General features: G+C 45.1%; 212 protein-coding genes, 6 tRNA genes, 2 pseudogenes and 1 riboswitch (1 of these 221 running past the window's edge). Of the genes and pseudogenes, 128 read left to right on the forward strand and 92 right to left on the reverse strand.

Going from position 1 to position 230,279, the window contains the following annotated elements; genetic code table 11:
- The 7 genes from OO016_RS05910 to OO016_RS05940 all read left to right on the forward strand — a co-directional run.
- On the forward strand, positions 1-314 hold the 3' end of the coding sequence (locus OO016_RS05910; protein ID WP_266011595.1) for a sulfate adenylyltransferase subunit 1. It extends 931 nt beyond the left edge of the window; only the last 314 of its 1,245 coding nucleotides appear in the window; its start codon lies off the left edge, out of view; the stop codon is at positions 312-314.
- Positions 315-401: 87 nt separating this feature from the next.
- A riboswitch (SAM riboswitch) is annotated at positions 402-503 on the forward strand.
- A 63-nt stretch (positions 504-566) separates the two neighbouring features.
- Complete coding sequence (locus tag OO016_RS05915; protein WP_266011597.1) at positions 567-1,577, forward strand: homocysteine S-methyltransferase family protein; 1,011 nt, start codon at positions 567-569, stop codon at positions 1,575-1,577.
- Positions 1,578-1,590: 13 nt separating this feature from the next.
- A complete protein-coding gene (metH, locus tag OO016_RS05920) occupies positions 1,591-4,332 on the forward strand; it encodes a methionine synthase (RefSeq protein ID WP_266011598.1) in 2,742 nt (913 codons plus the stop codon).
- A 24-nt stretch (positions 4,333-4,356) separates the two neighbouring features.
- Positions 4,357-5,310: a methylenetetrahydrofolate reductase [NAD(P)H] gene (metF, locus tag OO016_RS05925; protein ID WP_266011599.1), complete on the forward strand. Its 954-nt coding sequence runs from the start codon at positions 4,357-4,359 to the stop codon at positions 5,308-5,310.
- Positions 5,311-5,370: 60 nt separating this feature from the next.
- On the forward strand, positions 5,371-6,471 hold the full coding sequence (locus OO016_RS05930) for an acyloxyacyl hydrolase (RefSeq protein WP_266011601.1): 1,101 nt from the start codon (positions 5,371-5,373) through the stop codon (positions 6,469-6,471).
- 11 nt (positions 6,472-6,482) lie between these two features.
- Positions 6,483-7,262 carry a head GIN domain-containing protein gene (locus OO016_RS05935; RefSeq protein WP_266011602.1) on the forward strand — a complete coding sequence of 260 codons (780 nt, stop codon included), beginning with the start codon at positions 6,483-6,485 and terminating at the stop codon, positions 7,260-7,262.
- Between the two features lie 43 nt (positions 7,263-7,305).
- On the forward strand, positions 7,306-8,343 hold the full coding sequence (locus tag OO016_RS05940) for a serine hydrolase domain-containing protein (RefSeq protein WP_266011603.1): 1,038 nt from the start codon (positions 7,306-7,308) through the stop codon (positions 8,341-8,343).
- Positions 8,344-8,619: 276 nt separating this feature from the next.
- Here the strand turns inward: OO016_RS05940 and gldA are convergent, their stop codons facing one another.
- A complete protein-coding gene (gene gldA, locus OO016_RS05945) occupies positions 8,620-9,516 on the reverse strand; it encodes a gliding motility-associated ABC transporter ATP-binding subunit GldA (protein ID WP_266011604.1) in 897 nt (298 codons plus the stop codon).
- Positions 9,517-9,900: 384 nt separating this feature from the next.
- On the opposite strand from gldA, the gene OO016_RS05950 reads away from it, so the two are divergent.
- From OO016_RS05950 to OO016_RS05970, 5 genes are all read left to right on the forward strand, one after another.
- The gene (locus OO016_RS05950; RefSeq protein ID WP_266011605.1) at positions 9,901-10,728 is read left to right on the forward strand and encodes a prephenate dehydratase; all 828 of its coding nucleotides are present in this window, start codon (positions 9,901-9,903) and stop codon (positions 10,726-10,728) included.
- Complete coding sequence (locus tag OO016_RS05955) at positions 10,725-11,876, forward strand: pyridoxal phosphate-dependent aminotransferase (RefSeq protein ID WP_266011606.1); 1,152 nt, start codon at positions 10,725-10,727, stop codon at positions 11,874-11,876. Before OO016_RS05950 ends, OO016_RS05955 begins: the two co-directional genes overlap by 4 nt.
- A 24-nt stretch (positions 11,877-11,900) precedes the next feature.
- A complete protein-coding gene (locus OO016_RS05960; RefSeq protein WP_266011607.1) occupies positions 11,901-12,761 on the forward strand; it encodes a prephenate dehydrogenase in 861 nt (286 codons plus the stop codon).
- 10 nt (positions 12,762-12,771) lie between these two features.
- Positions 12,772-13,854, forward strand: coding sequence for a bifunctional 3-deoxy-7-phosphoheptulonate synthase/chorismate mutase type II (locus OO016_RS05965; protein ID WP_266011608.1), 1,083 nt, complete (start codon positions 12,772-12,774; stop codon positions 13,852-13,854).
- A 118-nt stretch (positions 13,855-13,972) separates the two neighbouring features.
- Entirely contained in the window at positions 13,973-14,647 is a 675-nt protein-coding gene (locus tag OO016_RS05970) for a head GIN domain-containing protein (protein ID WP_266011609.1), read from the forward strand.
- A 65-nt stretch (positions 14,648-14,712) separates the two neighbouring features.
- On the opposite strand, the gene OO016_RS05975 is transcribed toward OO016_RS05970, so the two are convergent.
- A complete protein-coding gene (locus OO016_RS05975; RefSeq protein WP_266011610.1) occupies positions 14,713-15,153 on the reverse strand; it encodes a hypothetical protein in 441 nt (146 codons plus the stop codon).
- A gap of 110 nt (positions 15,154-15,263) precedes the next feature.
- Here OO016_RS05975 and rsgA point away from each other — a divergent pair, with 110 nt between their 5' ends.
- From rsgA to OO016_RS06025, 10 genes are all read left to right on the forward strand, one after another.
- Entirely contained in the window at positions 15,264-16,211 is a 948-nt protein-coding gene (rsgA, locus tag OO016_RS05980; protein ID WP_266011611.1) for a ribosome small subunit-dependent GTPase A, read from the forward strand.
- Entirely contained in the window at positions 16,211-16,666 is a 456-nt protein-coding gene (gene dtd, locus OO016_RS05985; RefSeq protein WP_266011613.1) for a D-aminoacyl-tRNA deacylase, read from the forward strand. Before rsgA ends, dtd begins: the two co-directional genes overlap by 1 nt.
- Complete coding sequence (locus OO016_RS05990; protein ID WP_266011614.1) at positions 16,663-16,989, forward strand: nucleotide pyrophosphohydrolase; 327 nt, start codon at positions 16,663-16,665, stop codon at positions 16,987-16,989. Before dtd ends, OO016_RS05990 begins: the two co-directional genes overlap by 4 nt.
- A 59-nt stretch (positions 16,990-17,048) precedes the next feature.
- On the forward strand, positions 17,049-18,281 hold the full coding sequence (locus tag OO016_RS05995) for a 3-phosphoshikimate 1-carboxyvinyltransferase (protein WP_266011615.1): 1,233 nt from the start codon (positions 17,049-17,051) through the stop codon (positions 18,279-18,281).
- 82 nt (positions 18,282-18,363) lie between these two features.
- Complete coding sequence (gene queA, locus OO016_RS06000) at positions 18,364-19,413, forward strand: tRNA preQ1(34) S-adenosylmethionine ribosyltransferase-isomerase QueA (RefSeq protein WP_266011616.1); 1,050 nt, start codon at positions 18,364-18,366, stop codon at positions 19,411-19,413.
- 71 nt (positions 19,414-19,484) lie between these two features.
- A complete protein-coding gene (gene rlmN, locus OO016_RS06005; protein WP_266011618.1) occupies positions 19,485-20,528 on the forward strand; it encodes a dual-specificity RNA methyltransferase RlmN in 1,044 nt (347 codons plus the stop codon).
- Between the two features lie 73 nt (positions 20,529-20,601).
- Positions 20,602-21,579 (forward strand): polyprenyl synthetase family protein, encoded by a 978-nt coding sequence (locus OO016_RS06010; protein WP_266011619.1) that lies wholly within the window; start codon positions 20,602-20,604, stop codon positions 21,577-21,579.
- 114 nt (positions 21,580-21,693) lie between these two features.
- On the forward strand, positions 21,694-22,257 hold the full coding sequence (locus OO016_RS06015) for an RNA polymerase sigma factor (RefSeq protein WP_266011972.1): 564 nt from the start codon (positions 21,694-21,696) through the stop codon (positions 22,255-22,257).
- Complete coding sequence (locus OO016_RS06020; protein ID WP_266011620.1) at positions 22,244-23,008, forward strand: hypothetical protein; 765 nt, start codon at positions 22,244-22,246, stop codon at positions 23,006-23,008. Before OO016_RS06015 ends, OO016_RS06020 begins: the two co-directional genes overlap by 14 nt.
- Before the next feature lie 92 nt (positions 23,009-23,100).
- Complete coding sequence (locus OO016_RS06025; RefSeq protein ID WP_266011622.1) at positions 23,101-24,165, forward strand: hypothetical protein; 1,065 nt, start codon at positions 23,101-23,103, stop codon at positions 24,163-24,165.
- 77 nt (positions 24,166-24,242) lie between these two features.
- On the opposite strand, the gene OO016_RS06030 is transcribed toward OO016_RS06025, so the two are convergent.
- Positions 24,243-24,494, reverse strand: coding sequence for a zinc-ribbon domain-containing protein (locus tag OO016_RS06030; protein ID WP_266011624.1), 252 nt, complete (start codon positions 24,492-24,494; stop codon positions 24,243-24,245).
- A gap of 111 nt (positions 24,495-24,605) precedes the next feature.
- On the opposite strand from OO016_RS06030, the gene dnaG reads away from it, so the two are divergent.
- Positions 24,606-26,582, forward strand: a complete 1,977-nt coding sequence (gene dnaG, locus OO016_RS06035) for a DNA primase (RefSeq protein WP_266011626.1) — start codon at positions 24,606-24,608, stop codon at positions 26,580-26,582.
- A gap of 57 nt (positions 26,583-26,639) precedes the next feature.
- Here the strand turns inward: dnaG and OO016_RS06040 are convergent, their stop codons facing one another.
- A complete protein-coding gene (locus OO016_RS06040) occupies positions 26,640-27,269 on the reverse strand; it encodes a response regulator (protein ID WP_266011628.1) in 630 nt (209 codons plus the stop codon).
- Positions 27,270-27,434: 165 nt separating this feature from the next.
- Positions 27,435-28,223 carry an NAD(+) synthase gene (gene nadE / locus OO016_RS06045; RefSeq protein WP_266011630.1) on the reverse strand — a complete coding sequence of 263 codons (789 nt, stop codon included), beginning with the start codon at positions 28,221-28,223 and terminating at the stop codon, positions 27,435-27,437.
- Positions 28,224-28,349: 126 nt separating this feature from the next.
- On the opposite strand from nadE, the gene gldB reads away from it, so the two are divergent.
- Together gldB and gldC are read left to right on the forward strand one after the other, a co-directional pair.
- On the forward strand, positions 28,350-29,279 hold the full coding sequence (gene gldB, locus OO016_RS06050) for a gliding motility lipoprotein GldB (protein ID WP_266011631.1): 930 nt from the start codon (positions 28,350-28,352) through the stop codon (positions 29,277-29,279).
- Positions 29,280-29,281: 2 nt separating this feature from the next.
- Complete coding sequence (gene gldC, locus OO016_RS06055; protein WP_266011632.1) at positions 29,282-29,617, forward strand: gliding motility protein GldC; 336 nt, start codon at positions 29,282-29,284, stop codon at positions 29,615-29,617.
- Between the two features lie 5 nt (positions 29,618-29,622).
- Here gldC and glgP read toward each other — a convergent pair whose 3' ends face one another.
- Positions 29,623-31,266 (reverse strand): alpha-glucan family phosphorylase, encoded by a 1,644-nt coding sequence (glgP, locus tag OO016_RS06060; RefSeq protein ID WP_266011633.1) that lies wholly within the window; start codon positions 31,264-31,266, stop codon positions 29,623-29,625.
- A 210-nt stretch (positions 31,267-31,476) separates the two neighbouring features.
- On the opposite strand from glgP, the gene OO016_RS06065 reads away from it, so the two are divergent.
- Positions 31,477-31,851 (forward strand): GTPase, encoded by a 375-nt coding sequence (locus tag OO016_RS06065; protein ID WP_266011634.1) that lies wholly within the window; start codon positions 31,477-31,479, stop codon positions 31,849-31,851.
- Between the two features lie 20 nt (positions 31,852-31,871).
- On the opposite strand, the gene yihA is transcribed toward OO016_RS06065, so the two are convergent.
- On the reverse strand, positions 31,872-32,477 hold the full coding sequence (yihA, locus tag OO016_RS06070; RefSeq protein ID WP_266011635.1) for a ribosome biogenesis GTP-binding protein YihA/YsxC: 606 nt from the start codon (positions 32,475-32,477) through the stop codon (positions 31,872-31,874).
- 45 nt (positions 32,478-32,522) lie between these two features.
- Complete coding sequence (locus OO016_RS06075; protein ID WP_266011636.1) at positions 32,523-33,287, reverse strand: alpha/beta fold hydrolase; 765 nt, start codon at positions 33,285-33,287, stop codon at positions 32,523-32,525.
- 270 nt (positions 33,288-33,557) lie between these two features.
- Between OO016_RS06075 and mraZ the strand changes: the two genes are divergently transcribed.
- The 18 genes from mraZ to OO016_RS06165 all read left to right on the forward strand — a co-directional run bounded on the left by mraZ (position 33,558) and on the right by OO016_RS06165 (position 52,365).
- Positions 33,558-34,022, forward strand: coding sequence for a division/cell wall cluster transcriptional repressor MraZ (gene mraZ, locus OO016_RS06080; RefSeq protein WP_266011637.1), 465 nt, complete (start codon positions 33,558-33,560; stop codon positions 34,020-34,022).
- The gene (rsmH, locus tag OO016_RS06085; protein WP_266011638.1) at positions 34,003-34,905 is read left to right on the forward strand and encodes a 16S rRNA (cytosine(1402)-N(4))-methyltransferase RsmH; all 903 of its coding nucleotides are present in this window, start codon (positions 34,003-34,005) and stop codon (positions 34,903-34,905) included. Before mraZ ends, rsmH begins: the two co-directional genes overlap by 20 nt.
- 25 nt (positions 34,906-34,930) lie before the next feature.
- The gene (locus OO016_RS06090) at positions 34,931-35,251 is read left to right on the forward strand and encodes an FtsL-like putative cell division protein (RefSeq protein WP_266011639.1); all 321 of its coding nucleotides are present in this window, start codon (positions 34,931-34,933) and stop codon (positions 35,249-35,251) included.
- A 1-nt stretch (position 35,252) separates the two neighbouring features.
- On the forward strand, positions 35,253-37,259 hold the full coding sequence (locus OO016_RS06095) for a PASTA domain-containing penicillin-binding protein (protein ID WP_266011641.1): 2,007 nt from the start codon (positions 35,253-35,255) through the stop codon (positions 37,257-37,259).
- Positions 37,256-38,719 (forward strand): UDP-N-acetylmuramoyl-L-alanyl-D-glutamate--2,6-diaminopimelate ligase, encoded by a 1,464-nt coding sequence (locus OO016_RS06100; RefSeq protein ID WP_266011643.1) that lies wholly within the window; start codon positions 37,256-37,258, stop codon positions 38,717-38,719. The genes OO016_RS06095 and OO016_RS06100 overlap by 4 nt, the downstream gene beginning before the upstream one ends.
- A gap of 16 nt (positions 38,720-38,735) precedes the next feature.
- Positions 38,736-39,956, forward strand: coding sequence for a phospho-N-acetylmuramoyl-pentapeptide-transferase (mraY, locus tag OO016_RS06105; RefSeq protein ID WP_266011645.1), 1,221 nt, complete (start codon positions 38,736-38,738; stop codon positions 39,954-39,956).
- 1 nt (position 39,957) lies between these two features.
- On the forward strand, positions 39,958-41,292 hold the full coding sequence (murD, locus tag OO016_RS06110; RefSeq protein WP_266011647.1) for a UDP-N-acetylmuramoyl-L-alanine--D-glutamate ligase: 1,335 nt from the start codon (positions 39,958-39,960) through the stop codon (positions 41,290-41,292).
- A 3-nt stretch (positions 41,293-41,295) separates the two neighbouring features.
- Positions 41,296-42,498 carry an FtsW/RodA/SpoVE family cell cycle protein gene (locus OO016_RS06115; RefSeq protein WP_266011649.1) on the forward strand — a complete coding sequence of 401 codons (1,203 nt, stop codon included), beginning with the start codon at positions 41,296-41,298 and terminating at the stop codon, positions 42,496-42,498.
- Positions 42,485-43,576: an undecaprenyldiphospho-muramoylpentapeptide beta-N-acetylglucosaminyltransferase gene (gene murG, locus OO016_RS06120; RefSeq protein WP_266011651.1), complete on the forward strand. Its 1,092-nt coding sequence runs from the start codon at positions 42,485-42,487 to the stop codon at positions 43,574-43,576. The genes OO016_RS06115 and murG overlap by 14 nt, the downstream gene beginning before the upstream one ends.
- Positions 43,576-44,928: a UDP-N-acetylmuramate--L-alanine ligase gene (gene murC / locus OO016_RS06125; protein ID WP_266011652.1), complete on the forward strand. Its 1,353-nt coding sequence runs from the start codon at positions 43,576-43,578 to the stop codon at positions 44,926-44,928. The genes murG and murC overlap by 1 nt, the downstream gene beginning before the upstream one ends.
- Positions 44,918-45,637, forward strand: coding sequence for a cell division protein FtsQ/DivIB (locus OO016_RS06130; RefSeq protein WP_266011653.1), 720 nt, complete (start codon positions 44,918-44,920; stop codon positions 45,635-45,637). Before murC ends, OO016_RS06130 begins: the two co-directional genes overlap by 11 nt.
- Before the next feature lie 5 nt (positions 45,638-45,642).
- The gene (ftsA, locus tag OO016_RS06135; protein WP_266011973.1) at positions 45,643-46,968 is read left to right on the forward strand and encodes a cell division protein FtsA; all 1,326 of its coding nucleotides are present in this window, start codon (positions 45,643-45,645) and stop codon (positions 46,966-46,968) included.
- A gap of 40 nt (positions 46,969-47,008) precedes the next feature.
- On the forward strand, positions 47,009-48,937 hold the full coding sequence (ftsZ, locus tag OO016_RS06140; RefSeq protein WP_266011655.1) for a cell division protein FtsZ: 1,929 nt from the start codon (positions 47,009-47,011) through the stop codon (positions 48,935-48,937).
- A gap of 90 nt (positions 48,938-49,027) precedes the next feature.
- On the forward strand, positions 49,028-49,477 hold the full coding sequence (locus OO016_RS06145; RefSeq protein WP_266011657.1) for a GatB/YqeY domain-containing protein: 450 nt from the start codon (positions 49,028-49,030) through the stop codon (positions 49,475-49,477).
- Between the two features lie 98 nt (positions 49,478-49,575).
- Positions 49,576-49,649, forward strand: a tRNA-Arg gene (locus OO016_RS06150).
- Between the two features lie 329 nt (positions 49,650-49,978).
- Entirely contained in the window at positions 49,979-50,464 is a 486-nt protein-coding gene (locus OO016_RS06155) for a nuclear transport factor 2 family protein (RefSeq protein WP_266011659.1), read from the forward strand.
- Positions 50,465-50,490: 26 nt separating this feature from the next.
- The gene (locus OO016_RS06160; RefSeq protein WP_266011661.1) at positions 50,491-51,420 is read left to right on the forward strand and encodes a hypothetical protein; all 930 of its coding nucleotides are present in this window, start codon (positions 50,491-50,493) and stop codon (positions 51,418-51,420) included.
- 201 nt (positions 51,421-51,621) lie between these two features.
- A complete protein-coding gene (locus OO016_RS06165) occupies positions 51,622-52,365 on the forward strand; it encodes a DUF6090 family protein (RefSeq protein ID WP_266011662.1) in 744 nt (247 codons plus the stop codon).
- A 254-nt stretch (positions 52,366-52,619) separates the two neighbouring features.
- Here the strand turns inward: OO016_RS06165 and OO016_RS06170 are convergent, their stop codons facing one another.
- Both OO016_RS06170 and OO016_RS06175 read right to left on the reverse strand, forming a co-directional pair.
- Positions 52,620-53,987 carry a hypothetical protein gene (locus tag OO016_RS06170; protein WP_266011664.1) on the reverse strand — a complete coding sequence of 456 codons (1,368 nt, stop codon included), beginning with the start codon at positions 53,985-53,987 and terminating at the stop codon, positions 52,620-52,622.
- A gap of 284 nt (positions 53,988-54,271) precedes the next feature.
- Positions 54,272-56,140, reverse strand: coding sequence for a hypothetical protein (locus tag OO016_RS06175; protein ID WP_266011665.1), 1,869 nt, complete (start codon positions 56,138-56,140; stop codon positions 54,272-54,274).
- Between the two features lie 298 nt (positions 56,141-56,438).
- Between OO016_RS06175 and OO016_RS06180 the strand changes: the two genes are divergently transcribed.
- The 3 genes from OO016_RS06180 to OO016_RS06190 all read left to right on the forward strand — a co-directional run bounded on the left by OO016_RS06180 (position 56,439) and on the right by OO016_RS06190 (position 59,122).
- Complete coding sequence (locus OO016_RS06180) at positions 56,439-57,194, forward strand: DUF6090 family protein (protein ID WP_266011667.1); 756 nt, start codon at positions 56,439-56,441, stop codon at positions 57,192-57,194.
- A 159-nt stretch (positions 57,195-57,353) separates the two neighbouring features.
- Complete coding sequence (locus tag OO016_RS06185; RefSeq protein WP_266011668.1) at positions 57,354-58,553, forward strand: PQQ-dependent sugar dehydrogenase; 1,200 nt, start codon at positions 57,354-57,356, stop codon at positions 58,551-58,553.
- Positions 58,554-58,723: 170 nt separating this feature from the next.
- Positions 58,724-59,122 carry a hypothetical protein gene (locus OO016_RS06190; protein ID WP_266011669.1) on the forward strand — a complete coding sequence of 133 codons (399 nt, stop codon included), beginning with the start codon at positions 58,724-58,726 and terminating at the stop codon, positions 59,120-59,122.
- 137 nt (positions 59,123-59,259) lie between these two features.
- Here OO016_RS06190 and OO016_RS06195 read toward each other — a convergent pair whose 3' ends face one another.
- A complete protein-coding gene (locus OO016_RS06195) occupies positions 59,260-60,252 on the reverse strand; it encodes a hypothetical protein (RefSeq protein ID WP_266011670.1) in 993 nt (330 codons plus the stop codon).
- Positions 60,253-60,832: 580 nt separating this feature from the next.
- Between OO016_RS06195 and OO016_RS06200 the strand changes: the two genes are divergently transcribed.
- From OO016_RS06200 to OO016_RS06240, 9 genes are all read left to right on the forward strand, one after another.
- Positions 60,833-61,813 carry a TolB family protein gene (locus OO016_RS06200; RefSeq protein ID WP_266011672.1) on the forward strand — a complete coding sequence of 327 codons (981 nt, stop codon included), beginning with the start codon at positions 60,833-60,835 and terminating at the stop codon, positions 61,811-61,813.
- A gap of 176 nt (positions 61,814-61,989) precedes the next feature.
- On the forward strand, positions 61,990-62,421 hold the full coding sequence (locus OO016_RS06205) for a hypothetical protein (protein WP_266011673.1): 432 nt from the start codon (positions 61,990-61,992) through the stop codon (positions 62,419-62,421).
- A gap of 8 nt (positions 62,422-62,429) precedes the next feature.
- A complete protein-coding gene (locus tag OO016_RS06210) occupies positions 62,430-63,611 on the forward strand; it encodes an amidohydrolase family protein (RefSeq protein ID WP_266011675.1) in 1,182 nt (393 codons plus the stop codon).
- A gap of 45 nt (positions 63,612-63,656) precedes the next feature.
- Positions 63,657-64,088 (forward strand): hypothetical protein, encoded by a 432-nt coding sequence (locus tag OO016_RS06215; RefSeq protein ID WP_266011676.1) that lies wholly within the window; start codon positions 63,657-63,659, stop codon positions 64,086-64,088.
- 50 nt (positions 64,089-64,138) lie between these two features.
- The gene (locus tag OO016_RS06220; protein ID WP_266011678.1) at positions 64,139-65,224 is read left to right on the forward strand and encodes an NADH:flavin oxidoreductase; all 1,086 of its coding nucleotides are present in this window, start codon (positions 64,139-64,141) and stop codon (positions 65,222-65,224) included.
- Positions 65,225-65,362: 138 nt separating this feature from the next.
- Positions 65,363-66,103: a DUF2268 domain-containing putative Zn-dependent protease gene (locus tag OO016_RS06225; protein WP_266011680.1), complete on the forward strand. Its 741-nt coding sequence runs from the start codon at positions 65,363-65,365 to the stop codon at positions 66,101-66,103.
- 151 nt (positions 66,104-66,254) lie between these two features.
- Positions 66,255-67,997 (forward strand): hypothetical protein, encoded by a 1,743-nt coding sequence (locus OO016_RS06230; protein ID WP_266011682.1) that lies wholly within the window; start codon positions 66,255-66,257, stop codon positions 67,995-67,997.
- Positions 67,998-68,181: 184 nt separating this feature from the next.
- A complete protein-coding gene (locus OO016_RS06235; RefSeq protein ID WP_266011683.1) occupies positions 68,182-69,648 on the forward strand; it encodes a sugar porter family MFS transporter in 1,467 nt (488 codons plus the stop codon).
- Positions 69,649-69,745: 97 nt separating this feature from the next.
- Positions 69,746-71,275, forward strand: a complete 1,530-nt coding sequence (locus tag OO016_RS06240; protein WP_266011684.1) for an amidase — start codon at positions 69,746-69,748, stop codon at positions 71,273-71,275.
- Between the two features lie 17 nt (positions 71,276-71,292).
- On the opposite strand, the gene OO016_RS06245 is transcribed toward OO016_RS06240, so the two are convergent.
- From OO016_RS06245 to OO016_RS06285, 9 genes are all read right to left on the reverse strand, one after another.
- Entirely contained in the window at positions 71,293-71,709 is a 417-nt protein-coding gene (locus OO016_RS06245; protein ID WP_266011685.1) for a VOC family protein, read from the reverse strand.
- A gap of 39 nt (positions 71,710-71,748) precedes the next feature.
- On the reverse strand, positions 71,749-72,045 hold the full coding sequence (locus OO016_RS06250; RefSeq protein WP_266011687.1) for a hypothetical protein: 297 nt from the start codon (positions 72,043-72,045) through the stop codon (positions 71,749-71,751).
- Positions 72,046-72,054: 9 nt separating this feature from the next.
- Complete coding sequence (locus OO016_RS06255; RefSeq protein WP_266011689.1) at positions 72,055-73,032, reverse strand: deoxyhypusine synthase family protein; 978 nt, start codon at positions 73,030-73,032, stop codon at positions 72,055-72,057.
- Positions 73,022-73,972, reverse strand: a complete 951-nt coding sequence (speB, locus tag OO016_RS06260; protein WP_266011691.1) for an agmatinase — start codon at positions 73,970-73,972, stop codon at positions 73,022-73,024. Before speB ends, OO016_RS06255 begins: the two co-directional genes overlap by 11 nt.
- 5 nt (positions 73,973-73,977) lie before the next feature.
- A complete protein-coding gene (locus OO016_RS06265) occupies positions 73,978-75,456 on the reverse strand; it encodes a type III PLP-dependent enzyme domain-containing protein (RefSeq protein WP_266011692.1) in 1,479 nt (492 codons plus the stop codon).
- A gap of 353 nt (positions 75,457-75,809) precedes the next feature.
- On the reverse strand, positions 75,810-76,715 hold the full coding sequence (locus tag OO016_RS06270; protein WP_266011694.1) for a mechanosensitive ion channel family protein: 906 nt from the start codon (positions 76,713-76,715) through the stop codon (positions 75,810-75,812).
- Positions 76,716-76,793: 78 nt separating this feature from the next.
- Positions 76,794-77,681 carry a dienelactone hydrolase family protein gene (locus OO016_RS06275; RefSeq protein ID WP_266011696.1) on the reverse strand — a complete coding sequence of 296 codons (888 nt, stop codon included), beginning with the start codon at positions 77,679-77,681 and terminating at the stop codon, positions 76,794-76,796.
- A gap of 53 nt (positions 77,682-77,734) precedes the next feature.
- Positions 77,735-79,144, reverse strand: coding sequence for an aldehyde dehydrogenase family protein (locus OO016_RS06280; RefSeq protein WP_266011698.1), 1,410 nt, complete (start codon positions 79,142-79,144; stop codon positions 77,735-77,737).
- 21 nt (positions 79,145-79,165) lie between these two features.
- Entirely contained in the window at positions 79,166-80,149 is a 984-nt protein-coding gene (locus OO016_RS06285) for a YpdA family putative bacillithiol disulfide reductase (protein WP_266011700.1), read from the reverse strand.
- Positions 80,150-80,325: 176 nt separating this feature from the next.
- Between OO016_RS06285 and OO016_RS06290 the strand changes: the two genes are divergently transcribed.
- Positions 80,326-80,751 carry a CBS domain-containing protein gene (locus tag OO016_RS06290; protein WP_266011701.1) on the forward strand — a complete coding sequence of 142 codons (426 nt, stop codon included), beginning with the start codon at positions 80,326-80,328 and terminating at the stop codon, positions 80,749-80,751.
- On the opposite strand, the gene rpe is transcribed toward OO016_RS06290, so the two are convergent.
- Positions 80,748-81,410 carry a ribulose-phosphate 3-epimerase gene (gene rpe, locus OO016_RS06295; protein WP_266011702.1) on the reverse strand — a complete coding sequence of 221 codons (663 nt, stop codon included), beginning with the start codon at positions 81,408-81,410 and terminating at the stop codon, positions 80,748-80,750. The genes OO016_RS06290 and rpe overlap by 4 nt on opposite strands.
- A gap of 82 nt (positions 81,411-81,492) precedes the next feature.
- Complete coding sequence (locus OO016_RS06300) at positions 81,493-82,470, reverse strand: tetratricopeptide repeat protein (RefSeq protein ID WP_266011703.1); 978 nt, start codon at positions 82,468-82,470, stop codon at positions 81,493-81,495.
- A gap of 117 nt (positions 82,471-82,587) precedes the next feature.
- On the opposite strand from OO016_RS06300, the gene OO016_RS06305 reads away from it, so the two are divergent.
- Positions 82,588-83,547, forward strand: a complete 960-nt coding sequence (locus tag OO016_RS06305) for a sugar phosphate isomerase/epimerase family protein (protein WP_266011704.1) — start codon at positions 82,588-82,590, stop codon at positions 83,545-83,547.
- 164 nt (positions 83,548-83,711) lie between these two features.
- Here the strand turns inward: OO016_RS06305 and OO016_RS06310 are convergent, their stop codons facing one another.
- From OO016_RS06310 to rpsO, 3 genes are all read right to left on the reverse strand, one after another.
- Positions 83,712-84,575: a sigma-70 family RNA polymerase sigma factor gene (locus tag OO016_RS06310; RefSeq protein ID WP_266011705.1), complete on the reverse strand. Its 864-nt coding sequence runs from the start codon at positions 84,573-84,575 to the stop codon at positions 83,712-83,714.
- Between the two features lie 153 nt (positions 84,576-84,728).
- Positions 84,729-86,942 carry a polyribonucleotide nucleotidyltransferase gene (locus tag OO016_RS06315; protein ID WP_266011706.1) on the reverse strand — a complete coding sequence of 738 codons (2,214 nt, stop codon included), beginning with the start codon at positions 86,940-86,942 and terminating at the stop codon, positions 84,729-84,731.
- 178 nt (positions 86,943-87,120) lie between these two features.
- Entirely contained in the window at positions 87,121-87,390 is a 270-nt protein-coding gene (rpsO, locus tag OO016_RS06320; protein ID WP_266011707.1) for a 30S ribosomal protein S15, read from the reverse strand.
- Positions 87,391-87,551: 161 nt separating this feature from the next.
- Here rpsO and OO016_RS06325 point away from each other — a divergent pair, with 161 nt between their 5' ends.
- Positions 87,552-88,409 carry a hypothetical protein gene (locus OO016_RS06325; RefSeq protein WP_266011708.1) on the forward strand — a complete coding sequence of 286 codons (858 nt, stop codon included), beginning with the start codon at positions 87,552-87,554 and terminating at the stop codon, positions 88,407-88,409.
- 55 nt (positions 88,410-88,464) lie between these two features.
- On the opposite strand, the gene accD is transcribed toward OO016_RS06325, so the two are convergent.
- The 3 genes from accD to tamL are packed head-to-tail and all read right to left on the reverse strand — an operon-like array spanning position 88,465 to position 93,028.
- Positions 88,465-89,325 (reverse strand): acetyl-CoA carboxylase, carboxyltransferase subunit beta, encoded by an 861-nt coding sequence (accD, locus tag OO016_RS06330; protein ID WP_266011974.1) that lies wholly within the window; start codon positions 89,323-89,325, stop codon positions 88,465-88,467.
- A gap of 27 nt (positions 89,326-89,352) precedes the next feature.
- The gene (gene fbaA / locus OO016_RS06335) at positions 89,353-90,420 is read right to left on the reverse strand and encodes a class II fructose-bisphosphate aldolase (protein WP_266011709.1); all 1,068 of its coding nucleotides are present in this window, start codon (positions 90,418-90,420) and stop codon (positions 89,353-89,355) included.
- Between the two features lie 55 nt (positions 90,421-90,475).
- On the reverse strand, positions 90,476-93,028 hold the full coding sequence (gene tamL, locus OO016_RS06340) for a translocation and assembly module lipoprotein TamL (protein WP_369413827.1): 2,553 nt from the start codon (positions 93,026-93,028) through the stop codon (positions 90,476-90,478).
- Positions 93,029-93,106: 78 nt separating this feature from the next.
- Between tamL and OO016_RS06345 the strand changes: the two genes are divergently transcribed.
- On the forward strand, positions 93,107-93,829 hold the full coding sequence (locus tag OO016_RS06345) for a TrmH family RNA methyltransferase (RefSeq protein ID WP_266011711.1): 723 nt from the start codon (positions 93,107-93,109) through the stop codon (positions 93,827-93,829).
- Positions 93,830-93,832: 3 nt separating this feature from the next.
- Here OO016_RS06345 and porT read toward each other — a convergent pair whose 3' ends face one another.
- Positions 93,833-94,567, reverse strand: a complete 735-nt coding sequence (porT, locus tag OO016_RS06350) for a type IX secretion/gliding motility protein PorT/SprT (protein ID WP_266011712.1) — start codon at positions 94,565-94,567, stop codon at positions 93,833-93,835.
- A gap of 37 nt (positions 94,568-94,604) precedes the next feature.
- Complete coding sequence (gene ubiE / locus OO016_RS06355) at positions 94,605-95,333, reverse strand: bifunctional demethylmenaquinone methyltransferase/2-methoxy-6-polyprenyl-1,4-benzoquinol methylase UbiE (RefSeq protein ID WP_266011713.1); 729 nt, start codon at positions 95,331-95,333, stop codon at positions 94,605-94,607.
- Positions 95,334-95,567: 234 nt separating this feature from the next.
- Between ubiE and trkA the strand changes: the two genes are divergently transcribed.
- Together trkA and OO016_RS06365 are read left to right on the forward strand one after the other, a co-directional pair.
- Positions 95,568-96,917, forward strand: a complete 1,350-nt coding sequence (gene trkA, locus OO016_RS06360) for a Trk system potassium transporter TrkA (protein WP_266011714.1) — start codon at positions 95,568-95,570, stop codon at positions 96,915-96,917.
- A complete protein-coding gene (locus OO016_RS06365; RefSeq protein WP_266011715.1) occupies positions 96,917-98,407 on the forward strand; it encodes a TrkH family potassium uptake protein in 1,491 nt (496 codons plus the stop codon). Before trkA ends, OO016_RS06365 begins: the two co-directional genes overlap by 1 nt.
- A gap of 27 nt (positions 98,408-98,434) precedes the next feature.
- On the opposite strand, the gene OO016_RS06370 is transcribed toward OO016_RS06365, so the two are convergent.
- Positions 98,435-99,625, reverse strand: a complete 1,191-nt coding sequence (locus OO016_RS06370) for a pyridoxal phosphate-dependent aminotransferase (RefSeq protein ID WP_266011716.1) — start codon at positions 99,623-99,625, stop codon at positions 98,435-98,437.
- Between the two features lie 13 nt (positions 99,626-99,638).
- Positions 99,639-100,742, reverse strand: a complete 1,104-nt coding sequence (locus OO016_RS06375) for a fatty acid desaturase family protein (RefSeq protein WP_266011717.1) — start codon at positions 100,740-100,742, stop codon at positions 99,639-99,641.
- Positions 100,743-100,861: 119 nt separating this feature from the next.
- Here OO016_RS06375 and rsmG point away from each other — a divergent pair, with 119 nt between their 5' ends.
- Positions 100,862-101,485, forward strand: a complete 624-nt coding sequence (rsmG, locus tag OO016_RS06380; protein WP_266011718.1) for a 16S rRNA (guanine(527)-N(7))-methyltransferase RsmG — start codon at positions 100,862-100,864, stop codon at positions 101,483-101,485.
- A 353-nt stretch (positions 101,486-101,838) separates the two neighbouring features.
- On the opposite strand, the gene pruA is transcribed toward rsmG, so the two are convergent.
- The 3 genes from pruA to OO016_RS06395 all read right to left on the reverse strand — a co-directional run bounded on the left by pruA (position 101,839) and on the right by OO016_RS06395 (position 105,549).
- Positions 101,839-103,467, reverse strand: a complete 1,629-nt coding sequence (pruA, locus tag OO016_RS06385; RefSeq protein ID WP_266011719.1) for an L-glutamate gamma-semialdehyde dehydrogenase — start codon at positions 103,465-103,467, stop codon at positions 101,839-101,841.
- Positions 103,468-103,550: 83 nt separating this feature from the next.
- Positions 103,551-103,937, reverse strand: coding sequence for a Co2+/Mg2+ efflux facilitator ApaG/CorD (apaG, locus tag OO016_RS06390; protein WP_266011720.1), 387 nt, complete (start codon positions 103,935-103,937; stop codon positions 103,551-103,553).
- Between the two features lie 367 nt (positions 103,938-104,304).
- Positions 104,305-105,549: a type IX secretion system plug protein gene (locus OO016_RS06395; protein WP_266011721.1), complete on the reverse strand. Its 1,245-nt coding sequence runs from the start codon at positions 105,547-105,549 to the stop codon at positions 104,305-104,307.
- 154 nt (positions 105,550-105,703) lie between these two features.
- On the opposite strand from OO016_RS06395, the gene OO016_RS06400 reads away from it, so the two are divergent.
- The 8 genes from OO016_RS06400 (at position 105,704) to OO016_RS06435 (ending at position 113,252) form a co-directional block, all read left to right on the forward strand.
- Positions 105,704-107,056, forward strand: a complete 1,353-nt coding sequence (locus OO016_RS06400) for a Na(+)-translocating NADH-quinone reductase subunit A (protein ID WP_266011722.1) — start codon at positions 105,704-105,706, stop codon at positions 107,054-107,056.
- Positions 107,057-107,058: 2 nt separating this feature from the next.
- Positions 107,059-108,336, forward strand: coding sequence for an NADH:ubiquinone reductase (Na(+)-transporting) subunit B (locus OO016_RS06405; protein WP_266011723.1), 1,278 nt, complete (start codon positions 107,059-107,061; stop codon positions 108,334-108,336).
- A gap of 3 nt (positions 108,337-108,339) precedes the next feature.
- Positions 108,340-109,086, forward strand: coding sequence for a Na(+)-translocating NADH-quinone reductase subunit C (locus tag OO016_RS06410; RefSeq protein WP_266011724.1), 747 nt, complete (start codon positions 108,340-108,342; stop codon positions 109,084-109,086).
- Between the two features lie 5 nt (positions 109,087-109,091).
- Entirely contained in the window at positions 109,092-109,739 is a 648-nt protein-coding gene (locus OO016_RS06415) for an NADH:ubiquinone reductase (Na(+)-transporting) subunit D (RefSeq protein WP_266011725.1), read from the forward strand.
- A 21-nt stretch (positions 109,740-109,760) separates the two neighbouring features.
- Positions 109,761-110,510 carry an NADH:ubiquinone reductase (Na(+)-transporting) subunit E gene (gene nqrE / locus OO016_RS06420; RefSeq protein WP_266011726.1) on the forward strand — a complete coding sequence of 250 codons (750 nt, stop codon included), beginning with the start codon at positions 109,761-109,763 and terminating at the stop codon, positions 110,508-110,510.
- Positions 110,507-111,814 carry an NADH:ubiquinone reductase (Na(+)-transporting) subunit F gene (nqrF, locus tag OO016_RS06425; protein WP_266011727.1) on the forward strand — a complete coding sequence of 436 codons (1,308 nt, stop codon included), beginning with the start codon at positions 110,507-110,509 and terminating at the stop codon, positions 111,812-111,814. The genes nqrE and nqrF overlap by 4 nt, the downstream gene beginning before the upstream one ends.
- Before the next feature lie 72 nt (positions 111,815-111,886).
- Positions 111,887-112,246 (forward strand): DUF8840 domain-containing protein, encoded by a 360-nt coding sequence (locus tag OO016_RS06430; protein WP_266011728.1) that lies wholly within the window; start codon positions 111,887-111,889, stop codon positions 112,244-112,246.
- A 22-nt stretch (positions 112,247-112,268) separates the two neighbouring features.
- Positions 112,269-113,252 carry an FAD:protein FMN transferase gene (locus tag OO016_RS06435; RefSeq protein ID WP_266011975.1) on the forward strand — a complete coding sequence of 328 codons (984 nt, stop codon included), beginning with the start codon at positions 112,269-112,271 and terminating at the stop codon, positions 113,250-113,252.
- On the opposite strand, the gene OO016_RS06440 is transcribed toward OO016_RS06435, so the two are convergent.
- The 13 genes and pseudogenes from OO016_RS06440 to OO016_RS06495 form a co-directional block, all read right to left on the reverse strand.
- Complete coding sequence (locus OO016_RS06440; protein WP_266011729.1) at positions 113,249-114,016, reverse strand: class I SAM-dependent methyltransferase; 768 nt, start codon at positions 114,014-114,016, stop codon at positions 113,249-113,251. The genes OO016_RS06435 and OO016_RS06440 overlap by 4 nt on opposite strands.
- Positions 114,013-114,828 carry a type I methionyl aminopeptidase gene (map, locus tag OO016_RS06445; protein WP_266011731.1) on the reverse strand — a complete coding sequence of 272 codons (816 nt, stop codon included), beginning with the start codon at positions 114,826-114,828 and terminating at the stop codon, positions 114,013-114,015. The genes OO016_RS06440 and map overlap by 4 nt, the downstream gene beginning before the upstream one ends.
- 10 nt (positions 114,829-114,838) lie before the next feature.
- On the reverse strand, positions 114,839-116,356 hold the full coding sequence (gpmI, locus tag OO016_RS06450) for a 2,3-bisphosphoglycerate-independent phosphoglycerate mutase (protein WP_266011733.1): 1,518 nt from the start codon (positions 116,354-116,356) through the stop codon (positions 114,839-114,841).
- Positions 116,357-116,660: 304 nt separating this feature from the next.
- Positions 116,661-116,828, reverse strand: a complete 168-nt coding sequence (locus tag OO016_RS06455; protein ID WP_266011735.1) for a DUF6747 family protein — start codon at positions 116,826-116,828, stop codon at positions 116,661-116,663.
- 115 nt (positions 116,829-116,943) lie between these two features.
- On the reverse strand, positions 116,944-117,708 hold the full coding sequence (locus tag OO016_RS06460) for a M48 family metalloprotease (RefSeq protein WP_266011737.1): 765 nt from the start codon (positions 117,706-117,708) through the stop codon (positions 116,944-116,946).
- A 38-nt stretch (positions 117,709-117,746) separates the two neighbouring features.
- On the reverse strand, positions 117,747-118,373 hold the full coding sequence (locus OO016_RS06465; protein WP_266011976.1) for a M15 family metallopeptidase: 627 nt from the start codon (positions 118,371-118,373) through the stop codon (positions 117,747-117,749).
- A 228-nt stretch (positions 118,374-118,601) separates the two neighbouring features.
- The gene (locus OO016_RS06470; protein WP_266011738.1) at positions 118,602-119,813 is read right to left on the reverse strand and encodes a T9SS type B sorting domain-containing protein; all 1,212 of its coding nucleotides are present in this window, start codon (positions 119,811-119,813) and stop codon (positions 118,602-118,604) included.
- Positions 119,814-119,821: 8 nt separating this feature from the next.
- Positions 119,822-120,397, reverse strand: coding sequence for a hypothetical protein (locus tag OO016_RS06475; RefSeq protein ID WP_266011739.1), 576 nt, complete (start codon positions 120,395-120,397; stop codon positions 119,822-119,824).
- Positions 120,325-123,015: a hypothetical protein gene (locus OO016_RS06480; RefSeq protein ID WP_266011741.1), complete on the reverse strand. Its 2,691-nt coding sequence runs from the start codon at positions 123,013-123,015 to the stop codon at positions 120,325-120,327. The genes OO016_RS06475 and OO016_RS06480 overlap by 73 nt, the downstream gene beginning before the upstream one ends.
- Before the next feature lie 15 nt (positions 123,016-123,030).
- Positions 123,031-123,318, reverse strand: a complete 288-nt coding sequence (locus OO016_RS06485) for a hypothetical protein (RefSeq protein WP_266011743.1) — start codon at positions 123,316-123,318, stop codon at positions 123,031-123,033.
- A 148-nt stretch (positions 123,319-123,466) separates the two neighbouring features.
- Positions 123,467-123,718, reverse strand: a pseudogene (locus tag OO016_RS14485) (phage tail-like protein); the annotation flags it as partial.
- 166 nt (positions 123,719-123,884) lie between these two features.
- Positions 123,885-125,030: a T9SS type B sorting domain-containing protein gene (locus OO016_RS06490; RefSeq protein WP_266011745.1), complete on the reverse strand. Its 1,146-nt coding sequence runs from the start codon at positions 125,028-125,030 to the stop codon at positions 123,885-123,887.
- Positions 125,031-125,032: 2 nt separating this feature from the next.
- Positions 125,033-128,359, reverse strand: coding sequence for a beta strand repeat-containing protein (locus OO016_RS06495; RefSeq protein ID WP_266011747.1), 3,327 nt, complete (start codon positions 128,357-128,359; stop codon positions 125,033-125,035).
- Between the two features lie 270 nt (positions 128,360-128,629).
- Between OO016_RS06495 and OO016_RS06500 the strand changes: the two genes are divergently transcribed.
- The 6 genes from OO016_RS06500 to OO016_RS06525 all read left to right on the forward strand — a co-directional run bounded on the left by OO016_RS06500 (position 128,630) and on the right by OO016_RS06525 (position 133,983).
- On the forward strand, positions 128,630-129,382 hold the full coding sequence (locus OO016_RS06500; RefSeq protein ID WP_266011749.1) for a BamP family beta-assembly machinery protein: 753 nt from the start codon (positions 128,630-128,632) through the stop codon (positions 129,380-129,382).
- On the forward strand, positions 129,369-130,154 hold the full coding sequence (locus OO016_RS06505) for a carboxypeptidase-like regulatory domain-containing protein (protein WP_266011751.1): 786 nt from the start codon (positions 129,369-129,371) through the stop codon (positions 130,152-130,154). The genes OO016_RS06500 and OO016_RS06505 overlap by 14 nt, the downstream gene beginning before the upstream one ends.
- A 34-nt stretch (positions 130,155-130,188) precedes the next feature.
- Positions 130,189-130,695 carry a DUF6702 family protein gene (locus tag OO016_RS06510; RefSeq protein WP_266011753.1) on the forward strand — a complete coding sequence of 169 codons (507 nt, stop codon included), beginning with the start codon at positions 130,189-130,191 and terminating at the stop codon, positions 130,693-130,695.
- A 48-nt stretch (positions 130,696-130,743) separates the two neighbouring features.
- Complete coding sequence (locus tag OO016_RS06515; protein WP_266011755.1) at positions 130,744-133,053, forward strand: M1 family metallopeptidase; 2,310 nt, start codon at positions 130,744-130,746, stop codon at positions 133,051-133,053.
- Between the two features lie 85 nt (positions 133,054-133,138).
- A complete protein-coding gene (locus OO016_RS06520; RefSeq protein WP_266011977.1) occupies positions 133,139-133,414 on the forward strand; it encodes a Sec-independent protein translocase subunit TatA/TatB in 276 nt (91 codons plus the stop codon).
- Positions 133,415-133,422: 8 nt separating this feature from the next.
- Positions 133,423-133,983 carry a phosphatase PAP2 family protein gene (locus OO016_RS06525; RefSeq protein WP_266011757.1) on the forward strand — a complete coding sequence of 187 codons (561 nt, stop codon included), beginning with the start codon at positions 133,423-133,425 and terminating at the stop codon, positions 133,981-133,983.
- Here OO016_RS06525 and OO016_RS06530 read toward each other — a convergent pair.
- Positions 133,961-134,602 (reverse strand): O-methyltransferase, encoded by a 642-nt coding sequence (locus OO016_RS06530; protein ID WP_266011758.1) that lies wholly within the window; start codon positions 134,600-134,602, stop codon positions 133,961-133,963. The two genes, OO016_RS06525 and OO016_RS06530, sit on opposite strands and share 23 nt — an antisense overlap.
- A gap of 58 nt (positions 134,603-134,660) precedes the next feature.
- On the opposite strand from OO016_RS06530, the gene OO016_RS06535 reads away from it, so the two are divergent.
- The 3 genes from OO016_RS06535 (at position 134,661) to OO016_RS06545 (ending at position 137,645) form a co-directional block, all read left to right on the forward strand.
- Positions 134,661-135,131: a GNAT family N-acetyltransferase gene (locus OO016_RS06535; protein ID WP_369413828.1), complete on the forward strand. Its 471-nt coding sequence runs from the start codon at positions 134,661-134,663 to the stop codon at positions 135,129-135,131.
- Positions 135,132-135,199: 68 nt separating this feature from the next.
- Positions 135,200-136,471 carry a kynureninase gene (gene kynU, locus OO016_RS06540; protein WP_266011979.1) on the forward strand — a complete coding sequence of 424 codons (1,272 nt, stop codon included), beginning with the start codon at positions 135,200-135,202 and terminating at the stop codon, positions 136,469-136,471.
- Between the two features lie 25 nt (positions 136,472-136,496).
- The gene (locus OO016_RS06545; RefSeq protein ID WP_266011759.1) at positions 136,497-137,645 is read left to right on the forward strand and encodes an MFS transporter; all 1,149 of its coding nucleotides are present in this window, start codon (positions 136,497-136,499) and stop codon (positions 137,643-137,645) included.
- 7 nt (positions 137,646-137,652) lie between these two features.
- On the opposite strand, the gene OO016_RS06550 is transcribed toward OO016_RS06545, so the two are convergent.
- Entirely contained in the window at positions 137,653-138,333 is a 681-nt protein-coding gene (locus OO016_RS06550) for a hypothetical protein (protein ID WP_266011761.1), read from the reverse strand.
- 117 nt (positions 138,334-138,450) lie between these two features.
- Between OO016_RS06550 and OO016_RS06555 the strand changes: the two genes are divergently transcribed.
- A complete protein-coding gene (locus OO016_RS06555; protein ID WP_266011763.1) occupies positions 138,451-138,999 on the forward strand; it encodes a ClpP family protease in 549 nt (182 codons plus the stop codon).
- Between the two features lie 143 nt (positions 139,000-139,142).
- Here the strand turns inward: OO016_RS06555 and OO016_RS06560 are convergent, their stop codons facing one another.
- From OO016_RS06560 to OO016_RS06575, 4 genes are read right to left on the reverse strand one after another with little or no spacing between them, the layout of a single operon-like run.
- Positions 139,143-140,681 carry a cryptochrome/photolyase family protein gene (locus OO016_RS06560; RefSeq protein WP_266011765.1) on the reverse strand — a complete coding sequence of 513 codons (1,539 nt, stop codon included), beginning with the start codon at positions 140,679-140,681 and terminating at the stop codon, positions 139,143-139,145.
- 10 nt (positions 140,682-140,691) lie between these two features.
- A complete protein-coding gene (locus tag OO016_RS06565; protein WP_266011766.1) occupies positions 140,692-142,005 on the reverse strand; it encodes a DASH family cryptochrome in 1,314 nt (437 codons plus the stop codon).
- The gene (locus OO016_RS06570; RefSeq protein ID WP_266011767.1) at positions 142,002-142,148 is read right to left on the reverse strand and encodes a DUF2256 domain-containing protein; all 147 of its coding nucleotides are present in this window, start codon (positions 142,146-142,148) and stop codon (positions 142,002-142,004) included. Before OO016_RS06570 ends, OO016_RS06565 begins: the two co-directional genes overlap by 4 nt.
- Positions 142,129-142,779, reverse strand: coding sequence for a flavin reductase family protein (locus tag OO016_RS06575; protein WP_266011768.1), 651 nt, complete (start codon positions 142,777-142,779; stop codon positions 142,129-142,131). Before OO016_RS06575 ends, OO016_RS06570 begins: the two co-directional genes overlap by 20 nt.
- Positions 142,780-142,929: 150 nt before the next feature.
- Between OO016_RS06575 and OO016_RS06580 the strand changes: the two genes are divergently transcribed.
- On the forward strand, positions 142,930-144,300 hold the full coding sequence (locus tag OO016_RS06580; RefSeq protein WP_266011769.1) for an FAD-dependent oxidoreductase: 1,371 nt from the start codon (positions 142,930-142,932) through the stop codon (positions 144,298-144,300).
- Positions 144,301-144,362: 62 nt separating this feature from the next.
- Here OO016_RS06580 and OO016_RS06585 read toward each other — a convergent pair whose 3' ends face one another.
- Together OO016_RS06585 and OO016_RS06590 are read right to left on the reverse strand one after the other, a co-directional pair.
- Positions 144,363-145,142: a zinc ribbon domain-containing protein gene (locus tag OO016_RS06585; protein WP_266011770.1), complete on the reverse strand. Its 780-nt coding sequence runs from the start codon at positions 145,140-145,142 to the stop codon at positions 144,363-144,365.
- Between the two features lie 3 nt (positions 145,143-145,145).
- Positions 145,146-146,240, reverse strand: coding sequence for a Nif3-like dinuclear metal center hexameric protein (locus OO016_RS06590; RefSeq protein WP_266011771.1), 1,095 nt, complete (start codon positions 146,238-146,240; stop codon positions 145,146-145,148).
- Positions 146,241-146,290: 50 nt separating this feature from the next.
- Between OO016_RS06590 and lpxK the strand changes: the two genes are divergently transcribed.
- Positions 146,291-147,283 carry a tetraacyldisaccharide 4'-kinase gene (lpxK, locus tag OO016_RS06595; protein WP_266011772.1) on the forward strand — a complete coding sequence of 331 codons (993 nt, stop codon included), beginning with the start codon at positions 146,291-146,293 and terminating at the stop codon, positions 147,281-147,283.
- Here the strand turns inward: lpxK and OO016_RS06600 are convergent.
- The 8 genes from OO016_RS06600 to OO016_RS06635 form a co-directional block, all read right to left on the reverse strand.
- A complete protein-coding gene (locus OO016_RS06600; protein WP_266011773.1) occupies positions 147,278-149,419 on the reverse strand; it encodes a tetratricopeptide repeat-containing hybrid sensor histidine kinase/response regulator in 2,142 nt (713 codons plus the stop codon). The two genes, lpxK and OO016_RS06600, sit on opposite strands and share 6 nt — an antisense overlap.
- Positions 149,420-149,800: 381 nt before the next feature.
- Entirely contained in the window at positions 149,801-150,676 is an 876-nt protein-coding gene (lipA, locus tag OO016_RS06605; protein WP_266011774.1) for a lipoyl synthase, read from the reverse strand.
- 78 nt (positions 150,677-150,754) lie between these two features.
- Positions 150,755-151,324, reverse strand: a complete 570-nt coding sequence (locus tag OO016_RS06610; RefSeq protein WP_266011775.1) for an RNA polymerase sigma factor — start codon at positions 151,322-151,324, stop codon at positions 150,755-150,757.
- A gap of 40 nt (positions 151,325-151,364) precedes the next feature.
- Positions 151,365-151,565, reverse strand: coding sequence for a membrane or secreted protein (locus tag OO016_RS06615; RefSeq protein WP_266011776.1), 201 nt, complete (start codon positions 151,563-151,565; stop codon positions 151,365-151,367).
- Between the two features lie 75 nt (positions 151,566-151,640).
- Positions 151,641-152,399, reverse strand: a complete 759-nt coding sequence (locus OO016_RS06620; protein ID WP_266011778.1) for an anti-sigma factor domain-containing protein — start codon at positions 152,397-152,399, stop codon at positions 151,641-151,643.
- Positions 152,396-152,962, reverse strand: coding sequence for an RNA polymerase sigma factor (locus OO016_RS06625; RefSeq protein WP_266011780.1), 567 nt, complete (start codon positions 152,960-152,962; stop codon positions 152,396-152,398). Before OO016_RS06625 ends, OO016_RS06620 begins: the two co-directional genes overlap by 4 nt.
- 265 nt (positions 152,963-153,227) lie before the next feature.
- Positions 153,228-154,244, reverse strand: coding sequence for a UDP-N-acetylmuramate dehydrogenase (murB, locus tag OO016_RS06630; protein ID WP_266011782.1), 1,017 nt, complete (start codon positions 154,242-154,244; stop codon positions 153,228-153,230).
- On the reverse strand, positions 154,241-155,434 hold the full coding sequence (locus OO016_RS06635) for a pyridoxal phosphate-dependent aminotransferase (protein ID WP_266011784.1): 1,194 nt from the start codon (positions 155,432-155,434) through the stop codon (positions 154,241-154,243). Before OO016_RS06635 ends, murB begins: the two co-directional genes overlap by 4 nt.
- A 240-nt stretch (positions 155,435-155,674) precedes the next feature.
- Here OO016_RS06635 and OO016_RS06640 point away from each other — a divergent pair, with 240 nt between their 5' ends.
- Positions 155,675-156,916 carry an aspartyl protease family protein gene (locus OO016_RS06640; protein WP_266011786.1) on the forward strand — a complete coding sequence of 414 codons (1,242 nt, stop codon included), beginning with the start codon at positions 155,675-155,677 and terminating at the stop codon, positions 156,914-156,916.
- Positions 156,917-156,963: 47 nt separating this feature from the next.
- Here OO016_RS06640 and OO016_RS06645 read toward each other — a convergent pair whose 3' ends face one another.
- The gene (locus tag OO016_RS06645) at positions 156,964-157,350 is read right to left on the reverse strand and encodes a DUF1573 domain-containing protein (RefSeq protein WP_266011788.1); all 387 of its coding nucleotides are present in this window, start codon (positions 157,348-157,350) and stop codon (positions 156,964-156,966) included.
- Positions 157,351-157,548: 198 nt separating this feature from the next.
- Between OO016_RS06645 and OO016_RS06650 the strand changes: the two genes are divergently transcribed.
- From OO016_RS06650 to OO016_RS06665, 4 genes are all read left to right on the forward strand, one after another.
- Positions 157,549-160,179 carry a valine--tRNA ligase gene (locus OO016_RS06650; RefSeq protein WP_266011790.1) on the forward strand — a complete coding sequence of 877 codons (2,631 nt, stop codon included), beginning with the start codon at positions 157,549-157,551 and terminating at the stop codon, positions 160,177-160,179.
- A 191-nt stretch (positions 160,180-160,370) separates the two neighbouring features.
- Entirely contained in the window at positions 160,371-160,958 is a 588-nt protein-coding gene (locus tag OO016_RS06655) for a hypothetical protein (RefSeq protein WP_266011791.1), read from the forward strand.
- Positions 160,959-161,022: 64 nt separating this feature from the next.
- A complete protein-coding gene (locus OO016_RS06660) occupies positions 161,023-162,291 on the forward strand; it encodes a sterol desaturase family protein (RefSeq protein ID WP_266011793.1) in 1,269 nt (422 codons plus the stop codon).
- Positions 162,288-163,058: a creatininase family protein gene (locus OO016_RS06665; RefSeq protein WP_266011794.1), complete on the forward strand. Its 771-nt coding sequence runs from the start codon at positions 162,288-162,290 to the stop codon at positions 163,056-163,058. Before OO016_RS06660 ends, OO016_RS06665 begins: the two co-directional genes overlap by 4 nt.
- Positions 163,059-163,062: 4 nt before the next feature.
- Here OO016_RS06665 and OO016_RS06670 read toward each other — a convergent pair whose 3' ends face one another.
- Genes OO016_RS06670 through rsfS form a run of 6 tightly spaced genes read right to left on the reverse strand, consistent with a single transcriptional unit; the run spans position 163,063 to position 167,820 of the window.
- Positions 163,063-163,323 (reverse strand): acyl-CoA-binding protein, encoded by a 261-nt coding sequence (locus OO016_RS06670; protein ID WP_266011795.1) that lies wholly within the window; start codon positions 163,321-163,323, stop codon positions 163,063-163,065.
- The gene (locus OO016_RS06675) at positions 163,313-163,981 is read right to left on the reverse strand and encodes a phosphatidylserine decarboxylase family protein (RefSeq protein WP_266011796.1); all 669 of its coding nucleotides are present in this window, start codon (positions 163,979-163,981) and stop codon (positions 163,313-163,315) included. The genes OO016_RS06670 and OO016_RS06675 overlap by 11 nt, the downstream gene beginning before the upstream one ends.
- Positions 163,971-164,774 (reverse strand): phosphatidate cytidylyltransferase, encoded by an 804-nt coding sequence (locus OO016_RS06680; RefSeq protein ID WP_266011798.1) that lies wholly within the window; start codon positions 164,772-164,774, stop codon positions 163,971-163,973. The genes OO016_RS06675 and OO016_RS06680 overlap by 11 nt, the downstream gene beginning before the upstream one ends.
- 1 nt (position 164,775) lies before the next feature.
- Positions 164,776-165,387, reverse strand: a complete 612-nt coding sequence (locus tag OO016_RS06685) for an LUD domain-containing protein (RefSeq protein WP_266011800.1) — start codon at positions 165,385-165,387, stop codon at positions 164,776-164,778.
- Between the two features lie 56 nt (positions 165,388-165,443).
- Positions 165,444-167,435 carry an ATP-dependent zinc metalloprotease FtsH gene (gene ftsH, locus OO016_RS06690; protein ID WP_266011801.1) on the reverse strand — a complete coding sequence of 664 codons (1,992 nt, stop codon included), beginning with the start codon at positions 167,433-167,435 and terminating at the stop codon, positions 165,444-165,446.
- Positions 167,436-167,442: 7 nt separating this feature from the next.
- Positions 167,443-167,820 (reverse strand): ribosome silencing factor, encoded by a 378-nt coding sequence (gene rsfS / locus OO016_RS06695; protein ID WP_266011803.1) that lies wholly within the window; start codon positions 167,818-167,820, stop codon positions 167,443-167,445.
- Positions 167,821-167,913: 93 nt separating this feature from the next.
- Between rsfS and OO016_RS06700 the strand changes: the two genes are divergently transcribed.
- On the forward strand, positions 167,914-168,645 hold the full coding sequence (locus OO016_RS06700; protein WP_266011804.1) for a biotin--[acetyl-CoA-carboxylase] ligase: 732 nt from the start codon (positions 167,914-167,916) through the stop codon (positions 168,643-168,645).
- A gap of 21 nt (positions 168,646-168,666) precedes the next feature.
- On the opposite strand, the gene OO016_RS06705 is transcribed toward OO016_RS06700, so the two are convergent.
- On the reverse strand, positions 168,667-169,062 hold the full coding sequence (locus OO016_RS06705; RefSeq protein ID WP_266011806.1) for an SRPBCC family protein: 396 nt from the start codon (positions 169,060-169,062) through the stop codon (positions 168,667-168,669).
- A gap of 1 nt (position 169,063) precedes the next feature.
- Positions 169,064-169,708: an orotate phosphoribosyltransferase gene (gene pyrE / locus OO016_RS06710; RefSeq protein ID WP_266011808.1), complete on the reverse strand. Its 645-nt coding sequence runs from the start codon at positions 169,706-169,708 to the stop codon at positions 169,064-169,066.
- A gap of 7 nt (positions 169,709-169,715) precedes the next feature.
- Between pyrE and OO016_RS06715 the strand changes: the two genes are divergently transcribed.
- Positions 169,716-170,303: an NUDIX hydrolase gene (locus OO016_RS06715; RefSeq protein ID WP_266011810.1), complete on the forward strand. Its 588-nt coding sequence runs from the start codon at positions 169,716-169,718 to the stop codon at positions 170,301-170,303.
- A 9-nt stretch (positions 170,304-170,312) separates the two neighbouring features.
- Here OO016_RS06715 and OO016_RS06720 read toward each other — a convergent pair whose 3' ends face one another.
- The 5 genes from OO016_RS06720 to OO016_RS06740 form a co-directional block, all read right to left on the reverse strand.
- Entirely contained in the window at positions 170,313-172,061 is a 1,749-nt protein-coding gene (locus OO016_RS06720; protein ID WP_266011812.1) for a M14 family metallopeptidase, read from the reverse strand.
- 61 nt (positions 172,062-172,122) lie between these two features.
- Positions 172,123-172,527, reverse strand: a complete 405-nt coding sequence (locus OO016_RS06725; RefSeq protein ID WP_266011814.1) for a response regulator — start codon at positions 172,525-172,527, stop codon at positions 172,123-172,125.
- Positions 172,514-175,129, reverse strand: coding sequence for a PAS domain-containing sensor histidine kinase (locus OO016_RS06730; protein WP_266011816.1), 2,616 nt, complete (start codon positions 175,127-175,129; stop codon positions 172,514-172,516). Before OO016_RS06730 ends, OO016_RS06725 begins: the two co-directional genes overlap by 14 nt.
- Positions 175,130-175,341: 212 nt before the next feature.
- Positions 175,342-175,797, reverse strand: coding sequence for a pantetheine-phosphate adenylyltransferase (gene coaD / locus OO016_RS06735; RefSeq protein WP_266011818.1), 456 nt, complete (start codon positions 175,795-175,797; stop codon positions 175,342-175,344).
- Between the two features lie 25 nt (positions 175,798-175,822).
- Positions 175,823-176,806, reverse strand: coding sequence for a D-alanine--D-alanine ligase (locus OO016_RS06740; RefSeq protein WP_266011820.1), 984 nt, complete (start codon positions 176,804-176,806; stop codon positions 175,823-175,825).
- Between the two features lie 167 nt (positions 176,807-176,973).
- Here OO016_RS06740 and OO016_RS06745 point away from each other — a divergent pair, with 167 nt between their 5' ends.
- The 4 genes from OO016_RS06745 to OO016_RS06760 all read left to right on the forward strand — a co-directional run bounded on the left by OO016_RS06745 (position 176,974) and on the right by OO016_RS06760 (position 179,856).
- Positions 176,974-177,561, forward strand: a complete 588-nt coding sequence (locus tag OO016_RS06745) for a PASTA domain-containing protein (protein WP_266011822.1) — start codon at positions 176,974-176,976, stop codon at positions 177,559-177,561.
- 2 nt (positions 177,562-177,563) lie between these two features.
- Positions 177,564-178,592: an RluA family pseudouridine synthase gene (locus tag OO016_RS06750; protein ID WP_266011824.1), complete on the forward strand. Its 1,029-nt coding sequence runs from the start codon at positions 177,564-177,566 to the stop codon at positions 178,590-178,592.
- A gap of 93 nt (positions 178,593-178,685) precedes the next feature.
- Complete coding sequence (gene yaaA / locus OO016_RS06755; protein ID WP_266011826.1) at positions 178,686-179,447, forward strand: peroxide stress protein YaaA; 762 nt, start codon at positions 178,686-178,688, stop codon at positions 179,445-179,447.
- A 43-nt stretch (positions 179,448-179,490) separates the two neighbouring features.
- A complete protein-coding gene (locus tag OO016_RS06760; RefSeq protein ID WP_266011828.1) occupies positions 179,491-179,856 on the forward strand; it encodes a hypothetical protein in 366 nt (121 codons plus the stop codon).
- On the opposite strand, the gene OO016_RS06765 is transcribed toward OO016_RS06760, so the two are convergent.
- Positions 179,853-179,981: a 30S ribosomal protein THX gene (locus OO016_RS06765; RefSeq protein ID WP_266011829.1), complete on the reverse strand. Its 129-nt coding sequence runs from the start codon at positions 179,979-179,981 to the stop codon at positions 179,853-179,855. The two genes, OO016_RS06760 and OO016_RS06765, sit on opposite strands and share 4 nt — an antisense overlap.
- A 109-nt stretch (positions 179,982-180,090) precedes the next feature.
- On the opposite strand from OO016_RS06765, the gene OO016_RS06770 reads away from it, so the two are divergent.
- From OO016_RS06770 to OO016_RS06780, 3 genes are all read left to right on the forward strand, one after another.
- A complete protein-coding gene (locus OO016_RS06770; RefSeq protein ID WP_266011830.1) occupies positions 180,091-180,759 on the forward strand; it encodes a uracil-DNA glycosylase family protein in 669 nt (222 codons plus the stop codon).
- Positions 180,760-180,797: 38 nt separating this feature from the next.
- Positions 180,798-181,838: a sugar kinase gene (locus OO016_RS06775; RefSeq protein ID WP_266011831.1), complete on the forward strand. Its 1,041-nt coding sequence runs from the start codon at positions 180,798-180,800 to the stop codon at positions 181,836-181,838.
- Positions 181,839-181,907: 69 nt separating this feature from the next.
- Entirely contained in the window at positions 181,908-182,576 is a 669-nt protein-coding gene (locus OO016_RS06780; RefSeq protein ID WP_266011832.1) for a bifunctional 4-hydroxy-2-oxoglutarate aldolase/2-dehydro-3-deoxy-phosphogluconate aldolase, read from the forward strand.
- A gap of 81 nt (positions 182,577-182,657) precedes the next feature.
- Here the strand turns inward: OO016_RS06780 and OO016_RS06785 are convergent, their stop codons facing one another.
- Positions 182,658-183,188 (reverse strand): YybH family protein, encoded by a 531-nt coding sequence (locus OO016_RS06785; protein ID WP_266011833.1) that lies wholly within the window; start codon positions 183,186-183,188, stop codon positions 182,658-182,660.
- A gap of 270 nt (positions 183,189-183,458) precedes the next feature.
- Between OO016_RS06785 and OO016_RS06790 the strand changes: the two genes are divergently transcribed.
- Both OO016_RS06790 and OO016_RS06795 read left to right on the forward strand, forming a co-directional pair.
- Complete coding sequence (locus tag OO016_RS06790; protein ID WP_266011834.1) at positions 183,459-186,005, forward strand: phosphoenolpyruvate carboxylase; 2,547 nt, start codon at positions 183,459-183,461, stop codon at positions 186,003-186,005.
- A gap of 43 nt (positions 186,006-186,048) precedes the next feature.
- Entirely contained in the window at positions 186,049-186,492 is a 444-nt protein-coding gene (locus tag OO016_RS06795) for a BLUF domain-containing protein (protein WP_266011836.1), read from the forward strand.
- A gap of 15 nt (positions 186,493-186,507) precedes the next feature.
- On the opposite strand, the gene OO016_RS06800 is transcribed toward OO016_RS06795, so the two are convergent.
- From OO016_RS06800 to OO016_RS06850, 11 genes are all read right to left on the reverse strand, one after another.
- On the reverse strand, positions 186,508-188,004 hold the full coding sequence (locus OO016_RS06800; protein WP_266011838.1) for a M20/M25/M40 family metallo-hydrolase: 1,497 nt from the start codon (positions 188,002-188,004) through the stop codon (positions 186,508-186,510).
- Between the two features lie 37 nt (positions 188,005-188,041).
- Positions 188,042-188,266, reverse strand: coding sequence for a hypothetical protein (locus tag OO016_RS06805; RefSeq protein WP_266011840.1), 225 nt, complete (start codon positions 188,264-188,266; stop codon positions 188,042-188,044).
- Positions 188,263-189,033: a tryptophan synthase subunit alpha gene (gene trpA / locus OO016_RS06810; protein WP_266011842.1), complete on the reverse strand. Its 771-nt coding sequence runs from the start codon at positions 189,031-189,033 to the stop codon at positions 188,263-188,265. The genes OO016_RS06805 and trpA overlap by 4 nt, the downstream gene beginning before the upstream one ends.
- Positions 189,034-189,044: 11 nt before the next feature.
- Complete coding sequence (gene trpB, locus OO016_RS06815) at positions 189,045-190,226, reverse strand: tryptophan synthase subunit beta (protein ID WP_266011844.1); 1,182 nt, start codon at positions 190,224-190,226, stop codon at positions 189,045-189,047.
- A 3-nt stretch (positions 190,227-190,229) separates the two neighbouring features.
- A complete protein-coding gene (locus tag OO016_RS06820) occupies positions 190,230-190,877 on the reverse strand; it encodes a phosphoribosylanthranilate isomerase (RefSeq protein WP_266011846.1) in 648 nt (215 codons plus the stop codon).
- Entirely contained in the window at positions 190,874-191,659 is a 786-nt protein-coding gene (trpC, locus tag OO016_RS06825; RefSeq protein ID WP_266011848.1) for an indole-3-glycerol phosphate synthase TrpC, read from the reverse strand. Before trpC ends, OO016_RS06820 begins: the two co-directional genes overlap by 4 nt.
- Positions 191,660-192,652 carry an anthranilate phosphoribosyltransferase gene (gene trpD / locus OO016_RS06830; protein WP_266011850.1) on the reverse strand — a complete coding sequence of 331 codons (993 nt, stop codon included), beginning with the start codon at positions 192,650-192,652 and terminating at the stop codon, positions 191,660-191,662. It lies immediately after the preceding gene.
- Positions 192,652-193,218, reverse strand: a complete 567-nt coding sequence (locus tag OO016_RS06835; RefSeq protein ID WP_266011852.1) for an anthranilate synthase component II — start codon at positions 193,216-193,218, stop codon at positions 192,652-192,654. Before OO016_RS06835 ends, trpD begins: the two co-directional genes overlap by 1 nt.
- A gap of 1 nt (position 193,219) precedes the next feature.
- On the reverse strand, positions 193,220-194,617 hold the full coding sequence (locus OO016_RS06840; protein ID WP_266011853.1) for an anthranilate synthase component I family protein: 1,398 nt from the start codon (positions 194,615-194,617) through the stop codon (positions 193,220-193,222).
- A gap of 225 nt (positions 194,618-194,842) precedes the next feature.
- Positions 194,843-195,421 (reverse strand): YceI family protein, encoded by a 579-nt coding sequence (locus OO016_RS06845; protein WP_266011855.1) that lies wholly within the window; start codon positions 195,419-195,421, stop codon positions 194,843-194,845.
- A 33-nt stretch (positions 195,422-195,454) separates the two neighbouring features.
- Positions 195,455-195,901, reverse strand: coding sequence for a MarR family winged helix-turn-helix transcriptional regulator (locus OO016_RS06850; RefSeq protein ID WP_266011857.1), 447 nt, complete (start codon positions 195,899-195,901; stop codon positions 195,455-195,457).
- A gap of 177 nt (positions 195,902-196,078) precedes the next feature.
- Here OO016_RS06850 and OO016_RS06855 point away from each other — a divergent pair, with 177 nt between their 5' ends.
- The 24 genes and pseudogenes from OO016_RS06855 to OO016_RS06970 all read left to right on the forward strand — a co-directional run bounded on the left by OO016_RS06855 (position 196,079) and on the right by OO016_RS06970 (position 217,795).
- Complete coding sequence (locus tag OO016_RS06855; protein WP_266011859.1) at positions 196,079-196,390, forward strand: rhodanese-like domain-containing protein; 312 nt, start codon at positions 196,079-196,081, stop codon at positions 196,388-196,390.
- 59 nt (positions 196,391-196,449) lie between these two features.
- Entirely contained in the window at positions 196,450-197,730 is a 1,281-nt protein-coding gene (locus OO016_RS06860) for a DUF2851 family protein (protein WP_266011861.1), read from the forward strand.
- Between the two features lie 12 nt (positions 197,731-197,742).
- Positions 197,743-197,970 carry a PspC domain-containing protein gene (locus OO016_RS06865; RefSeq protein WP_266011863.1) on the forward strand — a complete coding sequence of 76 codons (228 nt, stop codon included), beginning with the start codon at positions 197,743-197,745 and terminating at the stop codon, positions 197,968-197,970.
- Between the two features lie 2 nt (positions 197,971-197,972).
- Positions 197,973-198,980: a potassium channel family protein gene (locus OO016_RS06870; RefSeq protein WP_266011865.1), complete on the forward strand. Its 1,008-nt coding sequence runs from the start codon at positions 197,973-197,975 to the stop codon at positions 198,978-198,980.
- An 87-nt stretch (positions 198,981-199,067) separates the two neighbouring features.
- A complete protein-coding gene (locus OO016_RS06875; protein WP_266011867.1) occupies positions 199,068-200,681 on the forward strand; it encodes an alanine/glycine:cation symporter family protein in 1,614 nt (537 codons plus the stop codon).
- Between the two features lie 74 nt (positions 200,682-200,755).
- On the forward strand, positions 200,756-201,544 hold the full coding sequence (locus OO016_RS06880; RefSeq protein ID WP_266011869.1) for a ComEA family DNA-binding protein: 789 nt from the start codon (positions 200,756-200,758) through the stop codon (positions 201,542-201,544).
- A gap of 13 nt (positions 201,545-201,557) precedes the next feature.
- On the forward strand, positions 201,558-202,721 hold the full coding sequence (locus OO016_RS06885) for an acyl-CoA dehydrogenase family protein (RefSeq protein ID WP_266011871.1): 1,164 nt from the start codon (positions 201,558-201,560) through the stop codon (positions 202,719-202,721).
- A 71-nt stretch (positions 202,722-202,792) separates the two neighbouring features.
- Complete coding sequence (gene rpsU / locus OO016_RS06890; RefSeq protein ID WP_266011872.1) at positions 202,793-202,987, forward strand: 30S ribosomal protein S21; 195 nt, start codon at positions 202,793-202,795, stop codon at positions 202,985-202,987.
- A gap of 83 nt (positions 202,988-203,070) precedes the next feature.
- Complete coding sequence (locus OO016_RS06895) at positions 203,071-203,958, forward strand: tyrosine-type recombinase/integrase (RefSeq protein ID WP_266011874.1); 888 nt, start codon at positions 203,071-203,073, stop codon at positions 203,956-203,958.
- A gap of 289 nt (positions 203,959-204,247) precedes the next feature.
- Positions 204,248-204,321: transfer RNA gene (locus tag OO016_RS06900), tRNA-Thr, on the forward strand.
- Positions 204,322-204,347: 26 nt separating this feature from the next.
- Positions 204,348-204,430 (forward strand) — tRNA-Tyr (locus tag OO016_RS06905).
- Between the two features lie 94 nt (positions 204,431-204,524).
- Positions 204,525-204,597: transfer RNA gene (locus OO016_RS06910), tRNA-Gly, on the forward strand.
- 85 nt (positions 204,598-204,682) lie between these two features.
- Positions 204,683-204,754: transfer RNA gene (locus OO016_RS06915), tRNA-Thr, on the forward strand.
- 53 nt (positions 204,755-204,807) lie between these two features.
- Entirely contained in the window at positions 204,808-205,995 is a 1,188-nt protein-coding gene (gene tuf / locus OO016_RS06920; protein ID WP_266011876.1) for an elongation factor Tu, read from the forward strand.
- A gap of 67 nt (positions 205,996-206,062) precedes the next feature.
- A tRNA-Trp gene (locus OO016_RS06925) sits at positions 206,063-206,138 on the forward strand.
- A gap of 124 nt (positions 206,139-206,262) precedes the next feature.
- Complete coding sequence (gene secE / locus OO016_RS06930) at positions 206,263-206,451, forward strand: preprotein translocase subunit SecE (RefSeq protein ID WP_266011878.1); 189 nt, start codon at positions 206,263-206,265, stop codon at positions 206,449-206,451.
- Positions 206,452-206,461: 10 nt separating this feature from the next.
- On the forward strand, positions 206,462-207,013 hold the full coding sequence (nusG, locus tag OO016_RS06935) for a transcription termination/antitermination protein NusG (RefSeq protein WP_266011880.1): 552 nt from the start codon (positions 206,462-206,464) through the stop codon (positions 207,011-207,013).
- Between the two features lie 68 nt (positions 207,014-207,081).
- Entirely contained in the window at positions 207,082-207,519 is a 438-nt protein-coding gene (gene rplK, locus OO016_RS06940) for a 50S ribosomal protein L11 (RefSeq protein WP_266011882.1), read from the forward strand.
- 21 nt (positions 207,520-207,540) lie between these two features.
- A complete protein-coding gene (gene rplA, locus OO016_RS06945) occupies positions 207,541-208,230 on the forward strand; it encodes a 50S ribosomal protein L1 (RefSeq protein WP_266011884.1) in 690 nt (229 codons plus the stop codon).
- Positions 208,231-208,246: 16 nt separating this feature from the next.
- Positions 208,247-208,762: a 50S ribosomal protein L10 gene (rplJ, locus tag OO016_RS06950; protein WP_266011886.1), complete on the forward strand. Its 516-nt coding sequence runs from the start codon at positions 208,247-208,249 to the stop codon at positions 208,760-208,762.
- 49 nt (positions 208,763-208,811) lie between these two features.
- Positions 208,812-209,195 (forward strand): annotated as a pseudogene (gene rplL, locus OO016_RS06955) (50S ribosomal protein L7/L12); the annotation flags it as partial.
- 130 nt (positions 209,196-209,325) lie between these two features.
- Positions 209,326-213,135, forward strand: a complete 3,810-nt coding sequence (rpoB, locus tag OO016_RS06960) for a DNA-directed RNA polymerase subunit beta (protein WP_266011890.1) — start codon at positions 209,326-209,328, stop codon at positions 213,133-213,135.
- A 42-nt stretch (positions 213,136-213,177) separates the two neighbouring features.
- Positions 213,178-217,476: a DNA-directed RNA polymerase subunit beta' gene (gene rpoC / locus OO016_RS06965; protein ID WP_266011893.1), complete on the forward strand. Its 4,299-nt coding sequence runs from the start codon at positions 213,178-213,180 to the stop codon at positions 217,474-217,476.
- A 7-nt stretch (positions 217,477-217,483) separates the two neighbouring features.
- A complete protein-coding gene (locus OO016_RS06970; RefSeq protein WP_266011895.1) occupies positions 217,484-217,795 on the forward strand; it encodes a DUF3467 domain-containing protein in 312 nt (103 codons plus the stop codon).
- A gap of 85 nt (positions 217,796-217,880) precedes the next feature.
- Here the strand turns inward: OO016_RS06970 and OO016_RS06975 are convergent, their stop codons facing one another.
- The gene (locus OO016_RS06975) at positions 217,881-219,470 is read right to left on the reverse strand and encodes a peptide chain release factor 3 (RefSeq protein WP_266011897.1); all 1,590 of its coding nucleotides are present in this window, start codon (positions 219,468-219,470) and stop codon (positions 217,881-217,883) included.
- Between the two features lie 387 nt (positions 219,471-219,857).
- On the opposite strand from OO016_RS06975, the gene OO016_RS06980 reads away from it, so the two are divergent.
- The 5 genes from OO016_RS06980 to OO016_RS07000 form a co-directional block, all read left to right on the forward strand.
- A complete protein-coding gene (locus OO016_RS06980; RefSeq protein WP_266011899.1) occupies positions 219,858-224,030 on the forward strand; it encodes a CLIPPER-2 domain-containing protein in 4,173 nt (1,390 codons plus the stop codon).
- A gap of 13 nt (positions 224,031-224,043) precedes the next feature.
- A complete protein-coding gene (locus tag OO016_RS06985; RefSeq protein WP_266011901.1) occupies positions 224,044-224,997 on the forward strand; it encodes a PorP/SprF family type IX secretion system membrane protein in 954 nt (317 codons plus the stop codon).
- A 15-nt stretch (positions 224,998-225,012) separates the two neighbouring features.
- Positions 225,013-227,022 (forward strand): OmpA family protein, encoded by a 2,010-nt coding sequence (locus tag OO016_RS06990; protein ID WP_266011903.1) that lies wholly within the window; start codon positions 225,013-225,015, stop codon positions 227,020-227,022.
- Between the two features lie 309 nt (positions 227,023-227,331).
- Positions 227,332-229,050, forward strand: a complete 1,719-nt coding sequence (locus OO016_RS06995) for an Ig-like domain-containing protein (RefSeq protein ID WP_266011905.1) — start codon at positions 227,332-227,334, stop codon at positions 229,048-229,050.
- Positions 229,051-229,527: 477 nt separating this feature from the next.
- A partial coding sequence (locus OO016_RS07000) for a hypothetical protein (RefSeq protein ID WP_266011906.1) occupies positions 229,528-230,279 on the forward strand: 752 nt, incomplete at its 3' end.

Genomic DNA, 230,279 nt, shown 5'->3' on the forward strand with positions numbered 1-230,279 from the left:
AAGTTGAACGTGCTATTGAGGCCACTATTTGTTGGATGGATAATAAGCCCCTTACCGCGGGAAGCAAATATATTTTGCGGCATAATACGAATCAGGTTTTATCCAAAATAGAATTGATCAGGAATGTTATTGCCACTGATTATTCAGGGAGTGAACCAGCCAGTTCCCTCCATTTGAATCAAATTGGCGAAACTTCCCTTAAGCTCAGCAAACCGATCTACTTTGATCCATACTCCAGCAACAAAACAAACGGGGCTTTTATTCTGATCGATCCCCAAACCAATGCTACATCCGGAGTTGGCTTTATTCATTAGGAAGTCTGGCTGACCAAAAATCCGCCGAAATCCTTGTAATTCCACCCTGTGTACATTTTCTTTGCAGGAGTTCATAATTAAACTGGCTTGTTATCAAGAAAGGTGGAGGGAATAGACCCGAAGAAACCTTAGCAACCCTTTCCTAGTAAAGAAGGTGCTACATTCTATCCGTAATGGAATAGATAACCAAAAGAAACCCGTAAGGCTGCCTTTTTCCTTCTTGATTACAATCCCCTCAAAGGAAATATGCCCATGCAATCAATTTATGAAATATTGGAGAAACGCATCCTGGTTCTGGATGGTGCCATGGGCACCATGCTGCAGCGCTATGAATTTACCGAGGAAGATTTCAGGGGGGATCGATTTAAGGATTGGGCATGTCCGCTGAAAGGTAATAATGACCTGCTGAGCATTACCCAGCCTGAAGCTATTGAAAATGTGCATCGCCTGTATCTGGAAGCCGGTGCAGATATTATTGAGACCAATACTTTCTCCGGAACAAGGATTGCCATGGCCGACTACCAGATGGAGGACCTGGTTATGGAACTGAATTTTGAGTCGGCCAGGATCGCCAAGCAGGTGGCAGAGGAATTCACATTGAAGAACCCTGATAAACCCCGTTTTGTGGCAGGCAGCATGGGTCCTACCAACAAAACCGCCAGTATGTCGCCGGATGTCAATGACCCTGGGTTCAGGGCAATATCCTTTGAAGAACTGAAGGATGCATACAGGGAACAGGCGGAGGGCCTGATAAAGGGAGGAGCAGACCTGTTGCTGGTTGAGACTGTTTTTGACACACTGAACGCTAAAGCGGCCCTTTTTGCAATTGAAGAATTGAAGGAAGAACTGCAGGTAGACATACCGGTCATGGTGAGTGGTACCATTACCGATGCCTCCGGACGCACGCTGTCCGGACAGACCGCAGAAGCCTTTCTGATCTCTGTATCACATTTACCGCTGTTATCTGTCGGACTTAATTGTGCTCTCGGGGCAAGTCAGCTTACTCCCCACCTGCAGGTCCTGTCTGATAAATCGGATTTTGCTGTTTCAGCTCACCCTAATGCAGGACTGCCCAATGCTTTCGGGGCGTATGATCAAACCCCTGAGCAAATGGCAGAGCAGATAAAAGAGTATCTCGAAAAGGGACTCGTTAACATCGTAGGAGGCTGTTGCGGTACTACCCCGGATCATATTCGCGCTATCGCGGAGCTGGTAAAGGAGTATGAGACCCGGTCATTTTTCGCTCACCAAAGTGCCAATTAATTCCAGGTAAAGAATGACCGGCCAAAATCCAAATACCATCAACAAGCAACAGATAGCCAGCAACACAAAACGCTACCTGCACCTCAGTGGTCTTGAACCCCTGGTGGTAACTCCTGAGAGTAACTTTATCAATGTAGGAGAACGTACCAATGTTAGTGGTTCCCGCAAATTCCTCCGGCTTATAAAAGAAGGGAATTATGAGGAAGCCCTGGAAGTTGCACGGCATCAGGTGGAAGGAGGGGCTCAGATCATTGATGTTAATATGGACGATGGCCTTATCGATGGCAAAGAAGCAATGGTCAGGTACCTGAACCTGATCATGGCCGAGCCTGATATTGCCAGGGTCCCTATTATGATCGACAGTTCCAAATGGGAGATCATTGAAGCAGCCCTTCAGGTGGTCCAGGGAAAATGTGTGGTAAACTCCATCAGCCTGAAAGAAGGGGAGGAGGAGTTTATACGACAGGCCAGACTCATCAGGAGATACGGTGCTGCCGTGATCATAATGGCCTTTGATGAGGTTGGGCAGGCAGATAATTTTCAACGACGGATTGAAATTGCCAAACGCTCGTACGATTTACTGGTCAACAAGGTCAAATTCCCTCCGGAGGACATCATTTTTGATCTCAACATCTTTCCCGTAGCCACCGGCATGGAGGAACACAGGCGCAACGCGGTTGATTTCATAGAAGCCACCGCATGGGTACGGAAAAACCTGCCCTATTGCAGTGTGAGCGGGGGTGTAAGCAATGTATCTTTCAGTTTCCGGGGTAATACCGTTGTGCGTGAAGCCATGCATTCTGTATTCCTCTACCATGCGATTAAGGCAGGCATGAACATGGGGATTGTTAACCCTGCTCTTCTGGAAGTCTATGATGATATACCCAAAGATCTCCTGGAATATGTAGAGGATGTAATTTTGGATCGTAAGCCGGATGCAACCGAACGCCTCCTGGCTTTTGCTGAAACAGTTACAGGGAAATCAAAGGAAAGGAAGGCTGATCTGGGCTGGCGTGAAGAACCATTGCAGAATCGTATTACCCGTGCACTGGTAAAGGGGATTGACCAGTTCATTGAGGAAGATGTGGAAGAAGCGAGGCAGGCCGTACCCAAACCTATCCAGGTAATCGAAGGGCATTTGATGGAAGGTATGAATGTTGTGGGCGACCTGTTTGGCAGTGGCAAGATGTTCCTGCCCCAGGTGGTCAAATCGGCCCGGGTTATGAAAAAGGCGGTGGCCTATTTGCTTCCTTTTATCGAAGCTGACAAAGATGAAAATGCCAGATCTGCTGGCAAGATTCTCATGGCAACTGTAAAGGGTGATGTGCACGATATAGGCAAGAACATAGTAAGTGTTGTGCTCGGATGCAACAATTATGAAATTGTGGACCTCGGTGTCATGGTGCCCCCGGAGAAGATCCTGCAAACAGCCAGAGAGGAAAATGTAGATATGATCGGATTGAGCGGCCTGATAACCCCTTCTCTGGATGAAATGGTATTCCTCGCCAAAGAAATGGAGCGTCAGGAATTCTCAGTGCCGCTCCTTATTGGTGGTGCTACTACCAGCAAGGCCCATACGGCGGTGAAGATTGCGCCGCATTACAATGGATCCGTGGTCCATGTCAATGATGCTTCAAGGGCGGTTACCGTAGTTGGTGACCTGCTTCAGGAGGAAACCTCAGATGCCTATAAGTCCAGGATAAAAACAGAATACAATGACTTTCGGAAGAAATTCCTGGACAGGGCAAAGGCTAAATCCTATCTCAGCCTGGAGAAGGCGAGAACCAATAAACTGAAAATCGATTGGAAGCCAGAAATGATCTGCAAACCCAAACAACTTGGGGTAGAGGTCTGGGATGATTTTGATTTAAACCTGTTGGTGCCCTATATAGACTGGACACCCTTTTTCAGGAGCTGGGATCTGCATGGCAAATTTCCTGATATACTCGAGGATTCTCTGGTTGGGGAGCAGGCTTCGGATCTGTTCGACGATGCCCAGGAAATGTTGAAGAAAATACTGGAAGAGAAGTGGCTTAAAGGCAGGGCCGTTTTCGGTTTGTTTCCGGCCAATGCCATTGATCAGGACGATATTGAGGTTACACCACTCATGGGTTCGGGAAAACCGGACCTTTCCAATACCAAACGTTTCCTAAGTCTAAGGCAGCAGGGGGCTAAGAAGGCGGGAGTGCCCAATATTGCCCTTGCCGATTTTATCGCGCCCAGGGAAAGTGGCATACAGGATTATATGGGCTGTTTTTGTGTTTCGGCAGGGTTTGGAACGGAAGAAAAGGCAAAGCAATTTGAGCAGGATCATGACGATTATAGTTCCATTATGATCAAAGCTTTGGCCGACAGGCTGGCGGAAGCTTTTGCTGAATACCTGCACCAGCAGATTCGCCTGGATTATTGGGGTTATGCCGCAGGGGAGAAGCTAGGTAATGATCAGTTAATTAAGGAATCTTACCAGGGGATCCGACCTGCCCCGGGTTATCCGGCCTGCCCGGACCACCTTGAGAAATTAACCATATGGGAGCTCCTCGGTGTTGAGGAAAGGATAGGGGTGTCCCTTACCGAAAGCCTGGCCATGTGGCCTGCAGCCAGTGTGAGTGGTTATTATTTTGCCCATGAACAATCCAGATATTTTGGTTTGGGTAAGATAAAGGAAGACCAGCTCTCAGATTATGCCAGGCGCAGGGGAATTAGCGAAGAAGAAGCAAGGAAGTGGCTGGCTCCGAATCTTGCAGAAAATGAATAGTTTATAAAAGCAAAATCCATCTTTATGAAGGTTACAGATCATATCAGGGAGGCGAATGGTGAAACCTTATTTTCTTTTGAGATCATACCCCCAGTAAAAGGGAGGAATATAAAGGAGCTCTATGACAATATTGACCCCCTGATGGAATTTAACCCTCCTTTTATTGATGTAACCACATCCAGGGAGGAATATGTTTACATTGACCGAAATGGCCTGCTGGATAAAAAGCTGACTCGCATGCGGCCCGGTACGGTGGGTATCTGTGCCTCTATTAAACACAAATACGACGTAGATACCATTCCCCATGTGCTTTGTGGGGGATTCACCAGGGAAGAAACAGAATATCTGCTCGTTGATTGTCACTACCTTGGAATTGACAATATAATGGCGCTCAGGGGCGATGCCATGAAGGAGGAGAAATATTTTGAACCTTCGGAAGGCGGTCATAAGTATGCCTCAGACCTTGTAAAACAAATACACAACCTCAACCAGGGCAAGTATTTGCACGAGGTGATTGAAACCGATGATTGTTCCGATTTTTGTATTGGAGTGGCAGGATATCCTGAAAAGCACATGGAGGCACCCTCCCTGAAATCAGACCTGAAATGGTTGAAATACAAAGTTGATCTTGGAGCAGATTATGTGGTAACCCAGATGTTTTTCGACAATAAAAAATATTTTGATTTTGTGAAAGAGGCAAGGGATATGGGGATTGACGTACCCATCATTCCCGGGATTAAACCCATTGCTATTAAAAAGCACCTTCACCTTTTGCCACAGGTATTCCGGATAGATCTGCCTCAGGACCTTATCGATGCAGTGGAAAATTGCAAGGATAATAAAGAGGTAAGGCAGGTTGGGATAGAATGGGCCATTGAGCAGTCCCGGGAACTCAAAAATGCCGGAGTGCCAGTCCTGCATTATTATTCCATGGGTAAATCAACCAATATCAAAGCCATAGCGGAATCGATATTTTAGGAGTCTTATTGTTTGAGACAATTACTTCGATAACCTCCCTTTTTCCTACTTTTACGACCGATGTACAAATTAGTTTGCTACGGGATTCTCTTTTGTTCCGTCCTGGGATGGGCACAGCAGCAAAAAGCCAGTCCGGTTTACACTCTGGAAATCAATCCCTTTTACGGTTCCATCCTGAGGCATAACACGGATGTTTCACATCTTATCCGTGAGCACCCTACCGGCTTTATCCTTGGGTTTAGCCAGAAGACATTCGGCAACAGGGAATGGGAACAGGAATACGGTTTCCCCGATACCGGGTTCTCATTTATTTACCAGGATATGAAAACCACGACCCTGGGAGAGAACTTTGGCCTGTACGGCCATTACAATTTTTACTTCCTGAGGAGAACACTACAGTTTAGGATAGGGCAGGGTATTGCCTATAACACCAACCCTTACGATAAAAATCTCAATTTCAGGGGCAATGCCTATGGTTCCCACCTGATGAGCTCTACTTATCTTATGCTCAATTACTATCGTGAAGATATAATTCAAAACCTGGGCTTTCGGGCAGGGATATCGCTTGTGCATTATTCCAATGCCAATGTAAAAGCCCCCAATACCTCTACCAATACATTTGCCTTAAATGCAGGGCTGATCTACCGGATAGGTGAACCACAGTCGTTTATCATCAGGGAAAAAGCAGATAAGGAAAATTTTAAGGAGCCCTGGCATTACAACCTGGTCTTCCGGTCTGGGATCAACGAAAGCGATGTAATCAACTCAGGACAGTTTCCGTTTTATATCCTGTCTGTTTATGCAGATAAGCGCCTTAATCGGAAAAGTGGGCTGCAATTTGGTACGGAAGTATTTTTCTCTAATTTCCTGAAAGAGCTGATTCGTTTCCAGGCCCTGGCTTTTCCAGAATTTGATGTTCAGGAAGATGATGACTATAAGCGGGTGGGGCTATTTGTTGGTCACGAACTCTATGTTAATAAAATAAGCGTCGTTACACAGCTGGGTTATTATATTTATTATCCCTTTGATTTTGAAGGCCGGGTGTATAGTCGTATTGGAATCAAAAGGTATTTTGGTTCGAAATGGTTTGGGGCCATTACCCTGAAATCCCATGCGGCCAAGGCCGAAGCTATAGAGTTCGGAATAGGGATAAGGTTGTGAGAAGAGCATTTATGACGAGATTATTATTCATAAGATTAAAAGGTTGGATACTGTTGCTTATGGTGGCGACCATGGTGAATGGCTGTAACGGGGAAAATGTTTTGGATTGTTTCCAGAATGCGGGAGACCTGATACAGGAAGAGGTGACTGTAAGTCCCTTTACGAACATCACAGTACTGGATAATGTTACCCTTGTTTTGCGACAGGGTCCGGAACAGCGAGTTTTGATTGAAACCGGAGAATATTTGCGTCCTGAAGTCAGCGCGAGAGTGGAAGACGGTACCCTTATACTTGAAGATACCAACAACTGCAATTTATTCAGGGCATATGGATTGACTACGATCTATGTTACGGCTCCGGAAATTGAAAACATAAGAAGCAGTACTGGTTTTCCGATACGAAGCGAAGGTACATTGGCTTATGAGTCGCTTTCCCTGATCTCGGAAAGCTTTGTAAATCCGGATACCGATACCACAGACGGTACTTTTGAGGTGGATGTGGCTACTCAGGAACTACGCATAGTGGCAAATGGACTGGCATACTTCAAGATCAGTGGAACCACGGATTTCCTGGATGTAGACATATCATCCGGGGACAGTCGGGTTGAGGCCGAAACCTTGCTGGCAGGGGAGGTAATTTTTAATCAGAGGGGTAGCAATGATATTCGGATCAATCCTCAGGAGGCACTCAGGGGGATCATTCGCGGAACCGGCGATGTCGTAAGCTTTAATCGGCCTCCGATTGTTGAGGTAGAGCTTGTATATGGGGGTCGCCTGATTTTCAGGAATTGATTAGGACTTCATAGAGCACTTGATGGGGATTTCAGGAAAACATATGTTGATCACACGGATTTCCGGGCGTCTGGAAGAGCTTATAAATGAGGGAAAAGTTCCGGGTTTATCCATCGCCATTTATAAAAATAATAGCTGGGAATGGCAGGCTGGTTTTGGCTACGCCGATCTGCAGTACAAAACCCCTGTACAACCATCACAAACCCGGTTCCGGGCGGCAAGTATATCCAAGCCCATTGCAGCATGTGCCCTGGCTTCAATGGTTGCAGAAGGCTTAATCAATCTCGATGCATCTTTCTATGACTATGTGCCTGATTTTCCCGGGAAAAAGTACGACTTCAGCATTCGCCAGCTGGCTTCACACACCGCAGGGATCCGCGGATACAGCGGAAAGGAATACGCCCTTAACAAACCCTATACCATAAGGCAAAGCCTGGAAGTTTTCCAGGACGATCCTTTGCTTTTTGAGCCGGGCACCCAATTTTATTACAATAGTTATGGCTTTGTGCTTCTATCACTGGCCATGGAAGAAGCTTCAGGAATACCCTTTGATGTTTATACCCGTGAGAAGGTACTTACCCCTCTGGGTATGACCAACACCATCCCTGAACAACCTGCCACCACTAATCAACAACAATCAACCAGCAACAGTCAGCCAACAAAGAACAACCGCCAGGCTACATGCTACACCAGGCGGGCTTCTGGTTTTCGGGAGGCAATTAAGGTAGACAATCGTTTTAAACTGGCTGGAGGGGGATATCTCACCACAGTGCAGGACATTATTAGACTGGGGCAGGCTGTTCTGCGAAAAAACTTTTATCCGGAGGTGATGTCGACATTTCTGGAATCCCAAAAGGTGAATGGTGCCAAAACGTATTATGGCCTGGGTTGGGAAGTAAGCGAAAATGCCAGGGGCCGTCCCTTTTATGGTCATATTGGCAACCAGGTTGGGGGTTACAGCTATTTCAGGGTTTTTCCGGGCACAGGTTTGATCATCGCTGCTTTGGTCAATTGTTCAGATCCCAAAATAAAGGATATCCTGGATGGAATAGCTGAGGAATTTCAGGACTATGGCGTTTGATGGGAGGTACGGGTTTTATTTTTTTATAGGTACCCACTCCCGAAGAACCGTTCTTATTTTTTCTTCTTCCTGTGTCTTTGCTATGCTATTTCTTTACTGACGGCCCAATCTTCTTCACAGTTGGAAGAGAGGTCAGATATTGCTGTATTAGAATCCTTTAACACGCTTAAGGAATTACTGCGTATCCCGAATGTTACTTGCTGCCCGAGTCATATGGAAAGAACATGCATTAGAGTGAAGTAGCCTTTGCTAATACAGGGATCAACACCCAGGGGCTTATTCCCCCGTCAGGTCGCTGAACAGGGTTTCCAGATTTTTATTTTTGCGGTTTAGTTGCAGGGCTTTCAGTTGGTTGTCATGAGCAAAATCAAAAACTGCCGGCCGCATATCTTTAGAAGTGCTGAAAGTGATCTCGTAGACAAAACCACCCGTATTCCTGACTTCTGTGGCATGCGGGAGTTGCTGTAAAAAAGCTTCTTCTACCCGGTAATCAAACTCAACCACTATAACCTGCTCTTCCTCTGTCCTGAGATCAGACAGGGCCTTGTCGGCCACCAGTTTACCCTTGTCTATGATCAACACCCGATCGCACAGGGCTTCCACTTCTTTCATAATATGTGTGGAAAGCAGGATGGTTTTTGATTGCGCCATTTTTTTGATCAGCCTTCGGATCTCCTGAAGCTGGTTTGGGTCCAGCCCGGTTGTGGGTTCATCCAGAATAAGCACTTCCGGATCGTGCAGCAATGCTGCAGCCAGGCCTACCCTTTGCCTGTAACCTTTGGATAGCTGCCCGATTTTCTTATGTGCTTCCGGGCCCAGGCCGGTTTCGGCAATAACCGTGTCAATCCGTTCTATAGGGACACCGTAAACCTCGGCATTGAATGTGAGATATTCCCGAACATAGAGCTCCAGGTACAGCGGATTATGCTCTGGCAGGTATCCGATGGATTGCTGCACCCGTCCACTTTCCTTTTCCACATCAAAACCGTTTACCCATGCCTGCCCGGAGTGGGCCTTGCTGTAAGTAGTCAGGATTTTCATCATGGTGGACTTGCCTGCTCCGTTAGGTCCTAGGAATCCTACGATTTCCCCTTTTTTGATATCAAAGGAAATGTTATCCAGGGCCTTCTGTTTGCCATAGAATTTCGATATGCCTGCTACCTGAATGGACATGGGTACAATTTTCAGGTAAAAATACACAAAACAGGCATTGCAGCGCGCAGGCATCAGGGAATCCCTCAGAGGACCAGCTAATAACCTGAATCAGCATAATGCATATTTCGTAATCAGATGTACAAATCCATTTGATTTCTGCAATGAATTATCTCAAAATGAAGATTTTTTAAAAAAGCGAGGGCAGTCCTTTGAATTTTGCAGATAATAATTACCTTAGTCGCTTCAAACAATGAACATGACACGCAATTATTTCTGGAACGGGTTTTATTTTTACTTCTTTGGTCAAAGAGGTATGGGACTGTTTTAGAGCATTGCTAACGATAAAGTAAGATAGGGTCCCGTAACGTACGGGACTTTTTTTTGATATAAACCACAATCAAATTGGCCATGCAAATAGCCATACAGGGAATTAAGGGTTCTAACCACCACCAGGTGGTGCGTGAATATTTTGGGGATGATACCACGCTAGTGGAATGCCTTACTTTCCATGAACTGGTAGATCAGTTGCTTCTGGGTAAGGCAGATAAGGGGGTTATGGCCATAGAAAATTCCATTGCTGGCTCAATTATACCCAACTATGCGCTGGTTTATCAAAATAATTTGCACATCATTGGGGAGCACTACCTGAATATTCATCACCACCTGATGGCTCTACCGGGACAAACACTCAATGATATAAAGGAAGTAAGATCGCACCCTATGGCCCTGTTGCAATGCAGGGAATACCTGAAGACCCAGGGCCACATCAAGATGGTTGAGGATTTTGATACCGCGGAAACCGCCAGGCAAATTCAGCAAAATCAATGGAAAGGGATTGCAGCCATAGCACCTGGTGTAGCTGCAGATTTATATGACCTGGAAATACTGGCCTCGGATATACAGACCATCAAGAATAACGCTACCAGGTTTATTGTAATTAAAACCAAAAACAAGGTGCTGTCGGAAGAGGAGATCAACAAGGCTTCGGTTCGCTTTATAACTGACCATAAACGGGGGAGTCTGGCCACAGTGCTTAATGTAATGAGCGACTGTAACCTGAACCTGACCAAAATACAGTCATTACCCATAATTGAGACCCCCTGGAAGTATGCCTTTTTTGTGGATGTTACCTTTGATAAGTACGAATATTTTGCCAAGGCGAAATCCCTGCTTCATATTATGTCTGAGGATTTCAAGGTTTTAGGTGAATATAAAAACGCGCGATTGTGATACGAACGGCAGACCGACTGCATACCGTAGAGGAATATTACTTTTCCCGTAAGCTTCGGGAGGTAAGGCAGCTTATGGCTGAAGGAAAGCCCATTATAAACATGGGTATTGGCAGCCCGGACCTGGCACCTTCAGATGAGGTGATTGCCTCATTACAGGAATCGGTTAAAGAAGCCGGTGCGCATCAGTACCAGAGTTACCAGGGGCTCCCGGAATTCCGTGAAAGTATAGCCCGCTTCTACCAGGAAAAGTTTGGTGTTACGGCCGACCCAACCAGTGAAATCCTCCCCCTAATGGGTTCCAAGGAGGGGATTATGCATATCAGCATGGCATTTCTCAATGATGGTGATGAGGTCCTGATCCCCAATCCCGGCTACCCAACCTACAGCGCGGTGACCAAACTGGTTGGAGCAAAGCCCAGGCTATATTCCCTGAAAGAGGAAGATGGCTGGTTTCCTGATTTGGAAAGAATGGAGCAGGACGACCTGGAAAAGGTAAAGCTCATGTGGGTGGGTTATCCCCATATGCCTACCGGGGCAACGGCAACACAGGAACAACTGACTACCCTGGTTGCTTTCGCCCAAAGAAATGATATCCTTCTCGTAAATGACAATCCTTACAGTTTTGTATTGAGCCAGAATCCTATCAGTTTGCTTTCGATTCCCGAAGCGGGTTCGGTAGCTCTGGAACTGAATTCACTCAGCAAAACCTTTAACATGGCCGGTTGGCGTGTGGGGATGGTATTGGGAAATGCACAGCATATTCAGGCTATTTTGAAGGTAAAGAGCAATATGGACTCCGGGATGTTCTACGGGATCCAAAAAGGAGCTATAGTCGCTTTGAAAAGCGGGAAGGAATGGTTTGAGCGTCTGGATAAAATCTATGGGGCCAGGCGCACGCTTATGTTTGAGGTGGCTGATCTGCTGGGATGTGAGTACGATAAAAATGCCGTTGGGATGTTCGTTTGGTGTAAACTACCGGCAGGTTCCCCCGATGCGGAAAGCTTCATCGACGACTTGCTTTACAAAAAAGATATTTTTGTTGCACCCGGGACCATTTTTGGAAGTAACGGCGAGGGGTATATTCGCCTTTCCCTCTGCGTGAAAGAGGAAAAAATAAAAGAGGCTATTAACAGGCTAAAGCTTTAAGGATTAGTGGCAGAAGGAAAAACTATGAAGGTATATGTAATAGGTATTGGTTTAATTGGCGGTTCCCTGGCAAGGGATATTCGCAGGCACTACCCTGAAGTGAAGCTTTTCGGGATCGATCGGGATCCTGATCACCTCCAGGAAGCCATTGACCTGGGTCTTGTAGACCAGGCGGCTGATTACAGCGGACTTTGCGATGCAGACCTGGTGATCCTCAGCATCCCGGTAGATGCATTGGTCTGCGAACTACCCCGTGTGCTGGATCATGCAGGTGAAGAAGCCCTGGTCCTGGATGCTGGTTCTACCAAGGCAGAAATTTGCCAGGTTGTGGCCCATCACCCCAAAAGGCGTAATTTCCTGGCCTGCCATCCTATTGCCGGAACAGAATTCTCAGGGCCTTCAGCAGCCCTCGAGGGCCTTTTTGAAGGGAAGACTAATATTATTTGTGAAGTAGAGCAAACAGCATTCAAGCTACAGGAATTGGGGCTCGACCTGTTCCGTAAACTCGGGATGCGCATCCGCTACATGAACCCTGAGGCCCACGATAAGCACATAGCATATGTGTCGCACCTATCCCATATCAGTTCCTTCATGCTGGGGAAAACAGTTATTGAAAAGGAAAAAAATGAGCGGGATATCTTTGACATGGCAGGTAGTGGGTTTGAAAGTACGGTACGCCTGGCTAAGAGTTCCCCTGCTATGTGGACCCCTATTTTTGAGCAAAACAAAGAAAACGTAATCGAAACACTGGAAGAATACATCCAAAACCTTCAGCAATTCAGGCAGAAGCTGGTAGATGAAGACTTTCCGGGAATATTCAAGGAAATGGACGATACCAACAGGATCAAAGGCATCCTGGACGGAATCCCGCTGAACAAACAATAAAAACAAAACCATGGAAAATTCGAAACAACTCAGGTCCTGGCTGGACGATATGGAACTTCCCCATCCGCTGGTTATCGCAGGGCCCTGCAGTGCAGAGACGGAAGAACAAGTCCTTAAAATTGCACATGAGTTAAAAGATACAGACGTCAATTATTATCGGGCAGGAATCTGGAAACCCCGGACCCGCCCTGGAAATTTTGAGGGGGTAGGGGCCATTGGCCTTAAATGGCTTCAGGAAGTAAAGAAGGAAACTGGCCTGAAGACTGCTACGGAAGTAGCCAACAAGACCCATGTAGACCTTGCGCTGGAACATGACGTGGACCTGCTCTGGATTGGTGCTCGTTCTACCGTGAGCCCGTTTATCGTGCAGGAAATCGCAGATGCCCTTAAGGGAACGGATAAGGTTGTTCTGGTCAAGAACCCGGTGAATCCGGATCTATCTCTTTGGCTGGGAGCTGTTGAGCGTTTGCATAAGTCCGATATCAAAAAACTGGGTGTAATCCACCGTGGCTTTTCGTCTTACCGAAAAACCAAATACCGGAATATCCCTGAGTGGCAGCTGGCTATTGAGCTGCAAACCAAATTCCCGGATCTGCCCCTGATCAATGATCCTTCGCATATATGCGGCAGGCGGGATATGATCTTCGATGTTTCGCAGACAGCACTTGACCTGAATTATGATGGCCTAATGATCGAGACCCATATTGATCCGGACAATGCCTGGAGCGATGCTGCACAGCAAGTAACCCCCAAAACCCTTGTTCAGATTATGGAAGACCTAAGGATCAGAAAGGTAACCGATCAGGAAGCAGAATACAGAAGTAAACTGGGAAATTTAAGAGCGCAGATCGATGTGATCGATAACCAGTTGCTCGATATCCTTGGAAAAAGAATGGAGGTATCCGATCAGATCGGAGAATTGAAGAAGCAGCGCAACGTTGCCGTTTTGCAAACCAATCGCTGGAATGCCATCCTAGGTAAAATGATCCTTGAAGGGGAAACCAAGGGCTTAAGTGAGGAATTTGTCCTCAGAATGTTTAAGGCTATACACCAGGAATCCATCAACCACCAGGAGAAGATTATCAATGCCTAGGCATATAACTATACTTTAAGACCGAAAACCTCCTAAAAAAAAGGAGGTTTTTTTATTCCCTTACTGTAACAAATCGTATTGCTGCGAGTCTTTATTGGAAACTTTAATGAACTTTAGAATGAAACAAATACTGACTACATGCCTTTTATTGGTAGCAATCACAGGATTTAGCCAGCGCATGGTTGACAAAGAAGTGGGTGATTTTCGTGAAATTAAGGTCTTTGACCTGATTGAAGTTAACCTGATCAAATCTGATGAGAACCGTATCCTTATCAAAGGCGAAAATGTGGATGATATCAAATTTGTAAACAAAGACGGGGTACTTAAACTCAGGATGCAGCTCGACAGGAAATTTCGGGGCGAAGAAACCTTTATTGAAGTGTATTACACTGATTTGGAGATCATAGATGGCAATGAAGGGGCAAGGATCGTTGCCAATGAATTGATAGAGCGGGACCGTATTGAAGTCAGGGCCCAGGAGGGAGCCAGGATCCGTTTGGGCCTGGAGGTAGACAATATTGATGTTCGCGCTGTGACCGGCGGGATCGTTGAAGCCTCAGGGCGTGCAACCAATCAGTTCGTAGTGATCAATACAGGGGGTGTTGTTGAAGCCAAGGACCTGAAATCGGAAGAAGCTAGCGTTAAGATCTCGGCAGGTGGTGAAGCAGAATTATTTGTCTCCCAAAAAGTAGATATTAATGTAAAGGCGGGTGGAGATGTATATGTGTATGGCAACCCGGGTGAGGTTATCAAAAATACCTTCGCCGGAGGAAGAGTTTATATTCAGGATTAGTTAAGTTTAAGTGTAAAAAAAACCTGGCTGCAAAGCCAGGTTTTTTTAGTTTTATCAGGCTGATCTTACTTCCTGAAGATATAGCGCGTAATAAAAATACCCTGTCCATCTCCTTTTCCTCCTTCACTTTCAACGGCACTGGTAACAAAAGCCAGTTCCCATCCATTGGCGATCATGTCATTTATCATGGAAGAAATTAGCGCGTCATTGGCTGCAATGTTCTGAAACCGGATACCCCCGAGGTTAAAGAAGTTAAGGAGTTTGGTTTCTTCGAAGTTTTTTACGCGGATATCCGCTCTTTTCGATTTGTTTCGAGTATTGTCTTCCTCGGTCTGAACGCTGGTGTATTCCTTGTAGTCTTTGTCTTCCATGGCATTGATAATACGTGAACGTCCCATACCATTAGGGACAATAGATTCTACACTGGTAATTACCTTGTACTGCTGGGCAGTCATCTCGAACGTAGCCGTAAGGCATACAAATAGGATAATCAGGATTTTCTTCATAATTGTGGTTTTTGTTTTAGTGGATTGTTTGTGTGCTACCAAAGTTAGCCTAATGAGTAAACGTAAAGTTCGAGTATTATTGTTTCTTTGTAAAAGAGTTTTCAACAGACATGCAGGGAACAGTATACAAATCCACAGGAAGCTGGTACACGGTAAAGACGACCGGGGGAGAGGTGTACAATTGTCGGATTAAGGGAAAATTCCGTATCAAGGGACTGAAAAGTACTAATCCCGTTGCGGTGGGAGACGAGGTGGAGTTCCATGTGGAAGCCATAGGGGATGAAACCGTGGGGATCATTTCTGCTATCGGCGACCGGAAAAATTACATCGTTCGCAAGTCAGTAAAACTCTCCAAGCAAATCCACATCATTGCTTCCAATATTGATCAGGTGTTCCTCCTGGTCACCGTGAAGGAGCCAAAAACCTATACCATTTTTATAGACCGTTTTCTAGCTACGGCAGAGGCTTATGATATCCCGGCTGTATTGCTGTTTAACAAAGTTGATATCTATGACGAGGAGGCGCTGGAAGAGGTACTCTATCTGATTTCCATCTACCGGGAAATTGGTTATAACTGTATGGAGATATCGGCAAAGACCGGGAAAAACCTGGACAGGGTAAAAGACCTGATGAAAGGTAAAACAAGCATGTTTGCCGGGCATTCCGGTGTGGGCAAATCAACACTTATCAATGCCATTGCTCCGGAACTCAATTTGCGCACTTCTGCAATTTCAGAGCAGCACTTGCAGGGGCAGCATACCACCACCTTTGCAGAAATGTACGACCTGGAAATCGGTGCAAGGATTATTGATACCCCGGGTATCAGGGGATTTGGCATGGTGGATATGGAAAAGGATGAAATTGGCGACTATTTTCCCGAGATTCTGGCGCTCAAGGCCGATTGTAAATTCAACAACTGCCTGCACCTGGATGAGCCCAGGTGTGCCGTCAAGGAAGCCCTGGAAAAGGATGAAATCTCCTGGAGCCGTTATCGCTCCTACGTTCAGATGGTGACAGGTGAAGAAGATACCTACAGAATGGATAATTACGAAGGCTAATGCGAGTAGTTCTGCAACGAGTAAGCCATGCCAGCGTCGCTATATCAGGTGAGGTTACTGGTAAAATAGGGAATGGCCTTCTGGTTCTACTGGGGATAGAGGATGCCGATACTCATGAGGATATCAGCTGGCTGAGCCGAAAATTGGTAAACCTCCGTATCTTCAATGATGAGCAGGGGGTAATGAACTGCTCTGTCCTGGAAACAGATGGCGATATTCTGGTGGTCAGTCAGTTTACGCTCCATGCCTCCACCAAAAAAGGGAACCGCCCCTCCTATATCAGGGCCTCTAAGCCAGATGTGGCAATTCCACTTTATGAGGCTTTTTTAAAGCAGTTGGAACTTGAGCTGGGAAAACCGGTAGGGGCAGGAATTTTCGGAGCCGACATGAAGGTTGAGCTTTTAAATGATGGCCCCGTTACCATTATTATAGATTCTAAAAACAGAGATTTATGAATATTCAGAATTCACAAAAGGCAGTCGATGACTGGATTCGTAATCATGGTGTGCGATATTTCAATGAATTGACTAATATGGCGCAGCTTACCGAAGAAGTAGGTGAGGTGGCGCGTATTATTGCCCGCAGGTACGGGGAGCAGAGCGAAAAGGAATCCGACAAGGAAAAGGATCTGGGAGAAGAGTTGGCCGATGTACTCTTTGTGGTACTGTGCCTCGCCAATCAAACCGGTATAGACCTTCAGGAAGCTTTTGACAGGAAATTACAGTTAAAGGCCAAACGAGACCATGACAGGCATCAGAGCAATACAAAGCTGAAATAGCACTATATTTAAACCCCTCTGGGTAAAGCCAGGTAAAATAACCCATTAAATCTTTTCTCTTGAAGCTTTCCATTTCCGCACCCCGCGGTCATCAAATTAAAGCAGCGGTTACCATCACCGGTTCCAAAAGTGAATCGAATAGACTATTGCTGCTTCAGGCCCTGTACCCGGGAATTACTATAGAGAACCTGTCCAATGCAGATGATGTGAGGGTAATGCAAAAAGGACTTCAGGTAAAGCAGGGGGAGGTAGACATCCACCATGCGGGAACAGCTATGAGATTCCTTACAGCCTATTTTGCTACCCTGGAAGGTGCGGATATTGTGCTTACGGGCTCTTCCAGAATGAAGGAACGTCCAATCGCCATTCTTGTAGATGCTTTGCGTAGATTGGGAGCGGATATTGACTATTTGGGCAATGAGGGATACCCTCCCTTGGGTTTACGTGGCAGGGCACTGGAACTAAACCAAATATCACTGCCTGCCAATGTAAGCAGCCAGTATATTTCTGCACTGCTGCTGGTAGCTCCTTCCCTCAAAGAAGGCTTAATCCTGGACCTTGAAGGGCAGATCACGTCGGTTCCCTACATCCGTATGACCCTGCAACTCCTTGAAGAACTTGGAATCAGAAATGAATTTACAGGTCAGAGGATTCGCGTATACCCCAAGGCCAAAGTTGACCCCAAGCTGGTTGTGGTGGAGTCCGACTGGAGTTCAGCGTCTTATTTCTACAGTATTTTAGCCTTGAGTGAGGAAGGTTCTGAGCTATTGCTGTCATCTTATAAAGCTAACAGTCTTCAGGGCGATAGTGTCCTGCAGAATATATATGCCGATTTTGGTGTGGAAACCAGTTTTGAAGGGCATTCCATAAGGCTGACAAAAGTAGGTAAGGCCCAGATTAACCACCTGGATTGCGACCTTACTGAAGCTCCGGATCTGGCGCAGACCATAGCCGTAAGTTGTTTTGGCCTGGGGATTTCCTGTACCCTTACAGGTCTGCATACTCTGAAAATTAAGGAGACAGACAGGCTGCTTGCACTGGAAAAAGAGTTGACCAAACTCGGAGGTAAGATTACTACCACGAACAGCACATTGCAGCTAGAGCCATCTGATGAAATAGTATCCGGAGTTGCGATAGACACTTATAATGACCATCGTATGGCAATGGCCTTTGCCCCTCTGGGTTTGCATACCCCAATCACTATTAATGATGCCGGGGTGGTATCCAAATCGTATCCCTACTTCTGGAAAGATCTGAAGACCATTTCTTTTGATATCCGGGAGGTTTCCTAGTATTTCTGGTGTATTTACTTGACAACCCCCCTGGCAGGATTGTATATTTGCAACTTCAAAAAATCCGAACAAAAAAGACCCTATGAAATTATCTCACTTCAATTTTGAATTGCCTAAAGAATTACTGGCCGAATACCCTGCAGAGAACAGGGATGAATCCAAACTTATGGTCATCCATAGGGATACCGGCAAGATTGAGCATAAGATGTTCAAAGACCTTATCGATTATTTTGATGAAGGCGATGTAATGGTAATCAATAACACCAAGGTTTTTCCTGCAAGGCTCTTTGGAAACAAGGAAAAAACAGGTGCCAGGATTGAAGTGTTCCTGCTTCGCGAGCTCAATGAAGAGCAGCGGCTGTGGGATGTACTGGTTGATCCCGCCAGAAAGATAAGGATTGGTAACAAACTGTATTTTGGCGAGGACGAAAGCCTGGTAGCTGAGGTAATTGACAACACAACTTCAAGAGGAAGGACCCTTCGTTTCCTTTACGACGGTTCTTATACAGATTTCCGCAGAAAATTGAGGGAATTGGGTGAAACACCCCTGCCTAAATACATCAAGCGCGAGGTAGAACCTGAGGACGAAGACCGATACCAGACTATTTATGCCAAACATGAAGGTGCGGTGGCCGCGCCAACAGCAGGCCTGCACTTTTCCAAGCACTTACTTAAGAGGCTGGAAATAAAAGGAATAGACTTCGCTGAATTAACACTTCACGTGGGTCTGGGCACTTTTAACCCGGTTGAGGTGGAGGATCTTTCCAAGCACAAAATGGACAGTGAAGAACTGGTAATTGATGAGAAGGCAACAGAGATCGTAAACACGGCGAAAAGTAACAAAAAGAGGGTTTGCGCAGTGGGAACTACAGTTATGCGCGGACTGGAAAGCGCTGTTTCTTCGGAAAGAACGCTGAATACATTTGAAGGCTGGACTAACAAGTTTATTTTTCCTCCTTATGAATTCAGTATTGCCAATGCCATGATTACCAACTTCCATCTGCCTAAATCTACCCTGTTGATGATGGTTTCGGCATTTATAGGACATGACCTGATGAAAAGGGCCTACAAGGAGGCTATCCTGGAGCAGTATCGCTTCTATTCCTACGGGGATGCGATGCTGATTTTATAAGGTAACCCGAATATTGTCCGGTGAAAGACTTCATTGGAGCGCAGGGCAGGATTTTTTGACAAACTGCAGACATGAAAATGGAGAAAAGAGATATCCGGGCATTGAGCAAAGAAGAACTCCGTGATTTCTTTGTGGAACGAGGGGACCAGGCTTTTCGCGGCAATCAGGTCTATGAATGGTTATGGCAGAAATCGGTACACCGCTTCGAGGACATGACCAATATCTCCAAAGAAACCCGTAATCTCCTGGATGAATATTTTGTGATCAACCACGTGGCGGTAGACCAATTGCAGCGCAGTGTTGATGGCACCATAAAGAACGCCATTAGGTTGCACGATGGTTTGCTTGTAGAATCAGTGTTAATTCCCACGGAGACTCGTTCAACGGCCTGTGTGTCCAGTCAGGTAGGCTGCAGCCTGGATTGCAGGTTCTGCGCAACTGCACGATTAAAGCGCATGCGAAACCTGAACCCCGATGAGATCTATGACCAGGTAGTGGCCATTGACAGGCAAAGCAGGCTCTATTGCGGACGCCCTTTGAGCAATATCGTGTTTATGGGTATGGGGGAACCACTCATGAATTACCGTAACGTGCTCAAAGCCATCGATAAAATTACTTCAAAGGAAGGCCTTGGCATGTCTCCCAGGAGAATAACCGTATCTACATCAGGAGTGCCCAAGATGATCAGGAAGATGGCAGATGAAGGCGTGAAGTTTAACCTGGCTGTATCCCTGCACTCGGCCATTGATGAAACACGATCCTCTATAATGCCCTTCAATGAAAAAATGCCACTTCAGGAATTACGGGAAGCACTGGAGTACTGGTATTCCAAAACCCGAAACCGGATTACCTACGAATATGTGGTCTGGGAAGGGGTAAACGATAAGAGGGAAGATATCGATGCCCTTATCCGTTTTTGCAGGTTTGCCCCGGCCAAGGTTAACCTCATCCAGTACAACCCCATAGATGAGGGAGAATTTCAACAGGCTCCGGAACATGTGGTAAATCAATACCAGCAGGCCCTTGAAGAAGCCGGTATTACTGTTACCATAAGACGGTCAAGGGGTCAGGATATAGACGCGGCCTGTGGACAGCTGGCGAATAAATCCAAATGAGGAATTTCCAGAGTAACCAAGGTGTATTTTCCCTAATTTTACGGCACCTGAATAAAATGGTCAGTCTGCCGGTTTGAAAGTAGTAGCCCAAATAAAGGAACCTGTGCTGCAGGAGATGGAATTGTTTGAACAGAAGTTCTTCGTATCCATGTCTTCCAAAGTGGCACTCCTAAACCGAATTACCTATTACATTGTTAACAGGAAGGGCAAGCAGATGCGCCCAATGTTCGTGTTTCTCTGTGCTAAATTGCTCAACGAGGGCGAGGTAAATGAGCGTACTTACAGGGGTGCCTCCGTTATTGAACTCATACACACGGCCTCCTTGGTGCATGATGATGTGGTAGACGATAGCAACAAGCGTCGTGGGTTTTTCTCTATTAATGCACTTTGGAAGAACAAAATAGCAGTCCTTGTGGGAGACTACCTTCTTTCAAAAGGAATGCTCCTCTCTGTGGAAAGCGGGGATTTTGATTTGCTTAAAATCATTTCAATTGCCATAAGGGAAATCAGTGAGGGTGAACTGCTGCAGCTGGAGAAGGCGCGCCGGCTGGATATAACGGAAGAAGTCTATTACGAGATCATCCGGCAGAAGACAGCCACTTTGATTGCCGCCTGTTGTGCCCTTGGTGCAACCTCAGTTAAACCGGATTCCCCCGATGTGGATACTTTCTGGAAGTTTGGTGAACTTTGTGGGATGGCATTCCAGATCAAGGACGACCTGTTTGATTATGGAGAAGAGCGCATAGGCAAGCCAACTGGGATCGATATCAAGGAGCAGAAGATGACCCTCCCCCTCATATATGCGCTTAACCAATGCGGAAAGAAGGAGCGGAACTGGTTGATTAATTCCGTGAAAAATCACAACCGTGATAAAAAGAGAGTTAAGGAGGTCATTGCCCTGGTAAAGGAGAAAGGGGGTCTTGAATATGCAGAATCCAGGATGCATGAGTTTAAGGAGCAGGCGCTGGAAGTGCTTGAACCCTATCCGGATTCCCCCTATAAAGATGCCTTACACCTTATGCTGAATTACGTGGTGGAACGAAAAAAGTAACCCTATACATTTGCATATCAGCATATTAGAATCTTTTTTGAACTTTTTTGATTATCCGGGCAACTCTTTTTCCACACTACACGTCTATATAAATAGAGCGCAAATATGAATCCCTTGAAGATCATAACTCTTTATAAGAACGAAAAGCTGTTAATCAGCAAGGCTGCTTCCGGAAACAGCCAGTCTCAGCGCCTAATCTACGAGCATTATGCTCCTAAGATGCTGAGTGTTTGCAGACAGTATATCCGGGATCTGCAGTTTGCAGAAGACGTGATGGTACAGGGATTTGTAAAGGTATTCCGAAACCTTAAGAATTTCCGGAATGAAGGAAGTTTTGAAGGTTGGATCAGGCGAATCATGATCCGGGAGGCCATTGATCACCTCAGGAAAAGACAGTTTGTGGTCTTTGATGAGGAAGTGATGGAAAACCACCCACCCGAAAGGGCAGATGTATCCACTTCTCTGGAGGTGGAAGAAATCCAGGCGGTTATTGACTCCCTTCCCGAAGGCTACAGGATGGTTTTTGTCCTGTATGCGATAGAAGGATACAAACATCAGGAAATCGCTGAAATGCTGGAGATTACTGAAAGTACCTCCAAATCGCAATTGTATAAGGCGAGGAAAGTTTTACAGGAAAAATTGGCAGCACAAAACCGATTAGGCTATGGCACCAGATAAGTTTGAAAAGTACATTAAGGAAAAAATGCAGCAGCGGGAAATAACCCCTTCTGAAGAGGCCTGGAGTAAGATCGCAGGACAGCTGCCCCAGGAAGAAAAGCGCAGAAAACCTGTAATATGGTACAGTATCGCTGCAAGCTTCGTGGGCATCGTCATTTTAGGGTTATATCTAAGCCGGTCTCCGAAACCAGATTTGGATTCCCCTGTACAGATTGTAGCTACCGAAGTACAGGAAGCAGATAAGGATTCAGAAGCCGAAGAGGTACCGTCCGGCAACAAATGGCCTGAAACGGAACAAACAGAAACCCTTGCAGAAACAATGCCTGCTCAGGAGGCTGCTGAGAAAGAGGGGCAAAGCCAATTAAAGGCTATTCCAAATTCAATGGAGCAGGAATTGGCAGTTTTGGAATCATCAGAATTTGTAAAAGATGAAAGCATGCCTGTAGGGGAAATCAATAATACGGAAGAGCTGATCATTGAGGCTAAAATTACGGAGGTGATTGCCGAGGTACGACTGCTGGAATTGAACAGTGATGCCCTTACCGAGGCAGAAGTAGATTCCCTGTTGAGGAATGCTCAGGATGAATTATTGAGGGAAAAGATTTTTAAAACTGATCGAAACGTAGATGCAATGGCCTTGCTGAACGAAGTTGAGAATGAACTCGACCGGTCCTTCCGGGACCAGATATTTGATCGTCTGAAATCCGGATTTAATAAAGTTAGGACAGCAGTAGCAGACCGGAACAACTAAACCATATCCTATTTATATAGCTTAAAACAAGTCGCCCTGATATAGGGGTGCAGGAGGAGTATATTCATCAATCATCTAAAATCAATACCATTATGAGAACAATTGCAAAACAAATTTTAATTGCCATTCTTCTTTTGGCAGGATTGGCAACCTCTGCCCAGGAAACCTATCAGGAAAAGGTAGCCAAGCTCGAAAAGCAGAAGGAACAGATCACCCTGCAGGAAAAAGAAGCGTTGAAAGAGGAGGTCAAAACCATCACTACCCGGCTGGAACGAGGTGAGATCACCGAAGAGAAGGCTCGTGAACTGAAGGAAGAAGCCGCCAGGAAAAGAGCGCTGAATATTGAAGACCGGCTGGCCATTATTGATAACAGAATTGCCCTTTTAAACCGGAATAAAGGAGAGGTGCTCGAAGCGAGGAAGGAAATCTCCATAATTGAAGACGGGGTTGGCCTCACAATCAATGTTGGGGATGAGGAACTGAAGTTGTTCCAGAATAATAGCAAAGTTCCGGTTTACGACAGAAGGACCTATTCTGATTTTGTCCTGGCAGTAGGTTTTAACAATGCCCTGATCGACGGGCAGTCACTTAGTGATTCACCCTACAAGGTAGGAGGTAGCCGTTTCCTGGAATTTGGATGGAACTGGCGGACCAGAGTCTTCAGGAACTCTAACTTCCTGAGATTCAATTATGGTTTCTCTTTTCAATTCAATGGGTTAAAACCCAAGGATAACCAGTATTTTGTAGAGAATGGGAACCAGACAGAGCTTCAGGAGTTCGCCTTTGAGCTTAACAAATCGAAGCTGCGGGTGGATAACCTGGTTTTTCCAGTGCACTTTGAATTCGGTCCTTCCAAGGTGAAACGAACGGATCAGAAGATCCGCTATTCAATAGATAATCAATTCCGATTCGGTATTGGGGGGTATGGTGGATTTAACATTGGTGTGCGCCAAAAACTTAAATACAGGATTGATGGTTCCCGCGTAAAGGACAAACTCAAACGGGACTACAATGTAAATAACCTGGTGTATGGGTTAAGTGCCTATGCAGGTGTAGGAGGTACTTTATTGTACATCAAGTACGATCTGAATCCCATATTCGAAGATGCAGTGGTAGAGCAACGCAATATTTCACTTGGACTCCGATTCGATTTGTAAGTTTAGCTTTTTAATTTCAATTGCCTTTTCCATGGAACCATATCAACTTCGGTTTCAAAGGAAGGGGCAATTTTGGTTTAACGCAGTTGTTCTTCTACGGCTCGCTTCATTTCCGAACTAAAGTCTTCCTTATAAAAACCCCTTTTGCAGTGTGAACATTCTGCTACTAAGCTAGTGCCCAGGCGGTAAACCGGAATCCAGAAAATATGGATAAAGTTTGGGGTGCTGCTAGCAGTAAGCTGTCCTTTGTTTCCACAATGAGGGCAACTTACCCCGGTCAGAGCAGCTGTTCTTGTTTTTCCCGGTCTTGTGCCAAAAAACAGTATCATGGATTTTGCTTTGTTGCTACTCCTAATTTACACAATCGGGATAATATTGCAGCCAAAGCTTTTACAAAGTGTGGCTATTTTTTACCTTTAACCGTTACAGATTTATTTCAATTGATTTCAAGATCGACTATAGACCAGGTATATGAAACCGCCCGTGTAGAGGAGGTGATTGGCGATTTTGTGCAACTGAAAAAGTCTGGTTCAAACTTCAAAGGGCTTAGCCCGTTTACAGACGAGCGTACCCCAAGTTTCATGGTCTCCCCGGTTAAGCAGATCTGGAAAGATTTCAGCAGTGGCAAAGGAGGTAATGTAGTAGCATTCCTAATGGAACACGAGCATTTTACCTATCCCGAAGCTATCCGCTACCTGGCTAAAAAGTACCAGATAGAAATTGAAGAAACCCAGCAAACTGATGAGCAAAAGGAAAAGGCTAATGAGCGGGAGAGTATGTACCTGGTCTCTGAATATGCTCAGGAATTCTTTTCTAAAAAGCTCTGGGAATCAGAGACTGGTAAAGCCATTGCCCTGAGCTATTTCAAGGAAAGGGGATTTAACGAAGAGACTATCCGGCATTTTGGACTCGGATACAGCCCGGATCAGTGGGATGCATTTACTAAAGCAGCCCTTGCCAAAGGTTATCAATTGGATTACCTGGAAAAAACGGGTTTAACCATTGTCAAAGAAGACCCGTCCCAACCCGATAGCAAGAAAACCTTTGACCGGTTTAAAGGCCGGGTAATGTTCCCCATTCATTCCATGAGCGGCAGGGTACTTGGATTTGGAGGCCGCATCCTTGCCAATAATGTCAAAGCGGCTAAATACCTGAACTCCCCGGAGAGCGATATTTATCATAAAAGCAAGGTACTCTATGGGATCCATTTCGCTAAACAGGCCATTGCCAAAGAGGATAATTGCTACCTGGTTGAGGGGTATACCGATGTTATTCAGATGTACCAGAGGGGCATCCACAATGTGGTGGCATCCAGTGGTACTGCCCTTACCCCGGAACAGATTCGCCTGATCAACCGGCTGACCCAGAATATCACAGTTCTTTTTGATGGTGATCCCGCCGGGCTCCGGGCTTCCCTTAGAGGAATAGACCTTATCCTGGAGCAGGGGATGAATGTGAAGGTTTGCCTCTTTCCTGAAGGTGAAGATCCGGATAGTTTTGCCAAAGCCAATAGCTATGAAGAGGTAATCCTGTACCTCGAATCCAATGCCCGGGATTTTATACAGTTTAAGACCTCCCTGCTTGCTGAAGATGCGGCGCGAGATCCAGTAAAACGGGCAGAAACCATACGGGATATCGTTAACAGTATCGCCAAAATACCGGATCGGATCAAGAAAGAGGTGTATATACAGGAGTGTGCACGCATTATGAATATTTCAGAGGCGGTGCTTTTCAATACCCTGGCCCAGGTAGACAAAAAGAATTACGGGGAGGCCCTGAGACAACTCAAGCAGCAAAAATCTTTTGCGGTTGTCAAGAACAATGAGCTGCAGGAAAAGGTCAATGTGCAGTTTGAACTGGAAAAGAAAATCATTGAAATGCTGCTCCTCTATGGGAATCAGGAACAGGAATTTGAAGACCTTATTTTGAAGGAAAATGCCGCCGGGGATTTAGAGTTGCAACCGGAACAAGCGGTATCCAAGGTTTATGAGAAGGTATATCTGGATTTACAGGAGGACGAGATTGAGCTTACCCATGAGGAATTCAGGAAGATATACTACCGCCTTATGGAAGAGCTCAGCAAGGATGATCAGTTTTCCCTGAACACCTTTCTGTCATACCTTGATAAGGACCTTTTGGAGGCTGTGTCATCTATTTTGATGGACGAGGAGAAATACGAGCTGCATCATTGGGAGCGCAAGGATATCTATCCCAAGGAAAAAGAGAACACCATTGCCCAGCTGGTAAGCGAAACCATCCTTACCCTGCGCTGTTATCTCATTAAAAGGAGGATAGAGGTTTTGCAGCAAAACACAGAATCAGAGAACACTGATAACCGGGAGGTCCTGGAGGAAATCATGAATTATTTGCAGCTGAACAAATTGCTGAACACCAAATTGAACCGGGTTCTCTCCTGACTTTCTGCCAATAAAAAACCCGGCCTTTTAGCCGGGTTTTTAAAATTAAGAATTCCACTAATACAACTCAAGTGCCTTTGCCTGCTGTAGCAAATCTACCAGATTGTCTACATTCAGTTTTTTCATGAGGCGAGCCTTGTAGGTGCTTACTGTCTTTTCGTTGAGGTTGAGTCCCTGTGCCACCTCTTTGTTTCGTTTTCCGCTGGCCAGCATTTTGAGTACTTCAACCTCCCGGGTAGATAACTTCCTGAAGAACCTTCTTGGTTTTTGAGTGCCTTCATCAAAAGCCAGGCGCTGTGCAAGTTCATTGGTGATAAACATCTTTCCTTCATTCACCTTTTTTAGTGCGGCAACTATATAATCCAAATCGGCTGTTTTGGAAAGATAGCCAAAGGCGCCAGCCCTAATAGTGCTGAGTGCATAGACATCTTCAGATTGTCCGCTGTAGATGAGCACTTTTACTTCTGGAAATTCTTGTTTAATCTTTCGGATGGTTGCAATACCGTTAATTTCCGGGATATCCAGCTCTAACAAAACTACATCCGGAGTAGATTTTTTGAGTGATTGGAACAACTCTGAGGTTGTTCCCACATCATCAATGAGTTCAAAATCCGCTGCAGTGCTAAGTACGTTGCGGATTCCCAGACGAACTATGGGGTGGTTATCCGCAATAACAACTTTGATCATTTTTTAGGTTGATTTCTAGATTTCGTCTTATAAAGTGGGACTAGGGCTTCCGTGAAATATAAGATTAAATCTCAAATTAGTTAAACAAAATTGGCTAAATTTTGCTGATATATCCCAATTTTTCCTACAATATTCGAGGTAAAAGCCTGATTAATAGGTGAGAGGTCATTTTAGCCCCTCAGGAATCTCACAAACGGGTATAGGCAGCATTTTATGCTTGTTCATGTGGTTATAACTCACATAGATATCAAAAACTTCGCGCTCTCTGCCTTCGAAGTCGGCAGCTACCTTCCCCTGATCTTTCATTTTCATAGCCCATTCCAGCTCCGGATAGGAAGCCCCAATCTGGTCTTCATCTGTGCGGTTGTCGCCCCAAAGACCATCTGTGGGTGGAGCCGTCATAATAGATTCTATAATGCCAAGATAAGCCCCTACCTCATAGACTTCTGTCTTGAGCAGGTCTGCTATGGGGCTCAGGTCTACACCCCCGTCACCATACTTGGTGTAAAAGCCAATTCCGAAGTCTTCCACCTTGTTTCCGGTGCCAGCCACCAGGTATTTCTTTAAAGCTGCAAAATAATAGAGGGTTGTCATACGCAGACGAGCCCTGGTGTTAGCCAGGGACATGAAGCGCTCCTCTTCGTCTGCAACGGGAGGCATGGCTGAAACGAAACTGTCGAAAATGGGGGTCAGGTTCACTGGTTGCCTGCTTACATTTGGGAAGTGTTCCTGAAGCCAGTTGATATGATCATTGGCCCGGTCTACCTGATTTTTGCCCTGGTGAATAGGCATCTCCACACAAAGCAGGGTCAATCCTGTTTTTGCACATAGCGTTGAAGTCACGGCGGAATCAATACCTCCTGACACACCAATTACAAAACCCCCGATGCCGGCATTATCTGCATAATCCTTTAACCAGTTAACAATATGATCAACTACTTTTTCCGTTTGCATACTTCTCTCTATTAATAATGAATGCCTTAAATTTGCCCTCGTAAAAATAGGGCTGGTGGGCCGAAAATGGAAATGAAGCGTCAAATACTTGTTAACCTTGTGAGCGTCTTGTGTTTAATCACACTGATGACCACGATTTTGAGCTGTAAAGAAGGTGCTGAAATACCTGATGCCATTACTTCCTTAGAAGTTGACCTTGAAGTGAGCCGTTTTGATAGGGCATTTGCAAATGCTACACCAGAGACTCTGGATGGCCTCAAGGCAGACTACCCCTATCTTTTCCCACCGCAATATGCAGACAGTGTATGGTACCTCAAACTTCAGGATACTTTGCAGCAGTCGTTACTCGATGAAATAGATCAGGCATTTGGCGATTTCGGCGAAGAGAAAACGGACCTGGATTTACTTTTCAAACATATACGGTACTACTTCCCCGATCAACCCCTTCCAAAAATTGTTACTGTTTCATCAGATGTGGATTACAATAACAGGGTAATCCTTGCAGATACATTGCTGTTACTTGGATTGGACAACTACCTTGGAATGGAACATCGTTTCTACAGCGGTATAGATCGGTATATTGCAGCGGGATTTGACAAAAAGTATCTGGCAGCTGATGTAGCGGCGGCCTTTGCTAAAAAAGTTATCCCGCCTCCTTCAGACCGGACTTTTCTGGCTCAAATGATCTATTATGGCAAAGAGTTGTATCTCAAGGACCAGCTTTTGCCGCTTGTTCTGGATGAAGATCTAATCGGCTACACTGAGTTGCAATATGAATGGTCACAGGCAAATGAAGAACAAATCTGGCGCTACTTTGTAGAGCGGGAATTGTTGTTTAGTACCGACCGAAAACTGGGTCCCCGTTTTCTCGATCCCGCGCCCTTTTCCAAATTCAGGCTGATGCTGGATAATGAGTCTCCTGGTCGGATTGGGCGGTATATGGGCTGGCAGATAGTGAATGCCTTTGCCCGCAATAGAGATGTTTCATTAAAAGAATTGCTCAAAACCCCCGAGAAGACCATTTTTGAGCAGGCAAACTATAAACCTAAAAAATAGTCATGAGCAAGTTGCATACCTCAAAAATTATTTTGGAAGTTTCCCTGGATGAAAACCGGGTTCCGGAATCTTTGAATTGGACCGCCGATGATGGAGGAATACACAATGAGGAAGCCAAGGCTATGCTGCTGTCGGTATGGGATAGCAAAAACAAGGAATCTCTGAAAATTGACCTCTGGACCAAGGACATGCCTGTTGATGAAATGAAGATCTTTTTTCACCAGACCCTGGTAGCCATGTCCGATACCTTTATGAAAGCCACCCAGGATGAGAAAATGACGGCTACCATGAAGGATTTCTGCGAGTATTTTGCAGATAAACTTGAATTAAGAGGGTAAACCCCCTAGCGATACAGTTTTTCGTAATACTCCGTTGCCATTCGGGCACTGGTGAATTGAGGAACTACCCCTTCAATTCCATTAAATACGATCTCAGACCAGTTCCCTGGTTTGTCGTAATAGATGGGCATTACTTTATCTTCCAGTATCTTGTACAAATTCTGACTGTCTTTGTAATCCTGTTCACCATGAGGTAAATTGTGGTCCAGGGCCGGTAACACGAAGCCATTTTTTCCATTCCTTATAAATTCTGGAATCCACCCGTCTCGTGTAGACAGGTTCACGGACCCGTTCATAGCAGCAGTCATGCCGCTGGTCCCGGACGCTTCTCTGGTGATTCGCGGGGTATTCAACCATATATCGGAACCTTCCTTGAGCAACCTGGACAATGCAATTTCATATCCGGTAAGCACCGCGAGGTTCGCCTTGTGCCTCGTGTAATGGACCAGTCGATTGAAAATGCCAATTGCTCCGTGGTCCCCGGGATAAGGTTTTCCTGCCCAAATAATCTGAACGGGATAGCTGCTGTTGGAAATGATTTGTTCAAATCGCTGCAGATCATACAGCAGCAAATCTGCCCGCTTGTATTCCGCAAAGCGCCGCGCCCAGACTATGGTAAGAGCCCTGGGATCAAATATCTTTCCGGTTTGGTTGAGCACCTCACCGAACAATTCCTCTTTGAGTTCCAGTTTGCGTTTTCTGAACGCAACGGGGTTGTTCTTCTTCCAGGCCTGCCCGAGTTTGGAATCCTGCCAGAACCCCTGATGCTGACTATTGGTTATAGGAATTACCCCGGCAATACCGGATACTCCTTCATACATATGCCTGGCAACTTTTGAATGCAGTTTGGAAACGGCATTGGCCCTTTTTACCATGCGAAGGGCTGCAATGGTATAATTGAGCTGGTTACCGGAAACAGTTTCCCGTTCCAGCTCATCATCATTGAGCCTGCGCTCGAAAAACCCGAAGTCATTCAGCATAGGGCCAAAACGCTCTTCATGTCCGCCTTTCTCCGGGGTATGCGTGGTAAACACCATCTGTTCCTTGCTAACACCCCGGTTTCGCAGGTAGTAGAATGCAGGCAGTGCATGGCCTTCGTTAAGATGGTAAATATCCGCACCACCCAGAATTTCCACGAGCTTTGCCCCTCCCACACCGAGAATGATGCTCTGGGCAATCCGGGTTTCGTCATTGGGGTCGTATAACCTGTTTGTGATAGTACGGGACAAATGGTCATTGCCATCAACATCAGTAGTGAGCAGATAAATAGGGGCTGTGTTAAAAATTTCAGGTTTTAAAACCAGGACACCCACCTTGACAGCGTGATTGTTCCTGATCCTTACCTGTAGCTCTATACCTGTATCTTCCAGGTAGCAATAATTCTTTTCAATAAAGGCGGGAAGGAGGGTCTGGTCCGGATTCCGGTATTGATCGTAATATCCGTACTTCCACAACATGCCTATCCCAATAAGGTTTTGCTTGAGGTCATGGGCGGCTTTCATGTGAGAGCCCGCCAAAAAACCGAGTCCCCCGGAATAGATCTTTAATCCCTGGTCAATTCCAAATTCCATACTGAAGTAGGCTACTTTTTTCTGGAATTTCTGTGAAGGTTTATATGGATGGTGCCATTTGGCATATTTGCTGGTCATAGGAAATTTCTTGTTTTTGATTAGCGTTTGTAAAACCTGCCTTACAGTATTTTCAAGACAGGTCATAAAATACCTGGCGAATATAGTAAAATATGAAACTTGGAAAGGGGGTGCACTATATTGGTTGCCCTTTATTTTTAGGTTAAGAGGCTTTAGGTGTTGTGCAGACTATTGTACCGTATCTTTGGCGTAAATAAATCCAAAAAGGCAATGGGAAAAGAAGCGATCAGGGAACTGTTTTTTATTTACAATGCCGACTCCGGTTTGAAGAATGCAATCCTGGACGGGGCACATAAGGTATTGAGCCCGGCTACCTATGAATGCAATCTTTGCCAACTTACACACGGTGCCTTTTTTGAAAGGAAGGTTTGGAAGGATTTCAGGCAGCGGCATGAATTCCCGATGAGATTTTTGCACAAAGATGAATTTGTAAAGGGATACGCTTCCAAATTCGGACATAAATTTACATATCCAATCGTGCTGGGCGGAACGAATTCCGGACTTGAAGTGGTGATAGGCACCGGGGAACTCAATGAGCTTTCCGAAACCGAAGCACTGATTAAGCTGCTGGAAGAACGTATTTAATCAATTTTTGTTTAGAGGGATTATTTGTGAAAACTCCTGTTAATGGAATCGATATAATCCAGTAATTCTTCCCGTCCAATTCCTTTGCTGGATGAGGTAATAAAGTGGGGGGGCGCTTCCTCCCAGATGCTACTGGTTAAAGTGTCCAGGTACGATTGCACCTGTTTTTCTATGGCGTTGGGCTTCAATTTATCTGCCTTGGTAAAAACAATGGCAAACGGAATGGCGTTTTCACCCAGCCACTGCATGAATTCCAGATCAATTTTTTGTGGTTCATGACGGATGTCAATCAGGACAAAGGCACTTACCAGCTGCTTCCTTTTAAGGAAGTAATCCGTGATATATTTCTGGAAGATTTTCTTATCCTTTTTGGAAACCCGGGCATAGCCATATCCGGGAAGGTCAACCAGAAACCAGTTGTTGTTTATCTTGAAATGGTTGATCAGCTGCGTTTTGCCGGGCCGCCCGGAGGTTTTGGCCAGGCCTTTCCGTTGAGTCAGCGAATTGATCAGGGAGGATTTGCCTACATTGGACCTGCCAATAAATGCGTATTCCGGAAGAGGTTCATTGGGGCATTGCTCCACTCTGGAATTGCTGATTATAAAATCGGCAGATTTGATCTTCATGCTTAAGCCTTTTTACCCGTGTGGGCATTCCATTATAAGGTTGGGTTAGAATTGTCTCTTCTCCAACCAGGAATCGAGGATAATATTGAATTCCTCCGGATGCTCCATCATGGGGGCATGACCGCATTTCTCGATCCAGTATAAATCGGAGTCCGGAAGCAATTCATGGAACTCCTCAGCAACGTTGGGAGGGGTTACCGTATCGTTTTTACCCCATATAATGCAGGTAGGTGTCTGCATGTGGGGAAGGTCTTTGGACATGTTGTGCCTGATGGCGCTTTTGGCAATGGCAAGTGTTTTAACTAGCTTCATGCGGTCGTTTACCGTTGCGTACACCTCATCGACGATCTCTTTGGTAGCTACTGCGGGATCGTAGAATACATCCTGTGCTTTTTTCTTGATAAACTCGTAATCCCCGCGTTTGGGGTAACCATCGCCCATGGCACTCTCGTAAAGGCCAGAACTCCCGGTGATAACAAGGGCTTTGACCATTTCGGGATAAAGCTTGGTATGCAATAGTCCAATATGACCCCCAAGCGAATTACCCAGCAGAATAACGTCTTTCAAACCCTTGTATTCAATGAATTTTTCAAGGAATTTGGCAAAGTTCTTTACGTTGGTCTTTATGGTGGGCATTTCGTAAATGGGAAGCTCAGGGACAAGGACCTGATAACCCTTTTTAGGGAAAAAATCAGTCACCCCATGGAAATTACTCAAACCTCCCATAAGGCCGTGAAGGATAATCATGGGTTTGCCTTCTCCAACTTCAATATACCGGAATTTACCTTCGGTAATAATGTCCTCTTCCATGCAGAGTGCCTTGTTCTGTTAGTTGGCAAATATAGGCATTTCCCCATTATAGCACTATTTTTGGGACAACCAATAAAGCCGCGGTCCTGCTGTCCCTTTTGCCATTCTTTCCCTGGTGCGGGATGCGTGGCAAATGGACATTTCTTTCCATCTCAGTACCCCTTACGGGATATATGTCACCTAAATTTATCAACAAAGTGGTAATTTGTGGTAAATTGTGGTAATAATTTCTATATATTTGAGTTTAAATAATTAACCAAACCGGTTTCCGTGATCAGTTTCATAGGGACATACGATTGTAAAGCCGATGCCAAAGGGAGGGTAATGATACCTGTTACCCTGAAGAATCAAATGGCGCCGCTCCTCGCTCAGGGCTTTGTGCTCAAGCGTTCCGTATTCCATCCCTGCCTCGAATTGTACCCCATGGAAGAATGGAATCTGCTCATGCAGAAAATGAACAAAAAGAACCGGTTCAGGAAAAAAAACAACGATTTCATCAGGCGTTTTTCAGCCGGGGTAAAACCGGTGGAAATCGATTCCACAGGCAGACTGCTGATCCCCAAAAACCTGGTAGAGGTTGCAGGCATCAAAAAGGAGGTGGTTCTGAGTTCTGCCATTAACATCATAGAAATCTGGGACAAAGAGAGCTATGAACAGGTGCTTGATGAAACTGCTGAGAATTTTGCAGAACTGGCAGAAGAGGTGATGGGTGAAGATGGAGAGGACCTATCATAACCCCGTACTGCTTAAGGAGTCTGTTGACGGACTCAGCATTAAGGAAGACGGTATATACGTAGATGTGACGTTCGGGGGTGGGGGACATTCCCGTGAGATACTGAACCAACTGGGAGAAAAAGGGCAACTCATTGCATTTGATCAGGATGAGGATGCTCTTCAAAATACAATTGATGACAGCCGGTTTCGACTGATAAACGAAAATTTCCGGTACATCAGGCAGTTTTTAAAGTTCTATGGCATACTAAAGGTTGACGGGATTCTGGCCGATTTCGGAGTTTCCTCACATCAGTTCGATCAGGCTGAACGCGGTTTTTCAACCCGTTTTGAGGCCGATCTCGATATGCGGATGAGCAAAAAGAATGAGCTTTCCGCCTTTGAGGTGGTCAACACCTATTCACAGCAGGATCTGGCTACGGTATTATTTCGCTACGGAGAACTGAAACGCTCTCGGGAGATGGCCGCTGCCCTTGTTGAGGAACGGAATCGAAAACCCATAAAGACCACGGCAGAACTAAAGACAGTTCTGCAACGATTCCTGCCCAGGCATAGGGAACAGAAAATTCTGGCCCAGGTCTATCAGGCAATACGGATAGAGGTCAATGAGGAAATCAAGGTGATCGAGGAGTTTCTGATGCAGACTCCGGACTTGCTGGAAAAGGGCGGTCGATTGTCCATAATCAGCTACCATTCACTTGAAGACCGGTTGGTAAAGCGCTTTATCCGAGAGGGTAAGTTTGAAGGGGAGGCCGAAAAGGATTTTTATGGTCGTACTAAGGTCCCCTTTAAGAAAGTAGGAAAGCTGGTCGTACCGTCTGCCGAAGAAATAGCTAAGAACAGCAGGGCCAGAAGTGCCAGGCTGAGAATTGCAGAACGCATTTAAGAATACGAGTTAAGTAACACGAGATATGAAAAAGGGAATTGTGGATTTATTGAAGGGCAAGTTTTTGGTGAGTGGAGACGCTCCCAAGAACTGGCTTTTTATTATTTACGCTTCTTTCCTGGCTACCATTATGATTGCCTCTGCCCACAGTGCCGATCGTAAAGTGCACCGCCTGGCCGCCCTCAATGAAGAAGTGCGCGAGCTCAGGAGTGAATTTGTGGATATGCGATCGGACGTGCAACGACTGAAACTGGAATCTACAGTTAGAGAGGCTGTGGTTCAGGACAGTCTGTTCCCCTCTGAGACTCCTCCAAAGAAAATCAAAGTAAAAGCCTCCGCAGACTAAAATGGCGATCACCCCTAAAAATATCATGACCCGACTCTATATCGTGGCTGCCTGTCTCTTTTTCTTTGCGGTTGCAGTAGTGTTCAAGCTTGTCAGTATCCAAATGGTGCAGGGTGAAAAATACAAGGCTCTGGCAATGAAGCGCACGGAAAAAATGTTCACCATTGCGCCAAATCGGGGTAATCTTTATTCCGATGACGGTAGTCTTTTAGCCACCTCAGTAGCCAAGTACACTATCCGGTTCGATGCAGTTACCGTTAGCCAGCATGATTTTGAGTCCCTGGTGCAGCCCTTATCCGAGGCCTTAGGGAATCACTTTGGAAGGCAGCCCTCCTATTACGAAAACCGGTTTCGCGAAGCGAGGGCAAATAAAAACCGCTATATGCTGGTGGCGCGAAACATAGAATATTCTGATTACCTCAAGGTGAAGTCGTTCCCACTTTTTAATAAAGGTCCTTACAAAGGAGGGCTGATTGTTGAACAACGTACCGTGCGCGAACACCCCCTGGGAAAAATTGCAGAGCGCAGTGTTGGCTATGAACGTTTTGATGAAAATGGCTATGCTACTCGTGTAGGCCTGGAAGGGGCATTTGGCAATTACCTAAGAGGAATAGAAGGTAAAAGGCTAAAGCAGAAAATAGCAAAAGGACAGTGGAAACCTATTGGTCTGGACAATATCGTGGAGCCTAAGGATGGCTACGACGTTATTTCTACCATTAATATCAATATACAGGACATTGCTCACCATGCCCTGCTCACCCAGCTGGAAAAGTACAGAGCCGAACACGGTTGTGTAATCGTAATGGAAACGCAGACTGGTGAGATCAAGGCGATATCCAACCTGGGCAGGACTTCTGATGGCAAGTACTACGAACGCCTCAATTACGCCATAGGGGAATCCCATGAACCTGGTTCTACCTTTAAACTGATGTCTCTGGTTGCTGCTCTGGAAGACGGCAAGGTAGACACCAGCACTGTCATTGATACGGAAAGGGGAAGGTGGCGCATTTACGACAGGACGGTCCGCGATTCCAAGCACGGAGGATACGGGAAAATATCGGTGGGAAGGGCATTCGAGGTTTCTTCCAATACGGCATTTGCCAAAATAATCCATGAAAATTACAAGGACGAGCCAGGCCGGTTTGTAAATCACTTAATGAACATGGGACTGAATCAGGAGTTGAACATGCCCATAAAAGGAGAGGGCAAGCCTGTAATTCGTTTCCCTGGAGATAAAGGCTGGTCCGGAGTCTCCCTTGCATGGATGTCTCACGGTTACGAAGTATCCCTGACACCATTGCAGACCCTCGCATTTTACAACGCCATTGCCAACGGCGGAGAGTTGTTGCGTCCCAGGCTGATAAAGGAGGTAAGAGAATGGAACAAGACCATACAACGATTTGACAAAAAGGTGATCAACCCTTCCATATGCTCTGAGGAAACCATAAAACAGGTTCAACAGCTTATGAAAAACGTTGTGGAAAAAGAACACGGAACGGGTCACCGCCTGTACTCCCCTAATTTTTCTATGGCCGGCAAAACAGGTACTGCTCAGAAAAACTATGTGGAGAGGGATCCGGATAAACTAGCTTACATCTCCACATTTGCCGGTTACTTCCCGGCAGAAAATCCCAAATATTCCTGCATTGTTGTAATTCACGAACCGGATAAAAGTGTGGGCTATTACGGGGCCGATGTATCCGGGCCTGTTTTCAAATCCATTGCGCAGAAAATCTATGCGAATAACCCGGTGATTGATGAGGTGGAGGACCTGCGATTTGAAAACAGCGAACTTGAGACAGACTATCAGCGCTATTTCGCAGAAGCGCAAAAGGATCACGAGTTTGTGCCTGATGTAAAAGGGATGAGTGGCATGGATGCCATTTCGATCCTGGAGAACCTTGGCCTGGAAGTAGAAGTGAAAGGAAATGGAAAGGTGAAAAAACAATCCATATCAAAAGGAACCGCCTTGAAAAAGGTTAAAAAAATTGTTCTGGAACTCTCATGAAGCTATTGAAAGACATACTTTTTGGGGTGCGTATTGCTGCGGTGAGCGGTACTACCAATATCCGCTTCAATGCCCTTCATTTTGATTCCAGGGGGGTTGGTCTTGATGATGTCTTTGTGGCCATACGTGGAACTGTTACAGATGGACATAAGTATATCGCCAGGGCCATTGAGCAGGGATGCAAGACGGTAATATGCGAGGAATTCCCAGAACAACTGGTTAATGAGGTTACCTATGTTCAGGTAGACGACAGTCAGGCAGCACTTGCCATCATGGCGGCCAATTACTATGAAAACCCCTCCCGAAATCTAAAGTTGATAGGGGTCACCGGCACCAATGGAAAGACCACGGTAACCAGTTTGTTATATCAGCTGTTCAAGAAAGCAGGTTTTAAAGTTGGGTTGATATCTACCATAAAGATAATGGTAGACGAACAGGAATATCCAACCCGACATACCACGCCAGACCCATTAGTCATCAACAAGCATCTTCAAATGATGAATGAGACCGGGGTTGAATTTTGCTTTATGGAAGTCAGCTCTCACGGTATAGCCCAGAAACGATCACTGGGCTTGTATTTTGAAGGGGCCATATTTACCAATTTGTCCCATGACCACCTGGATTACCACAGGACTTTTGCAGAATACCGGGACACAAAGAAGAAGCTCTTCGACGGGCTTTCGGCAAAGGCTTTTGCGCTTACCAATCTGGACGACAAAAACGGGCTTTACATGTTGCAGAACTGTAAGGCGAGAAAATATACCTATGCCCTGAAGAGTTTTGGGGATTACCGGGCACAGATCCTGGAAAACCAATTTAACGGGCAATTACTTAAAATAGAAGACAATGAACTGTGGACGAAGCTTATCGGCCACTTCAATGCCTACAATATTCTGGCAATTTATGCTGCAGCCGACCTTTTGGGGTTAGAAAAACTGGAAATCCTAAGACTTTTAAGCGAGTTGGAAAATGTGGATGGAAGATTTCAGTATTTCATTTCGAAGCAACGAATAACCGCGATAGTTGATTATGCCCATACGCCGGACGCCTTAAAAAATGTATTGAATACCATCAATACATTGAGGACTGGAAATGAAAACGTCATCACCGTAGTGGGGTGTGGTGGTGATCGTGACAAGTCTAAGCGTCCGGTAATGGGTCATATCGCCTCTGAGCTGAGCAGCAAGGCCATTTTTACTTCAGACAATCCCCGTTCTGAATCTCCCATTGTAATTATTGAAGAGATGGAAGCTGGAGTGGAGCCACAGAATACCAAAAAAATATTGTCCATTGAAAATCGGCGACAAGCCATTAAAACTGCCTGTCAACTGGCTAATGAAAATGATATAATCCTGGTTGCAGGCAAAGGCCATGAGACCTACCAGGAAACCAATGGAAAGCGAGAAGATTTTGATGATTTCAAAATTGTCAGGGAAACCCTGGAAGCACTGAATAAATGAATGAATTGACTAGCGCATGCTGTACTATTTGTTTGAATACCTAGAGCAAGAATACCAGTTCCCCGGAGCTTCCCTGTTTCAGTTCCTGACATTCAGGGCTGCGATGGCGGTTCTGTTGTCCCTTGTTTTGGCTACTGTATATGGCAAGCGAATCATCCGTTTGCTGGAAAGGAAGCAAATAGGCGAGACCGTCCGGGATCTGGGATTGGAAGGACAGAAGCAGAAAGCCGGAACACCAACCATGGGCGGGTTAATAATCATATTCTCAACGCTCATTCCCGTATTGTTGTTTGCCGATCTCGAGAATATTTATGTAATCCTGCTTATTGTTACCACAATCTGGATGGGAATCATTGGCTTTATAGATGACTACATCAAGATCTTCAGGAAAAACAAAGAGGGCCTGAAAGGACGGTTTAAAATCCTGGGGCAGGTAGTACTGGGGCTTATGGTAGGGGCTACCCTTTACTTCCATCCCGAGGTAACCATGAAGGAGAAAAGCCAGACGGTCATTACCCGGGATTACCAGGTGGAAGCGGTTGAAGGACAGGAGATCAAGTCAACCAAGACTAATATCCCCTTCTTTAAGAACAACGAACTCGATTACAGTATGCTGGTCTCCTGGATTGGTGAAGGGGCCGAAAAATACGCCTGGTTGATCTTCATCCCCATTGTGATTTTTATAGTAACAGCAGTTTCCAACGGGGCAAATCTGACAGACGGTATAGATGGGCTCGCTGCGGGGACTTCGGCCATAATAGTACTAACCCTTGGCATTTTTGCATGGGTTTCAGGTAACATAATTTTTTCGGACTACCTGGATATTTTCTTTATCCCAAGGGCGGGTGAGCTTGTAATTTTCATTGCAGCCTTCGTAGGTGCCCTGGTAGGTTTCCTCTGGTATAATGCCTATCCGGCCCAGGTTTTTATGGGCGATACGGGCAGCCTAACCATTGGGGGTGTTATCGCAGTAATAGCCCTGATCGTAAGGAAGGAATTGTTGATTCCGCTCTTATGTGGAATCTTCTTTGCTGAGTCCCTTTCTGTTATGATACAGGTAAGCTATTTCAAGTATACGAAAAGAAAGTTCGGGGAGGGAAAAAGGATCTTCCTTATGTCTCCCCTGCACCATCATTACCAGAAGAAAGGATATCACGAAAGCAAGATTGTCACCCGTTTCTGGATTACCGGAATCCTGCTGGCGATAATTACCATCGTGACACTTAAAGTTCGGTAAGATGCAACGGTTGGTCATACTTGGTGGAGGAGAAAGTGGAGTGGGTACGGCCATACTGGGTAAGAAAAAAGGATATGAAATCTTCCTCTCTGATGCGGGGAAGTTAAAGGATAAATACAAAGACGTTCTTGTACATCTTGGGATTGATTGGGAAGAAGGTGGACACACTGAAGACCGGATTCTGGAGGCCGATATCGTAATGAAAAGCCCGGGGATTCCGGATACTGTGCCCATGGTTCGTAAACTGGTTCAACGGGGCATACCTGTGATCTCAGAAATTGAATTTGCCTCCCGTTATACCGACGCTTTTATTATTGGCATTACAGGGAGCAACGGGAAGACCACAACAACCATGCTTACCCACCATATTTTAAAGAATGGTGGCTTGCACGTGGGCATGGCCGGCAACATTGGCGATAGCTTTGCCCAGATGGTTGCTGAAAATGAGTACGATTATTATGTGCTTGAAATCAGCAGTTTTCAACTGGATGGCATCCAGAATTTTAAGCCGGATATCGCCGTGATTACCAATATCACACCAGACCATCTGGACCGGTATGATTATAAGTTTGAAAATTATATCGCCTCCAAATTCCGCATAGCCATGAATCAGTCAGCCGGGGATTTATTCCTGTATGACCTGGACGACCCCGTGGTAACCCAATGGCTGGGCGAACATCCCATCAAACCCAAAACCTATCCCTTTTCACTGGATCAACAGCCGGAAATGGGAGCTTGTATCAGGAACCAGAACATATTGATTAGGACGCCTAATAACACTATTGAAATGAGAACAAACGCCTTAGCACTTGCAGGTAAGCACAATTTGAAAAATACCATGGCTGCGGCCACGGTGGCCAGCCTTGTTGGTATCAGAAAAGAGACAATACGCAATAGCGTAGAGAATTTCCAGGGGGCTCCTCATCGATTGGAAAAAGTACTTAAAATACATCACGTCCAGTATATCAATGATTCCAAGGCTACCAATGTAAACGCCACCTATTACGCCCTGGAAAGTATGACCACCCCAACGGTGTGGCTGGTGGGAGGCGTGGATAAAGGCAATGATTACCAGTCCCTTTTGCCTCTGGTCAGGGAGAAGGTTAAGGCCATAATCTGCATTGGTATGGATAACAGCAAGATCAAGGAAACTTTTGGCAATGTAGTAGACCTGCTCGTTGAAACCTATGCCATGTCCGAAGCGGTAAAGGTTGCTTACAAAATAGCAGAGCGTGGGGACACTGTATTGCTTTCTCCGGCCTGTGCAAGTTTTGACCTCTTCAAGAATTACGAAGACCGCGGAAATCAGTTTAAAGAAGCGATTAAAAACCTGTAGCACTTGAAAAAGATTGTCCGACATATAGGAGGAGATAAGGCAATTTGGGGTATAGTGGCCCTGCTTGCCCTGTTTTCTTTTTTGCCGGTTTACAGTGCCAGTAGCAACCTGGTATACGTAGTGGGCAATGGGACCACTATTGGCCATCTGGTGAAGCACGGCATGTTGCTTGTGCTTGGCTTTGGGATAATCTATGGTATCCACAAGATACCTACTCATTTCTTTAAGGGGCTTTCTATAATTGCCCTTCCCCTGGTCCTGGTATTACTGGTTTTTACCCTGGCTCAGGGTACTACTATTGATGGAGCCAACGCCAGCCGGTGGATCCGCATCCCCTTTGTTGGGATTACCTTCCAGACCTCAAACCTGGCTGCCGTAGTCCTGATGATCTATATTGCCCGCTACCTGGCCAAGATCCGTGAAAAGAAGATCAGCTTTAAGGAAAGCATTTTGCCGCTTTGGCTGCCCGTTTGCCTGATTATTGTACTGATCCTGCCTGCCAATTTCTCAACAGCAGCCATACTGTTTTTCATGGTGCTGGTCCTATGCTTCCTGGGAGGATACCCGTTAAAGTACCTCGCGAGCATGACTGGTATTGGACTTTTGTTCCTAACCCTTTTTGTGCTAACTGCCAAGGCTCTGCCTGATCTGTTCCCTAACAGGGTGGACACCTGGATGAGCAGGATAGAGAGTTTCTGGGATCCCAATGACACAGAAGGGGATTATCAGATTGAAAAAGCAAAAATAGCCATTGCCAGTGGAGGCATAGTGGGGAATGGCGCTGGTAAGAGTGTGATGAAGAATTTTTTGCCCCAGAGTTCATCGGATTTCATCTATGCCATAATTATTGAAGAATACGGACTGGTTGGAGGGCTGTTCCTGATGTTTATCTATTTGTTGCTGCTGTTTCGAATTATAGTAGTGGCAAATTCGAATGAATCTGTGTTTGGCAAACTCCTCGTAGTGGGGGTGGGGTTACCCATTGTATTCCAGGCACTGATCAATATGGCCGTGGCCGTTGAGCTGTTCCCGGTAACAGGACAAACACTCCCCCTGATCAGTAGTGGGGGAACCTCAATATGGATGACTTGTTTGGCCATAGGTGTGGTACTAAGTGCCAGTAACAGGGCTAACCAGCGGTATGAGACTGAAAAGCTTGAAGCTGATGAAACCAACCCTTTAGAGATTCTGAGTGGACAGCTATAGGTTTATAATCTCGGGGGGAGGAACAGGAGGGCATATATATCCGGCAATTGCCATTGCCAATGCGCTTAAGGAACGGTATCCTAAAGCAGAATTTTTGTTCGTGGGGGCAAAGGACCGGATGGAAATGGAAAAAGTACCCCAGGCGGGTTACAAGATAAAAGGACTATGGATAAGTGGATTGCAGCGAAAGCTGACCCTGAAGAATCTGCTTTTTCCGATAAAACTGATTAGTAGTTTGATTGCAGCTGGGAAAATAGTACGCCAATTTAAACCCGATCTGGTTGTGGGTACTGGTGGCTTTGCCAGTGGACCCCTTTTACGGGTAGCCTCGAAGCGAGGTATTCCCTGCGTACTCCAGGAACAGAATTCCTTCGCCGGCCTTACCAACAAATTACTCGCCTCCCGGGCAGCGCGTATTTGCGTGGCCTACGACAATATGGAGCGATATTTCCCAAAGGACAAGCTGGTCAAGACTGGCAACCCGGTAAGGGATAACATTTTGGATGCCAGCACATCCCGTGAAGATGCGGTTACCTTTTTTGGACTGAATCCGAAGAAAAAAACGCTACTGGTTTTAGGGGGTAGCCTGGGATCCAAACGCATAAACGAACTGGTGCTTTCTCAGCTTCCCCTTTTTGAGGAAATGGATATACAGCTCCTCTGGCAATGCGGGAAGGGGTACTTTGATCAATATGAAAGACATTCCAACCCCGCCGTTAAGGTCCTGGATTTTGTAAATCGAATGGATCTGGCGTATGCCGCAGCCGATCTGATTATTTCACGTGCTGGGGCTAGTTCGGTATCGGAGCTTTGTGTCGTTGGTAAGCCAGTGATATTTATCCCATCGCCCAATGTGGCCGAAGATCATCAGACCAAGAATGCCATGGCACTGGTTACTGAATCGGCCGCGAAGATGATCAAAGAGGAAGAGCTCGAAGATAAATTTCCGCATATTTTCACAGCCCTGATCGGTTCTGTGGAAGAAAGGGAATTACTGGCAAAGAATATAAAAAGACTGGCTCTCCCGGGAGCTACCGAGGATATAGTAGAGGTAATTAGCACCTTATTGAAGAATTGATGGATATTAAGGCCGTACACAGGGTATATTTTCTGGGAATAGGAGGCATTGGCATGTCGGCCCTGGCAAGGTATTTCCACCATTTAGGGAAAGCAGTGGCCGGTTACGACAAGACCCGGACACCGCTTACACAGGAATTGGAAGGAATGGGGATAGCGGTTGCCTACGAAGACCATTTGGATGCCATACCCCCGGCTTATCACCATAAAGAGGGAACCCTGGTGGTGTATACCCCTGCCGTTCCTGAAGACCATTCCGGTATCCGTTTTTACCGGGAAGCAGGGTTTGAAATGTACAAACGTGCAAAGGTGCTGGGGATGATTACCCGGGACACCTTTTGTTTTGCGGTGGCAGGAACACATGGGAAGACCACTACTTCCTGTATCCTGGCGCACCTTTTGGATGCCAGTGGCACCCAGATTACCGCCTTTTTAGGGGGCATCTCCGAGGATTTCAACAGTAATTTCCTCATGAAAGGCCCGGATTATACTGTGGTAGAGGCGGATGAGTTTGACCGTTCCTTTTTACACCTGTCCCCGGATATTGCCTGTATAACCTCCATGGATGCCGACCATCTGGATATCTATGGTGATCATGAGCAGTTAAAGCAGTCGTTTCGGGAATTTGCAGCGAAACTGAAACCTAAAGGAACCTTATTTGTAAACAACGGACTGCCCATAAACGGGCTTACCTACGGTATTGATGACAACTCGGACTATTGCGCTTTGAACGTCAGGGTAGATAATGGCACCTATATATTTGACCTGAAAACCCCGGAATCCCATATGCAGGGTATACGTTTTAATAAGCCGGGTCGTCATAACCTGTTGAACGGTGTTGCGGCCATGTCTATGGCGCTGAAAGCTGGCTCGTCACCAGACAAATTGGTTGAGGCCATGGGTACCTTCAAAGGTGTGCAGCGAAGATTCTCCTATGCGATAAAGCAGGAAGGTTTGGTCTTTATAGACGATTATGCCCACCACCCAACAGAAATCAACGCGGTTTATGAAGCGGTACAGGAAATGCACCCCAACAAAAGGACCACAGTTTTATTCCAGCCGCACCTGTATTCAAGGACCCGCGATTTTGGAGATGCTTTTGCCCGAAGCCTGGAAAAATTTGATCGGATCTTGCTTTTGGATATCTATCCTGCAAGGGAAAAACCTATTCCCGGGATTACATCCGAATGGTTGCTGGAAAAGATCAATAACCCTAATAAAAAACGAATAAAAAAAGACGAAATAATCCCCGAAATCACAGCACATTCTCCCGAGGTATTTATAACCCTTGGAGCAGGAGATATCGGGCTGGAGATCAATGGTATAAAAAAACAATTGGCACATGCGATTTAATTGGAATTATCTGAAATTATTCTTGTTAATAGTCTGTATTACAGGACTTTATTCCTTCTCTGATTATCGATCCAATCAGAAAAAAATCAATGGGATAAGCCTGGAATTTGTTAGCGAAAACAATTTGTTCCTCAGCAAGGACGTCGTTAATAAATTGTTAATACAAAATTATGGGAGTCTAAAAAACGTCCCCAAAGAAGACATAGTTTTGAATACTATAGAAAAGGTCATCGAGACCAATGATATGGTGAAAAATGCCCAAGTATATCTTACTATTAATGGTGAACTTAAATCTAAAATTGCACAAAGGCAGCCAATTGGACGCATCGGGGGATTAACCCAATTTTATCTGGATGAGGATGGCAAAAAAATGCCACTCTCCAGGAATTACTCTGCGCGTGTTCCGATCATTACGGGTAAAATAACTGGCAAGAGCCTGGAAGATGTTTATGTCATCCTGCAATTTGTAAACGATGATGATTTCCTTAGGAAGAACATCATCGGGATTCATATTGATGACGAGGAGAAATACCAGCTCAGGTTCAGGGTAGAGAACTTTGTGGTAAACCTGGGGGATGTAAATGATCTGGAAGAGAAATTCAGCAATTTCAAGGCCTTTTACGCCAAGGCGATGAAAGACCAGACGCTGGACAATTATAAGATAGTGAGCTTAGAATTTGATAACCAAGTGGTATGCACCAAAATTTAGAAAACATGGAACAGGGAAATTTTTCTGTGGGGCTGGATATAGGAACCACCAAAATAGTGGCCATCATTGGGCAGGAGAACGAATATGGTAAAATTGAGGTACTTGGGATCGGGAGATCCAAAAGCCTGGGTGTACACCGGGGAGTAGTAAACAACATTACCCAGACGATCCGGTCCATACAGCAGGCTGTGGAAATGGCTGAAGCCGATGCCGGCCTGAAGATTGGTTCTGTTGTTGTTGGCATTGCCGGACAGCACATCCGGAGCCTTCAGCACAGTGATTACATCACCCGCCCGAATTCTGAAGAGGTTATAAGCGAGGAAGATCTCGAAAAGCTTTGCAACCAGGTATACAAGCTGGTCATGCTGCCCGGGGAAGAGATTATACATGTACTACCCCAGGAATACAAGGTAGATGGTCAAGCCGAAATCAAAGAACCTATTGGTATGTATGGCGGGCGCCTGGAAGCCAACTTCCATGTGGTGGTAGGGCAGGTTTCTTCTATCAAAAACATTGGTCGTTGCATCAAAAGCGCAGGACTGGACCTGGGCAATATTACCCTGGAACCCCTGGCTTCTTCAGATGCAGTGCTTAGTCAGGAAGAGAAGGAAGCAGGAGTTGCCCTTATTGATATAGGGGGCGGAACCACTGACCTGGCCATTTTTAAGGATGGAATTATCCGGCATACTGCTGTAATCCCTTTTGGTGGTAATGTGATTACAGAAGACATCAAAGAAGGCTGTTCTATAATCGAAAAACAGGCCGAATTGCTCAAGATCAAATTTGGCTCTGCATGGCCTGGGGAAAACAAGGACAACGAGATTGTCTCTATACCGGGATTGAGAGGCAGGGAACCCAAGGAAATTACCCTTAAGAACCTTTCCAAGATTATCCATGCAAGGGTAGTGGAGATCGTGGAGCAGGTATACCTGGAAATCAAGAACTACGGTCATGATGACCAGAAGAAAAAGCTTATCGCCGGCATCGTATTGACCGGTGGAGGAAGCCAGTTGAAACACCTTAAACAACTGGTAGAATACATCACAGGAATGGATACCCGTATTGGCTATCCGAATGAACATCTTGCAGGAGATTCCGACGAGGAAATAGCCAGTCCGCTTTACGCTACTGCAGTTGGCCTGTTGATGAATGCCATTGAGAATAAAGGTCGCATGGGTGCAACAAGCGAGGAAGAAATGAATATGGAAGAAGAAATGGTCCTGGAAGCTCACGATGACGGAGTCCTTGACCAGGCCAATGGAAAACCCAGGAAGTCCGTTTTCGAAAAATGGTCAGAAAAATTAAAGGATTTCCTTGACAACGCAGAATAAACCTACATAGAAGCAGATAATAACCAGTAATTAAAAAAATATGAGCAAGAGCACCGAATTTGATAGTATTTCCTTTGATCTTCCCAAAAATCAAAGCAACGTCATAAAAGTTATAGGCGTTGGAGGAGGTGGCAGCAATGCCATAAACCACATGTTCCAGGCCGGCATTAATGGAGTAGATTTTGTGATTTGCAATACGGATGCCCAGGCCCTGCAGAACAGTGCGGTCCCTACTAAGATCCAATTGGGCGTTTCACTTACAGAAGGTTTGGGAGCTGGTGCCAACCCTGAGGTTGGTGAACAGGCTGCCCTGGAGAGCATGGAGGAGATCAAGCAAATGCTCACTACAAACACAAAAATGGCTTTTATTACGGCTGGAATGGGAGGAGGTACCGGTACCGGTGCAGCCCCTATTATTGCCAAACAGGCCAAGGAAATGGATATCCTCACTGTGGGAATTGTAACCATGCCCTTCCAGTTTGAAGGCAGGAACCGTTGCAAGCAGGCACAGCAGGGTATAGAAAGGCTGCGCGCGAATGTGGATTCCCTGATTGTGATCAATAACAACAAATTGCGGGAAGTTTACGGAAACCTTGGTTTTAAAGCAGGTTTCTCCAAGGCAGATGAGGTTTTAGCTACTGCTGCCCGGGGTATAGCCGAGGTTATTACCCACCACTACACCCAGAATATTGACTTGCGCGATGCCAAGACGGTGCTGGCCAACAGTGGCACTGCTATAATGGGGTCTGCAACGGCAACAGGATCTGCGCGGGCTCAGGAAGCTATTATGAAGGCGCTGGATTCTCCCCTGCTCAATGACAATAAAATCAACGGGGCCAAGAATGTACTCTTGCTCATTGTTTCTGGCGCCCAGGAGATAACCATTGATGAGATTGGAGAGATCAACGACCACATTCAGATCGAGGCTGGCCATGGTGCGAATATCATCATGGGTGTTGGGGAAGATGAAAACCTTGGCGATGCCATTGCAGTAACGGTAATTGCCACTGGTTTCAATGTGGATCAGCAAAATGATATAGTCAACACCGAGACCAAAAAGATTATCCATACACTGGAGGACGACCAGAAAGCCGAGCAGAATTGGGAACAGGAGGAAAAGGTTGTGCATACACTGGAAACTGAACCGGAAGATGAGGTTTTTGAGCCCGTGATTAAGCACGAGCTGATGGAAGAGGATCAGTTTATGGAGCTTATCCCAACGACGAATTATATCAGAAATTTCAACGTTTTCTACGAAGAAGTAATTGCTGAGGGAGTTTCCGAAGACGAATTCCTGATCATTGATGCCAATCAGAAGCTTCGCAATATGGAGGTTATCGATGCAGAAGTGGTATCGGCTAAGCCGGTTGATGAAGACCAGATGGCCTTTAGTTTTGAATTGCCACTGAGCGAACAATCAGATGAGGAAGAACAGAACGAAAACGTGATAACCTTTAACCTGGATGATGAGGTAAGGGATATTGATATACAGGAGCATATAGAGGTAATCCCGGTTCTCGATTACAAAAAGGAAGGGGAAACCCGATACAGTTTGGAGGATTATATGGAGCTGGAAAGCAAGCTTACCGGGGCCAAATCCAAGGCGGAGGAGTTTGAGCCCAAAATTGTTGAGGACGAGCTGGTATTTGAGAAGAAAACATTGCCACCAACGGAAGAAGAAAAACCGAAACAACAGGAGGTGGATCCAATCAACAGTTCCATAGAAGATATGCTTCGCGAGCGTGCTGATGAACGAAGGAGGAAACTCAAGGACTTTAATTATAAGTTTCAGAACAATCTGAGCAATATTGACGAAATAGAAAAGGAACCTGCCTACAAGCGCCAGGGGGTGGATCTGGATGAAAACCCAAAGGACGGCAAGGTTTCCAGGACAACATTGGGGGAAGACAGCAACGATGAAATCCAGTTGCGATCCAACAACTCCTTCTTACACGATAATGTGGATTAGTCTTTTTTTGTTAAACCATGATAAGCCCGGAAGCCTCACAGTTTTCGGGTTTATTTTTTAACTTTGAAGTCACCTTAAAAACAGGATGATATGGGATTGCAGCAACAGGTTATGCAGGAGATGAAGGCCGCCATGAAGGCCAAGGACACGGTGACATTGGAATCACTCCGGGCCATTAAATCGGCCCTTTTACTGGCACAAACCGAAAAAGGTGCTGGAGGGGAGATGACTGAGGCCGATGAGGTTAAACTGGTTCAGAAACTGGTAAAACAGCGAAAGGACAGTGCAGCCATTTACCACGAACAGGGCAGGGAAGATCTAGCTGCTCCGGAACTGGCACAGGCCGAAGTGATCTCTAAGTTCTTGCCGGAACAACTGACTGAGGAAGAAATTGAAAAAGTAGTAGTACAAACCATAGATGCCATTGGTGCCAGTGGTATGCAGGACATGGGCAGGGTAATGGGTATGGTAACCAAAGAACTTGCCGGGCAGGCCGATGGGAAAACCATATCTGCCATAGTTCGCAGCAAGCTGAGCTGATACAGTCAGCAAAAGAAAAATTAAGATACCAGCCTTAAGATTCAACGCATTTTATTGGTACAAGCAAGTAGTTTTTGTGTAAATTGCGCCCGCATTTAGGCCGCGTAGTTCAACTGGATAGAATATCAGATTTCGGCTCTGAGGGTTGGGGGTTCGAATCCTCCCGCGGTCACATAAAGCAGAAAATCCATCACTGAATGTGATGGATTTTTCTTTTACGCAGAACGAAAAACTTGTTTTATCGTTCGAAGTAAAAGAGAAATAAACGGCGTAGCCGTTGGATTTTCTATTTTCAGCAGCGAGCGCATTGAGGATCATGTAGTTAACCCTCTGTCAGCTGGCTTCTTTTGTTGTTTTCAACGCGGAGCGTTATAGGGCACCGTCTGCATCAAGCCAAATGAAACCTCTTTAAATCAACTTATGTCCGCGAAACTCAGGGTATAAAATGCTATTTTAGAGAGCATATAACAAGATGGCCACCAACAAAACATGAAAATCATAATGAAATTTCACATTAAAGTGCTATTGCTATCAGTTCTTCTCGTAGCTTGTAAAGAGCAAAATCAATTTGACATAGAGAAGGGGACAAAAGAAATTTTAAAAGTGCACAACTTGCAAAGAGATTATCACTTTAATAAAGATTCAATTTCTTTTGCCAATCAATTTTCTGAAAATTTTGTTTCAATTAACAACGGTATTATTTCACGACCTAAAAAAAGTGAAACCATATCAAGGTACAATAGCTATTTTTTGTCAGTGGATTTTATCAGGTGGGATGATGTAACTGAACCAATCATCTTATTTTCAGATGATGGGACACTCGCTTACGCCATAGTGGATAAAATTGTAAAGGTTACTTACAAAGGTGAAACAGGAGAGAAAGTTGAAAGAGAGACTCGTTTTGCCTGGACTACAATTTACAGGAAATACGGAGATGAATGGAAAATCGACTGTGTAACATCGACCAGTAAACCTATCAATTCTTAGTGTTAACACGCATTAATAAATCAATTATGAACCCTCCAAAAAGAACCTTGTTCCTGTTTGCCTTTACAATATTTATCAATATTGTTTATGGCCAATGGCCTATGTCTAACGATACCGGATTTAATTCAGATGTAGCGGAACCAACTTATGCGAGAGGGGAAGGACCAAAAATACTTCTCGATGGTGCGCATCACAACTTTTTTATTCAATGGGATTTTTTTGTGCCTTTCTCTGATTTGGCAACAGCAGACGGATATCAAACAATAGTTGACAGCTTAAATTTTACACCGGATTATTTAGAGCGCTTTGATATTGTTATGATTATTACAGCGCTTCCGTTCGATTTCACAACTAAAAATGAAGTTACTGACGAAAGTACTTTCTCAGAAGAAGAGCTAAATAGTTTGTATGATTGGGTTAATAAGGGTGGTTCGCTTTTAGTTTTTAGTGAACATGCGCCATTTGACCAGGCCATAAATCCATTGCTGAATAAATTTGGTATAACTTCAAGTGTTGGTACTACAATAGACACTACCTTTTATGATAAGGACATCGGTAGGACAGGATGGATTGAATTTTCAAGGAAAAATGGATTGCTAAATGGTGAACACCCAATCACTCAGGGCAGAAACCCATCGGCCCGTATAAAGCGTCTGCTCACTTTTGGGGGTAGCGGACTTTCAGGTGAGGGTTATTCGAATATTTTGAAATTGTCAGAGTCATCTGAAAATGTAATGCATTCGACGGGGGTTGGCCCTGTCGGTAAGGGAAATTCACAAGGGCTTGCAGGGACAGTCGGGAAAGGGAAAGTTGTAGCGTTCGGAGACTCCAATGGATTTACAGCTATGGTTTTTGATTTGGGAGATGGAATTAAACAAGCTGCCGGAATGAACCTTAAAGGATATGACTGGAAACAATTTGTACTGAATACTTTATATTGGCTTTCAGAGAAATAGAGAATCCTCTGTTAACCAGCCTTACACGAACTATTTTGCTTCATTCCCAATAGCTCCCGATAATTATCGGGACGGGACAAATCGTTAACCAATGATAAAATTCTTTAGATTATCGAAACACCATTTTGCAAGGCAAAATCAAAGGTCTGGTAGACCTTTGGTTGAGATACCCACTTGCGGAAAAATTCAAACATGCGCCTTATGATAAAGTTTTTCAGAAGAATTAGGCAGCAACTACTTACTGAAAACAATTTCAGAAAGTATATGATTTATGCAATCGGAGAAATCATTCTTGTCGTTATCGGAATTTTAATTGCACTTCAAATAAATAATTGGAATGAAGGCAGAAAAGAATTCAGAAAGTCTAAAGCGCTATTAGAAGAGTTTAGAAGAGACCTTGCTAGAGATACAATAGAAAGTAATCTCGTTATGGGTAAATTAGCACGTCGGATAAAAATTGAATCGTGGGCGCTTAATTTAACTTCTTATAACCCCAGGCAATTAGATAGCTTGGAACTTGTCTTTTTTAGTCCGTATTATCAACTATCAATGACCGCCAGAACATTTAATAAACTACAGAATTCTGAAAACCCCAATCTCTCTGGTTTTGAAAATTTACAAAACAATCTCACGAAATATTACACCGACACTAAATATCTTTTAGATGCCTACAATGAAGAGGAGAAACATTACGCATTTTACAGTGAAATAAACCAGGTCATTCGTGAAAAATCAGAAATATATCTAAGCGGTTTTCCAATGTTACCTTTTGGAAAAGAACAGTCTGATAACCTGATTGCCTTTGCTCAGAGTATTGAAGGAAGAAACTATATAAAAGAAAATCATATTCACAGAAAGGGTATGATAAAATACGCCAAGAGAGTAAAAAAAGAAGCTCAGGAATTGATACAGCAAATAAATACTGGCTTGGAAGTGGAAAAATAGCGAAAGCACAACAAGGTATATAAGCCATTAAAACGGCTCATATACTAGAACGTTAGCAACAGTTTAAAATTAATAAAACTGAATTATTCCAGACAAGATTACTAGTGACTCCTTGATACTTTTCTTTGACAGGAACATTGCGCTGATAAAAGCACTGCATGGCAAACTGATCCCAAATTAGAAATGAATATTTTCAAATCATAATTCGTGTAAAATTTCCGTTCGTTTAATCCTGTCAGGGTAAGAATGATGAATTAATCAGTCCCAACAAAATTGGCCCTTCCAAAAAATCTTCTATTCACGAAGTTATTGAGATTGGAACCAAACCGATAATTAAATCCAAATCTGGTATCGATGATATAAGCTGAGGGCAGCGTGACCCTCCCGCTCAAAATATCCTGTTCAGTGAAGTCTCCGGATGCAAGGTAAATCTGATCCTTTACGTAGTTGCCTTCTGCCCTTACATAAAAAGATAAATTCCCGGTTACGCGGACGTCTGCCCTGATATTCAAACCTGTGGACCAGGAGCTAAAATCATCCAGATAATTCCTCAGACGATATCCCACCTCGAGGCTTCCCCAACGTTTATTTAGTCCCAGGCTGGCTCTCAAACTATGGAGGACCCTGGTTTCTTTAAGAAAACCGCTAATCGTTTCTTCGACATATTGATTATTCCTGAGTTCAACCCCGTAGTTCACTCTTAGAAATTTGGAATTCTGTACGGCTTCCGGGAAAAAATTGTACTCTACTGCCGGTCTGAAGCTGGTCTGAAACTGATAATTAAGTCGGGTGTTCTGACGACCTGCAATATCATATCCATAAGACCATTGGGGAGAAATAGATTTCACGAGCTGATGACTAAATCCAAATTCTGATACATCAAAATTATTCACAACGTCATCGATGATCTGGTTACCCTCTTCATCAAGAACCGGATCGCCATTGTCGTCAACTCTTGGCACTTTTTGAATGGTTCTTCTCAGCCTCTCATCAATTCTCCCGGATAGTGATATTTTCCACTTATCCGTTATACGGTTAATGTTGATGTCTCCACCTATATTGATTTCACTGCTCAATTCCTCTAATTCAATGTTGGCATCACTCCCCACATTAAAAACCCAGTAATTCCAGGGATCAACGCTTTCCTGTATTGAATCTTCCCGAATGCCAGAGTCAATCTTCATATTGATTGCGATCTCCTCGCCCGCTTTGGTTTTCGCAACGTACGGTGCTAAACCTAATTTGATAAACCGGGTTAGTTTTGCCCGTACTTCAAAGTCTGTGTCAATCTGTTTATTATCTACAAGGAGCGTGTCTGTTCTTCCCGCATGAATGCCTTGCTGACCAATAAAAATGAGTTGATATTGTCTTCCCCCTCCACCAGATCTGTTTCTGTTAATCAGCAGAAAGACATCGGCCTTTTGATTATCCCTGTAGAAGTCTACAGCCGTAATTTCCGTTCTGATATAATCTAAATCACAGCCGCCATCCCACCGTTCACAACCATCGATGAACACCCGGAGTTTATTGGGAGGGCTGTATTTATCACTTAATGTTTGACTGATCGCAGAAGGATGAAAAGAAAGAAATGCCAGAATCAATAAAAGTCGTATTATTCTCATTTGATCAGTGTTAATTCAAGTTGCCAGCACTCTTGAGCGCTATAGTAGATGAAAGTTGTGAACTTTAAAATCCCGCTTTACCGTAATCTTTTGAAAAGAAGTGAATTTTTTAAATGATAAAGCAGGAAAATGACAGTCTATTTTTTTACCACCAGCAAAAGTACACAAAAGCCTTTTGTGTATGGCATGTAAACACTAAAATCACGTACGAAGTAAAGCAAAGAATGCCGCTAACAAAGAGCTATAATTCATAGTTACATTAAAAGGTTGCCCTGCAATGTGAATTAGAAGTAATGCCTCCAATGGAATACCAGTTTCATTCCCAGATACCAGATTTCTTCAAGGGCGACAACTTCACCTGATTGCGGAACCAGGGTTCTTTCCCTCCACGGAACATCTACCCCGAATGAAAATTGAAACTTCAACATGGCACTCTGTGTGTTTGAAAATGCCCTTGTTGGTTGATACTCTAAAAAAGGAAAGTCCCATTTGGTAGACCTGTAACCCACCAGGAAGAATTCGCTGAAATTACTGTTTGGAATAACGATAGACTCCTGAATGCGGCGTACACCGTAAAATGAGACACCTACTTCCCTTCCCAGTACAAACTGGAAGCGTCCAATAGGGGTTGAAATGCCGGATTGCCATGGGATAAGTCCGCCGTTTCCAGAGGTGACAGCCATGCGCTGAAGTGTTTTTGGAGAGGCCCATGAAAGGATGGGGGCAACGAGGATGAGATCGCCGGGTATTAGCCAGAACGGCATGCGCACACGTAAATTATAGGCAGACCTCCCAGGTATGGTGGAGGTAATGGTACTACCCTGGGATATACTTCCTGGATCAGTAAACTGGCTGGTGGTAGGCGAATCCTGCCGCCAACCCAACTGAAGAAAGGCCAAACCATCTCCAGCCTTGTTCATTACCCCATCGAGGCCGAGTCCCAAAACCAGGTTACCTTCGATACTCGCAATCAATGCCGATTCATTTTGGTTTGGACCGAAGCCACCCCCTAGCCAACCACTCTCCGTTGAAGACGAAACCCCGATAAACGGACCCATTTCGGTACGAAAACGTGGTAATTGACCCAGACCCTCTGTAAGGCTCGGTATTGGTGTGCTCATTAATACTTCACCTAGCAGGTCCATATCAAACAATACCTCTGGCATATAGTTGTTTGAGCAAACGCTGAACATGTCAGGTGAATTCCCCATGTTTTTTAATGGCATCAACACCTCAGCTTCAGGTTGTCCCATGGCGTGGCATAATTGCTCTAAACTTATTTGTACCGCTTTAGCGACGACCAAAGCATCTTCAGGGCGCATATAGGCATCACCCATGAGCAACAAGGGTTGCCCATCCCAGGTTTCAACCTCCAGTCCAGCCTCATTGTAGTGATCATGAGTTCCTTTGCGCTGAGCCGCATTTCCCCAGGTGCCGACAACGTGACCGGCAGCATATGAATCCTGCAGGAAATGCAGGGCGAAGGCCTCATTGGCCAGCGCCGCCAGAAGGATGGCTGACCGGACTTCCTGAGTAAGGTCCGGCATTCTTGACTGCATTACTCGTTCCATTGCTTTGGTGTGGAAATATGCATAAGCACCCAGGCCATTTAGGGGAGCACCTTCCTCCAGGGATTTCCTGAAATAATCTTTGGAGGTTCCTTCTATGGTATTCCTTGCAAGAAGAAAGTGCACATTGTTAGTTCCTGCCCGGGTAGCATAATCCATATCCGCGCGTTGGAGTCTTATGTCGGAATTTCGGATTGCATTTATGGTTTGATCCGGACGTTTGGCTTTGTCGAGATCTTCCTGCAATCTTGTCGCAATATGATCTACGCGCAGTATCCAGTCGCTTAAAAGAATAATATCCACCATCTGTTCCGGCGAACAGCTGTGGTCCCCGGCAATAGCAGGCCAGGATGCCAGGTCCAGTACCTGAGAATTCAAACCGTGCTGAGGGTTAATAATTGATGCTGAAAGGCGACCCTCATGGCCAATCCGGACTTGTGCCCACATGTTCTCAAGGATCCTTCGGTATTCAGGTCTTAATTGCTGAATTGCTAATACCGAGATTCGCCTGTGCTCGGGATAGACCCAGGCCTTAACGGGGAGCGAGAAAATCAATACAAAGATACATAGAAGCCAGCGCGCCATAAGGATGGGATAAAATACTGTTCTCTTTAAAGGTAACAATTTATGATAAAGAGATTCCTACTGCAAGGTTTGGGCCTCCCTCCTGCAGGTCTTCGTTCCCGCCCATGTTTCTGGCAGGTTCGGGTAAGGTTTACTATCTTAGGTAAAACAAATCTGGTCCGCTGGGGCTAGCCCACTCAAGCACCACCCCATAGGCAGGGCCGTAATACTTCAATACTTCTTCGCCAGGGCTTCGAAGTAGGAACTATAACCAACCTAACCCATGATAAAATTCTTTCGTAAAATTCGATACGACCTTATGGAAAAAAATAAAACAGGTAAGTACCTCAAATATGCTATTGGTGAAATTGTACTTGTGGTTATTGGAATTCTAATTGCACTTTCCATCAATAACTGGAATGAATCAAGAATAGATAGAATATCAGAACAGGCAATTTTAAAGCAACTCAAATCAGAATTCAATAGTAATCTCACGCAATTGGATGAAAAAATTGGAATCAGAAACTATATGATGAATTCTGCTATTCAATTATTGAATTATATAGATAACCCGGGCATCAGAAATATTGATAGTGTAGAAATGCATTTGGCAAAAACTATACCTTATACCACCTTCGACCCGATCATAAATGATTTAGCCACCTCGGGAAATCTAAGATTAATTAGAAATGATAGTTTAAAGGCATTACTATCAATGTGGACCAGTGAAATTGTCCAGGTTACGGAAGGCGAACAAACTTGGGCTAAATACAGAAATGAAATTTACATTCCATTTTTAATAAAAAATTATCAGGTTAGATCACTTCGAAATAAAGCTATGAAAACTGATCTGTTATACACATTCTTGATTAACCAGGAAAACAGAGCTTCAGAAATAAATGATATAGGAAATTCAAAACACTTTTCTGATATTAATATTCTACTGGATAATCCGGATTATGAAGATCATCTCGTAAGGTGCATTACAACTAATAGAAATACACAACAACAAGCATTTATTTTAAGAGATAGAATTATAGAAATATTGGATATTTTGAATAAAGAAATAAAATAACGAAAGAACAACAAGGAAAATCCATAGCTATACCCCTTTAAATTGAGAATAATTCTCCTCATAAATTAAATTAATTCCCAGTCGGAAAAATAACTACCTTACAGTTGGCTTCGAAGCCATGCACAAATTCCTTCTTGGCAATTTTAAATAAATAAGAGTATGCAACGACCAACCATTCCTTCAATTATCCTTGTTACCCTGATGATAACCTTGCTTGGGCCTGATTTATACGGTCAGAATTTAGGTGATGACATCTCCGTTCCTCCTTCACCCTATCCGATCAGTGATGACGCTTTTACCGTATCCACTCTGGCGGAAGGCTTCTCCGTTCCTTACGGGATAGCTATCGTGGATGATGAGGAGTACTTCATTTCAGACAGGATCGGGAAATTATTCCACTTCCGGGACGGAACCCTTACCGAGATTGACGGGGTACCCCGGGTTGGCTTGGCAAAACTCGGGGAGGTCATTTTTTTAGGGGGAATGATGGACCTGAGCCTGCACCCCAATTATGCCACCAACAAATGGCTGTATATGGCCTACGTATCCGATGATGGGTTATCGAAAGTAGCCCGGTGTAAAATAGAAAATAATGCCATTGCCCAGTTTGAGATCCTGTTTACCACACAGCACCAAACCCTTGTCGGTAACGGCCTTCGGATGGTCTGGGAAGATGACCAGCATTTCTTCCTGAATATCGGGGGTACCAGTTTTTCAACCAGATCCCATCCCATCCTCGTTTCCCAGGATTTGCATTCCGAGGGGGGAAAGATCCACCGATTGATGGATGATGGCAGCGTCCCGGAGGACAACCCGGTCTTTGAAGGGTTTACATCTCCCTCCTCCATTTGGAGTTATGGCCACAGGGATGTACAGGGGTTGCAATACAATAAAGCACTGAAAGAACTCGTAGGTGTGGAGCACGGGCCCAAGGGGGGCGATGAATTCAATGTGATCGAAAAGGGAAAAAATTATGGATGGCCCCTTTATTCTTTTGGCACCGATTATACCGGTGAGCCTGTCTCCCTGATTTCCAAAGATTCCGCGGCCGTATTCACGGTCTTCCCTGAATACTACTGGACCGTTCCCACGGACGATGGAGGCCAGGCCATCGGGCCGGCCTGTTTGTTGAAAGTTGAGGGAAGCAATATTGCAGACTGGAATGATTATTACCTGATGGGATCCCTTTCTTTTAAGCGGCTTTTGAAATACGACAGGGCTACCCAACAGACCTATGGCCTGACCGTTGAAGGACGGGTAAGAACCATTAAACAGCTGCCAGGAGGTGATATTATCGCTTTGGTAGAACGCAGCAATACGGGGGTATCCAACGGAAAAATTATTAGAATCTCCAGGTAAATCACCGGCAACATCTGCAGCCTGTGGGGTTTAAGATACCACCCCGGTCCGTATCGCATTGGATTAAACCAACAACTATGAGATATCGAAAGGTTTCTAAACACTTTTATATTATCGTTCTAATTTTTATGTGTAATTGGGTTTTCGGTCAAAACCTAAAGAGGGAAAAGATGGAACAACTGAACTTCCTTGTAGGAGAATGGGTGGGTACAACCAAAGTCTATAAAAATGGACAGGTTGCCAAAGAAGGTGCTGCCTACGAAAAGATCTCCTACGATCTGGACAGGAATATTTTGGTAATCGAGTTGAATACCGAGTTTTTACAACTCCGTACCATAATCAATTACAATGAAAAAGACCAAAAATATTATTACCATCGTTTTTCAAAAGAAGGTGCAGCGGTATATCCTGCAGAATTTAAGGATGGACAACTCATTGTATGGAAGGATGAAAAAACGAGATTTTTTTTCACAAAAACTCCGAGTGGAGGCTTTCAGGAATATGGGGAACAACTAGTGAACGGGGAATGGATAAGAACTTTTGAAGATACTTTCATCAATACACAGTAACCACTAAACCTAACATTATAAATACTTCTCATCCTTCCCTTTGGTAGGGACACCGTATCCATTTCCCGTGATGGACCATAACAAGAAGCATTGATATAATCTGAAAAAGACTTCTTAATTCACTGGAAAAACAAAGCTCATTCCACTAAGGCATAACGCAAGTTGGGAGCATCCAGGACCAGGGTTTTTCCAAGGAATAATTTGTTTCCGGTCATTCCCCCTAAATCCCCACCAATATTGGAAGCTTTCATGGTCCAGACCATTAATTTATTGGGCCATTCAAAATAGGTTACGTAGGTAAGCGGTACTTTGGTTGTGCCAAAATTAAACATTCCGTTACTTTCAATATTATGACCAGGTATCTTGCTGCCCCATGAGTTAATCAGGAATGATTCTCTTTCGGCCCCGGGTTTGGCCAGTTCCAGGAAGGTATCTTCTTCTACAATCAATTCAAACGCACTGGAGCCAGAATCGAACCAAAGGCTTGCCGGTTCGTCATTTAGTTTGGCCGACAGAAAAACTTTGCGGCCATCAAAACTAAAAGGCAAAAAATCTGCCTCTTTTTCGATGGTTTCCGGAACAGACTCCATAAGTGTGATTTTTTCGTTTTTATAATCTATTATTAAAGCGTGCTTTTCCATAAAGTCGGATCCTACCGTCCCTATTTTAATTACTGAGGTACTGTCTGCCCAGTCGATTGTGTATCCCATACCTCTAATATCCACAGAACTTGCTTTAACATCCACAGTTCCAACTTTAAAGGACGCATCTACTACCCGAACCCTATTGTCAACGGTATCCATACGAAAGATGTCTCCATATTTTTCATTTATGGAGAGTACATTTTTGTAAGACAAAACCGTTGACGGGGCCCCGGTATCAAATTGCATGTACAAAGTGCGATCAACCCCGGGAATAGTTACAGGAACAAGCATGGCGGCATGAGGTTCAATTTTATTGTTCAATTTTTCACCACTCCAAACAAATTCAAACGGTTGCCCGAGATTTGATAAGGTTAGCGTACTTGGAGGTGCATTCATGAATTTATTCTTGTAATAAAAAAAGGCTGCTGTTCCTCCTACAAGTATCAGGGCTATCAGGATTAAAAGTATTCGTTTTACTAATTTCATTTAAAATGGTTATGGTTCATATAAATTATGGAAACGTGAAAAATTTCAAGATACAATATTAATTACATTAGCAATAGAACGCTATTTTTTGAATTCCTGTGAATTAACTTTTCTCATCTCGCCCAGCCGTTGGATTTTCTATTTTCAGGAGCGAGCGTTTTGCGGATCATGAAGATAATCCTCCCGGAAAATACTTTATAATTCTTAAAAGCAGGTTAACCGCTGTTAAACCAATCCCGATCCTGAAACCTCAAGGGATAAAATGCTATATTGTATGGTATATAACAAGTCGTGGTTAATGGTTCTTAGAGTTGCGAAGAATAATCAAGTTTCTTACAGTTATTGTGGTGGTTATTCTAATAAGTAATATCATCACTCTAAGGATCTTGATAAAACCTATTATTAATTCCTATGATTACGAAACTCAAAATTCAGAATTCGTACTTACTGTAATTTCTGAAAAAGGTCGTGATACAAAAGGCTGGCGTCCCCAGGCGCCAAACCATACTTGTCTGCCGAACCATCTGTGATGGGCAGGTAGAGCCGAAACCGTTGTGCAACATAGACACAGAATAATTATATGAAACATATAATACCCTATTTCTTGGTGCTGCTATGTTCTATTGTTAGCTGTCAATTAAATAGAAATACCAAGAACGCTGATTATGATGTTGATATTCAATCAACCGCAGAAAGCTTAACCCTTTTTGGCGAAAATTTGATTTCGACATCACTTTACGAAAGAGATTTAGCGATTAATCCACAGGGTAATGAAATAATCTTTACCCTTGGCGACTATAAGCAATCAAGAAGAGTTTTGGTAATACTGAGAGAAATCAATGGGATTTGGAGAAAGCCTGAAGTAATGAATATATCAGGTAGATACCATGACATTGAACCGTTTTTCGCAAATAATGGGAATAGATTGTTTTTTGCCTCGAACAGGCCCATTAATCAAGATAGTACGAGAAATGATTACAATATTTGGTATAGCGACAAAATTGAAAATATATGGACTGAGCCCTTAGCTTTAGATACAGTGGTCAATACTAGAGGAAATGAATTTTTTCCGTCTCTGAGCGAAAAAGGGAATCTATTCTTTACAGCAACGAGGCAAAACGGAATAGGTAGAGAGGACATATTCGTATCTGAATTTAAGGGAGGGAAATTTCAATCACCAATACCATTGCCAAAAGAAATCAACTCCACATTGTTTGAATTTAATGCCTATATAAGCCCCAAAGAGGATTTTATAGTTTTTAGTTCTTTTGGAAGAGAGGATGGTTTTGGTGGAGGAGACTTGTATTTCAGTAGCAAGGACGAAACGGGTAACTGGAGTCCTTCTAAAAATATGGGAAAACTAATTAATTCGAACAAATTGGATTACTCCCCGTTTATAGATTGGAAAAACCATAATTTCTACTTTTCGAGTGAACGTATAATTGAAAACAATACTGAATTGAAAAGTATAGATGGTATAAAACACATTGCAAATGATGTAATGAATGGTTTTGGGAATATCTATAAAATAGGATTGGATAAAATAGAAAATATGAACTAGAAGGTTGCACAACAATGCTTTTAATTCATTGTGGCAATGACTTAAAACAAAGTTTAATTAATAGAATAAGGCAAATTTCTAAGGCGTAATAATTCTGTCCATGATTCCACAACGAAATCATAGCCAGAACCGATGGCAGTAATTAAAAGCAATACGAAACTTTAAAAAACAATACGATGAGAAAAAATCTACATTTAATCCTACCCATTAAGTTATTGCTGGTTTTGGCTTTTATAAGTCTTCCAAATTTTTCCTATTCCCAGAGTAATGCAGATTCCGATACCAAAAAACTGTTGAATATTGGTTTTGTATTATACACCCAGAGCAATACTCCTGGAACGTTATTCGCAAGATGGAATTATGGCAATGCCTATAGTGGTCCTGGAATTGCAACAGGAGGGCCAAAGGAAAATGGATATGTTGGAAATTATCACGTTCGTTATTTCTATGAGAATGGGGATTTTTCAGATGAATATGACCTTGTGATTGAAAAGAAAGGAGACTTTTATGATGTTTCATGGCTTATTAAAGGTGAGGTTGCAGCCAAGGGTGTTGGAATGGAAGTAGATAATGGATTGGCGGTAGGATGGCGGAGAGTAACTGATTAAACAACAGGATGAAAAGAATACTAATTATTGGATTAACACTACTAAGCATAGGTTGTTCCCAAGCGGTTGAATATGATTTAGTGATAAGAAATGTCAGCTTATTTAATGGATATGAAGATCAAGGGATTGTAAATATCGCAATCAATAATGACACTATAGCAACCATATCTTCTGAAGAATTAATAAGCCAATCAGTGATTGATGGCTCAGGCAAATACATAATTCCAGGCCTTGTTAATGCACACGTACATGTATCTAGAAGGGAACAACTTAAGCAGGGGTACCCTTTGGGAATCATGTACCTGCTAAACATGCACACCGGATTAGAGGACAGAGAACTTGATTGGAAAAGAATTTCCCGGGATTCTTCCGGATACTCTGTTTTATATGGTTCTGGTCACGCAGCTACTGTGCCGGGTGGCCATCCAACCCAGTTTAGCCCTGAAATGGAAACCATAAATGATTCTTCTTCCGTGGAAGCATGGCTGCAAAATAGGATCAAAAACAATGTGGATTACATCAAGATCATCCGCGACAACCACGAATGGATGGGCTATCCGGCACAGCCAACTATGAGCTTTGATACTATTGGTAAACTTATAGGTGCTGCACGCCACAATGGGCTAAAGACAGTAGTCCATGCAAATACGGTTCACGAATTTATAGCGATTTCCAAATTCCAACCCAGTGGCTTTGTACATATGTTGGATTACAAAGAAGACCTCCCGATACCTGAATCGTATTACCAGGCCATTTCCAATAGCGGTGCATTCATTGTAACAACAGCAGGTATTTCATTGAAGCCAATGGAAGGTGCTCCACCTTTTATGGTAGAATGGGTAACCAAAAATTTATTAGATGCGGAGCAGAGGGCTGAAATTATCAGCAATTATTATCAAAATGACATTATGATCGTTGTTGGAACCGATGCTCAGGAAGGACAAATGGACTTTGCCGACGACTATTACCTTGAATTAGAGCTTTACCAAATGGCTGGACTATCTAATCTGGAAATACTTCGGGCGGCTACGGGAAATGCTGCAAAGGCTTTTGGTTTGCCAATAGGAGAAATTAAAGTGGGAGGTAAGGCTACTTTTGTATTGCTAAATGCCAGTCCTTTGGAAGAACTATCCAACCTTAAAAAAGTGGAACAGGTTTGGAAAAATGGTAAACCTTATGATGGTCTATAATCTTTTGGCAAGTGGTAACTATGTTAATGAATTCAGTTGATTCCAATGCAAGGCAATTTCTTTACCGATAAAACTGCTGTCAAAACCATTGATCGATACAGGATTATTTACCTGGGTATGGCTGTATTGTCTTTCGTTATAACAGAAATGGGCAGAAATATCTACAGACCATTTATTTACTCCAATAACATTGATGATTTTGGGATTGCGGACAGCATTGGCAATTCCGGAGGGATAATGGTTCAGGTATTTTTTACGTTGGCCATCTTAAACTCCCGGGGAAGGAAAGCTTTTAATGTGGTGGTGTTCCTGGTCATTGGCTATATCCTTTATGAAATATTGCAACCCTATCTGCCTCGTGGTACATTCGACTGGAAAGATATATACGGTACGCTGATCGGTGGTGTAATCGCCCTGTTGGTTTTATTCCTGTTAAAGAAGACGATCAAAAACAAGGTGATCTATACCTTTAATTAAGTTTTACGCAAAGGAAATAGATTAAGCTCATTTCACAGTTATTCCCGATTATGAAAACACTTCCTTCCTCCTCCTTTCAATTTAAATGCGGTATTGAGAGCAGTAACAGGTTTATGCTCGCTCCCATGACTAATACCCAAAGCCATGAGGATGGCACGTTGGCTGAGGACGAATATCGCTGGCTCACCATGAGAGCGAAGGGCGGGTTCGGTATCACCATGACCTGTGCTTCCCACGTGCAGGAAGTTGGGAAAGGCTTTCCGGGTCAATTGGGCATATTCTCTGATAATCATATCGAAGGTCATCGCAGATTGAGTACGGAGATCAAGGCCCTCGGCAGTGTGGCCATTATACAACTTCACCATGCCGGCATGCGCTCGCCGGAAGAACTGATTGGCGAAAACCCGGTTTGTCCGTCAGATCAGCCCAAGTACAGTGCGCGTGGGCTGTCATTGGCCGAGGTTCATCAACTACGGGATGATTTTATCACGGCCGCCATAAGAGCCAGGGCAAGCGGGTATGACGGGGTGGAAGTACACGGGGCCCATGGTTATATCCTTACCCAATTCCTCAGCAGTAAGATCAACAACAGAACCGACCAATACGGAGGGAACCTAGAAAACAGATCCCACCTGCTATTTGAGATTGTCAATGGTATAAGGGAAAGCTGTGGGCCGGATTTCCTCCTGGGGATCCGACTATCCCCGGAACGTTTTGGAATGAAGCTGGCTGAAGTGAAACAAGTGACTAACCGTCTGATTGATGAGGGGAATATCGATTTCCTGGATATCTCACTCTGGGATGTTTTCAAGCAGCCCGAAGAAGAGGAGCATAAGGACAAAAGTTTACTCGAGCATTTTACCGGACTCAATAGAGGAGAGGTAAAACTTACAGTTGCCGGAAATATCCGGACAGGAAAGGACGTGAATAACGTACTGCAGGCTGGTGTGGATTTTGTGAGTATTGGTCGCGCTGCCATACTCCACCACGACTTCCCCAATCGGGTTATGGACGATCCGGATTTTATGCCTGTCAAAACGCCTGTTACAAAGGAATACTTAAGCAAAGAAGGCCTGGGAGAGGATTTTATCAGCTATATGAAGCGTTGGGAGGGTTTTGTGGCAAATGATCACTGAGCTGTTTCAGTCCTTTAAAAATACTTACATGATCGGCCCAGATCTTATGGTCAGTGTAAAATGTTGGATTTGAGAAAAAAGGGCTTCTATTGTAGCAATATCAACTATGCCTCGTCATCATATAAAGCGTACAATAAGATGAACTTATTCAGAAGTCTATTTGCCATCCTTATATCACTAAACATTATTTCCTGCAATTCTAATCCCAGAAAGGATAAATCAGCGACTGTTGATGTTGTGTTTCAGGAAGATTCGACCGGATTTACAAAATCCCAGAAAGATTTTATTCGTGATCTTATTAATACTTCGGAAAAGGAGGTTCGAAGTCTTTTGCCGGATCTGCCGGACAGTATAAAGGTCATTGTTGAAAATGTAGACTGGGATCTGGATATTGTTGGTGGGGTAACCGGAAGAACAGAAACGAATTCTCCTCCACTCGTTATAGTTCAGATTTCCGGACAATATAGGGAAGGAATAATGGATTCTATACATTCCGGTTTGAAGGCCACTATTTTTCACGAATTTCATCATTTGTCACGGGGCTGGGCTATTCAGGATAACAAGTTTAGTTACGGAATTCCTAATGCCATGGTTAATGAAGGCCTGGCCGTGGTATTTACGGAATTATATACGGGGAACGTACAGCAAGTAAATTCCTATACGGATGAGGCTGACAATTGGGTGAAGGAGATTATTTCCCTTCCCAAGGATGCCAGTTACTCCGATTGGGTAATGGGGGAACACCCAGATGGGAGGACTTATATAGGCTACAGAAGCGGGAATTATATGGTGAGAAAAGCAATGAACAGGTCTGGTAAAAACATTCTGGAACTAAGTGCCCTTATGCCGGATGATATAATAAAACTGGCTGGCTATTAATACTGCTAATTGTAAACACAACATTTTATTAGCGCTATAATAGTAGTTTATATATGACCATTGTATTTCATTAAAGCTGAAACCAATTCTTGAGCCACCCTCTAGTATTTTACGCCTATATTCCATAAACCAAATATGTTAGCTTTTCAATATGAAAACCAATCCGCTCATTACCCTCACTATTCTCATTTTATTTGTTCTCAATACTTCTAACGTATTTTCCCAGGTAAATCATGATGGTATAGAAAACCCTATTGAGTACTATAAAAAAAGAAGCAAAGCCCTCAGTCTTGCCCAAAGTGAGAATTGGCGGGATTTAATTCCTATGGCAGAAAGCCTCACCAGGCAGTACCAGATGGATGGGGATCTGTTCTATATACTTGGGCTTGCCTATTATCAGACGGGGCAATATCAAATGGCTATTACGGCTTTAAGAAAGACCCTGGACCTGGGTGGGACTATCCTTTCAGTGCCAACAGGTTCAAGTCCTTCCAATGATATCATGGTAAAAATTGCCAGGGCTTATGCCCTGGATGGTGATAAAGCTAATGCCATGAGATGGTTGCAGAAAGGATTCGCCTCCCGCTTTGATGAAAAGCCATTTTTGAAGGGCGACCCAGCATTCAGGGCCTTTAACCAGGATGAAGATTTCCTGCAACTTTTTGGTATTGGTAATCAGGATAAACCAACAAGAGAAGATGCCTGGACGGCCGACCTTAATTATTTACAAAAGCGTATTGTAGAAATGCATTACGCCCTGGATGATGTTATCGCTGAAGATGATTTCAAAGTGCTTTTTGATGAATTAATATCCTCTATAAACACATTTTCAGATGAACAGATCGTAGTAGGAATTATGAAAATTATGGGACGTTTGGGCAATGGGCATAACTTTATTATACCTACTTCCCCGGAGATTGGTGCCCTGAAAAAACTTCCTGTTCAGTTTTATCAATTCAATGACGGGATGTTTATTGTTGATGCCAATGAAAGCTATGAAAAATGGATTGGCTACCAGGTAGTAACGATTGGAAATACACCCATTGAAAAAGCCCTTGATAAAACCAATGCAGTAAATGCCAGGGATAATGCTATGCAAACCCTTTGGCAAGGACCCTATTTCCTGTCCATGCCAAACGTTTTGAAAGGTCTGGGAATTATAGAAGACGAGAATCAAGTTATACTTACACTTAAGGAGAATACGGGTAAGACTGAAAAAGTTACCCTGGAACCAATAACCTGGAACTTTACCGGATTCCCCAGAATCCCGGCATTGAAAAAGGGGTCACAACCCTTGTACCTCTCAAAAATGGATAACATATTCTGGTATGAATCCTTATTGGAGGATCAGGCAATTTATATTCAGTTTAATAGTGTACAGAACAAAAATGATCTTTCTCTGAAAGATTTTACTTTGGAAATCAAAGATCAAATCGACCAAAGGAAACCCCAGTTTTTAATAGTAGACTTGCGCCACAATTCGGGTGGAAATGGAGCTATTCGCAATCATATGCTTAAATTACTGGTACAGTTTGAGGCTGCAAACCCCGAAGGGAAAATATTCGTTTTAATGGGTAGGAGGACCTATTCGGCAGCTCAAAACTTATTGACCGAAATATCGATGCATACCAATGCAATTTTGGTGGGAGAACCCAGCAGTTCAAAGCCCAATACTATTGGCGAAGCAGGATGGTTTCAACTGCCTTATTCAGGTTTGCTCGGCATTATATCCACACAGTACCATAAATCTTCTGAGGCAGAGGATTTCCGTAATTGGATTGCACCACATATCCCAGTTGGTCTGTCTTCCAGGGATTATTTTTCCGGGAATGACAAGGCATTGGATATCATTATGGATGTAATCAAGACTTCTGAAATTAGGATTAAGGACTAGCATCAATTACTATTATATACCATTGCGATCAGGGGAGCACTACTCGATATAGCTTATTTATGAGGTATTAATCCTTCATTTAATATTGGTATTCGGTAATAGAAAATAATCCACTATATTACATCCTCAAATGAGCCCTGACCTTTGCTCACGGAACAAAATAGCTAACTAAACAATTAAACAAATGACTGACCAAATTCAGGATTCCCAGCAAAATGAGAGTTATAATTTAGGCAGGGTAATCTTCCTTGCCTTCGTAGCCGCAATTGGTGGCTTTTTATTTGGATTTGATAGTGGAGTAATCAATGGTACGGTAGATGCCCTTCAGGCAGCTTTTGACTCAGATGCCACAGGTACAGGATTCAATGTGGCCTCGGTACTCCTGGGCTGTGTTGTAGGTGCCTTTTTTGCTGGTACCCTTGCTGACCGCTTCGGAAGGAAACCCATGATGCTGGTCGCCGGTATCGTTTTTGTTATCAGTGCCTGGGGATCGGGTATTTCCGAAGGTTCCCTGGAATTCGTGATTTATCGATTGATCGGTGGTTTGGCCGTTGGTGCCGCCAGTATTCTGGCGCCCCTTTATATAAGCGAAATAGCCCCTTCCAAAATCAGGGGCAGACTGGCTACATTGCAGCAACTCATGATTGTGATCGGGTTGTTTATGGCCTTTATGAGCAACTACGCTCTTGCCGGACTATCAGGGGGTGCAGAAGAAGAACTCTGGCTTGGGTTCCAGACCTGGTCCTGGATGTTCTGGGCAGAAATACTGCCCGCTTCATTATTTGTGATTGTGCTGCTATTCATCCCGGAATCACCGAGGTACCTGGTAGCTTCTAACCAGGCAGAAAAAGCACAAAAAGTTCTGGCTGCTATCAGCAATGCTGCCCAGGCAGCCGTTAAGGTAGCGGATATAAAAACTACGGTACGGACAGACAGTCGTCCCAAACTGGGGGATATCATTAGCAAGTATACGGGTAAAATACATCCATTGGTCTGGGTGGGAATCGGTATAGCAGTGTTGCAGCAGTTTACTGGTATCAATGTAATTTTCTATTACGGTGCTACGCTCTGGCAGGCCGCCGGATTTGCAGAGTCCGATGCCCTGCTTACCAACGTTATCAGCGGAAGTGTAAATATATTCTTCACCTTTGTGGCCATAGTACTGATTGATAAGGTGGGTAGAAAGCCCTTGTTGTTAGTAGGTTCCATTGGGCAAGCAGTAATGCTGGGAATACTGGCTTATCTGTTTGGAACGGCATCCCTGGACAGTGCCAATAACCTAATCCTGGAAGGGAACAATGGTACCTATGCCTTATTAGCCGCTAATGGATATATAGCCTTCTTCGCGGCCTCCTGGGGTCCGGTAATGTGGGTTATGCTGGGCGAAATGTTCCCCAACCAGTACCGGGGAGCGGCGCTGGCGGTTTGTGGTATTGCCCAGTGGGGATCCAACTTTGCCATAACCATGACCTTCCCGATCATGCTGAATTACCTGGGACTGGGCGTTTCCTACGGTGTTTATGCAGTATTTGGCGTAGTGGCCTACTTCTTTGTAAGGTCGCTTGTCAAAGAAACCAAAGGACGGACTTTGGAAGATATGTCGCGCGAACAGGAAGAAGAGGAACGAAAACACGCCAGTCAAACGGGTTAACAGGATAATCCGGATAGATAAAAGCTCAATAAACATGGTATGAAATGAATTAAAACGCATTCTGTACCATGTTTTTTATATGCTAAAAACCACTTTCATGAAAAAAATTGTTGGGATTGCTTTCCTGTTTACCTTTTTCAGCTGTGCTGATGCTCCAAAAGAACCGATAGTAATTGACATCGAAGAACTGACTATAGAAAAGATCCATCAGGCCTACCAGAATGGAGAATACAACAGTCAGCAATTGGTTCAGGCTTACCTGGAACGCATCGAACAGCTCGATTCTTCAGTAAATGCGATTACTTATATCAATCCGGATGCCTTGTCAGTGGCAAGGGAACTTGATAAAAGCATGGATGGGGATTTTGAATCGAAGCCCCTATATGGCATTCCAATTATTGTGAAAGACAATATCAACGTAATAGGGATGCCAACAACTGCAGGCTCCAGGGCGCTGTTGAATTATTATCCGGAAGAGGATGCTTTCATCATCCGGAAGTTAAAGGAGGCAGGCGCCATAATCCTTGCCAAGTCCAATATGGCGGAGTGGGCGTTTTCCCCAATGCACAGTGAGAGCACCACAAGTGGTACAACCCGGAATCCGTACAATTTAAATTATGTCCCGGCAGGCTCCAGTGGAGGTACCGCTGCATCGGTGGCGCTTAATATGGGTGCCGTAGGATTGGGGACAGATACGGGCAATTCCATCAGGGGCCCTTCTTCCCATTGTTCCCTGGTTGGCTTGAGGACTACTTTGGGTCTCATCAGCAGGAGTGGTATAGTACCACTCATGCTGAGAAATGATGTGGTAGGCCCCATGTGCCGTACGGTTGAGGACGCAACCCGCGTAATGGAAGTGATGGTAGGTTATGATCCAACGGACTCCATTACAGGATATTCAGAAGGCAAGACGGTGGGCAACTACAGGCAATTTTTGGTAGAAAACGGACTGGAGGGAGCAAGGATAGGGGTGCTTCGTCAAATAATGGACGATAAAACAGATCCTGAAATAGAGGATTTATTCAATAATGCCCTGGGAGACCTATCTGCCCTGGGCGCTGTGGTGGTAGATCCGATCCAAATACCCAATTTTACAGAGCTAAGTGAGGATCAGTGGTGCAGCGAATTTAAACAGGATGTTGAGACCTTCCTGCAGCAGTACGTTCGGTCAGATAGCCTCCAGACCATTGAGGATATCATACAGGTAGGAACTTCTTCTGAATTTGCCGAAAGGTGGCTCAAGAATTATGCGAATGATAAGGGCAGGTGGGGAGCTTCAGAGGCAGAATGCCTTGATGCCTACCGCGATTCCCGACGCATTGCATTCAGAACGGCGATAAGGAGCGTTATGGATTCCCTGGAGCTCGATGCCATCGTGTACCCTACATGGAACAACAGGCCTGCCAAATTAGACCGTTTTGAAGAGGAGTACAAAGGAGACAACAACCAGAAAATATCGCCCCACACCGGACAACCTGCATTTACCGTTCCTATGGGGTTTCTTACAGATAATCTACCCGCAGGAATCCAATTTCTTGGAAGGATGTATGATGAAGCCACCCTCATAAGGCTGGCTTACGGGTATGAGCAGGGTACTTTCCACAGGAAAATTCCCGAATTGGATTAAATGGATAATATACCTTGTTAATCAGTTTTAAAAATGTCGCCCTCTTCCCGGAAAGATTTAAATTCTACCATGTACCCGTTGGGGTCCTGAACAAAAAAAGACAGGTGTTCCCCGGGCTGATTTTCCAGAAAAGTGGCCTCCGTAGTAATTTCTATATCCATTGAGGATAAGCGTTGGTACAGCTCATTCCAGAAGTCCATGGGAACAATTATACCAAAATGAAAAGAGGGTAGCACATAATCCTGCAGACGGTAATTTTTGAACTGGAAATTGAAATTTCCAGCCAGGGCAAAAGTGATCTGATGTCCAAAGAGGTTTATATCCAGCCAGCTCTCAGATTTACGCCCTGTTCCTGCCTTAAGCAGATCCTGATAAAAGGCACGGGTTTCCTCCAGGTCAAGACAGGGCAGTGCGAGATGAAATTGTGTTTTCATTTTTGGTGAAATTAATTGCTGCTATTCGTTAAGCCCTATTCATTCTTCTTCTTCGTCCTGTTCAACCCCATCCAGGTCAATCAGATCATTTTCATCATCTTCCTCTTCTTCCTCTTCATCCGGGCCATAACTTTCCATGGCAGCCACAAGCCGTTTGCTAATCTTTACGAGATATGCCGTATCATCTGTCCGCACCTCTACGCATTCCACTACTTCGTTCTGGGCATTCTTGAAGGTAATGATATCATCATCGTCATATCCATCCGGGTATTTATCTACCAGCAGATCGAGAATGTCATTGTTCAGCTTTTTATAATCTACGATTACTCTTCTCATTTTTCTTATTTAAAGGTTGAGCAGGTATGCAAATATCAGTGGTGCCACTATGGTGGCATCTGATTCAATTATGAATTTTGGTGTGTCTATATCAAGTTTTCCCCAGGTTATCTTTTCATTGGGTACTGCACCCGAATAAGATCCATAACTGGTTGTGGAATCGCTGATCTGACAGAAATAACTCCAGAAAGGAGTATCTGTATATTCCATATCCTGGTACAGCATGGGTACTACGCAAATGGGAAAATCACCCGCAATGCCCCCTCCAATCTGGAAAAAGCCTATTCCCATATCAGAATTGTTCCGGTACCATTCTGCCAGGTAGGTCATGTATTCTATGCCAGATTTTACTGTGCTGGCTTTTAGTTCTCCTTTAAGCACATAACTGGCAAAAATGTTCCCCATAGTACTATCTTCCCATCCGGGAACCACCATGGGCAGGTTTTGTTGTGCCGCAGCATACATCCAGGAATTTTTTACATCTATTTCATAGTATTCCTCCAGGTCACCGGAAAGTAAAAGCTGGTACATGAATTCATGTGGAAAATATCGCTCACCGGCTTCCTCTGCCTTTTTCCACAATTTAAAGATATGCTGTTGCAGCCTCCTAAAAGCTTCCTCCTCGGGGATGCAGGTATCCGTAACCCGGTTAAGCCCTTTTTCCAGCAACTCCCATTCTTCCTGTGGAGTGAGGTCCCTGTAATTTGGAATGCGCTTGTAATGGCTATGGGCTACCAGGTTCATCACGTCCTCTTCCAGATTGGCGCCTGTACAGGAGATTATATGCACCTGGTTTTTACGTACGATCTCTGCAAATATTTTCCCCAGCTCAGCAGTGCTCATGGCCCCTGCAAGGGATACCAGCATTTTTGAGCCCTTATTGAGTTGCTCTTTATAAGCTTTTGCTGCATCAACCAGTGAAGCCGCATTAAAATGCAAAAAATGCTGGTCCAGGAAGGTTGTAATATGGCCTTTGCTATCGTTCATAGTCATCAAAATCTTCCGGGTCTAATCCAAGTGCGTTATGCTTTTCCCAGGTAGTTTCAATCTCTTCTTCAGTCTCTAATTGCTGATGCTCTTCGAACTTGTAGCTAAGCATCTTGTAGTAGAGCTTGGCTGCGAGGAAGTCACTGGCCTTGTGGTGCACATCCGGGCAGAGTTCCACAATATCAAAACCAACCACGTTCTTCTCCGAGAACACATTTCTAAGAAACTCCAGGGTCTCGTACCAGAGCAATCCGCCCGGTTCGGGGGTGCCGGTAGCCGGCATGATGGAAGGGTCAAACACATCCAAATCCAGGGTGATATAAACGTTCTCTTTCAACAAGTCAATCGCATTGTCCATCCAATAGTCGTCATCCGCCATCTTATGTGCAAAAAAAGTATTCTCCTCATTCATGATACCGGTTTCGGACTTATCCATGCTTCGAATACCCACCTGGATCAGGTGCCCGTTTTCGTTGGCTTCATAAAGGGCGCAGGCATGGTTAAAGGGACTTCCGTTGTAAGTCTTTCTCAGGTCCGTATGGGCATCCAACTGCAGTATGGAAAGATTGTCGAAACACTCGTTAAAGGCGCGGATAGCTCCTATGGAGATGGAATGTTCACCACCAATCAGGGTAACAAACTTTTTTTTCTTGATCTGGGTTTTGACAACATCATGTACCTGCAGGACCATTTTTTCCGGGTCCCGTGGTACTTCGAGTGGAGGTAAAAGATGTATCCCTTCCTGATAGACTTCGCTATCTGTTTCGATGTCGTATAATTCCATGTTTTCAGCTGCCTGCAGAAAAGCTTCCGGACCCTTATCGGCCCCTTTTCCCCAGGTGCTTGTGCCGTCGTAAGGAACAGGGATAAGGACTACTTTGGATTTTTCTGGTCCCGAAAATTCTTCGGGGATCCCTGCAAATGCTCGGGTATTACTCATTGCTTTCAAATTTGCCTCACCACTTTCTCAGGGTGAGCTTCTTTCAACATATTATTTGGTTCTATTAGTCTTAATTTAGATTTCTCCTTTTTCTGGTAACCCAGTAGAGACAGGAATTGCTCTGAAGTTTGCTGCTCTGCAAATACCTCTACGCTAAGGTTTCCCTCCTCGTCCCTGTCCAGTACCAAGTGTTTGGGCTGGGGGATAAGGCAGTGCTGCAGACCCCCGTATCCGCCTATATTTTCCTGGTAGGCACCTGTATGGAAAAAACCTATGTATAATGGCCGGTCCTTCCGGAATTTGGGGAGGTATATGGCCTGAAGGTGCTGCTCTGCGTTGTAATAGTCATCACTGTCGCAGGTGAGTCCACCTAAAAGAACCCTTTCATACTCGTCATTCCACCTGTTAATTGCTAGCATAATGAACCGCTTATTAATGGCCCAGCTGTCTGGCATGGTAGTGATAAATGAAGAGTTGATCATGTTCCATTTCTCCCTGTCGTTCTGTTGCTTCTGGTAAAGAACCTGATAGAGTGTGGCGCCACTTTCACCAACGGTATAACTCCCGAATTCCGTAAAGATATGGGGAGGAGTAACACCAGCTTCATCACATGTCTGTTTGATCTGGTTGATTATTTCATTGACCATATAGGCATAGTCGTACTCAAATGCCAGGGATGTTTTTATGGGGAAGCCTCCCCCTATATTGAGGCTATCCAGAGAAGGGCACACTTTTTTGAGGCTTACATACACCTTCATGCACTTTAAAAGTTCATTCCAGTAGTAAGCCGTGTCCTTAATGCCTGTATTGATGAAGAAATGGAGCATCTTTAATTTTGCCTTTGGATGCTCTTTCAGGTACTGGTTGTAAAAGGGCACGATATTCTTATATCCTATGCCCAGGCGGGAGGTGTAAAATTCGAACTTGGGCTCTTCCTCAGAGGCAATTCGTATTCCCACATTAAAATTCGAGTCTATGACCGCGTCGAGCAGGCTAAGCTCTTCATAATTGTCGATGATAGGAATGCACTTGTCATGACCTGAGTTGATCAGCCTGCCAATATTCTGGATGTAGGCGTCACGTTTAAATCCATTACAGAGTACAAAGGTGCTGTCAGTTATCTCTCCTCTTTCCTTAAGATTTTCCACAATGTTTATGTCAAAAGCAGAAGAGGTTTCTATGTGCACGCCCGTTTTAAGTGCAGTGCTGAGTACATGATTGAAATGTGAACTTTTGGTGCAATAGGAATAATGGTATTCTCCCGGATAATTGTGTTTCTGCATGGCCTCACGGAACCAGCCCTTCGCCCTGTTGATGTTTTCGCTGATTTTTGGAAGATAGCTGAATTTCAAAGGAGTTCCATGCTCTTTGATAAGCTGTGACAGATCTATTCCATGGAAAAAGAGGGAATTTTCCTTAATGGCAAATTCCTCCTGAGGAAAATCATAGGTCTGATCTATCAGATCAAAATATTTGTTTTTCATTTTTAAAATTACGTATGATAAAAAGGGTGACTTGTTCCTGTAAGATGTAAAAGGAAGAGAAGCTTAAATACGTAAAGTATAAAAAACGAAAGGGTCGGAAAGTTCCGTAACAGTCGAGAAAAAGAAAGAAGTCTGTCCTAAAATCCAGGTCCTTATCCCTAAGGCCGCTTTTGGAGGAGACTTCACAATCCTCCGGAGCCTGGATCTAACTATTGTCATCATTTCAACAGCCTATGCACGCCGGATTAATACATGCATATCCGGGACAAACATAAATAAAAAATGAATTGAAAAAAGATTTTATGAAAAAAATAAGAGATCGCTAAAAAGCTTACAGTGATGCCTTTACATCATTAACTTTTTGTTTTGTCTTCAGGTTTTGTTCCAGGGATCCTGATAATTTCCAGGGTAGTTGATGCCAATTCCACTTTCCCATTTGTTCCGGCAACAGCTTTTCCTATTCTTTCGTTAAGCAGGTGTTTGGTACCCCTTCTTCTTTTGTAATCGACAATATACCTCAGGTTAAAGTTTATCCAGTTGTCCGTAAGGGTGATGGCCAGGGTGGGCGCAACTTCAGCGTTTTCGATATAGTATTTATCCACTACATGTTTCCACTTTGCCTTGGACTGCTCCACATAATCAGATAAGGTATCCTGTGCTATATCGATAACGAGCTTTTTGGCCAGCTCAATATCAGATCCATAGCGAACAGGAATATTGAATTCATCCCATATAAAGGGGAAGTCCCTGGAATAGTTGTATATAGCACCCTTAAAAACAAAGGCATTGCTAAGTTTTACGATACGTCCACTGTAGTTGTCGCTGCTTACCCACTCCCCAATTTCCATCATAGTGGTATAAATGCTATCCACATCAATCACATCTCCTTTGATATTATTGATTTCGATCCGGTCTCCCGGCTTGTACACCTTTACGACAAAAATGTAGATAGATCCGGCTATACTGAGAATTAGCTCCTGAAGGGTAATGGTTATACCGGCCGTGAGCAATCCAATGGCCAGAGTGAAATCTTTTATGTTACCGGTGAAGTAGGACAGGGTAAGGATAATTAGGATGAAATACCCGATTACTTCAATACCTTTCTGGGATTTGTAACGCGTAGTGGAGGAGGGCAGGTTTCGCTTAAGTAATCTCCTCAGGAACTGGATTAACCCCAGAACAAATACCACCCACAGGAGATACTTTAATAAGCTCACCATCACGGGCTGGTTATCTAACCATTCTTTGACGAAGTCCATAAATTAAATTAATCGGGTTACCTATATTAATATTACCCCAGCACTCGTCTTACTGGCAAAAAAGAAATTCATCCCATTTTAAGAATCCAGGTGCTTCTTAAAAAATTGAATAGTCCGTTTCCAGGCTAATTCAGCCGCTTCTTTATCGTATCGCGGTGTGGTATCGTTGTGAAAGCCATGGTTCACACCGGGATACATATGAGCTATGTATTCCTTGTTATTGGCTTTCAGCGCTGTTTCATATTCCGGCCATCCGGCGTTTACCCGTTTATCCAATTCTGCAAAGTGCAGTAGCAAGGGGGCTTTGATGTCTTCAATATTTTCTTTGGGCTGTCCGCCATAAAATGGCACGGCTGCCGCCAGGTCCGGAACTTTTACGGCCATCATATTGGATATCCATCCACCGAAACAGAAACCTACCACCCCAACTTTACCGGTACATTCCGGATGGTTTTTCAGGTGTTCGAAGGCCGCGATAAAGTCTTCTAGCATCTCGCTTCGGTCCCGCTGGCGCTGCAGGGTACGTCCGTCGTCGTCATTGCCAGGGTAACCGCCAAGTGGTGTAAGTGCATCTGGTGCCAGGGAAATAAACCCTGCCAGTCCGGCCCTGCGTCCCACGTCTTCGATATGCGGGTTAAGACCGCGGTTTTCGTGAACCACGACAATTCCGGGGAGTTTACCTTTTTTATCTGCTGGCCTGGACAGCAGGCCTTTGATTGTGCCACCACCCTTTGGGGAGTTGTATTCTATAAATTCGGATTTGAGCCTTTTGTCATCCTGCCTTACCTGTATCTTATCAGTGTAATTGGGCGAGATAAAACTCAAAAGGGAAGCCACGGTAAGTCCGCCAATGGCGTAGGCAGAGAGTTTGTCTATAAACTGACGGCGATTGATGCGGTTGTGGGCATAGTCGTCATAAAGGTCAAATACCTCCTGGCTGATCTGTTCTTTCTTAATGGGTTCCATGGGTTAGATTTTGGTATAATTTACTCAAAATAACCCAATCGTGCCAGAAGATATTAGAACCACTTTATGGTAAGCCTGGCCAGCTTCTTTTTCAGATTGGTGTAAGGTGGAAAAAGCAGTTCCATGGCACCTGGGGTATGTTGCTTAAGGATTGCCCTTTCATTGGAAAAGGCCTTAAATCCATAGAACCCATGCGATTTTCCAATGCCACTATTGTTTGATCCACCAAAAGGCAGGTTGTGATTGGCGTAATGCACCACACTGTTATTGATACAGGTGGCTCCCGCCCGGGTATTTTGTATGATCTTTTTGGCCGTTTTCCTGTTCTTGCTGTAGATGTAAAGGGCCAGTGGTTTTTCTTTCTGGTTGATAAACGCAATGGCTTCCTCAGTTTTTCCGTAAGATATTACGGGGAGTATAGGCCCGAAGATCTCTTCCTGCATTAAAGTACTGTCCTGAGGAGGGTTCAGTACCAGGGTGGGAGGAAAGTAATTATCTTCTGTCTCGATTTGTTCCGGGGTCACAACCTCTCCGCCTTTACCCCTGGCTTCTTCAAGGGAAGCCATGAGCCGTTTCAGGTGCCTTGAATTAACGATACGCGCGTAAGAATCGGACTGGGATGGGGACTCAGTAAACATGGCCCTGATTTGTTTCTGGAGTTCGCTGAGAAATACTTCTTTAACCGACTCCTGCACCAGGAGATAATCTGGCGAGATACAGACCTGCCCGGCATTCATGAATTTGGCCCAGGCGATCTTCCTGGCTGCCGTTTTAAGATTCGCGCTCTGATCGACAATGGTTGGAGACTTACCGCCCAGTTCAAGGGTTACCGAACTCAGGTTTTGAGCAGCGGCCTGCATGACCAGTTTTCCCACTTTGGGGGAACCGGTGAAAAAAATATGGTTGAAAGGAAGTTTTAAGAGTTCCTGAGCTACCTCTACTTCTCCTTCCAGCAGAGCCACTTCATTTTCGGGAAAAACCGCTTCAATGATTTGTTTCATTACCCTTGAGGAATTCGGGGTCATTTCCGAGGGTTTAATAATTACGGTATTCCCAGCTGCCACAGCGCTGATCAAAGGTCCCAGGGTAAGGTTGAATGGAAAGTTCCAGGGGGAGATAATCAGGCATACCCCTTTAGGTTCATACCTAACCCAGGAGGAGCTTCCGGTAAGCGTAAGTGGGGTTTCAACCCGTTGTTTTCCCATCCAGGAACGGAGCCTGCTTCGAACAAACTTGATTTCCCCAACAATCTGATAAACTTCGGTAAGGTCGGTTTCCGTGGCGGGCTTTTTAAAGTCATCATAAATGGCCTGTAATATTTGTTCCCGGTAGGTTTCTTCTACGGCTTTTTTGAGCTTGTTCAGTTTTTGAATGCGGGTTTTAAAGGAAGTGTTAGCCACAGCAAACTGGTTTTTCTGCTGCCTTTCAAACAGGGCGTAGAATTTATTTTTTGTGATGTCCATTTCGATATGATTTGGCCCTATTTAATGGGCTGTGGCCTCTTTTTTCTTCCTCAAGATGTCGCTTACAATAAGCTGGGCGTGTATTCGGGAGTTTTCAATAAACCATTTGTGGGTTTCCATTCCGCCACAGATAACGCCGGCCAGGTATAGCCCTTTTACGTTGGTTTCCATGGTCTCCGGATTGTATTGTGGCAGGCGCTTATCGTCCTTTGAAAGGGCAATCCCGGCTTGTTCCAGAAATTCAAAATTGGGCTGGTATCCGGTCAGGGCCAGAACAAAGTCATTGTCCAGGGTAATTATCCCCTCCGGGGTTTCTACGATCAACACTCCCGGCCTGATCTCTTTAACATTGGAATTAAAGTAGGCCTGTATACTGCCTTCTTCGATCCGGTTGATTATGTCTGGCCTTACCCAGTATTTTACCCGCTGGCCAATTTCAGGTTCCCTAATGATCATGGTTACCTCGGCGCCTTTTCGCCAGCATTCCAACGCTGCATCAACGGCGGAGTTACTGGCTCCTATAACTGCCAGTTTCTGACTGGCATAATAGTGCGGGTCGTTATAATAGTGGGAAACCTTGGGTAAGTCTTCCCCAGGTACGCCCAGGAGGTTCGGGAGGTCGTAAAAACCAGTGGAAATAATAACCCGATCTGCCTGGTATACCGATTTGTTCGTTTCTATTCGGAAGTGCCCATCAGTTTTATGAATACCTGTTACCTTTTCAAAAAGACGGATGTTGAGCTTGTTCGATGTGACAATGCGGCGGTAGTACTCCAGAGCCTCGTTTCGCTTTGGTTTAGCTTCCTTGCTGATGAACGGGACCTCATCGATCTCCAGGCGTTCCGAAGAAGAAAAGAATTGCATATTTACCGGGTAATTGAAAAGGGAATTGACAATGGTTCCCTTTTCCACTATGAGGTAACTGAGGCCTTTTTTCTTTGCTTCAAGTCCGCAGGCGATACCTATGGGCCCGCCACCCACAATCAACACATCAACTGATTCCATATGCTCAAGTATCAAGAAAGTAAAAATACAACAGAAATTACAGCTTTGAAACTTCACCGGATTATACGGTATTTCGCCGGGCGTTACATTAAAAAATTAGCGGGTAACATGATTTTTGTCATTCTTTTTAGGGTGTATTTACTTGATCTTTAGAATGAATTATAAATCGAATAGTCATGAATGTGGAAGTAGCCGTACCGATATCGACCATTATGACCGCTGAGGTTATTACCGTAAAACCCAATGACAGTCTTGATAAAGCGGAAACTTTATTTAAGAAGCATAAAATTCGTCATATTCCGGTGGTAGACAAAAAGCGTTTGGTTGGCATGCTTAGTATGAATGACCTGCTGCGAATCAGTTTTGCCGATGGCGCTTTCCGGGATGAAGAGGATGTTTCCTCTTCCATTTACGAAATGTTTACCATTCCGCAATTGATGCGTAATCGCCTCACAACTGTGCAGCCAGATAATTCAATACGCGAAGTAGCAGAAATCTTTGTTCAAAGTGAATATCACTCACTTCCTGTGGTACAGGGAGAGTCCCTGGTGGGAATTGTGACCACAACGGATATGATCAAATATCTGCTGAAAGACAGTTAGGCCTTTACCAAACCATTGAGGGCTGCAATAGCCTGGACTGGATCTTCTGCCCGAAAAACGGAACTTCCTGCTACCAGCACATCTGCGCCGGCTTCCACCAGTTCTGCTGCATTTCCTGTACCTACACCACCATCTATCTCGATAAGTGTCCCGGATTCTGCTTTGACTATCATCGCCTTCAGTTCCCTCAGCTTTTCAAACGTATGCGGGATAAATTTTTGTCCGCCATAACCTGGATTAACGCTCATTAGACATACCAGGTCCACATCCTGTATTATGGACGATAAAACAGATACGGGGGTATGTGGATTAATAGCCACGCCAGCCTTCATTCCCTCGCTTTTAATTTTTTGAAGTGTTCTGTGCAGATGCGGACAGGCTTCGTAGTGCACGGTCAGGATATCGGCTCCCAGCTCAGCAAATGTACTGATGTAACGGTCCGGGTCAACGATCATAAGGTGCACATCCAGGGGTTTCGTAGCGTGTTTGGCAATAGCTTGAACCACTGGCATACCGTAAGAGATATTAGGGACAAACACGCCGTCCATAACGTCAATATGGTGCCAGTGCGCACCACTGTTATTGACCATTTCCACATCTCTCTGGAGGTTTCCGAAGTCTGCTGCAAGCAGGGAAGGAGCAATTTTGACCGAATTCATTGGAGTACTTATATATCTGTTTGCAAAAGTAAGCAAACCCTTAGTAAAAAGTACATAGTAAGGTTACATCTGTTAGTCAATTTTACTGGGTGGTGTTGAGGTCGGTGATTCCCCTTGCCCTTAGGTCGCTTTCTGCCGCGATATACCCGAAAGAATTCCAGGTTTCACCTGCTACAATGTCTTTCAGGCGGTCCACGCCCTCCTGTTCATTTCCTTCGCATACATACCAGTTGGCCAGGCCATAGGCTACTGCATCAGATGCGGCTGAAGGTTCTCCCTCTGGTATCAGGGACGCTTCGTTCACTAATCCCTTGTAAAAGAGGCACAAGTTGTGATACCCTGTGTTTTCGATAATGTTGGCACTTGCAGTAATAGGCAGTAACAGGCTGTCTGCCAGAGCTTTGTTGCCTATTCGCCTTTGGATCATATACAGCCAGTGTGTGCTGGATACCAGGTTATCATCATTGGAACCGCTTTCCCTGCATTTCAGGTATGCTTCAAAGGCTTTTGGGAAATCCTGCTTGAGATAATAGGCCAGTCCCAAATGGTACCATATGTTGCCGTGAAGTGTGCTAACCGGTATGTTTTGCGGGTTGGGCATACCATCAGGCTCAACCTGGTTGGGTTTACCGGCGATCAGCTCTGCGGCTTTGCTGAGATCACTGATAGCTTTGTCGAATTCCCTTATGGAGATATAGCGATGTCCTCGGTGACGGTATATCCGTGCATCATCGGGAAATTTCTCAATACCCTTAGAGTAGATTTCTATGGCTTCTTTATATTGACCCAAGTAGGCCACCCTCCGTCCATACCAGATGAGCATATCTGCCTTGTCCTGATCTTTCTCATATGCGGCTTTGGCCTCCTCAAATTGTTGCAGGAGCTTTTCAGAAGGGCGCTGCAAGGCATATACCTTTCCCAAAGGCGTTTTAAATTCCTGTTTGTCTGATATCTGTTCTGAAGCTTTGGGCTTGCAGGAAGAAATTAATAGGATGAAACCCAAAATCAGTACGCCAATTACAGCCTTATTTCCGGGGTATGGTATTCGTTTTGTTATCATAGTGATTAAAGATAAAAAAATAAGCTCCGGCTGTGCAGCATTACATGGTTGAGTAAACGGCAGAAATCATCTTCCCATTTTGTATCTTTAAGTCATAACCCTCAACTAAACACAAGTATGAAAAGGCGCCAATTTGTAGGCCAGGCATCCGCCCTGGGACTCAGTACAGCCCTGCTCGGTTGTACTTCCAAAAATCAATCAGCTAAAGCAGCTGCAGTAACTGAGAAGAAAATCAAACACAATCCCATAGGGGTCTCAACCTATTCCTTCTGGCAGTTCAACGGACCCAAGGAAGATAGTCCTATTGAGGCCTGCATTGATAAGGCCGCAGCCATGGGTTTTGATGGTATTGAATTACTGCTGGTGCAGATGGCATCTGAGGAAAACAGCTATTTGCAAAACCTGAAGAGACGGGCCTTTCACGCGGGACTGGATATCATGGGATTTAGCACACATCAGGGTTTTGTTAACCCGTCCGTTGAGTACAGGCAGGAAAATATTGATAAAACCATACATCAGATAGAGCTGGCTTACAAACTGGGCATCCCTACCATGCGTATCAACACCGGTCGATGGGGTACCTCGGAAAATTTTGATGTTCTGATGGCCAATAAAGGAATTGAACCGGCTATTGAGGGATATACCGATGAGGAGGGTTTCGCCTGGGTGATTGATTCCATAGAAAAATGCCTTCCTACGGCAGAAAAATGTGGTGTTGTTTTGGGATTAGAAAACCATTGGGGCCTGGGGAGGACTGCTGAAGGGGTTTTACGAATAGTGGACGCCATTGACAGCCCCTGGTTGCAGGTTACCATGGATACAGGGAACTTCCTGGAGAACCGGGAAGAGCAATTGGCACTTCTGGCTCCCCGGGCTTATCTCATACAGGCCAAAACCTATTTTGGTGGCGGTAAATGGTATACCCTGGATATAGACTATGACAAAATAGGCCAAATGATGCGAGACCTGAACTACAGGGGCTATATTTCGCTGGAGTTTGAAGGCAATGAAACTCCTGATACTGCAGTGCCTAAGAGCCTGGAATTGCTCAGGAAATCATTTTATTACGAGCTGTAATGGGCATGCCAAAAGTCCTGAAATGAAAAAACTCCGGTAATCAGCCGGAGTTTATTCATCAATCAAAAAACGAACAGTCATGATAAACTGTTGTTACCGTTCCCAAGTTACAATTTTTTTAACATTATTCCAATTGATAGTCAAAAGGTAACTAGGGCGAAGATCTATCCCAGATAGGTCTTCAGTATTTTGCTGCGAGAAGTGTGTTTCAACCTTCGTATTGCTTTTTCCTTAATTTGTCTGACACGTTCTCGTGTAAGGTCAAAAGTTTCACCAATTTCTTCAAGGGTCATGGAATGTTGTCCAGCCAGTCCAAAATACAGGCGAATCACGTCTGCCTCCCTTGGTGTAAGCGTTTCCAGCGCCCTTTCAATCTCGGTCCTCAGGGATTCGTGCAATAAATCCTTGTCCGGATTGGGAGATTCACCGCTTCTGAGTACATCGTAAAGGTTAGAATCTTCACCATCGATCAAAGGAGCATCCATAGATACGTGCCTTCCTGAGTTTTTCAGGGATTGTTTCACGTCTTCTACGGTCATATCCAATTCCTTGGCAATTTCTTCTGCAGAAGGCACCCTTTCATGGGCCTGCTCCAGGAACGCAAAGGTCTTGTTGATCTTGTTAATCGAACCAATCTTATTCAGGGGCAAACGCACGATACGTGACTGCTCTGCCAATGCCTGCAGGATCGATTGTCGAATCCACCAAACCGCGTAGGAAATAAATTTGAATCCACGGGTTTCGTCGAATCGCTGGGCAGCCTTGATCAGTCCTAGGTTACCTTCATTGATAAGGTCCGGGAGGGTAAGCCCTTGATTTTGGTATTGTTTGGCAACCGAAACCACAAATCTCAGATTGGCCTTGGTCAATTTTTCCAAAGCGGTCTGATCACCTGCTTTAATCCTCTGGGCCAGCTCTACTTCTTCATCAGCCGTAATCAGGTCTACCTTTCCGATTTCCTGCAGATACTTATCCAGAGAGGCGGTTTCCCTGTTGGTTACCTGTTTTGTAATCTTAAGTTGTCTCATCTAAATTACCTTTCTTTTTTAGTTCATAGCATTACTGCTGCATATACTTATACGTAAAAAGAATCCAAATGTTACAAAGAGGTTACTAAAATTTAACAAAAACGTAAAAAAGCCCCGTATTTAGGGGCTTTTTCTCACAAAAGGACAGTTTTATTAGTCTCTTTTCTTAAATGGTCGCTTGGAACCACCGCTTCGGTCATTCCTGCCACCGCGATCACTTCTCGGAGGGCGTTCTTTATATCCTTCCGGTTTAGATAACAGGGCTTTGCGTGAAACCTTCTCTTTTCTTGTGCGGGGATCCATACCGAAGTATTTCACATCGATCACATCGCCCAGGTTAACCACATCGGTAACCTTATCGGTGCGTTCCCACGCCAGTTCTGATACGTGCAGGAGGATTTCATTCCCCGGTGCATCCATATATTCAACAACGGCTCCAAAATCCAGGATCTTGATTACCTTGACCTCGTATACACTTCCCACTTCCGGTTTAAACGTAATGGAATCGATCTTGGCCAGAACGGCATCAATACCTGCCTGATCCGTACCCAGTATCTCAACCAGACCTTCCTCGGTAACCGGATCCTCGTTGATTACAATGGTAGTCTTGGTTTCTTTCTGCAGTTCCTGAATCACTTTTCCTCCAGGGCCAATCAATGCGCCGATATATTCTCCGGGAATAGTAGTGGTAACCATTTTTGGAGCATGTGGCTTCACATCCGGCTTCGGTGCAGGGATGGCATCAACAAGCTTTTGCAGGATGTGAAGTCGACCTTCTTTAGCCTGGTTGAGGGCTTTTACAAGAATCTCGTAAGAAAGCCCCTTTACTTTAATGTCCATCTGGCAGGCGGTGATTCCATCTGCTGTACCGGTAACCTTGAAGTCCATATCCCCGAGGTGATCTTCATCTCCAAGGATGTCTGACAGGATAGCATACTTTCCGGTTTCTGTGTCTGTAATAAGACCCATAGCGATACCGGAAACCGGTTTTTTCAATTGTACCCCGGCATCCATAAGTGCCATAGTACCTGAACATACGGTAGCCATGGAAGAAGAACCATTACTTTCCAGTACTTCAGAAACCACGCGAACTGTGTAGGGGCAATCCTCAGGGATCATTCCTTTAAGTGCCCTCTGGGCCAGGTTTCCGTGTCCGATTTCCCTGCGCGATGTTCCGCGGATAGGTCGGGCTTCCCCTGTAGAGAATGGAGGGAAATTGTAGTGCAGGTAAAATGTTTCTTCTCCTTCATAGGAAGGCATATCGATCTGGTTTGCCTCTCTGGAGGTACCCAGTGTTACTGTAGCCAGGGCTTGTGTTTCTCCCCGTGTAAATATGGCAGAACCGTGGGTGGAAGGCAGGTAATCTACTTCGCACCAGATGGGCCGGATTTCATCGGTCTTACGACCGTCCAGTCGTAATCCTTCATTCAGCACCAGGTCACGGATAGCTGCTTTTTCTGCCTTGCTGTAGTATTTGGAGATCAGATCGCCCAGTTCTTCCTGTTCTTCTTCGCTAAAGCTGGCTTTGACCTCTTCCTTGATCTCAGAGAAGGCTGCCCCTCTTTCGTGCTTGGCAGAACCGTCCTTGGCTACGGCGTAGACTTTGTCATAGGCCATTTCCCTGATTCGGCTTTCCAGCTCTTCTTCCTCAGCAGATACTTCGTACTCCCTTACTTCCTTTTTACCTACAGCTTCTGCAAGCCTTATCTGGGCAGCGCACTGTACTTTAATGGCTTCGTGTGCAAATTTGATGGCCTCAACCATTTCCTCTTCGGAAATTTCACCCATCTCTCCTTCTACCATCATCACAGAGTCTTCAGAAGCCCCGATTACCATGTCGATGTCGGAATTTTCCAGTTGCTCTCGAGTAGGATTGATAATGAGTTGTCCGTCTACCCTTCCCACACGCACCTCAGAAATGGCACATTCAAAGGGGAAGTCAGACAATTGAATAGCTGCTGAAGCCGCCAGTCCGGCCATGGCATCGGGCATCACGTTTTCGTCATGAGACATCAACTGTATCATAACCTGGGTTTCAGAGTGATAATCCTTTGGGAAGAGTGGCCTCAATACACGGTCTACCAGACGCATAGTAAGGATTTCCCCGTCACTTGGACGAGCTTCACGTTTAAAGAATCCTCCGGGGTATCGGCCCGAAGCTGCAAATTTTTCACGGTAATCTACCGTTAGTGGAAGGAAATCCACATCAGAAGCTTTGTAATTAGACACTACAGTACAGAGTAACATACAGCGTCCAGATTGTACCACTACAGAACCGTGGGCCTGTTTGGCAAGTTTTCCGGTTTCAATAGAAATTTCTCTACCGTCACCAAGGTCAATGACCTCTTTAAAGGTTTTTGGAATCATAAAAATTCGTTAGTTCCTGTATAAAACAGGATTGTTATACAATGGTCTCCGGGCTTACCGGCCGGTCAGGGTTGTGTTGTGTTGTTGACCAATGAAAAACTGTGTAAGCTTTTTGTGGGATCCCGATCGGGCTCCCGGGGTATGTAAAAAGGGGAAGCAGCGCTTCCCCTTGAAAAATTTATTTCCTTATGTTCAATTCTTTAATAAGTGCACGGTATTTTTCAATATCCTTATCCTTCAGGTAATCCAGTAAACTTCTTCGTTTACCTACCAGCTTCACCAGTGACCTTTCGGTATTGTAATCCTTCTGGTTCTCTTTCAGGTGTTTGGTAAGGTGATTGATCCGATACGTGAATAACGCGATCTGCGCTTCAGTAGATCCGGTGTTCTTTTCAGAACCTCCGTGCTTTTTAAAAATGTCTGCTTTAATTTCTTTAGTTAAATACATGCCAATATTATTAAAATGATTTTTATGTATGTGATTGAGCGTCAATCAGGGCGCAAAGATAGTAATATTTTATTCAATAGCCGATTAAACTTTTTTAACCTCATGTTAAACCTTTTTTGCAGTGGACAGTCCTAAGGTTGTAATGTTAAAAAATTGTTATTATGAAACGTCTCAAAAAAATGAACTTCGCAGGAGCAGTGGTCATGGCTAGCTTTATGTTTATCTCCTGTGAGAAAAAAGAATCTCCTGAAGTTATCAATGAGGAGCAAACCTTTGAAGTAGCAAATCTTCAGACTAGTGATGAATCCGAGTTAATTTCCGAGGAAATTATGAACATTGGAGAGGATGTGTACGCTACAGATGAGATATCCCTTACTTCGCGGGCAAATTACCGTTCGGATTACCTGCCCGATTGTGTTACGATCACGACTGTAGTGACCAGCACTACCCGTGAAAAAACCATTGACTTTGGAGAAGGATGCGAACTTCCCAATGGTAATGTCCTCAGTGGTATTATCTATCTGAGCTATGAAAAAGACATGGACCTGGCAACGAAGACAATTGCGCTGTCCCTGGAGAATTTTACCTTTAATGGGGTAGCTGTGGAAGGTAGTGCGTCCATAGTACGCATGCGATCTAACGAAAACGGCAATCCCCAGTCCGATGCCAGTGCAAGCTTTAGTGGCACCTGGCCAGATGATAGCACGGCTAGCTTTACAGGAAACCGTACCCGCGAATGGATTGAAGGCTTTGGAAGCGGCTTCTGGGGCGATAATGTTTTCCTGATTTCCGGGAAAAGCACCTTCACCGGTAAAATGGGCAATGTATTTGCCAAAGAGACCATCTCCCCGCTGAGAAGGGAACTTTCCTGCCGGTTTATAGTAAGCGGAGTGCTGCAGATTACCCGAAACGAGCTCACTGCGACCCTGGATTTTGGCGACGGGTCCTGCGATGCGAAAGGTTTGCTTACCTATCCCAATGGAGAAACCGAAGAAATATTTTTAAGAAGGTTCAGGTAAGACCCGATGTGGTTTGAAATTGAAAAAGCCCTGACAATTTTCGTCAGGGCTTTTCTTATTTTCTTATTGGCAGGTTCTGTATAAGGTCAATATAGAGGTTTACCTTTTTCTTAAGATCCCTCCTGTGGGTGATAAAATCGAGGAAACCATGTTCCAGTACAAATTCCGAGGTCTGGAATCCATCTGGCAGGTCCTGGCCTGTAGCTTCTTTAACTACACGCGGTCCGGCAAAACCAATCAGGGCGCCTGGCTCTGAAATATTAATATCCCCAAGCATGGCGTAGGATGCGGTGGTTCCTCCGGTGGTAGGATCTGTACACAGGGAAATGTAAGGCAGTCCAGCTTCAGCAAGCTGAGCAAGCTTTGCTGATGTCTTTGCAAGCTGCATCAGAGACAGTGCAGCTTCCATCATACGCGCTCCCCCTGATTTGGAAATCATCAGAAATGGCATTTTATGCTCGATGGCATAATCAATACCCCGGGCAATTTTCTCGCCTACCACACTTCCCATGGATCCACCTATAAAGGCGAAGTCCATGCAGCTAACCACAAGTTCTTTTCCCATGGATTTACCAACAGCCGTGCGCACAGCGTCTTTGAGGTTGGTCCTCTTCTGGGCTGCTTTGAGGCGATCTGAATATTTCTTGGTGTCTTCGAATTTCAGAGGGTCTTTAGAAGTTAGCTTCGCATCCAGTTCGGTAAAGGTGTTGTTATCAAAAATGATCTCAAAATACTCCTTGCTGCCAATTCTTACATGGTAATCGTCTTCCGGGCTCACGTAAAAGTTTTTAGCAAGCTCTTCTGACTCAACTATTTTTCCTGTAGGTGATTTGTACCAAAGGCCTTTGGGGGTGTCTTTCTTCTCCTCCGTTGCCGTTTGAATTCCTTTCTCTTTTCGCTTAAACCATGCCGTCATATCAGTCTCCATTTTACAGTGTTATCCTTACAGCGTATTCACATTATTTAAGTCTTCAAAAGCCTGTGTAAGCCTTTCCACAAAAGATTTTTCACCTTCCCTTAACCAAACCCTGGGGTCATAGCTCTTTTTGTTGGGAAGGTCGTCTCCATCCGGGTTCCCGATCTGGGATTGCAGGTAAGCAGATTTTTCCTGAATGTAATCACGCACTCCGGCAAGGAAAGCGTATTGCAGATCGGTGTCTATATTCATTTTGATCACACCATACCCAATCGCTTCGCGAATTTCTTCCAGGGTAGAGCCGGAACCACCGTGGAATACAAAATCAATATGATTGTGGCCCACGCCATATTTCTCCGAAACATATTCCTGAGAATTCTTAAGGATCTTGGGGGTTAGCTTAACATTTCCAGGCTTGTAGACACCGTGGACATTTCCAAAGGCAGCGGCGATGGTAAAGCGGTGGCTCACCTTTAAAAGCTCCTCATAAGCGTAGGCCACTTCTTCCGGCTGCGTATATAGCTTGGAATCATCAACATCCGTGTTGTCAACCCCATCTTCTTCACCACCGGTTATGCCCAGCTCAATTTCCAGTGTCATATCCATCTTGCTCATTCGTGCCAGGTACTCCTTGCAAATAGCAATATTTTCCTCAATGGGTTCTTCAGACAGGTCGATCATATGCGAACTGAACAGGGATTTCCCGGTTTCTGCAAAGTGCTTCTCGCTGGCATCAAGCAGGCCGTCTATCCATGGTAGTAATTTCTTGGCACAATGATCTGTATGCAATATCACTGTAGCCCCATAGGCTTCAGCTAGCTGATGTACATGTTTTGCACCGGCGATAGCCCCCTGAATGGCCGACTGCTGGTTTTCATTTGAAAGGCCTTTACCAGCATTGAACTGCGCTCCTCCATTTGAGAACTGTATAATTACCGGTGCATTGAGTTTGGCAGCGGTTTCCAGTACCCCGTTAATGGTGCTGGAGCCCACAACATTAACAGCGGGAAGGGCAAAGCCTTTTTCTTTGGCGTATTTGAAAATTTCCTGGACTTGGTCTCCTGTAGCAACTCCAGGCTTGATATTGTGCGACATATTAGTGTTGATTGGTTTATTTGTAGATGAGGCAAATGTAATAAAATAATTAGGTCTAAAAAGGATAGTTAATCCCGATTTGGAACACGGCATTGGCAAAGTTATAATCCCTGAACCACCTTTTAGAAGGCTCTAGCGCCGGATTATACGTTTTAAATCCGGTATCCAGTCGAAAAACAAAATAAGAGAAATCGTACCGGATCCCGAAACCAGATCCTATGGCAATATCTGCCAGGGATTCGAAGCCACTGAATGTTTTTTTCGGATCGTCTACATTATCCCATACATTCCAGATATTTCCCACATCGGCAAAAAGTGCCCCCTTGATGTCTCCAACAATGGGAAAACGATATTCCAGGTTGAATGCCAGTTTCAGGTTGGCCTCGTTGAAGTCGTTTATATCCTGGGAACTACCTGGCCCGAGGGAATACGGAAACCATGCCCTGTTGTCGTTAGAACCCCCGGCAAAATAACTCCGCACAAAGGGTACACTTTCCGCATTGCCGTAAGGCACGGCGATCCCGAAGAAGGTACGCATGGCAAGAACATTGGAGCGCGAAAGGTCCCAATGTTTGATATAGTCCAGTTCGGTTTTAACGTATTGGGAAAAGGGTACCCCAAAGACCAGCAGGTTTCCGTTGTCGTTTTCTTCAAACGGAACGATCCTGGAGATGGTAGAAAGGATGTTTCCTGCACTTTCAAACTTAACCCGGATCTGCGAGAAACTGTTGTCATTGATCCCGGAACGATTATTACGGGTAAAGGTGAAATTACTGGTAAAGATCAGGTTGTTTTCTGTTAATCGCTGTCTGCGCTCTTCGATTCGACTAACATCTATAAGGTCTTCCTGAGAAGAGGACACATCGCCGTTGAGGATAGCATTGGTAAATCCGGTAGTCCCTTCCGGTATTATCAGGCGCCTTGGATCCGTTGTATTATCAGTGTCCTGAAAAAACTCGTCAAGCTCAGGAAACGCCAAGGGGTCCTGATAGGCATCTGCAATATTGTCCAGGGATTCATAGCTACTCGTGTATACGTTGAAGAAACGGTCTGGGTTAACGTTACGTACGTACTGTACATTCAGCAATTCGAGTGCACTCCTTTTAAAATCCGAAGGCGACCAGTTGTATCCGAATATAGAATTGAATGTCTGCTTGTCCAGTCCAATATTTTCCTGGAAGCTGATCCCGGCACTAATCCGGGTGGTGGGCAGCATATAATAAGGTACGATACGGTCTGCCTTAACAAACGGGAGCCAGAAAGGAAACCAGATCCTGGGAAAAGTGAGGTTGATTTCACTTCCTATTTCCGAGAAGTAATCCTCCGGCAGGGACTCATCACTCAATAAACCAAAGGTTCCCCTGGCAGAGAGGCTCAGGGTTTCTGCACCGCCGAAGATATTGCGGCTTACCAGGGCAGTACTAAAACCGATACCAAGCCGCTGAATGTTGGAGTGGGTTATGTCAAAGTCGAGTCCCAAAGAATATTTAGACCTGGCAGAAAGGTAAATATTGGAAGTCAGGACATCCCTCTCCGGATCCTCAATGAATTCGATATTGGGATATTTAAAAGTGTTGAGGTTGGTAATTTGCCGGTAGGTTCTTATACGGTCTAAATCCCTGTAGATACTGTCTTTGGTAAAGAAAATTGCGTCCGTGAGGGCCTTTGGCTTGTAACGGAGTTTATCCTTGTAATAAATGGTATAATCGTCATAGCTAACAGACTTCAGGGAATCCATATCCTGACCAAACTGGTAGTCGGCATAGATGTTGATCTGATCAAATTTAAAAACCTTGTAGGCCGCAGTGGTTACCGTTGTGTCGGAACGCCTGCGCAGGTCTTCAATATTGAGCTCCACATTCATCAGCTGGTCATCATTAGCCCTTGTGGTATCCCTTTCAATATCGTAGGTAATGGAACTTTCCTGGAAGTTGTAGACTCCTGAATTCCTGAACAATGAGGTGAGCCGCTCCCGTTCCAGGTTGAAATTGGCCAGATCAAAAACATCCCCTGTTTTGATAAAGGAATTTTCGGCATTCAGGTTGTAGAGCGAATCTATGGCAGAAGACTGTATCTGCTTGGTAAAGGTGTCTATAATGAAAGGCTTCCCCAGGTTGATATTGTAATTGATTTCTGCATGCTGCTTGCGCGTGGGGATAACAGAATAGGTAGTGGTGTTATTGAAATAACCCTTGGACCCGTAATAGGCACTCAGGCGTTCCAGGGACCTGCGGGTCCTGTTAGTATCTATAATTACAGGGGCCTCGCCAATTTTTTTCAACCATTCGCTGTACCCCTTGACCAGAAAGGATTCTCCAAGGCGGTTTACCTGTTTTTCCGAGAGTAAGCGGGCCAGCCGGGCTTCCCGTTTTGGCCTGCGCTTCAGCCATTCCTGAAAGGTTGAATCCGGGTTGGGCTTTGCCAGGTTGTATAGATTGAGCCTCAGCGGATACCCAAGCACCCTGCTGTTGGGTTTTTGCACCAGCAGGCTTTGAATATCATCATCAACCACCCGTTCGCCATTGGTAAAGACCCTGTTCTTGCTAAGCAGCAGCTCATCGTCCTCAACCCGTTTCAATGTATTACAGGAAGCAAGCAGTATTGCCAAACAGAATAAAACTATTTTTGCAGTACGGGCTTTAAAACGAAGAAGGGTCCCCATAAACATCAAAAATACATTATTTGAATGGTTGTCAAAAGTCAATTGAAGTATATCAAAAGCCTGCAGCAAAAAAAATACCGAATGCAATACAAGCGCTTTGTGGCAGAAGGCTTTAAGACCGTGGAGGAATTGCTTCGGGCCGGCTGGAAGGCCGAATTGCTTTTTGCTACCGAAACCGGACTGGATAAAGAACTCGGATCCAATACCCAATTGATTTCGCCAAAACAAATGTCCCAGATCAGTTCCTTTAAAACGCCCAGCAAGGTTTTAGGGGTTTTTGAGGTTCCGGAGGCCGGGGAAGTTGATTTTACTGACTGGATAGTGGCCCTGGATAAAGTCCGGGACCCTGGTAATCTGGGAACTATAATTCGCCTTTGTGATTGGTTTGGAATTACCCACCTGGTTTGCTCAACAGATACGGTAGAGGCCTTTAATCCAAAAGTTTTACAGGCCACTATGGGCTCAATTGCCCGTGTTGATATTACTTACACGGATTTACCTTCTTTTTTAAAGGATGCTGATGTCCCTGTTTTCGGGGCTTTTATGGATGGAAAATCGGTTTACGATACTGAGCTTCCCTCATTTGGAATTCTGGTTATGGGTAATGAGGCCAACGGTATATCCAAAGAAGTAAGTGATGTTATCCGGAATAAAATTAGTATTCCCCAATACGGTAAACCCTCTGCCGAAAGCCTTAATGTTGCCACAGCAACGGCCATACTCCTCAACGAGCTGAGGAGATCTTAGGGATTACTCAAATGTGAAGTTAATAAAGATGCCCCTGGTTCTCAGGCCACTGATATTACCTGTCCAGGGACTGTTGGGATCATTGTCCGGGACCAGTTCGTCACTTAGGGCGAAGACCCCGCGGATAGAAGGGGCGAACTTGAAGTATTCTGTGTAGAAATCGATTCCAAAGCCCAGTTCGTAATGAAATACGCTTTTCTTCATGCGGAAGGTGCCACTGCTGTTATCATCCAGGCTGTCTTCATTGCTGCCCAGATTTAACTGGGTACCTACACCCCCAATGATAAAAGGTTTCCAGTTACCTATTCTGCGGGTACTTACTTTTAGTAACAAAGGGAAATTAATGTAAGTAGATTTTACTTCACGAATGGCATCGACCGGATCTGAAAAGCCAGGAAACCCCAGGGTGCGTTGGGTATAAAACAAACCGGGTTCAAAACGGAGGTCGAGGAATTCATGCAGCCTCATTTCCCCGATAAGCCCTACATTAAAACCCAGGGATTTATCAACCAGGATATCCCCCAGGTCGTTTTTATATTCAAACTTGAAATCGTACTGGTTAAAGCCCAGGAAGTAACCCCAGTTCAAAAAGTCCTTATCCTCATTCTGCAGATTCAATATGGGCTTTTCATTGAACTGAGCATTCCCCTTGAACAAAACCAGCGTAAATAACAAGAGTAAAACGCTGATAGGTTTTATTTTGAATATGCTGATGTCTGCTGCAGATGGAAAACCCATATAATTTATTCCTTTATTGATCGCTGCCGTGGACGGATTATTTGGCAGCTACATATATAGAAGCCACCCCAAACGTCTGAGGCCTGCATTCAATACCTATAAACCCGATTTCTTTCAAAATATTGTTGAAAGCCTGGCCATAGGGAAAGGCAGCTGCAGATTCGGAGAGGTAGCGGTAAGCGGAACGGTCCTTGGAAAACAGGCGTCCAACAGCGGGGAGCACATAACGCGAATGAAGGTGATAGCCCTGTTTAAAAGGAAATCGCGTGGGGACAGATGTTTCCAGGACTACCAGCGTGCCCCCGGGTTTCAATACCCGGTAGATCTCCTTTAAACCCTTGCCCAGGTCCTCAAAATTGCGGACCCCGAAGGCAACGGTAGCCGCATCAAAGGTTGCATCCTGAAAATCCAGAGCTTCACTGTCTCCAATCACCATCTCTATCCTGTCGTCCAGGGATTGATCCTTTACTTTCTTTTTTCCTATTTCCAGCATGCCCGGGGAAATGTCAAGGCCTACAATTTTTTCTGCCCCTGTTTCCTTGAGTGCTATGGCAAGGTCTCCTGTTCCCGTCGCTATGTCGAGGATGCGTTTGGGTTTTTTCTCAGTTAGTATACCCACTACACGCTTTCTCCAGCGGACATCAGTCCCGAAGGAGATAACCCGATTGAGCCTGTCGTACTCCCCGGATATAGTATCGAACATGCGGGTAACCTGTTTCTTCTTGCCTTCTTCAGACTCCTTGTACGGGGTAACCTTTTTTGCCATATTCAGTATTTCGCGCAAAGATAGGGATGTAAATGGCATCATCACTTTTCCTAACTTTAATTTAGGAAAGTCACCTCCGGGTCATTTTCCCATAGGACTCCTGCTGATGAAAAGAAATTTGTGTAATTTTGCCTTGTATAACTTACTTAGAATGAGCTTTAGAAGCTTCAACTCCACGGGCTTAGACTATTCAGATATACCGGTAGCGAGTTTGTACAACAAGGAATTTATTAGATGAAGATCATTATTGCCGGGGCTGGTGAAGTAGGCTTTCATTTGGCAAAACTCTTATCATACGAGTCACAGGACATCACCCTTATAGATACCGATAAAGAAAACCTGATCTATGCGGATAACCATTTAGATATCAGGGTTCTCAAAGGCGATGCCACCTCCATAGCAGTGCTGAAGGAGGCCAGGGTGGATACTTCGGACCTGGTTATTGGGGTTACCTCCTCTGAGACAACGAATATAACCCTTTGTATGCTGGCCAAGCAACTGGGTTGCCAGCGTACCATAGCCCGAATTTCCAATACCGAATTTGTGGATAACCGGGAGCTCATCAAATTCTCAAATCTGGGTATCGATGAACTGATTTCCCCGGAAGAACTGGCGGCATCGGAAATACAGTTGCTGTTGAACCAGTCCGCCTTCAATGATACCTACGAGTTTGAAGATGGAGCTCTGATCATGGTGGGAGTTTCCCTGCCGGCATCGGCCCCCTTTGTAGGTAAGACAGTTAAAGAAGCGGCCCGGGTATTTCCTGAGCTCCATTTTATGCCCATTGCCCTGCAGCGGAGCGGTACCCAGTATACTTTGATCCCCAGAGGCGATACTACCTTTGATAAGGGCGATCAGGTATATTTTATTACGGACAGGAAGGGTGTGGATGAACTCTACAAGCTAACCGGTAAGAAAAGGGAAGAAATTAAAAATGTAATGATCCTCGGGGGTAGCAAGGTGGGATATAAGGCGGCTCGGGACCTGTGCAGCAAGCGCTTCAATGTAAAGCTGATAGAACAGAACAAGGAAAAGGCCTTTGACCTGGCAGAGGATCTGCCTAATGCACTGGTAATCAATGGAGACGGCCGAAATGTGGAATTGCTGGAAGAGGAAAGCCTGGAATCCATGGACGCTTTTATTGCTGTTACCGGAAATTCGGAAACCAACATCATGTCCTGCCTGGTGGCCCGATCCAAACACATCAAGAAGACCATTGCACTGGTTGAAAATATGGACTATTTCCAGCTATCCCAGTCTATTGGTATTGATACCCTGATCAACAAAAAACTCCTGGCAGCCAATAATATTTTCCGATACGTGCGCCGAGGAGAGGTGGTTGCCTTAACCCGATTGAACAATCTGAATGCGGAGATCCTGGAATTTAAAGTCAAACCTAAATCCCAGGTGAATGGAAAGGTTATAAAACAATTAAACTTTCCAAGAGCAGCGACTATTGGCGGGGTTATTCGGGATGGCAAGGGGCTGATTGCCCTTGGGGATTTCAAAATTCTCGAAGGAGACCGCGTGGTGGTCTGCTGCATGCCCGAGGCAATCAAAAAGATTGAAAAGCTGTTCCTCTGATGCATTTGAATTTCAAGATCATAATCCACCTCATGGGCCTTCTGCTCCTGTGCAACGGGGCATTTATGCTCGTCGCCGGACTGGTTAGCGGGCTATACAGGGATGGAGTAACGGAACAAATTACATTTTCTGCCATCGTTACCCTTCTCGTTGGTATCCTGGCCATGTTTTTTACCAGAGGACATAAGAAGGAGGTTAAGCGCAAAGAGGGCTATCTCATAGTGACACTGGGCTGGCTGGTGATGTCTGTTTCCGGTATCCTGCCATATTACCTGTCGGGTGCCATACCAAGCATTACCGACGCTTTTTTTGAAACCATCTCCGGTTACACTACCACTGGAGCCTCTATTTTAAATGATATTGAAAGCCTGCCGCGTGGGATCATTTTCTGGAGGAGCCTTACCCATTGGATAGGGGGGATGGGGATTATTGTACTGGCCATAGCTATTTTGCCATTGCTGGGAATAGGAGGGATGCAGCTGTTTTCTGCCGAAGCCCCGGGGCCAAATGCGGACAAATTACATCCGCGGATTACAGATACAGCCAAGCGCCTCTGGCTGATTTATGTGGGGTATACCGCTGCAGAAACCATCCTGCTCCAATTGGCGGGAATGTCCTTTTTTGATGCTATTAATCACGCCATGGCTACCCTTTCCACGGGAGGGTTTTCCACAAAGAATGCAAGTCTTGCTTATTGGAACGGACAACCACTTATACAGTATATTGTAATCCTGTTTATGTTCCTGGCAGGGAGCAATTTTGTTCTGAGTTACTTTGCTTTTAAAGGTAAGGTTCAGCGGGTATTGAAAGACGAAGAATTCAAATACTACAGCATATTCTTGTTGTTGTTTGTGTTAATTGCTGCCCTCGTGGTGTTTACCCGTGCAAACGTAGAGCAGGGTGCTGTATTTCCGATGGTTTTCGGGGAGGCCGAAAGCGCATTCAGGCATGCCCTTTTCCAGGTGGTGGCAGTGGTTACGACGACCGGATTTGTAACCGCAGATTTTACCTCCTGGACCCCCTTTCTCACGGTGTTCTTTTTTGGGTTGATGTTTTCGGGTGGCTCTGCCGGTAGCACGGCGGGAGGGATTAAGATCATGAGGCACATCCTTATCATCAAGAACGGTTTGCTGGAGTTTAAGCGCACGTTACACCCCAATGCGATTATCCCGGTTCGGTTCAATCACAAACCGGTAACCGAGCACATTGTCTATAACATCATTGCATTCTTTGTGCTTTATATGCTACTATTTGTAATAGGGGCTTCGGTGCTGGGCTTTCTGGGGCTCGATTTTGTCTCTGCCATTGGTGGGGCAGCCTCATCCCTCGGTAATGTGGGACCAGCTTTTGGTACGTTAAATCCTTTGAGCAATTTCAGTGAACTTCCTATGCTTGGAAAATGGTGGTGTGCCTTTCTGATGCTGGCAGGCCGACTGGAATTATTTACCGTACTGATCTTGTTTACGCCCTATTTCTGGAAGCGTACTTAGGCTTATATCAATTTAATAGAAGGAAAGTTACTCAGATAATGCCTGTTTGATTCGGGATGCAGCTTCCCTCAATTCCGATTCAGAAGCAGCGTAGGAGATCCGTATACAGTTTGGATTCCCGAAAGCCTCACCCGTTACTGTTGCAACGTTGGCATTCTCAAGCAGGTACATGGCAAAATCCGATGCATTGTCAATCTTAACCCCATTGAAGGTCTTCCCAAAGAAATTGGATATGTCCGGGAACACATAGAATGCACCTTCCGGTATATTCAGCTTGAACCCTTCTATTTCCCCAAGTAGCTGTAAAAGTAAATCCCGTCTGTGGTGGAATTCATCGATCATGTACTTTATCTTACTTACGGGTGCATTGAGGGCTTCAATAGTGGCGCGTTGCCCAATGGCGTTGGCACCACTTGTAATTTGTCCCTGGAATTTGGTGCAGGCCTTTGCGATCCATTGCGGAGCGCCAATGTAGCCAATTCTCCAGCCCGTCATAGCAAAGGCCTTTGAAACCCCGTTTACGGTAATGGTGCGTTCGTACATCCCGGGAATGCATGCAATACTGGCATGCCTGGCTCTGAAATTGATATGCTCGTAGATCTCATCGGAAACGACAAAGATGTCCGGATGCCTCAACAACACTGCTGCCAGTCCCTGCAGTTCGGATTCACTGTAAACCGAGCCGCTTGGGTTGCAAGGCGAACTGAACCACAGCATTTTAGTCCTGGGGGTAATGGCCTCTTCCAGTTGCTCCGGGGTCATCTTGAAATCGGTTTCAATACCGGTTTTAACTTCCACCGGAACCCCTTCGGCAAGTTTTACAATGTCCCGGTAGCTCACCCAATAGGGGGCTGGGAGGATAACCTCATCGCCTTTGTTCAGCATAACCATTGCCACATTGGCAAGAGACTGCTTGGCCCCTGTGGAGACTACTATCTGGTCTGTTTTGTATTTAAGATTATTGTCCCGCTCAAATTTCCTGGAGATTGCTTCTTTCAAGTCTCCATAACCATCTACTGGTGAGTAGCTGCTGTAGTTTTCATCTATGGCCTTTTTCGCAGCATCCTTGATGAAATCAGGAATATTGAAATCCGGTTCTCCGAGGCTCAGTCCTATAATGTCCTTCCCCGCATTTCTTAGTTCTCTGGCTTTTGCGGCCATAGCAAGGGTGGCCGACGTAGACATATTGTTGATCCTATCGGAAAGATGGTTGTTCATACGAGTTAATTATTTATTGGTACTGAAGGGTCGGCTTTTTCCCAAGCTCCTTCAAATGTCTGAAGTGCGAAATTATGGCTTTTCTTGTTGTTTCGTACTCGTGGTATGGCAAATTGAACTCTTTTGCCGTCTGTTTCACAATTTTGGAGATTTTTGTGTAATGTATGTGGCTGATATTGGGAAAAATATGATGTTCAACCTGGTGGTTGAGTCCTCCCGTGAACCAGTTAACCAGTCGGTTTCGCGTACCAAAATTAACGGTAGTAAACAATTGATGGATTGCCCAGCTGTTTTTCATAGTGCCATCTTCTTCCGGTAGCGGGGTTTCGGCGTGATCTACTACGTGGGCCAGCTGAAAAACAACGCTTAAAATGAGCCCGGCTACATAATGCATAACAAAGAATCCAATTAGAATCTTCCACCATGCTATACTGAGAAAAACCATGGGGATAATGATCCAGATGGTCAGGTAGATTAATTTCGTGATCACCAGGATACTCCAGTTCATAGCAGGTTTTGGAAATTTCCCATAGGCCAGCTTACGCTTTGTATAGCGGTACATCTGCATAAAATCCGTAGTGATTGCCCAGTTAAACGTTAGCAACCCATAAAGGAATATGGAATAGTAATGCTGGAACCTGTGGAACCTGTGCCATTTGGCATGCCTGCTGAACCTCAGGATCCTGCCGGCATCCAGGTCTTCGTCGTGGTCCTGGATATTTGTATAGGTGTGATGCAGTACATTGTGCTGAACCTGCCAGTTGTATACATTTCCCGCCAGGATATAAATACTTCCCCCCATCAGTTTATTTACCCATTTCTTGGTGGAGTAGGAACCGTGATTTCCGTCGTGCATTACATTCATGCCCACACCGGCCATACCCACACCCATAACCATGGTAAGTAGTAGATTGGCCCAGTTGGGCAGGTTGAGGCTAAGAATAAGGAAGTACGGGCTGAGGAATAAAGCGAACATTACTATAGTCTTCAGATGAAGCTTCCAGTTCCCGGTTTTCTTCAGTTTATTTTCTTTAAAATAGGTATTGACGCGCTTATTCAGGGTCCTGAAGAAATTCATGGAATCCTGTCTTGAAAATTTTATTTGCGTTTGTGTCATTTATGGCAATTTTGTGTAAATATAAAACAATCCTTAGCAATGCCGGTTTTGGGGTAAAAAGAACATCCTGGGTGGATTGAAGTTGAATGTAGTATTTTTGAACAACAACAAAGGTACGTATGTCTGTTGGTATAGTATTTAAATATTTTCCTAATCTTTCATCCCGGCAGCAGGAGCAGTTTGCAAAAATGGAAGCCCTCTATCAGGATTGGAACCTTAAAATTAATGTGGTTTCCCGAAAAGATATTGACGAGCTGTACCTCCGCCATGTACTGCATTCCCTGGGAATTGCGAAGGTGATGGAATTTCAGGGCGGGGCCTCTGTCCTGGATGTGGGTACCGGAGGTGGCTTCCCTGGAATCCCACTGGCCATATTATTTCCCGAAACAAAGTTTACTCTGGTTGATGCCATTGGCAAAAAGATTCGAGTGGTCAACGAAGTAGTTAACGGCTTGGGACTAACAAATGTCAGGGCGTTTCACTGTCGGGTGGAAGACCTGAAAGGGAATTACGATTTTATAGTGAGTCGGGCCGTGGCTGCTATGCCTACTTTTGTCCACTGGACAAGGGGAAAGATCAAAAAGAAATCTGTCCATGCCTTGCCTAACGGGATACTATACCTCAAAGGGGGAGATCTCTCTGAAGAGCTCCAGGACTACAAGAAGGCTCGAATATATCCTCTCACTGAATACTTCGAGGAACCTTTCTTCGAAACCAAAAAGGTGGTTTATCTTCCAGCCTGAATCTTTCTGCCCTTAAAGGGTATACATTTTGAGATATGAGAATCTGCAGTTTTTAGCAAATTTCCGGACGTATTGCTGAACGCGTTCCAGAAGATTACCCTGTTCGTTATATTCTTTTGAAATCCGCTTTTCCATAATACTTTATTATTTACGCTTACAAAGTTACCTTAAATTTACTTTTAGTTAACGTAAAATTTACATAAATAGTATAAACAGTTGAAAATCAAGTAATAATAAAATAAAAAATTCCTTATATACCAGTAGATTTACCAGTCTCTACCTTCGAGGTCTGAAAAGTTTTGCTTTCCCGGAAAAGAACTGCTCATTGGTTATTAATAAAAATAACCGGGAATCTAGCCAAGAAAGGGATAACGGTAGTTTTCCGGACTTACAAAGGTTTCTTTGATCAGCCTTGGCGATACCCAACGCATTAAGTTTTGTGCCGATCCGGCTTTGTCATTTGTACCTGAGGCACGGGCACCTCCGAAAGGTTGCTGACCAACCACAGCCCCGGTGGGTTTGTCGTTGATATAAAAATTCCCGGCACAGTTCTGCAGTACTTGAGTCGCCTCGTCTATGGCATACCGATCGCCAGAAATAACAGCTCCGGTAAGGGCGTAGATAGAGGTGTTGTCTACCAGTTTTAGGGTCTCGCTCCAATCCTTATCCTCATAAACATAAACGGTGACTACAGGTCCGAACAATTCGGTTTCCATCGTAACGTATTGCGGATCAGTAGTAAGGATTACAGTAGGTTCAATAAAGTACCCTTTAGACTTGTCATACCCGCCACCTGCAATAATCTCGGCATCCTTGTCCTTTTTAGCCTGGTCTATGTAACCGGCGAGCTTATCAAAAGCGCCTTCGTGGATCACAGCCGTAATGAAATTGCTCATATCCTCAGGTGATCCCGGAGGATTAAAAGAAGCGATATCCGCTTTTACCCTGTCCAGAATATCCCCTGCTGTGGATTTTGGCAGGTATACCCTTGAAGCTGCGCTACATTTCTGCCCCTGGAACTCAAAGGCACCGCGCGTAATAGCAGTGGCAACCTGTTGCGGATTAGCAGTAGGATGTGCGATTATAAAATCTTTACCACCGGTTTCCCCAACAATTCGGGGGTAGGTCTTGTATTTATCGATATTGTTCCCGATCTGCTTCCAAAGGGATTTAAAGACCTCTGTTGATCCGGTAAAATGGATTCCTGAAAAATCAGGACTGTCCAGAACGGTATTGGTGATCATCACAGGATCTCCGAAGACCACATTGATAACGCCATCGGGGACTCCTGCTTCTTTGAACACATCTATTATTACCTTGGCTGAAAACACCTGGCTGTCGCTCGGCTTCCATACCACAACATTACCCATCATGGCAGCACTTGCCGGAAGGTTTCCGGAAATAGCTGTAAAGTTGAAAGGTGTAATGGCGTACACAAATCCTTCGAGGGGTCGGTATTCCACACGGTTCCAGATGGCTTCAGAAGAATCCGGCTGTTCTGCGTAGATCTGCGCCATGTATTCCACATTGAATCTTAGGAAATCGATCAGTTCACAGGCAGAATCGATTTCGGCCTGATGGATGGTCTTCGATTGGGCGATCATAGTTGCCGCATTTATCTTGTCCCGGTAAGGCCCGGCGATAAGCTCAGCGGCTTTAAGGAAGATGGAAGCACGTTGTTCCCAGGCCAGGTTGGCCCATTTTTCACGGGCTTCCAGCGCAGCCTGAATAGCTGTTTCCACATGGGATTTTTCGGCTAGGTGGTAGTGCCCGACAACTCTTTTATGGTCGTGCGGGGGAGACATGGAAGCCTTGTTCTCCGTTTTGATCTCATAACTTCCGACATACAGTGGAACTTCCACATTTCCGTTCAGATATTCCCGGTATTGTTTTAAAACCGATTCCCTTTCCGGGCTTCCCGGGGCATAACTTTTAACTGTTTCATTGAACGCTGTAGGTACCTGAAAAAAACCTTTTCCCATGATCGAAATTACTATTTAAAATATTTCGTCAAAGGTATGAAAAGGATAAGGCTTATTGAAATAAATGCCGGGAAATGATAAGGCTAATTCAGCGCAAAAGGGGCGTTGAATTTAAAGGTAGGAACGTAAACCCTGAATTTCTCGGAATTGGTAAAATTCACCATATTATAATGGCCCTTCATGGCTCCGATAGGAGCGGCCAGCAGGCATCCAGAACTGTAGGTGTGAGATTCCCCCGGGCGTATTACCGGCTTTTTGCCAATAACCCCTTCTCCGTCTAACACCTCAAATTCGTTGAGAGAATCGAAAATTTCCCAGTGCCGGGAGGTCAGTTGCACTACATCTTTACCCTGGTTCTCAATAGTAATGGTATAACCAAAAGCAAAGTGCATTTTATAGTTCTTGAAGAAAGTTCCTTCAAAAGTAGTGTCAACCGAAATTTTAATGCCCTTTGTAACTTGTGTAATCATAGTGCTCTGCTGCTTGCAGGGGGTAACGACAACAAAATTCCTTTACCGCCACTGGCTAAATTAAACAAATCTGAATCCATGTTCCCGGATTTAACATTAGTTTAAATCTCCTGTTCAAGCTGGATTACTGAACGGTTAGCAGAGGTTAAGTTTTGAGGATGGGGAATAAAAGGTTTAGACTTTATCAAATGAAGCATTTATCCTTTTACAGGTGCCAAAATAGGAGATTAGGTCAATTTTGCCAAGGATAGCTTTTGAACTTCGTCCAATGCCCGGCTTTTTCTGTTGTATGCGCGGGAGGGGATTCGTTCATCGATTAAAATTCTTTGACTGCAAGGGCCTGAATCCCCTCAGATAGAAACAACTATTAATTGCTTATCTCCCTCGAGTTGGCAGTTCCGATACCTATGATGCTGTCGTAAAGGTCTCCGAAATTCCTGTAGTAAACGAGTACCGTATAATTGTTTTCCGTGAAGTGAAAATTGCCGCAAACCAGATTCAGGTTTACGAGTCCGCTGTCTTTTCGGGTTACGAATTTGTAATTATAAAACCCTTGTTTGAGTCTGATTACCGCCTCCATATTCCCATTGGCCTCATTGTACTGCATACGGTTGATGTCTTCCAGTTCGTAATTGTTGAACTTCCCATATATATAAACCTCGTCCAGGCCCAGTTCCTCGGTATAGGGCAGGCTGAAATGCACGTCTGTATATTCGGCCTCCCTGGCCATATCGGTGCCCTGCAGGGTACGAATCACAAAATCACCGTTGATGTCAGGAAAATAGGTATAGGGTACATCGTTCCGGTACTGGTTGGGGAAGAGGTAGTGCTGGTAAACATCTTCAAACTCGATTCGGGATATGGCTGCTGTTGGAGCCCTCAGGTCTTTGGTGTCAAAATTCAGGAATTCATTGCCTCCAAAAAAGCTGGTTTCCTTGTCATAGCGGTAAACGAGCTCTGTGCCTATGGTAAACTGCGGGGGCAGGTTGTATATGGCCGTGGGCCAGTGATAGTTCTGGAGGATGGCAACCTTTACTTCCTTTTTGGGATTTACGAGGGGGTACCCGGCACTATTAATGGTAAAGTGTACGGATTGTTTCTGGTCGAAATACCGGAAGTCTCTAACCCTTTTTACAGTGGCCGCTACCTGTACCAGGTCCTGGTATACAACAAACCTTCTTGAAAATTGCAGGTCGCCAGACTGGTTGTATATTTCCAATACATAATTGCCGCTTACCCTCAACCGGACGTTCTCGTTGGGAATGCTCAGGCGGTAGTTGGAATAGGGCTGCAGTGTGGTGTAGCTGTTTTCGTAATCAATAATACGCTGGTTGTCTATACCGATGAGGTATTGTGACTTGAGCAGGTCAGACCGTGTCCAGTCGTAATCGCAGTGCAGGATCTTGTAATAATAATCCTGTTCATTAGCCAGCAAGTCATCAAATTCCAGATAAATGGACTCTCCGAGTTTCACAATGGGAAACTGGTCTTCGGTTTCACCCTTAAAAACAATGGATCTGATATTTTCGGGCGGATTAACCTCCAACTGCACCTGGGAGAAGACAGGTGAAATGGCAAAAATCAGAATCCAGTGTTTAAGTTTCAGACCCATTTTCAGGCTATATATCCGGCAAAGGTAAACAAAATGTATGCCTGACAAATTCCCTTCGATCTAATGACCAAATTTTAGTTAATAATTATGAAAACAAACCATTAATGGCTATTTTTGACGCCAATTACGCTAACCCTAAAGGTTTACAAAAGATATGTCCAAAGACATCCGAATTAAAAAGGGATTAAACATTAATCTTGTCGGTGCCGCAGAACATACCACTTCCAAAGCAGCTCTCAGTAACGTTTATGCCATCAATCTCCTTGATTTTTATGGGATTACTCCCAAGTTGATGGTTAAAGAAGGCGAAGAGGTCAAAGCTGGAGAACCACTTTTTTACAACAAGGACAATGCAGATATGCTGTTTGTCTCACCGGTAAGCGGTGAGCTCGTTGAAGTAATTCGTGGAGCTAGAAGGAAGGTGCTTATGTTAAAGATCCTGGCCGATAAGGAGCAGACCCATCTGACACACAAAACACTTGATCCACAAACTGCCTCTGCAGAGGAAATTAAATCGTTCCTTCTTAAAAGTGGTTGCTGGCCCTTTATCAAAAGAAGGCCTTACGATTTTGTCGCTGATCCCAACGTTGCCCCCAAAGCCATCTTTGTTTCAGCATATGGAACAGCCCCTTTGGCTGCAGATGCAGACTATGTGCTTCAGGGTAAAGAAAAGGAGCTGCAAACAGCTCTGACCGCTTTGGGAAAACTCACTCCGGGTGAGGTACACGTATCCGTGGGCAAGAAGGGCAATTCTCCTTTCAACGGATTAAGCGGGATTACACTGCACAAAGTAAGTGGTCCGCATCCTGCGGGTCTGGTAGGAACACAGATCAACAAAATTGATCCGATAAACAAGGGAGAACAGGTTTGGACACTATCTCCACAGGACCTGGTGATTATCGGGGAATGCCTGCTAACCGGTAAGTTCAATGCCGAACGCCTGGTAGCCCTGGCGGGTTCATCGATAAAGGAACCCAAGTACTACCTGACGAAAATAGGGGCGGAAATTTCTACCTTCCTCTATGCAAGCGGTGTAAATACAGACAATTTCAGGGTCATCAACGGCGATGTTCTAACCGGCACCAAGACTGCTCCTGATGGATATCTGGGCTTTTACAACACTACGGTTACGGCAATTCCGGAAGGGGACGATTATGATTTATTCGGCTGGACCAAACCGATATTCAATAAAATATCAACCACCAGGGCCCTTACTTTCTCCTGGTTGCAGCCCAAAAAGAAGTACGACCTTACCACCAATACCAATGGTGAGCACAGGGCTTTTGTGGTAACCGGACAATACGAAGAAGTTTTTCCGTTGGACATTTACCCCATGCAATTGCTAAAAGCATGCATGGTCAAGGATTTGGACGAAATGGAGCAACTCGGTTTATATGAGGTAATTCCTGAAGATTTCTCTCTTACTGAATTTGTTTGTACCTCAAAACAACCTCACCAGCAGATCATCCGTGAAGGATTAGACTTGCTACATAAAGAAATAGGATAACTATGAGTGACAAAAGACTTACATTAAAAAAGAGACTGCATATACTCAAGCACAGATACAGGGGGAAGAAGATGGCTCCGGCTTTCAACGCCTTCCATACTTTCCTGTTTACGCCTAATGAAACTACTCATTCAGGGGCGCATGTCCGGGCCGCAGACGACCTGAAAAGGACTATGAACACCGTGATCCTGGCGCTGATACCCGTATTGCTCTTTTCTTTTTTCAATACAGGATATCAGCATTACGCTGCTATAGACGCGGCTAGTGGATCCCCGCGTGAATTAATGTTCTTTGAGAACTTTTTAACCTGGGAAAATTTCTGGCTGGGCTTCATTAAAGTCATGCCGCTTGTTGTGATATCCTATGGAGTGGGACTTTTGGTAGAGTTCATCTTTGCTATAATAAAGGGTCACGAAGTAGAAGAAGGTTATCTCGTTACCGGGATGCTTGTACCTCTGATAGTACCGGTAGATACGCCACTTTGGATGCTCGCTGTGTCTGTAGTATTTGGCGTTGTTATCGGTAAAGAGGTTTTTGGGGGTACAGGGATGAATATTTTGAATCCCGCCCTTACTATCCGGGCATTCCTTTTCTTTGCCTATCCTACCTGGATGAGCGGTGACAAGGTTTGGGTACACGGTGCTGTGGAAAGAGCCGGAACCCCTGATGCAATCTCTGGTGAAACCATACTGGGTTATCTGGCCCAGAATAACGGGAGTGAGTTTACTTATTCCGTATCGGATATGTTTTTCGGATTTATTCCGGGATCGGTAGGTGAAACTTCTGCTTTCCTGATATTGCTGGGAGGCCTTTTCCTGGCTTTTAGCAAAATAGCCAGCTGGAGAATTATGGTCAGTGCGGTTATCGGATCCCTGGTTATGGGGCTCATCTTCAATGGTGTTGTGGAAGCCGGATGGATTACTGAAACCAGTACCTTTTATGGTTTGATGAGTTTCGAATACTGGAAGCACCTGATTGTTGGCGGACTGGCATTTGGTATTGTCTATATGGCAACTGACCCGGTTACTGGTTCACAGACCAACAGGGGTAAATGGATTTACGGTTTCCTTATCGGATTTATTTCAGTTATGATCCGGGTATTCAACCCGGCTTATCCTGAAGGTGTATTCCTGGCTATTCTTCTGATGAACGTGTTTGCTCCTACCATTGACCACTATGTAGTTCGTGGCAATGTGAAAAGGCGTTTGAAGCGACTCAAGAAAGCAGTAGTGCCAGTGTCAACTCAGGAAGAAGAAAACCTTAAAGTAGAAACGGTTTAGATTATGGCGATCAATACAGAAAAAAATGTCTACACGGTCTTCTTTGCCGTAGTTATGGTGATCATTGTAGGTTCTGTGCTTGCCTTCCTGGCTTCAGGGCTTAGCGGAAGGATCAAGGAAAACGAACGCTTCGAGAAGCAACAGAATATCCTCTACGCCATGGGCGTTCACGAGAATGAGGATGAGGGTAGTGTCAATTTTATTCCAACAGACCGGGTTGAGGAGGAGTTTTCCAAATTCATCACCCAGCAGTTGGTAATCAATGGAGGTGAGATCACGGAAGATGACGAAGCCTTCCTGATAGACCTCAAAAAAGAACTGGCTATTGCCAAAGACGGGGGAACCCCAAGGCTACCTGTGTTTATCGGGGAGAAAGACGGCAAGAAATACTATATCCTGCCCATGTACGGCAAAGGACTTTGGGATGCCATCTGGGGATTCATCTCGCTGAACGAGGATATGGTTGTGCAAGGGGTATACTTTGATCATAAAGGGGAAACTCCGGGTCTCGGGGCCAATATCAAGATGCGTTATTTTATGGACGATTTTATCGGGGAATCTATCCTCGATGGCAATCGCTATACCGGTATTGCAGTAGCCAAAGGCAACAACGACCCGGTTAACGAGATCAAGGACGATAACGAGGTTGATGCCCTGGCGGGTGCCACGATTACCGGAAATGGTGTTTCGGCTATGATCCGTGAAAGTGTAAACCTGTACAGGAATTATTTAGAAACTATAAGACAGTAATAAAGATGGCTTTACTATCTAAGAAAGATGCAAACCTGATTTTAGATCCGCTCGCGGATAACAACCCTATTACCATACAGGTACTGGGTATCTGTTCGGCGCTGGCGATCACTGCAGAACTTAAGGCCTCAGTGGTTATGGCACTTTCCGTAATCTTTGTGCTGGGTGTGGGTAATGTGGTGATTTCACTTATCCGTAATATCATCCCATCCAAAATACGGATCATTGTGCAGCTGATTGTAGTTGCAACACTCGTAATAGTGGTGGACCAGGTGCTTAAAGCATTTGCATACGAACTGAGCAAGACCCTTGCCGTATTTGTTGGGCTTATCATCACGAACTGCATTATCATGGGTCGTTTTGAGGCTTTTGCCCTGGGTAATGGACCGTGGAAATCCTTCCTGGACGGTATTGGTAATGCACTGGGTTACGGGGTTATCCTGATTATAGTGGGCTTCTTCAGGGAACTGCTGGGATCAGGAACCTTGTTCGGTATTAAGGTGCTGGGAGATCCCATAGCCAAAACAGGGGTTTACGCCTTTGGGTACGAAAACAATGGTTTTATGATTATTCCTCCGGCGGCCCTGATCGTTGTGGGAATAATTATCTGGGTGCAAAGAAGTCGCAACAGGGCCCTGATTGAAGAAAATTAAGAATAGCTAATACAAGACATTATGTTAGAACATATTGAACTGTTTTTTAAATCCATTTTCATAGACAACATGGTATTTGCCGTGTTCCTCGGGATGTGTTCGTATCTCGCAGTATCCAAGAAAGTGGCGACAGCTGTTGGTTTGGGAGCGGCGGTAATATTTGTACTCGCGGTTACAGTTCCACTTAACTGGCTTTTGGATCAGTATCTTTTGCAGGAAGGAGCGCTAAGCTGGCTGGGGCCTGAGTACGCCGATTACAACCTGAGCTTCCTGTCTTTTATCCTGTTTATCGCTACCATTGCTACCATGGTTCAACTGGTAGAAATTGTGGTGGAGAGGTTCTCCCCTGCACTTTATAATTCACTGGGTATCTTCCTTCCATTGATCGCTGTAAACTGTGCTATCCTTGGAGGATCCCTCTTTATGCAGGCAAGGGAAATACCTTCCCTGGGTCTTGCATTCAATTATGGGGTTAGTTCAGGTATTGGCTGGTTCCTGGCGATTTTGGCCATTGCCGCTATCCGGGAAAAAATCCGCTATTCCAATGTACCCGCACCGCTTAGGGGTCTGGGTATCACTTTTATTATTACCGGCCTGATGGGTATTGGTTTCCAAAGCTTTGGAGGCATGCTTACAGGAGGTGACGATAGTGCGGCTCCTGTTGAAGAAACAACCGTAGAGCTGAAGATAAAAGAAGAAAAGAAAGAAGAAAAGGAAGAAATAGACGAACAGTCTGTTACCTATAACGAGGTCAATTTAGTACAAGAATGATATTAGCATCTACCACATTAGGAACTATAGTAATCACGGTAATAGCCTTCTTGATTTTGCTATTGCTATTAGTGGCATTATTGCTCTTTACCAAGGAAAAACTAGCTCCTTCGGGGCCAGTGACCATTACTATAAACGGAGAAAAGCAAATAGAGGTGCCTTCCGGTAGCTCCCTTTTATCTACCCTGGGGAACCAGAAGATATTCCTCCCTTCGGCCTGTGGTGGTGGTGGTACCTGCATTCAGTGCGAGTGCCATGTTTTGTCCGGTGGAGGTGAGGCACTGCCTACTGAAACACCCCACTTTTCCAAAAGGGAACTTAATGAAGGTGCCCGATTGGCCTGCCAGGTTAAGGTAAAACAGAATATGGAGATCACCATTCCCGAAGAAGTGTTTGGTATCAAGAAATGGGAAGGTACTGTAGTTCGAAATTACAACGTGGCATCTTTCATCAAGGAATTTGTAGTAGAAATTCCTGAGGATATGAACTACAAACCCGGGGGTTATATTCAGATTGAAATACCCCCATGCGAAGTAAGGTACGAGAACTTTGACATCACTGCCCATCCTGAAGAGCACGATACTCCGGACAAGTTCCAGAACGAGTGGGATAAGTTTAACCTCTGGCCGCTGGTAATGAAGAATGATGAGGTGGTTGAACGTGCGTACTCTATGGCTTCATTCCCTGCTGAGGGAAGGGAGATTATGCTGAATGTTCGGATTGCGACGCCACCATGGGATCGATCCAAAAACGGGTGGATGGATGTCAATCCTGGAGTAGCTTCGTCTTATATTTTCGATAGGAAACCAGGTGATAAAGTAACCATATCCGGACCTTACGGGGAATTCTTTATCAATGAGTCCGAATCTGAAATGCTTTACGTAGGTGGAGGGGCAGGAATGGCTCCAATGCGTTCTCACCTGTATCACCTGTTTAAAACACTGAAAACTAACCGAAAGGTTACATACTGGTATGGAGGAAGGTCCAAAAGGGAATTGTTCTATATAGACCATTTCAGGCAACTGGAAAAGGAGTTTCCAAACTTCAAATTCTACATGGCATTATCTGAGCCATTAGAGGAAGATAACTGGAAGGTAAAGGAAAACCTGGATGCTCCCGGTGATGGTTTTGTTGGGTTTATCCACAATTGCGTAATCGAGCACTACCTGAATCACCATGAATCTCCAGAGGATATTGAACTCTATTTCTGTGGGCCACCACTAATGAACAAGGCCGTTCAGAAAATGGGAGAAGATTTTGGTATACCGGATGAACACATTCGATTTGACGATTTCGGAGGCTAGAAGTGTGCCTTTGGAACCAGAATAAAATCAAAAAAACCGATATGAAGCATATCGGTTTTTTTATCAAAAGCTATGAAAGAACTTACGGATCAGGAACTGCACAACCTTGCAATGAATATCGTAGGAAGGGAACTGGAAGCCCAGGGTTATGAATTTATGGGGATCAACAGCAAACCCAAAAAGAATCCCCAATTTGTTTGCCTGAAGGATAAGACGCTGCATTTTATAGTGGTGCGGAATGTGCCTTTTCCAGAGGATCCCAGAAATTATGATGAAGCCCTGCTAAATAAAGTGAAGGAGCACGCCCTTAAGTTTGAAGCACGCACTTTTTATGCAGGGGTGGGATTAGCCAATGCACAGGATCGTCGTTTACCTGTTTATTTAAACGAAGCCTATACTGTTGAATATGCCGGCCTTATCGAGATTAGCTAGGATTTTATCAATCATATTGACTGTGATCAGCATGGGTGCCTGCGCCGATGAAAAGGGACCCTGGGAACGCAATTTCAATTATGGGGGCGCACTGGGTACATCTTACAGCATAACGTATTTATCCTCCGAATCACTGAATTTTCAGGAAGAAATCGATTCAGTCTTCCAGGTAGTGAATCAATCCATGAGTACCTACTGGCCTGAATCTGATATTTCCAGGATTAACCGGGGAGATTCCACTATTGTGGTAGATGATATGTTTCGTGAAGTATTTGAACTTTCGAAAGAGGTACATGAAAAAACACAGGGGTATTTTGATCCCACTGTTGGCGTGCTGGTCAATGCCTGGGGTTTTGGCCCGGGCAGGGGCATGGAACTGGATAGTGCCAAAGTAGACAGCCTGCTTCAATACGTTGGCTTTGACAAGGTGAGCCTCACACAGGAGGGCAGGGTGAGAAAAGAAGATCCTGCAATCCGCTTTGATTTCAATGCCATTGCCAAAGGATATGCCATTGACCGCCTGGCTTTAATGCTGGACAACAACGGAATAGAGAATTACCTGGTTGAGGTAGGCGGTGAAATTGTAGCCAGAGGAGAAAACAAGATCAAAGACAAGCCCTGGGTGCTGGGGATTGATGATCCCCAGGTGGAGGAGGGGAGAAGGCTCAAAGTGGCATTGGAACTGACGGACGCGGCCCTGGCCTCTTCGGGCAATTACAGAAAATTCAGGATTGATAGTATCACGGGTGAAAAATATGTTCACACCATAGATCCCAAAACCGGCTTCACAAGGAATTCAAAAGTTTTAAGTGCAAGTGTAATTGCCCCTGCTTGTGCTGAAGCCGATGCTTTTGCTACTGCTTTTATGGCAATGGACTTGGAAGACAGCAGGGCCATACTGGAACGGGAAAAACAGCTGGAAGCCTATCTCATCTATCTGGACGAAGCACAGGAAGTTCAGGAATTTGTGACTGAAGGATTTAAAAAGCGTATTGTCAGAAACTAGATCTTTCTCACAAAGGGGATGATCTCCCCTTTAGCCAGGCGGTACTCGTCTACAGCTGTTACCGGGATTTCAGAAGTATAATCTACTTCTTCCACCTCAAAGCCCACTTCCCTGAGACGTTCAAAATAATCGTATCCGTAAATCCGCACGTGGTCGTACTGCCCAAAAATCCTGGCCCTTTCTTTCCTGTCCGTAATACTGGGATCCTCATAGGTCTGTTTCCTGCTGAGGTCCTGGGGCACCTGGAAAACACCCCATCCCCCGGGTTTCATTACACGGAAAAGTTCCTTCATGGCCTTCTGGTCGTCCGGAATATGCTCCAGGACATGATTGCATAGAATGATGTCAAAAGTGTTGTCTTCAAATGGTAAATCGCATATATCTGCCTTTACCGTGGCCAGAGGTGAGTCTAGGTCTGTTGTGGTATATTCCAGATGCGAAAGTCTTTTAAAGCGTTTGTAAAAGGCCTGCTCCGGGGCAAAGTGAAGCAGTTTTGCCGGCTCACTGAAAAATTGGGTGCGATCTCTCAGGAAAAGCCACAACAAACGGTGCCTCTCCAGGGATAGTGTGGATGGAGACAATACGTTTTCGCGCGGATTTTCATAGCCGTAGGGCAGAAAGGACCGGAATTTTTTACCATCAATCGGATCTGTATAGCGTGAACCTTTTAACCACAGGCTCAAAAAGGGCCTCGCCAGGTAGCTCAATTGGATCAGAACAGGCCGGGGGAGCTTGTTCAGCAGGTATTTGAACGCCTTTTTCAATTTATTTTTATCTGACGGAATTCGTCTTCTTCGTCGGTTTCGATACCCAGGGCATCATAGATATATTGAAAGGTAGACAAGAGTTCTGGTTTGCCGTTAATGATGGCTACGTTGTGTTCAAAATGGGCACTTGGTTGCCCATCTGCTGTAAGTATAGTCCACCCATCCCGCAACTGCTTGATCCGCCTGGTTCCCATATTGATCATTGGTTCAATGGCTACTACCAGGCCTTCGACGAACTTTTTGCCCCTTCCCCGTTTGCCATAGTTAGGCATCTCCGGGCCCTCATGCAATTTTTTGCCAAGTCCATGACCTACGAGTTCTCTTACAACCCCATAGCCATGGCTTTCACAGTATTTCTGTATGGCATAACCCACATCACCAACCCGGTTCCCAAGGCGGAATTCCCGTATCCCGATGTACAGTGATTCTTTGGTAACACGCAGCAATTTTTTCGTCTCTTCGGCTACCTCGCCCACTTCAAAGGTGTAGGCATGGTCCCCGTAAAAGCCATTTTTGAGAGCACCACAATCTACAGAAATAATGTCTCCATCTTTCAGGGGTTCTTTGGAAGGGATCCCATGCACCACCTGGGCATTGGGGCTCATATTAAGTGTGTTGGGAAAGCCGTACATGCCCAGAAATCCGGGCTCGGCACCATGATCGCGAATAAAGGTTTCGGCAAGACGATCCAGGTACAGGCAGTCTACCCCTGGCTTGATTTCAGCAGCCAGCATGCCAAGGGTTTTGGATACAATTAGGGCGCTTTCCCTGATCAGTTCAATTTCCTCTGCAGTTTTGGGAATAATCATAATTAATGATTTAAATCAGGGAATCACGGGTCATGGCCTCCGGTTTCTCAAGTCCCATCATTTTGAGGATGGTAGGGGCAATATCGCCTAAAACACCAGCTTTGACAGTTTTTATATCCGGATCGACCACAATGAGCGGTACCGGATTGGTGGTATGGGCAGTATTGGGAGATCCGTCCGGATTAACCATGGTATCACAATTTCCGTGATCGGCAATCACCAGAGTCGAGTAACCGTGTTCCAGGCCGGTAGTTATTACAGCTTTCGCACAGGTATCCACGGTTTCCACCGCTTTTATGGCTGCCTCCATAACACCGGTGTGACCTACCATATCCGGATTGGCAAAATTAAGGCATACAAAATCTGCCTCGCCCTTTTTCAATTCCGGCACTATGGCATCGCGGACTTCAAAGGCGCTCATTTCCGGTTTTAGGTCATAGGTAGCCACTTTGGGAGAGGGACAAAGAATGCGGGATTCACCTTCAAAGGGTACTTCCCTTCCTCCGTTAAAGAAAAAGGTTACGTGAGGGTATTTTTCAGTTTCAGCGATGCGAATCTGTTTTTTACCCGCCTCCGAAATGATTTCCCCCAGGGTGTCCTGAATGTTTTCTTTATCGTAAACCACATGGATATTCCGGAAAGTATCGTCGTAGTTGGTCATAGTCACGTAATATAGTGACAGCTTTTTCATGTCGTATTCCGGATAATCCCGCTGGCTAAGCACTTCGGTAAGTTCCCTGCCGCGATCTGTCCTGAAATTGAAAAAGATAACCACATCACCCGATTTTATGGTGCCTCTGGCATTACCACTTTCATCGCACAGTACAATGGGATCAATGAACTCATCCGTGGTGCCATTATCATAGCTTTGCTGCATGGCATCGCCTATATTAGTAGCTTTGCTTCCTTTGCCATGAACCACGAGGTCATAGGCTTTCTTAACACGTTCCCATCGCTTATCACGGTCCATTGCATAATAACGGCCCACCACAGATGCCAGGGAGGCATTGGTGTTTTTGCAAAACGCTACGAGGTCTTCAAGAAAGCCTTTGCCGCTTTTGGGATCTACGTCGCGACCGTCTGTAAAGGCGTGGATATATACATTCTCAAGACCAAAGGATTCACTGGCGCTAATCAGGCCCTTCAGGTGGTTGATATGGCTGTGCACCCCGCCATCGCTTACCAGTCCCAGGTAATGCACTGCCTTGTTTTCTTTTTTGGCGTATTCAAAGGCGTCAACCAGTGTCTTTTCCTGTTTGAGGGTATCTTCAGTTACGGCCAGATTAATTTTGGCCAGGTCCTGGTATACGATCCTTCCAGCACCCAGGTTCATATGGCCCACCTCACTATTTCCCATTTGGCCTTCAGGAAGTCCAACGTTCATACCATCAGTAAGTAAGGTGGTATGTGGATATTTTTTATAGAGGCTATCTACAAAAGGCGTATTCGCGTGTTCGATGGCGCTGACTTTCGGATCGGGAGATTTACCCCATCCATCAAGAATCATTAGTATAACTTTCTTATCCATAACAACAAGGGTACGGGTTGATAAACACGCAAAAATAGTATGAAATGAGCTGGATTACCAGCATTGTGCTCAGCTTTTTTGAAGGAGGGATTGGAAAAGAAGATGAGTAGCTCCGCAAAAGCTTCCGGATAGCAATGCTGTTAAACTTATGTTAGGATAGTCGAATTAATGAAACACAGGAGGTGAACTTGCGTCTCTTAGTTAAACCGTGTGGTTTATTCATCAATCAAAAAAACCCTGACATCGAAAGATAGTCAGGGTTACCTTTTTCATATAGTTATAGTGTTCCCGTAAAAGCGCCCTTTTAAAATTCGAAACCGGTAAAGATCCGGTAGAAGAAAGCATAAAAGACTACCATTAACATGAATGCGCAGAATACGGAATATGCTTTTAGCAATACCACCAGGTAATCTGGTTTGCAATCATCAAATGCTTTAAGGTAAATCCCTTTTAATAGTAATAGTGCTCCCATAGAGTGTTCTTTGTAAAAGCTATAAGGGCTAAATCAGGGAAAAATAAAAATTTGGGAATGATCCAAATGTATAAAAACCGGTATCACTGCCTGAAAAATTATAGGCAAGATACCGTTATTTCCCGATGTATTTCGCAATAGCCCTTTTAATTGCATCAATACGATTTTCCGGATCTGGGTGTGTGCTCTGGAATTCCGGTACCCGGTTGGCCCCCCCAGCCTCCTTCAGAATTTCCATAACACGGATCATTTCGTAGGGATCATATCCAGACCGTATCATCAGCAATACTCCCAGATCATCACTTTCCAGTTCATCTCCCCGCCCGTTTTTGAGAAGGGTATTTTGTCCTATGCTGCCTACAATCCCCCCTGCATCTGCTCCTACGGAAGCCCCCATGGAGACCGTTTTCCAGAAATTGGTTTCGGCAATCCTTTCTGCAGAATGCCTGCCAATAACATGCCCGATCTCGTGTCCGAGCACTCCCGCCAGTTGTGCTTCATTTAATCTGGAGAACAGGGCATAGGTTATAAAAATCTGACCGCCAGGCAGGGCAAAAGCGTTAATGGTGCGCTCATCGGCAAGCAAATGAAACTCGTATTGATATGGAGTTTCCCGTGCAATACTGTTGTTTACCAGTTTGTTACCTACGGCGGAAACCAAGGTTTGCAGTCTTTGGTCCGGGTAACGCCCTCCATGTTGCTGGGCTATTTCCGGAGCGCTTTGGAGGCCGATGGCAATTTCCTGATCTGCCGTCATATTGATATTCTGAACCCGGCCCGTATAAGGGTTTTCTTCACTGTTATAGCAGCGCTGAACCAGGGCAAATACCACAATGGCAAAACCTATGAATATCCGTAATTTCCAACTTCCTCTTCTCAAATTCTTGTTTTTAGAAAGCTGGATTAAATTAATAAAAATTACAGGAGATCGGGATTAATATCCAGAAGATTGTCGGTGATATAGGTTTTAATAAACCCGGTAGTAAAATGATCAACTCCCAGAAAGTCTTCTCTTTGCAATAGTTGCATGATATTTTTCTTTCTAAAGATTTCCAGCATGGGTTTGGACAGGGGGGCATAGCTGTAGTGCCAGGGTTCATATTTAAAACCACGCCTTCTGGGTTCATCCGTGTAAACCAGGTAAAAACCATATTCCTCCGAATGCTCATCCATCCATGCCTTGAATTTTTCATAGGGACCACCCGCTTCAAATTTTTCCGGAACCAGTACGTCTCCCTCCGCAGGGACGGAGCCGTCTACAAGATCCACATCAGTTCCCCAGTGGTGCCTGCTGGTGCCCGGGATCGTAGAATACTCTATGATCTTGTCAATCGCTTGCAGTGGCTGCAACCCGTCTACATCCGTGTAGCGTTCATACTTTGCTTCAAAAATAGAAGCCTGCCTGTCAAAGCTTCGATAGCTGGATACCACCTGAATTTTAATACCCTCTTTTGCTGCTGCTTCACTCATGGCTATGAAAGCTTCATAGGCTTCCTCCCTAAGGTTGATATTTTCTCCGTATAGATCAATATCGGTTTTACCCATTAATTCATCAATGGTGTATTCTACCTCCTGGGCCTGAGCAATCCAGCCACAGAAGCATACCAGAAATAAGAGAATGGGATAGGCCTTTGGGGTGTTTCGAATATTCATGATGTAGTATTTAATACGGTAAACGAGCAATGTTTTTTTACTGAACTCGCTTGTATATCAAAGGTAAGAACTCTTCGCCAATTGATTTATTGCGAATGGGAAAAGAATCGGAACTAGGGGTTAGTTGGATAAATAGAGGTATCCCTGGTGTTTCTGCTGCAGATCGTGCATGGTAATGACGTAGAAATAAATACCAGAGGCCAGGCCTGAGTTACGTTGAATCACCTGTTCGCGATTGGATCTGCCATCAAAATCGTTCTGGTAATTGTCTTTGGAATATACCATTACCCCATAACGATCAAATATCTGTATCGAATTATTGGCCGATCGATCCAGGTTCTCTATTTCCAGCACATCGTTTTGTCCGTCACCATTGGGGGTCATATAATAGTTGTCCAGTTCTATGGTATCGTATGTCTGCAGGTCTTCGTCATTACCACCCAGGGTCAGGATCTCGTATTCGTTGGGCAAAAATGTATCAGAAGTAATGGATCCGTTAGCCATTCCTCCTTCAACTCCTGTATTTCCAAGATTTACCCATTGATTTTCAGATTTGCTCCAGCCCATAACCTTGATATCTGTGAGGTATTCTGCCCATGCCCTCATGTTGCTGTATTCGTCCCAGGTTAGGGTAACACGAGAGGGTACATCCCCTTCAAGACGCCAGAACTCCTTGTCGCTCACGGAAATGTACTGAGAGGATCTGCGCTCCGTGCTGAATACCCCGTCAATTGACTTGGGACTGTTGGGATTTTCCGGGAAATAGGCGCATTTAACCTGGGCATTTATCGCATCAGAATCAATGGTGAGAGGTCTAAGTCGATCCTGGTCGCCCACGGGAAAAACAAAGGTCTCCTTGTTTGTGATTGCGGCATATCCGTCTACTTTGGAAACACTGCTTTCGCCCGTGTAAAAGGAAAAATCCATGAAATTGGAAAATACATCCGTAGCCCTTCTTGATGTAATGATATTTCCAACAATGAGGTTTCCATTGTTGTTTACGCTGATTGCGGTTTCCAGGTACAGTCCGTTATCTACAGCAATTTCTGTATCGAAGAAAACAGGAGAAAAGGCACCTGAAATCGTAAGCGGATTGGTGTCGCTATAAAAACCTACAAGACCCAGGTTCTGGTCAAAAGTGCCATCATTGGTAAGATCCATATGGAAACCAACCTGAGCCGCATCATGCACCTGCATATTACCAAAGTTGTGTACCGCTTCCTGAGCTGTGAGGGAAACAGCAGCCAGTAATAATAAAGCAGGCAGGCTACTCTTCAACAGGTAGGAGAAAACCTTTGGTAATAATAATATGATATTCCTGGTACTGCGCATATAATTTATTAATCCCTGTTAATTTGATGCCAGTTAGTACCATCGCTTTGTAACCAGACGATCCGCTCCTTTTTTATCTTATTATCCAAATTCCCATTTGCTTTGATATAATTGATGCTGGTAAAATTATCGTTGGCACTGATGTTTTTGAGGATATAGATTCTTCCGGTACAACTATTTGCTGCGGGCAATGTAATTGTCAGATTTCCCACGTTCATCACCAGAGTGTAATCATTATTGCCCAGAGTAGTGCTGGAACTGGTCGATCTGATGGGCAGGGATACTGCACCTGTTACCTGTAATGTAGAATTTGGGGTGCTTGTGCCTATCCCGACATTTCCATTGGTCAGTCCCAGGTTTTGGCCATTGATATTGTATGTTCTTGTTTCGGCATCCTGTGTCAGGTTGTCCGTGGCCAGATTTTTCTCTGGCCCCATGGGTCCGGTAAGATCAGCAGAAGTGAAGGTGCTGGCATCCGTATAGGTGATGGTGAAAGTACCATCTCCATTATTTACTGTACTCTGAACCCCGACACCTGCAGGTCCGGGTATTCCCTGCGGTCCTTGTGGTCCTTCTGGCCCCATTGGTCCTTCAGGTCCTTGTGCACCGTCAGCTCCGGCAGGTCCGGGTATTCCCTGAGGCCCCTGTTCACCTTGTGGTCCTTGCGGCCCTTCCGGTCCCATTGGTCCTTCTGGCCCTTGTGCACCGTCTGCTCCGGCAGGTCCTGGTATTCCTTGTGGGCCTTCGGGTCCTTCCGGCCCAACTGGTCCTTGTGGCCCAACCTCGCCCTGTATTCCTTGCGGTCCTTGTTCACCTTGTGGTCCCTGGGCACCGTCAGCTCCGGCAGGTCCTGGTATCCCTTGTGGGCCTTCAGGTCCTTCCGGCCCAACTGGTCCTTGTGGCCCAACTTCGCCCTGTATTCCTTGCGGTCCTTGTTCACCTTGTGGTCCCTGGGCACCGTCAGCTCCGGCAGGTCCTGGTATCCCTTGAGGTCCCTGTTCGCCTTGCGGTCCTTCCGGTCCAACTGGTCCTTGTGGTCCGACTTCACCCTGGATTCCCTGTGGTCCTTCAGGTCCTTGTGCACCATCAGCTCCTGCAGGTCCTGGTATCCCTTGAGATCCTTCGGGTCCTTCCGGTCCAACTGGTCCTTGTGGCCCAATCTCGCCCTGTATTCCTTGCGGTCCTTGTTCACCTTGTGGTCCCTGGGCACCGTCTGCTCCGGCAGGTCCTGGTATCCCTTGAGGTCCCTGTTCGCCTTGCGGTCCTTGTGGCCCTTCTGGTCCCATTGGTCCTTCGGGTCCTTCCGGTCCAACTGGTCCTTGTGGTCCGACTTCACCCTGTATTCCTTGAGGTCCTTGTTCACCTTGCGGTCCCTGGGCACCGTCAGCTCCAGCAGGACCGGGTACTCCTTGTGGTCCTTGCTCACCTTGCGGCCCGATTTCGCCTTGTATTCCTTGCGGTCCTGCTGGTCCCATTGGTCCTTCTGGCCCTTGTGCACCGTCAGCTCCTGCGGGTCCGGGTATTCCCTGTGGTCCTTCCGGTCCTTGCGGTCCTTCGGGTCCGATTTCACCCTGTATTCCTTGTGGCCCAACTTCGCCCTGTATTCCTTGCGGTCCTTGTTCACCTTGTGGTCCCTGGGCACCGTCAGCTCCTGCGGGTCCGGGTATTCCCTGTGGTCCTGCGGGTCCTTCTGGTCCAACTGGTCCTTGTGGTCCGATTTCACCCTGGATTCCTTGCGGTCCCTGGGCACCGTCTGCTCCGGCAGGTCCGGGTATCCCTTGAGGTCCTTCTGGCCCTTGTGCACCATCAGCTCCGGTAGGACCGGGTACTCCCTGTGGTCCTTGCTCTCCCTGTATCCCTTGTGCACCGTCAGCTCCGGCAGGTCCTGGTATCCCTTGAGGTCCTTGAGGTCCTTCGGGTCCTTCCGGTCCAACTGGTCCTTGTGGTCCGACTTCACCCTGTATTCCTTGAGGTCCTTGTTCACCTTGCGGTCCCTGGGCACCGTCAGCTCCAGCAGGACCGGGTACTCCCTGTGGTCCTTGTTCACCTTGGGGTCCTTGTGCCCCGTCAGCTCCTGCTGGTCCAGGTATTCCCTGAGGTCCCTGTTCACCTTGTGGTCCTTGTGGCCCTTCTGGTCCCATTGGTCCTTCGGGTCCTTCCGGTCCAACTGGTCCTTGTGGTCCGACTTCACCCTGTATTCCTTGAGGTCCTTGTTCACCTTGCGGTCCTTCCGGTCCTTGCGGTCCAACTGGTCCTTGAGGTCCTTCTGGTCCTTCCGGTCCAACTGGTCCTTGTGGTCCAACTTCACCCTGTATTCCCTGCGGTCCTTGCTCACCTTGCGGCCCTTGTGCACCGTCAGCTCCGGCTGGTCCGGGTATTCCTTGTGGTCCCTGTTCACCTTGCGGTCCTTGTGGCCCTTGCTCACCTTGCGGTCCTTGTGCCCCGTCAGCTCCTGCTGGTCCAGGTATTCCCTGAGGTCCCTGTTCACCTTGTGGTCCTTGTGGCCCTTCTGGTCCCATTGGTCCTTCGGGTCCTTCGGGTCCAACTGGTCCTTGTGGTCCGACTTCACCCTGTATTCCTTGAGGTCCTTGTTCACCTTGCGGTCCCTGGGCACCGTCAGCTCCAGCAGGACCGGGTACTCCCTGTGGTCCTTGCTCACCTTGCGGCCCGATTTCGCCTTGTATTCCTTGCGGTCCTGCTGGCCCCATTGGTCCCTCGGGTCCTTCCGGCCCAACTGGTCCTTGTGGTCCGACTTCTCCCTGTATTCCTTGAGATCCTGCTGGCCCCATTGGTCCCTCGGGTCCTTGTGCACCGTCAGCTCCGGCGGGTCCGGGTATTCCCTGTGGTCCCTGTTCACCTTGTGGTCCTTGCGGTCCGATTTCTCCCTGGATCCCTTGTGGTCCTGCGGGTCCTTCAGGTCCAACAGGTCCTTGTGGTCCGACTTCACCCTGTATTCCTTGAGGTCCTTGTTCACCTTGCGGTCCCTGGGCACCGTCAGCTCCGGCTGGTCCGGGTATTCCTTGTGGTCCCTGTTCACCTTGCTGTCCTTGTGGCCCTTCTGGCCCCATTGGTCCTTCGGGTCCTTGTGGCCCAACCTCGCCCTGTATTCCTTGAGGTCCTTGCGGTCCTTGTTCACCTTGTGGCCCTTGCGGTCCGATTTCTCCCTGGATCCCTTGTGGTCCTGCGGGTCCTTCAGGTCCAACAGGTCCTTGTGGTCCTATTTCACCCTGTATCCCTTGCGGCCCTTCGGGCCCCATTGGTCCCTCGGGTCCTTGTGCACCGTCAGCTCCGGCAGGTCCGGGTACTCCCTGTGGTCCTTGCTCACCTTGCGGTCCTGCTGGCCCTTCTGGACCCTGAATTCCCTGTTGGCCTTGCGGTCCTGCTGGTCCTTCTGGCCCCTGAATTCCCTGTTCACCTTGCGGTCCTTGTGCACCGTCAGCTCCGGCAGGACCGGGTATTCCCTGTGGTCCTTGCTCACCTTGAGGCCCTTGTGGTCCTGAATCACCCTGATCTCCTTTATCGCCCTTAGGTCCCTGAGGTCCCGTTAAGTCAATCGAGGTGAAACTGCTCCCATCGGAATAATTGATAGTGAATGTGCCGTCGCCATTATCCTGGAAGTTAAATGTGCCTCCTCCGGTACCATTGCCCAGGGATAGCCACTGTGTGCCGTTGTAGTAGTGGATGTTTTGTGTTTCGGTATTGTATACCAAAGCCCCGTTAAGGGGTTGGATACTTTGCATTTGTGCGGTAGTAACACGGGTAAGTACAAATGCTTTGGTAGTACTTTCGAGCTCAATTATGGAAGCCGCGTCGATACGATTGGGGTTGGCTCCAATCTTTACCTGTCCGACTGCGATATTAAGGGAGAAAAGCAGGAGAACTGCTGCCAATCTTCTTAGGTTCATATTTATAGGATTTGGGCGAATGCAATTTATCAACGATAAAATTACTGCGAACACTAAGGAAATGCCCGAATTTGTTGTGAACTGGGGTTAATCTGTTGTGAAATGAAAATTGGGTTGCGATAATCGTAAAAACCAGCGTTTTATCGAGTAGAGCTGGATATTTTTCCTATCGTTCCAGGTACAGGAATCCCTGATAACTGAGACCCAGATCGTAAAGCTCTGCAGTGTAGTAATAAATCCCTGTTGGCAGGCCCTGACCACCGTTTATAATAAAGCTGCCGGTATTGGCAAATCCGCGAAACTGGTCGGTGTAATTAAGTTGTTCAAAGACGCGTATGCCATTGCGGTCGAAGATCTGAATTTTGTTGTTCGGGCTTTGCTCAAGTTCCGGGATAAGCAATACATCATTAATACCATCGTTGTTGGGGCTAATCCAGTAGTTGTCCAGGCTAAGCAATTCGGTTGGAACGGCATTAACCCCCAGGGTAAGGATTTCGTAATCGTCTGGCACAAAAGGGGATGAGGTTACAAACCCCGCATTTAAATCGCCCAGAATAACCTCATTTCCGAGGGGAAGCCATTGTCCTGCACTCTTGCTCCAGCCCATCACCACTACAGTGTTTACATCATCAGTGATGCCGTCAATGCGGCTCCTTGCATTCCAACTGAGGGTTACCTGGGCAGTTTCGCTCCCTTCCAAACGCCAAAATTCAAGCACAGAAATGGTCTCGATGGTCCTGGGCTTTATCCTTGTGTCAAAACTCGGGAAATACGTTGAATTATTGGGGTCTTCGAAAAAATAAGCGCATTTGAACTGGACGTTTTGAAAGGTTCCGTCAACGCTTAGTGGTCTTAAAAAAGCAGCATCTCCCACAGGAAAGCTGAAGGATCCTCCCGCTATTGCGTTTGCATAACCATCTATTTTGGAGTCATCACTTTCACCAGTGTAGAATGCTGTTTGTTCAAAATTGAAAGAAATTGCATTTTGCCCCTTGTCCGATCGGAAATCCCCATCAATGAAATTGACGTTATTCTCTACAAGGAGAATTGTAGAGAGATCCACCCCCTGCTGATTGAAGATCTCTACGTCGAAAAACTCAGGTATGAACGCCCCGGTTATGTTGATGGCATTGCTGCCATAAAAGCCAGCCATTCCGGTGTTTTGCTCCAGGCTTCCATCGTTGATAAGGTCAGTGTGAAAACCAAGATTACCTTCCGAATGTATCCTGAGGTTGCCGGAATTATACAAAGCGGTCTGGCTGAAGAGGGATGCAGAAGAGACAAGGAGTAATATGTTGATTAGCAGACGCATTATTAGAAATCAATCACTGTGAAGTACCAGGAGGCGTCTACAGGTGCTCCGCCTAGGTTATTTATTCGAATTGAGAAGGCATTGGGATTCTGTCCGGTGACCGCAATAGAGCCATTTAATGGATTCAAGAGGGTTAGCTGGATAATATAATCTCCATCATTGGCAGGAGTATCAAATGTAATCGTATAAAAACCACCTGCTCCGGAAACAGAGCCTATGTTTAAATTGCTTAAAACTCCTCCCAGTGAACCATCTACTTGTGTGCCATCTACTTTGCCAAGGGAGTGATATACACTGGCAGGTCCTGTATTCGCTGCCAGTTCGGCCAGTGCTCCTTCGACTTCTGTAGCGGCAAAGTTCCCTGCGGTATCGGCGATGTTAACTTCAGTGGCTGTCTGATCGTCTGTGCCAGGATTGTTCAGGGTGCTTAAGTCGGCAGTTGCAGTGCCACCATCCTCTAGGGCAATGGTAAGCAAGCTGGTAGCGGAGTCGAATGTTGTATTGGGGTCATCGAGCTGCTGGTCATCGGTACTGCCCGCTGCCAGTTCGGCCAGCGCTCCTTCGACCTCAGTAGCTGCAAAGTTACCGGCGGCATCTGTAATGTTTACTTCATTGGCTGTTTGGATTTCATTGTTGGGATCTATATCCAGGTCGGCCGTAATATGATTGGAGATTTCTGAAGTATTGGTAGCTATATCTGCAGCATTGATGACGATAGCTGCACTATTGGCAGTTATATCCGTGATATTGGTAGTAATAGCATTTGAATTGGTAACTACAACCGTTTGCAGGGTTGCTATGTTGGTTGAATTGGTGGTAATGTTTGTAGTGTTGGTAGCAACGTTTGCAGCGTTGCTGGCAATTGCCGAACTGTTAGCTGCAATGTTTGCGGTATTGGATGCTATATTCCCTGTGTTTGTGGCAATGTCTGTTGAGTTAGCAGTAATAGCGGTACTGTTGGCTGTAATGTCAGCGGTATTTGCAAGAATATCAGCGGAATTTGTTCCAATGGCCGCAGTATTACCTGTCACATTGGTCTGCAGGGAGGTGATATCAGAGCTGTTTTGTGCTATATCATTTTGCAGTTGTGTGTCGTCATAGGCAATGCCACTGATGTCTACGGTTCTATCTCCGCTTCCATCGCTTAGAGTAATAATTGAAGTACCGTCAAAGGTAAATGCTGTATTGAGTTCATTGGTGGGGTCCAGGTCCAGGTCGTTTGTAATATGACTTGTGATATCCCCCGCATTGGTTGCAATGGCAGCGGTATTGCTTGTTATATCTGTGGTATTGGTAGTGATGGCATTTGAATTGGTAACTACAACTGTTTGCAGTGTGGCAATGTCGCCCACATTTGTAGCAATGTCGGTAGTGTTGGTAGTGATCGCTGTACTGTTATTGGCAATATTCGTTGTGTTGGCTGCAATGTCGGCAGTGTTAATGACTATATTGGTTGCATTTGCAGCAATGTCTGTAGTGTTCTGAGCTACATCATTTTGCAGTTGTGTATCATCATAGGCAATACCACTGATGTCAACGGTTCTATCTCCGCTTCCATCGCTCAGGGTAATTATGGAAGTACCATCAAAGGTAAATGCTGTATTAAGTTCATTGGTGGGATCCAGATCGAGGTCTGCCGCCACATGGGTAGCAATATCCGTTGCATTGGTTGCTATGTTAGTCGCATTGGTAGCAATATTGGCGGTGTTTGTGGCGATTGCCGCACTATTGGCAGCGATATTTGTAGTGTTTGTAGCTACATCGGACTGTAAGGTTGCAATATCAGCTGTATTTACGCTTACATCGGTCTGAAGATTTGCTATGTTGGTCGCATTGGCCGCGATATCTGCGGTATTCTGCGCCACATCATTTTGCAGTTGTGTGTCATCATAAGCCGCGCTACTAATGTCTACTGTTCGATCGCCACCTCCATCGCTAATGGTTATAATGGAAGTGCCATCAAAAGTAAATCCCGTATTAAATTCATTGGTGGGATCCAGATCCAGGTCTGCTGTAACATGAGCGGCAATATCTGTTGCGTTAGTTGTTATGTTAGTGGCATTGGTTGCAATAGCTGCAGTATTCGAACTTACATCGGTCTGAAGGGTTGAGATGTTGGCTGTATTGGTGGCGATATCAGCAGTGTTGTTTGTAATTGCCGTGGCATTATTCGCTATATCGATAGCATTGGTTGCTACAGCGGCGGTGTTAGCAGTTACATCAGTCTGAAGGGTTGCGATGTTGCCCGCATTAGTTGCAATTTCCGTGCTGTTGCTGGTAATCGCCGTGGCATTATTTGTTATATCGGTTGCATTATTCGCAATAGCCGTGGTATTGGTTGCGATGTTAGCTGTATTGTTGGCTATATTCCCAGCATTGGTAGTAATATCCGTAGTGTTGGTAGCTATTGCAGCTGTATTTGAAGTAATATTTGTAGCATTCGTGGCGATATTCCCGGCATTGATAGCAATATCTGTAGTGTTGGTAGCGATGTTGTTGGCGTTGGTACTAATTGCGGTGGAATTAGCTGCGATATTCCCCGTATTTGTCGCAATTGCGGTTGTATTAGTAGCCACATCCGTCTGAAGGACAGCAATATCCGAACTGTTCGCCGCAATGCTAGTGGTGTTGGTAGTGATAGCTGAAGCATTTGCGGATATAGCAGAGGCGTTTTGTATTATATCATTCTGTATTTGGGTATCATCGTAATAGGCCCCATTGTCCGTTCCGGCAGTAATGGCGTTATCGGGGTCGAGGCTAACTATAGAGGTGCTGGTTATAAAACCGGCATCATTAGTAAAATCAAGCAGGGTTACCTGATTGTAATCTATCTCACTGTCTGTAACTGTATTTTCCTGCAGTTCTTCACTGCCCACGGAATCCGGGGCCAGTTTGTTAGCTCCCAGTGAATTGTTTTGTATGTCATTTGCACTAATGCTAAAATCTACAATATTGGAACCCCTGATCTGACCTACTTCAATATTGATATTGTCCGGGGAAGGGGTTATGACAATGGTTCTATATGGATTGACAATGGGATTGTCTGTAAAGGTCAGGTCCAGAGCCTCGCATAAGTTCCTCCAGGTAGAACCGTCGAAAAAGAACAGGCAATCGTCGTCTGTATTGAAGACAATTGCTCCAAACAATGCATTGATAGCCAGCATTTGCTGGGTATTTACCCTGGTGATTACCAGGGCCCTGTTTGTGCTTTCCAGTTCCAGAACGGATCCCGGGTCCAGGTTCTGGGGATTATCACCAATTTTTATTTGCCCAAACGATAGCTGGGCGAGGCATAAGGCCAACAGGGTTAGTAACACTTTCATTTTCATAAGGGGCCAGTTTAACTTTCACCAAAAGGCGAAAGACAAAAATAGCATTATATGGACCTTATAGGAATTTTCTGCCCCGAAATACATGATTTTTAAGGTGAATGGAACCGAGTAAATCCCTGTACAACTTCATATTGACCTCTTTTAATGCCGTATTGTAATATTGATGCAGTTTCTCCAGTGGGGTAATTAACATAAGTTTAATTGGATTAAATTTTTTTATCACGCCCAGTTGTTCTTATTTTAGGGTCTCTTGCTTAAACACTACCGATGCGCCGGATCCTTCTTTCACTGGTTTTTATTTTTAGCTTTTTTGCGAACCAAAGCTTTGCACAGGATGAAGACCGACGAATACTCAGAGGAAAGGTGCTGTACCGGAACAGCAATGTGGTCAATGAAAACGTCATTAATACGACCACGGAAATGGCCACTATTACCAATGAGCGTGGAGAATTTGCTATTAGCGTAAAGGAAGGAGATGAGCTGGTTTTTACCTCTTTGAATTACCAGATCAGGATATTGACTGTTACCAGGGAAATACTGGATAATAACAGGCTCGTGATAGAAGTGAATGAGAAGGTTACCGAACTGGATGAGGTAACTGTTAGTCCTGAAAATCAAAAACGCTTTCTGGAGCTCAGAAACGAGGAGTTTAAGGGCTATGAATACGAAACCGATCCAACAACCAAGGTGGTTAACATTGCGGAAGACCCTACCGTTAGGGGAATGCAGGACGGCCTTAATTTTGTCAATATCTTTAAGGCTCTCTTCATGTCCAAAAAAGATGCGGCCCCGCAAGGACGAACGCTGAAGGTAAGCGAGGTGCTGCGACAAATTTATGACGACCAGTTTTTTGTCGCGGACCTGCAGCTCCCCCAGGATAAGATCGACGATTTCCTGATCTATTGCGATGATAAACTACCTTCCCAGTCCCTGCTTCAGCGAAGCAATGAGTTTGAACTCATCGATTTTCTTGTCAGTCAAAGCAAAACATATCGTGAAGTATTGAATGCCGAGGATTAAACAACTGTCCATATTGTTGTTTTTATTTTGTTCATCATCCCTCTGGTCCCAGGATTTCTTTTCGGGACCAATCACAGGAAAGGTGGTTCAGGGCACCAGTGGCATTCCGGATGTACATGTTATGAACTTCAGTTCTAAAAATGCCACCATAACCAATGCCCTTGGCAATTTTTCAATAACCGCAAGTGTCGGGGATTCCCTCGTCTTTTCTGCGATACAGCTGCAACGAAAGACCATTGTTATAAGTGCCGAAATAATGGAAAGCCAGTCGCTCGTTGTATACATGGAAGACCGTGTTAACCTCCTGGATGAAGTGATCCTGACACCCTACAATCTTTCGGGCGACCTTACACGTGATATGCAGAATGCAAAAAAAGAGAAGGTATATGTGGCTTCTACCCTGGGTTTGCCCAATGCATATGTGAAACCAAAGACCTTGGCCGAACGAAGACTTTTTGAAGCTGTTACTGGTGCAGGACTTGTGCCCCTAAACCCGGTGATTAATGCTATTACCGGACGAACAAAATATTTAAAGAAAGTGCTGGCCACGGAAAGAAAATACGCCAGAACTCAAAGGGTCAGGGCTTTTTATCCTGATTCGCTCTATGTTAGTGAATTGAGAATACCGGAGAACCGAATACCTGATTTTATGTATTTCTGTGAAGTGGATGTTGAATTCAATGCTGTGGTGGATAGCCGGGACAAATTGAAAATATGGGAATTCCTGAAAATAAAGAGTGCCGCATACCGGGCTAATAATGATTTGGAGTAGTATGATTTTTGGTATGAAATTTGACGAAGTTTAGATGATGAAAAGAAAATTGATCTGTCTTTTTTTGCTTACCATGCCCCTGCTGGGTTTTACGGCGCATAAGTTTTATGTTAGTGTAACCCACGTGAATTATGTGGAAAAGGATGATGCTTTCCAGATTACTACGCGCATATTTATTGACGATTTCGAAGCGGTGCTATTGGAGCGCTACGGCGTGAAGACTGCGCTGGCTACTCCTGGTGAATCTTCTGTGGCCGACAGCTATATTGAAAAGTATCTCAGGGCCAAATTGCAAATAAAGCTGGATGGGGAATTACAGAAATACAAGTTCCTTGGTAAAAGATACGACAACGATGTAATAATCTGCTACCTGGAGATTACACAGGTGAACCGCCCGGGTATGAAATCCCTTGAAGTCCAGAACGAAATCCTAACCGAAATGTTCGAGGAACAACAGAATCTTGTACACCTCAAAGTACAGGGAAAAAAGAAGAGTTTTGTCCTTTACAAGGAAAGTAATAAAGGAATGTTAAACTTATAGGGATTCCTCAATAAAATTCTATTTTCGTCCACTAAAAATTGATAATCTATGCGTTATTTCAGGTATATTCTTGCCTTGTGTGTGATGTTTACGGCCAGTGCTGTTTGGGCACAGCAAAGTGAACAAAATGAACGGGAACCAGGTCATTATAACCAGAGCAAATTCAGGCAGATGTATGAGGAGTTTGCTACGCCAAATACCTACAGATCTGCTTCAGGGGCTCCCGGTCCTGATTACTATCAGCAACAGGCAGATTATAAAATGGATATTATCCTGGACGACAAGAATGCTAGGCTGTACGGGGAAGAAACCATAACGTATTACAATAACTCCCCGGATGCCCTGGAATTTCTCTGGGTTCAGTTAGACCAGAACGTGAGGGCTCAGGATTCTAAATCACCCCTACGTGATGGAAATGGTGTTTCCCCTGTCTATCGTCCCGACCAGTTTGCCGGTGAATTTATGGGCGAGTCCTTTGATGGCGGCTTCAAAATAGAATACGTAAGGAATAGCAATGGCAGGCCGCTTCCATACACCATAAATCAAACGATGATGCGGGTAGACCTCGAAAAGCCACTGCAAAGTGGTGAGCAGTTTTCTTTTGATATAAAATGGTGGTACAATATTCCTGACCATACCGTAGATCGTGCTCGTTCCGGGTACGAGTATTTTCCAAAAGACGGGAACCGGGCTTATGTCATTGCCCAGTTCTTTCCCCGCATGGCAGTCTACAGTGACGTGGAAGGCTGGCAGAATCATCAGTTTTGGGGCAGGGGAGAGTTTGCCCTTCCTTTTGGTGATTACGAGGTTAATATAACCGTTCCTGCAGATCACATCCTAGATGCCACCGGAGAACTTCAGAACCGCAAGGAAGTATTCAGCCGGGAGATGATGAAGCGCTACGAACAGGCTAAAAAGTCTTATGATAAACCCGTTCTTATAGTAACTCAGGAAGAAGTTGAAGAACTGGAAAAAGGCTTTTCTGAAAAGACAAAAACCTGGAAGTTCACCGCCAAAAACGTTCGGGATTATGCCTTCGCAACTTCGCGAAAGTTCATATGGGATATGCAGGCGGTCAAAATTGGAAACAAAGATGTAATGGCGGTATCGCTTTATCCCAAGGAGGGAAATCCGCTTTGGGAGGAATACTCTACCAAAGCGGTAGCCAGTACACTTAAGTCATACTCTGCTCATACTTTTGACTATCCCTACAGCAAGGCTATTTCCGTTCATGCCAAAAACCAGGGCATGGAATATCCCATGATTTGCTGGAATTATGGAAGGCCTAATGAAGACGGATCCTATACAGACAGGGTTAAATACGGGATGATCAGCGTGATTATTCACGAAGTAGGACACAACTTCTTCCCCATGATCGTAAACTCTGATGAGCGGCAGTGGGGATGGATGGATGAAGGTCTCGATACCTTTATGCAGTACATAGCCGAGCAGGAATTCGGGGAGACATTTCCAGAATCCATCGCACCAAATGAAAAATACCCTTCCAGAAGGGGAGACCCGTCTAAAATAGTACCTTATATGAGCGGGGACCAAAGTACTATTTCACCAATCATGTCTAATCCGGAAAATGTTTTCCAGCTTGGACCTAATGCCTATGCCAAGCCGGCTACCGCATTAAATATTCTCAGGGAAACCGTTATGGGCCGTGAGTTATTTGACCACGCTTTCAAGACCTATGCACAGCGATGGAAATTCAAGCATCCTACTCCGGAAGACTTCTTCAGAACGATGGAAGACGCCTCTGCAGTTGACCTGGACTGGTTCTGGAGAAGTTGGTTCTACACCACAGATTACGTGGATATCGGGGTTAAGGGTGTGAAAAAATACTATGTTTCTGATAAGCCTGGCAAGCAGATGAGGGAATATATGGCCGCCCGGAATATTTCGGAAGCAAACCTGCCTCCTTTGGTATATCTGGCAGAAGAAGACAGCGAAGATTTTGATCCGGAGCTGAAGGGTAAAGACCCGCTGGAAGCTTCTCAGACACTTAAGGAATTCATGATGGATAACATGACGAGCGAGGAACGTAAAAATACTAAAACGCCAAAGTTCTTTTACGAGGTAACCTTTGATAAGCCCGGCGGAATACCAATGCCTCTGATCGTAGAGTACACCTATGCAGACGGTACTCGGGAAAATGTTACCTATCCGCCGGAAATCTGGCGCAAGAACGACAAGGAGTTCAGGCGCGTAATTGCCTCCGAGAAAGAATTGATGGGAATTGTTGTTGACCCCAAAGCTGAAACGGCAGATATTGATGTTACTAATAACTCATGGCCAAAAGAAGAACAACAATCAGATTTCGATAAGTTCAAGGAATCCATTAAAGGAAAATAAATTACTGACACTTTAAAAAAGGTCCTGTCCTCATAAGGCAGGACTTTTTATTTCGCATGCAATTCTGCGTATATTTGTACTCATGATGTCCATAGCTTTATTTATCAGTGGGGCCGAGATCTTCTTCATCCTGTTTATAGTAGTGATGGTCTTTGGCGCTGACAAACTTCCCGGTATTGCAAAAAGCCTGGGCAAGGGTATGCGCCAGCTGAAGGATGCTACGGAGGACATCAAACAGGAAATTCAAAGGAGCGCCGAGAAACAGGGGATTGATACTAGCTTTGCCGAAGACATCAAAAATGAAATTGATGAGGTAAAGCGGAATGTAACCGATGTGAGTGGAACGATTAAGCGGAAATAATCGGCAACATGCTAGAAGTTTTATTGGATTGGGATAGGAGAGCCCTCATTTTTTTAAATGGCCTGGGTTCGGATACCTATGATGCATTCTGGTCCCTGGCAACTGATATCGCCACCTGGACGCCTCTCTTTGTGCTGTTCTTTGTCCTCATTATGATGCAGCACCGCAGGAGGGAAGGTTTGCTAATTTCCCTTACTGTATTGGTAGTGCTGCTTATTACACACCTTTTGACTGATTTTTCCAAGGATTTTTTTGAGCGCCTTCGCCCCAATAATGATCAGCAGATCAAAGACCTGTTACGGGTCTTAAAACACCCCCAGGGATTCAGTTTCTTTTCAGGGCATGCGTCTACTTCATTTGCTGTAACCACCCTGGTGTTTCTTTTTCTGCGAAAAAACAAGGGCTGGTTGAGTTTACTCTTTATCTGGCCCCTGCTTTTCTCTTTTAGTCGGATTTACGTGGGTGTACACTTCCCGTCAGACTTGTTGGCAGGTGCTCTTGTAGGGACTTTGCTGGCTTTTGGAGCCTATTGGCTCTGCAGGCGTTTTATCGTACCCTACTCAGCGTAAGCCCGTCGCGCACGGGAAGGATAACGGTTTCTACCCTGGGATCCCTTACCAATTTTTGATTATATGCCTGCAAGGCTATTGTAGCCTTATCAGAAGCCGGGGCTTTGTCAACTACTTTTCCAGACCAGAGTACGTTGTCTGACAGGATAATCCCGCCAGATCTCACTTTTTTTATGGCATTTTCGAAATGTGCATCATAATCTGTTTTTCCGGCATCAATAAAGACCAGGTCAAACTTGAGGTCCATTTTGGGAACCAGTTCCAGCGCATTCCCAATATGAGGTATAATCTTGCCCCCATAGGGGCTTTGATCAAAATAGCGCCGCTGGATATCCTCTAACTCCTCATTTATCTCGATGGTATGCAATTGCCCTTCAGGATGCAGGCCTTCAGCCAGGCAAAGCGCGGAATATCCTGTATACGTTCCTATTTCCAGGATATGCTTTGGCCTGATGAGTTTGGAAAGCATACTCAGAACCCGGCCCTGGTAATGGCCGGTAATCATCCTAGGCTGTATAACTTTCAAGTGGGTCTCCCGGGTTAGTGCCCGCAACAATTCGGGTTCGGTTTCGGAATGATCCGCGATATAGTTTTGAAGGGCATCAGACAGGAAATGCATGATTGGTTTTTTGTAAAAATAAATATTTAAATACTACCTTGGGAACAAGCAATTTCAGATGGAACTGGATAAAGTTATAGTAAGGGAAGCGAGCCTAAAGGACCTGAAGGACCTGTTGAGATTTGAACAGGAGCTCATAGAAGCTGAACGCCCTTTTGATCCTACAATAAGGCCTTCCCCTTTGCATTATTACGATCTGGAGAAACTGATAAAGGATAAACAAATCGGGATATATGTTGCCGAATATAAGGGAAAACTCATTAGCTCGGGCTATGGAATGGCGAGGAAAGCCCGGCATTATCTGGATCACGAGGAATATGCATACCTGGGTTTTATGTATACCGTTCCCGAGTACCGAGGAAAAGGGGTGAATTTCATGATCCTTGATGCACTTAAAATGTGGGTTAACAAACAGGGGCTAACCGAACTCCGCCTCACAGTCTATGATGAAAATATCCCAGCCATTAAGGCCTATGAAAAGGCAGGCTTCCAAAAGCATATTGTTGAAATGCGTTTGAGGGAGAAATAGTTATTTTTGTTCCTCAACCAGGGAGTATACTTTCCTTTAAATCAAGATTCAATTTGAGTGTAGCCGATATTTCCTTTGAAAATTCCTTGTCCTTTGCCAGACAGCTCGATGCCGCTGACCCCCTCCGTGAATATAGAAAGGCTTTCCATTTTCCAAGGGTAGGTGATAAGCAGGTGATCTACTTTACCGGAAATTCCCTTGGCTTGCAGCCAAGGCGAACCCAGCAGTTTGTTGATGATATAATGAAGGATTGGCGTGAACTGGCAGTGGAAGGTCATTTTTATGCGGAAAAGCCCTGGTGGGACTATCATGAACGTCTTGCAGAACCCCTTTCCAGGGTGGTGGGTGCAAAGCCTGAGGAGATCTCGGTGATGAATACGCTTACTGTAAATCTGCACCTCCTCATGGTAAGTTTCTTCAGGCCTACTGAAAAGCGCTATAAGATCCTGTGTGAGGAAAAGGCCTTTCCCTCAGACCAGTATATGCTTCAAAGCCAGTTGAGGTTTCACGGGCTGGATCCTGACGAGGCCCTGGTGGAAGTAAAAAAGCGGGAAGGAGAACATCATTGGCATACCGGGGATATAATTGACAAAATAGAGGAATTGGGAGATTCCCTTGCCCTTGTGCTGATAGGCGGAGTTAATTACTATAACGGACAGGTTTTTGATATGGAAGCTATAACGGCGGCAGCTAAAAAAGCGGGTGCCTTTGTTGGGTGGGACCTGGCGCATGCCGTTGGTAATGTGGAGCTGCATTTGCACGACTGGGGTGTCGATTTTGCTTCCTGGTGCAGCTATAAATACATGAACAGCGGACCCGGGAACGCTTCCGGTATTTTTATTCATGAGCAATACCTGGACCGTGAAGATATACCCCGTTTTGAGGGGTGGTGGGGAACCCGCAAGGAGTCACGTTTTTTAATGAAACCAACTTTTGAGCCAATTGCTACCGCCGATGCCTGGCAATTGAGCAACCCTCCTGTCCTTGCCCTGGCCCCTTATTTGGCTTCATTGGAAATATTTGAGGAAGTAGGTATGAAGGCAATTATTGAAAAACGGAATAAGATTGTAGCCTACCTTGAATTTATACTGCATGAGATTGACAGGCAGGTTGAGAGTCGGTTCGAGATCATAACCCCGGAAGCTCGGGGTTGCCAGTTATCGGTATTTCTGCACGGGGAAGGCAGGTCGCTCTTTGATTACCTGATGAAAGAGGGGGTAATAGTAGACTGGAGGGAGCCCAATGTGATCCGGCTGGCCCCGGCACCCCTGTATTGTAGCTACGAAGATATGTATGCCTTTGGCCAGGTTCTTAAAGCAGGGATAGAGCGCAACTACTGATACCAATTAAAGTTAACAAGGCTGCATGAAATCACTTCGACTCATCCTATCCAATCCCCGTTATTTCGCCCCTGCCTGGGTTTTTGCCAGCCTGAACATACTTTTTGGCACCTGGGCTATCTACATCCCCCTTGTGAAGGAATCGCTTCAGATAGATAAAGCTACCCTTGGGATTGCTATTTTTTTCCTTTCCCTTGGTGTATTTACTATTTTCCCTGTGGCTTCAAGGATCATTAACCGGCTAGGTGTGGGCAGGTCTACCTGGATTGGCGTTTTATTGATTTGCGCTACTGCAATATTGCCCGTGCTGGCGCCGAGTTTTATCACACTGGCCATTGCGCTGTTCCTGTTTGGTGCTACAAATGGATTTACGGACATCTCCATGAATACCCTGGTAACTGAGATCGAGAAAGAGGATAAGCAAAATTTTATGTCGGCTGCCCACGGATTTTTTAGCCTGGGAGGCGTACTGGCTGGGCTGGGCAGTTTCCTGATCCCCATCCTTGAAAATAGGGTCTTGCATATGCTGATGGCCATTCTACTGGTATTCTCGGTTAACCTGGCCTTTTACGGCCGGTATAGAAGAATTGTCGCAGCACCCATAGAAAAGGAACCCTTTAGTTTCAGAAATTTCAAGCCCCTTTTGTTGCTCGGACTGGTATCTTTTGTGATCATGGGAAGCGAAGGAGCAATTGTGGATTGGAGTGGTTTATTCCTTAAGGAAGTTAGCATGGCTCCCGAGGCCATATGGGGCGCTGGTTTTCTGGGTTTCCAGTTTATGATGACCCTCGGGCGCTTTCTGGGAGACGCCATTAGTGCCCGGATCGGATCGGCCAAAATAGTTGCCCTGGGAGCAACCCTTGCCATACTCGGCTTTGTAATGGTCCTTACGGCAAACATTTTTATGGCTGTAGGCGGTTTTGCCCTTACGGGACTGGGCTTTTCCGTCATCGTGCCCGAACTATTCCGCATAGGAGGTAACATTAAGGGAGTAGAATCCTCTCAGGGGGTTGCATTTATTGCAGGCACCGGCTATTCGGGGTTTCTGGTGGGCCCTGTGATCCTCGGATTTATCGCAGAAGCCTCAAGCCTGAGCTGGACCTTTGCTGTTCTTTTGCTGTGCACGGTGCTGGTGTTGCTGGCTTCTTTCCTGTTAAGAAGGAGGAAGAAATAATCAGCTCTTATCTTTTTAAGGCTTCCAGCCCCGTAAATGAAATACTAAAAGTTCCCTCGGCGTTTTTGTGCATGGTGGCTATTTTCAGGCCCTGCACATCCTTGTAATCTTCCCAGGTAGTTACTACAGAAGGTTCTGCCTGGTTTGATTTTCGGAACACCCATTCACGGACTGTGTAATCGTCACCAAAATAGAAATCATAAGCATCCCCAGGGGTATATCCACCCTCAGAACCATATGCAATGGTTAGCTTGTGCATGCTCTGCTTGCTGATAGGCGCTTCCACCAGGGTATCATGCTGATAGGTGAAACTCTCTTTGTCCCAGATGAGGTTGTATGGGGCAAGCATCCAGTATTTGTCGTTAATAAAGGCTGCATCAGTCCTCGCTGCGACACTGTCTATCTCTGAACGTAGGTAGGTTAGTGACTCCCCTAAAGAGGTTCCGGTTACTTCATTTGTGCTGACATTCCACAACCAGTCCCTTTCAAAATGCATGGTATCCCGATCCACATTAAATGTAAATTTCAGGGACGCGATATCCTTCCAATTTTCATAACCATGGGCATAGGCTACCTTTTCAAGAATGGTTTGTTGTACTTCTTCCTGAATCGGTTCGGCTTTTTTGTCGGTTTTACAAGCGGTAAAAATCAGACATATTATTGCTGAGGCAAGTATGATTTGTTTCATTTTCATCTTTTTTCAAAGATACAAGGAATTCCTCATCCAAAGGTTCTCAAACCTCACCGAATATTGACTACTTATCGCGATAAAATCATTACTTTTGAACTTTAATTTTAAGGTCGAATGAAATCAAAAAAAGGGAAAGTACAGGAACTCATAGATGAAAAGTTATTGTCTGAGCGCAAAGTATTCCTTTGGGGAATGGTAGATGATGATTCTGCCAAGCATGTTATTGATCGTCTGCTCTATCTGGATATGCAGAATAATGAGGAAATACAGCTCTATATCAATAGTCCGGGGGGTTATGTAACTTCTGGATTTGCCATATATGATACCATTAAATCACTGAAAAGCCCGGTGTCTACAATTTGTACCGGACTGGCGGCATCAATGGGATCCATCTTGCTATCTGTAGGAAAGAAAGGCAGGCGCTTTATTCAACCACATGCAAGGGTGATGATACACCAGCCCAGCGGCGGGGCAAGAGGTCAGGCATCCAATATCGAGATACAGGCACGGGAGATCATAAAGACAAAGGAAATAGGTGCACAGATTCTGGCAGAGAATTGCGGACAAACCTTCGAAAAGATCATGAAAGACTTTAACCGTGATTACTGGATGAGTGCCGAAGAGTCTGTAGAATATGGTATTGTAGACGGTATACAGGAATAGGTTGCAAACCTTCAAAAAAAGACAAAGTCCTTTACTGATCAGTAAAGGACTTTTTTGATATATATAGGCGCCGAAGCGGATGATACTTTCCTTATATACGCCTGAGAGTGGGCTGTGGATGAGCGGAGGAGGCTAAATTTTCTTTAAAAAAGATCAGGATCCTGTAATATCTGCTGCGCCCTGGCTTTGAGCGCAGCTAATTCCTCCGGTGATTTTTTATCCAACAGGTTTAGCATCATGGACATCCGTCGGTTATTCCGGAAATAGGATTGCTTTTCCTCAAGAAAGTTCCAGTAAAGCGCATTGAACGGACAGGCTTTTTCCCCGGTTTTTTGTTTGTGGTCATAATGGCATCCTGAGCAATAATTACCCATTTTGTTGATGTAATTAGCACTGCTGATGTAGGGTTTAGTGGCAACGATGCCTCCGTCCGCAAACTGGCTCATTCCCCTTGTATTGGGCATTTCTACCCATTCGATGGCATCAATATAGACTCCGAGGTACCAGGCATCGACCCAATTAGGGTCTATCTGCAGGAGTAGGGCCAGGTTACCGATCACCATCAACCGCTGGATATGATGGGCGTAGGCTTCTTCCAGGCTTTGTCCAATGGAGGCCTTAACACAATTCATCCGCGTATTGCCCGTCCAGAAGAATTCCGGGAGCGGGTTATGGTTATTCAATGCATTCTTTTTTGCATAGGCAGGCATTTCCTTCCAATAGATTCCACGCATGTACTCCCTCCAGCCTAGGATTTGTCTCACAAAACCTTCCACCTGTGAAATATCCAGTGTATCCGGGTCTTCATAATATCGATTCGTTACAGCATCGATAACTTCATTGGGCGATAGCATTTTGCTGTTCATGGCAAAGGAGAGCCGGGAATGAAAAAGGAATTTTTCGTCCGTATGCATGGCGTCCTGGTAGTCGCCAAAATAATACAGGAGGTTGTCGCAGAAGTATACAAGCAGGCTCAGGCTTTCTTCACGATCGCAGGGCCAGCGGAACTGATCGGCTTTGATTTCCCCGAATGTTTGGACCTCTGCTTTTTCAATTTCAGCCAATAACTTTTTTACATCGTGCCCAAATTGTTTTTCCCCGGGCACAGGGGGCTTCCCTTTCCATTTTTTCCGATTGCTTAGGTCGTAGTTCCATTTGCCTCCCTCGGGTTGTTCTCCGTTCATCAGGATATGGTGTTTTTTTCGCATCATACGATAAAAACTTTCCATGATCAATTGCTTTTTACCCTTGAAAAATACCTGAAGTTCTTTGCGGCTGGTGAAGAAATGTTCGGTATCACAGGACTCAGAGGGAATGGATAAGTTTTCGGCAATCGACTTCAGTTGCTTATCAAGACGGAATTCATCCGGGAGGAGGTATTCGAATTTTCCCGCTTTCGTTTTTTCAATTGTTTGTTGTATCAGGCTTCCCAGTTCGTGAGGGTTATCGGGATTGCCTATTTTAAAGTAGGTTACCTGGTGTCCTTGACGCTTTAAACCATCTGCAAAGTTCCGCATAGAGAGGAAAAAGGCTACTACTTTCTGGATGTGATGCTTTACATAGTCCGTCTCCTGTCGCATTTCGGCCATAAGGTATATTACATCAGGATCTACCTGTTCAAACCAGCTATGTTTGCTGTTTAACTGATCACCGAGGATAAGCCTGAGGGTTTTAGTGGTCATAATCTGCTATCTAAAAAAGTCTTTCCTGCAACCACAGGCGTTGAAATTTGCCGTCACCGTCATATCGATCTGCCTGTAATCGCACGTTGAATTTCCGATCCCTCGGATCATTTCCCACACCACTGTTGTACATCCAGTTGCCCCAGTTGCTGTGCACATCGTAGTCAAGGAGCATAGATTCAAAATAGGCTGCACCAATGCGCCAGTCCTGCTCCAGTTCCTTGGCCCAGTAGCTGGCTACGTTTTGCCTGCCCCGGTTGCTCATCCATCCTGTGGCGGCCAGCTCTTTCATATTGGCATTGACAAAAGGTTCACGGGTAGTTCCGTTTATCCAGGATTCCTTTATGTCATCGTCCCGGTACCAATTGTAATCCTTGTTCAGGATTCCACTTTGCCTAAAGATGTGGTTTCCATATTTCAGGGATACATATTTGAAGTAATCGCGCCAGATTAGTTCAAAAATCAACCAGTAAGTATCCTGATTCTTCACAACTTCCTTTTCATACTTTTTGACTTCCCAGTATATATAGCGGGGTGAAGTGCTTCCATTGGCCAGCCAGGGTGAAAGTTTTGAACTGTAGTCCTTTCCCACCAGGCCGTTTCTGGTATGCTTGTAGTAAGATAGCTTTCGGGTTTCCCAAAAGTAGTTTTGAACCCTAAGTTTAGCCTGATCTTCTCCGCCTGAAAATGGAAAAGCAGACCTGGGATCCCTTTCAAAGGATTGAAAGCCTAGATCTTCCAATGTGGGTATGCTGGTTTGCTGTTTTAGAGTGGCTGGCTGGGTTAACGACCCCGGTACCGGAAGGCAGGGCCTCACAGAACTGTACTTCTCGCATTCTTTCCGGAACTTCGTAAAGACATTGGGGATATTGCGGAATTGTTCAAAAGGTATGTCCTGGGGATGAAAAAGAAACTGGTCATAGGATTCCTCAAAAGAGACTTCAGTAGGAACTGATTGGATTACAGCTTCCAGGGTTTCTGATTCTTCCTGAGTCCACTCCTTTTGTAAATACACCGCCTTTACCCCATATTCCCAAATAATTTCGTTCATTTTGGTTTCAGGCTCACAGTTAAATATCAAAAGCGGTATGCCGAGGTGCTCGAGATTTTTACGCAATTCTGTGATGGTTTCTATCAGGAATTTCGCCCTGAATTTTTCTGTTTTCCTGAATCCAAAGGGACCTTTTTGATAATGCCTGGGGTCAAAAAAGTATACTGCCAGTACATTGTCATGTTTTGTAGCCCTGGAGAGGGAAAGATTGTCATGGACACGAAGATCGTTCCGGAACCATACTAATCCTGTATTGCTGTAATTGGCGCTCATGTTAATTGATTCTTGTTTCTTCTGCAGCGTTCACTGCAATATCGTACCTCTTCCCAATTTTTCTCCCATTTCTTTCTCCACCGGAAAGGTCGCTGGCAAACCCGACAGATCTTAACCGGGAGGTCAGTTTTTTTGCGTGCCATGGCTTAAAGAACCTGGTTCTTGTCCGGGTTGTGCGTAATTCAGGCGGTCCACTATTTTGGGTAAGGCATATCCATCCAGGCCTGAAGTTGCCATAACCTCTTCCTTATCCAGGGCCAGGGTCCCGTCTGCCTGCAGTAAGCTATCTTTTACCTGAATTATTTCAATCGCTCCCAACAGCAGGATGGTTCCATTTTCTTTGATAGGATATTCACTGGCATACCGACATCCAATAAGAATGGGGCTTTCTTCCACAAAAGGGGCCGGAAAACCGGTTATAAATCTCTCCTTTAACCCTGTTTTGTCAAATTCGGACTCTTCCTCTTCATATTTTGCTGCTGTCTGGTGTGCCTGCCTGTATATGGGAAGGTTAACAGCATTTATAGTGAAACAGCCATTGGTTTTGATGTTGGTGTAGGTGTCCCTCCGCACGGTAAGGGGACGGAATAGCAAACCCAGCAAGGGTGGACTACTGCCCATATGAATAACAGAATTGAATATGGCGAGATTGGATACCCCTTCATCTGAAATGCTTCCAATAAGGTTGGCCGGTTTGTAACCGGATAGGGTGTTCATTAGCCTGGCCCGCTGACGGGAAGGCATTTTGTCAAGATCAGTCCGGGTGATAAGCATAGCAATATTACGTTTAACAAAAATAAGTAAATATTAAACAAAATAGTTGGTTGCGAGATATTTTGGTTGAGTGCTGTATTACTCCCGGGGTAATAGCTCTGATCAGAATTCCTTACTTTTAGGTTTTTATAGGTACGGTATAGCTTGTTTATGGTCCAAACAAAGAAAGATATTGCGGTTGTAGGCTCAGGATTGGTGGGTTCTCTTCTCGCCATTTATCTGAGGAGAATAGGCCACAAGGTTACGGTATTTGACCGGCGTCCGGATATCAGGCTGGTGTCTTTTTCCGGCAGATCAATAAACCTGGCAATGAGTAACCGGGGGTGGAAAACGTTGCGTGAAGTTGGCATTGAAGAACAAATAAAGGAAATAGCTATTCCGCTTTACCGAAGGGCGCTTCATGTTAAGGACAAGCCTATGTATTATCAGGAGTACGGCAAGGATGGTGAGGCCATCTGGTCTATTTCGCGTGGTGTCCTCAACCGAAAAATGATTGACCTGGCAGAGGCTGAAGGCGTGGTTTTCCGATTTAATGAGAAAGTCTGGGATGTGGATCTTCCCGGTGCCCGTCTATTTACCGGAGAATCTGAAAAAAGTGAATGGACGGCCTACAACTTCGATCTGATCTTTGGGTGTGATGGGGCATTTTCCCGTATACGGCATAAGATGCAACGGAGGAGCCGGTTTGACTATTCGCAGGATTTTATCGATGTTGGCTATAAGGAGCTCACTATCCCGCCAACTGAAAAAGGAACCCACAAACTCGATAAGAATTCCTTCCATATCTGGCCAAGGGGTAATTTTATGTTTATTGCTATGCCCAATTTGGATGGCAGTTTTACCTGCACCTTGTTTTTGCCTTTTGAAGGGGAGGTTTCCTTTGAAAATATACAGACAAAAAATCAGGCACAGCAATTTTTTGAAACACACTTCCCCAGCGTAATCGATGAAATAGAAAACCTGACCGAAGATTTTTTTAAAAATCCTACCAGCGCCCTGGTCACTATGAAGTGTTATCCATGGACCTACTGGAACAAAGTGGCCCTGGTGGGCGATGCGGCCCACGCGGTAGTTCCTTTTTTCGGACAGGGCATGAATGCGGGGTTTGAAGACATTTATGTGCTCAACGAACTAATGCACAAACACGGGGATGACTGGGAGGCTATTTTTAAGAATTACCAGGAGTCCCGTAAGCCAAACGCAGATGCAATCGCCGAGCTTAGTTACCGCAATTTCATCGAAATGAGCAGTAAGACGGCAGACCCCCGTTTTCTGCTTCAGAAACAGATTGAAAAGTGGTTTGCCGGGAAGCATCCGGAACTCTGGATCCCTGCCTATTCCAGGGTTACATTTTCAGACCAGCCCTATGCAGAGGCTCTCGCCATTGGAGATATGCAGGAAAGCATTATGAAAGCCGTCATGCAGCTCCCGGATATCGAAAACAGATGGGATAGCGAAGAGGTAGAATCCTTTATTTTGCAACAATTGTCCGAAGTAAAGGAGCACACCATTATTTCCTGATCACATCTAATAAAAAACCACCTGTTTCCAGGTGGTCTCATTTGCTAAAAAGATGTTTCAAACTAAAGTTTAGCAAATAGTTTTTGCATTTTTTCCTGTTCCTCCTCAGCCAATACGGGATCTACCAGGATCCTGCCGCTGTGTTCATCAGTGATGATCTTTTTGCGGGAAGCAATTTCAACCTGAACCTGAGGTGGAATGGTGAAAAAAGATCCGCCGGAAGCTCCTCTTTCAATTGGCACAACTGCCAGCCCATTCTTTACGTTCTGTCTGATACGCTTGTAAGCCTTGATCAATCGCTCTTCAATTTGATTCTGATAGCTTTCTGATTGCTCCAGTAGCGCTTTTTCCTCTTTCTCGGTTTCCGCCAGGATAGCATCCAGTTCCCCTTTCTTGTGTTTCAGATGGCTTTCACGCTCGGATAAACGCTCCTTGGTTTCAGCGATTACCTCCTTCTTTTGCTCGATCTGGGCCTTGAATTCCTTGATGTTCTTTTCAGCCAGCTGAATTTCAAGTTCCTGATACTCTACTTCCTTGGCCAGGGAATTAAACTCCCTGCTGTTGCGAACATTTTTCTGTTGTTCGCTATATTTTTTGATCAGTGTCTTGGCCTCTTCAATCAGGTTCTTCTTGGCACTGATTTCGTAATTGATGGTCTCTACATCGGTCTTAAGTTTGTCCATACGGGTTTTAAGTCCCTGAACCTCGTCTTCAAGATCTTCAACCTCCAGCGGAAGCTCTCCTCTGACATTTCTGATTTCATCTACTCTGGAATCTATGAGTTGCAGATCGTAAAGGGCTCTTAATTTGTCCTCGACCGTGATTTCCGACTTTGTTGCCATAAACTAAAAATACTTGATGGGATTGGTGTTTATTTCCGATAAACGGACTGCAAAATTAGGAATTTTTTTCGTAAGATATTCAGCTAGCAGGTTTTTTGTAAACTGTTCACTTTCATAGTGTCCGATATCGGCCACCACCATCTTCCCTTCTGCCTGGTAAAACTGATGGTATTTTATATCGCCTGTAAGTAAAAAATCGGCCTTGGCTGCTTTGGCAGCATCTATGGCGAATGCTCCGCTGCCTCCGAGCACGGCCACTTTTCTAACCTCTTTTCCAAGGAGTTCCGAGTGTCTGATGCCTCCGCAATTCATGCGTTCCTTCACAAATTGCAAAAACTCTTTTTCCTCCATGGGGGAATTGAGTTCCCCAACCATGCCCATACCAATTCGCTGATAGGTGTTGTCCAGGGTAATTACCTCATAAGCCACCTCTTCATAAGGATGGCTGTCAAAAAGGGCTTTGAGCACTTTTTGTTCAAGATCCCGGGTATAGGTGATATGCAATTGTATTTCTTCCTCCTCGTGCAACTTGCCGCGTTCGCCCAGGGTTGGATTGGAATCTGATTCACCCTTAAAACTCCCTGTGCCACTGCTGGAAAAACTGCAATGGCTGTAGTTGCCCACGTGCCCCGCACCAGCATTGAACAGCGACATCCTTAGGGCTTCGGCATCCTTTAATGGAACATAGGTGGTTAGCTTCTTCAAACTACCTTTTCTGGGGATCAATACCTGCCTGTTTTGCAGTCCCAGGACTTCACATATGCGCGCATTTACCCCATCGAAATGGTTGTCCAGGGCGGTGTGCATACTGTAAATAGCAATGTTGTTCTGAATGGCCTTAATTACTACACGTTCCACATAGTTTCTGCCGGTAAGCTTTTTAAGTCCTCCAAAAATAATAGGGTGGAAACTCACAATTAAGTTGCAATCGGTCGAAATAGCTTCATCAACCACAGCTTCGAGGGTATCCAACGCAATCAGTACCCCGCTTAGTTCTTTGCCAGGGTCTCCTACAAGAAGACCAACATTGTCAAAATCTTCTGCGTATTCAAGGGGAGCAAAAGACTCAAGAACTTCAATAATTTCCTTAATGATCATTTACTAGAATAGTAAGGTTACCAAAGATAAAATATTATATTTTCGTTGCGATGCAACTCCTGAGAAAATTAGCATATCCGTTTTCCCTGCTATATGCCCTTGTGGTATATGTCAGGAACATATGTTATGATAAAGGGTGGTTTAGATCACAATCATTCCTTACACCCGTAGTATGCATAGGAAATCTGAGTGTGGGGGGAACGGGAAAGACCCCAATGACGGAATGGCTTATCAGGCGATTATCTGACTCTTACAAAATTGCCGTTCTGAGCAGGGGTTATAAGAGGCAAAGCAAGGGGTTCAGATTGGTTAAACCCGGAGATAGCGCCATCGATTCCGGCGATGAACCCTTGCAGATCGCACAGAAATTCCCGGAAATAACCGTTGCCGTTGATGCAGATAGGGCTAGCGGAATACAGGAACTGGAACAGAATTACCTTCCGGAGCTCATTATTCTTGACGATGGGTTTCAGCACAGGAAGGTGGTGCCTAAATATGCTATTCTGCTCACGGCATATGGTAAATTGTATGCCAATGATTGGTACCTGCCTACTGGCAATTTAAGAGATCATCGAAAACAAGCCACACGGGCAGATGTTATTGTAGTGACCAAATGTCCACCGGACCTGGGGGAGGCCGAGCAGAGCCATATTATTGCCCTGTTAAAGCCCAGGCGCGGGCAGATGGTTTTGTTTTCCTGCCTGAAATATGAAACTACATTGGGAGGACAGGACAGGGTGCTTGACTTGGAGGAACTTACGAATAGGCCCTTTACTCTGGTTACAGGTATAGCAGATCCCGCACCAATGGTGGATTTTCTCAGGGGTATGAAGCTGGATTTTGACCACCTTTCTTTCACCGATCACCATAACTTTTCAAAAGCGGATATTGCCAAACTCAAAAACCGAGATCTGATCCTTACCACCGAGAAGGATTATATGCGTTTGAAAGGAGAACTTGAGCAGGTTTATTACCTGGAAGTTTCTCATAAATTTCTGGGTTCAGACGCAAGTAGGTTGCTGAAGTCGCTGAAGAAATTATAAGACGGATTTGTCTGCTTTTTCCCTTTCCTCAAGGATGTTTTCACCTATTTTCTGGTAGAATACCTCGGGTTTGAAAGGTTTGGTAACCACGTCGTTACAACCTGCAGCATAGAACGCTTCCAGGCTGTCGTCCAGGGAAATAGCGGTAAGCGCAATAATGGGTGTATCCGGATCAAACTTGCGAATCTCAATAGTAGCTTCCACACCACTTATGCCGGGCATGTGTATATCCATCAGGATACCGTCATACGAATTTTCCCTGGCAAGGTCAACGGCCATATTTCCATTATCGGCAATGTCGCAACTGATTTCTTTCTTCCCGAGCATCTTTTTAGTGATGACCTGGTTGATCTTATTGTCCTCTACCAGGAGCAGATGCAAGCCTTCAAACTGGTATTCTTTTTCGGTTGGTTCAAATGGAATATCATCTACCACACCATCCTTGCATCTGAGATTCAACTCAAAAAAGAAGGAGCTTCCCTTGCCTTCTTCACTTTGCAGTTGGATTTCACTGCCGAAGAGGCCGAGGAGGCTCTTTACTATAGTAAGCCCAAGGCCTGTACCGCCGTACTCACGGTTGATCTGGATAGAGCCTTGTTCAAAGCTGTCGAAAATGGTCTGCTGCTGCTCTTTGGAGATACCAATACCGGTATCCTTAACTTCAAAATACAGGGTTACATCTTCCTCTATCTTTTTGACAAGTTTGGCAATTACATGTACCTCTCCCTTTTTGGTAAACTTAAGGGCATTCCCCACCAGGTTCATAACGATCTGCGATAGTTTTAACGGATCGCTCATCAGGTGGTTAGGGATATTCTCATCGTAATCCAGAATGATCTGTGTCTTGTTCTCTTTAGCGCTCTGCTGCAGGGAATTGATTACGTCTGTAATGACCTTCCTTAGATTGATTTCAACGCTCATGGGCTCGAGCTTATCGGCATCTATCTTATTGATCTGGAGGATGTCATTGATGAAATTCAACAGGTAATCCCCCGAGAATTTAAGGGCCTTCAAATGCTCCATCTGGCTTTTGCTGGGGTTTTCTTCCAGCAACAAATGGGTGAGTCCTGTAACGGCATAAAGCGGGGTTCTTAGCTCATGGCTTACCGTGGAAAGGAAATTGGTTTTAGCTTCCATGGCCTGTACTGCCGCATCCCGGGCATTCTGAAGCTCCCGGTTTTTGGTCTGTAACAGGTCGTTGGTTTTCAATTTGATCTGGTTGTTTCGATATAAGGAAACAGCCAGCAGGGAAATAATAGTTAAAAAGGCCGAGGTAAGGATCGCTGTCAGCTCGGAACGGTTCCTGGATTCATTGAGCTGGTCTATCTGTTCTGTCTGCCTGTTGATCTCCTCACCCATGTACTCTAGTTGAAGGCGGTTGCTGATCTTGGCTTCTTCCACAGTCTTGGCCAGGGTAAACACAGAATCCCTCAGGTTGAGCAAATTCCGGCTGTAAACAAGGGCACGATCATATTGACCAAGTTTCTCATAACCTTCTTCAAGGAGTTTGTTGGCTTCCAGGTACAGTTTGGAAAAGCCATTGGCTTCAGCTATGGCTAAAGCACTTTCGCCGTTCTTTACACTTTCCTCATGCTCTTCCTGCTTTTCGAAGAGCTTGGCCAGTCCGAGGTAGGCTCTTGCCTGCAGGTATTCTTTTTCATATTCATCTTCATTTACCACAAGGGAATTAAAATTGACGGTCGCCGTTTCCACTTTATCAAGGCTGCTGTAAATTTCTGCTTTGAGCAGCACAATGTTATTGAGCAGGTTTCGGTCATTGGATTCCTTTCTTGCTTCATCCAGCATATAATCTGCCCTGTAGGGATAATCCTGTGCAAAAAGCAACCTGGCCTCCACGTATTTCTGGAGTGCTTCACCACGAGGATAAGCCAGTTGTCCCAGCATGACCTTGGCCTTGTTTTCCAGGTAGAAGATGGCATCGTCTAACCTCCCCATATCCAGGTAAAGGAGGGCAAAATGGTGGTAGCAATTGATCAGAGATTTTTCATCTTCATTTTGCTCTGAAAGGTCAGCGGCGACATCCAGGGATTTTAAAGCCTCGTCTAACTGGTCCTGGTGGTGATACTTCCGGTATTCTTCAAAATAGGAAATTATCCCCGGGTTGGTGGTTTCCATATCCTGGGGAAAAACGGTGAGGCTAAAACAAAGTAGAATTAAAAATGCCCCTAATTTTTTATGTAACCCGCTTAATGTCAAATAATAATCGTGTTAGCGAACTCTTCACATGTATTCTGCCCGGCCTATCCGTATCAGGCCCTGGCAAAAGCCTGTAAACCTGAGGGATATTACACAGTTTGTATAGAAAGAAACGTTTGGGAATCGCAACTATTGTTCAACAATAGCAATTCGATGAGATAAATCGTACAAAAGCATGTTCTAAGTTCAAAATTTGGTGATTCTTCCAAATGTATTATTTATTTCGGAATCTCCTAATTTTTTTCGATGTAATGCCTTCATAATGAATAAGGTAAAACCTCATATTTAAGGGGTTTTGCCTTATAGGATATGCTTGTGAGCCTTGTAGGATGATCTTACGAGGGCTCCGCTTTCCACATGCCTGAAGCCCATTTCAAGCCCTATTTCCCTGTATTTTTCGAATTGTTCCGGGGTAATGAATTCTTTTACCGGAAGGTGGCGTTTGGAGGGCTGCAGGTACTGGCCAATAGTAACCACATCAACATTGGCTTCTCTGAGATCCTGCATGGTTTGTATTACTTCTTCCTCAAATTCCCCAAGCCCCAGCATGATACCTGATTTGGTCCGATTTACCCCCTGTTCCTTGAGGTAGCGCAAAACTTCAAGGCTTCGCTCGTATTTGGCCTGTATCCTTACCTCCCTGGTAAGTCGTTTTACGGTTTCCATATTATGAGAGACTACCTCCGGGGCCACGGCTACGATACGATCTAAATGTGTATTAATGCCTTGAAAATCAGGTATTAAGGTTTCTAAGGTGGTTTCCGGATTCATGCGGCGGATAGCCTTGACGGTTTCTGCCCATATTATGGAGCCCATATCCTTCAGATCGTCCCGGTCTACGGAAGTGATTACGGCGTGTTTGATGCCCATGATCTTAATGGAGCGGGCAACTTTTTCGGGTTCTGCCCAGTCTACCTGTTCAGGCCTGCCGGTCATAACTCCGCAAAAGCCACAGGAACGCGTGCATATGTTGCCCAGGATCATAAAGGTAGCCGTGCCTTCACCCCAGCATTCCCCCATGTTCGGGCAGCTCCCTGAAGTACATATGGTGTGCAGGTTGTATTTATCTACCAGGCCTCTGAGCTGGGTGTATTTTTTCCCTGTGGGTAACTTTACCCTTAGCCATTTGGGCTTGCCTTTGGGAGGCTGTACCGAAGTTAGCGTTTCTGAGCTCATAGAAAATTTTTGGGCAAATATACGAACAATTCGCTGGTCCTGCAGGGTATGATTCTCCACAGGGACCACAATAATATGTTAGTCAGATTTGTTCAGGATCTGGTTAGCCAGGAGTTTTTTGGCTCTCAATAGTTTAACCTTTACATTATTGATGGGTTCCCCCAATTCCTTGGCTATGGCCGCATAGGACATTTCATTGAAATAACGCAGATTGATAACCTTCTGATAATGAGGTTTCAATTGTTTAATATGGTGTAGCAGGGTAGCCAGGTTTTGCTCCGTAATGATGCGGTCTTCTGCAGTAGGAGCGGCATCCAGGACCTTTCTGAGTGCTTCCGAGTTCCCGGTCTCGGACTGTTCCAGTACATTCCTCTTGCGTTTTCGCAGCAGATCTACATGAAGGTTTTTGGAAATTGTGATCAGCCAGGTTTTGAATTCGTAAGACTCGTCGAAGGTGTCTATCTTGTCAAAGGCCCTGGAAAATGTTCGTATTGTGATATCCTCTGCATCGTTTTCATTCTGGGTTCTAACCAGTTGAAATCCGTAAACGTCGTTCCAGAAAGTATCCAATAAAGTGCTGAAAGCGATCTGGTTTCCTTCCTTCGCCTTTTTAATAATCGTTTGTAGGGATTCTCCTGAAGTATCCAAGCCGGCAGATTTACATAAAAAAATCGGGAGTGTACCTGACTTAAGCCTGCAATTCTTTTTTGCAGTCCTGTTCACTGGGTAGTTTGCCACAATACCCACATGCTTCACCTTCTTTATTCAGAAAGGGGTTTTGACTGGCGCAGGTACCAGCGAACTTCCCGTCTTTTTTTGACCAGATCTTAATGGCAATCCCGGCAAAAGCAAGGCATAGGAGGCCAATAGTAATCAAAAGTAGTTTCATGAATCAACTTTGGGTCAAAGATACAAAATAAATGCCCCGAAATAGGGGCATTAAGAATACTTTGAGAGTGGGTTGTTAATAATTGATATTAGCCACAATGTTCTGTACCGTAGGGGTGCTGTTTCCACCTTTGGGCTCTATGGTGATGTAGCTTACAGCGTTTTCTGCATAGGGCAGGGCAAGTAATTTGTCCTTGTCTATTACCTCCTTGATTACACCAAGGTTGACCATTTCTCCGTTCACTTCTGCCCACATCTGATAACACTGGTCTTCAGGCAGGTTCGGCAGGTTTCTTACATTGATGTAAGAAAGTTTCTTTACCGGATTGACATAGGCAACGGCTTTCAGTTCCCTGGCCTTTTTATTCCCATTTACCATGAATTTCCGGGTGGATGGATTATTCAGAACAATAAACTGGTTGCGCACATCTTCCAGTTGGCTGCGCATATCTGCCTCAAGGGTTTTAATCTTGTTGTTTACGATGGTATTCTCTTGCTGCAGGTTCTGGTTCTGGTTGTAGAAGAAATAAGATGAACCAGCAAAAAGGAGTGCCGCAAAAGTGGCAGCAACAGCAAACCGCTGGAATCTGCGACGCCCGGTCTGTTGTGCCCTGATGCGTTCAAGGATCCGGTTCTTTAAGCCTTCAGGAGTCTTTAGGGCGTGCATTTTTGCGAAAGCCTCCAGATTCTCCTGCAGTTCGTTATAGGTCTCTCTAACTTCAGGATACATGGCAATATATCGCTCAACCTGATGCGATTCCTCCAGGGTAGTGGTTCCCAGCAGGTATTTTTCAAGCAGGTCCGTATCCAGGAATATGCGTATTTTATCTTTCATAGAATCTCAATTAGCAAGGGTAAGTAAAGCACCGCATTACCATAGATCTTCCTGAGTTCTCTCAGGCCGATTTTTAGCCTTGATTTTATGGTTCCCAGTGGAATGTCCAGTTCTTCGCTGGCTTCCTGCTGGGTCATCCCCTGAAAAAACAAGGCGTCAAGGACTATCTGATACTTGGGCTCTATTTTACCCAGGTTCTGCCTGATGTCCATAAATTCAGGCCGTGTGCTTTCAATACCTAGATTATATACGTCAGAAACGTCTATTTGGATTTCTTTATCGGATTTGGTGCTAAGGCTCCTGAGCTTGTCGATTGCCGTATTGCGGGTAATCCGGAAGAGCCAGGTAAAGAGTTTGGCCTTGCTGGAATCATAGGTGTTAGCCTTTTTCCAGATCTTGACAAAGCTTTCCTGAAGCACGTCCTGAGCCAGCTCTTCGTTCTTCACTACCTTGAAGGCTACCCCATACAAGGTATCGCCATAATTTTCATACAACAGAGAAATAGCCTTCTCGTTTTGTTCCTGCAGCAGTTCAACAATATGTCTTTCAAGAAGTGTGCTCATAGGGGTTGCAAGGTGTTCACTGGCCTGCGGGTTGGCATCCAAATGCCTGTAAATTCTCGTATATAGGGTAAACGCTAAATTATGAAATTGATTGCAATATGTGTGATCTGTTGAATAATTCGATAAGCGTACAATTGCTAATTATATATTTAGTTTTTGGTTAGTTTGGTTTGGTATAACCCCTGGTGATCTCCGGGGGTTATATTATTGAGAATAACCCACCTATTATCCTCTGCAACGGAGAGAGATGTTTTAAAAGGCCATTCTAGCTGATAATGTTTACTTCCGGTTCAAGCGAAATGCCAAACTTTTCTTTTACCTCAGACTGTACACGCCTCGCCAGATTCAAAATGTCCGTACCACTGGCACTACCGTAGTTAACAAGGACAAGCGCCTGATTTTTGTGTACACCGGCATCACCAAAGCGCTTTCCTTTCAAACCACACTGGTCTATAAGCCATGCAGCAGGGATCTTGTAGTTATGGTTACCCAGATCATAAGAGGGAATCTCCGGAAAGCGGTCCTTTATAATCTGGAATTGGTCTTCGTGGATGACGGGGTTTTTGAAAAAGCTTCCGCTGTTCCCCAATTCCCCTGGATCGGGCAATTTACTGCTTCTTACCGCTATTACGGCATCTGCGATATCCACAATATCTGGTGTCTGAATTCCTTTTTTTGATAACTCTGCCTTCAGTGGAGCGTATTCTATGTTGATCTTATGGTTTTTTTTGCTCAGACGCAGGTCTACCGAGGTGATAATAAATTTGCCCTTGCCCTCCCTCTTGAAAAAGGAATCCCTGTATCCAAACCGGCACTGCTCTCTTGAAAAGTATTGCCGTTTACCCGTGCGTATATCCACTGCCTCACAGCCTTCAAAAACATCTTTCAGTTCCACTCCATAGGCACCGATATTCTGTATGGGTGCGGTACCTGTATTGCCGGGGATGAGGGCCAGATTTTGCAATCCGCCGTACCCTTTGTCAAGGGTCCATAAAACAAGATCATGCCAGTTTTCCCCCGCCATTACCTGCAGAACGATCTCCGAATCATTCTCTTCGCTTACGGATATTCCCTTGAGGTTAATAAATAGTACAAGCCGTTCCAAATCCCGGGTAAGAAGCATATTACTCCCTCCGCTTAATACAAAGATCTCAGGATAACCCTTTAGTTCAAGGGCTTTGCTTAAATCATCAAGGCTCGAAATTTCAATAAAATACCGTCCTTTGGCTTCGATCCCGAAAGTGTTGTAGCTCTTAAGGGAAATGTTCTCTTGTATGATCACCTGCTCCCGTATTGCTTTAGTCCCTCGCGTAAAATATTAACTGCTTTTTTTAAACTCTCTTTTTCCAGAACGTAGGCAATCCGGATTTGATTTTTCCCTAGTCCTTTTGAGGCATAAAAACCAGCTGCCGGAGCTACCATTACCGTCTCGTTTTCAAGGTTGAAAGATTCCAGCAGCCACTGGGCAAAATGATCCGCATCTGCAACGGGTAGTTCGGCTATGCAGTAAAATGCACCCTGCGGCCTGGCTACTTTTACCCCATCTATTTGCTCCAGTTCCCTGATCAGAAGATTTCTTCTGGCAACATATTCTTCTTTGACCTCGTCAAAATAAGACTGTGGTGTCTCCAGAGCGGCCTCACTGGCAATTTGCGCATAGGTTGGAGGGGAAAGCCTGGCCTGAGCAAATTTAAGCGCCGTTTGAATGACCTCCGCATTTCTTGAAATAAGGCAACCTATACGGGCCCCGCACATGCTGTATCGCTTGGATACAGAGTCTACTACCATGGCCTGTTCCTCAATCTCCTTATAATGAAGTATGGAATGGTGGGATTTACCATCGTAGGTAAATTCACGGTAAACTTCATCCGCTATCAGAAAAATATCGTGCCTGAGCACTAGCTGTGCCAGTTTTTTTATTTCCTCTTCGCTGTACAGGTATCCCGTAGGATTGCCCGGGTTGCAGATGAGTATGGCCTTTGTTTTCGGGCCGATCAGCTTTTCGAACTCTTCAATAGGAGGAAGTGCAAAATTTTCTTCGATCCTTGATACAATGGGTACAACAGTTACCCCCATTGCAGTGGCAAAACCATTGTAGTTGGCATAAAAGGGTTCGGGGATGATTATTTCATCACCAAAATCTGCTATAGATCCCATGGCGAATGAAAGGGCCTCAGACCCACCCGTAGTAACCAGGATCTCTGCCGGATCCAATTCAATACCCAGTTTGTGGAAATATGCAGCAATTTTGCTCCTGTAGGTCTCGGATCCTTCGGTGCGGCTATAAGCCAGTACCTCTATGTTGTTGTTTTTTACCGCGTCCAGTGCAACCTGGGGTGTTTTAATATCCGGTTGTCCGATGTTCAGGTGGTATACATGTACTCCCCTGGATTTAGCCGCTTCGGCATAAGGTACCAGTTTGCGGATCGGAGATTCAGGCATTTTTTGCCCTTTTCTAGAAATGGATGGCATGGATTGAATAATTATTACACAAAAATCGGAAAACAAGTCGGACTCTACAATATAATCCCTGACCCTTTGAAAACTAAGGGAATGTTAAAAAGTAGCTTTTAACTGAACTTTTTCTTAAATTTAAAAGACAAATAGTTAATAATAAGGATTTTGCGCGTTTTATACCTTTTTCTGCTTCTGCTTTTATTTTTTCCAATACACGGAAGTGCTCAGCATTTTGAGCTGCCCGCTGGTCAAAAAATGGAGAAAGTACGTTTTCAGCTGATCAATAACCTCGTGATCATACCTATGGAGATCAACGGGGCAGAACTGACTTTTATTCTGGATTCCGGAGTGAGCAAGCCAATTTTGTTCAATCTTTATGATCAGGATTCCCTGCAGCTCAACAATGTTGCTGAGATTACCATTAACGGTTTGGGGGAAGGTACACCTATCAAAGCCCTGAGTTCGCATGGTAACTCCTTTCGTGTAAATGGCATACACAATGGCAATCAGGAGGTCTATGTAGTGCTGGACAAGGAAATGAACTTTTCTCCCATTCTGGGTATACCGATCCACGGGATAATAGGATATGATCTCTTCAAAGACTTTGTTGTGGATATCAACTATGGTTCCAAGGTTATCAAGTTCATTGACCCTCAGCATTACAAACCCAAAAAAGGCAGTAAATACGAAACCATCCCCCTGTGGATCCACCGCAGCAAGGCCTTCGTTAAGGGCGAGGTACAACTAGCCGAGAAGGCTAATGTACCGGTGAAATTGCTGGTAGATACAGGTAGTAGCGATGCTGTCTGGCTGTTTGAGGATGAGGAAAGGGGATTAGGAGTACCGCAGAAGAACTATGAAGATTACCTCGGAAAAGGGCTCAATGGACAGATATTCGGCCGGAGGGCAAAGGTAAAACGACTTACCATTGGGAGTTTCATACTTTCAAATGCCAAGGCAGCATTTCCGAATATGGAGTCTTTCGGTAACCCTGAGGATATGGGCGATCGAAACGGTAGCATTGGCGGGGAGGTCTTGAGGAGATTCAATATCGTATTTAACTATCCCGGACGGGAGGTTACGCTCCGCAAAAATGCTAACTTTAAACTTCCATTCCAGTATAATCTGAGCGGACTGGAATTGCAGCATAACGGTATGCGGTATATAGCCGAACGCATTGCTAATGCCAATGGTGTAGTCAGGAAGGAAGACAGTAGTTTTGGTACGGTTCAGATCCTCATGCAGAACACCACAAGATTAAGCCTTGTACCGGAAATAGTAGTTTCAGCTATCCGTCAGGGTAGCCCTGCGGAGCAAGCCGGATTAAAAGAGGGTGATGTTATTCTTGCGGTAAACGGCAAAAGAGTACATCGCTATAAACTCCAGGAAGTACTGGATATGATAAATCGAAAAGAAGGAAAACGGGTTAAGCTACTTATAGAACGACTGAACAACGACCTATTATTCAGTTTTGTGCTTAAAGACGTGTTCGAATAAAAAAACCCGGCACTTGGCCGGGTTTTCAGCAATTTTTTTACTCTTTATTATTTTCCATCAATTGCTTTTACCTCCCCTTTGATCTTTAAAACCTTTGTAGGGGTGCTTGCATTTGAAATAACTGTGATGGCCTTTCGAATAGGACCAACACGCTTGGTATCATACTTTACCTGAATTTCACCTGTCTCACCAGGTAAAATGGGTTTTTCTGGTTTTTTAGGGATAGTACATCCGCAGCTGGAACTTACTTTGGTAATAATCAAGGGCGCGTCTCCGGTATTGGTAAACTCGAAAACACGTACACCGTCACTGCCTTTTTCAATCACTCCATAATCCAAGGTTTCTGCCTTGAACTCAATTTTTGCAGTCTTTTCCTGAGCATAAACACCAATTGAAAGCAGGCCTGCAAATAGTACAATAATTACATTTTTCATTGTTATTCAGTTTTGGGTGAATCTCAAATGTAGATGATTTGCTATCAACATCCAAAATTCTTTTGTTATGTTCTAACGTTACTTATTTTTGTTTCGTATTAGCTGACAGTCAAAAAAGACAGATTATCGCAAATACCCGAAATACCTGCGATAGTCTTTTTTTCTGCCCAATCAGTAGATTCAAAAACTGTACCAAAAATGGATATCCCTTCAAAATACGACCCTCAAAGTGTTGAAAACCAATGGTATGACTATTGGATGAAACATAAGTATTTTCATTCTGAACCGGATGACAGGGAGCCTTATACCATAGTGATCCCACCTCCAAACGTTACAGGGGTGTTGCATATGGGGCATATGTTAAATAACACCCTGCAGGATATTTTGGTGAGGCGCGCGCGTTTGCAGGGGAAAAATGCCTGCTGGGTGCCCGGGATGGACCATGCATCCATAGCTACAGAAGCTAAGGTTGTAGCCAAGCTCAGGGAAGAAGGTGTAGACAAGGCCGCCATAAGTCGTGAAGAATTCCTGGAGCATGCGTGGGACTGGACAGACAAGTACGGAGGGGTTATTCTTGAGCAGCTCAAAAAACTGGGTTGTTCCTGTGACTGGGACCGAACCAAGTTTACGATGGATGAGGATATGTCTGCCTCCGTTATCAGGGTTTTTGTAGACCTGTACAATAAAGGTCTTATATACAGGGGGTACCGCATGGTTAACTGGGACCCGCTGGCCAAGACCACACTTTCTGATGAGGAGGTAATTTATGAGGAGCGACAGGGTAAGCTGTATTATTTATCATATCCTATAGAAGAAACGAATGAAAAGGTAATCATTGCCACTACCCGTCCTGAAACCATACTGGGAGATACAGCAATATGCATTAACCCGGAGGACACGCGCTACACTCATTTAAAAGGCAAAAAAGCCATTGTACCTCTTTGTAACCGGGCTGTTCCCATAATTGAGGATAGTTATGTAGATATTGAGTTTGGGACCGGTTGTCTTAAAGTGACTCCTGCGCATGATGAGAATGACAAGATGCTGGGGGAAAAATACGGGCTTGATACCATTGATATTTTCAATGATGATGCCACCCTCAATTCAAATGGCCTGCATTTCCAGGGTAAAGATCGTTTTGTAGTTCGGAAGGAGATTGTAAAGGAACTGGACGAAAAAGGCTATCTGGTTAAGACTGAAGACTACACCAACAAGGTAGGTACATCAGAACGTACAAAAGTGGTAATCGAACCCCGATTGTCCGAACAATGGTTCCTCAAAATGGAAGACCTGGTCAAGCCTGCACTGAAAGCTGTACTGGATACCCGGGAGATTAAATTCTACCCTAAGAAATTTGAAAATACCTATAAGCACTGGATGCAGAACATCCGTGACTGGAACATATCAAGGCAATTGTGGTGGGGCCAACGTATACCTGCCTATTATTATGGCGATTCGGCTTCGGATATGGTTGTAGCAGAAACCCCTGAGGCAGCCCTGGAGCAGGCGCGCAAACAATCCGGCAATTCAAAGCTGAAGGCGGAAGACCTGAGGCAGGAAGAAGATGTGCTGGATACCTGGTTCTCGTCCTGGCTGTGGCCCATAAGTGTTTTTGGGGGTATTCTGGATCCTGATAATAATGAGGTTCAGTACTATTATCCCACGAGCGACCTGGTAACAGCACCGGATATTATTTTCTTCTGGGTATCCCGCATGATCATCGCCGGCTATGAGTTCCGCGGAGAGAAACCGTTTAACAATGTTTATTTTACGGGACTCGTAAGGGATAAACAGAGGCGAAAAATGTCCAAATCCCTCGGAAATTCGCCGGATGCACTTAAGCTTATTGAAAATTATGGTGCCGATGGGGTAAGGGTTGGCCTTATGCTGAGTTCTGCGGCAGGCAACGACCTGCTTTTTGACGAATCCCTTTGCCAGCAGGGAAAGAACTTTGCCAACAAGATCTGGAATGCCTTCCGCCTGGTAAAGAGCTGGGAACTCGGCGATACTGAACAACCCAGTGCAGCGGCTATGGGAATTGCCTGGTACGAGTCGCGTTTTAATGCTGCATTAGCACTAATAGAAGACCATTTTTCGAAGTACAGGATATCCGATGCCTTAATGGCCATTTACAAGCTTATCTGGGATGATTTCTGCTCCTGGTTGCTTGAGATTGTCAAACCACCTTATCAGCAACCCATAGATGCCACTACCTACAAAGAAGTGATTGGGCTATTTGAAGCCAACCTGAAAATTCTGCATCCTTTCATGCCATTTTTGTCCGAGGCAATCTGGCAGCACATCGAGGATCGGAGTCCTTCGGAAGCACTCATTATATCTAACTGGCCCTCGGAAGGTGTTGTGGACAATGAATTGATAGAAGGTTTCAGAATTGCCCGTGAGGTTATTTCCGGGATCAGGACAATCCGGAAGGAGAAGAATATCCCGATGAAAGAAAGCCTTGAATTGTTTGTTTTAGATTCTGAAAATGCCGGGGAGTCCTGGGATTTGGTAATACAGAAACTCACCAATGCATCGGTAATTAACAGGGTAGAGGATAAAGTAGATGGTGCGCTTTCTTTCCGTGTAAAGAGCAATGAGTACTTCATACCGGTAAGCGGCCATGTAGACATTTCTGAGGAAATCAAAAAGCTGGAGGATGAACTCAATTACACAAGGGGCTTTCTCGCCAGTGTAGAAAAGAAGCTATCCAATGAACGCTTTGTAAAAAATGCCCCGGAACAAGTAGTGACTCTTGAGAAAAAGAAGGCAGCAGACGCCAGGGCTAAGATTCAGACACTTGAAAAAAGCCTGGACGGACTGAAATAATATTAATGCCTTAAGCGAAAACAATTACCTGACCAGTATTGGTTAATATTGCTTTTGCCATGAAAAAAGGGGGGGATATCTCCTTCCATGGCTTACACTGGACCCCGATTTTCAGCAGTCGCGAGCTAGTCATCAGCAATGGATTTTAGAATGTGTTTGCGGATGCTTATCTTTAAGGAAAACCAAAAGGCATGAAAAATTACTTCCTGATTTTTTTCTTAATCGCAGGTCCTGGAATCGCTAATATTTACAGCCAGGAGTTAGCTGCGGATGTGCAGATAAAGACTGCTGTACTGCCCCTCCCTGAAAAAGACAGGGATGCGGCCATGGTGTATGGTTACAATAGCTCTGGTGAGCTGGTTGTACTTAGAGAAGGGACCAATAATATGGTTTGCCTGGGAGATGACCCGGCAAAGGAAGGGATTAGTGTGAGCTGCTATTCCCGTAAACTGGAGCCGTTTATGGCAAGAGGAAGGGCCCTTAGTGCTGAGGGTAAAGACTTTATGGAAAGAAGGGAGATAAGGGGTAAAGAAATTGCCGACGGCAGTTTGATGATGCCCAGAGAACCCAGTATGATGTACGTGTATTATGGGAAACAGGAGAATTACAATTCTGAGACCGGAGAACTCAAAGATGGGAAATTCCGGTACGTGATCTATATTCCCTTCGCAACCACAGAGTCTACCGGCCTCCCGGATAAGCCGCATGCCCCAGGGATGCCCTGGCTTATGGATCCGGGAACCCACAGGGCACATATTATGGTTGGCCCGTTTAACTAAGCTATTTTTGAAATGGTAAGATACTTTAAGGAAAAACTGTTAGCACTTAATTCGGTTTAAGCCTATGGAAGCCTATGCCAATGCGCTCCTGTATGCCATCCCGTTCTTTGTGATCCTGCTGCTGGTGGAAATCCTCTACGGCCATTTTGTAAAAAGGCAGAAATACACTGTAATGGATACGGTGAGCAGCCTGAGTTCCGGACTAACTAATATCATAAAAGATTCCCTCGGCCTGGGGCTTATTCTTGTCAGCTATCCTTACCTTGTTGAACATTTTGCAGTGATGCAGATTGAAGCTACCTGGCTGGTATGGTTTGTAGCCTTTATAGCCATGGATTTTGCTGGCTATTGGAACCATCGCCTGAGTCACCATATAAACATTTTCTGGAACCAGCATGTAATCCACCATAGCAGCGAGGAATTTAATTTGGCCTGTGCCCTCAGGCAGTCAATATCCAACCTGATCGGGTATTTCCCTATAATGCTTCTGCCAGCTGCACTATTGGGAGTGCCACCACAGGTAATTGCTATATTGGCTCCTATACATCTTTTTGGGCAATTCTGGTACCATACCCAGCATATTGGCAAGATGGGGATACTCGAATATGTCATTGTAACTCCCTCCCAACATCGGGTGCACCATGCTATTAACCCGGAGTATATCGACAAGAACCTGGGGCAGATCCTTTGTGTCTGGGACCGCATGTTTGGCACTTTTCAGAAGGAACTGGATGAGGTGCCCCCGCAATATGGCGTCCTGAAACCAGCCAGGACATGGAACCCAATTATAATTAACTTTCAGCATTTGTGGCGATTGGTTCAGGATGCCTGGAGGGCTAATAATTACTGGGATAAACTTCGAATCTGGTTTATGCCTACCGGTTGGCGCCCGGCTGATGTTGCCCGGAAATACCCGCGGGAGATCATACAAGACGTTTATCATTTTGAACGCTATAAAACAGCAGCAAGCAATAGCCTTAAGGCGTATGCCGTATTCCAGATGCTATTTACCCTGTTGCTCCTCCTCTTCATGTTTTATAATTACAGTGCCATTGGTTTTGATGGCCTGATGCTTTTTGGGGCTTTTGTCTTTGTTGGCATTTACGGCTATACAACCCTCATGGACAGGGGTAAAAGTGCCGTTTGGATTGAGACCCTGAGAGGAGTAGGGGGGGTGGCTCTTATCTGGGTAACAGGCGACTGGTTTGGCCTGAATGAACTGTTGCCCTGGGGGAGTTTTATGGTTGCACTGTATTTTATAGCTACCATTCTTGGCGCACATTATTTTACCTACATAGATAAACCGTTGAAGCACTTAACCCTATCGCAATGAATGGAATCAGACCCTATATCCTGGCCGAAACCAATTGGAAGTACTTAAGGGATTTCCGCTACGAGTTGGCTGTGCTTCCCTGGGGTGCCACTGAGGCGCATAATTTTCACCTGCCCTATGGTACGGATAACTATGAAGCGGAAGCACTGGCAGCAGAAGCGGCCCGAATAGCCTGGGAGTCCGGAGGGAAATTGGTAGTTCTTCCCGTACTGCCCTTCGGGGTGAATACCGGCCAATCCGATATTTACCTGGATATGAATCTCAATCCCTCCACACAGCTCGCTGTTTTATCGGATATCGCGCAGACCCTGAGTAGGCAGGGGATTAAAAAACTACTCATATTTAACAGCCATGGCGGGAATAATTTTAAACCCCTGGTAAGGGAGCTTGGATTGAAGTTCCCTGATATGTGGATTTCGTTTTCCAACTGGTTTCAGGCCATGGATAGAAAGACTTTTTTTGAAGAACCCGGTGACCATGCCGATGAGCTGGAGACCAGCCTGATGCTGCACCTCAAGCCGGAATTGATCTTGCCCAGGAAAGAATGGGGAGATGGCGCCTCAAGGCAGCATAAGATTAAGGCCTTTCGGGAAGGGTGGGCGTGGGCAGAGCGCAAGTGGTCTGAGATCAGCAATGATACGGGCGTTGGGAACCCTGAAAAGGCAAGTGAAGAAAAAGGCCTGAAGTATTATAAGGCATTAACACAAAAGCTGGGAAGTTTTATGCTGGAGCTTTGCAAGGCAGATCCTAAAGACCTATACGATTAACAGGCTATCCTTTCCGGAGTTTTGCAACCAGTTCAATATAGTTCTGCATGGCTTCTTCCTGTCCGATATCACTGGCCTGTATGAGTGCATTTGCCTTAAAGGCGTTTATCAGAGGTGTTTTGCTACCAGGGTTATCGAAGTTTTCGTTGGCTATCTTGTAGTAAGCGTAAAGTTTCAGTAATAAATCTGCAGGAATAGGATCTGTGTAACCGTTGATGTAGGTTACAGCTTCCTGAAACTCAAGATAAAGTTTTTCATTCTTCATCCTTTTCCTTTAATGTAGCAATACAGGTCTTGGCCCCAACTACCTTCTGGTTGAGTTTTACTGTGATAAGACTGTCCAGAGGCAGTAGCAGGTCTACCCTGGACCCGAATTTGATAAATCCGGCATCCTCTCCCTGCTGTACATTATCCCCAACTTCTGCGTAGTTTACAATCCTCCGGGCTACCGCCCCGGCTATCTGCCGATAAAGGACATCCCCAAATTTGGGAGTATTGATTACCACCGTGGTACGCTCATTTTTTTCACTTGACTTCGGGTGCCAGGCAACCAGGTACTTTCCGGGGTGATATTTGGAATATTTGATTACTCCACTGGCGGCGTATCGGGTAACATGAACATTTATGGGAGACATAAAGATGGAAACCTGCATCCTTTTGTCTTTAAAGTATTCTTTTTCTTCCACCTCTTCTATGATGACCACTTTGCCATCTACCGGGGCAAGAATCTCGTCAAAGCTTTTAATAGCCACCCTTTTAGGGTTTCTGAAAAATTGCAATATCAGAATAAGCACTATCAATGCGCCAATCTGCAGTGTATACCTGAGCCAGGCTTCATCCACATAGAAGTTCGCTGCCAGTATAATGGCAGCTGTAATGAAGAAAGTGGTTATAATTATACGTTGTCCTTCCTTATGAAACATAAGAAAATATGTTGAGGGTTAAATATGCAAATGGTGCTGCAAATATAAGACTATCCAGGCGGTCCAGCATACCGCCGTGACCTGGCAATATGGCACCACTATCTTTTACACCGGCCTGCCTTTTAAGTTTGGATTCCAGTAAATCTCCCAGACTCCCCATCAATACGATTACTGTGGCAAGAGTTATCCATTGGGTAAGATCCAGTACAGGCTCGTATCTGGCCAAGAAATACGCTGCCAGTAAGGTAAAAACAAAACCACCCAAAGTTCCCTCTATGGTTTTTTTGGGAGAAATTGAGGGATAGAGCTTGTGCCTGCCCAGATTTTTTCCTACCAGGTAGGCAAAGGAATCGTTAACCCAGATTAAAATGAAGATTCCCATGATCAGGAGTTTTGCAAATTCTTTTTCCTTGTACGGGATCATGGTCAGGAAAATACAGCCACCCCCAATGTAGAAAAGTCCCGTAATAAACTTCTGATAATTGTAATAGAGTTTCCTCTTCTTAGAAAACAGGTAAAACAGCAGAGTTATGTTCACGGTCAGGGTAAGGAACATAAGGACATTGATAAGCACCTTATCCTCTATTAAATATATGTATGCCCACCACAAGCCTAAATAGGCAATAAATATGTAGTAACCCCTCAGGTGTACAAGGCGCTTGTACTCATATAAACAAGCCAGCCCGAAGACCATAAACAGGAAATCGAAGGCATCCGAACTGAGAAAAATCGCTGAAAGCAGGATTAGCACATACAATGCCCCGGTAAGGAGTCTCCTTAACAATTCTCTCATACTAAAGATCTTCCAGTAATAAGAGATATAAATGCTTGGAACTGCTACCGTAGGTTAGAAAATCATCCTCGTTGTCTTCGGAAGCCTGAAAATGCTTGATAGTAGTAATGTTGCCTGGGAAACCATCCCTGTACTTGCGTTTGATTGATTTTAACCCCTCACCAATGGATTCCACTAACTGACTGGTTGTGGCAAATACAATGACGTTTTCAGGAACTTCGTTAATCTTCTTTTCCTTCAATTGATTGGAGGATACCAGAATAGAACCGTTTTGAGCTATCAGATGTTCACAGGTAGTGAAAAACACCTCACTTTCGGAAGCCTTGTTCGTAAAGGTGAGGTTTTCTTTTGAAAAGCGCTCTTCCAGACGTGGATTTAACGTGAAGAAGGGGTGATCGTGCCACCCGTTTTCGTCAAGGATATTCTTAAGGGCTTCGGAGATTTCATCAAAGGAATCACAGTATAAAAATTTACCGCCATTTGTTTTAAAATGTATGGTAAATTTTTCGTCTACTGGTATCTGGAGGTCGGGCATATGCACCCCTCTGGTTTCTGCAGTTTCCTTGGAGACCTTTTTTTTGCCTCCCCCGAAAAGTTTATCCCAAAGACCCATTCGTGTACAGTCAAATCACGTAGCGTCCTTTGTATTAATAAAAACGCTATACGAACTTATTTATTTTCTTCGGTAGTTTCCTCCTCGGGTGTAAGTTTGTCCGAGGGAATTTCCTGACCTTTTTGATCAAAATGTTTTTCAAAAGGCCTTCTACCAAAGATTTTTTCCAAATCTTCCTTAAAGATAACCTCTTTTTCCAATAATCGTTCTGCAAGAGCAGTAAGTTTGTCTTTATGCTCATGAAGTACAGCTATGGCACGCTGATACTGTTCCTCAACAATTTTGGAAATTTCTTCATCTATCTTCTGGGCAGTTTGCTCGCTGTAGGGTTTGGTAAATCCATACTCACTTTGCCCTGAGGAGTCATAATACGTAAGGTTGCCAATCTCGTCATTCATGCCATAAATGGTAACCATGGCACGGGCCTGTTTGGTAACTTTTTCGAGATCGCTTAAGGCTCCGGTAGAGATTTTATCAAATATAACTTTCTCCGCAGCCCGGCCTCCCAGAGTGGCGCACATTTCATCCTGCATCTGTTCCGGGCGCACTATAAGACGTTCTTCCGGCAGGTACCAGGCCGAACCTAGCGACTGCCCACGAGGTACAATAGTTACCTTAACCAGGGGGGCCGCATGTTCCAGCATCCAGCTTACCGTGGCATGCCCAGCTTCGTGATAGGCAATGGTTCGCTTTTCCTCGGGTGTGATAATTTTGTTTTTCTTCTCCAGTCCTCCTACAATACGGTCTACCGCATCAAGGAAGTCCTGTTTGCTCACCGCCTTTTTCTCTTTCCTTGCTGCGATAAGGGCTGCTTCATTGCATACGTTGGCGATATCTGCCCCTGAGAATCCCGGGGTTTGCCTTGCCAGGAAATCGAGATCCAGGGTTTCCGAGGTCTTAATTGGTCTCAGGTGGACTTCAAATATTTCCTTGCGCTCACGTATATCCGGAAGGTCTACATAGATCTGGCGATCGAACCTCCCTGCACGCATCAGGGCTTTATCCAGCACATCTGCGCGGTTGGTAGCGGCCAGTACAATTACATTGGTGTTGGTGCCAAAACCATCCATCTCGGTTAACAGCTGATTCAGGGTATTTTCCCTTTCGTCATTAGAACCGGTAATATTATTCTTCCCACGGGCACGTCCAATGGCGTCTATCTCGTCTATAAAAATGATAGAGGGAGACTTGTCCTTGGCCTGCTTAAACAGGTCTCTTACCCTCGAGGCTCCCACACCGACAAACATTTCAACGAAGTCTGAACCGGACAGTGAAAAGAAAGGTACTTTGGCTTCTCCTGCTACTGCTTTGGCCAACAAGGTCTTTCCCGTTCCCGGAGGTCCTACCAGCAGGGCCCCTTTGGGGATCTTACCTCCCAGGGAGGTGTATTTATCAGGATTCTTCAGGAACTCGACAATCTCCTCAACTTCTTCCTTGGCACCCTCCAATCCGGCTACGTCCTGGAAAGAAGTACGGGTATCGGTTTTCTCGTCAAAAAGCTTGGCTTTGGATTTCCCGATATTGAAAATTTGCCCTCCTGCGCCTCCTCCTGCACCTCCGGACATACGCCTCATCAGGTAAATCCAGATACCTATGATGAGCACAAATGGCAGGATGGTTATGAGAAGATCCATAAACAGGTTGGACTCCTTGTCGAATTCAACAATGGTATCCAGGCTGTTTTCTTTCTTAATTTCGTCAATATCGCTCTGAAAAAGCTGGAGGTCACCATAATCCAGAATATATTGGGGAATTGCCCCTGTAGTAGGAAAGAGTGGTTTTTCTGCCACATCTTTATGCACATCTTTCTGCAGGGCCTCGTCTGTGAGGTATACCCTGGCCTGATCGGTATTGGTAATAATGATGATCTTCTGGATATCACCATTTCTCAAATACTCCTGCAATTCGGAGGTAGTTGTCTTTTTGGTAGTTGAAAACCCTTCTCCCCCAAAAAACTGAAACCCGATGAGCAATATGGCTATGAGGCCATAGATCCACCAGGCGCTGAATCTCGGTTTTTTCTGAGGGGTCTTATTGTCTTTTGCCATTTTTAATTTACTGATTTACACTTCGCTCCACTACTGTCATCTTCGCATCACCCCAAAGGCCTTCTATATCATAGAATTCGCGGGCCTGTGGCTGGAAAACATGGACTACTATATTGACGTAATCCAGAAGTACCCATTCGCCGTTTTCCCTGCCTTCTACATGCCAGGGTTTGTCTTTACTAGCTTTGCTAACGGATTTTTGTACAGAATTGACTATCGCATTGACATGCGTATTGGAAGTACCATTGCAAATGATGAAATAATCACAAACAGTATTCTCAATTTCCCTTAAGTCAAGTAGGTTTATATCCAGTCCTTTTACTTCTTCTATTCCGTGTAAGATTAGGGCAATTAACTCATCTGCACTAGCTTTCCTTTTCTGCATTAAGTGATTTTAGTTTGTACAAAGTTATTATTTTTTTGTTTTGCCGGACATTGTTTTTAACATAACATTGTAGTGATAAAACAAGGCCTCCGCATGCTTTTGATCAAACTTGATGCCACGGATTCTACCAATGCATACCTAAAAGATCTTTTGGTAAAGCAAAACCCACCTGATGGTACCGTAGTCCAGGCAGACTGCCAGAAAAAAGGCCGCGGGCAGCTGGGCAGGGAATGGATTTCAGATCCAGGTAAAAACCTGACAATTAGTATCTTAAAAAGATTTGATCAGTTAAAGGCTTCGGATCAGTTCGCAATCAGCATAAGTACTTCACTGGCTATAGTCGAAGTACTTAAAAGGTATGAAGTACCGGATATTAGGGTAAAATGGCCGAACGACATTCTGTCAGGTAAACAAAAACTCTGTGGGATTCTGGTCGAAAATATAGTAAAAGGGGCCTATCTGAAGGCTGCCGTTATCGGTATCGGGCTTAATGTAAATCAGGATCAATTTCCACCAGGACTAAAAGCTACTTCTATTAGCTTACAGATCGGGAAAGAACTGCCACTGGAAAACGTCCTGAAAGACCTGACCGGGGCCCTGGAAAGGCAAATCAACAAATTTCTGTCCGGTCCTGTAGAAAATGCTCAGGTATCATACGAAGAAATGCTCTATGGGAAGGGGGAGAGGATGCTATTCAGTACGCCACTTGGAGATAGTTTTAGCGGTGTTATCCAGGGAATAGATACCATTGGTAGACTTGTGGTGAAAAGAGATTCGGGTACCGAAGATACTTACGGTTTAAACGAAATCCGGATGGTCCTATGAAGGTGATCCTGGAAGGCCAATCTATTCGATGCGACTCATATTTTCGGACAGGGTGCCGATAAAATTGGTGATCGGGGTTTTGATCATCATCGCCATCATGGCGTTGAATTCTCCCTCAAAGCTCAGGAAAACTTCAGATTTCTCTTCCGCAATTTCAGCAATATGAGCGGTAAGGGTAAAGGGGAGCTTATCACTTGCTGCACCCAGGACAACTTTGGAAAAAGGGACTTCTTCTTTCTTTTTTAAGGCTATTTCCGGCATACCCTTTAAAGCAAAGAGGAAGGTGTCCGGATTTACTACTTCAAATTTATCCACATTATCCGGCATTAATGTTTCAAAATTTTTAGGTTCGGTAAGGAATTCAAATACTTCCTTGCTGCTTTTTCCTATCGTATTCTTTGGGCTTTCTAAGTGCATTTTACAGAGTATTCCAGCCTGCGGGATTTTGTCGCCAGTCCATCAGGGTATCTAGTTGTTCTTCCTTTATATAGTTCGTTTCCGTGGCCTGGCGTATCAGGTGGTCGTAATCGCAAAGCGTATGCAAGTCAACCCCTTTTTCTTCGAAATTGGTTTTGGCCACTTCAAATCCATAAGTAAAAATTGCGACCATTCCTTTGACCACTGCATTCTGCTCTTCAAGCGCTGCCACCGCATTCAGGCTGCTTTTCCCTGTACTGATCAGATCTTCAATAACCACTACTTTCTGATTGGCCTCCAGGTAGCCTTCAATCTGATTTTGCCTGCCATGGGATTTGGGTTCAGGCCTCACATAGATAAAAGGAAGCCCCAGATATTCCGCTACCAGCATGCCAATTCCTATTGCCCCGGTAGCTACTCCGGCAATCACATCGGGTTTGCCGTATAAATCTTCCACGCATTTCCCCATTTCTTCACGGATAAAGTTTCGAATTGGGGGATAAGAAAGGATAATTCTATTGTCGCAGTAGATAGGTGATTTCCATCCCGACGCCCATGTAAAAGGATTTTCGGGTCTCAACTTAATTGCATTAATTTGCAACAGAAGTTCTGCTGTTTTCGCCGCGGTATCTTTGTCCAAAACCATGTCGCAAATGTATAAAGTTTTTGTTAAAAACGCTCCGCTGATTTTAACGAATAAACTCTCCGAAACCAACAATGGCGAATACTTCTTGCTGAACAGCGATGCTATTCAAAAAGCCATTGATGCCCTAAACAGTGGAAAGCTGGAAAAGGCTTTCATTTACCATCCGAACAATGAGGAGATCCTGAAGAAATTCACAAAAAAAATTCCTATGGAGATTGCGGCCGGTGGTGTGGTAACCAACAAGGAAGGAAAAGTTCTTTTCATCTATAGAAACAACAAATGGGACCTTCCCAAGGGAAAACTGGATAAGGGTGAAACCATTAAAGAATGTGCCCTTAGAGAGGTGGAAGAGGAGACCGGGGTGCAAAACCTGAAGATCGAAAATTTCTTAACCACTACCTACCATATTTTCAAAAGCAATGGCAAGTACAGGCTTAAGGAGGTGCATTGGTTTGCCATGAAAACTAATTACAAAGGCCCTCTGATTGGTCAGCTAAGCGAGGGTATAGAAAAAGTGAAATGGAAAGGCCCCAAAAAGATCCAGAAAGCCCTTGAGAATTCCTACACCAACATCAAGTCCCTGTTCGGACATTGATGCCTTCTTTTACTCAGGAACCCTTATTACAGGGTATCTTTTATATTCTTTTTCCGCATAGGGCGACTGTTCAAATAACCAGTACAGCTGGCGGTAGGCATTTTGACCAAAGGCTTCATCTTCTGTCTTTTTTTCCTGGAAGGCTACACGAAGACTGTCGTCTTCCTCAAGCAATTCCTCCATCATATCTTCAAAAACATAGGGTGAAAATCCTTCCTTGCGCTGTAAAATGGCATCAAAGAAGTTCCAGTTAAAAAAGGAATCCGGCGCTGATGGCTCCAATGTTTCCAGTAAGTATCTCACCCCGGCCTGGCCGGTAGGAATCCACAATCCTCCTTCCTTTACCAGCACAGAATCCATACTTGAATCAACTGTGGTATTGTAATGCGGGTAGTGGCCTTCATATGCCCTGCTCCGAGTCTGGTAATGATCTATGTTATATACTTCTGCCATCAAAGTGGTGTCCCGGTCAATTCGGGTGTATTGGATTTCATTGCGATCCAAATAGGGTTGAATATGATCCCAGCCCGCGGGAATTATGTAGGCAGCAGGAATGCGAACAGAATCCGAAGGTATAAAGGTGTCGTAATAGGGTATCTCCTTTTCAAATGGTCTGTTCTGGTCATAACGGAGGCGGGGGAGGCCGGTAACTTTGCTTGGGATTGTATCTGCATGATACCCTTTGAAATTGAGTTGCCTCACGCTGGCGGAATCAATTTTCCATCCTGTTGGGTAGAAAGCGCCTTCTGTGAGGGCCGCAAAGGCTTCCTGCTTTTGTTTTTTGATTTCCCCACTGTATTCCCCTGTTACGGATACAACAGACTTAAGCAGGGCATAGGTTCCGGCCACGCGGTCTTCATAAGGTTTAAGCATGTGGGTTTCTACCATTAGCCCCAGCGTATTCCATAGGGTTGTATAACCCGTGGAGTAGCGCGGGTAGTCCATAAACTGGCTGAACCCTGTTTCGGGTACGCGATTAAAGACATTTACATAGGGTGTGATGTCCCAGCCATCCAGGGCCAGTGCTTTTTCCAGTGAAGGTTGCCAGGTATCATGCAGAAAAGCACCCATGTTACCCCCAAGTTTGTTATGCTGGGTAAAAAGATGGGTAAGCGTGTACTGATAATCGGCACCATTACTTACGTGGGTATCTACAAAAACATCGGGTTTGAGCAGGTGGAAAATGCGGGCAAAGCTAGCTGCGTTTTTGGTGTCTGCTTTGATAAAATCACGATTCAGGTCGTAGTTCCTGGCGTTGCCCCTGAAACCATATTCCAGAGGCCCGTTCTGGTTTACCCTGCTTGTGCTATTCCTGTTCATTGCACCGCCAATATTGTATACGGGTATAGTTGCAATAACCGTTTTTTCCGGGGCTTTTTGTTTCCCTATCGCAAGGTCACGGAAAAACATCATGGTGGCATCTATCCCATCGCTTTCGCCGGGATGGATCCCGTTATTGATCAGGATGATAGATTTATTTTCCCGTACTTTTTCGAAGTTGAATTCGCCCTCCGGATTGAAGGTCACCACATGCAGCGGCAGGCCAATATCTGTTTCTCCTACAGATTGAATGTTGATTTCGGGAAATTCCCTGGCGAGCTTGAGATAAAAAGCAAGTACCTGGTCATAGGTAGCTGTTTCATTTCCTGAGCCCTGCTCGTAAGGTGTCTGATAATCCACTACCTTCTTTTCCACTTTGGTTTCACATGACCATGTCAGGCCCGTCAGAAACAAAACTATGAATGCCTTAAAGCGCATATTCCCAAATCTTGAATGAGCGGGAATAAAAATAGGGAATTATGAAGGAAAGTTGGTTGTTTCAGGCTACTCGGGTGATCTCGGCGATATCTGATCTGCGAATAGGCTTATTCTTGTAATCCAGAAGGTGATGTGTCCGGGTTTTGAAGCGTTCCCAGTTTTGTTTGTCAGCCGGGTCAATGGAGGAGGTTACGATATTTATCCTGATCCTTTCTTTCAGCGGAAGGGCGATAAATTCTTCCAGGAACTGCCATCCATCCATGATGGGCATATTGATATCCAGAAAAATAACTTCTGGAACACCGGAGCCTTCCTCAATACGCAATTTTATCCCATCCAGGGCTTCTTTGCCGTTTCCATAGGTAATAATATCCTGGCTGGCTTCTATGGAATGAAGCATTTTTTTTATTCCGAAAACTGTGATGGGGTCGTCATCAATAATGCTAATAGCCCTAATTTTTTTCATTAAAATGAATATTAAATGTCGTTCCCTTCCCTGGTTCGCTGCTAACGGTGATCTTTCCGTTCATAGCTTCTACCTGGTTTTTAGTTATGTACAAGCCAATACCCCGGGCATCCGGATTTTCGTGAAAGGTTTTGTACATTCCGAAAAGTTTGTCTCCATACTTCTCCAGATCAATACCAAGGCCGTTGTCAGTTATGCTAAGGACAGTGTAGTCATTGCACTGTTCCAGGGATAGCTTAACCACAGGATCTCTTTGAGGATCCTTGTATTTAACCGCATTGGTAATGAAGTTCATCAATACACTATCCAGGTAGGCTGGTACTACCTTTACCTGGGTGTCATGGGGGATTTCATTTAAGATTTGGGCATTATTTTTCTTGAGGAATGCTGCCAGGTTCTGTTCTACGGCAGCGATCTTTTTAACCAGGTTCACTGGTTTCTTTTTCAGGTTAACATTGGTGCTGATGGCCACTACCTCGTTGAGGTTATCCAGGGTTTCCAGCAGGTTGTCTGAGGCTTCGGTCAGCATTTTTACCAGCTTTTCCTTTTCGCTTTCGTCCGTTTCATTCACCAGGAATTCCAGCAGCATGGAAAAATTGGCTGAGTGCGACCTCAAATTGTGCGATACGATATGTGCAAAATTGATAAGCTGCTTGTTCTGAACCGAAGTCACACTGATCAGGTCCTGCAATTCTTTTTCCTTTCGCTTTAAATCGGAAATATCCATACTAATCCCGATCAGGCCTTTGGCTTTTCCATCGTCGCCAATAAGCGGAATTTTAGAAGTCAGAAAGGTGGTTAACCTGCCATCTTTTTTAATGTTGATGGTTTCCTTGCCCAGTATGGGGGTAAGGGTACTCATAACCTTCAGATCCTCTTCCCTGGAGATTTTGACCGAGGTGTCATCGTAAAAATCGGAATCACTTCTGCCTATGATATCGGCGTGTTCTTTGATTCCGCAATAATCCATTTCCGCTTTATTTACCAGTAACTTTTTAGAATCCAGGTCTTTAATGTAAACATTCAGCGGAAGATTGTCTATAAGCGTCCGCAGCAACTGTCGCTCTTCATTGATCTGTTTCTCTTTTCTCTTTACCTCGGTAAGGTCCTGAGCAGCCGTCCACAATAGTCTTTTGCCATTTTTGATTTCTACAAGAGAGCCACTTAAACTTGCTTTAAATGAGACTCCGTTTTTTCGGACTAATTCGTGTTCCAGCGGCCCAAACGTACCCTCTTTTTCCAGGATTTCTTTAATCTGATTACGTTTGAGGCTCCTGGTATTGGGTACTATATTGGTGTAGTTTAAGGAAGCAGCTTCTTCTTTGTCAATACCCAGCACTTCGGTAAAGGCACTGTTGATCTCCAGGATTTCCCCGGTATCAAAATCACTTAAGATCTTGGCAATAGGTGATAATTCGAACAAGGCCCGGAATTTCTTCTCACTAACTTTGAGCTTCTCCCTGGCCACAACCATTTCCTTGATCATCCTGCCTTCAGCTAACAGGGAAGTAACCTGTTTCTTTTTGTCAAAAATGGGTTTTAAACTAAAGTCGACAGGCACTTTTTCCTGGTTTTTGTCCAGCACCACTATTTCGCTTCGAATAACCTCACCACCAGCTGCCGCTTTAACCACATTTTTAAGTCCGTCCCGGACCATATCGGGAATGGGCCACCAGTAAGCGTCCCAGAATTTCTTTCCAACTACATCAGATTCTTTGATTTCAGCAAAATTCAGGGCTGTTTCATTAATCTGCAGGAATGTGCCGTCAAGGTCTAAAATCCCGGTAAACTGATATGAGGAGTTGAAGATACTTTGGAACTGCCGTTCCTGTTCTTCGTTTTTACGCTGACTTATAATATCTTTTGTAACATCCTGAAACGTACCAATCAGTCCCAGGAATTTATCGTCTTTAAATATGGGTTTCCCTGCAGCTATTACCCAAATTTCGTTACCTTTTGCTGTAACCAGTTGCAGCTTTTCGTTCCAAGGTTTCCCTTCATTCATAGCCTGATCTACGGCCATGGCTATGGTGTTTCTGCTATATCCTTCCTTGTAAAAGCTAATAGCGGTTTCTATATTCGGGGTATAATCTGCGGGCACTTCATGGATTTCCCTGGTGATTTCGCACCACGTCAGATCTTTTCTAACGGCATCGTATTGCCAGCTTCCTATCCTGGAAATCTCAGATTTATCATTGAGCAGGATCTCCAGCTTCTCCATTTTGGCACTGTCAAAGATCTCGTTGGTAATATCCTCGGTTTGAATAATAACTCCGATGATCTTTCTATTTTGATCGTACCAGGGAGAATTGGTCCAGTTAAACCAGTGCTCATCCCCATTCTGATCCAAAAAGCACTCAATACCCGTTATGTTGGTACCCCTGGTGATTACTTTTCGAAGATCTTTTTTCCAGGAGTTGCGGATGTCAGGAAATAATTGAAATAAATTTTTACCAACAACCATTTTGTCCTGAAAATCAAAGTCGGAAATCCAGCGGTCAGAGGCATGCACCACCTCCAGTTTCGAGTTGATGAATGCTGTTGCGATTGGCAACTGCTTTATTAAGCTATTGGCTAAAGAATCCTGAGTCCCCCTCAACATTAAGTCGTATTTTCCTACTAATGTATACGTATTTTCTATCAAAGCTTAATCAATGTTGTGAAGTTCCCGATTATCGTTGTGTGTCGTATAATTCGTATGGAAAATAAGTATAATATGAATAAAAATACAGAAAAAACTTACAATATAATAAGATTGGAGGATACAGAAATTTTTAGAATGGCATAACAAAAACTGCCTTAAACAGCATGAAATCAGCTTATTCTGACAGTATGGGGGACCAATACCGTGTAATCTCCACCATGTCTTATAACATCTCTGACAATGGAAGAACTAATGTAGGATTTTCCGGATGAGGTTAGTAAGAAGACTGTTTCAATTTCAGAAAGCTTTCTATTGGTGTGTGCGATAGCTTTTTCAAATTCGAAATCTGCAGGATTGCGCAATCCCCTCAGAATGTAATCTGCTTTGATCTTTTTGCAGAAGTCTATCGTAAGCCCCTCATAGGTTTCCACTCTAACTTTGGGTTCGTGAGCAAAAGCTTCAGCGATGAATTTTCTGCGTTCTTCAAGTGAGAACATATATTTTTTATCTGCATTGATCCCAATGGCGATCACCAATTCATCAAAAAGCGGGATACCCCTTTGGATAATATCGTAATGTCCAAGGGTTATGGGGTCAAAGGATCCGGGAAAGATTGCGCGCTTCATGATATGTCGGTTAATGCACCCTAAGTTAATATTTCTGATTCAAAGCGTCTTCTACAGCGCTTTCAAACAGCTTTCGCAGTGAAATACCTGCGACCCTGGCTTGCTGGGGCAATATACTTTCCTCGGTCAGGCCGGGGTTGGAATTCATCTCCAGCATATGGGGCTCATCCCCAATAAATATAAACTCACTCCTTGAATAGCCTTTCATTTTCAATACCCTGTAAACCATGGAGGCAACCTCGGACACCTTCCTGGCCTGTTCATCGCTAATCCTCGCCGGCGTTATTTCAGTGGACTTTCCCTGGTATTTGGCCTCGTAGTCGAAAAAGTCATTTTCACTAACAATCTCAGTGATAGGGAGCACGGTTATTTTTCCTTCGTAACGGATTACCCCTACCGAAACTTCCGTGCCTTCCAGCGCTGCTTCAATAATGAGCTCATCATCTTCTTCAAAGGCCTTTTCGATGCAGGCTTTGAGTTCACGCTCCTGATATACTTTGAATACCCCGAAACTACTGCCAGCCTTGTTGGCCTTCACAAAACAGGGTAGTCCTACCTTCTCGAGTATAGCTACGGTATCCAACTCGTCCTCTTTATTCAGGTGATAAGAACGGGCACATTTTACCCCGTAAGGCCTCAATACGCTCAATAAATCGCGTTTGTTGAATGTAAGTGCCGCCTGGTAATAATCGCAGGAAGTTTGCGGGATGCCGAGTAATGCGAAATAAGCCTGCATATATCCATCTTCACCTGGAGTTCCGTGAATTGCATTGAAGACACAGTCGAAGGTCAGCGGTCCCTGTCCGAAATCCACGCTAAAGTCATGGCGGTTTACCGGAAACATCTGTCCATTTTCATCAAGCCCCACCCATTTGTCCTTCAGGATATGGATACGGTAGGCATTGTAAGAGTCATTGTTAAGATGGGCATACACCACTTCCCCGCTCTTGAGGGAAATGTCGACTTCACTGGAGTACCCTCCCATGATTATGGCAATGTTCTTTTTCACTTAATGAGTTATGGGCTATACACAAATATCATCTTTTCCCGTTAAAGAAAAAATAGGCCAAACTAAATCTTGTTGCGTATATAAGAAGGAGAATATAAATTGTAAATGCTGCAGGAGAGATAAAGAATTGGCATTTCCTATCTTTGGGCAGTAAAGCGAAACCTTATATGAAAAAGTTTTTTGCATTTTTGAAGAGCCGTGTATTTCTTATAAATATAGGACTGGCCCTGGTGGCTGTCGTTGTCATTGTATACCTGAGTATGCAATGGCTTAAGAGCTCTACGAATCACGGTGAGTTTGTTGAAGTACCCGATCTGGCCAAGTTATCGGTTATGGAAATGAGGGAAACTCTTGAAACTGCAGGACTGCGTTACGAGGTACTGGACTCGGCCAATTTCAATCCTGACTATCCCCGATTTTCTATTATTGAGCAGGACCCCCCCGCTGGCAATAAGGTGAAGACCAATAGAAAAATATATGTCACTGTAAATCCATCGGGATATAAAAAAGTGACCATACCAAAAATTATCCAGGTTACCCAAAGAAATGCGACCTCGATGTTACGTGCAGTAGGCCTGGAGGTAGACAGGGTCACGTATATAGACGAACTGGGGAAGGATATGGTGTATTACATCAAATACAAGGGAAAGCGGATGAACCCAGGGGATAAGTTGCCCAAAACTTCCAAACTGGAATTGATCTGTGGGAATGGAACTGTTCCGGGCAAAGCCAGGGTACAAGGTAATTCCAATTAATTATGTCTGCTGATCAGCTCATTCCTCCTGGGGAAGACGATCTTTTTGAACACTTCAGGTTTATTGCTTCAAAAGGGCAGGAACCACTGCGTGTGGATAAGTTTCTGATGAATTTTATTGAAAATGCCACGCGCAACAAAATTCAACAGGCGGCCAAATCCGGGCATATTTGGGTGAACGGCAAACCGGTTAAACAGAATTACCGGGTAAAGGCAGATGATGAGGTAAAAGTGCTCTTTGAACATCCGCCATACGAGTTTTTACTGGTCCCTGAAGATATCCCGCTGCATATCGTTTATGAAGATGATGCCCTTCTGGTGGTAAATAAGCCCGCCGGCATGGTGGTGCATCCCGGCCACGGCAATTATTCGGGTACCCTGGTAAATGCGCTGGCGTTTCATTTTGAAAAGCTGCCGATGAACAGCAATAACCGGCCGGGTTTGGTGCACCGAATTGACAAGGATACTTCCGGACTTCTCGTGGTGGCAAAGACCGAAGAGGCCATGACCCATCTCGCACAGCAGTTTTACGACAAAACAAGTGAGCGGGAATATATTGCCCTGGTATGGGGTAGTGTGGCTGAAGATGAAGGAACCATTGAAGGACACATAGGCCGTAACCCTAAAAACCGATTGCAGATGCAGGTTTTTCCGGATGGGGAACAGGGGAAACATGCCGTTACACATTACAAGGTTCTGGAGCGAATGCATTACGTGACCCTGGTTTCCTGCAGGTTGGAGACAGGGAGAACACACCAGATCCGGGCACATATGAAATACCTTGGACATACCCTTTTTAACGACGCCCGCTATGGGGGGGATAAGATTTTGAAGGGAACAACCTTTACCAAATACAAGCAGTTTGTTGAAAATGCCTTTAAATTGCTCCCGCGACAGGCGTTGCACGCGAAATCACTTGGTTTTGTTCATCCAACCACGGGGAAATCTATGTATTTCGAAGCTGAAATCCCTGAGGATATGGCCAATTGTATAGACAAATGGCGACAATACGCCTCCCATCAGGATGCGTAATAAATTTCTTCGATGCAGCTATTGATAAGACTTTAGTTTATCCCCGAGGATTTCACAAAAATCATCGTTATTTTTGAAGTCAAATCAGGAGCTATGAAAATTGTTATTTCTCCCGCCAAATCACTGGACTACGAAAGAATTTTGCCTACTGACAGATTTTCTCAGCCTCAGTTCCTAAAGGAGGCCGAAACACTGAATAAGGTACTGGTAAAGAAAAAGCCCAAGGCATTATCTGCCCTGATGAGCATATCAAATAAACTGGCTGAATTAAATTACGAACGGAACCAGGAGTTCAATCCACCCTTTACACCAGAAAATGCCAGACCGGCTATTTATGCTTTTAATGGAGATGTTTACCAGGGACTTGATGCCTATTCGATACCGGAAAGTAAACTGGATCAGTTGCAGGACAGCCTGCGTATCCTGTCCGGTTTATATGGCGTGTTGAAACCGCTGGACCTTATTCAGCCATACAGGCTTGAAATGGGCACTCAGCTCAAAGTGGGCAGAAAGAAGAACCTTTATGAGTTCTGGAAAAAGACACTCACCGAGGCGATGAACGATGAATTGGAGGAGGGTGAGCTTTTTCTAAACCTGGCGAGCAATGAATACTTCAGTGTGCTGGATGAAAAGAAGCTCAAGGTGCCTGTTATCACACCAATTTTCAAGGATTGGAAAAACGACAGGCTTAAGATCATTAGTTTCTTTGCCAAGAAAGCCAGAGGTTCCATGGTGCGGTATATTCTGGATACCGACGCCAGGACACTGGAAGACATCAGGGGCTTCAACTACGACGACTACTTGTTTAGCCCTGAGCATACACTCAAGGAGAACCAGCCCGTATTTATCCGATAGAATAATTTAGGCTTCCCACCGTTAATTCATTAAAAGCAATTTTATGAAACGGTGTATATTTCTGATCGCAGTTCTGGTATTGGCTAACTTCTCCTGTACAGACCAGGATGATGATCTGGCAGCTGTGAATATCCGGGTAAAGAATGTAAGCGGGCTTGTATTTGATTCGGTTCTTGTCGGAGAATCCACCGAAGCTTTTACTGACCTTGTCCCCGATGACTACTCGGAGTACCAGGAGTTTGATACGGCTTATACCTATGCTTTCATACAGATTACTTCAGGTGAGGAAATATATACCCTACAGCCCATCGACTTTGTTGGAGAAACGCCTCTGCCTTTTGGGTTCTATACTTATGAACTGGATGTAACAGACACCGGGACAGTGCTGCTTACTTTTGTGATCGACTAGGTTTTGCTTTTTACACCTACCTTATCCTCTACGGAGGTTTTTTTCCTGATCTTACGTGGCCTTCGGACACCGTAACTCTTGTTGGCAATTTTCCCGCGTTTCGATTTTTTATCTCCTTTTCCCATATCATTATCTTTCTGTACCTAAAGCTAAGGAATTAGGCAGTTTTTTCAAAGTGTTTGCCGGGCTGTGTTTATGTGATGCAGGTGTCTTATTTTTGATAAAAGCTATTACTTGTTCATCCACAAACATCCATATGAACCTTTCCTCTTTGAAGGGGTAGAGAAACTGATCGTGGGCACGCTGCCTCCCCCTCGGTTCAGCAGTCGGGAACTAAAACCCGGGGATGTTGATTTTTTTTACGGGAGCCGGGACGGGCAGCTATGGCGCATACTGGACCAGCTTTTTGAGCTTGATCTAACCTATGAAACCTCCGTTAAAGCTGTCAGGGAACGTAAGGACTTTCTGCTTAGTCGCAAGATCGGTATTTGTGATATAGTTGAGGTTGCCCGGAGGGAGAAGGTAGACGCTTCCGACCTGGGTATGCAGGAAGTAGAGTTAAGGGACCTTTTAGGGTATTTGCGCAAATATCCGAGTATTCATACACTTTTATTCACAGGGGGAAACAGCAAGAATGGACCGGAATATTTTTTCCGGAGACTCCTTCGGGAGAATGATTTGAGCTTTACTCAGGTATCTGATCAGTTACCCAGGCAGCATGAATTTGAACTGCCTCTGACCAACGGGGGATTCAGGAGAGTGCACACTGTTTCCTTAACTGCACCATCAGGTTCGGCTAACAGGGCTGTTGGGAGCATTCCGGAGTACAAGGCGCGCAAGGCTAAAAATCCAGGATTTACGGTAATGGATTTTCGTGTGGAGCAGTATCGGAAGTTTTTTTAGCTTAGTAAAATACAAAGAGCCCGTAAAAACCAGTAAATATGAAGAAAGTAGTAACCTTTGGGGAGATAATGCTGAGGCTGTCCCCACCAGGGTTTTTAAGGTTTTCCCAGGCTAGCAGTTTCGATGTGGTCTATGGTGGGGGAGAAGCCAACGTTGCCGTTTCATTGGCCAATTATGGCATCCCGGTAGATTTTGTTACCCGCTTACCCCATAATGACCTGGGCCATTGTGCGCTGATGGAATTGCGCAAAAGAGGTGTGGGGACCGATAAGATCATATTTGGGGGCGACCGATTGGGTATTTATTTTCTGGAAACCGGGGCCGTTAGCCGGGCCAGCAAAGTAGTCTATGACCGGGCACACTCTGCCATGGCGAAAATCCGGAAAGGTATGCTAGACTGGGACCAGGTTTTTGACGGCGTGGAATGGTTCCATTGGACCGGGATTACCCCCGCAATTTCCCAGGGTGCTGCTGATGTTTGTTTGGAGGCGGTCCAGGCGGCCAGTAAAAATGGGATCACTATATCTGCAGACCTGAATTACCGCACGAAATTGTGGAAATACGACGGGGACCGTGAGGCCATTATGACCGAACTCACTTCCTACTGCGATATTATCCTTGGGAATGAAGAAGATGCCGAAAAGCATTTTGGAATCAAGCCGGAAGGACTCGATATTACTACCCAGGGCGAAAATGTAAAGGCCGAAGCTTTCCTGTCGGTTTGCAAACAAATGATGGAGAAATTTCCAAAGGCAAAAAAAGTAATTACTACGCTGAGGGGTTCCATATCTGCTTCGCACAACAGTTGGGCAGGGGTACTTTACGATGGAAATACCATGTTTAAGTCTCCTGAGTATCAGATAACCCACATAGTGGACCGGGTAGGGGGTGGAGACTCTTTTATGGGGGGATTGATCTACGGGCTTTTAACCTATCCGGCAGACGACCAAAAAGCCCTTGACTTTGCCACGGCAGCCTCTTGCCTTAAGCACACCATTAAAGGGGATGCCAATCTGGTGACTGTTGAAGAAGTTCAAAAATTAATGAAAGGAGACGCCTCAGGGCGGGTTGCCCGTTGATGTTGACTTAATTTATTAATTTCATATTACACAGCTCAAATGCCGGGCTGTGTCCAAAACATTAAGAAAATGGCAAAATATTCCAGGCTGGAAGTAATCAGAATGATGCAGGAAACGGGCATGGTGCCCTTGTTCCATCATCCGGACCTGGATTTGTCCAGAAAGGTGCTTAAAGCCTGTTATGATGGCGGTGCCCGATTACTGGAGTTTACCTCCAGGGGCGACTTTGCCCATGAGGTCTTTAGTGAACTCAATAAATATGCCTTGAAAGAACTTCCGGGAATGATCCTGGGAGTGGGGTCCATCACTGATGGCCCCGCCGCTTCCCTGTTTATGCAAATGGGGGCCAACTTTATCGTTACGCCTTCCTTACGCGAAGACATTGCCCTGATCTGCAACCGGAGAAAAGTACTCTGGTCTGCAGGCTGCGGATCCCTTACGGAAATTAACCGGGCTGAGGAACTGGGTTGTGAGATCGTTAAATTGTTTCCTGGTTCTGTCTATGGGCCTGGTTTTGTCAAAGCCATTAAAGCACCACAACCCTGGACGAGCATTATGCCCACCGGTGGTGTAACTACCGAAAAAGAAAACCTAAGGGCCTGGTTCGATGCCGGAGTTACTTGTGTAGGTATGGGTTCCGGATTGATCAGCAAGGAGATACTTGACAATAAGGACTTTGAACGACTGGAATTCCAGGTCAGAAAGGCCCTGGAGACTATTCGAAAAGTACGCAAATAGGTTGTTAACCCTGGGTACTATTAATAATTAAAAAAGCCCCGAAAGGAGGCTTTTTTCTTGTGTTCTTAAGGTTGCAAATCATTATCCTTCTTCTCCCATCTTAAGGGGGGAGTGATGTTCGGCTACAATTTTCCATTCCCCATCACTGTTTTTTACGAATAGTAAACTGATCTGATCATTCACAACAGCCAGGTCTTCCCCGAATTTCAGGTGAAAATCAGAGTGGAAAGTAACATTGGCTACATCCCCGTATACTGCTATCTGCATGTCATTCGTGTCCATTTTTATTACTTCGGTTACCGCCCCGAATGTGTTCCTTTCAAACTCTTCGTTTTCAGCAGCTCCATTTCGGGGAGCACCACCCTTGAATTCAGTGAATTTCGGGCTATAAGCATGAAAAGCGATCAGTTTGTCAATATCCCCGTCTTTCACACTTTCAAAAATAGCTTCCATGGTTGCCGTTATCTCTTTCTTGGCTTCCGGGAAGTCATCATTGATTAAATCTACGACAGCAGCTGGCTCTGCCGGTGCCTCGGTTTCCTGTTTTTCCTTGCACCCGAAACTGATCAGGCAACAGGCGATAGCAATTGCTAATGTAATCTTGGTTTTCATGTTAGGTTGTTTTTATTTGAATTTCAACAAGTTAAGAAATAATAATTAAAAGGACCCAGGGAACTGCCTGCTGCACTGTTTTGATAATCTTACAGTACTGGAAACATATGGCGAGGGATATTATTTTTAAGGGATATTGTTGGTTTTGTGGTATGCTGGCTGTATTTTGTTACAGCAGTGGAATAGAAACCCCTGTTTTTATCTAAATTGCGATATTTGGCCGCTGCCAATACAAGCGCAAGCCAAATATACCTAATGTAACCAGCAAGCATGAGCCAGATCGAACGACTTAAGGAATTCAGGAAATCGGTCCAGAAAAAATTCAATATTTACAACACACTTTTCCTGAACATCCCCTACACGGATATGGAAAACATCGGGACTCTGGTTCCTTTATTGTTCCAGCAATGCGAAAAGGGTTTGAAAGCCGGGAAGAATCCCTCTGAAATCCTGGATAACTTTTTTACCAAATATGCGGGGATCACCGAAGAAAAGGAGCGCATTGCTTTCATGTTCCGGATTATACAGTACGTGGAACGGCAAGTGGTTCTTTACGACAGTGTGGAGGATGCTGCTTTTCCCAAACTTCACGCACATACCCTTTCTCTCTCCATTCGGGATTACTTTCAACTGGCCAACAAGAATCAGAGAGCCGAAGAACTTTTTAAGAAACTCGAGTCTTTCAGTGCAAGGATCGTGCTTACAGCACACCCCACACAATTCTATACTCCTGCCGTACTGGGTATCATAAACCGACTCAGGGCACTGATACCGGAAAACGATATTGACGAAATTGACCTGACCATGCAGCAACTGGGGCTTACTACCTTGGTTAACCGCAAGAAGCCAACACCCCTGGATGAGGCCAAGAATATCATTTTTACCCTGCGCCATGTATACTACGATGCCGTTGGGGATATGTATTCCTATATCAAACAGCATGTGGGGGACAGGGATTTTCACAACCCGAACATTATAAAGCTGGGGTTCTGGCCGGGGGGAGACAGGGATGGCAATCCTTTTGTTACCGCTGAAATCACTAATGCCGTGGCCGATGAACTGCGCATGACCCTGATGAAGTGTTATTATCACGACCTTAAAGCGCTAAACAGGAAAATTACCTTCAGGGGTTTGCATGAGGCCATCTACAGGCTTCGTTCGGAACTTTACCAGTCCATGTTCAACGCAGATAAGATTCTGCAAGTGGATAGCATCCTGGAGCAGCTACAGGATATCAGGAATACCCTGGAGGAAGAGTACCACGGTCTCTACCTTAAGGAACTGGACCATTTTATCGATAAGGTCCACATCTTCAAAACACATTTTGCTGCCCTGGATATCCGGCAGGACCACAGGGTTCACAAAAGGCTGGTAACCGAGGCTTTAAAGCAAAGGGGAGCGATCAAACAAGACCTGGAGGAGCTTGATAGGGAACAACTCATCGCATATTTGCTGGAGGAAGATATGCAGGTAGATCCGGAGGATTTCAGTGACCCCCTGCTTAAGGACACCCTTGTGAACATTGGACAGTTAAAAACCATTCAACAGAAAAATGGGGAAGCGGGTTGTAACCGATATATCATAAGTAACTCCGAGGATATCTTTTCAGTGCTTTTTGTGTTTGGGTTGTTCCGATGGAGCGGCTGGGATGCTGAGGCGATTACCTTTGATATCGTTCCGCTTTTTGAGACCATGAACGGTATGGCCGCATCAGAATCGGTTATGCAGGACCTCTTTGACCTCAGGGTTTATCGTGCGCATCTTGAAAATCGCAAGCTTACCCAAACCATGATGCTGGGCTTTTCAGATGGCACGAAAGACGGAGGTTATGTGAAAGCCAACTGGTCTATCCTAAAGACCAAGGAAAAATTATCAGGTGTTTGCCAGGAAAATGGCATCAAGGCGATATTCTTCGACGGTCGAGGCGGACCACCGGCACGTGGAGGAGGGAAAACGCACCGCTTTTACGCAGCTCAGACCCGGGATATTGCCAATCATGAGATCCAGCTTACCATACAGGGACAGACTATCACCAGTACCTATGGCACCAAAGAACAATTCATGCACAACAGCGAACAATTACTTACTGCCGGCCTTTCCAATACCATTTACGGGAAGGAAAACGTGATAACTTATGCCCAAAGGGAATTGATCGAAGCCTTGTCCGAATTGAGCTTTGCGAAATACAACGACCTGAAGAACCACGAGGTTTTTATCCCCTACCTGGAAAATCGAAGTACTTTGAAGTATTACCAGAAGGCCAATATAGGAAGCCGCCCGGGTAAACGTGGAAATAAGGCCAAACTGGAGTTAAGTGATTTAAGGGCCATTTCCTTTGTGGGCTCCTGGAGTCAACTCAAGCAGAATGTCCCCGGCTATTTTGGTATCGGTACCGCCCTAAAAACCCTGCAAGAACAGGGGAAAATGGAGGCACTTAAAAATCTTTACAAAGAGGTGCCCTTTTTCCAGGCTTTGATGCGCAATAGTATGATGTCCCTTTCCAAGTGCTATTTTGAACTGACCGGCTATATGGAAGATGATCCTACCTACGGCTCCTTCTGGAAGATTTTATATCAGGAATTCCTCCTTTCTAAAAAAATGCTGCTAGAAATTTCAGGTTCTGAGGTACTTATGGAAGACGAGGCCGTCTCCCGGGAATCCATTAGGATACGGGAGAATATTGTTCTGCCCTTATTGGTTATACAGCAGAATGCTCTTCAGAAAATCGGGGAAGATGATGAAAACCGGGAAGTTTATGAAAAGATTGTTACCCGTTCGCTTATCGGAAATATTAATGCCAGCCGTAATTCGGCTTAAAAACCCATTAAAACCAGCTTTTGACTTATCCATTGCCTGATCTATGCTGTATCAGCTCACATACCGATCCGAAGCCAAACCAGGAATTAAGGCGGAAGACATCAATGCCATCCTTCAGCAGTCTGAAGCTAATAATCCCAGGGATGAAATAACGGGATGCCTGGTGTATAATGAAGGTTATTTTGTACAGCTTCTGGAAGGGGAAAAGGAAGTAGTTAAAGAACGCTTTGGCATTATTGAATTGGATGATCGTCATAAAAGGGTGGAAGTGCTTTCTGAGGGAGAAACCCTGGATCGCATGTTTGAAGACTGGAAAATGGCTTATATCAAATTACCGGATGAAGCTGTTACTAAAATGGAAAGCCAGGTTAAAGCAGATTTAAAAGTACTTGAAGATGCTGCGGAACGACCTAATTTTACTTCCAAAGTATTCTGGTATAATGTGTATACCCTGCTTGAGGAAAAAGGATTTTTCCGCCCACAATAAGCCTTATCGCCTGGCTCAATCTGCAGCTGTGGTCAACAATTTATGGAACACCTGTATGCCATAACCAATCTGCCCAATCCTGAGGTTTTCGTCAGGGCTGTGCTGGTTGTTATCAGGGTTAACAAGCGGCAGTATAAAGGCTGGGATTTCCAGCTCATTGATAAAAGGTGCAATGGGGACTGTCCCGCCCATAATCCTGATTTGAACCACGTGTTCATTAAAGCTGTCGGATAAAAGCTGCACCAGGTGATTGCCAAAGGGATCTCTGAGGCTTGTACGGAAAGCATCGGTGACTCCCCTTTCCTCAATCCGGATTATCCTGGGATGCTTTTTGCGCATTTCGCTATCGGGTTCAGTATCGGTAATGAAATATCCCTGTTGTTTAATGTGATCCCGGACCAATTTTTTGAGCCGGGTTCCATCAGATTCGGGAACCAGCCTCAGATCCAGCTCTGCAGTAGCTGTAGCCGGGACAATAGTCCGGACCTTATCACCTACCCAGCCCGCACTTAGTCCGCGGATATTCAGTGAGGGATATTGCAGTGCTTCCTGGTAAAAACCACCTACTTTCTCCGGTTCACTTATCTGAAGCATCTCATGGATGTGTGCTATATCATCCGGAACACTTTGCAGGATATTTCTTGTTTCTTCATCGAGAGCTATCCCATCATAGTAGCCCGGGATAATTACTTTGCCATCCTTATCCTTCATGCCGGATAATAAACGCGAGAGTTCCAGGGCCGGGTTGGGAGCATAATTGCCGTAATGACCACTGTGCTGTGGTTTTACTGGTCCGTAGGCTGTCAGTGTAAGGGTTGTAATACCCCTGCATCCATAGACTACCGTTGGCAGCCCCGAGGTATGAACGGGTCCGTCATTAATGATCAGATAATCTGCCTGCAGCAATTCCCTGTACTCCTTAACGGCCTTGGCCAGGGGGTTGCTTCCTTTTTCTTCCTCACCATCCAGGATTACCTTCACATTGAAAGGCAGTTTATCCTCTTTCTTTTTGATTAAGTCAATTGCATTCAGAAACATGACTATGGGACCCTTGTCATCTGCTGTAGACCTTCCGAAAAGCCTCCACTCGGAAGGGATGCTGTCTTTAAGTTCGTCAAAATTCCTGTCCTCCCAACCGGAGTCGGCCGGGGCCCTTAATACCACTTCGTAGGGGTCAGGTTGTCTCCATTTACCAGGATCTACAGACTGTCCGTCAAAATGCATATAGAACAAAAGGGTAGGCTTTTCGTCTGTTATGGGGAGGGCGGCAAAAAACAACGGTTGCCCCGATGTGGGCAGCGTTGTGGTGTTGAATCCCCTTTCGCTGAATTTTTTGGTCAACCAGGTAATATTCCGGTTGATGTCTGCACCGTCAAGCGCATCATTGGGGATCCTGACGAATTCCCGTATTTCGTCAATGGTGTGTCTGATCTGGGTTTTCATTTCCCCCTGCTCCTGAGCCCAAAGGCCGAGCAGCATAAATTGCATGAATAATGCCAGGTACTTTTTCATGGTTTTGTCCTATTTCCTAACGTAAATGTATGGATTTCTAACCTTGCTTTTTTCGAATCAGCTTAAGAAAGAGAAAGCGCAACAGCAGTATAAAGGGAGTTCCGTGCAGGACCACATCAAAATAATCTATGGGTTGCATTCCTTTGGCCCCGCCTGCCAGCCAGCGAATCTTGCCCCATATGTGGGGTTCAGGGACATAAGGAGCCAGCCCCAGGGTAAGGCAAAGCAGGATTAACAGTTTCCAATCGTTCAGGAACTTCATGCCGGTACTTTAATGGATTTGATAAACTTGTCTATATTCTTCTTTCCTTCACGAGTAAGGAATTTTATAAATGCCGATCCAATTATTGCTCCCTTGGCCCGCTGGGTAGCCTGGTCAAAAGTTTCCGCATTGCTTATCCCGAAGCCAACGATCTGGGGATGTTTCAGCTGCATACTTCCAATGCGTTCAAAGTATTGTTGTTGTTCGGGCCCGAATCCGGATTTGGCTCCGGTAGTACTGGCAGAACTAACCATGTAAATGAATCCCTCCGAAGCCTCGTCTATTTGCCGGATTCTTTCGTCACTGGTCTGCGGGGTGATCAGGAACATGTTTAACAGGCCGTGTTTTTTGAATATTTCTTCATACTGTTCCTGGTAAACATCCAGGGGAAGATCAGGCAAAATAAGGCCGTCTATACCAATTTCGGCGCATTTTAAACAGAATTCCTCAACTCCATACTGCAGGACCGGATTAAAATAACCCATTATGATCAGCGGGATCTTTACTGAATTTCGAATTCCTTTAAGCTGTTCAAACAGCAGAGCGGTAGACATGCCATTGCGCAGTGCGGCTGTAGAGCTCTCCTGTATGGTAGGCCCATCTGCCAGCGGGTCACTGAAAGGCAGTCCTATTTCAATCATATCCACACCACTCCTTTCCAACTCCTCAATAATGGAAACGGTATCTTCCAATTGCGGATACCCTGCAGTAAAGTAAATGGAGAGCAATTTTCCCCCATCTTTCAGTTTTTCTGTAATCCTGTTCATTGGGTGTCTGACTAAAGTTTAAAGTAATCGATATAGGTCTGCAGGTCTTTGTCGCCCCTACCGGATAAATTGAATACAACAATATCTTCTGGCTTAAAGCTGCGATGATCAAATATGGCAAAGGCGTGTGAGGTTTCAATAGCGGGGATTATGCCTTCCAGTTTAGAAACCAGTAATCCGGCTTCCATAGCCTCTTTGTCTGTTATGGAAATGAATTCGCCCCTTCCGGATGTGTAGAGGTTGGCATGCATGGGGCCAACCCCGGGATAATCCAGTCCGGCCGAAATGGAATAAGGTTCAGTGATCTGGCCATCCCCGGTTTGCATGAGGAGGGTTTTACTACCATGGATGATGCCCACTTTTCCCAATGCTGAGGTGGCAGCACTTTCACCGGTATGAATGCCTTTGCCGGCAGCCTCCACAGCGATTATGCCTACTTCCGGATTGTCCAGGTAATGGTAGTACAGGCCAGCTGCATTGCTTCCCCCCCCTACACAGGCTACCACGTAATCCGGGTTGGGCGTTCCTTCTTTTTCAATAAGCTGCTGTTGCACCTCTTCCGAAATAACCGACTGGAAACGTGCTACCATATCGGGGTAGGGGTGTGGTCCTACAACAGAACCAATGATGTAATGTGTATTAACCGGGTTGTTGATCCAGTCCCTGATAGCTTCATTGGTCGCATCCTTGAGGGTTCTACTGCCGGAAGTTGCCGGTTTTACAGTGGCACCAAGCATCTTCATTCGGGCAACATTGGGCGCCTGCCTGGCGATATCGACCTCACCCATATATACAACACATTCTATACCCATCAAAGCACAGACAGTAGCCGTGGCTACCCCGTGCTGACCAGCGCCGGTTTCGGCAATGATCCGGTTTTTACCCAGGCGTTTGGCCAGGAGTATTTGCCCTATGGTATTGTTTACCTTATGGGCACCAGTGTGGCACAGGTCTTCCCTTTTCAGGTAGATTTTGGTATTGAATGTATCCGAAAGGCGTTTTGCAAAATACAACGGTGTAGGCCTGCCCACATAATCGCGCAGCAGTTGCCGGAATTCTTCCTGGAAGTCCGGAGCTTCCATGATTTCAATGTACTGCCTGCGCAGTTCGTCTGTGTTGGGGTAGAGCATTTCCGGTATAAATGCCCCTCCGAACTGTCCATAATATCCTTTTTCGTCAACGTTATAGCTCATCGTCTACTTATCGAAAATTAGTTTTATAAATTGTTTTAGGCCCGGAATGTCCTTGACTCCCGGAGCCGTTTCAAATTTGCTGTTTACATCCAGGGCGTGGCAATATCTGGCCTCTGGTGATCTCATAAAGCGGATCAGCTGGGGGACTTCTCCCAGCCCTATTCCTCCACTTAAAAAGTAAGGTTTTTTTAAGGGATATGCCCTGAGCAATTCCCAGTTGAAGGCATAACCATTACCGCCCGGAAGTTTTCCCTTAGTATCGAAAAGGAAATAGTCACATACCTCTTCGTAAGGGACAATTCCCGAGAATTCAAATTCATCATTCACGGAAAAAACCTTGATCAATTCTATTTTTTGAGTGTTGTTTCCAAAGGCTGTTGATAATTCTTTTCGAAGGGCAAGACAAAATTCAGGGCTTTCCTCACCATGCAACTGCACCAGTGACAATTTAAATTGCCCCACCTGCGCAAGGATATAGGGTATTGAGGCATCTACAAAGACGCCCACTCTTTTAATATCATCCGTTAGGCCAGCCGGTGGCTGAGAAATGAATCTCGTAGAAGGTTTCCAGAAAATAAATCCCAGGTAGTCCGGGGCCAGATCCGCTACCTCCTGAGGGTTTTCCTTCATGCCACAGATCTTTAGTTTCATCCCCTGATATTTTGTATAAATTCTTCAGCTGATTTTCCGGGATCCCCACTTTTCATAAAGTGCTCTCCTACCAGGAAACCCTGATATCCAAAACCCTGCAAATTGAGAATCGCATCAGTGTTGCTGATGCCACTTTCAGAGACTTTTACCATGGAATCCGGAATATGCCCGGAGAGTTGCCGGCTAGTTTCCAGGTCTACTTCAAATGTTTTGAGGTTCCGGTTATTGACCCCCAGCATCTGGATTCCCGGAACAAGTGAATTATTGAGCTCCTCCAGGTTATGCACTTCCAGGAGTACTTCAAGTCCCAGATTGATGGCAAGTTCGCTGAAAGTTCTGATTTCCGCTGGTTTCAGAACAGCTGCAATGAGCAGTATTGCATCGGCACCATATGCCTTTGCTTCAATGATCTGGTATTCGTCTACAGTAAAGTCTTTGCGCAGCAGGGGCAGATCTACAACGGACCGGGCCAGGAGGAGGTCGTCCAGGGAACCGCCAAAATACTTGCCATCAGTGAGTACGGACATGCCGCTGGCGCCTGCCTTTTGATAGCCAATAGCCACTTTGTAGACATCCAGGCCGTTATTGATCACCGACTTTGAAGGCGAGCGCCTTTTGTGTTCTGCAATAATACCTGCCCGTGCTTGTCTGAGGTTTGCCGAGAGTGAAGGGGATTCCCGTTCAAACAGCGGATAATTCTCCAGGGAACTCGTGGAGATCAACTGTTTTTTCAGGGCAACTTCCCTTCTTTTATCGGCTACTATTTTTTCAAGAATATCCATTTAGGCACTCAGTTGTTGCAATTTTTTTAAAGCCTCCAGGGCCCTTCCGCTCAGAAGAGAATCCATAGCCTTTTCAAAGCCATCCTTGGGACCGATGTTCTGTACTGTACTTATGGCCACCCCGGCATTGGCACACACTACGTGGTTCTGTGCATGAGTTCCTTTTCCCTGCAAAATATTCAAAAAGGTTTGGGCAGATTCTGCTACCGTGTTCCCTCCGGCAATTTCTTTCGGTTGAACCTGGTCAACGCCAAAATCTGACGGATTCAGGATACCCTCGCTTTGATTGGAGATGGTTTTTGTAGGACCGGTCAGGGAAATCTCATCATAGCCGTCCAGGGCGTGCAATACGGTGAATTTCTTATCCGTATTCTGATAGAGGTAACCATACATCCTGGCCAGTTCCAGGTTAAAAACACCTACCATCTGGTTTTTGGGAAAAGCAGGATTTACCATGGGGCCCAGCATATTGAAAAAGGTTTTAACTGCCAGTTCCTTCCTTATGGGAGCCACATGTTTCATAGCCGGGTGGAAGAGGGGGGCGTGAAGAACGCAGATACCAGTTTCATCAATGCATTTTTTAAGGAAATCCGCTTCATTGCTGAATTTGATTCCCAGGAACTCCATAACGTTGCTGCTGCCGCAGGTGGAAGACACACCGTAATTTCCGTGTTTGGTTACCTTGATACCCGCACCTGCTGCTACAAAAGAGGCCAGGGTTGAGATGTTGAAGGTGTCTTTGCCATCACCCCCGGTACCGCAAAGGTCTACCGGGTCAAATTCAGAAAGATCTACCGCAAGGCATAGGTCGAGAAGGGCATCGCGGAAGCCTTCCAGTTCCTCTATGGTAACACTTCGCATCATATAGACTGTGAGGAATGCAGCTATCTGACTGGTGTTGTAAGCTCCCTGGGCCATATTGACCAGTATTTGCTGTGCGTCTTCCTTGGATAGGATTTCGTGATTGATCAGCCTGTTTAGCGTTTCTTTCATTATGCTTGGTTTAACCAGTTTTCTAAAATTTGCTTTCCATGAGGAGTAAGTATGGATTCCGGGTGGAACTGAACCCCTTTGACATCGTATTCGCGATGGCGAAGTGACATAAGCTGGCCCTGGGTGTCATATGATGTTCCCTCAAGGCAATCCGGCAATTCCGGGTCTACCACCCAGGAATGATAGCGGCCCACTGGGATTTCCTCAGGAAGACCATCAAAAATAGGGTCTGCTTTAGTAATTTTTACATCGGTCGCAATGCCGTGGTAGACCTCGGACAGGTTAATTAGTTTGCCTCCAAATACTTCGGCTATGGCTTGTTGCCCCAGGCATACGCCAAAAATACTCTTCTCTGCTGCATAGGTGGCAATGATATCCTTGAGTAAACCTGCTTCATCCGGGATGCCCGGGCCTGGTGAAAGCACGATCTTTTCAAATGGGGCAACTTCAGATAGATCAAGCTGATCATTGCGCCTGACCACTACTTGGGCACCCAGTTCCTCCAGGTAATGGACCAGGTTATAGGTGAAGCTGTCGTAGTTGTCTATAACGAGAACTCTTTTCATATCAAATCTGTTCTGCCAGTTCCAGGGCCCGATTCAGGGCGCCAAGTTTGTTGTAAGTTTCCTGAAGTTCCATTTCAGAATCTGAAGCTGCCACCAGCCCGGCACCAGCCTGATAATGCAGGAGATGATTTTTGCTCAGGAAGGTTCTGATCATAATAGCGTGATTAAAATCGCCATCAAACGCCATAAATCCTATGGCTCCTCCATAGTAATCCCTGTTGTTCTTTTCGTATTTCTCAATAAGTTGCATGGCCATATGCTTGGGAGCCCCGCTCAGGGTTCCTGCAGGAAAAGTATCGGCAACAATCTTCATGGTGGGTACATCCGGTTTGATCTTTCCCGTGACTTTAGACACCAGGTGAATTACATGAGAGAAATACTGTACTTCCCGGTAGTTGTCCACATGAACCATATTCCCATGCCTGCTCAGGTCGTTGCGGGCCAGATCTACCAGCATTACATGTTCGCTGTTTTCCTTATCGTCTTCAGTCAGTTTCTTGGCCAGGCGGGCGTCTTCCTCGTCATTACCAGTACGTTTAAAAGTGCCCGCAATTGGATGGATTTCTGCCTTGCCTTTCTGCACCACTAACTGCGCCTCAGGGGAACTTCCGAATATCTTAAAGTTACCGTAGTCAAAGTAGAAGAGGTAGGGGGAGGGGTTTATGGACCTGAGGGCCCGGTAAACATTAAATTCATCACCCTTGAAACCCTGGGAAAAACGACGGGACAACACCAGTTGAAAAACGTCACCCCTCTTGCAATGGACTTTTGCCTGCTCCACCAGTTCCATGTACTCTTCATCGCTAAGGTTAGAAACTGCCTGTCCGTCCTTGGTGAAAGAGTAAGAAGAAAAAGTCCTCACACTTAACAGCTGTTCCAGGTCTTCCAGGTTAGGCTCACTTTCATAGCAATGCGCAAAGAGGTAAGCTTCATTCTTGAAATGGTTTATGGCGATAATATTTTGATAAACAGCATAATATACATCCGGGATGCCCAATTCGCCTGATTTTTTCTTCAGGTCGATATCTTCAAAATAACGAACCGCATCATAGGCCATGTACCCAAAAAGTCCGTTGTTGATGAATTTAAATCCGTTTTTATCTACTTCAAATTTCTGACTAAACTGATGTATAAATCGGGGTACATCGGTTTTGCTGTCTACAGGGGTCTGGATAGAAGTTCCGTCCGGGAAGAATTCGGTAATGGTTTCATCTGCGATCTGTATCCCGGCTATGGGGTTGCAGCAGATATAGGAAAAGGTATTGTCGTTGGCCCGGTAATCGCTGCTCTCAAGCAGGATGCTGTTGGGAAAGCGATCCCTGATCTTCAGGTATACACTAACCGGGGTAAGTGTATCGGCTAAAATCTGCTTGTAATGGGTCTTTAATCTGTAACGCATCTTTGTCTTGGGTCTAAAAATCAAAAAGGCTTGTCGTGGAAGACAAGCCTTTTTGTACAGCAATACAGGGGTCTCTCACGACATTATCTGTTCGTTTGTCCACCACCAGTTATTTGCTGTTGTTTTGTTCATCTGGTCAAAGATAGAAAGGAATTTCAGAAATCCAAATCAAAAATAAAACCCGGCCGTTAAAATTTGGGCCGGGTCTTTGCAAATTTTCTTTTTCTAGAATTGGAGGTCTACCACCAGGTCGAACTCGTCGTAAATGGTCTTGTCGCCCAGGTTGTCGAAAAAGCTTCCGGAACCGTAGCGCACGTCGTATTCAGAACGGTCTACTTTCATAGTAGCTGTAGCCTTGCTTCCGTATACTGATACATCGAAAGTAACGGCTTTGGTAATACCTTTAATAGTCAGGTCTCCAGTTACCTCGTAGGAGTTTTTCCCATTGGCCTTAACTTCAGTGAAGACCAGGGTAGAAGTAGGAAATTTTTCTACTCCGAAGAAGTCGTCAGATTTCAAGTGTCCTTCCAGCTTCCCTTTATATTCTCCTTCCAGATCCTGAGAGATCAGACTTTGCATATCAACTACAAACTCCCCGCCAACCAGCTTGTCGCCTTCAAAAGACAGAGATCCGCTTTGCAGGTTGATGATCCCGTAGTGAGATCCAGTTACTTTGTATCCTTTCCAGGTTACGGTGCTTTCGCCAGTCTTAACTTCCTTGGTTACAACTTCAACTGGTGTGGAGGCTGTAACAGCAGTTCCAATTACTACGGCCAGAGCCAGGCTTAGTACATTCTTTTTCATGTTTCTGTTTTTTAATAATTATTAATATGTGGTTTAAAATTTATCCAGTAATAAATTGAGTGAACTCATTTCCTCTTCGCTCAGTTGGGCTACCAAAGCCGCTTCGGCCTCTGTAACAGCCTTGTCCATTTGTGTCAAAGCATCTTTTCCTTCCTGAGTGATGGTGATCTCCACTTTGCGCCGGTTGGTTTCGCATACCACCCGATCTACATATCCCTTAAGCAGGAGTTTGTCTACCAGTCTTGTGGTATTACTCATCTTACGAACCATACGGTCGTTCAGGGTACTCATGTTTGCGGGCTTTCCTTTCTGGCCCCTGAGTATCCTTAGCACATTGAATTGCTGTAAAGAGACTCCGAAAGGCTTCAGTGCATTGCCCAATTCATCACCAATTTTGTTGTTGACCAGTGTAAGGTGTATGATGGTCCGACTCGGTAAAGCAATGGGCGTTTTTGTCTTAATAACAGCTTCAACATTCATGTCACTACAACATTTGTATATACAAATATAGTAATTGTATCTTTGTATCCTAATGTATGTAGCGCTAAAATTTTGTTAATTGTGGATCCTGCCCATCTACAACGCTACATAAGTAACAGAATCAATAGCATCAGAGTTGTATCTTCGCGCCTCATAATTTAAAATAACACTTAAAGTATGGCAGACTTAAGTCAACAGGATTGGACAGTAAAACTCAATAATGACGACAACGCCCTTATTCTCGATGTGCGTACCCCGGAAGAGTTTGAGGCCGGCTACATCCCCGAGGCCATCAATATCAACATATACGAAGGCCAGGGTTTTCTCGATGCCGTCAATAAACTGGATAAATCCAAAAACTACTACGTATATTGCCGGTCTGGGAATCGCAGTCGCCAGGCCTGTGCATTGATGAACAATCTTGGTTTTGACCAGGCTTATAATCTCGAGGGAGGTATTCTGGACTGGAAGGGAAAGATTATCCAGTAACTCAATAAAATTTTCCTTACAGTTTGCCGCTTGCAGTGTCCTGATGCATCTTCAGGCGCATGCAGGAATCACTGTTGCACATCCTTTGGGAGCATCAAAAGTTGCCCTACACAGGTTTAGTCCTTATTACCGGAGAGGAATTGCAGATCTGGGATCCGGGCATCCATAATTCAAATGCCGGCCCTGATTTTCTGAATGCCCGGATTGTAATTGCGGGGATACTCTGGGCAGGACATGTGGAATTGCACTTCAGGTCTTCTCACTGGAATTTACACGGTCATAGTACGGATCCCAACTACCAGAATGTAATTTTACATGTGGTATGGGAAGACGATAAACCCGTTCTCGGTTACCACGGAAGGCCCATGGCCACGCTTCAGCTCAGGGATTTTGTTTCCAAAGACACCCTGGCCGCCATATGGGATATGCAATCCCTTACAAGTGGGTTTCGGATCAACTGCCAGCAGGATCATCACGCTGTACCGATAATTATTAAGGAAGACTGGTGGTACAGCCTTTACAGGGAGCGCCTTTTGCATAAGGCGAACGAGCTTAGAACCTGGCTGGCTGTTAGCAGCAACAACTGGGAACGGGTGTTGTTTATTAGCCTGTTGAAGGGTTTCGGTCTTCATGTTAATGGAGCTGCATTTCTCAGTTTGGCGCTAAAGCTGGATTATTCGATCGTCAAAAAATTGGGGCACGACCAGTTGCAGTTGGAAGCCCTATTTATGGGCATGTCCGGCCTGATTGAAGCTGCTTCAAAAAGTGATTCCTATATCGGGGAGTTGCAATTGGCCTTTCAATACCAATGCACCCGCTTTACCCTAAATAGAACAGGAATACTTCAACCTGTTTTCCTCAGGCTCAGGCCCTCTAACTTTCCCACAATTCGCCTCTCACAACTCTCGGTTTTGATAGTTTCACAACCCCGCCTTTTCGGAAAACTGATATCAACTTTCAATCGAAATCAGTTGCATAAGCTGTTATCTGTGTCTGCCTCGAGCTACTGGGAAACCCATTACACTTTTGGAAATTTGTCCAAAAGAAAACCCAGAAAAGTATCTGCCGTATTCATGGATCTACTAATAATCAACTCGCTAATTCCTGTTCAATTCACCTACGCTCATGCCATGGGAAGGAATATCTGGCCGCAGCTCAGGTCTCTGCTGGAAAGCATCCCGCCTGAAAACAACCACGTCCTCGGTAATCTGTCCCGGTTGGGGATGCCGCCAATCAACGCGCTTCAGAGTCAGGCATTGCTGCAGAAATATGAACATTACTGTGCAAAAAACCATTGCCTTGATTGTGCTATCGGGAGGTATTTATTAAAAGGAATATAGTATTTTTAATCCATGAATATTTTTTATCAGATCCTTTACTATTTCCAGAAGCGAGGTTTTGAGGTTAGCAGGAGAATCGCTGAACGCCTGGGTATCCGAGCCCGGGTTGTTCGCACTACATTTATATACCTAACGTTTGTAACCCTGGGGTTTGGTTTTGCCCTGTATCTCTTCCTGGCTTTCTGGTTGAAAATCAAAGACCTGGTGTATACTAAAAGAACCTCTGTATTCGACCTTTAGTAATGATAAGACTTTTCCGATCTAAAATATTACTGGCCCTCTTTCTGATGTTTACCGTGCTGCTTGCAGGGGTACTGGGCTACCGCTATATTTCCGATTACACCTGGCTTGACGCCCTGTATATGACTATTATTACCGTCACTACAGTAGGCTTTATGGAGGTGCGCCCGCTGGATGCAGAAGCCAAGGTGTTCACTGTATTGCTGATTGCGAGCAGCGTCTTTATTTTTGCCTATGGCATATCGGTAATCACAGAATACATCCTGAGTAAGAATTCATTGCAAATCCTAAAGAAGAAAAAAGTGAAAAACAAGATCAACAGTCTTTCCAACCACGTTATTTTGTGTGGTTATGGCAGGAATGGCATGCAGGCAGCAGAGCGATTAAAAGCCTATAAAAAGCCTTTTGTGGTTATTGAAAATGACGAAAAGATCATTGAGAAGCATGAAGATGATGTCCTCTTTATCAATGGAGATGCCAATGAAGATGAGGTGTTGATTGAGGCAGGGGTAAAAGTAGCTCAGTATCTGATCGTAACGCTACCCGATGATGCCGCCAACCTTTTCGTGGTACTGTCTGCCCGGCAGTTGAATAAGGATTTGTTTATCATAAGCAGGGCCTCGCAGGTAACTTCGCAGAAGAAGCTAACCCTTGCAGGAGCGGACAAGGTTATTATGCCGGATAAGATCGGGGGCGATCATATGGCCTCCCTGGTGGTTATACCGGACCTCATAACGTTTATGGATAAATTATCAACCGAGGGGGAGCATACCACCAACCTGGAAGAAGTGGCCATTGAGGATTTTGCAGATCAGATCGAGTGTACTTCCCTTCGCGACCTGGACCTCAGGAGGCGAACGGGCTGTACTATTATAGGATATATTGAGCCCGATGGGAATTATATTATCAACCCCGAGGCAGACCTCAAGATGGAACCCAAGAGCAAAGTGATTGTTCTTGGCCGACCGGAACAGATCAGGAAACTAAATAAGATGTTCCATATCGAATAGGGGTATTTTCCGTAATATTTGATTGTGTAGGTATTTTTTAGGATATTGCCGCCCTACAAATCCGATTCAAAACCAAAACAAATCAACATGAAGGAGAAACTTCTCACATTAACCGCACTCTTATTGCCTTTATTAACCTTTGCTCAGGAAAGCTCAGAGATGGGACTGGATGAGCGCATAAATGCATGGTTTGAACCCATTACTGCGGTTTGGGAAGGGATCGTGTTCTGGGAAGTCCCGGGTACGGGTATTCCGCTGATTGTGATAATCCTGGTACTGGGTGCCACCTTTTTTACACTGTACTTTGGTTTTGTCAATATCCGGAGGTTTCCACTGGCCATAAATGTAGTAAGGGGAAAATATGATTCCGTTGAAGAGCCCGAGGGACATGGCGTGGAACAGGCAGAAGTCAATATTGTAGACGGTGATTTGCCCGATACTATTCGCGATGAAAGCAAACAGGGAGAGGTAAGTCATTTCCAGGCTCTGGCTACAGCCGTGTCAGGTACGGTAGGACTGGGTAATATAGCAGGTGTTGCACTTGCGATAGCTATAGGTGGTCCAGGGGCTACTTTCTGGATGATCGTATGTGGGTTGCTCAGTATGTCTACCAAATTCGTGGAATGTACCCTGGGTGTAAAATACCGTGATGTAGACGAAAATGGTACCGTTTACGGTGGTCCTATGTACTACTTGTCTCGTGGATTAAAAGAACGCGGTTTTATAGGGCTGGGTAAGGCACTGGCAGTACTCTTTGCCATACTATGCGTGGGGGCTTCCTTTGGTGGAGGTAATGCCGTACAGTCTAACCAGGCAGCAGAGCAGTTGGCTGCCATGTTAGATCTTCAGGGTGGATCCACCGGATTTATAATCGGCATGATACTGGCATTTATAGTAGGTGTAGTGATCATCGGAGGGATCAAGCGAATTGCTTCCGTAACCGAGAAGATCGTTCCTTTTATGGCAGTTATCTATGCCCTGGCCTGTATTATTGTTATTGCAGCAAACTTCAGCTATGTAGATGATGCTTTTGTCCTGATTTTTAAAGGAGCTTTTACTCCTGAAGCTGGTCTGGGCGGACTGTTTGGTGTGCTAATTATTGGATTCAGGAGGGCGGTATTCTCCAATGAGGCTGGTGCTGGTTCTGCGGCTATTGCGCACTCCGCTGTTAAAACCAAGTATCCTGCCAGTGAAGGGATTGTGGCACTGCTGGAACCTTTCATTGACACGGTCGTTATTTGTACCATGACAGCCCTGGTGATCATTTTTTACAATAGTGGAGGTGTTTTTGAATACGGAGGTGACGGAGTAGGCAATGTACTGGTCAATGGTGAAGCCGTAGGAGGGGTAAACCTGACATCCATGGCTTTTGAATCGGTATTGCCATGGTTTCCATATGTACTAACCCTTGCGGTTGTGCTGTTTGCTATTTCAACCATGATCTCATGGTCATACTACGGGCTGCAGTCCTGGAAATTCCTGTTTGGCAGGGGTAAGGTCGCAGACCTGGTTTACAAAATTCTATTTATTGTGTTTGTAGTGATTGGGGCTTCTGCATCCATGGGTGCAGTTTTTGCCTTCTCGGATGCGATGATCCTCGCCCTGGTGTTTCCGAACATGCTCGGGTTGATGTTGCTCTTCCCGAAAGTACGGGAAGAATTGTCAAAATACCTGCAGGCGATTAAAAGTACTTCTAAGTAAGACGCAATTACAGACATAGGGAATCCCACTGGCGTTTCAGCAAACAGGAACGAAGTGGGATTTTCTTTTTGCTCATGATCATTTTCCTGTTGCAGGGGTTTCGCTATTTCCTGCTAAAGGCTCCACCCAAAGAACCGGACCTTGTTTTGGAAGAACATCCTTCGGCAGTTCGCTGGTTGGATTCGTTGCGGACTTCGGCCGGTAAGGACGATCGTGTCTTCAGCTACAATCCGAATTTCCTTACGGATTATCAGGCCTATATGCTGAGGATAACCCCGGAAGAAACAGACCGTATTTTTGCTTATCGGGCTGCAGGCAAATGGATACATTCGGAAGAGGATTTCTGGACTATTTCTAAGATTGGGGAGGATCGAAGAAGCACGATAGCTTCCCGACTTCGTTTTAAAAGCAGGTCAAAAATGAGTCAGGCCAGGGTCGAAAAGGCGGGGCCCAATGAGCTGCCCAAACTCAGGGACATCAATCAGGCAGAGGCCGCTGAATTAATGGAAATCAAAGGGATTGGACCAGTCTTATCCGAACGAATCGTAAAATTTCGAAATCGACTGGGAGGCTTCCAGGTCAGTGAGCAACTGTTCGATGTATATGGCCTGGACCCGGAAGTGGTTAATCGGCTGCTGCACCGTTATGCGGTGTTGGAAAAACCGGAACTTGAACGCATCAATATCAACCAGGCCTCAGCAGATAAAATTGCTTCTCTCATTTACCTGAGCAGGAAAGTGGCCCGGAGGATTGTGGAATACAGGGAGCTTAATGGCCCCTTTGTAAACCTCGGGGAATTAACAAAAATTGAAGATTTCCCCTCAGATAAGATTGATAGAATTAGCCTATATTTGTCTCTCTAAAAAATTAGCTATAATGATTACAGGCACAATGTCTTCCTTAGTTTTTGATTATTCAGAAACCCAGCGAATGGTTGCGGCATCTGCACGGGATTTTGCTACCCAGTTTATTCAGCCTCATGTTATGGAGTGGGATGAGGCACAGACCTTCCCGGTAGAGTTGTTCAAAAGAGCTGGTAAAATGGGATTCATGGGAATACTCGTTCCGGAGTCCCTGGGAGGTTCAGGTCTTAGTTATCACGAATATATTGCCATAATTGAAGAAATATCAAAGGTAGACCCAGCTATAGGTCTTTCCATAGCAGCGCATAATTCCCTATGCACCAATCATATCTTATTGTTTGGTAACGTAGAACAGAAAGAGAAATGGATTCCCAAACTGGCCACAGGTGAATGGATAGGTGCCTGGGGGCTTACAGAACACAATACCGGATCCGATGCCGGAGGAATGTCTACAACTGCCGTTCGGGAAGGTGACGAGTGGGTGCTAAACGGGGCCAAGAATTTTATCACCCATGCAATCAGTGGGGATATTGCTGTTGTAATTGCCCGTACAGGGGCTAAGGGTGATAGCCACGGGATGACTGCTTTTGCCATAGAGAAGGGAACTCCAGGTTTTACCAGTGGTAAAAAGGAAGATAAATTGGGGATGCGCGCCAGTGAGACCGCGGAACTTATTTTCAATAACTGCAGGATTCCTGATGCCAACCGAATTGGAGAAGTGGGCGATGGGTTTATCCAGTCCATGAAAATCCTCGATGGAGGAAGGATATCCATTGCGGCGCTCTCCCTGGGGGTAGCCAAGGGCGCCTATGAGGCGGCCCTGAAATATTCCAAGGAAAGGGTTCAGTTTGGAAAACCTATCAGCCAGTTCCAGGGGATTTCCTTTAAACTGGCAGAAATGGCTACGGAAATAGAAGCCTCAGAGTTGCTGATGCACAAGGCAGCATACCTTAAAAATGAAGACAGGCCCATGAGCAAGTTCTCTGCCATGTGCAAAATGTATGCTTCAGAGGTTTGTGTAAAGGTTGCTAACGAAGCCGTGCAGATCCACGGGGGTTATGGGTACACCAAGGATTTCCCGGTAGAGAAGTTCTACAGGGACGCCAAGCTTTGTACTATCGGAGAAGGAACCACCGAAATCCAAAAAGTGGTCATTGCCAAGAATATTTTAAAATAAGTTGCAGCTAATTAAGTTATTCAACTTATATTTGCATCCGCAAAACGCTAAAAGAAAGGAGGTTGTAGCCTATGTTAATTATACCAGTTAAAGAAGGAGAGAATATAGACAGAGCACTGAAGCGATTCAAGCGTAAGTTTGACAGGACAGGTAAGATGAGGCAGTTGCGCAAGCGGCAGCAGTTTACAAAGCCTTCTGTTGTGAGGCGTCAGCAGATTCAGAAAGCCCAGTATATTCAGCGATTAAGAGATGCTGAAGACGTCTAGGACAAAATATTATCAAAGATATCCCGCTTTTAGCGGGATTTTTTTTGCCCTGAGTTAAGGTTTGGCTTTGCTACCTTTGTAATATGTCCGTCCAAGCATTTACAGATTACCTTACCCTGGAAAAAAAGTATTCCGCTCATACCTGCCTGGCATATCAGAAGGATATTCAGGAATTTGAAGCGTTCTGCAAAGAAGAGTTTAATCTGAAAGATGTGGCAGGGGCCGATTACAGTCTCATAAGAAGCTGGATTGTGGCACTCCTTGAAAAGAAGGTGACCAACAGGACCGTCAACCGCAAGATAGCATCGCTGAAAGCCTTTTACAAGTTCCTGGTTAAAACCGGCCAGTTGCAACAGAATCCCCTGGCAAGGCATAAGGCCCTGAAGACCCCGAAGAAAGTGGAAGTGCCCTTCTCCGAGAAGGAGATGGAGCTGTTGCTTAAGGAAATAGCCTTCGAGCCCGGCTTTGAAGGAACGCGGGACAAGCTTATCGTTGAGTTGTTTTATACCACAGGAATGCGCAGGTCCGAACTTATTGAGCTGAAATTAGCGGATTTGGACATGAACAGGAACACCATAAAGGTTCTTGGTAAAAGAAATAAAGAACGCCTGATCCCCCTGCTGAATCCCACCCGGGAATTGTTGTCGCAATATCTGGAGGAGCGCAATAACCTGGAAGTGATTAAGAATAATCAGCATGTATTCCTTACGGCAGCTGGAAAAAAGATTTACGCCACCCTGGTATACCGTATTATTAACAGTTGCCTGGGCCAGGTTTCCACCAAGGTCAAAAAGAGCCCGCATGTACTGAGGCATACCTTTGCTACCCACCTGTTGAATAAGGGAGCCGATTTAAATTCGGTTAAGGAATTACTCGGCCATGCCAGCCTGGCCTCCACCCAGGTCTATACGCATAGCAGTATAGCTGAACTTCAGAAGGTACACGCCCGTTCACATCCACGGAACAAATAGGGTTTTGGAGTATGGGTTAGAAGATCTGTAAGACTCTTATACCTTAATATTAATACACTTTAAATAACAGGTAAGTCCCAGATATAGAACCTGATTTATAATGTGTGCGAATTGCAGGGGATACAGCTAATTAAAAACGGCATTAAAAAGCGGGGTTAAGCACATAAAACATAGGGCCTGCTGGAGGTCCAAAAATTTTCCAAAATAGTTTTGATTAAAAAAATAATTATCTACATTTGCAGTCCGTTAGAAATGACGGGGTTTTTTTATGCGTTCAAACGCTGGAAAAGCCGATGTAGCTCAGCTGGCTAGAGCAGCTGATTTGTAATCAGCAGGCCGTGGGTTCGAGTCCCTCCATCGGCTCGAATGTTCCTAAAAATACTAAGGGCGGGGAGATACTCAAGCGGCCAACGAGGACAGACTGTAAATCTGTTGGTTTTTACCTTCGCAGGTTCGAATCCTGCTCTCCCCACAAAGGTGAAATTCCAGAGCCAAAATCACTATCCTGATTTTGGAAGGGTTAGGCAGATCTGGAATGGATTTTTGACATATTGAAATTTAATATTGCGGGAGTAGCTCAGTTGGTAGAGCGTCAGCCTTCCAAGCTGAATGTCGCCGGTTCGAACCCGGTCTCCCGCTCAACAGAATTGAGTTCAACTTTGCGGTTTCGGTAGTGGAGGTTAACTCCGGAAACTGGAAAGTTTGAACCCGTGAAACCCATTAAGCCGACGTAGCTCAGGGGTAGAGCGTTTCCTTGGTAAGGAAGAGGTCACGGGTTCAATTCCCGTCGTTGGCTCAAATTTTGATTAACAAGTACACTAATATAAACTAAGATTAAATTATTTAACCATGGCAAAGGAAACTTTTGATCGTTCCAAACCGCACTTGAATATTGGTACTATTGGACACGTCGATCACGGTAAAACCACATTGACTGCTGCTATTACTACAGTTTTGGCTAATGCAGGATTGTCCGAAGTAAGGAGTTTCGATTCTATCGATAACGCTCCGGAAGAAAAAGAAAGAGGTATCACAATTAATACTTCTCACGTAGAGTATCAAACTGCTAACCGTCACTACGCACACGTTGACTGTCCTGGTCACGCGGATTACGTAAAGAATATGGTTACAGGTGCTGCTCAGATGGACGGTGCTATCCTTGTGGTTGCTGCTACAGACGGACCTATGCCACAAACACGTGAGCACATCCTTCTCGGACGCCAGGTAGGTATTCCACGAATTGTTGTTTTCCTCAACAAGGTAGACATGGTAGACGACGAAGAGCTTTTAGAGCTTGTTGAAATGGAAGTTCGTGAATTGCTTTCTTTCTATGACTACGATGGAGACAACAGCCCTGTAATCGCTGGTTCTGCTCTTGGAGCGTTGAACGGTGAGGAAAAATGGGTTAACACCGTAATGGAATTGATGGAAGCTGTTGACAGCTGGATCGAATTGCCTAAGCGTGATGTGGATAAGGATTTCCTTATGCCTGTTGAAGATGTATTCACCATTACTGGTCGTGGTACTGTTGCAACCGGTAGGATTGAAACTGGTGTTGCTAAAACTGGTGACCCTGTCGATATCATTGGTATGGGTGCTGAGAAACTTAGCTCTACTATCACTGGTGTTGAGATGTTCCGTAAGATCCTTGACAGAGGTGAAGCTGGTGACAACGTTGGTATCCTCTTGAGAGGTATTGAAAAGTCTGACGTTAAGCGTGGAATGGTAATCTGTAAGCCAGGTTCTGTTAAACCTCACGCCAAGTTTGAAGCAGAGGTTTATATCCTGAAAAAAGAAGAAGGTGGTCGTCACACTCCTTTCCACAACAACTACCGTCCACAGTTCTATGTTAGGACTACAGACGTAACGGGAACCATCAACCTGCCTAGCGGTGTTGAAATGGTAATGCCCGGTGATAACCTTACCATTACGGTAGACTTGATCCAGCCTATCGCTCTTAACGAAGGACTGCGTTTTGCAATCCGTGAAGGAGGTAGGACTGTAGGTGCCGGTCAGGTTACCAAAATTTTGGACTAAATATTACAAACATACTTACTGGAAAGGGTGTCCTGCTTTGGCAGGATACCTTTCCACGTAAATATAAACGGGTGTAGCTCAGTTGGTAGAGCACTGGTCTCCAAAACCAGGTGTCGGGAGTTCGAGTCTCTCCTCCCGTGCCAAGGAAACTGCGGAAAACTAAGGTTGGTTTTTCATTTCGAGAACGCATAATCTTCACAATTTCCGTGTTATAATGAGCACAACGAAAGCCACAGCGCTTTTGAGAATATCAAACTGAAGAATACTATGATAACTTACATAAAGGAGTCGATAGACGAATTGAAAAATAACGTTACCCTGCCATCCAGGGCCGAATCTTCAAACCTTATGGTGATAGTTGCCGTATTCTCCATTTTGTTTGCATTGGCTACCTGGGGCGTGGACAGCGTTTTCAGTGAGCTGATTACGATATATTTCAATCTACTAATCGGTTAATAATAGGCCTATGTCTGAAGTGCTGGAAAAAAAATGGTATGTGGTGCGGGCCGTTAGCGGTCAGGAGAACAAGATCAAGGGCTATATAGAAAGCGAAGTAGAGCGTCACGGATTAGGGGATTACCTGGAAGAAGTCCTGGTTCCCACCGAAAAAGTAATTCAGATCCGTAACGGAAAGAAAATAAATAAGGAACGCGTGTATTTTCCAGGCTACATTATGATAAAAGCCAGCCTGGTAGGTGAGATGGTACACGTAATAAAATCCATCACCAATGTAATTGGATTCCTGGGGGAAACCAAAGGTGGTGATCCGGTGCCTCTGCGAAAGTCTGAGGTAAACAGAATGCTAGGAAAGGTAGACGAACTGGCGGTAAGCACGGATTCCGTGGCCATCCCGTTTGTACTCGGTGAGACGGTCAAAGTTATCGACGGGCCTTTCAATGGTTTCAACGGCACAGTAGAGAAGATCAATGAGGAAAAGCGCAAGCTGGAAGTTATGGTGAAGATCTTTGGAAGAAAGACGCCTCTGGAGCTGAGCTATATGCAGGTAGAGAAAATTTAAATGTTACGTGATAAAAGTTGTGTTGCTTCCAAATTATAACACACTTTATTAGTATTTAATTAATAACAATGGCAAAAGAAGTAAGTAAAGTAGTTAAACTACAAGTTAGGGGAGGTGCTGCGAATCCGTCGCCACCGGTTGGACCCGCTTTAGGTGCTGCCGGAGTTAACATAATGGAGTTCTGTAAGCAGTTCAATGCCAGGACTCAGGACAAGCAAGGTAAAGTCTTGCCTGTTGTTATCTCCGTGTATAAGGACAAGTCGTTCGACTTTGTCGTGAAAACACCACCAGCGGCAGTACAACTTTTGGAAGCGGCTAAGATTAAAAAAGGATCTGGCGAACCGAACCGAGCTAAAGTTGGAAACGTTTCCTGGGACCAGGTGAAAGCTATTGCAGAGGACAAAATGGTGGATTTGAACGCCTTTACTGTAGAGTCTGCAATGAGCATGGTAGCAGGGACGGCAAGATCAATGGGACTGAAGGTTTCGGGCAAGAGGCCTTTTTAAAATCTTAAAAGCAATTGTAACATGGCAAAGTTGACAAGAAAACAAAAGGAAGCCCGGGCTAAAATCGAAAAGGACAGGTTATACTCCATTGAAGAGGCATCAGCACTTATCAAGGAGATTACCAACACCAAGTTCGACGCTTCCGTAGATCTCGCTGTTCGTCTGGGGGTTGATCCCAGGAAAGCGAATCAGATGGTACGTGGGGTTGTGACACTTCCACACGGTACCGGTAAGGATGTTAAAGTACTTGCACTGGTTACTCCCGATAAAGAGGAGGATGCTAAAAATGCAGGTGCAGATTTCGTTGGTCTGGACGAGTACCTTGAGAAGATCAAAGGGGGTTGGACAGACGTAGATGTTATCATCACCATGCCCAGCGTAATGGGTAAACTGGGACCTTTAGGAAGGATCCTGGGACCAAGAGGCCTTATGCCTAACCCTAAGACAGGAACAGTGACCATGGATGTGGCCAAGGCTGTTTCTGATGTTAAAGCAGGTAAAATTGATTTTAAAGTAGATAAAGCAGGGATTGTGCATGCCGCTATCGGTAAAGCATCCTTCTCTGTTGATAAACTCGCAGGCAATGCCAAAGAGTTGCTCGATACTTTGAACAAAATGAAGCCAGCTGCAGCGAAAGGGGTTTACATGAGGAGCATCTATATGTCCAGTACCATGAGCCCCAGTGTGCAATTAGATCCAAAAGCAGTTTAACGGTAATTGTGTAATCATGACAAGACAAGAAAAAGCAAACGTTATTGAGGATTTGACTGCACAGTTGGCTGAGAACGCCACGATTTATCTGGCAGACATTTCCGGCCTGGATGCATCCACCACCTCTGCTTTGAGGAGGGCTTGCTTTAAGGCCAATATTAAACTTTCTGTAGTAAAGAATACGCTGTTGGCCAAGGCTATGGAAGCTTCTGAAAAGGAATTTGGCGAATTGCCGGAGGTCCTTAAAGGAAATACTTCCCTGATGTTCTCCGAAACCGGAAACGCGCCAGCCAAGCTGATCAAAAACTTCAGGAAAAAATCGGACAAGCCTTTATTGAAAGGGGCTTTTGTTGAGGAAGCGATTTTTATAGGGGATGACAAACTGGAATCCCTTGTAAATATCAAATCCAAGGAAGAGGTAATCGGAGATATTATCGCTTTACTTCAATCACCGGCCAAGAATGTCATTTCTGGATTGAAATCCGGTGGTGGAAAACTGGCAGGCATCCTGAAAACCCTTTCCGAAAAATAATTTGTACGCACTTAAAACACAATAATTAAAATTTTTATTAAACGATAGAGAAATGGCAGATTTAAAAGAATTCGCAGAACAACTGGTTAATTTGACTGTAAAAGAGGTTAACGAATTAGCCGATATACTTAAAGAAGAGTATGGTATTGAGCCTGCTGCCGCTGCAGTTGCAGTAGCTGGTGGTGCAGCCGGAGGCGGTGAAGCTGAAGCAGCTGAAGAGCAAACAGAATTTGATGTAATCCTGAAAGCTCCAGGTGGTTCTAAACTGGCCGTAGTTAAACTGGTTAAGGAATTAACCGGACTTGGCCTGAAAGACGCTAAAGACATTGTTGATAGCGCACCTAAAGCTGTTAAAGAAGCTGTGTCTAAAGACGAAGCTGAAGGTATCAAAAAATCACTGGAAGAAGCAGGAGCAGAAGTTGAGCTTAAATAAAAGCTTCGACCATATGGTTTTGGTTTAGGTCTTCCGCCTTTTGGCGGCTAGGCCTAAACCCTTTTATATTGGGTATATGATGCTGTATACCACCCCGATGGAGTATTCACGTTCAAAAACTTGTCCATAGATGTTCACGAAACAGATTGAGAGAACAAATTTTGCATCCGCTAAGAACATACCGGAATACCCGGATTTCTTGGACATTCAGATTAAGTCATTTCAAGATTTCTTTCAACTTGAAACCAAGTCTGACGAAAGGGGCAATGAAGGTCTGTACAACACCTTCATGGAAAACTTTCCAATTACTGATACCCGGAACCAGTTTGTACTGGAATTCCTGGATTATTTTATCGACCCTCCCCGTTACTCTATCCAGGAATGTATAGAGCGGGGTCTTACCTACAGCGTACCCCTTAAAGCAAGGCTAAAACTGTATTGTACCGATCCGGAGCACGAAGACTTTGAAACCATAGTTCAGGATGTTTACCTCGGGACTATCCCGTACATGACCCCAAGTGGTACTTTCGTAATCAATGGAGCAGAACGTGTTGTGGTTTCACAGCTACATCGTTCCCCAGGGGTATTCTTTGGCCAATCCTTCCACGCAAACGGAACAAAACTGTATTCGGCCAGGGTAATTCCATTCAAGGGATCCTGGATTGAATTTGCTACGGACATCAACAGCGTAATGTACGCCTATATTGACCGTAAAAAGAAGTTGCCGGTAACTACCCTTTTCCGCGCCATCGGGTACGAGCGCGATAAGGATATCCTTGAAATATTTGACCTCTCTGAAGAGGTGAAGGTCACCAAAACCGGACTGAAAAAAATACTGGGTCGTAAACTTGCTGCCAGGGTATTGAATACCTGGCACGAGGACTTTGTGGACGAAGATACCGGGGAAGTAGTATCTATTGAACGTAATGAGATTGTACTGGACAGGGATACGGTTCTGGAAAAGGAACATATAGACGTGATCCTGGAAACAGATGTCAAGACCATCTTGCTCCACAAGGAAAACAATGCCCAGAGCGACTATGCGATTATCCACAACACCCTGCAAAAGGATCCGACCAACTCCGAAAAGGAGGCTGTGGAGCATATCTACCGCCAGTTGCGTAACGCAGAACCACCAGATGAAGAGACAGCTCGTGGCATAATAGACAAACTGTTCTTCTCTGACCAGCGTTACAACCTGGGCGAAGTGGGACGATATCGGATGAATAAGAAGTTAGGCCTGGACATTGGTATGGACAAGCAGGTACTGACCAAAGACGATATCATTACCATAATCAAATATTTAATTGAGCTAATCAACTCCAAGGCGGAGATTGATGATATTGACCACCTTTCCAACAGGAGGGTGAGGACCGTGGGAGAGCAGTTGTCTTCCCAATTCGGTGTAGGACTGGCCCGTATGGCCCGTACCATCAGGGAGCGGATGAACGTAAGGGATAATGAGGTATTTACCCCAATTGACCTGATCAATGCTAAAACGCTTTCTTCGGTAATCAATTCCTTCTTCGGAACCAACCAGTTGTCTCAGTTTATGGATCAAACCAATCCGCTTGCTGAGATTACGCACAAAAGACGTCTTTCTGCCCTTGGGCCAGGAGGTCTGTCCAGAGAACGTGCAGGTTTCGAGGTGCGTGACGTACACTATACCCATTATGGAAGGTTGTGTCCGATTGAAACCCCTGAAGGGCCTAACATCGGTCTGATTTCTTCCCTTTCGGTATTTGCCAAGGTAAATCCACTTGGTTTCCTGGAAACCCCTTACCGCAAGGTCGAGAAAGGTGTGGTAGATACCAAGGAATTTATCTACCTGAGTGCAGAGGAAGAAGAAGGGCAGAAGATTGCTCAAGCTAACATTCCACTCAAAGACAATGGAGCCATTATTGACGACAAGGTTATTGCCCGAGAGGAAGGAGACTTCCCGGTGGTTGACCCCAAAGAGGTTAACTATACGGATGTGGCACCCAACCAGATCGCCTCTATTTCAGCTTCGCTGATCCCATTCCTCGAGCATGATGATGCCAACAGGGCCTTGATGGGATCCAACATGATGCGTCAGGCTGTTCCATTGCTTCGTCCGCAGTCACCAATAGTTGGTACCGGACTGGAAATGCAGGTGGCTTCAGACTCCAGGGTACTGATCAATGCAGAAGGCGATGGAGTAGTGGAGTATGTGGATTCTGAAAAGATCATAATCAAGTACAAGCGTTCAGAGAAAGAACGCCTAGTGAGCTTTGACGAGGATTCCAAGACGTATGAACTGGTTAAGTTCCGCAAGACCAACCAGGGTACCTGTATCAACCTGAAACCTATTGTACGAAATGGGGATAAGGTGAAAAAAGGACAGGTGCTTTGTGAAGGCTATGCCACCCAATCCGGGGAACTGGCACTGGGAAGAAACCTTAAAGTGGCCTTTATGCCATGGAAGGGGTACAACTTCGAGGATGCTATTGTAATTTCCGAGAAAGTGGTAAGGGAAGATATCTTTACCTCTATTCATATTGATGAGTACGCCCTGGAAGTAAGGGATACAAAACTGGGGGCCGAGGAATTGACTAACGATATTCCAAACGTTTCCGAGGAAGCTACCAAGGATCTTGATGAATACGGTATGATCCGTATTGGTGCCGAGGTAAAACCTGGTGATATCCTGATCGGTAAGATTACTCCTAAGGGAGAATCAGATCCTACTCCGGAAGAGAAACTGCTTCGTGCCATCTTCGGTGATAAAGCCGGGGATGTTAAAGATGCTTCACTGAAAGCCTCTCCTTCACTAAGAGGTGTAGTAATTGACAAGAAATTATTCTCTAGGTCTATCAAGGACAAGAGAAAGCGTTCTGAAGATAAGGAAGCGATCAACAAGCTGGAACTGGAATACGAAGTGAAATTCCAGGAACTGAAGGACGTACTTGTAGAGAAACTCTTTAGCCTTGTTGGAGGGAAGACTTCTCAGGGGGTTCTGAACGACCTTGGAGAGGAAGTGTTGCCAAAAGGCAAGAAGTATACGATCAAGATGCTGAATGCTGTGGACGATTTCGCGCATTTGGTGGGAGGTAGCTGGACTACAGATAAGGCCACTAATACTTTGGTAGCCGATCTGCTCCACAACTACAAGATCAAGCTTAATGACCTGCAGGGTAACCTGAGGCGTGATAAGTTTACAATCTCCGTTGGGGATGAACTTCCTGCAGGTATTATGAAGCTGGCCAAGGTTTATATCGCTAAAAAGCGCAAGCTTAAAGTGGGTGATAAAATGGCCGGTCGCCACGGTAATAAAGGTATTGTAGCCCGTATCGTTCGCCAGGAAGACATGCCTTTCCTGGAAGATGGAACTCCTGTAGACATCGTACTTAACCCTCTTGGGGTACCGTCCAGGATGAACATCGGCCAGATCTATGAAACCGTGTTAGGCTGGGCAGGACAAAAGCTGGATAAGAAATTTGCTACTCCAATTTTTGACGGTGCGACAATTGAGGAAATTGACAACCTGACCAAAGAAGCTGGTATTCCGCAATTTGGGCACACCTATCTTTATGATGGTGGTACCGGAGAACGCTTTGACCAGGCTGCAACGGTAGGGGTAATCTACATGTTGAAACTGGGTCACATGGTTGACGATAAGATGCACGCCAGATCAATCGGACCATACTCTTTGATCACGCAACAACCTCTGGGTGGTAAAGCCCAGTTTGGGGGACAGCGATTTGGAGAGATGGAAGTTTGGGCCCTTGAAGCATATGGTGCTTCATCCACGCTCAGGGAAATCCTAACCGTGAAATCTGATGATGTCATCGGTCGGGCCAAGACCTACGAGTCTATCGTGAAGGGCGAATCTATGCCAGAACCTGGTTTACCAGAATCTTTCAATGTACTGATGCACGAACTTAAAGGTTTGGGCTTGGATATCCGATTGGAAGAATAATTTTAGTTCTTGATTTACACATAACACTATCACCATATTCTAATGGCTAGACTTAAAGATAACACAGCTGTAAAGAGGTTTAACAAGATTTCCATCGGATTGTCTTCTCCGGAGGCCATACTGGCCGAGTCAAGGGGAGAAGTCCTGAAGCCGGAAACCATAAATTACCGTACGCACAAACCGGAGCGCGACGGTCTGTTCTGCGAGCGGATCTTCGGGCCTGTAAAGGATTACGAATGTGCCTGTGGTAAATATAAGCGTATTCGCTATCGCGGTATCGTCTGCGACCGATGTGGGGTTGAGGTAACCGAGAAGAAAGTGAGGCGTGATCGCGTGGGGCACATCAACCTGGTGGTCCCCGTGGCTCATATCTGGTACTTTCGTTCATTGCCCAACAAAATTGGGTACCTGCTGGGGCTGCCGTCCAAGAAGCTGGACATGATCATCTACTACGAAAGGTATGTAGTGATTCAGCCAGGATTGGCAAAAGGACCGGAAGGAGAAGAGATCCAAAAAATGGATTTCCTCACCGAAGAGGAATATCTCAATATTCTGGATACGCTTCCACCCGAGAACCAGTATCTGGAAGATACCGATCCGAACAAGTTTATCGCAAAAATGGGTGCTGAGTGTCTTATTGACCTTCTATCCAGGATAGACCTCAAGGAGCTTTCTTACGAATTACGCCACAAGGCAAATAATGAAACTTCCAAACAACGTAAGACCGAGGCCCTGAAAAGGCTGCAGGTTGTGGAAGCGCTTAGGGAGTCTCAGGATAACCGGGAGAACCGTCCGGAGTGGATGATCATGAAGGTAATACCTGTGATCCCACCGGAATTAAGGCCACTGGTGCCCCTGGATGGAGGACGCTTTGCAACCTCTGACCTTAATGACCTTTACAGAAGGGTAATCATCAGGAACAACCGTTTGAAGCGGTTAATGGAAATCAAAGCCCCTGAGGTAATCCTCCGTAATGAAAAGCGGATGCTTCAGGAAGCTGTGGATTCCCTATTCGATAATACCCGTAAGGCTTCTGCAGTTAAGACAGAATCTAACCGTCCGTTAAAATCACTTTCGGATTCACTGAAAGGGAAACAAGGTCGTTTCCGTCAGAACCTGCTTGGTAAAAGGGTAGACTATTCGGCCCGTTCCGTTATTGTGGTTGGACCGGAAATGAACCTTTACGAATGTGGTCTGCCAAAAGACATGGCCGCCGAACTTTACAAGCCTTTCGTGATCCGTAAACTGATTGAAAGGGGAATTGTAAAGACCGTAAAATCCGCTAAAAAGATCATAGATAAAAAAGAGCCTGTTGTTTGGGATATCCTGGAAAATGTGCTTAAAGGTCACCCGGTTCTGTTGAACAGGGCCCCCACCTTGCACCGCCTGGGGATTCAGGCATTCCAGCCAAGGTTGATAGAAGGTAAGGCAATCCGCCTGCACCCGTTGGTATGTACTGCATTTAATGCAGATTTTGACGGTGACCAGATGGCGGTACACCTTCCTCTGGGACCTGAGGCTATCCTGGAAGCACAACTGCTGATGCTGGCTTCACACAACATCCTGAATCCGGCCAACGGCTCTCCAATTACCGTACCTTCCCAGGATATGGTACTTGGATTGTACTACATGACCAAAGAACGCAAGTCTACCAAGGAATACCCTGTTAAAGGAGAGGGCATTACCTTCTACTCAGATGAAGAGGTGGTAATCGCCTTCAACGAAGGACGTGTAGACCTGAACGCCGGGATTAAGGTAAGGACCAAGGACTTCAATGAGGAGGGCGAACTGGTAAACCAAATCGTTGAAACTACTGTTGGTAGGGTACTGTTCAATATGGTGGTACCTGAGCAGGCTGGATTCGTCAATGCGGTACTTAACAAGAAATCCCTGAGGGACATTATTGGTAAGATACTCGCCGTTACCGATGTGCCTACAACAGCGGAATTCCTGGATAAGATCAAGACTATGGGTTATGAATTTGCCTTCAAGGGCGGACTTTCCTTCAGTCTTGGAGATATTATCATACCCGAGGAGAAACACGACATGATTGCGGATGCCAATGAACAGGTAGATGGGATCATGATGAATTATAATATGGGTCTGATCACCAACAACGAAAGATACAACCAGGTGATCGATGTTTGGACCTCTACGAACGCCATGCTTACTGAACTGGCAATGAAACGGATACGTGAAGACCAGCAGGGCTTCAACTCCGTGTATATGATGCTGGATTCAGGAGCAAGGGGATCCAAGGAGCAAATCAGGCAGCTTACCGGTATGCGGGGTCTTATGGCGAAGCCTAAGAAATCTACTGCCGGTGGTGGGGAGATTATTGAAAACCCTATCCTTTCTAACTTTAAGGAAGGACTTTCCATTCTGGAGTACTTTATCTCTACCCACGGTGCGCGTAAAGGTCTTGCGGATACCGCTCTGAAAACGGCAGATGCAGGATACCTGACGCGTCGACTGGTTGATGTTTCCCAGGACGTAATCGTTAATATGGAAGATTGCGAAACCCTTCGAGGAATCGAGGTAGAAGCACTCAAGAAGAATGAAGAAGTTGTGGAAACTCTGGGGGAAAGGATCCTCGGAAGGGTATCCCTGCACGATGTGTATAATCCATTGACCGAAGAACTTCTCCTCGAAGCCGGACAGGAAATCCTGGAGGCTGATGTGAAGAAGATCGAGGCTTCCCCTATCGATAAGATTGAGGTACGCTCTGCACTGACCTGTGAGGCGCCCAAAGGTATTTGTGCCAAATGTTATGGCCGTAACCTGGCTACCAACAAAATGGTGCAGCGAGGCGAAGCCGTTGGGGTAGTTGCAGCCCAGTCTATCGGGGAACCCGGTACACAGCTTACCCTCCGTACATTCCACGTGGGAGGTATTGCCGGAAACATCTCAGAAGACAACAAACTGGAGGCTAAATTTGACGGTGTTGCCGAAATTGAAGACCTGCGAACTGTGAAAGGAGAAAACAGTGAAGGCAAGCCTGTTGATATTGTAATCTCCCGTACTTCTGAAATTAAACTGGTAGATGCCAAAACAGGTATTACCCTGAGTACTAACAATATCCCTTACGGATCTCAATTGTTTGTAAAACCGGGTAAAAAGGTTACTAAAGGTGACGTGATCTGCCAGTGGGACCCCTATAACGGTGTTATCGTTTCTGAATTTACCGGAAAGATTGCCTATGAGAATGTTGAACAGGGTGTGACTTACCAGGTAGAGATAGATGAGCAAACCGGATTCCAGGAAAAAGTTATTTCTGAATCCAGGAATAAGAAACTCATCCCAACCCTTCTTATCAAGAACAATAAAGATGAGACGCTTCGATCTTACAACCTGCCGGTTGGTGCGCACCTGATGGTAGATGACAACGAGAAGATCAAGGAAGGTAAGATCCTGGTTAAGATCCCGAGAAAATCAGCCAAGGCTGGTGATATTACCGGTGGTCTCCCAAGGGTAACCGAACTTTTTGAAGCACGTAACCCATCTAACCCGGCTGTGGTTTCGGAAATAGATGGTGTGGTTTCATTCGGTAAGATCAAGCGTGGAAACCGTGAGATCATCATCGAAGCCAAATCAGGGGAGGTGAAGAAATACCTTGTTAAGCTTTCCAACCAGATACTGGTTCAGGAGAACGACTATGTTCGTGCAGGTATGCCACTCTCTGATGGATCAATCACTCCGGAAGATATACTGGCTATAAAAGGACCATCTGCAGTACAGCAATACCTTGTGAACGAAGTTCAGGAAGTTTACCGACTGCAGGGGGTTAAGATCAACGACAAGCACTTTGAAGTTGTGGTTAGGCAAATGATGCGCAAGGTGAGAATCGAAGATTCAGGAGATACCCACTTCCTTGAAAACCAATTGGTTCACAAAGATGAATTCATCAAAGAAAATGATGAGATCTTTGGAATGAAGGTGGTTGAGGATGCCGGTGATTCTGAAAATCTGAGACCGGGACAAATCGTTTCCGCCAGGGAGTTGAGGGATGAAAATTCCATCCTGAAGCGGGAAGATAAGAACCTGGTGTCTGCCCGGGATGCGGTAGCAGCTACTGCTACGCCTATCCTGCAGGGGATTACCAGAGCGTCACTGCAGACAAAATCCTTCATCTCGGCTGCTTCCTTCCAGGAAACCACCAAGGTGTTGAACGAGGCTGCAGTTAGTGGAAAGGTTGACCACCTGGAAGGCCTGAAGGAAAATGTGATCGTTGGTCACAGAATCCCTGCAGGTACCGGAATGCGCGATTATGAGAGTATCATCGTAGGTTCCAAGGAGGAATACGATGAGATCATGGCGCGCAAGGAAGAACTGAAATTCTAAGGATCCAATGGCTGAACAGGAGCAAAAACAGAAACAGATCAATATAGAACTGGATGAAAAAACAGCTGAGGGGGTGTATTCCAACCTGGCTATCATCAACCATTCTGTTTCTGAATTTGTGGTCGATTTTATCAGTATGATGCCCGGGGCGCCCAAGGCTAAAGTGAAGAGCAGGATTATCCTGACACCACAACATGCCAAAAAGTTCCTCAAGGCACTCAGCGATAATGTGAATCGCTTTGAACAGGCCCACGGAGCTATCAAGGATTATGAACAACCTCCGATCCCGATAAATTTCGGGCCTACCGGAGAGGCATAATAAAAAAAGCCGCGCAAACTTGCGCGGCTTTTTTTATGGATGCCCCAGATTTCAGGTCCGAGCTAACTACAGTGTTAAAATCGATTTAATCAAATTCCGAAGTAAAATGCAGTTTTACGCTGGGATATTTCTGCTGTGTCATTTGTAATGAGAAGGCTGAGTCTGCCAGGAAAACCAGTTGACCGCGCTTATCCTTGGCCAGGAATTTCTGCTTCACCCGTTTAAACTCCTTGAATTCTTCATTGGATGGATCCTCCGGATCTACCCAGCAAGCCTTATGTACCGGAAAAGGTTCATAGGTGCATTTGGCTCCGTATTCGTGCTCCAGTCGGTACTGAATTACTTCATATTGCAGCGCTCCTACCGTTCCAATGACCTTTCTGCCATTCATCTCCAGGGTAAAAAGCTGGGCCACCCCCTCGTCCATCAACTGGTCTATTCCCTTGGCCAACTGCTTGGCTTTCATCGGGTCTGCATTGTTGATATATCGAAAATGCTCCGGGGAGAAACTGGGAATTCCTTTGTAATGCAGGATTTCCCCCTCGGTCAGGGTATCACCAATCTTAAAATTCCCCGTATCGTGTAATCCCACGATATCTCCCGGGTAAGAAGTATCCACAATTTCCTTTTTCTCGGCAAAAAAGGCATTGGGACTGGAGAACTTGAGCTTCTTGTTGTGTCGTACATGCAGGTAGGGTTTGTTGCGTTCAAAGGTTCCTGAAACAATCTTGACAAATGCGAGCCTGTCGCGGTGCTTAGGGTCCATATTGGCGTGGATCTTAAACACAAACCCTGTAAGATTTTCTTCATTCGCCTTTACAATACGTTCCTCTGCCTTCTTATCACGTGGTGCAGGCGCAATTTCTATAAAGCAATCCAGTAATTCACGTACCCCAAAGTTGTTCAGGGCCGAACCAAAAAATACAGGTTGTTGTTCACCTTTTAAATAGGCTTCCTTATCGAAGGCGGGATATACACCTTCTACCAATTCCAGGTTATCCCTTAGTGTTTCTGCCGCAGAAGTGCCTATTATCTTTTCCAGTTCCGGACTCTGGATATCAGAGAAGGATATGCTTTCTTCGATATGCTTTTTACTGTCCCCGCTGAAAAGGTTGATGCCCTGCTCGTATATATTGTAGATACCCTTAAAATCGTAACCCATGCCGATGGGAAAGCTAAGGGGCGTAACCTGCAACCCCAGTTTTTGCTCTACTTCATCCAGCAGGTCGAAGGCATCTTTACCTTCCCGGTCCAGCTTGTTTATAAAAACAATCATGGGGATGTTTCGCATACGGCAGACTTCTACCAGTTTCTCTGTCTGTTCCTCAACCCCCTTGGCCACGTCAATGACCACAATGACACTATCCACGGCGGTAAGCGTTCGGAACGTATCCTCTGCGAAGTCCTTGTGACCGGGCGTATCCAGGATATTGATCTTTTTGCCCTTGTATAAAAAAGCCAGAACAGAGGTAGCTACTGAGATCCCCCTCTGTCGCTCAATCTCCATGAAATCGCTGGTGGCAGATTTCTTGATCTTATTGCTTTTTACTGCCCCAGCTTCCTGTATTGCTCCACCAAAAAGTAACAGTTTTTCGGTAAGGGTGGTTTTCCCGGCATCGGGGTGGGAAATGATTCCAAACGTTCTCCGCTTCGCGATTTCTGCCTCAAAACTCATGCAAAAAAATTTGTGCAAAAATACATCAATTAATGCGAAGATCACTTGTATAATTAAAAGCTAATCAGGTGTTCATTGAAGAAATCAAAGACCATTGTCCACCTGAAATTAGCGGATACCACTGATCGATATTCTTAAACTTCTTACCGAAACTGAAAAATTTCTTAGCGCAAAAATGAGCTTTAAAATATGGGGTAAAAATCACGGAATAGTCCACTTCATCGAAGATACAGGTGTTTAGAAGAAGTTCTTAAAAGTTTGGTTGTTAATCCATTTGATGGTAGGAATATTGTATCTATATTGCACTTTGCTAAAGAGTTTCCCCAAGCTCTTAAAGAGAATTTTCCTACAGCATGTATGGTGATAAGTTTATCAAAACTATCAGGTATGGAACAACCTTTACGCCAGCATATCTTCTGGATTACCCTTCGGAGAATCGCCACATTTATTTGTGTTGTTTTTCTATTAGGTAGTACTTCAGAAACTACTTATGCCAACACTCTGGATTACAACCTTCCCTATGCAGATACAGATGGGGACGGAGTTGCGGATCAAAGCGATTTTGATGATGACAACGACGGAGTCATTGATACAACAGAAGACCTGAACGCCGATGGGGATAACAACCCAACTACCAATCCTACTGATACAGACAATGATGGGATTCCAGATTACCTGGATGTGGATTCTGATAATGACGGCATCATAGACAATCTGGAGGCACAGGGGGTGAATTATATCGCTCCGGCTGGCGTGGATGCGGATGGAAATGGTTTAGATGACAACTACGAAGAAACACCTGGTAGCTGTAATGGTTTAGAGCCTGTAGATACGGATGGAGATGGGATACCGGATTATCGCGACATTGATTCGGATAATGATGGGATCCTGGATAATATTGAAGCACAGAGTGCCGGATTCTACGAGGCGCCATCCGGGGAGGATGCGAATGGCAATGGACTGGATGATGCCTATGAAAGTAATGGTGAGGTTTGTGACTATAATGGCCCTGATACAAAGTATAAGGGCAAGGACAAGGTAACCCTATGCCATAAAGAAGATAAAAGCCCGAATAATCCAAGAAACGGGTTCCACGAAATAACCGTTGCACCGGCAGCAGTCCGCGCACATTTGGATCATGGTGATAAATTAGGCCCCTGCGGAAGTGGCTATTTTCCTGATTTAGGATTGTCGCCACTAGATACGGACGGTGATGGCCATCCTGATTTCAGGGATATCGATTCAGACAACGATGGTATACTGGATAATGTTGAAGCTCAGGATACAGAAAGTTTCCAGGCTCCTTGCGGAGTAGACAGTGACGGTAACGGATTGGATGATCATTATGAAAATTCTCCGGGATCAGGGGAGGGTATTACTCCCATAAATTCTGATAGCGATTCGTATCCGAATTTCCGTGACATCGATTCAGATGACGATGGAATTCCAGATAACGTAGAGGCACAGACCACTGCGGGTTACATTCCGCCTACGGGACAGGACAGCGATAATGATGGTCTGGACGATGCTTATGAGGGATCAGGCGATGAGGGAATCACGCCAGTCAACACAGACGGCACGGACGAGGTAGATTACCTGGATGCCGATACGGACAACGACCTGGTGGCCGATAACAATGAAGGGAACGACTTTAACTTTGATGGTATCCCGGATCAGCAGTACACGGGAACCGATACAGATGGTGACGGGCTGGATGATGGCTATGAGGGCAGCGATGTAAACGATGGCTTTGATGTCAACGATGAGATCGACGACCCGGCCAACGACCTTCCTGATACGGATGGTACCGAGGATGTAAACTACCGTGACATTGACGACGACGGTGATGGTATTGATACCCCGGATGAAGACGTAGATGAGGATGGCGATCCAACCAACGATGATTCAGACGAGGACGGAACACCAGACTACCTGGATCCGGATACTCCCAATGGTCCTGATACGGATGATGATGGTGTGCCGGATGCAATAGACATCGATGATGACAATGATGGTATCCTGGATACAGTGGAAGACCCTAACCTGGATGGAGACGACGATCCGTTAACCGATCCTCTTGACAGCGACGGGGACGGCAAACCTGATCACCTGGACATCGACTCAGATGACGATGGAATTCCAGATAACGTAGAGGCACAGACCACTGCGGGTTACATTCCGCCTACGGGACAGGACGGCGATAATGATGGTCTGGACGATGCTTATGAGGGATCAGGCGATGAGGGAATCACGCCAGTCAACACAGACGGCACGGACGAGGTAGATTACCTGGATGCCGATACGGACAACGACCTGGTAGCCGATAACAATGAAGGGAACGACTTTAACTTTGATGGTATCCCGGATCAGCAGTACACGGGAACCGATACGGATGGTGACGGGCTGGATGATGGCTATGAGGGCAGCGATGTAAACGATGGCTTTGATGTCAACGATGAGATCGACGACCCGGCCAACGACCTTCCTGATACGGATGGTACCGAGGATGTAAACTACCGTGACATTGATGATGACGGGGATGGTATTGATACCCCGGATGAAGACGTAGATGACGATGGCGATCCAACCAACGATGATTCAGACGAGGACGGAACACCAGATTATCTGGATCCATTTGTGGCGTCGCCAAATATTACACTTACCAAAGTAGATGTTTTTAACGATGAGAATGGGGATTTGGAGTATCAGGCCGGGGAAACCATTAGCTACATCTTTACGGTTACCAATACCGGAAATATTTCTTTGGAAAATATCACTGTGACAGATCCCCTGGTAACGGTTTCTGGTGGCCCACTTGCAAGCCTTGGGCCAGGTGAATCGGACAATACAACATTTACCGCTGTATATACCATTTCCCAGCAGGATCTGGATAGCGGTAATTTTACAAACAGTGCAACTGTTAGCGCTGATATACCAGATGGCGAGCCAATAAGTAGCTTATCTGACGACCCTGATGATCCTACAGACAGGGATATTGACGGGGACGGCAACCCTGATGATCCAACTGTGACAGATTTCGGCACTCCGCCGGTAATGCCCAATATTACCCTGCTCAAGGTTGATGTTTTCAATGATGAAAATGGCAATGGTGAAGTACAACCAGGGGAAACAATCAGCTATATTTTTACCGTAACCAATACTGGTAATATAACCCTGAGTAACATCACGGTAACCGATCCTTTGGTGACTGTTACAGGAGGGCCAATTGCAAGCCTGGAGCCAGGTGAATCGGATAGCACAACATTTACGGCAGTTTACACCATAACTGCGGAAGATATTCAAAACGGCAGCTTTACCAATAGCGCCACCGTATTTGCGGATGTGCCGGATGGGGAGACAATCAGCAGTTTGTCTGATGATCCGGACAATCCTACAGATCGCGATATTGATGGTGATGGCAACCCGGATGATCCAACTGTCACGGATTTCGGAGATCCACCATTAGGTTTTGCAGGCATTACCTTGCTGAAGATCGATACTTTCAATGATGAAAACGGAGATGGTATCTTCCAGGCAGGTGAAACCATAAGCTATACTTTTGTTGTGACCAATACAGGTACTATTACCCTGAGCAACATTGAGGTGACAGATCCACTGGTTAACGTAAGCGGAGGTCCGATCGCTACCCTGGAACCCAGGGAGTCAGACAGCACCACATTTACTGCTAGTTATACCCTGACCCAGCAGGATATTGAAAATGGCAGTTTCAGCAATTCGGCCTTTGTGATGGCAGATGTACCGGATGGGGACCCCATCAGCAGTTTGTCTGATGATCCTGACAATCCAACTGATGAGGATTCTGATGGTGATGGCAATCCTGATGATCCAACCGTCACCAGTATTGAGCAGGTAGCTTCCGTATCATTGCTTAAGGCTGCAGACAGTCCAACGTTTAGCGAGGCAGGCGAAACCGTAACTTATACGCTCACGGTAATCAACACCGGTAACTTGATTCTGCAGAACCTTGTGGTATCGGATCCCAATGCGATAATTACTTCCGGATCTCCTGTTTCGGCATTAAATCCAGGAGAAACTGCAACGGTAACCGCAGAACATCAGATTACTGCGGCCGATGTTAGCACTGGCGTCTTTATTAATACGGCGACGGTTGACGGCGATAGTGCCGCAGGAGCGGTAACAGACGATTCGGACGACCCGAACAACCCAACTGATTTTGATGCCAATGATGACGGGGAACCAGATGATCCAACGGTGATTAACCTGGATACTTCTTCAGTGGAAATAGAGGTAAATCAGATGGTAACGCCCAATGGTGATGGAAGGAATGACTTCCTGTTTATCCGTGGAGTACAGGCCGCCCTGAACAATTCGTTGAAGATTTACAACCGCTGGGGAGTAGTTGTCTACGAAGGAAATAATTACAATAACCTGACCAATGTTTTTGATGGCAGGTCCAGAGGTAGATCTACCATAAGCGTCAATGACTATCTTCCCGCCGGAGTATATTTCTATATCTTTGAGTACCAGAGAGATCAGAAAAATATTACAGACAAGGGGTATCTGTACATAAGCCAATAACTAAGAACAGCCTATGACCTTTAGAAATAAACTATTTGCCCTTGTATTCATTGTTGGGTCCGTTTTCACAGGATTGTATGCCCAGCAGGATGCACAATACACCCAATATATGTACAATACCATGAGTGTAAACCCTGCTTATGCGGGCTCTCGTGGGCAATTGAGTATAGCTGCGCTATACCGATCCCAATGGGTTGGATTAGACGGTGCACCCAAAACTCAGACCCTCAATTTGCACTCGCCTATCCGCAATAGCAAACTGGGTTATGGTATTTCCGTTGTGAACGATAATATAGGGGATGGGGTGGTGCAGGAAACCTATTTTGATGCCGTGCTTTCCTACACTCTGGATGTTTCCCGGGAAGGAAAACTCTCTTTTGGTTTAAAAGCTGGCGGTAGCCTGCTGAACCTTGATTTTGAGGGCTTGCGCAATTTTGATAATGAACCGATACAGGGCAATAATATTGAAAATAACTTTTCGCCTAATATTGGCCTCGGCCTTTATTACCATACCAATGTATTCTATGCAGGTATCTCTGCTCCTAATTTGTTTGAGTCTGATTATTTTGATAATTCGCAACGGGATGCCAACTCGGTGCAGTTTTTATCTGCAGAGCGAATCAATTTTTACCTAATTACAGGTTACGTTATTGACCTGAGCTACAATACCAAATTTAAACCTGCATTACTAACCAAGGTAGTAAGCGGGGCTCCTATACAGTTGGATCTTTCGGCCAGTTTCCTCTTTAATGAGAAATTTTCACTGGGCGCTGCCTACAGGTGGGACGCTGCAGTAAGCGCCTTGTTTGGTTTTCAAATCAGCGATCAGCTGATGATTGGACTGGCATACGACCGGGAAACTACCGAATTGGGCAGCACGGCATTTAATGATGGCTCTTTCGAGGTGTTCCTGAGGTTTGAACTGATCAGATCTTTCAATCGGCTTGTATCACCGCGATTCTTTTAATTCCTAATGGTTGTTATGATTAAAAAGATATTACCTGTTTTACTGATCTTTTCCTGCCTGTTGACATCAACCCAGGCACAGGAGGAACCATTGACAGCCCGGGATTCGGCACGACTTAAAAAATACCTGAATAAGGCAGACCGCCAGTTCCAGGACAAATCTTACAGCATTTCCATTGATATTTACGAGGCTGTGCTGTCCAAGAATCAGAACCAGTATATGACGCCCAATATGCTGAAGCTGGTTGGTGATTCCTATTATTTCAATGCTGCTTATAAGAAAGCCGCGAGGAACTACGAAATGCTGATCGAAAATTACAAAGACCAACCAGGAGTGGTTGGTCCTGAGTATTATTTCAAGTATGCCCAAAGCCTGAAGTCTCTGGGAGAATATGAAAAATCTGATGGCGTAATGCAGGAATTTGCCGGGATGGTTGCTGATGATGGCAGGGCCAGCAATTTTCTGAAGGGACAGGACTATTTGGATGCCATTGAAGCGGCTAAAGGCAGGTATTCGCTAGCCGAATTGGATATGGATATCAATTCCGAGTATTCGGACCTGGCGCCCTCATTTTACAAGGAGGGCCTGATCTTTTCATCGGACAGGGATACAGGTAACCTCGCAAGATATCGCCACACCTGGAATGCCATGGATTTCCTGGACCTGTACAAGATTAATGTAGACAGTGCATCCCAGGATAAACCTGCTAAATTTCACCTTGATACTGATTTTACTACACGTGTGCACGAATCTTCATCCATATTCACCAAGGATGGAAAGACCATGTATTTTACAGGAAATAACTACAGGAGTGGCAGGATTGTAGGGGACAAGCAGGGTGTGGTCAGGCTAAAAATATATCGAGCTCAGTTAAAGGATGATGAATGGGTGGTGGAGGACGATCTGCCCATAAATTCAGACGCCTTCTCTACTGCGCATCCGGCTTTGAGCCCTGATGAGCGTAAGTTATACTTTGCTTCAGACAGGCATAATCCATCGGTTGAATCCGATCTGTATGTGGTATCCATAAATGAGGATGGCAGCATCACCGAAGACCCCGTGCCACTTAAAGGTAACATTAACACGGGAGCACGGGAAACCTTTCCCTTTGTGAGCAGTGAAGGTATCCTTTACTTTTCCTCAGACGGGCATCCCGGGCTGGGAGGACTGGATGTTTTTTCCACAAAGATTGAGGCAGACAGGCCACAAAGCCCGGTTGAGAACCTTGGAGAACCCATAAACAGTAATATGGACGACTTCAGCCTGGTGATCAACGAGGATACGCGCTTAGGCTATTTTGCCTCCAATCGTGAAGGAGGAAAGGGTTATGACGACATTTACACCTTTACCAAAGCACCTGAATGTATTCAAACCGTAACGGGAACGGTACGTGACAAAGTAACCAATGAATTACTGATTGGAGCTACAATTAAAGTAATCAATGATAAAAATGAGGAAATCCTCAGCACCTTCACTGACGAAAACGGGCAGTACAGCCTTACCCTGGACCGTTATAAGTTGAATTTCGTTCGGGCCCAGGCAGAAGGGTATACTCCGGCAGAGGAATTCCTGGAAAGAGGAAAATGCCGTCCACCAAGAATAATCGATTTTTACCTGGAGCGGGATGAGGTTACCTGTGGTGATGATTTATCTGTATTGATACCGGAGCTAAGAAGCACTATTTATTTTGATTTTGACAAGGATATAATCCGCGATGATGCCAAACCACAGATTGAACTGGTTATTGCGATAATGGAGAAATATCCCAGCCTCAACATCAAACTCAAGGCTCACACCGATGCCCAGGGACCAGATGCTTACAATATGGATCTCTCGCGAAGAAGAGCGCAGGCTACTGTGGACTATATCCTGGCTAATTCTGATAAAATCAGTCCTTCCAGGTTAGAAGCCGAAGGGTATGGAGAAAGCCAGCTGGCCAATCCGGATTGCCCCAATGGTGTAAGATGTTCGGATAAGGAACACGAAAAGAACCGGCGCACCGAATTCATCATCTGCGGGGAATAGGCAACATCCTACTTATAAGTCGCCGTTTTTAGCAAGCCAGAAAGACCCTGCTTTCAGGGTTTGATCGACGAAAAGATAGGTGATTTCTCAGGGTTTTTTTATGATCACCCCTACGTAATCTGTTTCTTCACAGGCAAATATGCCGCGTACACAACAATTATTTTAATAAGGCAATTGAAACCTTCAGTTTTGTAATATCTGAAAATCTGCATTTTCGGATCAGTGTCAAGCGCCTTGTAAATGATAGCAGATTATTTTTATTTAAAACAGACCTCTTTTAGAGCCGGGTTGGCCAAAATATCTATTTGGTTGATAATTCTCCTTTTTATACCTGTAATGGGATTCAGCCAGGTAGGCGTTGGTGCTAATTTCGGCGTGGAAGCTGATGCATACTCGGGGGACGCCACTTCAGGCGCTGGTACGGACGACTGGTTTTATAATGGCATAACGGGAGCAGGGGTAATCGATGAGGCTACAGCAACCGCTATGGGCTATGCAGCCCAGCTGGCGGCCGGCAATAACATTGCATTTGACCTGCGCCAAAGCATTCCTAATTACTCTTCAAACAATGGCTATTTATGGTACAGTGCCCGATATGGTCGTGATTATGTTAGTAGTATATCCAATGATTTGACAACTTTTACAGCAGGGGGTAACGGTGATAACCCCCAAACAGCATGGACTACAGCTTCAGGTACGGTACCTAATAAAACAGATATTGTTGACGCTGCTGTTCATATGCGCAGGGATGGGGTAGACGTTACGGACGACCTGTGGGTAAATCTTATGATCTCCACCCTCTCGTCTTCAGGGAACCACTTTGTAGATTTTGAATTATTTGTATCAGAAATACAGGCCAGTGGTTCCGGTTTTACTAATTCAGGTACTCAGGAAGGCCATACTGCCTGGGAATTCGATGGGTCAGGTAATGTTACGCAGATAGGGGATATGGTAATTGGCTTTTCCTATAGCGGGGGAGGCGTTTCTGGAGTTGAGGTACGCCTATGGGTCGATCGATCCATATTTAACCCGGGATCATCTCCCGGAGGTACTTCTACCTTTGTTTGGGGTTCCAATATTGATGGAGGTAGTACTTATGGATATGGACAGATCGTCGTTCCACCTGGTAGCCTTCTAAGCAACGTTAATTCCGTTGCAATGCAGGGCCCACCCTGGGGTACTACAAACACTTCGGGATATTCTACAAATTTCAATCAGGATTATTTTGCCGAGGTAGCAGTGAATTTTACACAGCTTGGTTTCGATCCCCGGGCTCTATTTGGACCAGGAGCTGCCTGTGATTCGCCTTTCAGTGCCGTATTGCCTAAATCACGAACATCTACTTCATTTGCTTCGGCTTTAAAAGATTTCGTGGGTCCTCTGGATTTCCTCGGAAGTGCAACTAATTCGCAGGTAAATACCGCTATAGTTGATCCTGGTGCTTTTGATTCCTGTGCAACGGGAGAAACGCGTACCCTGCAGGCAGAATTCTATTCTGCAAGCGCTGAATATACCTGGTATTCCCTTACGCCAGGTGTTGTATTCCCTGCCAATGGCCTGGATACAATTAGCGGCATAGCCATGGATTCGGTAGTGATTGATACACCCGGTGATTACCAGTTAGGGATTGCTCCACTACTGGGATGTAACCCAACTGTAGATAATGCGGATATCCTTGGTGTATGGAGTATCCCCTGTCCCCAAAATGATTCCTATACGCTGGTCTCTAATAATACTCTCAATGAGCCGGCATCAGGGGTTATCACAAACGATCCGGATAGCGACCCCGGTGATACCTTATCCGTCAATACAACTCCAGTAGTCAATGCAACCAACGGAACACTCACCCTTTTTGCAGATGGAAGTTTTACCTATGTTCCCAACCCGGGATTTATTGGATCCGATACATTTACCTATGAGGTGTGTGATTCGCATGGCTTATGTGATACAGCAGTGGTCAACCTCACTGTCAGGACAGGCGGCATTATCACAAACAGACGTATTACTTACCGAGTAAATCAGGACTAGCTCCAAATGAGGCTGTTACAGCCTTTATTTTAGGTGTTTTCTTACATCTACCTCCCTGCAAACCCCATTACAATTGAGCTGATCGACCAACGAATTTTCCAAATAAATGGAGGTTTTTTCGATGAACACCTCAGCTTTTATACCCTAGACACTACTAAAAACCACTTACACAACAATTATTTCCCTGGGGTAGCTATAAACCTAATTTTGTACGTTGTTATACTAGTGTTTACACCATTTTGGATACGTATAACACTCAAATAATGAGCAACTTGACCAATAAAGCGGAAAGTTTCGGACCAATATGGTCCCGGTGGCCTCTAAGGTACCGGGACTATGCCAGTACCCATGAAACCGTAGAAATCCCGGATTTTTCGTGTGAAATCGGGATGCTAATTGAAATGATTAACCAAATCAAAAAAGACCAATACGCCTCCTGAATTTGAGGGGTATTCGATTACAAGAAAAGATAGTACCATGGATAAAAGAATTTTAATCTTATTATTTCTGATATCCAGTTTCGCGTACTCCCAGACCACTGTGACCTTGCAGGACCAGTGTAATTGTGAAGTACTTAGCGGAACTGCGGTGACCTCAGCAGGGGCTACCACACCTTCGGGGGCGGATATAGGAGATATCTATGTCAATACCAATACCGGGACTATCTATTTCTGGGATGGTGATTCCTGGGAACTGACTTCCAGCGACGACCAGCAATTGCAGAACTTCAGCTTTGACAGTGCTTCTAACATTCTTACACTTCAGATTGAAAATGGAAATACGGTTACCGTAGATCTCTCTACCCTTAGTAATACTGGTACAGATGACCAGACCATTGGTTTGGCCGGGAATATCCTTACCCTCGAAGACGGGGGTACCGTTGATTTAACGCCTTATCTGGATAATACAGACGACCAGACCATAACAACTTTCAACCTGGATGCCAGTAATATTCTGACACTAACCCTGGAAAATGGTAATACGCAGACGGTGGATCTTTCAGGTTTAATAGGAACTGATGATCAGACCGCTGCTGAGGTAATATATAACAATACCACAAGCGGGCTTACTGCTACCAATGTACAGGATGCGATCGATGAGATCAACGCAGCTGCAGGCACAGTATCCCTGGTAGACAATACTGATGGTACCTACACCTTTACCGATGCCGGTGGAAACGTAACGACCATTACCGATACCTCAATCTCTACATTGGCCGACAACGGCAA

This window comes from Lentiprolixibacter aurantiacus (genome assembly GCF_026241225.1).
In the GTDB taxonomy this organism is placed as follows: domain Bacteria; phylum Bacteroidota; class Bacteroidia; order Flavobacteriales; family Flavobacteriaceae; genus Lentiprolixibacter; species Lentiprolixibacter aurantiacus.

Bases quoted from the DNA above. Each gene is read 5' to 3' on its own strand.
- OO016_RS05915 (WP_266011597.1), top strand. From the start codon at position 567: ATGCAATCAATTTATGAAATATTGGAGAAACGCATCCTGGTTCTGGAT.
- metH (WP_266011598.1), top strand. From the start codon at position 1,591: ATGACCGGCCAAAATCCAAATACCATCAACAAGCAACAGATAGCCAGC.
- metF (WP_266011599.1), top strand. From the start codon at position 4,357: ATGAAGGTTACAGATCATATCAGGGAGGCGAATGGTGAAACCTTATTT.
- OO016_RS05930 (WP_266011601.1), top strand. From the start codon at position 5,371: ATGTACAAATTAGTTTGCTACGGGATTCTCTTTTGTTCCGTCCTGGGA.
- OO016_RS05935 (WP_266011602.1), top strand. From the start codon at position 6,483: ATGACGAGATTATTATTCATAAGATTAAAAGGTTGGATACTGTTGCTT.
- OO016_RS05940 (WP_266011603.1), top strand. From the start codon at position 7,306: ATGTTGATCACACGGATTTCCGGGCGTCTGGAAGAGCTTATAAATGAG.
- gldA (WP_266011604.1), bottom strand. From the start codon at position 9,516: ATGTCCATTCAGGTAGCAGGCATATCGAAATTCTATGGCAAACAGAAG.
- OO016_RS05960 (WP_266011607.1), top strand. From the start codon at position 11,901: ATGAAGGTATATGTAATAGGTATTGGTTTAATTGGCGGTTCCCTGGCA.
- OO016_RS05965 (WP_266011608.1), top strand. From the start codon at position 12,772: ATGGAAAATTCGAAACAACTCAGGTCCTGGCTGGACGATATGGAACTT.
- OO016_RS05970 (WP_266011609.1), top strand. From the start codon at position 13,973: ATGAAACAAATACTGACTACATGCCTTTTATTGGTAGCAATCACAGGA.
- OO016_RS05975 (WP_266011610.1), bottom strand. From the start codon at position 15,153: ATGAAGAAAATCCTGATTATCCTATTTGTATGCCTTACGGCTACGTTC.
- rsgA (WP_266011611.1), top strand. From the start codon at position 15,264: ATGCAGGGAACAGTATACAAATCCACAGGAAGCTGGTACACGGTAAAG.
- dtd (WP_266011613.1), top strand. From the start codon at position 16,211: ATGCGAGTAGTTCTGCAACGAGTAAGCCATGCCAGCGTCGCTATATCA.
- OO016_RS05990 (WP_266011614.1), top strand. From the start codon at position 16,663: ATGAATATTCAGAATTCACAAAAGGCAGTCGATGACTGGATTCGTAAT.
- queA (WP_266011616.1), top strand. From the start codon at position 18,364: ATGAAATTATCTCACTTCAATTTTGAATTGCCTAAAGAATTACTGGCC.
- rlmN (WP_266011618.1), top strand. From the start codon at position 19,485: ATGAAAATGGAGAAAAGAGATATCCGGGCATTGAGCAAAGAAGAACTC.
- OO016_RS06020 (WP_266011620.1), top strand. From the start codon at position 22,244: ATGGCACCAGATAAGTTTGAAAAGTACATTAAGGAAAAAATGCAGCAG.
- OO016_RS06025 (WP_266011622.1), top strand. From the start codon at position 23,101: ATGAGAACAATTGCAAAACAAATTTTAATTGCCATTCTTCTTTTGGCA.
- OO016_RS06030 (WP_266011624.1), bottom strand. From the start codon at position 24,494: ATGATACTGTTTTTTGGCACAAGACCGGGAAAAACAAGAACAGCTGCT.
- OO016_RS06040 (WP_266011628.1), bottom strand. From the start codon at position 27,269: ATGATCAAAGTTGTTATTGCGGATAACCACCCCATAGTTCGTCTGGGA.
- nadE (WP_266011630.1), bottom strand. From the start codon at position 28,223: ATGCAAACGGAAAAAGTAGTTGATCATATTGTTAACTGGTTAAAGGAT.
- gldB (WP_266011631.1), top strand. From the start codon at position 28,350: ATGACCACGATTTTGAGCTGTAAAGAAGGTGCTGAAATACCTGATGCC.
- gldC (WP_266011632.1), top strand. From the start codon at position 29,282: ATGAGCAAGTTGCATACCTCAAAAATTATTTTGGAAGTTTCCCTGGAT.
- glgP (WP_266011633.1), bottom strand. From the start codon at position 31,266: ATGACCAGCAAATATGCCAAATGGCACCATCCATATAAACCTTCACAG.
- OO016_RS06065 (WP_266011634.1), top strand. From the start codon at position 31,477: ATGGGAAAAGAAGCGATCAGGGAACTGTTTTTTATTTACAATGCCGAC.
- yihA (WP_266011635.1), bottom strand. From the start codon at position 32,477: ATGAAGATCAAATCTGCCGATTTTATAATCAGCAATTCCAGAGTGGAG.
- OO016_RS06075 (WP_266011636.1), bottom strand. From the start codon at position 33,287: ATGGAAGAGGACATTATTACCGAAGGTAAATTCCGGTATATTGAAGTT.
- rsmH (WP_266011638.1), top strand. From the start codon at position 34,003: ATGGAGAGGACCTATCATAACCCCGTACTGCTTAAGGAGTCTGTTGAC.
- OO016_RS06090 (WP_266011639.1), top strand. From the start codon at position 34,931: ATGAAAAAGGGAATTGTGGATTTATTGAAGGGCAAGTTTTTGGTGAGT.
- OO016_RS06095 (WP_266011641.1), top strand. From the start codon at position 35,253: ATGGCGATCACCCCTAAAAATATCATGACCCGACTCTATATCGTGGCT.
- OO016_RS06100 (WP_266011643.1), top strand. From the start codon at position 37,256: ATGAAGCTATTGAAAGACATACTTTTTGGGGTGCGTATTGCTGCGGTG.
- mraY (WP_266011645.1), top strand. From the start codon at position 38,736: ATGCTGTACTATTTGTTTGAATACCTAGAGCAAGAATACCAGTTCCCC.
- murD (WP_266011647.1), top strand. From the start codon at position 39,958: ATGCAACGGTTGGTCATACTTGGTGGAGGAGAAAGTGGAGTGGGTACG.
- murC (WP_266011652.1), top strand. From the start codon at position 43,576: ATGGATATTAAGGCCGTACACAGGGTATATTTTCTGGGAATAGGAGGC.
- OO016_RS06130 (WP_266011653.1), top strand. From the start codon at position 44,918: ATGCGATTTAATTGGAATTATCTGAAATTATTCTTGTTAATAGTCTGT.
- ftsA (WP_266011973.1), top strand. From the start codon at position 45,643: ATGGAACAGGGAAATTTTTCTGTGGGGCTGGATATAGGAACCACCAAA.
- ftsZ (WP_266011655.1), top strand. From the start codon at position 47,009: ATGAGCAAGAGCACCGAATTTGATAGTATTTCCTTTGATCTTCCCAAA.
- OO016_RS06145 (WP_266011657.1), top strand. From the start codon at position 49,028: ATGGGATTGCAGCAACAGGTTATGCAGGAGATGAAGGCCGCCATGAAG.
- OO016_RS06155 (WP_266011659.1), top strand. From the start codon at position 49,979: ATGAAATTTCACATTAAAGTGCTATTGCTATCAGTTCTTCTCGTAGCT.
- OO016_RS06160 (WP_266011661.1), top strand. From the start codon at position 50,491: ATGAACCCTCCAAAAAGAACCTTGTTCCTGTTTGCCTTTACAATATTT.
- OO016_RS06165 (WP_266011662.1), top strand. From the start codon at position 51,622: ATGATAAAGTTTTTCAGAAGAATTAGGCAGCAACTACTTACTGAAAAC.
- OO016_RS06170 (WP_266011664.1), bottom strand. From the start codon at position 53,987: ATGAGAATAATACGACTTTTATTGATTCTGGCATTTCTTTCTTTTCAT.
- OO016_RS06175 (WP_266011665.1), bottom strand. From the start codon at position 56,140: ATGGCGCGCTGGCTTCTATGTATCTTTGTATTGATTTTCTCGCTCCCC.
- OO016_RS06180 (WP_266011667.1), top strand. From the start codon at position 56,439: ATGGAAAAAAATAAAACAGGTAAGTACCTCAAATATGCTATTGGTGAA.
- OO016_RS06185 (WP_266011668.1), top strand. From the start codon at position 57,354: ATGCAACGACCAACCATTCCTTCAATTATCCTTGTTACCCTGATGATA.
- OO016_RS06190 (WP_266011669.1), top strand. From the start codon at position 58,724: ATGGAACAACTGAACTTCCTTGTAGGAGAATGGGTGGGTACAACCAAA.
- OO016_RS06195 (WP_266011670.1), bottom strand. From the start codon at position 60,252: ATGAAATTAGTAAAACGAATACTTTTAATCCTGATAGCCCTGATACTT.
- OO016_RS06200 (WP_266011672.1), top strand. From the start codon at position 60,833: ATGAAACATATAATACCCTATTTCTTGGTGCTGCTATGTTCTATTGTT.
- OO016_RS06205 (WP_266011673.1), top strand. From the start codon at position 61,990: ATGAGAAAAAATCTACATTTAATCCTACCCATTAAGTTATTGCTGGTT.
- OO016_RS06210 (WP_266011675.1), top strand. From the start codon at position 62,430: ATGAAAAGAATACTAATTATTGGATTAACACTACTAAGCATAGGTTGT.
- OO016_RS06215 (WP_266011676.1), top strand. From the start codon at position 63,657: ATGCAAGGCAATTTCTTTACCGATAAAACTGCTGTCAAAACCATTGAT.
- OO016_RS06220 (WP_266011678.1), top strand. From the start codon at position 64,139: ATGAAAACACTTCCTTCCTCCTCCTTTCAATTTAAATGCGGTATTGAG.
- OO016_RS06225 (WP_266011680.1), top strand. From the start codon at position 65,363: ATGAACTTATTCAGAAGTCTATTTGCCATCCTTATATCACTAAACATT.
- OO016_RS06230 (WP_266011682.1), top strand. From the start codon at position 66,255: ATGAAAACCAATCCGCTCATTACCCTCACTATTCTCATTTTATTTGTT.
- OO016_RS06235 (WP_266011683.1), top strand. From the start codon at position 68,182: ATGACTGACCAAATTCAGGATTCCCAGCAAAATGAGAGTTATAATTTA.
- OO016_RS06240 (WP_266011684.1), top strand. From the start codon at position 69,746: ATGAAAAAAATTGTTGGGATTGCTTTCCTGTTTACCTTTTTCAGCTGT.
- OO016_RS06245 (WP_266011685.1), bottom strand. From the start codon at position 71,709: ATGAAAACACAATTTCATCTCGCACTGCCCTGTCTTGACCTGGAGGAA.
- OO016_RS06250 (WP_266011687.1), bottom strand. From the start codon at position 72,045: ATGAGAAGAGTAATCGTAGATTATAAAAAGCTGAACAATGACATTCTC.
- OO016_RS06255 (WP_266011689.1), bottom strand. From the start codon at position 73,032: ATGAACGATAGCAAAGGCCATATTACAACCTTCCTGGACCAGCATTTT.
- speB (WP_266011691.1), bottom strand. From the start codon at position 73,972: ATGAGTAATACCCGAGCATTTGCAGGGATCCCCGAAGAATTTTCGGGA.
- OO016_RS06265 (WP_266011692.1), bottom strand. From the start codon at position 75,456: ATGAAAAACAAATATTTTGATCTGATAGATCAGACCTATGATTTTCCT.
- OO016_RS06270 (WP_266011694.1), bottom strand. From the start codon at position 76,715: ATGGACTTCGTCAAAGAATGGTTAGATAACCAGCCCGTGATGGTGAGC.
- OO016_RS06275 (WP_266011696.1), bottom strand. From the start codon at position 77,681: ATGGAACCCATTAAGAAAGAACAGATCAGCCAGGAGGTATTTGACCTT.
- OO016_RS06280 (WP_266011698.1), bottom strand. From the start codon at position 79,144: ATGGACATCACAAAAAATAAATTCTACGCCCTGTTTGAAAGGCAGCAG.
- OO016_RS06285 (WP_266011700.1), bottom strand. From the start codon at position 80,149: ATGGAATCAGTTGATGTGTTGATTGTGGGTGGCGGGCCCATAGGTATC.
- OO016_RS06290 (WP_266011701.1), top strand. From the start codon at position 80,326: ATGAATGTGGAAGTAGCCGTACCGATATCGACCATTATGACCGCTGAG.
- rpe (WP_266011702.1), bottom strand. From the start codon at position 81,410: ATGAATTCGGTCAAAATTGCTCCTTCCCTGCTTGCAGCAGACTTCGGA.
- OO016_RS06300 (WP_266011703.1), bottom strand. From the start codon at position 82,470: ATGATAACAAAACGAATACCATACCCCGGAAATAAGGCTGTAATTGGC.
- OO016_RS06305 (WP_266011704.1), top strand. From the start codon at position 82,588: ATGAAAAGGCGCCAATTTGTAGGCCAGGCATCCGCCCTGGGACTCAGT.
- OO016_RS06310 (WP_266011705.1), bottom strand. From the start codon at position 84,575: ATGAGACAACTTAAGATTACAAAACAGGTAACCAACAGGGAAACCGCC.
- OO016_RS06315 (WP_266011706.1), bottom strand. From the start codon at position 86,942: ATGATTCCAAAAACCTTTAAAGAGGTCATTGACCTTGGTGACGGTAGA.
- rpsO (WP_266011707.1), bottom strand. From the start codon at position 87,390: ATGTATTTAACTAAAGAAATTAAAGCAGACATTTTTAAAAAGCACGGA.
- OO016_RS06325 (WP_266011708.1), top strand. From the start codon at position 87,552: ATGAAACGTCTCAAAAAAATGAACTTCGCAGGAGCAGTGGTCATGGCT.
- accD (WP_266011974.1), bottom strand. From the start codon at position 89,325: ATGACGGCATGGTTTAAGCGAAAAGAGAAAGGAATTCAAACGGCAACG.
- fbaA (WP_266011709.1), bottom strand. From the start codon at position 90,420: ATGTCGCACAATATCAAGCCTGGAGTTGCTACAGGAGACCAAGTCCAG.
- OO016_RS06345 (WP_266011711.1), top strand. From the start codon at position 93,107: ATGGTTGTCAAAAGTCAATTGAAGTATATCAAAAGCCTGCAGCAAAAA.
- porT (WP_266011712.1), bottom strand. From the start codon at position 94,567: ATGGGTTTTCCATCTGCAGCAGACATCAGCATATTCAAAATAAAACCT.
- ubiE (WP_266011713.1), bottom strand. From the start codon at position 95,333: ATGGCAAAAAAGGTTACCCCGTACAAGGAGTCTGAAGAAGGCAAGAAG.
- trkA (WP_266011714.1), top strand. From the start codon at position 95,568: ATGAAGATCATTATTGCCGGGGCTGGTGAAGTAGGCTTTCATTTGGCA.
- OO016_RS06365 (WP_266011715.1), top strand. From the start codon at position 96,917: ATGCATTTGAATTTCAAGATCATAATCCACCTCATGGGCCTTCTGCTC.
- OO016_RS06370 (WP_266011716.1), bottom strand. From the start codon at position 99,625: ATGAACAACCATCTTTCCGATAGGATCAACAATATGTCTACGTCGGCC.
- OO016_RS06375 (WP_266011717.1), bottom strand. From the start codon at position 100,742: ATGACACAAACGCAAATAAAATTTTCAAGACAGGATTCCATGAATTTC.
- rsmG (WP_266011718.1), top strand. From the start codon at position 100,862: ATGTCTGTTGGTATAGTATTTAAATATTTTCCTAATCTTTCATCCCGG.
- pruA (WP_266011719.1), bottom strand. From the start codon at position 103,467: ATGGGAAAAGGTTTTTTTCAGGTACCTACAGCGTTCAATGAAACAGTT.
- apaG (WP_266011720.1), bottom strand. From the start codon at position 103,937: ATGATTACACAAGTTACAAAGGGCATTAAAATTTCGGTTGACACTACT.
- OO016_RS06395 (WP_266011721.1), bottom strand. From the start codon at position 105,549: ATGGGTCTGAAACTTAAACACTGGATTCTGATTTTTGCCATTTCACCT.
- OO016_RS06400 (WP_266011722.1), top strand. From the start codon at position 105,704: ATGTCCAAAGACATCCGAATTAAAAAGGGATTAAACATTAATCTTGTC.
- OO016_RS06405 (WP_266011723.1), top strand. From the start codon at position 107,059: ATGAGTGACAAAAGACTTACATTAAAAAAGAGACTGCATATACTCAAG.
- OO016_RS06410 (WP_266011724.1), top strand. From the start codon at position 108,340: ATGGCGATCAATACAGAAAAAAATGTCTACACGGTCTTCTTTGCCGTA.
- OO016_RS06415 (WP_266011725.1), top strand. From the start codon at position 109,092: ATGGCTTTACTATCTAAGAAAGATGCAAACCTGATTTTAGATCCGCTC.
- nqrE (WP_266011726.1), top strand. From the start codon at position 109,761: ATGTTAGAACATATTGAACTGTTTTTTAAATCCATTTTCATAGACAAC.
- nqrF (WP_266011727.1), top strand. From the start codon at position 110,507: ATGATATTAGCATCTACCACATTAGGAACTATAGTAATCACGGTAATA.
- OO016_RS06430 (WP_266011728.1), top strand. From the start codon at position 111,887: ATGAAAGAACTTACGGATCAGGAACTGCACAACCTTGCAATGAATATC.
- map (WP_266011731.1), bottom strand. From the start codon at position 114,828: ATGATTATTCCCAAAACTGCAGAGGAAATTGAACTGATCAGGGAAAGC.
- gpmI (WP_266011733.1), bottom strand. From the start codon at position 116,356: ATGGATAAGAAAGTTATACTAATGATTCTTGATGGATGGGGTAAATCT.
- OO016_RS06455 (WP_266011735.1), bottom strand. From the start codon at position 116,828: ATGGGAGCACTATTACTATTAAAAGGGATTTACCTTAAAGCATTTGAT.
- OO016_RS06465 (WP_266011976.1), bottom strand. From the start codon at position 118,373: ATGGGTAAAACCGATATTGATCTATACGGAGAAAATATCAACCTTAGG.
- OO016_RS06470 (WP_266011738.1), bottom strand. From the start codon at position 119,813: ATGCGCAGTACCAGGAATATCATATTATTATTACCAAAGGTTTTCTCC.
- OO016_RS06475 (WP_266011739.1), bottom strand. From the start codon at position 120,397: ATGGGGCCAGAAGGACCACAAGGACCGCAGGGAATACCCGGACCTGCA.
- OO016_RS06490 (WP_266011745.1), bottom strand. From the start codon at position 125,030: ATGCGTCTGCTAATCAACATATTACTCCTTGTCTCTTCTGCATCCCTC.
- OO016_RS06495 (WP_266011747.1), bottom strand. From the start codon at position 128,359: ATGAAAATGAAAGTGTTACTAACCCTGTTGGCCTTATGCCTCGCCCAG.
- OO016_RS06500 (WP_266011749.1), top strand. From the start codon at position 128,630: ATGCGCCGGATCCTTCTTTCACTGGTTTTTATTTTTAGCTTTTTTGCG.
- OO016_RS06505 (WP_266011751.1), top strand. From the start codon at position 129,369: ATGCCGAGGATTAAACAACTGTCCATATTGTTGTTTTTATTTTGTTCA.
- OO016_RS06510 (WP_266011753.1), top strand. From the start codon at position 130,189: ATGATGAAAAGAAAATTGATCTGTCTTTTTTTGCTTACCATGCCCCTG.
- OO016_RS06515 (WP_266011755.1), top strand. From the start codon at position 130,744: ATGCGTTATTTCAGGTATATTCTTGCCTTGTGTGTGATGTTTACGGCC.
- OO016_RS06520 (WP_266011977.1), top strand. From the start codon at position 133,139: ATGTCCATAGCTTTATTTATCAGTGGGGCCGAGATCTTCTTCATCCTG.
- OO016_RS06525 (WP_266011757.1), top strand. From the start codon at position 133,423: ATGCTAGAAGTTTTATTGGATTGGGATAGGAGAGCCCTCATTTTTTTA.
- OO016_RS06530 (WP_266011758.1), bottom strand. From the start codon at position 134,602: ATGCATTTCCTGTCTGATGCCCTTCAAAACTATATCGCGGATCATTCC.
- OO016_RS06535 (WP_369413828.1), top strand. From the start codon at position 134,661: ATGGAACTGGATAAAGTTATAGTAAGGGAAGCGAGCCTAAAGGACCTG.
- OO016_RS06545 (WP_266011759.1), top strand. From the start codon at position 136,497: ATGAAATCACTTCGACTCATCCTATCCAATCCCCGTTATTTCGCCCCT.
- OO016_RS06550 (WP_266011761.1), bottom strand. From the start codon at position 138,333: ATGAAACAAATCATACTTGCCTCAGCAATAATATGTCTGATTTTTACC.
- OO016_RS06555 (WP_266011763.1), top strand. From the start codon at position 138,451: ATGAAATCAAAAAAAGGGAAAGTACAGGAACTCATAGATGAAAAGTTA.
- OO016_RS06560 (WP_266011765.1), bottom strand. From the start codon at position 140,681: ATGACCACTAAAACCCTCAGGCTTATCCTCGGTGATCAGTTAAACAGC.
- OO016_RS06565 (WP_266011766.1), bottom strand. From the start codon at position 142,005: ATGAGCGCCAATTACAGCAATACAGGATTAGTATGGTTCCGGAACGAT.
- OO016_RS06570 (WP_266011767.1), bottom strand. From the start codon at position 142,148: ATGGCACGCAAAAAAACTGACCTCCCGGTTAAGATCTGTCGGGTTTGC.
- OO016_RS06575 (WP_266011768.1), bottom strand. From the start codon at position 142,779: ATGCTTATCACCCGGACTGATCTTGACAAAATGCCTTCCCGTCAGCGG.
- OO016_RS06580 (WP_266011769.1), top strand. From the start codon at position 142,930: ATGGTCCAAACAAAGAAAGATATTGCGGTTGTAGGCTCAGGATTGGTG.
- OO016_RS06585 (WP_266011770.1), bottom strand. From the start codon at position 145,142: ATGGCAACAAAGTCGGAAATCACGGTCGAGGACAAATTAAGAGCCCTT.
- OO016_RS06590 (WP_266011771.1), bottom strand. From the start codon at position 146,240: ATGATCATTAAGGAAATTATTGAAGTTCTTGAGTCTTTTGCTCCCCTT.
- lpxK (WP_266011772.1), top strand. From the start codon at position 146,291: ATGCAACTCCTGAGAAAATTAGCATATCCGTTTTCCCTGCTATATGCC.
- OO016_RS06600 (WP_266011773.1), bottom strand. From the start codon at position 149,419: ATGGAAACCACCAACCCGGGGATAATTTCCTATTTTGAAGAATACCGG.
- lipA (WP_266011774.1), bottom strand. From the start codon at position 150,676: ATGAGCTCAGAAACGCTAACTTCGGTACAGCCTCCCAAAGGCAAGCCC.
- OO016_RS06615 (WP_266011776.1), bottom strand. From the start codon at position 151,565: ATGAAACTACTTTTGATTACTATTGGCCTCCTATGCCTTGCTTTTGCC.
- OO016_RS06620 (WP_266011778.1), bottom strand. From the start codon at position 152,399: ATGAAAGATAAAATACGCATATTCCTGGATACGGACCTGCTTGAAAAA.
- OO016_RS06625 (WP_266011780.1), bottom strand. From the start codon at position 152,962: ATGAGCACACTTCTTGAAAGACATATTGTTGAACTGCTGCAGGAACAA.
- OO016_RS06635 (WP_266011784.1), bottom strand. From the start codon at position 155,434: ATGCCATCCATTTCTAGAAAAGGGCAAAAAATGCCTGAATCTCCGATC.
- OO016_RS06640 (WP_266011786.1), top strand. From the start codon at position 155,675: ATGGAGAAAGTACGTTTTCAGCTGATCAATAACCTCGTGATCATACCT.
- OO016_RS06645 (WP_266011788.1), bottom strand. From the start codon at position 157,350: ATGAAAAATGTAATTATTGTACTATTTGCAGGCCTGCTTTCAATTGGT.
- OO016_RS06650 (WP_266011790.1), top strand. From the start codon at position 157,549: ATGGATATCCCTTCAAAATACGACCCTCAAAGTGTTGAAAACCAATGG.
- OO016_RS06655 (WP_266011791.1), top strand. From the start codon at position 160,371: ATGAAAAATTACTTCCTGATTTTTTTCTTAATCGCAGGTCCTGGAATC.
- OO016_RS06660 (WP_266011793.1), top strand. From the start codon at position 161,023: ATGGAAGCCTATGCCAATGCGCTCCTGTATGCCATCCCGTTCTTTGTG.
- OO016_RS06665 (WP_266011794.1), top strand. From the start codon at position 162,288: ATGAATGGAATCAGACCCTATATCCTGGCCGAAACCAATTGGAAGTAC.
- OO016_RS06670 (WP_266011795.1), bottom strand. From the start codon at position 163,323: ATGAAGAATGAAAAACTTTATCTTGAGTTTCAGGAAGCTGTAACCTAC.
- OO016_RS06675 (WP_266011796.1), bottom strand. From the start codon at position 163,981: ATGTTTCATAAGGAAGGACAACGTATAATTATAACCACTTTCTTCATT.
- OO016_RS06680 (WP_266011798.1), bottom strand. From the start codon at position 164,774: ATGAGAGAATTGTTAAGGAGACTCCTTACCGGGGCATTGTATGTGCTA.
- OO016_RS06685 (WP_266011800.1), bottom strand. From the start codon at position 165,387: ATGGGTCTTTGGGATAAACTTTTCGGGGGAGGCAAAAAAAAGGTCTCC.
- ftsH (WP_266011801.1), bottom strand. From the start codon at position 167,435: ATGGCAAAAGACAATAAGACCCCTCAGAAAAAACCGAGATTCAGCGCC.
- rsfS (WP_266011803.1), bottom strand. From the start codon at position 167,820: ATGCAGAAAAGGAAAGCTAGTGCAGATGAGTTAATTGCCCTAATCTTA.
- OO016_RS06700 (WP_266011804.1), top strand. From the start codon at position 167,914: ATGCTTTTGATCAAACTTGATGCCACGGATTCTACCAATGCATACCTA.
- OO016_RS06705 (WP_266011806.1), bottom strand. From the start codon at position 169,062: ATGCACTTAGAAAGCCCAAAGAATACGATAGGAAAAAGCAGCAAGGAA.
- pyrE (WP_266011808.1), bottom strand. From the start codon at position 169,708: ATGGTTTTGGACAAAGATACCGCGGCGAAAACAGCAGAACTTCTGTTG.
- OO016_RS06715 (WP_266011810.1), top strand. From the start codon at position 169,716: ATGTATAAAGTTTTTGTTAAAAACGCTCCGCTGATTTTAACGAATAAA.
- OO016_RS06720 (WP_266011812.1), bottom strand. From the start codon at position 172,061: ATGCGCTTTAAGGCATTCATAGTTTTGTTTCTGACGGGCCTGACATGG.
- OO016_RS06725 (WP_266011814.1), bottom strand. From the start codon at position 172,527: ATGAAAAAAATTAGGGCTATTAGCATTATTGATGACGACCCCATCACA.
- OO016_RS06730 (WP_266011816.1), bottom strand. From the start codon at position 175,129: ATGTTGAGGGGGACTCAGGATTCTTTAGCCAATAGCTTAATAAAGCAG.
- coaD (WP_266011818.1), bottom strand. From the start codon at position 175,797: ATGAAGCGCGCAATCTTTCCCGGATCCTTTGACCCCATAACCCTTGGA.
- OO016_RS06745 (WP_266011822.1), top strand. From the start codon at position 176,974: ATGAAAAAGTTTTTTGCATTTTTGAAGAGCCGTGTATTTCTTATAAAT.
- OO016_RS06750 (WP_266011824.1), top strand. From the start codon at position 177,564: ATGTCTGCTGATCAGCTCATTCCTCCTGGGGAAGACGATCTTTTTGAA.
- yaaA (WP_266011826.1), top strand. From the start codon at position 178,686: ATGAAAATTGTTATTTCTCCCGCCAAATCACTGGACTACGAAAGAATT.
- OO016_RS06760 (WP_266011828.1), top strand. From the start codon at position 179,491: ATGAAACGGTGTATATTTCTGATCGCAGTTCTGGTATTGGCTAACTTC.
- OO016_RS06765 (WP_266011829.1), bottom strand. From the start codon at position 179,981: ATGGGAAAAGGAGATAAAAAATCGAAACGCGGGAAAATTGCCAACAAG.
- OO016_RS06775 (WP_266011831.1), top strand. From the start codon at position 180,798: ATGAAGAAAGTAGTAACCTTTGGGGAGATAATGCTGAGGCTGTCCCCA.
- OO016_RS06780 (WP_266011832.1), top strand. From the start codon at position 181,908: ATGGCAAAATATTCCAGGCTGGAAGTAATCAGAATGATGCAGGAAACG.
- OO016_RS06785 (WP_266011833.1), bottom strand. From the start codon at position 183,188: ATGAAAACCAAGATTACATTAGCAATTGCTATCGCCTGTTGCCTGATC.
- OO016_RS06790 (WP_266011834.1), top strand. From the start codon at position 183,459: ATGAGCCAGATCGAACGACTTAAGGAATTCAGGAAATCGGTCCAGAAA.
- OO016_RS06795 (WP_266011836.1), top strand. From the start codon at position 186,049: ATGCTGTATCAGCTCACATACCGATCCGAAGCCAAACCAGGAATTAAG.
- OO016_RS06800 (WP_266011838.1), bottom strand. From the start codon at position 188,004: ATGAAAAAGTACCTGGCATTATTCATGCAATTTATGCTGCTCGGCCTT.
- OO016_RS06805 (WP_266011840.1), bottom strand. From the start codon at position 188,266: ATGAAGTTCCTGAACGATTGGAAACTGTTAATCCTGCTTTGCCTTACC.
- trpA (WP_266011842.1), bottom strand. From the start codon at position 189,033: ATGAACAGGATTACAGAAAAACTGAAAGATGGGGGAAAATTGCTCTCC.
- trpB (WP_266011844.1), bottom strand. From the start codon at position 190,226: ATGAGCTATAACGTTGACGAAAAAGGATATTATGGACAGTTCGGAGGG.
- OO016_RS06820 (WP_266011846.1), bottom strand. From the start codon at position 190,877: ATGAAACTAAAGATCTGTGGCATGAAGGAAAACCCTCAGGAGGTAGCG.
- trpC (WP_266011848.1), bottom strand. From the start codon at position 191,659: ATGGATATTCTTGAAAAAATAGTAGCCGATAAAAGAAGGGAAGTTGCC.
- trpD (WP_266011850.1), bottom strand. From the start codon at position 192,652: ATGAAAGAAACGCTAAACAGGCTGATCAATCACGAAATCCTATCCAAG.
- OO016_RS06835 (WP_266011852.1), bottom strand. From the start codon at position 193,218: ATGAAAAGAGTTCTCGTTATAGACAACTACGACAGCTTCACCTATAAC.
- OO016_RS06840 (WP_266011853.1), bottom strand. From the start codon at position 194,617: ATGCGTTACAGATTAAAGACCCATTACAAGCAGATTTTAGCCGATACA.
- OO016_RS06845 (WP_266011855.1), bottom strand. From the start codon at position 195,421: ATGAAAAAGAATGTACTAAGCCTGGCTCTGGCCGTAGTAATTGGAACT.
- OO016_RS06850 (WP_266011857.1), bottom strand. From the start codon at position 195,901: ATGAATGTTGAAGCTGTTATTAAGACAAAAACGCCCATTGCTTTACCG.
- OO016_RS06855 (WP_266011859.1), top strand. From the start codon at position 196,079: ATGGCAGACTTAAGTCAACAGGATTGGACAGTAAAACTCAATAATGAC.
- OO016_RS06860 (WP_266011861.1), top strand. From the start codon at position 196,450: ATGCAGGAATCACTGTTGCACATCCTTTGGGAGCATCAAAAGTTGCCC.
- OO016_RS06865 (WP_266011863.1), top strand. From the start codon at position 197,743: ATGAATATTTTTTATCAGATCCTTTACTATTTCCAGAAGCGAGGTTTT.
- OO016_RS06870 (WP_266011865.1), top strand. From the start codon at position 197,973: ATGATAAGACTTTTCCGATCTAAAATATTACTGGCCCTCTTTCTGATG.
- OO016_RS06875 (WP_266011867.1), top strand. From the start codon at position 199,068: ATGAAGGAGAAACTTCTCACATTAACCGCACTCTTATTGCCTTTATTA.
- OO016_RS06880 (WP_266011869.1), top strand. From the start codon at position 200,756: ATGATCATTTTCCTGTTGCAGGGGTTTCGCTATTTCCTGCTAAAGGCT.
- OO016_RS06885 (WP_266011871.1), top strand. From the start codon at position 201,558: ATGATTACAGGCACAATGTCTTCCTTAGTTTTTGATTATTCAGAAACC.
- rpsU (WP_266011872.1), top strand. From the start codon at position 202,793: ATGTTAATTATACCAGTTAAAGAAGGAGAGAATATAGACAGAGCACTG.
- OO016_RS06895 (WP_266011874.1), top strand. From the start codon at position 203,071: ATGTCCGTCCAAGCATTTACAGATTACCTTACCCTGGAAAAAAAGTAT.
- tuf (WP_266011876.1), top strand. From the start codon at position 204,808: ATGGCAAAGGAAACTTTTGATCGTTCCAAACCGCACTTGAATATTGGT.
- secE (WP_266011878.1), top strand. From the start codon at position 206,263: ATGATAACTTACATAAAGGAGTCGATAGACGAATTGAAAAATAACGTT.
- nusG (WP_266011880.1), top strand. From the start codon at position 206,462: ATGTCTGAAGTGCTGGAAAAAAAATGGTATGTGGTGCGGGCCGTTAGC.
- rplK (WP_266011882.1), top strand. From the start codon at position 207,082: ATGGCAAAAGAAGTAAGTAAAGTAGTTAAACTACAAGTTAGGGGAGGT.
- rplA (WP_266011884.1), top strand. From the start codon at position 207,541: ATGGCAAAGTTGACAAGAAAACAAAAGGAAGCCCGGGCTAAAATCGAA.
- rplJ (WP_266011886.1), top strand. From the start codon at position 208,247: ATGACAAGACAAGAAAAAGCAAACGTTATTGAGGATTTGACTGCACAG.
- rpoB (WP_266011890.1), top strand. From the start codon at position 209,326: ATGTTCACGAAACAGATTGAGAGAACAAATTTTGCATCCGCTAAGAAC.
- rpoC (WP_266011893.1), top strand. From the start codon at position 213,178: ATGGCTAGACTTAAAGATAACACAGCTGTAAAGAGGTTTAACAAGATT.
- OO016_RS06970 (WP_266011895.1), top strand. From the start codon at position 217,484: ATGGCTGAACAGGAGCAAAAACAGAAACAGATCAATATAGAACTGGAT.
- OO016_RS06975 (WP_266011897.1), bottom strand. From the start codon at position 219,470: ATGAGTTTTGAGGCAGAAATCGCGAAGCGGAGAACGTTTGGAATCATT.
- OO016_RS06980 (WP_266011899.1), top strand. From the start codon at position 219,858: ATGGAACAACCTTTACGCCAGCATATCTTCTGGATTACCCTTCGGAGA.
- OO016_RS06985 (WP_266011901.1), top strand. From the start codon at position 224,044: ATGACCTTTAGAAATAAACTATTTGCCCTTGTATTCATTGTTGGGTCC.
- OO016_RS06990 (WP_266011903.1), top strand. From the start codon at position 225,013: ATGATTAAAAAGATATTACCTGTTTTACTGATCTTTTCCTGCCTGTTG.